The following is a 177,500-nucleotide window of genomic DNA, read 5'->3' as shown; positions in this document are numbered from 1 at the left end:
GCGTGACCTGCTGGATCGCGAGCGCAAGGAGGCGGCGCAGTGAGGATGCTGGAGACGCTGGACTGGACGCGCATCGAAGCGGAACTGGATTCGGTCGGCCATGCGGTCACGGGGCCGCTGCTGGATGGCGAGAGCTGCAAGGCGTTGGCGGGGCTCTATGAGCAGGACACCCCGTTCCGCAGCCGGGTGGTGATGGAGCGGCACGGCTTCGGCAAGGGGGAATACAAATACTTCACCCATCCGCTGCCCGAGCCGGTCACCGCCTTGCGCGCGCCGCTCTACCACCGCTTGGCGCCGGTCGCCAACCGCTGGGCGGCGGCGATGGGGCTCGACACCCGCTATCCTGCAGAGCATGCCGAGTTCCTGGAGCGCTGCCATGCGGCCGGGCAGACGCACCCGACGCCGCTGCTGCTGAAATACGGTCCCGGTGACTATAACTGCCTGCATCAGGACCTGTATGGCGAGACGGTGTTCCCGTTGCAGGTCGCCATCCTGCTGTCGGCGCCGGGATCGGAGTTCACCGGCGGCGAATTCGTCCTGACCGAGCAGCGGCCGCGCATGCAGTCGCGAGCCACCGTCGTGCCGCTGAGGCTGGGGGAGGCGGTGATCTTCGCGGTGGACCAGCGCCCGGTGCAGGGCACGCGCGGCACTTACCGCGTCCGCCACCGCCATGGCGTCAGTCCGGTGCGTTCGGGCGCGCGCCACACGTTGGGCATCATCTTCCACGACGCGGCGTGAGGCATCATCCCGCTGCCGACGGTGCCCGTGATCCCATGCCGCGCGCTGGGGAATAGCCGCGAACCGCCAGTGCCGCGAACAGCAGGGTGGCGCCGGTGACGACCGCCAGCGCCAACCCGTCGATCCGTCCGTAGAGCGCGAAGCGGATCAGTTCCACCCCATGGGTGAAGGGATTGAGGCTGCACAGCCACCACAGCAGCGGGCCGGCCTCCTCCATGCGGTAGAGCGGATAGAGGGCGGAGGACAGGAAGAAGAGGGGAAACACGACGAAGTTCATCACCCCGGCGAAATTCTCCAACTGGCGGATGGTGGAGGCCAGGACCATGCCGAGCGCCCCCAACATCAACCCATTCAGCAACAGGGCCGGCAGCACGGTCAGCGGCGCCCAGACCGGCAGGTCGATGCCATAGAGCCTGACGATCAGCAGGAAGGCCGCCACCTGGAGAATCGACACCACCACCCCGCCCAGCAGGCGGGCCAGTAGAAGGAAGGCGCGGGGCAGCGGGCTGGTCAGCAGGATGCGCATGCTGCCCATCTCGCGGTCATAGACCATCGACAGCGAGCCCTGCATGCCGTTGAACAGCTGGATCATGCCGATCAGCCCCGGCACGATGTAGACCTCGTAGGGGATATAGGTCTCGTAGGGCGGGATGATGGCGATGCCGAGCGCGGCGCGGAATCCCGCCGCGAAGACGAACAGCCACACCAGCGGCCGGACCAGCGCGCCGAGGAAGCGCTCGCGCTGATGCACGAAGCGCAGCACCTCGCGTGCGACGATGCCCTGGAAGGCGATCCACCATCCTCCGAACCGCCGACCGGTCATGCTGCGGCCTCCACTTCGGCGGTGGGCCGGACGGCGGTCAGCCGGTCGAAGCTCTCCGCCACGGTGGCGCAGCCGGTCTCTTCATTCACCGCGGCGACCGGCCCGTTGGCGCGCACCCGGCCGCGGTGCAGGACCACCACATGGTCGGTGGCTGGGTCGATCTCGTCGATCAGATGGGTGGCCCACAGCACGGCGATGCCGTCCTCCGCGCACAGGGCGTGGACGTGACGGATCAGGGTGCGGCGGGCGGGGATATCCAGCCCGACGGTCGGCTCGTCCAGCAGCAGCAGGGTCGGACGGTGCAGCAGGGCGCGGGCGATCTCCACCCGCCGGCGGTGGCCGCCGTTCAGCGCGCGAACCTTCTCCGTCCGCCGTTCGAACAGGGAGAGACGGGTGAGTTCCGTTTCGATCCGCCGGTCGGCCTCGCGCCGGCCGATGCCGTGCAGGGCCGCGAAATAGCGGAGATTCTGCACCACCGTCAGGTCGAGATCGAGGGTCGGCTGCTGGAACACCACGCCCAGATGGGCCAGCGCGTCGCCCGGTGCCTGCGCGATGTCGTGGCCGTGGATGCGCACCCGTCCGGCGGTCGGCCGCAGCAGACCGGTCGCGAGCGCGAACAGCGTGCTCTTGCCTGCGCCGTTGGGGCCGAGCAGGCAGGTGAAGGCGCCGGGCATCACGCGGAAGCCGACATCCTCCAGCGCGAGGCGGTTTCCGCCATAGCTGTGGCGCAGTCCATCGACCTCCAGTGCCGGCACCGTCATTCCGCCGTTCCTCTCTGCCTCAGCCCCTGTTCGTCTCAACCCTTGACCGCCACGCCCCAGGGATAACGGCCGACCTTGACCGTCTTCGTCACCTTCAGGCTGTCGACGTCGATCACCGACACATCGCCGCTGACCCCGTTGGTGGTGTAGAGCATCTTCTGGTCCGGCGTCAGCGCCAGCTGCCAGACGCGGCGGCCGACCAGCAGGTAATCCTTCACCTCGAAGGTCTTGGCGTCCACCACCGCAACGTGGTTGGCGGGCCCGAGCGCGACGAAGGCATAGCGGCCGTCGTCGGTCAGCTTGACGCCCACCGGTTGGATGCGATCCTTGGCGATGCCCTTGATGTGGAAATCGACGACCTTCGTGACCTTGCGGCTGGCGGTGTCGATGACGCTGACGGTGCCGCCGATCTCCGACGAGACCCACAGCTGCGAACCGTCCTTGGTGAATTGGGCATAGCGCGGACGGGGGCCGACCAGCGTGTTGTCGACCACCTGCCGCTTTTCCATGTCGATCCAGTGCACCATGCTGGTCGTCTCGGAGGTGTTGACACCCCAGCGTCCATCGGGGCTGACGTCCATCCCCTCCGGCTCCACCCCGACATCGACCTGGAAGGCGACCTTGCGCGTCGGCACGTCGACCACGGTGACGATGTTGCTGTCCTCGTTGGCGATGATCAGGTTCTTGCCGTCGGGGCTGAGGGCGAACTGCTCCGGATCCTCGCCGGAGGGCAGGTTGTGGACGATCTTCTTGCTGGCGAGGTCGAGGACCTGCACCGCATGGTCGTCGCTGGCACAGATGAACAGCTGGGTGCCGTCCTTCGACAGGGTGATGCCGCGCGGGCGCTTGCCGACCTTGATCGTGTCGGTGACGGCCATGGTCTTGCCGTCGATCACGGACAGGCTGTTGTCCTTCTCGTTCGACACATAGATGGTCTGGGCGGAGACGGTCGACGCCACGGTGGCGGCGACCAGGGCGGCTAAGGATATGCCGGTGAAGCGGGCGGCGGTCATGGCGTGGTCTTTCCTCGCGTCTTGCAGAGCGTTTCCGGTTGGTCGTAGCCCAGGCTGTCCAGTTCGGTGTGCGGGTGCAGGAATCCCTCCTGCGGCGACACCGACACCACCGACCGGTCGGCGGCGAGCAGCACCGGCTGGCGCAGCTGCCCGTCCCAGGGCCGCAGGCTGAGCGGTGCGCCGCGGAATGCCGACATGGTGAAGTCGGGCGATTGGATGAAGGCGATCAGGCGGCCGGGGTCGGCGGAGCGGGTGCGGGCGGCGGCCTCGCCCACCACGCGGACGGCGGTCCAGTCATTGTGGTCGCGCGCGGTCATCGGGCGCTTGGCCGCGGCCTTGAAGCGGGATTGCAGCTGTGCCGCGCCCCATTGCTCGTGGGTGCGGTGCCAGACGGTGGGGACCAGCCCCTGGGTGCCGGCGACCGGGCGGGGATCGGCGGTGCGGTAGGACAGGTAGTCGCCGAATTCCCCGACCTCGTCGGCGACGATCAGCACGTCGTAGGCCTTGGCCTGGGTGAAGACCGGAATTTCGGATTCTGCCGTGCGGTTGACGTCGCTTTCGGCCGTCCATTCCTTTTCCGCCACGATCTGGGCGCCGAAGCGCTTGGCGGTGCGGCGGATCGCGTCGGCGTACAGCTTGTCCTCCGGCCGGCGGCCGGTGACCAGGAACCAGCGCGGCCAGCGCTTCTTCACCAGATATTGGCCAAGCGCGTCGGCCAGCATCGCCCGGCTGGGGGCCACATGGATCAGGTTGGGGGCGCAGGCGCTGCCGCGCAGGGCATCGTCAGGCGCGTTGGCGTTCAGCAGAAGCAGGTTGCGGGCCTCCGGCAGCTTCGACAGGGCTTCCACCGTGGCGCCGGGGGCGTCGACGATGACGAAGCGGTCACCGCGGCCGGCCAGCTCGCGCAGGGCCGCGGCGGCATCGCCGTCCGGCGGCACCTCCACGCTGTCGAGCAGGAAGGTCTGCTTGAGGAACTTGCCGGTCGTGTTGTTGTCGGCGATGGCGAGATTCGCGCCGGCCAGCCCGTCGTCGGCTGCCGGCTCGTCGGGGTTGGAGACCGAGGGCGGCGGTTCCGGCGTCTGCGACAGCAGGCCGATGCGGATCTCGCCGACAGTCTGGGCTGCGGCACCGGCACCGGGCGTCCCGGCGAGCAGGACTGCGGCGAGGGCGGCCAGCGATGAACTGCGCAAAAGGCCGGGAAGGCGGGGCTTGGTCATCATATCCGTCGGAACGCCAACTGTTTGGTGTGCAGCCTATCTGGCGAATCCGGACGGCGGAATGCGACTATGGAAGGATGGACAGGCGACGGCAGGGGCGGGACCCCGTCTTGTACGAAAGTCCAATTATTGGTGTGACGGAGCGATGGCTATCCTGGCTGCCCGTTCCATGATGAAACCACCACTGCCGGGACTTGCCATGGCGTATGTAACCCGCCGCCGATTCCTGTCCGGACTGGCCGCAAGCTGCGCGTCTGTCGGAATCGCGTCTGCACTCGGCGTTCCGCGCAGTGCCGCCGCCCGGCCGCTCGACGAGGTGATGGAGCGCGGCCGACTGCGCGTGGCGGTCTACCGCGACTTTCCGCCCTTCTCCTTCCAGCGCGACGGCAAGCTGGTGGGCATCGACGTCGATCTGGCCAAGGCGATCGCCGAGAAGCTGGGCGTCAAGGCCGACATCTACGAGCAGATTCCCGGCGAGACGGTGTCGGACGATCTGCGGGTGGCGGTCTGGCGCGGCAGCCTGTTCGGCGGCGAGCTGGCCGACATCATGATGCACATCCCCTATGACAAGCAATTCGGGCTGATGAACCCGGAAGCCGTGTTGTTCGGCCCCTATCATCACGAGGTGTTCGCACTCGCCCGCGATCCGCAGCGGGTGCGCTCCGCCGTGCTGGCGACCCTGCCGGACGAACCGATCGCGGTGGAGATCGACAGCGTTCCCGACTTCTTCCTTCTGGGCCTGCAGGGCGGCCGGCTGCGCAGCCGCGTCATCCATTGCCCGACGCCCGAGGCCGCCATCGAGAAGCTGACCTCCGGCGAGGCCGCGGCGGTGCTGGCGCCGCTGAGCCAGGTGCAGGCGGCGCTGGGCGCGCGGGCCGAGCAGTTCCCGGTCACCACGGTGAGCCTGCCGGGCATGATGACCTCCAACTGGAACATCGGCATGGCGACCAAGGAGAACGCCCGCGACCTCGCCTACAGCATCGGTGACGCGGTGACGGCGCTGACTGAAGACGGGACCATGGGCCGGATCTTCGCCGCCTACGGCGTCACCCACACGCCGCCGCCGCTGGTGGAGTGAGCGGGACGGAAGGAACTCGGCCGGTCGGGAGGAGATGGATGGGACACGCCCTTTACCAAGCAGGTCTGGCCGGCGCGATGATCGTCGTCGCGGGCACCGCGTTCGCGGCAAGCTCTCCCTCCGATCCGCTGAACTCGGTGATGTGGGAGGCGCTGCGCGACCAGTATTTCGCCGGCGCGCCGGTGGTGTTCGACGATGCGGTCCGGGTCAACGCCCCCGCGGCGGCTGAGGACACGCGCGCGGTGCCGGTCTCGGTCGACGCCACGGCGCTGGGCAAAGTGGTGGAGATGGTGGCGATCGCCGACCTCAACCCCTTCCCGCTGGTGCTGCGCTACCATCCCGGCACCGCCGCGCCCTACATCGCCACCCGCATCAAGATCCAGCAGGCCACCGCCGTGCGCGGTGCGGCACGGACCGCCGACGGGGTGTGGCATGTCTCCGGCGTGATGGTGGACGCGGCGGGTGGCGGCTGCAGCGCGCCGCCGGCGTCCTATGCCCAGAAGGATTGGGCCGACCATGTCGGCGAGGTGCAGGCCCGGCTGTGGCCGGCGGACACCGACGGCGTGGCGCGGCTGCGGCTGCGCATCCGCCATCCCAACGACACCGGTCTGGTCGACGGCATCCCCGCCTATTTCATCGAGACCCTGCAGGTTGAGGCGCAGACCCCCGGCGGTTCGCCGGAACTGGCGCGCATCGACAGTCTGGAGCCGGTGTCGGAGAATCCGGTCTACTCGTTGGACGTCCGTCCGCCACCGGACGCCACGGCGCTGGTGCTGCGCGGCCGGGACAATCAGGGCGGCGAAATCCGCGCGACGATTCCGATGCCGCCGCCCGACGCCCGACCCGCGATGAGACCGGCGATGTCGCTGAAGCCTGCCGATCAGCCCTGGAGTGTCGGGCAATGAGCATGCCGCTTCTGCGCCGGCTGGCGCTGACCACCGCCTTTGCCACCGCCATGATGGTTGGCGCGGCGACAGGATCGGCGCGGGCAGCCGGGCCGCTGACCTATGATCTGAAGCCGACGCGCATCGCCCCCGACACCTATGTCTTCGAAGGCTCGACCAAGCATTTCACCCGCGCCAACGGCGGCAACATCCTGAATGCCGGCTTCATCGTCACGGCCGACGGGGTGATCGTCATCCAGACCGGCCCGTCCCGCCGCTATGGCGAGGAGATGCGCGCGGCCATCCGCAAGGTCACCGAAAAGCCGATCCGCAAGGTGTTCATCAGCAACCTGCACCCGGACTATTGGTTGGGGTCCCAGGCCTTCGCCGACGTGCCCATCGCGGCCCTGCCCGGCACCATCGCCGGCATCCAGGAGGAGGGGAGCGGCATCGCCGACAACATGTACCGACTGGTCGGCGACTGGATGCGCGGCACCGAGGTGACGGTGCCGACGGAGCCGGTCTATGGCTCGACCGTCAAGTTCGGCGACCACCGGCTGCGGCTGATCCCGTTGAGCGGCCACACCGCCGCCGACCTGATGATTTTGGACGAGACGACGGGTGTGCTGTTCACCGGCGGCGTGGTCTTCTGCGACCGCACCCCAACGACTCCGCACGCCACCGTCGCCGACTGGCTGAAAGAACTGGACGCCGTCGACGCGCTGGACATCCGGCTGCTGGTGCCCAACCATGGGCACATCCGGTCCGACAAGGCCTGCGTCGCCCAGACGCGCGACTGGCTGACCTGGCTGGACGGCACGCTGCGCCATGCGGTGGACTCCGGCCTCGACATGGCGGAAGCGTTGGAACTGCCGATACCTGAGCGATTCGAAGTGCTGGACGTGCTGCGCGAAGAGTATCGCCGCTCCGTCGCCCATCTCTGGCCTAAGATCGAACAGGCTGCTCTGCCGCGGGTCAATTGAAGCGCGGGGGGTGAAGCGCGGCGGGCTGACGTTTACGCCTGCTACTATCCGACAATTTACCCAACCGATCATCCGTCTACACTGCCGATATCGTAAAGCGACGCGGTCCCTTCGGCCGCCAAAAGCTTAAAAAGCCGCCCCGATCCCGCTTCTCACCGCCGGACCCGCCCGTCCGGCGGCAACGGACGGGTCATGCCCCGGGCGGTGCCGTCATCATCAGTTTTGGGAGGCAACCGCATATGAAGCGCCTGGTTACAAGTCTCGCCCTGGCAGCCTCGCTGACCGCGTTCAGCGCCACCGGCGTCCTGGCCGCCGACGCCCCTGCCGGCCCGTCCAGCGACGATCTGCTGAAGAGCGCCACCAACACCGAAGCGGTCCTGACCTATGGCATGGGGCCCCAGGCCCAGCGCTTCAGCCCGCTGACCGACCTGAACGCCGACACCGTGAAGAAGCTGGTCCCGGTCTGGTCCTTCTCCTTCGGCGGCGAGAAGCAGCGCGGCCAGGAAGCCCAGCCCATCATCTATGACGGCACCATTTACGTCACCGGTTCCTACTCCCGCCTCTATGCGGTCGATGCCCGCACCGGCCACAAGAAGTGGGAATACAACCACCGCCTGCCCGACGGCATCATGCCCTGCTGCGATGTCGTGAACCGCGGCGCGGCGATCTACAAGGACAAGATCTACTTCGCCACGTTGGACGCCCGCCTCGTCGCGCTGAACCGCGAGACCGGCAAGGTCGTGTGGAACAAGAAGCTGCAGGAATACAAGGAAGGCTATTCCAACACCGCCGCCCCGCTGATCATCGACGGCAAGATCATCACCGGCAATTCCGGCGGCGAGTTCGGCGTCATCGGCATGGTCGAGGCCCGCGATGCCGAAACGGGCGAGCTGGTCTGGCAGCGCCCGACCATCGAAGGCAACATGGGCACGCTGAACGGCAAGGAGTCGACCGTCACCGGCAAGACCAACGCCAGCTGGCCCGGCGACATGTACAAGACCGGCGGCGGTGCCACCTGGCTGGGCGGCACCTATGACCCGGAGACCAAGACGCTGTTCTTCGGCACCGGCAACCCGGCGCCCTGGAACTCGCACCTGCGTCCCGGCGACAACCTCTACACCTCGTCCACGCTGGCCATCAATCCGGACAATGGCGAGATCAAGTGGCACTACCAGACCACGCCGCATGACGGCTGGGACTTTGACGGCGTGAACGAGTTCGTGTCCTTCGACCTGAAGAAGGACGGCAAGGTCATCAAGGCCGGCGGCAAGGCCGACCGCAACGGCTTCTTCTATGTCATCGACCGCACCAACGGTAAGCTGATCAACGCCTCGCCCTTCGTCACCAAGATCACCTGGGCCAAGGGCATCGACATCGAGACCGGCCGTCCGATCTACAACGACGACAACCGGCCCGGCGCGCCGGCCACCGGCGATGCGCACGATGCCAAGGGCAAATCGGTCTTCGCGGCTCCCGCCTTCCTGGGTGCCAAGAACTGGATGCCGATGGCCTACAACCCGCAGACCGAGCTGTTCTATGTCCCGGCCAACGAGTGGGGCATGGACATCTGGAACGAGCCGATCACCTACAAGAAGGGTGCCGCCTATCTCGGCGCCGGCTTCACCATCAAGCCGCTGTATGACGATTACATCGGCGCGCTGCGCGCCGTCGATCCGAAGACCGGCAAGATCGTCTGGGAATACAAGAACCCGGCTCCGCTGTGGGGCGGCGTCCTGACCACCGCCGGCAATCTCGTCTTCACCGGCACGCCGGAAGGCTATCTGAAGGCCTTCGACGCCAAGTCCGGCAAGGAAGTCTGGAAGTTCCAGACCGGCTCCGGCGTGGTCGGCAGCCCGGTTACCTGGAAGATGGACGGCGAGCAGTATGTCGCCGTGGTCTCCGGCTGGGGCGGTGCGGTGCCGCTGTGGGGCGGCGACGTCGCCAAGCTGGTGAAGGACATCAACCAGGGCGGTTCGCTCTGGGTCTTCAAGCTGCCGAAGGCCTGACCGCAACAGCGGCCAAGCGGGATGGGGGCGGGCCGGAGCGATCCGGTCCGCCCATTCCCGTGTCTGCTCTTATTTGGTCGCTTTGTTATATTTTCCGCGATGTCCTACCATAGTCCAATTATTCGCGGGTCCCGCTGCTGATAACGTCTGCTCATGCGAAGCAAAAGCCGCAGGACGGCTAGAAACAGAGGGAACGTCTTTCTCATGAATGCACGGATTATTCGACTTGCCGCCGCCATTGGTCTGATCGGCGCCGTCGCTCTCCCCGGTCTGGTCTATGCCCATGGCGATGTCGTTCCCCAGCCGGTCGACACCACCGGGCTGGAGAAGCTGGGCGAGACCTGGCGGGACAGCAATCCCTACCGCGGCAACGAGCGCGCCATCGAGATCGGCTCGTCGGCCTTCAACCAGAACTGTGCACGCTGCCACGGCCTGGGTGCTGTGTCCGGCGGCATCGCTCCCGACCTGCGCTATCTGGAAAAGGGCGATGCCGGTGACGAGTGGTTCAAGGAGCGCGTCACCAACGGCTCGATCCGCAACGGCGTGACCTATATGCCGAAGTTCGGCGAGGCGCTGGGCCAGGAGGCTCTGTGGTCGATCCGTTCCTGGCTGGAAACCGTGCACGAGGAATGACCCCTGCCGGATCATTGGCTCTTCCCTTCCACGCTTCACATCCAAGGTGGTCATCCATGATTCGCAGAACCGCATCCCTGGTCGCCGTCGCGGCCGCCCTGCTGGCCGCTCCCGCCTTCGCGGCCGATCACGCCACGCCGGAACAGGCGAAGTCGCTGGTCGCCGACGCCGTCGCCTATCTGAAGGCCAAAGGGCCGGATGAGGCGACCAAGGCCTTCCAGGACCCCAAAGGCAGCTTCCGCCGCGGTGAGCTGTATGTCTTCGTCTTCGACACCGATGGCCGCTACGTCGCCTCCGGCGCCAACCCGAAGCTGGCCGGTACCGACGCCGCCAACCTGAAGGACGCCGAAGGCAAGCCCATCGTCCAGGCGATGATCTCGGAAACCAAGGAAAAGCCGAACGCCGTCATCGACTATGTCTGGCTGAACCGCCAGACCAACAAGGTCGAGCACAAGCATTCCTACATCACCCGCGACGGCCATTACATCGTCGGGGCGGGGACCTATGACCAGTGAGCGCCCGTCAGTGAGCGTATGACGCGCCGTCCCCGGTCGATGCCCTGAAACCTGTTCTTTTTAAACTTCATCGCCCGGCTCTCCCACGAAGTGGTCCTTCGTGGGAGAGCCGGGCGGAACTGTTTTGGGGAACCGGCAGGGCGTCGGCTCAGAATAGCCCCTGCGCCTCGCGCGCGTAGTCCAGCAGCTTCTCCACCGACCGGGCACGGTCGGCCGTTTCGGCAAAGCGCGTCCGTGCAGCCTCCGCCGCCTGCGACCTTACGGCCGGATCCTGCCCGAGCGCCACGGCGCGCTCCAGGAAGGCCGTCTCGTCGGCAACCGTCATGGCCGACCCGACCACGCCGGCGACGTCGCCCCGGGCATAGGTCACCACCGGCAGGCCGTCCGCCAATGCGAATGCGGCGCTACCGCCGCCTCCCTGGCGCGGCGGGTTGAGATAGGCGGTCGCCACGCCGTACAGCCCGCGAATGCCCTCCACATTGCCCAGCACATGCATCCGCGCCGCGTTGCGGGCGGCGGCGATCCGGCCGGGCAACTCCGACACCGCGCCGGCGAAGGCGACCTGCCCATCCGGCACGCGGTCAAGAAGGCGGTCGAGCGTCTCCAGGAACTCCGGCCCGACCTCCTGGTCCAGGCGGTTGCCGACCACGACGTAAAGCGGCCCGTCTGCGGGCAGGCCGAACTCTGCCCGGCTGCGTGCGGGACCGGCGGCGGGCAGCGTCCAGCCGAAGGAGAAGGGACGGAAGCGTGCCCGCGCTTCCTCCGGCCAGCCGGCGGCATCGTCCTCCGGCGCATAGCCCAGCAGAATGGTGGCGAGCGAGGGCGACAGGCCGCTGGAGGTCGGCAGGAAAACCACCGGGCGGCTGCCGGCGAACAGGTCGGCCACGGTGTTGGACCCGCCGAAGGCGACGATCACGTCGGGGTCGAACCGCTCCACCGCCTCGACGATGGCGGTCAGCTTCTCCTCGTCGAAGCGCGGCTGCGGGAAGGACAGCATGCGGACGTTCGCGCCCTGGGCGGAGATGGTCTGCTCGCCGTCATAATCCTCGGTGACGTTGTAGCTGTATTCGGGGACGAAGCCGTTCTCCCCCTCCACCGCCATGGCGTTGGGGTTGACGATCAGCACCTCGCAGCCATGGTCGTCCTGCAGCCGGCGGGCGTAATCGAAGGCATCGGCCGTGGGCTGGTGGCCTTCGCCCAGCATCTGGTTGGTGATCAGCGCCACCCGCTTGACCGCCGCGCGCGGAGACGTGCGGCGTAGGCGGGCGTCCAGGTCGTAGCGGCGCGCGGTCTCCTCCACCAGCAGCCGGTAGAAACGGCGGAACTCGCCATTGGTGAAGGCGCCGACGTCGCCCTTGCGGGCATCGCCCTGGAACAGCCGCAGGGCGATTCCCCAATAGGCGTAATGCATGGAGGGCACGGAGAAGCGCAGGGGATCTTCCAGCGCCGTGTTCACCAGATTGCGGTAATAGGCGATGTCACCGCTCAGCAGGAACAGCAGGGACTGGCGCCGCATCACGTCGCCCATGGTATAGCGGGCATCGACCTCCGCCGCGGCGGAGGCGCGGATATCGTCGTCATAGCGGCGGATCAGATTCGCAAGCGCGCCGACATTGCCCCAGCCCTCGCCTTCGTTGGTCAGCAGGCTCAGAGCGCGGGCGAAGCTGAGCGCCGCCTCGCGCTGTCGGCCGGAGGCGTGCAGGGCGTGGCCCAGATTGGCGTGGAACAGGGGAGAGCTGTCGTCGCCGGCCACCGCCTGGGCGATTCGGTCGACCGCCTCCTCCGCCCGGCCGGATTGCAGGGCGATGACCCCAAGCAGATGGAGGGCGTCCGGATGGCCGGGCGAAGCGTCCAGCACGTCGCGGTACAGCCGCTCGGCCTCCGCGGTGCGGCCGGCCCGGTGGTGTTCCGTCGCGACGGCCAACGTCTGCTCGATCTGGTCCATGATGCACGTCCTTGCTGTCGGGGCGGCCCCCATCCCCCGGAGACCGTCGTCCCATGCTGTTTACTCTGTTTTAGGGGACACGCGATCAACTTTCCGCATGCGTAGACCTACGACCATTCGGGGAGGCTGCAGCCGCGGCGTCATCTCCCGACCGACAACAGCCATTACGGGCATCCTGGCACGGTGTCTTTTCTGGGGCCTGCTCGCCATTGCGGGCGCCATATCGGGCACCATCGCGGGCGCCACGGGGGCCGCCGCGTCCCCGCCGATGGAGGGGACGGTCGGGGAGGCCTCCGGCGGGCCGTCGATCGCGATCAGCCTTGCCGACCGCCGGCTGTACCTGACCGGTTCCGATGGCGAAGTCCGCAGCTTTCCGGTCGCCATCGGCCGTCCCGGCGTTCCGATCCCCGTCGGCGACAGCACCATCCAGCGCAAGCGCCGCAATCCGACATGGCGGCCGACCGCGCATCAGCGGCGGGACAAACCCTCTCTGCCGCGGGCGGTGCCGCCGGGGCCGAACAACCCGCTGGGCAAGTTCGCGCTCGACCTCGGCTGGCCGGCCATCGCCATCCACGGCACCAACGAGCCGGACTCGGTGGGCAGACGGGCCAGCGGCGGCTGTTTCCGCATGCTGCCCGCGGACATCGAAACGGTCTTCGCAGCGACCGAGGTCGGCACGCCGGTGCGGGTGGTGCGGGACTCGCTGGGCGGGAGCGTGCCGGAACGGGCGGCGCCCCCGCCTACGTCCTTGCCGGCGAGGACGCTCCCGGCCGCGGTCAGGGCGGTCCCGCCGGCCGCCGTGCGCCCGCAGCCGGTGGCCGCCGTGGCCGCTTCCAGCATGCCCGCTTCCTCCATGCCCGCTGCGCCGGTGGCGGAGCATCCACCCGCGCCGGTTGCCGATCCGCGCTGTGCCACGGTGACGGCGCCGTTGCGGCGGATGATCTGCGACGTCCCCGCACTCGCGCTGCTCGACGGCCGCGTCCGTGGAGCGCAGGAGCGGTTCCTGGCCGGCATCGCCGATCCCGCGGCCCGTGCCACGGCGTCCTACGACCTGATCCAGGAGGAGCGCCGCTTCCACGAGCGGATTGCCGCGCTGTGCTGGGTCCGCAGCGGGACCGAGGGCGACCCGGCGGTGGCCGCGGCGGCGCAATCCTGCCTGACCACGGCTCTCGGGCGCCGGTTGAGCGACGTGACGGAACGGATCGCCGGCCTGCGGCGCGGGATGCGGCTGGCCGGAGAGCCATAGCCGGAAAGGCCGAATAGCACCGTCCGCGGTCATTCTGGCTTGCCTGCATGCCTGCGGACTGCTAACCCGCAGGACCTAACCGTTCGGACAATCCGCCGCCCATGCCGATCGACTATTATTTGAACATCGCGGCCTCCGGCCTGCTGACCGGCCTGGTCTATGGGCTGGCGGCGCTCGGCCTGTCGGTCATCTTCGGCGTGGTGCGCGTCGTCAACTTCGCCCATGGCGAGATGATGGTGGCGGGCATGTACGGCGCCGTGCTGCTGGGCGGCTGGCTCGGGCTGGACCCGCTGCTGTCGGCGCCGATCATGGCCGCGCTGCTGTTCGTCTGCGGCTGGCTGCTGCAGCGCGGGCTGGTGAACAAGTTCGTCGAGCGGCCGGAGCACATGCAGTTCATCCTGCTGCTGGGCGTCGCCACCATCCTGGTCAACGCCATGCTGATGCTGTTCGGCCCCGATGCCCGCAATGTCCAGGTGCCCTACAGCTTCGACACGGTGGAGATCGGGTCGATGCTGCTGGACGCCGTGCGGCTGCGCGCCGGGGCGGCGGCCATCGTGGTGGCGGCGGCGCTGTTCGCCTTCTTTCGCTTCAGCCGCACCGGCAAGGCGATCCGTGCCTGCGCCGACAACCCGCTGGGCGCCCGTGTGGTCGGGCTGAACATCGATGGCCTCTATGCGCTGACCTTCGGCATCGGCGCCGCGGTGGTCGGGGTGGCCGGCGCGCTGATGACCCTGCTGGTCGATGCCCGGCCGCAGCTGGCGCCGGAATACACGCTGCTCAGCTTCATCATCGTCATCGTCGGCGGGCTGGGCAGCCTGCCCGGTGCGCTGCTGGGCGGTGTGCTGATCGGCATGTCGGAGGCGCTGGCCGGCTTCCTGCTGACGCCGTCCCTGAAATCCCTGTTCAGCTACGGGGTGCTGATCGTGGTTCTGCTGCTGCGCCCGCAAGGGCTGTTGGGGAAACGGTCATGAGCGGCCTTTCGGGAGTGACCGGGCGCGGCATGGTGCTGTTGGTCCTGGCGGCGCTGGGTCTGGCGGTGGCGCCCTTCGTCGCCGACCGCTATCTGGTTTCGGTTCTGACGACGGTGCTGTGGTTCGCCTATGTCGGGCAGGCCTGGAACGTGATGATGGGCTTTTCCGGCCTGCTGTCGCTGGGCCACGCGCTGTATGTCGGCCTCGGCGCCTACGTCAGCGCCGCGCTGTTCGTTCATTTCGGCATCGGTCCCTGGGCCGGCATGGTGCTGGCGATGCTGGTCGCGGTGGTGGCCGGCTGCGTCATCGGCTTCCTGGGCTTCCGGTTCGGGGTGAAAGGCGTGCATTTCGCCCTGCTGACCATCGCCTTCGCCGAGGTGGCGCGCATCGGCTTCGACCACATCACCTGGGTCGGCGGCTCCGGCGGGTTCTTCCTGCCGGTGGAGGCGGGGGCGAGCGATCCGCTGAACCTGCGCGGCTCGCCCGTGCTGTTCTATTACGTGGCGCTGGCGCTGGTCGTCGGGGCGCTGCTGCTGTCGCGGGTGCTGCTGCACAGTCGCCTGGGCTACCAGTGGCTGGCGGTGCGCGAGGAGCCGGACGCGGCGGAGGCGTCGGGCGTCGATCTGTTCCGCGCCCGCATGACCGCGGTGGCGGTGTCGTCCGCCCTGACCGCGCTGGGCGGCGTGTTCCAGGCCTTCTATTTCAACAACCTGTTCCCGGAGCAGGTCTTCTCCATGGGCCGCTCCATCGAGATCATCCTGCCGGCCATCGTCGGCGGCATCGGCACGCTGGTCGGCCCGATCCTGGGCGCCTTCATCCTGACTCCGCTGGGCGAGGCGCTGACTTTCCTGATCGAGGCCGGCGGGCTGGATTTGCCCGGCCTGAAGCAATTGTTCTATGGCGCGGCGCTGGTGGCGATCGTGGTGTTCCGGCCGGAGGGCGTCTGGCCCTGGCTGGCCCGCCGCCTGCGCCTAGTCCGCCAGCCTGGAGATTTCCGCCAGCCGGGGGAGGGCGCCTGAGATGACCGCTTTGCTCGAAGTCGAGGGACTGTCGAAGCGCTTCCGCGGGCTGAAGGCGGTGTCGGAGGTCAGCTTCACCGTGCCGGAGGAACGTATCCTCGCCCTGATCGGTCCGAACGGCGCCGGCAAGACCACCACCTTCAACCTGATTGCCGGCGTCTTCCCGCCCGACGAGGGCCGTGTCACGCTGAAGGGCCGCAATCTGACGGGGCTGAAGCCCAATCAGGTCTGCGCCGCCGGGATCGGCCGCACCTTCCAGATCGTCAAGCCGTTCGGTCAGCTGACGGTGGAGGAGAATGTCGTGGTCGGCGCGCTGGCCCGCGAACGGTCGGTGGAGACGGCGCGCATCCAGGCCCGCGCGGTGCTGGAGCGGCTGGAACTGGCCGATCAGGCCAACCGCCCGGCGCGCAGCCTGACCCTGCCCGACCGCAAGCGGCTGGAGGTCGCCCGCGCGCTGGCCACCCGTCCGACCCTGCTTCTGCTGGACGAGGTTCTGGCGGGACTGCGTCCCACCGAGGTCGATCGGATGGTCGAGGTCCTGCGCGACCTGAACCGGCGCGAGGGGCTGACCATCCTGATGATCGAGCATGTCATGCGCGCGGTGATGGCGCTGTCCGACCGCGTGGTGGTGCTGGACCATGGCGAGAAGATCGCCGATGGCGTCCCGGCGGAGGTCGTCGCCGACCCCCGCGTCGTCGAATCCTACCTGGGCGCCGAAGCGCTGGACTGATCCGGTCCCTCAGTTGCTGAGGTTCGCCGGATCCTCGCGGTAGGTGACGGAGGCGACCTCGGCGGTGAGGGGATGGCCGGGATAGGTGAAGCGGTGCAGCCACTGGGTGTCGCCGGACGCGCTCCAGAAGCGCAGCATCAGCCGGCCCGGCATGCGCGGCAGTTGCTCCGGCGGGCCGGAGACCTGATGAACCGGCTTGCCGTCGACGGTCCAGACGATGCCGTCGGGCTTCCAGTCGAAGCCGTAGCTGTGGAAGCTCTTGGCGGCGTCGAACCCCAGATCGACCACTGCATTGCGGTGCCCGACGCCGTTGACGACGTAGCTGATCTCCAGCTTGGTGGTGTCCTTGCCGGCGATGCCCAGCGTGATCTCGTCCCAGGGATCGCCGAAGGGCGGGCCGGTGTAGTGGGAAACCGAGGTCATCACCCCGTCGGCCTTCACCGCCTTCAGCGACACCGTGTAGGCGCCGTAGCCGTAGAAGCGGTGCGTCGAATATTCGCCGCAGGAATAGCGGTCGTAGCCGGTGATGCGGTCGTCCACCGTCAGGGCGAGGCGACCCTTGCTGGCGGTGACGTTGGCGCGGCTCCAGGTGCAGTTCATGTGCCCGCCCGCCTTCCAGCCGTCGGACCGTTGCCAGCGCGAGGGATCGAAGGAGCCCGAAGTCTCGCTGAAACTGCCGCCGATGTGGCTGAACAGCGAGTCCGCCAGCGCAGGGCCAGCGCCGGAGTAAAGAGAGCTGGCCAGCAGGGCCGCGAGGCCCGCGCCGATCAGAGTGCTCCTCCGCACGCCGTGTCCCGTGGCGATTCTCCGCATGGCCGTTCCTCCCGCTGCTGCCGGGCCAACCCGAAATTTCGGTCGGCCTGCACCCCGATATCGCAGGTGCAGGGCAGGGCGGCAACCGCGCGGGCGGGGTGCGCCCTCCTGCCAGCCGGCGTACCTCAGGGGATGAGCATCGGACCGTCAGACGTCGGTGACGCCGCTTTTGGGGATGCGCACGTCGCGGTGGACCGACATGCTCAGCAGCAGGCCGACGCCGATCATCAGTGTCATCATCGCCGAGCCGCCGTAGGACACCAGCGGCAGCGGGATGCCGACGACCGGGATCAGCCCCATCACCATCGCCACGTTGACGAAGACGTAGAGGAAGAACTGCGCGGTCATGCCGACGGCGACCAGCCGACCGAACTGGCTGCGGCTGTTCAGCGCGATGACCCAGCCATAGATGAACAGCAGCACATAGAGAGCCAACAGCGTCGCGGCGCCGACCATGCCGAACTCCTCCGCCAGGACGACGAAGATGAAGTCGGTGTGCTTTTCCGGCAGGAACATCAGCTGGCTTTGCGAGCCGGACATGAAGCCCTTGCCGAACAGTCCGCCGGATCCCAGCGCGATCTTCGACTGCAGGATGTTGTAGCCGGCGCCGAGCGGATCGGTCTCCGGATCGAGGAAAGTGTAGACGCGCTGCTTCTGGTAATCGTGCAGGAACTCCCAGGCGATCGGGATGGCGCTGAGGCCGCCGCCGATCACCAGCAGGAACTTCCACACCCGGACACCGGCGGCGAAGAAGATGGCGCCGCTGCCCATGATCAGCAGAAGAGAGGTGCCGAGGTTCGGCTGCATCAGCACGAAGGCGACCGGCGTGAAGACGAGCAGAAGGGGCGGGATCAGCAGCAGCGGCCGGCCGATCTGGTCCAGCGTCACCCCATGGAAATAGCGGGCGAGCGCCAGCGTCAGCGCCGGCTTCATCAGCTCCGACGGCTGCAGCTGGAAGAAGCCGAGGTCGATCCAGCGCTGGGCGCCCATGCCGATGCGGCCCATCATCTCCACCGCGATCAGCAGGCAGAGCACGACGAAGAAGATGACGTAGGCCGATTTCATCAGGTGGCGGATGTCGATCAGCGCGATGCCCAGCATCAGGACCAGGCCGGGAATGGCGCGGACCAGCTGCGGCTGGGCCCAGGGCTTCCAATGGCCGCCGGCGGCGGAATAGAGCAGCCCGACGCCGACCCCGGTGATCGTGCAGACCAGCAGGACCAGCCCCCAGTTGATGAGCCTGAATTTCGTGCCGAGCGTCAGCTGCGACCGCTGCGGCTCCAGGCCGCCGGAGCCGAGATTGGAAAGAACCACGACCTTACGCCGATGTTGCCGGAAGGGACGGAGCCGGATCGGAGCCGGCGGCTCGGACCCCGAAAGATCGGGCGGAGCAAACCGTCCGGAGGGGACCGGCGCGGATAATGCGGCAAGCGGTCCCGCGGGTAAAGGCGGCCGTGCGCCGGCCGCTTTTTCTAACCGGCTCCGCGTGCCGGATAAGGCGGGTGTCAGGCTGGCATGGGCACCGGATGGGTCGCTTCGGGGAAGAAGCGGACCTGATTGCGCCCGGCGTGCTTGGCGTCATAGAGGGCGGTGTCCGATTGGGCCATCAGATCGGAAAACTCGCTGTGCTCCCTGGTCAGGCTGACGCCGCCGATGCTGCAGGTCACCGTCACCCCGGCTTCCGCGCCGAGCTGGGCCAACTGCCGTTCGATGGCACCGCGCAGCCGCTCGGCCAGCATCCGGCCGGCCTCCGCCCCGGTTTCGGGCAGCAGGATGGCGAATTCCTCCCCGCCGATCCTGCCCAGGGCATCCTCGTGCCGGATCTGCCCGGTGCAGCAGTCGGCCACCGCCCGGATCACCCGGTCACCGAAGGGGTGGCCGGCGTGGTCGTTGATCGATTTGAAACGGTCGATGTCGAGCACCAGCACGGTCAGCTCGCGCCCATATCGACGGGCCCGGCGGAATTCGACCTCGCCCATTTCGAACAGGCGACGGCGGTTCAGGGCGCCGGTCAGCCCGTCGGTGTGGGCGAGCTTTGACAGTTCGCGGTTGAACTCGTCGCTGGCCATTAGGACATAATTGATCGCCCCGATGACGGTCCCCAGCAGCGACAGCAGGAAGGTCGCCCGTTCGACGCGGTCATCCAGCATATAGGTGGTCGGGGCGTCTTCCTGTGCCATACCGGCGGACATGCGGACCAGATAGACGACGGCGAGGGAGGCGCACAGCAGTCCGGTGACGTAGTGGGGTATGCCGCGCCCCTCGTAGCGGACCAGCACCTCGAAGGCGATCACCAGCAGCACTGCCGACGTCGCGAAGCTGACCAGGACGCGCACCCAGCCGATGCCGCCGCCGGCGAACAGCAACAGGAGGCAGGACAGGCCCACGGCCGCTCCCACCGTCGCCGGCACGAAGGGCCAGACCGGTCGGTTCTGAAGATGGCGGACACTGGTGTAGTTCATCGACAATCCGGCGAGTCCGATTCCGTTGGCGAGCGGAATCAGAAGTTCCGGCGCCTGGCCCCCGCGAAATCCGGCGATGAGGAAGGCGGAGCCCAGCAGGAATTTCCCATAAGAATAGGCCCGCAGGGATCCGCGAATGTGACGGGGGTAGCGGCCGGAGGCCACAACGATGGACAGCCCGACCGCAAAGCCTATGACAGTGATGACCTGCGCGATGAAGGTGGTCTCGAAATCCATCGGCAAGCCCGTTACGCACCGTTACGCCGGTATGTCTGGGCACGCTATACGAAGCCTTTGCCGGTGACAAGCCGCAGGGGTGAACTCTGCGCAGGGATTCCTGATCATTGCAGCTAGATTGCTTCTGGCGCCAATTTTGGGTTGTGAACGCTTGGGTCAGCCCCTGTTGGGGGCATAGCCCTTGGCGAACAGGTCGACGGCGGCGTCGACGTAGCGCTCCAGTTCGTCGTCGCTCGGCCGCTCGCTCAGGCACAGCAGCAGCTTCATGTGCATGTTCGCCTTCAGCAGCCCGAAGAACTGGTGGGTGGCGAGATCGCAGTCGGTGATCGCCAGCTCGCCCTTGTCCGCCATATGGGTCATGAACTGGCGGGCGCGCTGGAAGGTCTCGGCCGGGCCGCTTTCATAGAAGGCCTGGGCGAGCTGGGGCTGGCGCAGCACCTCGCCCAGCACCATCCGGTAGACGCCCAGCGCCTTCGGCGAGGCGATGAAGCGGACGAAGGTGCGGCCGATCAGGCGCAGGCCGTCCGCCGCCGGCAGGTCCATCGCCTCGCTCCAGACGCTGCTCATGACGGAGTTCGCGCATTCGCAGGCGACCATCGCCCGGAACAGCTCTTCCTTGCTGCCGAAATGCGCGTACAGGGTTGCCTTGGACACGTTCGCCTTCTTGGCGACGGCATCCATGCTGACGGCGCTGTAACCATGTTCCAGGAACAGGGTGCCTGCGGCCTCCATGATCTGGGCCTGCTTCGATCCTGCTTCGGGAGTGGGGGCAACCAATGTGGTCATGCGCGTCTCGCCGGAGTCCATGCTGCCTCGGTCCATGTTCCTGGCCCCTACCGCGTTCTGCATCGCCCGACAAGCCTCCTGACACCAATTGCCAAAAACTAAACCGTTCAGTTCGGTCTTGACAACAGATAGGTCGTCCGCCATCTTCCGACAAGACTAAACTGAACGGTTCAGTTTCTTTTCCGTGACGGCGCCGGAAAGAGCGCATCGGCGGGAATGCGGATCGGACCGCGGTGGATTGGGGATAGAGACAATGGCGAATGGCGTACGGAAGATCGTGCTGTCGGGCGTTGCGCTGGCTGTGCTGGCAGGTGGCGCCGTCGCCGGCGAACATTGGTGGACCACGGGCCGGTTCCTGGAGTCGACCGACAATGCCTATGTGCAGAGCGACATCACCGTCGTCAGCCCGAAGATTTCCGCCTATGTCCGCGACGTGAAGGTCGCGGAAAACCAGCTGGTGCGGACGGGCGACGTTCTGGCGGTGCTGGACGACCAGGATTTCCGTGCCAAGGTGGCGGAGGCCGAAGCCGCCGTCACCGCGCAGAAGGCGGCGCTCGGCACGTTGGACAGCAAGCTGGAGCTACAGCGCACGGTGATCGACCAGGCCGCCGCCACGCTGGCGAGCGCGGAGGCCGAACAGCGCCGCGCCCAGCAGGAGTTCGAGCGCAGCCGGTCGCTGGCCAGCGACAGCTGGACCAGCCGGCAGAAGCTGGAGACCGCCGACGCCGACCTGCGCAAGGCGGTGGCCCAGGTGGCGAAGTCGCGGGCGGCGCTGGCGTCGGAGAACGAACAGGTCAACGTCCTGCACGCCACCCGGACCGAGACGGAGGCCCATCTGGCCCAGGCCCAGGCGACGCTGCAGACCGCGCGCAACGACCTGGACAACACCGTGATCCGCGCGCCGGTCGATGGCGTGATCGGCAACCGCGGCGTCCAGGTCGGCCAATATGCCCGGCCGGGAGTGCAGTTGCTGTCGCTGGTGCCGCTGCCCGACGTCTATGTGGTCGCCAACTTCAAGGAGACCCAGCTGGCGCACATGCGCCCCGGCCAGCAGGTCAGCATTTCCGTCGACGCCTTCCCCGACCGCCATCTGACCGGCACGGTGGAGAGCTTCGCCCCGGCGTCGGGGTCCAAATTCTCGCTGCTGCCGCCGGAGAATGCGACCGGCAACTTCACCAAGATCGTGCAGCGGGTGCCGGTGCGGATCGCCCTGCCGCGCGACAACGCGCTGGCCGGCCTGCTGCGTCCAGGCCTGTCGGTGGTGGCGGAGGTCGACACCCGCGGCGCCGATGCCCAGCCGCATGTGGCGAGCGGCGGCGTGTTCGGCGCGCTGTCCGACAAGCAGGCGGTGGCCGCCAAGTAAGCGGCGGTCACGCTCCGGCGGGGGCGCCGCCCCGTCTCCCCCCTTCGGGGGCGGCGTTCCCGCCATCAATCAGAGTGACATTCAGGCCGGAGCCGCGCCCCCTCCTTTGGGGGCGGCAGTCGTTCGGCCGCGACGGAAGGCAGCGGTTCCATGGCGACACCGGCCCAGGGCATGCGCCCGCTCACATCCCGCGACATCGCCGGCTTCTTCGCGATGGTCGTCGGCATGTTCATGGCGATCCTCGACATCCAGATCGTCTCCAGCTCGCTGTCGGAAATCCAGGCGGGGCTGGCGGCCAGCGCCGACGAGATTTCCTGGGTGCAGACCTCCTACCTGATCGCGGAGGTCGTGATGATCCCGCTGTCGGGCATCCTGTCGCGCATCCTGTCGACCCGCGTGCTGTTCACCGTGGCCGCCGCCGGGTTCACCCTGACCAGCGTCGCCTGCGCCTTTGCCGGCGGCATCGAATCGATGATCGTCTGGCGCGCGCTGCAGGGCTTCATCGGCGGCGCCATGATCCCGACGGTGTTCGCCACCAGCTTCATGATCTTCCCGCCGGAAAAGCGGGCGGGCGTGTCGGTGATGATGGGGCTGGTCGCCACCATGGCGCCGACCATCGGCCCGACGCTGGGCGGCTATCTGACCCAGCACATGTCCTGGCACTGGCTGTTCCTGGCCAACGTCATTCCCGGCATCCTGGTGACCTCGCTGGTCTGGTTCCTGGTCGATGTCGACCGGCCGAATCCGGAACTGCGCAAGGGCTTCGATTTCGTCGGGCTGGCGCTGATGGCCGCCTTCCTGGGCAGCCTGGAATATGTGGTGGAGGAGGGGCCGCGGAACGACTGGTTCGACGACGAGGCGATCTTCGGGCTGGCCGTGGTGGCCGCCGTCTCCGCCGTCGGATTCTTCTGGCGGGTGCTGTCCTACCGCAATCCCATCGTGGAACTGCGCGCCTTCGCCGACCGCAACTTCGCCATCGGGTCGCTCTACAGCTTCATCCTCGGCATCGGCCTCTATGGGTCGGTCTATCTGCAGCCGCTGTTCCTGGCCCGCGTGCGCGGCTTCAACAGCCTGCAGATCGGCGAGATCATGTTCGTGACCGGCGCCTTCCAGTTCATGTCGGCCCCGATCGCCGGCGCCCTGTCGAAGCGGATGGACCTGCGCGCCATGCTGGCGCTGGGTCTGATCCTGTTCGGCACGGGCGTCTGGCTGAACAGCCATTTCACCGCCGAGACCGGCTTCTGGGAACTGTTCCTGCCGCAGGCCGTGCGTGGCATGTCGCTGATGCTGTGCTTCATCCCGATCAACAGCGTGGCGCTGGGCACCCTGCCGCCGGACAAGCTGAAGAACGCGTCGGGCCTGTATAACCTGATGCGCAATCTGGGCGGCGCCATCGGCCTTGCCGCGATCAACACGGTGCTGACCGACCGCAACGCGCTGCATCTGAACCGACTCGGCGACAATATGAACCTCGCCCGGCCGGAGGTGCAGCAGATGGTCGACAACCTCAGCCAGCGCTTCGACGGGCTGGTGGCCGACCCCACCGCCGCGGCGATGGCCCGGCTGGTCGGGCTGGTCCAGCGCGAGGCGCTGATCCTGACCTTCAACGACGCCATGCTGCTGATGTCGGCGGTGTTCTTCGGTGCGCTGCTGTTCATGCCGCTGGTGCGCCGGCCGGGCGCGCCGGTGAAGGCGGATCACTAAGCGTGATAGGTTGCTGCCCTGGGGTTGTGCTATAGCTTGACCGATCGTCCGAACGCACGTCCGAATCCTGCCGAGCCCCCCAGTCGAGACCCATGAGCAAGCGCCAATATACCCGAGCCGAGGTCAAGGAACTGCTGGGCGCGCTGGAGCGCCAGTGCCGTGAAGCGTCGAAGCTGGCCCAACTGGCTGAGCATGAGGCGAGCAAGCACAGCTTCGGCGCCTATCGCGACTTCCGCGACAAGGTCGGCGAATTCCAGGCGCTGGTCATCCTGATCGAGCAGCGCATGCGCAATCTGGTCGACGCCCGTTCCGACGACCTGCGCGACCAGTTCGAGAAGCTGGACATGGTGATGCTGGCCCTGCTGGTGCGCGCCAGCATGCGTTTCTTCTTCGTGCTGTCGGCGAATCCGATCTTGCCGATGGGCGCCCGCGAGATTTTCGTGGCCGAGCTGCGCAGCCTGCACGACGCGGCGGAAAAGCTGAAGCGGCCCAACTATGCCGGCAAGCTCGGGCCGGACCTGGACCGCGATCTGGAGACCGCCTCGCTGATCCTGGAAGAGATCATCGACAAGGCGCCGAGCCTGCTGAACTTCCGCGGGGCTCCGATCGGGGAGTAGCGGGGCGGGGAGTAGGGGGCACCCGCGAAGGCGCCCCCATACCACTCACTTCGCCAGGAACTGCGCGATCGTGTCGCCCGCCTTGCCGATGTTCACCACCCCGTCGAGATGGCCGAGGGTCGAGGTGATCGACTCGGTGTACTCCACTGCGTTGCCTTGCTTCTCCAGCCGGTCCTTCAGCGGGCGCATGTTGCGGTCGGGCGGGAAGACGAGGTCGTCGGCCGACGGGATCAGCAGCACCGGCGCCTTGATCTTCGCCAGCCCATCCTCCAGCGAGGCGCCGTTTCCGGTTACGAAGGTCTGGTTGGCCTTCACCAGATAGAGGAAGTGGTTGGCGTCGCTGACCGCGGCGCGGCCGGCGGCGGCCTTGTCCAGCCAGGCTTCGATGGCGTACTGGTTGCCCATCGCCGCCTTCGGATCCTTGCCGTCCTCCGCCCATTTGCGGCCGAAGGCGGCGTCCGCCCATTTCCAGTGCCGCGCCTGCAGGGTGACCAGCTTCAGCGCCTCGGTCAGGCCGGCCTTCGGCTCCGCCTTGCCGTAATAATCGCCGTTGTTCCAGTTGGGGTCGAGCTTGATCGGTGCGGCCCACAGGTTCAGCCAGCCGATCAGGAACGGATCGGTTTCCGGCCCGCCGATGGCGGCGATGACGCGCTTGACCATCTCCGGATGGTCGGCCCCCCATTCGAAAGCCTGGAGCGAGCCCATCGAGCCGCCCATCACCGCCTGCAGAGTCTTGATGCCTAGGCTGTCGATCAGCGCCTTCTGGACATTGACGAAATCCTGGATGGTGACGACGGGGAAGCTCATGCCATAGGGCTTGCCGGTGTCCGGGTTGATGCTGGCCGGGCCGGTGGTGACGACGTTGGGGTCCTTCGGCGACAGGTTCACCAGCGTGTCGGAGCTGATGATGAAGTATTTGTCGGTGTCCAGCGGCTTGCCGGGACCGATGATGCTGTCCCAATAACCGGGCGCGGCGTCGTCGGCCTTGTATTTCCCCGCGGCGTGGCTGCTGCCGCTGAAGAAGTGGGTGACGAGGATGACGTTGTCCTTGGCGTCGTTCAGCTTGCCGTAGCTTTCCCAGCCGATGCGGACGTTCTTGATCGTCCCGCCGCCGGTGGTGGTGTAGGACGGCATCTCGAAGACCTTCTTCTCGACGATGCCGTCCAACGCCAGCGCCGGCAGGGTGCCGAACAGACAGGCCGCCATGGCGAGGCCGCCGAGGCAGCCGGACCAGATGGAACCGCGGACAACCCCACGCATAAGCATCCCCCTCCAGAATTGTTCGCCTGACACTCTATTCCGGTGGCGCAGTCTACCCATAAGGTTGCGGCTGTCCAGCCGCCATCGGTGACGCTTACGGTTAGGCGAATAGGGCCAAGCGGGTGGAGGTAGCGCATCAGTGCAGGCGGACGGCGGTTCCGTTCACCGACACCATCAGCATGCCGTTCTCCTTCCCCAGCACCTCGTAATCGACATCCACCCCGACCACGGCATCGGCGCCCAGCGCGCGGGCTGACTCCTCCAGGTCGGCGAAGGCCGCCTCGCGCGCGTCGCGCAGTGCCGCCTGATAGCCGCCGGCCCGACCGCCGACGATGTCGCGCACGGAGGAGAACAGGTCGCGGAACACGTTGACGCCCATGATCGCCTCGCCGGCGACGATGCCGAGATAGTGGGTGATCTGGCGGCCTTCGACGGAATCGGTGCTGGTGACGATCATGGTCACATCTTTCAAGGTGGTTTCGCTGCCGCACAGATGGGGCCGCCATGGCCGAGTCCAAGGCGGCACTGCGAAATCGCAGGGCGTTCTAGTCCATCGCGCCTTCCCCCACCCCGTCCGTACCGTGTAGGACAAGGTGGGGCAGGCGAGGGGGAAAGCGATGGACGACACACGGCGAGCCATCCTGCGCTGGATGACCGGCGTCATGGAGGCGAAGGGCTGGAGCGCCGGCGGTTGGGCGCGGCTGGCCGGCGTCACCGCCACCAACCTGACCCGCTTCCTGCGCGATCCCGTGATGGGCAGCGTGCCCAGCGCCGACACGCTGGCCCGGCTGGCCCGCGTTGCCGGGTCGGAGCCGCGATTCCTCGACGACCATGCCTATGCGCCGGTCTCGCGCGTGCCGGTGCTGACTCTGGAGCAGGCGCACATCTTCCTCGACCTCGGCCGCAGGGCGGGGGAGGCGTTCCTGGCCGGGGCGCTGAAGGACGGCGCCGCGTCGGTCGCGATGGACGGCCGCACCTCCCGCCGGGCCTTCGCGCTGCGCATCCTGTCCAAGAGCCTGGACGCCGCCGGCGTGCTGCCGCGCGACTGTGTGGTGCTGGAACCGCTGGACGTGCTGACTCCGCAGACGGGCGACGTGGTGGTGACGGTGGGCGAGGGCACGATCTGCGGGTATCGCTTCTTCCCGCCCCATCTGATGCCGGTCTCGACCGATCCCGACTGCCGCCCCACTGCCTTCGACCGCGCCCATGTTGCCGGAGTCGCCGTCCACGTGGTGCGAGCGCTTCGCATGTAAAAGGCTGCTGCGGCACGAGTCGCGGCGCGCGTTCCAATCCCCCGCGACTCGCAAAAACGGACGTCTCTACTCCGTCCGTTTTGTCTTGTGATGTCTCTCGTCAGAAGACACCAAATATAGCGTGTTTTCAGGACTTTGAGCTGGTCTACGGCCAAGCCATAGGTTCACGTTTTGTTCTTGAAAGCTGCGTGTTCGCATCCCATATTCAGGGTCCAGTGAGGCGGTCCGAAAAACATGCTGCGAAGTCGCAGCAACGGTCACGCTTCGGGGTTCGGAAAGTCGGGAAAAGCATGGCGATCACTCAGGCACAGCGGGACTTGCGGGCGGGGCGGATCGGGTCGTCGGACGCGACGCGCGTGATGGCCGGCGACTGGCTGTCGCTGTGGCGCGAGAAGACCGGCCGGGTCGAGCCCGAGAACCTGGATCTCGTCGCCGCCGTTCAGATCGGAATCGCGACCGAGCATCTGCATCCGCGCTTCGTCGCCCATGCCACCGGCCGCGATTGCGTGGAGGCGCCCGACACCTATCGCCATGCCGAGCATGACTGGATGGTCGCCCACCCCGACTTCCTGACCCGCAGCGCGGCCGACGGTGCGCTCGACACCATCGTGGAGGCGAAGTTCAACAGCGGCTTCCAGACCGATGCCGACCTCGCCCGCCGCTATCACTGGCAAGTCCAGCATCAGCTGGCGGTGGTCGGGCTGGATCGCGCACTGCTGTCGATCCTGCGCCCGACCGGCCACAGCCTGATGACGGTGGATCGGCACCCGGACGATGTCGAGCGGCTGATCGAGACGCTGGAAGCCTTCTGGTGGCACGTCGTCAACGATGTCGAGCCGTCGGACCCGCTGCCGATGGACGCTCCGTCCTATGAGAACGGCCGCGTCTTCGACATGGGGCGGCACAACCGCTTCCGTGCGTTGGCCGACCGGCTGGTCGCCAACCGGGCGGCTGCGCTGGCGGTGAAGGAGGACGAGGCCGCTCTGAAGGCGCTGATGCCTGACGACGCCCGCATCGCTTTTGTTGCCATCGATCAGGCCGATGGCCGGTCGGGTGGCCTCTATCTCGCGCGCGACCGCGAGGGCCGGCTCAGCCTGCGCTATGGCGCACCGCCGCGCCGTTCCCTGGCAGAGGCGCAATCCTGGGGACCCTCCGCTGACCCGAACGCGGTGGAGTTCAGCCTGGAAACAGTGCTGACCGCCGGCTGGGGTGAGGGGAGAGCCGAAACGTTTGGACAAGAAGGACCCAAATCATGGGACGCATGAGCAAGACCGACCACGTCGTTGCCGACACCGAAACCCCCGAATCGAGCGTAACCGAGTCCAACGTGACGGAGACCACCCAGGCCGAGCCGAAGACCGGCGGCAGCCGCGGCTCCCACGGGTCCAAGGGGTCCGCCGGCGGCAGCCGGGTGGAAGAACCGCAGCGCATCGACACCATGTTCCTGTGGAACCGGCTGAAGCGCACCGATCCGAAGGCGACCAAGCCCTTCACCCGCTCCGGTGGCTTCCGCGGCACGCAGATCGACCCGACCTGGCGCTTCCAGATGATGACGGAGGTGTTCGGTCCGATCGGCAAGGGCTGGGGCTATGAGCAGGTCGACTGGACCATCGCGGAACGGATGATCTTCATCTGTGCCCGTGTCTGGTACATCGACCCGGAGACGAAGGAGAAGTGCTTCACCGGCCCGCAGTGGGGCGGGACCGAGATGGTCCGCCGCCGCAACGGCATGGAGATGCCGGACGACGAGTGCTTCAAGATGTCGATGACCGACGCCGTCGGCAAATGCCTGCTGCAAATCGGTCTGGCCGCCGACGTCTATATGGGCCAGTTCGACGACAGCAAGTACCGGGAGGAGTCGGAGGCCTTCTATGCCGCCAAGTCCAACCCGGACCTGCAACCCGCCGCCGTCGAAGCCTTCGAGGCGGAGGTGAAGCGTCGCCTGGGAGCCTGCCTGGATCTGGACGACCTGGAGGAGGTCTGGCGGTCCGGCGTCGGCACCCGCCTGCGCGAGATCGGCGCCATCGACCGCGCCGCCCAGCACCGCATCACCGGCCTGTTCGCCCAGAAGAAGGCCGAGATTCTGAAGCGCGAGGAAGAGGACGGGCGGGAAGCCGCCTGACGGAGGCCCCATGATCCAGACGACTCATAACACCGGCGACCGGTCGCCCAGCGGACTGTTCCGCATGAGCGCCTGGGAAGGCGAGTTCGAGCGTGCCAACGCCCAGTTGCCGCGCTGGTACTGGAATCGCGACCAGCGCCGCCGCCACTACGCCCGCTGGGTGGAGGCGGAGGCCGAAACGCTGGCGATGCGGCTGTCGGGACTGCTGCGGTCCGACACCCCGGCGGAAACCGAAAGCGCGGCCCGCGTCCTCGTCGAGTCCCTGTCGCGTGACATCGACTGGGCTCGACGGTTGGAAGACTCGGAATCGGAAGACAGGACGTTCGCCCACGCCGCCTGACCGCAGGCGGCATCAAGGGAAGGATATCATCTCATGACGATAGAAGAGGTCCAGGCGCGTCTGCGCGCCGCTCAAGCCCGCATTGGGCGTGAGGGCCGCTTCGCCCTCACCCTCAGCCTGGATGGGCGCGAGGAATGCTACATCACCCATTGGTTCCGCCCCGAGCCGCACGCCTTCGAGGACTGCCGCGCGGTCGGTTCCGGAACCCTGGCCGAATGCCTGGACGCGCTCGACCGCTATGTGGCGGCGAACCGGGTGCGTGACGAGGCTCCGGTGCTGATGGCGGCCGAATGACATCCCCGTAACGGTCAAACCATCGGCCTTTCTCCCCTCGTCCCCCCCGCGGACGAGGGGACTTTTTTTGCCTGCCGTTCGCGGGCTGCCGCGGTTGTGCTATGGTCTCCACCTTCAAGCGGAAGGGGAGCGATCATGGATCCCGTACTTGCCTTCGCCAGCATCGTCGGCGCCATCGCGGTCGGCGCCGCCAGTCCGGGACCGAGTTTCGTGCTGGTCGCCCGCACCTCCATCGCCGTATCCCGCCGGGCCGGCTTGGCCACCGCGCTCGGCATGGGGATCGGCGGCGTGTTCTTCGCGTCGCTGGCGCTGCTGGGTCTGCATGCCCTGCTGTCGCAGGTCGGCTGGCTCTATGCGGTGCTGAAGCTGGTGGGCGGCGCCTATCTGCTCTACCTCGCAATTCGCATCTGGCGTGGAGCCGGGGAGGCTCTTGTGCTGGCGGAGGAGGGGCAGACCGCACCCGCCGGGCTGATGCGGCCTCTGTTGTTTGGGCTGCTGACGCAATTGAGCAACCCGAAGACGGCGCTCGTCTATGGCAGCATCTTCGCCGCGTTGATGCCGGCCGAACCGCCGATGTGGCTGTTCGTTTTCCTGCCGCTGGCGATCTTCCTGATCGAAGCGGGCTGGTACGCCATCGTCGCCGCGGCCTTTTCCGCCGGCCGGCCGCGCGCCGCCTATCTCAGGTCCAAGCGCTGGGTCGACCGGGTTGCCGCGGCGGCCATCGGTGGTTTGGGCGTCCGCCTGATGTCGGACGCTTTGCCCCCTCCCTAACCCTCCCCCGCGTTCCGCGGGAGAGGAAACTCCGCCGTTATGCAAATCTCCCCTCTACCGCCGAAGGCGGGGGAGGGAGGGACCCGCGGCGAAGCCGTGGGAGGGAGGGGGCAATCGCCCTTACTTCTTCTTGCCCGACTGCGCCCTGGCGAACGCCTCGGCGAAGGCGCTGTTGATCGGCTCCGGCGCCTTGGCGGGCTTCGGCGCTGCCTTGGCCACAGGCGCCGCCGGGCGGCGATCCTGCTGCTGCGGCGGACGGGCGGGCCCGCGGTCGTCGCGGCGCTCTTCCCGACGGGCCGGGCGTGCGGCTTCCTCGCCCATGCGCATGGTGAGGGCGATGCGCTTGCGGGGAATGTCCACCTCAAGCACCTTCACCTTCACCACGTCGCCGGCCTTCACCACCGTGTGAGGGTCCTTCACGAAGCTGTTGGCAAGCTGGGAAATATGCACCAGGCCGTCCTGGTGGACGCCGATGTCGACGAAGGCACCGAAGGCGGTGACGTTGGTAACCACGCCTTCCAGCATCATGCCCGGATGGAGGTGCTTCAGCTCCTCCACGCCCTCCTTGAAGGTGGCGGTTTTGAACTCCGGACGGGGGTCGCGGCCGGGCTTTTCCAGCTCCTTGATGATGTCCTCGATCGTGGGCAGGCCGAAACGCTCGTCGGTGAACTCCTCCGCATTCAGGCCGCGCAGGAAGCGGGCGTCGCCGATGACGCTGCCGAGGTCGCGGCCGGTGGTCTTCACGATCCGCTGGACCACCGGATAGGCTTCCGGGTGGACGGCGGAGCCGTCGAGCGGATTTTCGCCGTCGCGGATGCGCAGGAAGCCGGCGGCCTGCTCGAAGGTCTTCGGTCCCAGCCGCGCCACGTCGAGCAGCTGCTTGCGCGAGCGGAACGCACCGTTGCGGTCGCGATGTTCGACGATGTTGCGGGCGATGGTCTCGTTCAGTCCCGACACGCGGGTCAGCAGCGGGATCGACGCGGTGTTCAGGTCAACTCCGACCGCGTTCACGCAGTCCTCGACCACCGCATCCAGCGAGCGGGCCAGCTTGCCGCCAGCGACGTCATGCTGGTATTGGCCGACGCCGATCGACTTCGGCTCGATCTTCACCAGCTCGGCCAGCGGGTCCTGCAGGCGGCGGGCGATGGAGACGGCGCCGCGCAGGCTGACGTCCAGGTTGGGGAACTCGTGCGCCGCTGTTTCGGACGCCGAATAGACCGAGGCGCCGGCCTCGCTGACCACAAGCTTGGTCAGGGACAGCTCCGGATGGCGCTTCATCAGGTCGGCGGCCAGCTTGTCGGTTTCGCGCGACGCGGTTCCGTTGCCGATGGAGATCAGTTCCGCTTTGTGCCGGGCCGCCAGAGCCGCCAGCACCGCCAGCGAGCCGTCCCAGTCATTGCGCGGCGGATGCGGGTAGATGGTCGTCGTTTCCACCAGCTTGCCGGTGGCATCGACCACCGCCACCTTCACGCCGGTGCGGATGCCGGGGTCGAGCCCGATGGTGACGCGCTGACCGGCCGGGGCGGCCAGCAGCAGGTCGTGCAGGTTGCGGGCGAAGACGCGGATTGCCTCGTCCTCCGCCCGTTCGCGCAAGCTCCCCATCAGGTCGGTCTCGATATGCGGGCCGATCTTCAGCTTCCAGGTCCAGCGCACCACGTCGGACAGCCACTTGTCGGCTGGGCGGCCCTGGTCGCGGATGCCGGTGTGGACGGCAATGGTGCCCTCCGCCGGGTGGGGCTGGCCCTCTTCGACCGGCAGATCCAGGCGGATGTCGAGCACGCCCTGCGCCCGGCCGCGGAACAGCGCCAACGCCCGGTGCGACGGCAGCTTCGACCAGTTTTCCGAGAAGTCGAAATAGTCGGAGAATTTGGCGCCTTCGGCCTTCTTCTCCTCGATCACCTTGGAGGTGACGACGCCCTTGTCCGCCATGGCGCTGCGCAGGCGGCCGACCAGTTCGGCATCCTCGCCGAAGCGTTCCACCAGGATGTGGCGGGCGCCGTCCAGGGCGGCCTTGACGTCGGCGACACCCTTCTCGGCATCGACGAAGGCGGCGGCCTCGGCCTCCGGCTGCTTCTTCGGGTCGGCCAGCAGCGCGTCGGCCAGCGGCTCCAGCCCGGCCTCGCGGGCGATCTGGGCCTTGGTGCGGCGCTTCTGCTTGTAGGGGAGGTAGAGGTCCTCAAGCCGGGTCTTGGTGTCCGCCTGTTTGATCTGGCGTTCCAGTTCGGGCGTCAGCTTGCCCTGCTCCTGGATGGTCGACAGGATGCTGGCGCGACGGTCCTCCAGCTCCCGCAGGTAACCCAGACGCTCCTCCAGGGTGCGGAGCTGGGTGTCGTCCAAGCCGCCGGTCGCCTCCTTGCGGTAACGCGCGATGAAGGGGACGGTCGACCCCTCGTCGAGCATGGCGATGGCGGAAGCGACCTGGGACTCGCGGACCGACAATTCGTCGGCGATGCGCTGGCTGATGGACAGCATGAGGCAGGGATCCTGCGGACTTGTGACGAACAAAAGGGTGTCTGTCATAGCGCGTCGGAGCGGGGGGACGCCACCCCGGCCTTTCGGCAGAGGGACCGATAGCCCAAGCCGAAGCGCAACCATTCGCGGCAGTTTTCCACAAAAAAGTGGTAGGGGATGTTTTCTCCCTACCATTCATCGGCCGTTAACCATATCGGCCCTATACCTCTGCGTGCAACTTGGTTGCGTTTCCTCCCGAACCAACTCAGGGCGGCCCGGCGGTGATACCGTCAGGCCGCCCTTCCTTTTTTTGGCAAAGAAAAAGGGCCGGGACGGACATGCCATCCCGGCCGGACCCCAAAAAGTGTCTGCCACCGGTCCAAACCGAAAGGATCAGGGAAGGCGGCTTTCGGCCAGGCGCAGGCGGCCTTCGGGGGAAAGGCGGGAAAGGGTGTCGACGACGCGCATCTCGAACTCGTTGCGCAGCGCGGCGTCGTTGGCGTGGATGCTGTCGAACAGGGCCTTGAGCCCGGCCGGATCGAAGGGTTCGGCCATCAGGGCCATGCGCAGGCGCGGCGCGAATTCCTCGCGGCTGACATGCATCCGGACGAACAGAGGACGGGCATCGTCCATCGCCTTGCGCAGGATCGAGGCGTCGGCCTGCGACAGGTGCCGCGATGCGTCGTCAACGAAGCGCTCCAGCAGATGCTCCGGCCCGCCGGGCGGTGGAGGCGGCGGGCGGAAGGCGTGGGCGACGACGAAGCCGCCGGCCAGCATGTTGAGCGCAAGGGACCCGACCAGAAGGAACCAGGGCCAGCGGCGCCGAATGGCCGGCGTCATCTCACGTCTCCCAGATAGCTGACGATCATCACGCCGGACAGGGCGGGTGTGCTTGTCTTTTCGAAGGAAATCAGGCCCTGGCTGTAACTGAGGAAGCCGACCAGCGCCATGCTGGCCAGGAAGCCGGCGAGCGGGGCAGGGCGAAAGGGCGGCCGCGACAGGAACCAGGGGACAAACTCCGGCACGATCCGCTGGGCCAGACAGTCGGCGATGCGGTCATAGACCTGTGCCTCGCGCCGGGCGGAGACCTGCGGCGTCGAGGCGGCGTCCAGCAGCGCGTCGGTGATGGCGGCGTCGGCCAGCAGGTCGCGGGCCTCGGCGCTTCCGTCCAGCAGGGTCAGCGCATCCACCCTGGCGGAGCGCGGCCAACGGTCCAAGTCGGCGCCGTAGGCGGCGGCATAGCGTTTGAACTCTTTGAGCGTCATGACCGTGCACCGTCCTTCTGACGGATCAGGGGTTGAAGCCGGGCCCGCACGACGCGGCGCGCCCGGACCAGCAGACTTTCCATAGCCGAAACAGACACCTGCAATATTTCCGAAGCCTCAGCGCACGTCATCTCCTCATGGTAGCAGAGACTGAGCGCCGCCCGTTGCCGTTCGGGCAGGGCGGCGATCGCGGCATCCACCGCGGCACCGATCCGGATGCCGTCGATCACCGTCTCGGCGCTCCAGGCCGGATCGACGATCTCGCCGGCATCGTCCAGGGGGGCGAAGCTGCGCCGCCGCTTGTAGTCGATGGCGCGGTTCACCACGATCCTGTACAGCCAGGTGGTGAAGCGGGTTCCATCGCCGCGCCAGCGGTCGGCATTGGCCCAAATCTGCAGGAAGGCGTCCTGCGCGACCTCTTCGGCGTCGGCGGCGTTCCCGACAACCCGTTGGGCCAGGGCGATGCTGCGGCGCAGATGCCGGCGCGTGAGGGTTCCAAACGCTTTCCGGTCACCGGCCGCGGCGCTCGCCATCAGCGCCTCGTCGGTCACCGTTTCCTCGGTAGGCTCCACGCCGTATTCCGCCCGCTCCCGGTTTCTGTCAGCGGTTTATACGCGGCCGGAGGCGGATGTCCTGCGCGGAGAGCGGTAATTTTCCGATCAAGGATTTCCCCAACACCCGGCCCTCCCCGCCATTTTATTTCCATAAGAATGCTTATGTGTTTTTTGGCGCCGTAGTGGGTAGGTTCTATTCTGAAGTGCAACTTTCTTGTAATCACAGGGCTTTACGGGTCGTGAGCGCTGATGGGTGAACATTATTCGCAGATCGATTTCGCAGAGCGCCGCCGCATCCAGGACATGCGCGACGCCAAGATGCCGGTGACGGTGATCGCCGAGGCTTTGGGCCGTCACCGGTCGACCATCCACCGGGAAATCCGGCGCAACTTCTATCACGACCCGTTCCGGGATCGCTGGGGCCAGGAGTACAAGGGCTACTTCTGCACCAGCGCCCAGAAGTATGCCCGTGATCGACGCTCTCGGCGTCGATTGAAACTGACGCTCAAGCCGGTTCTGCGCGACCACGTGATCGCCAAGCTGCGCGAGGGCTGGTCGCCGCAACAGATTGCTGGCCGCCTCAAACTGGATGCTTCTGATGGCGCAACAGTGTCGCACGAGACGATCTACCGCTTCATCTATGGACCGGAAGGGAAAACCCTCAATCTCTATGCGCTTTTGGCCGTCGCCCGGCGTCGGCGCCGCAAGCGTATGGGTCGCAAACCACGCAGCAGTCCGATTCCCGCCGAGCGCTCGATCGCCAATCGTCCGGCCGAGGTGGAGACCCGGCAGAGTTTCGGGCACTGGGAATGTGACTTGGTGATCTTCAGCCCTCAGTTCGGAAAATCCAACATCACGTCTCTTCAGGAGCGTCAGAGCCGATACCACATCCTCATAGCCAATGAGGATCGTCGCTCAGCCGAGGTGATCAGCCGGATCGCAACAGTGCTTGGCAAATTTCCACATCATGCATGCCGGACCATTACTTTTGACCGGGGAACGGAGTTTCTGTCCTACAAAAGCCTATCGTTGGACAGTTACTTTTGCAATCCGCACAGTCCCTGGCAGAAAGGTGGCGTTGAAAATGCCAACGGACGTTTGCGGCGATATTTGCCTCTGGGCATCCCTGTAGCGGAGCGCAATGGCTCAGCACTTGCCGCCCTCGCGAAGCGGCTCAACAATACGCCACGCCGCTGCCTTGACTACAGGACGCCAGCCGAAGTCTTTGCGGTCAATCTGGCGGCTTCGAAGATCGGGCGGTGAATACCAGCTACGCCTGAGCGCCATGAGAGGCCGTGAAACCAGCAGGCCTCCCCTGCCCCGCCGCTCGCACCGGTGGGTCCACAGGCTTGATCCGCCATCGCGATGGAGGCGCGCGGATCAAGCCTATGGACTACCGGTACGAGCTCTCCTCTCCTGACGCGATCGATAAAAAGCAGGCCGCCCGATCAACAAAAACGTGTTGTCGCACTTCAGCTTGATTCCGCGAGTGGCGGGCCTTACCATCGGCGCGGTGCCCGCTGAACATCCTTGCCCGTTCTGCGGGAACTGCTTGGCCGAGAATTGGTTGATCCAAGCATGACCGTGGCCTCACCGGGTAACCGGCGGCATCACGAACGAAGCGATTGAAGGACCGACATCATGCTCAAGATTCTCGGCTGGGCCATCCTGATCATCTTCATCATCGGCCTGCTGGTCGTCACCGGAATCCTGAAGCTGATCTTCTGACCGAACTTCTGATCCTGACCTGCCCTGCCCGTTCATTCCTCCGCCATCGCCAGGGCGCGGCGCAGGTGGGTGCGGCAGTCGGCGACCATGCGGCGGATCAGGTCGTCGCAGGTCGGGATGTCGTCGATCAGGCCGATCACCATGCCGGCCGAAACCACCCCATCCTGGACATTGCCGGACTGGAGCGCGGTACGGCCGCGCTGGCCGGCGACGAGCGGCCGGACCTCTTCGAACTGCGCGCCGCCGGGGCGTTTTTCCAGCGCGACGACCTCGTCCGACACGGCGTTTTTGAACACGCGGGCGGTGTTGCGCATGCTGCGCAGGATCAGGTTGGTGTCGCGCTCGCCGGCGGCGACCAGCGCCTGCTTGATGCTGTCATGCACCGGCGCCTCCCGCGTGCAGAGAAAGCGCGTGCCCATGTTGACGCCCTGGGCGCCGAGGGCCAGAGCGGCGGCCATGCCGCGCCCGTCGGCGATCCCGCCCGAGGCGATCACCGGAATGCGCAAGGCCCGCGCCGCGGCCGGGATCAGGATCAGACCGGGGATGTCGTCCTCGCCCGGATGCCCGGCGCATTCGAAGCCGTCGATGCTGATGATGTCCACACCCGCCCGCTCGGCGCTCAGTGCGTGGCGGACACTGGTGCATTTGTGCAGGATGCGGATGTCGTGCGCCTTCATCCGCTCGACGAAGGCGCGCGGGCTGTTGCCGGCGGTCTCCACGATGGTGATGCCGCTGTCGATGATGACGTCGAGATAGCGCTCGTAGGGCGGCGGTGTCACCGCCGGCAGCATGGTCAGGTTGACGCCGAAGGGACGGTCGGTCATCGCGCGGCAGCGCGCGATCTCGCCCGCCAGATCCTCGGGCGTCGGCTGGGTCAGCGCAGTCAGGATGCCGAGCCCGCCGGCATTCGACACTGCGGCGGCCAGTTCGGCCAGCCCGACCCACTGCATCCCACCCTGTACGATCGGGTAATCGATGCCGAGCAGGCGCGTCACCTCGGTTTGCATGGCGTCCCCTTCCCCACCCGTCTCATTGGCCGCTGACAGTCGCGGAGTCCCTACGGCATGCTTTCTTATAAGCGGAACCAAGCTTGATTGCGGAATATGATCTTCGACGTATGATAAAAGAGCAGGGTATTGGAAAATCTGAGGACAAGCAAAAAACTTAACCTATGATAATGAAAGTATAGGGTCTAAAGGGACATGCTGTCGCCTCGTTCACCTCAAGGCGGTGCGCGCGGCGGACGCAGGGTTTCTATACCGCTGATTATGCTGAATACCGCTGGAAGCCATCGGCATATGTCAGTGGAACCCGATTGAAGCGGGTCCGTTTCGGCAAGAGCCCGGCGGATTCGTGACCGAGATGAGCAAAGGACGACCGTGACGCCTGCAACCGGACCTGAACCGTGGCCCCCGACCATGGCGGGCACGCTTGATCTCGACGCCTGCGCGCGCGAACCGATTCACATCCCCGGCAGCATCCAGCCGCACGGCCATCTCCTGGCCATCGATGCGGACAGTCTCCGTCTCGTCTGCGCCAGCGCGGAAGCGGGCGCGGTGTTGAACCGTCCGCCGGCCGATGCGTTCGGCATGCCGGTCGACCAGCTGATCGACGCCGGCTCCCTTGCTTCGCTGCTCCGCGGGCTGCGTGCCGCCCCTGCCGAGCCGGTGCAGCTGGACATCCTGCACCTGCGCGGCGGCGGGGATTTCCAGGCGATCGCCCACCGCTCCGGCGATCTGGTGATCCTAGAACTGGAGGAACTGCCCGCCACCGGCGCCGGCACGCTGGAGGCGCTGTATCCGCAGATGCGCGAAGGTATCCGCCGCATGCAGGCGGCTCATGACTTCGATGCCCTGCTGGCCAGCACCGCGGAGGAGGTGCGGGCGCTGACCGGCTTCGACCGTGTGCTGATCTACCGCTTCGACGAACAATGGAACGGCACCGTCATCGCGGAGGACGGCAACGGTCGCCTGCCCTCCTACCGCGGCCTGCGCTTTCCGGCCTCCGACATCCCGCAGCAGGCCCGGCGGCTCTACGCGCTGAATCGCCTGCGGCTGATCGCAGACACCCGTTATCAGCCGGTTCCGATTCTGTCCGACAGGCGGGATGCGCCGCCGCTGGATCTCACCTTTTCCGTGCTGCGCAGCGTGTCGCCGGTCCATCTGGAATATATGCGCAACATGGGCACGCCGGCCTCCATGTCGATCTCGGTCATGGACGGCGACCGGCTGTGGGGCTTGATCTCCTGCCACAATGCCGAGCCGCGGCAGGTCTCCTTCGCGGTGCGCACCGCCTGCGATCTGCTGGGGCAGGTGCTGTCCAGCCAGATGATCGCGCTGGAACGGGCGCTGGATGCCGACCACCGAATCCGCTCCAAGAGCACCCAGGCGCGGCTGCTCGCCCATATGGCGGCGGCGGAGCATTTCATCGATGGCCTCAGCGAGGATCGCGAGGATCTGCTGGCCCTGGTCAATGCCGACGGCGCCGCGATTCTGTTCGACGGCGATTGCCGGCTGATCGGCCGCACCCCGCCGCAGGAGGTGGTCGAGGCCATCGCCGCGGAACTGGCCGGCCAGGGCATCAAGGATCTGTTCGCCAGCCACCAGCTTCCCCTCGAGATCCCAGCCGCCGCCGGGATGGATCGGACCGCCAGCGGCCTGCTGGCGATCTCCATCTCGCAGCTCCATCCCAGCTATCTGCTGTGGTTCCGGCCGGAGATCGTGCAGTCCATCGACTGGGCCGGCGATCCCAACAAGCCGCTCGACGCCAGCGGCCGGCTCTCTCCCCGCAATTCCTTCGAAGCCTGGAAGGAGACGGTGCGCGGCCAGTCCCTGCCCTGGCGCCATGGCGAGATCGAGGCGGCCGGCGATTTCCGCAACGCCATCGTCAGCATCGTGCTGCGCAAGGCGGAGGAGATGGCCGCCCTGAACGAGGAGCTTCGCCGCAGCAATGGCGAACTGGCCGCCTTCTCCTACTCGGTCTCGCACGACCTGCGGGCACCCTTCCGCCACGTCACCAGCTATGCCGAGCTTCTGCGTTCCCGCGCCGCCGACAAGCTGAACGAGCGGGAGCGCCACTATCTGGACAGCATCATCGAGGCGGCGAGTTCGGCCGGCCGGCTTGTCGACGGGCTTCTGCATTTCTCGCAGCTGGGCCGCACCACGCTGGCACGGGTGGAGGTCGATGTCGGCCGGCTGGTGGAGGAAGTGCGCCACCTGCTGGAACCGGACCTGCAGGGCCGCGACGTGCGCTGGACCGTGCATCCGCTCCCCAACGTCAACGGCGACCCGACCATGCTGCGGCTGGTGGTGCAGAACCTGCTGTCGAACGCCATCAAATACACCCGCGACCGCGCCGTGCCGGAGATCGAGGTGGGCTGCCGCACCACCGCCGACGCGCATGAGTTCTACGTGCGCGATAATGGCCGTGGATTCGATATGGCCTATGCCGGTAAGCTCTTCGGCGTATTCCACCGCCTGCATCGCGAGGAGGAGTTCGAGGGCATCGGCATCGGCCTCGCCAATGTCCGCCGCATCGTGGATCGCCACGGCGGACGGGTCTGGGCGGAGGGCAGGCTGGACCACGGTGCGACCTTCCACTTCTCCCTGCCGCGGTCCGCAGCCGCCGAATCGAGGTAGCCCCATGGCCAAGCTGAAACCGATCCTGCTGGTCGAGGACAACCCGAAGGACCTGGAGCTGACGCTGGAGGCCTTCGCCGAGGCCCAGCTCGCCAACGACATTGTCGTCGCCCGCGACGGGGCGGAGGCGCTGTCCTACCTGTTCCACGAGGATGGGCAGGCGGTGTCGAAGCCGACCGATCCGAAATATCCGGCCGTCATCATCCTCGACATCAAGCTGCCGAAGGTGGACGGGATAGAAGTGCTGCAGCGGATCAAAGCGAACGACAGCACCCGCGCCATTCCCGTCGTCATGCTGACCTCGTCCAAGGAGGAACAGGATCTCGTCCGCAGCTACCGGCTGGGGGTGAACGCCTTCGTGGTCAAGCCGGTCGGCTTCAAGGAGTTTTTCGACGCGATCCGCGACATCGGAAGTTTCTGGGCGATCCTGAACGAGCCGCCGCCCGGATGTCATCCCCGCAGGCCGCGCGGCAGCTGATGGCGCAGGTGATGGAACCTTTCGCCGGCCAGTCCGCCGGTTCTCCCTTGGCCGGTTCCCCATTCACGGACAGTGGACCGGCCGATCCGGGCCGGCCGATCCCGTGTCGTGTCCTGCTGCTGGAGGACAGCGGCATGGACGCCGATCTGGTGCGCGAACATCTGATGATGATCGACGACCACGCGTTCGACATTCACCGGGTCGAGACGCGGCAGGCCTTCATCGACGCCATTGCCGACGGCGGTCCCTACGACCTGATCCTGTCGGACTTCGACCTGCCTGATTTCGACGGCATGTCGGCGCTGGCGATCGCGCGTGACCGGCTGCCCCGGGTTCCCTTCATCTTCGTGTCCGGCATGCTGGGCGAGGAGAACGCCATCGAGGCGCTGAAGAAGGGCGCCACCGACTATGTGGTGAAGCTGCGCATGGAGCGCCTGCAGGTCGTGGTCCGCCGCGCCCTGGTGGAGGCGCGCGACCGCAACGAGTTGGCCGACAAGCGGGCGGCCCTGGCCGAGAGCGAGGCGCGTCTGCGCTTCGCGCTGGAGGCCGGGCGGCTGGGGTCCTGGGAGCTGACACTGGCGACCAACCAACTGCGTGTCTCGGCGATCTGCGCCGCCAATCTGGGGCTTTCCGATCCGGCCGATATCGCGACCTATGACCGGCTGCTGGAGCGCGTCCATCCCGACGACCGCGACTCTCAGCAGGCGATGGTCCGGCAGGCGGTGACCAGCGGTTTGCCGCTGGACATGGAATACCGCACGATCTGGCCCGACGGCAGCCTCCAATGGGTCCAGGTGCGTGGTCGCGCTATCTACGACAAGAACGGCATGCCGACCGGTCTGGCCGGCGTCTCGCTCAACATCACCGACCGCAAAAAGGCCGAGGAACGGCAGCTCCTGCTGCTGGAGGAGCTGAACCACCGGGTCAAGAACACGCTGGCGATGGTGCAGTCGATCGCCAAGCAGACCCTCCGCGCCGCCCCGTCGGTGGAAGCCTTCCCCGATGCCTTCCAGTCGCGGCTGCGCGCCCTGGCCCAGGCCCACGACCTGTTGACCCGCCGCCATTGGCAGGGTGCCTCGCTGAGCGAGATCGCCGCCCTGACGCTGGAGCCCCATGTCGATGCCGGCCGTGTCCGGGTTGGCGGCCCGCCGGTCAACCTGACCACCGGCGTGGCGGTGTCGCTGCACCTCGCCTTCCACGAACTCGCCACCAACGCCGCGAAATACGGCGCCCTGTCGGCGGAGAGCGGGCGTATCGATCTGGATTGGGAGATCACGCCGCCTGCCGGGCCGGCTGCACGGGATGGGGCGGTGGTGAGCCATGCCGGCTCCGGACATCCCTCCCGGGCCGCCGCGGGCGCGCTGGTGTTGCGCTGGCGCGAGAGCGGCGGGCCGCCGGTGGTGCCGCCGACCCGTCGCGGTTTCGGCTCCCGCCTGATCGAGCGCGGTCTGGCGCATGAGTTGGAAGGCGATGTTGCCCTTGCCTTCGACCCCGCTGGCGTGCGATGCCGGCTGGTAATCCCATTGTCGTCGCGAGTGAGCCCGCAGTGACCGACGCGAACCTGTCGAACCTGACCGTCCTGATCGTCGAGGACGAACCGTTGATCGCCATGAGCCTGGAGGATGCCCTGCTCGACCAGGGCGTCACCTGTATCGGTCCGGCCGGTTCGGTTTCGGCGGCCTTGGAAATAATCGAGGCGGGCGGCTTCGACATCGCGCTGCTGGACGTCAACCTGCGTGGCGAGCGGGTCGACGCGGTGGCCGACCGTCTGGCCGCCGCCGGCATCCCCTTCATTTTCACCACCGGCCATGGGGCGGAAGGGCTGCCCGATGCCCACCGTGAGCGGCCGGTGATCGGAAAGCCGTTCCGCGACCTCGACATCACCGACGCACTGGCCCGCCACCGCCCGCGCTGAGCGTCGAGCCGCGCAGGCCGGCCACAGGAAGGGTTGGCCTGAGCGGTTCCGATACGACGAGCCAGTGGGTCTGGCACGTATCCGCATCGACATAGCGGACGCCCGTTACCGCGAAACGGTGATAGCTGCCGTCATGCCGCCGGTAGCCCAATTGCAGGTCATAAGCGGCCTCGTCATAGACCGCCTTCAGCCAGGCGTCGGCCGCGGCCATCTGGTCGTCCGGATGGATTGCCGACACCCAGCCGCATCCCAGCATCTGGTTTGCCGACGGTCCGAAATACCGCCGCGTCGTTTCGCTGAGCGCCAGATTGCCGCCGTCGGGATCGCACAGCACCAGCAGCGGTCGTGCCCCACGGGGTGGTGTAGGAGCTGTGGGGAACCGGCCCGCCGCAGCGCCCTCCCATGGCTGGCGTAGGCGGGCCGGTTATCCACAGCGGGCGGTCATCGTGGTTCTTCGGTAGAGTCTGGTCACCACAACACAACCTCGACCGAGGGTGACCACGATGACCGACGAGATGATGGCGCTTCGCGCGATGCTTGAGAAGGGCGCGGATGCCGATGTTCTGCGTGAGATGATCGGCTTCGCCGCCGAACGGCTGATGGAACTGGAGGTGCAGGGCCTGACCGGGGCCGGTCATGGCGAGCGGTCTGCCGAGCGGCTCGTCCAGCGTAACGGCTACCGGGATCGCGACTGGGAGACCCGCGCCGGCACTGTTGAGTTGCGCATTCCCAAGCTGCGCAAGGGGTCTTACTTCCCCGGCTTTTTGGAGCCGCGGCGGATGGCCGAGAAGGCGCTCACCGCGGTGATCCAGGAGGCCTACATCCAGGGCATCTCGACCCGCTCGGTCGACGATCTGGTCCAGGCCATGGGGATGTCGGGCATCTCCAAGAGCCAGGTCAGCCGGCTGTGCGAGGAGATCGACGAACGGGTGAAGACCTTTCTTGGCCGTCCCATCGAAGGCGATTGGCCCTACCTGTGGCTGGACGCCACCTACGTGAAGGTCCGCCAGAACGGGCGCATCGTCTCGGTGGCCGTCACCATCGCGGTGGCGGTCAACACCGACGGCCGCCGCGAGGTCCTGGGCATGGACATCGGCCCGTCGGAGGCCGAGACCTTCTGGATCGAGTTCCTGCGCAAGCTAAAACGCCGGGGGCTGAGCGGCGTCAAGCTGGTGATCTCCGACGCCCATGGCGGCATCAAGGCGGCGGTCACCCGCGTCTTCCAGGCGACGTGGCAAAGGTGCCGGGTGCATTTCTCCAGGACCGCGCTTGCCCATGCCGGCAAAAGCGGCCGGCGCGTCGTGGCGGCCTTCATCGCCACTGCTTTCGCACAGGACGATGCGGCATCCGCCCGAACGCAGTGGCGGCAAGTGGCTGATCAGGTCCGTCCAAAGCTGCCGAAGCTAGCCGACCTGATGGACGAGGCGGAGGAAGACGTCCTGGCCTTCATGACCTTTCCCAAGGAGCATCGGGCCAAGCTCCACTCGACAAACCCGATTGAACGTCTCAACGGCGAGATCAAGCGACGCACCGAGGTTGTCGGCATATTTCCGAACGAGGAGGCGATTACGCGCCTCATTGGTGCCATCCTCTTGGAACAGAACGACGAATGGGCTGTCCAGAGGGCGCGCTACATGACGCTGGAAACCATCGCCCCACTCGGCGATGATCCCCTCGTCAGCCTGCCCGCTGTGGCCGCCTGACAATCCCGGCCAGACCACCCGGAGACCATGAGCGCCTCTCCGCTCCTACACCACGGCCAGGGACACGATCCCAGCAGCGCCTCGCCGGACACCCCCATCCGCGAAAGCTGATCCCGGAGAAGCGGATTCCGCGTGATGCTGCGGCTGATCGGATCAAGTGACTCCGGCATGGGCTCGCCCTTGGCGCACTCTCCTGCCCCCAATGGCCGAAAGCGCCGATATAGAGGCATTTTAGGTCGAAAATGGAATAAATCGAGTCCTAATTTTCCGCGCTCCGTCCCTATCCTTTCCTTTCCGTCTTCGTTTCCCTTCGGCGCGACAACGTGTCGCGTCGGACAATCCGCCGCTTTGACAATGACCGGACAACTTGTATACTAGTATACACAAAGCGGCACATGGCTGCCGTCCTGACAAAAATGATGGCCGCTGAATTATGCCCGATGGCAAAGGGGCGCGGCGGCGACGGGATGAAATTCGAAGGAGTGTCTTCCATGAACATCAAGTCCCGGATCGACCGCATCCCCGGCGGGATGATGATCGTCCCCCTGTTCCTCGGCGCCTGCCTGAACACGTTGGCTCCCAACACGGGCAAATTCTTCGGGTCCTTCACCAACGGGCTGATCACCGGCACGCTGCCGATCCTGTCGGTGTGGTTCTTCTGCATTGGCGCCAGCATCAGCCTGAAGGCAACGCCGCTGGTCCTGCGCAAGAGCGGCGTGCTGGTGTCGGTCAAGATCCTTACCGCCGCCATGGCGGGCGTCATCGCCTCGTGGTTCATCCCGGCGGAGGGCATCACGTCCGGCTTCTTCTCCGGCCTGTCGGTGCTGGCGATCATCGCGGTGATGAACGACACCAACGGCGGCATGTACATGGCGCTGATGCAGCAGTACGGCACCAAGGAGGAGGCCGGCGCCTTCTGCTTGATGTGCCTGGAATCGGGGCCCTTCATGACCATGGTTACGCTGGGCATCGCCGGGCTGGCGGCCTTCCCCTGGCAGACGATGGTCGGCGCCCTGCTGCCCTTCCTGATCGGCTTCGCGCTGGGCAATCTGGACAAGGACCTGCGGGCCTTCTTCACCCAGGGCGTCTCGGTGATGGTGCCGTTCTTCGCCTTCGCGCTGGGCAACAACCTGAACTTCTCGACGATCCTCAACACCGGGCTGCTGGGCATCGTGCTGGGCCTGACGGTGATCGTCGTCACCGGTATCATGCTGGTGCTGGCCGACATCCTGCTGGCGAAGGGCAATGGTACGGCCGGCATCGGTGCCGCCTCCACCGCCGGTGCGGCTGTGACGGTGCCGCCGATCATCGCTTCGATCGAGCCGACCTTCGCGCCGGTCGCTCCGTCGGCCACGGCATTGATCGCCACCAGCGTGGTGGTCACCGCGCTGCTGACGCCGCCGCTGACGGCATGGTGGGCGCGTCGTTTCGGCGTGCTGTCGCCCCGCTATCAGGCCGCCGAAGCCGCCAAGCTCTCCCCCCCAGCCGGTGGGAGTCGCTCCGGCCGAGTGACCGGGACGAGCGTACGTCTATGAAAAGAGGCCGCCGGCGGTTTCCCCGCCGGCGGCCTTCCACATTACTGCTTCTTGGCCGGTTCGGCGTTGTGGCCGTGGCCGGCGCCGCCCATGGCGCCCATATGCCCTTCGGCCTGGGGCGCGCTCTGTCCGGCCGCCTCGACGGAGATCTCGACGTCGACGGTGCCGGCCTTTTCGAAGTGCAGGGTCATGGGGAAGCGGGCGCCCTTCTCCAGCGGCTTCTTGAGGCCCAGCAGCATGATGTGCAGGCCGCCGGGCGCCAGCTTCACCTCCTCGCCCGGCGCCACCGGAATGGCCGGAACCTCCCGCATCTTCATCACGCCGTTCTCGTTCAGATGGGTGTGCAACTCCGCCTTGTCGGCGGCCGGGGTGGAGGCGGATACCAGACGGTCCTCCGTGCTGCCGGTGTTGGTCAGCGACAGATAGGCGCCGCCGTTCGGGGCTGACGGCGCGGTGGCGCGCGCCCAGGGATGGCCGATCTCGATCGGGCCGGCCTTGTAGCTGTGGGCCAGGGCGGGGACGGCACCGAGCAGGGCCAGGGCGGCGGCGATGCCGAGAATGCGCTTCATGGACTCTTCTCCTGGAATGCGGATGTGAACAGCAGGGGAGCCGCCGCGGCGCGCTATGCCGCGGGGCGTGAATTGGAAGGTTGCGCGTTGGAATGCGTAGATAGACCGCCAAGCGCACCGATCCGGACGGAGAGCGGGCGTGGCGATGCGCGCGGCGGCTATGGCTGAGCGGCCGCGAGAATCAGGCGAGCGACGGTGGTGCGCGGGCCTGGAGGGTCGACAGGAACCAGCCGGCGGCGATCCGTTCCCCCGGCAGCAGGCGGGAGTCGCTGGCCATGGCAAGGGCCGGGCCGACGGTCAATGGCGGCGGCGGCAAGGCCAGCCCGGCGACCAGCGGGCAGAGCGGGCAATGGCCGGTGCCTGACGGCGCGTGATCAGGCGATTTTTCAGGGTCGCCGTCGTCGGAAGCGAGCCCGAACTCACCGATTCCATAAACGGCGGCATCGACCTGGAGGGTGGTCAGGCCGCCGGAGGAACAGATCGGCAGCGAGGCGGTCTCTCCGGCCCGGGCGGTCCCCGGAACCATCGGCATCCAGCCCCAGGCGATGACCTGCAGCAACAGCGCGGCCATCCCGGCCACCAGGCCAAGCCGCCGCACCCGCCGCACTGTCGATCGACCGAAGGGCATTCGGTTCCGCCGCCTTTGCAATCGCCGGACGTACCCGGCAGCGGAGCAGGATACCGCAGCATTCGTAAACGGACGAGCGGCAAATGAACGCACAAATCGAGAAGGGTCAGGCCAGCAGGCGAAAGGCCGGCTCCGGCCGGGACAGCAGGTCGTGGCGCAGCGCCTCGATGGTGGCGTCGTCGCGGGCGGCGCGGGGGACGGTCACCGGCACCTCCGCCACCACCCGGCCAGGCGACGGCGCCAGCAGAAGCAGCCGGTCGGCCAGCGCCAGGGCTTCGCGCAGATTGTGGGTGACCAGCAGGACGGTGGCCGGCCGCCGGTCCAGCAGTTCCGACAGCAGCGTGCGCAGCCGAAGCGCCGTCGGCTCGTCCAGCGAGACGAAGGGTTCGTCCATCAGCAGCAGGTCCGGCTCCACCAGGAAGGCGCGGGCCAGCGCCACCCGCCGCGCCATGCCAAGTGACAGCTGGGTCGGGAAACGGTCGGCGAAGGGCGACAGTTCCAGCGCGTCGAGCATGGCGTCGACCGCCGGACCGCGGCGCTGCGCACGCGGCAGGACCAGCGCCAGATTCTGCCGCACGGTGCGCCAGGGCAGCAGGCGCGGTTCCTGGAAGACATAGCCGAGCCGGGCCGGCCCGCCGTCCGGCCGCGCCCCGACCTCCACCACGCCGTCGAAGGCGCGGTCCAGCCCGGCGACGATGCCGAGCGCGGTCGTCTTGCCGCAGCCGCTGGGGCCGACCAGCGCCACGACCTCCCCCGCCGCGGCGGACAGGGTCAGGCCGCGCACCGCCTCCACCGCGCCGAAGCGCTTGGAGCGGATTTCAAGCTTCAGCGGGCATCCGCCGCCAGCGCTGGCAGTGGCGCTCGACCGGTTGCAGGACGCCGTATTCCAGAAGCTGGACCACGGCCACGAACGCGATGGTGTAAGCCAGGATTCCTGCGACATCGAAGGTCTGAAATAGGAGGTTGATCTGGAATCCGACACCGTCGCTGCGGCCCAGCAGTTCGACAACCAGCACGATCTTCCAGATCAGCGCCAGGCCGGACCGCGCAGCCGCGGCGATGGTGGGGGTGAGTTGCGGCAGCAGCACATGGCGAAGCCGATCCGCGGGCGACAGGCGGTAGACGCGGGCCATGTCGATCAGCCCCTCGTCGATGGCGCGGGCACCGGCCCGCACCAGAACCACCGTGTTGGGAATCTTGTTGACGGCGACGGCGCCGATGGCCGCCGCCTCGGTCAATCCGAACCAGACATAGGCCAGCACGATGACCACCAGTGCCGGCAGGTTCAGGAAGAAGACCAGCCAGGGGCCGAACAGCCGGTCGATGAAGGGCGACCGCCCCATCGGTAGGCCCAGCCCGACCCCGATGGACATGGCGAGCGCGAAGGCCGCCAGCACGCGCAGCAGCGTGACGCCCATGTGATGGAACAGCGCCCCGCTCTCCGCCTCGCGCAGCAAGGCCTCGGCCACCACCACCGGTCCCGGCAGCAGACGCCCGCCGACTGTCAGCGCCGCCGCCTGCCAGACGGCCAGCAGCAGCAGGATCGACGCAACAGGCATCAGGGCGGGCATCAGGGCGCGCCGCACCGGTCAGGCCCCGCCGGTCCAGAAGGTGCCGGGGGCGATGGTGGGCGCGTCGCCGACCAGCTCCCGCCCACCCAGCCGCGCCAGCAGCGCGTAGAGCTTTGCGGCCCCTGCCCGCTCCTCCTCCGTCCAGCGGCGCGGGATGCCGTCGCGGTAGCGGTCGCGCAGGGTGCGGAAGGTGGCGTCATCCTCCGCCTGCATCAGCGGGGCGAGCCGGTCCCACGCGGCGTCGGATTGGGCCAGCAGGGTCTTCGCCTTGTTCGTCGCCGCCTGGAATCCGGCGATGGCGGTCGGGTTGGCGCGCGCCCACTCCTCGCGGAAGACATAGCCGATGGAGGGCACCGACGCCGGCTGGCCCAGCGCCTCCAACATGTCGGACACCGTCATGGTCACGCGCATGCCCTTCGCCTCCAGCCGGGCGGCGAAGGGCCAGAAGGTCAGCACGGCGTCCAGGTCGCCGTCGGCGATCTTACTGTTCAGCAGGGGCGGCGCGGCGAAGAAGGGTTGCGCATCGCGGTCGAGCGACAGCCCGTAACGGTCGGTGGCCAGAGCCTTCAGCAGGAGCCAACTCTTGTCGAGCGGGCTGCCGGCGACCCCGATGCGCTTGCCGCGCAGGTCGCCGATTCCGGCGATGGCGGACTTGGCCGGAACCACCAGCGCGCCGACGGCGGTCGAGTAGGGGATGAAGGATAGCGCCTCTCCCTTGCTGCGCATCCGCGACACCCACAGCCAGTCGGAAACGATGACCTCGACCCCACCCGCCTGGAGCGCCACCTGGGTGGCGGGGTTGCCGGCCAGCTCCACCAGCTGCAGGTCGATGCCGGCCTGCTTGTCGAAGCCGTTGGCGCGGATGGTGTCGAGTTCCCAGCTGACCGTGCCGAACTTCAGCACCCCGGCGCGGACGACCGGCCGAGTGGGGGTAGGATCGGCGGCAGCGGCGTGCCGGAGCGTCGCCGACGCCAGCAGCGCGCCGGCCGCCAGCAATGTCGTCCGTCTGGTGCAGCCTGCCGCCATGGTCCCCGTCCGGTCTTGTTTGGACTGCCAGCTTAGGGGGACTGTAGATGGTTCGTATATTCAACGATAGGAGGATAAGGGAGGTATCGCCGGTGGAGGCGTGTCGGACTCACAGCCCGAGATAGGCCTGCTTTACCGCCGGGTCGGCCAGCAGCGCCTCCCCCGTGCCCGACAGCACCACCCGGCCGTTCTCCAGCACATAAGCCGTCTGGGCGATGCGCAGGGAGGCGGCGACATTCTGTTCGACCAGGATGATCGTCATGCCCTCGGCGGCCAGTGTCCGGACGATGCGGAACAGTTCCTGCACCAGGGCGGGCGACAGGCCGAGCGAGGGCTCGTCGAACATGATGAGGTCGGGCTTGCCCATCAGGCAGCGGCCGATGGCCAGCATCTGCTGCTCGCCGCCGGACAGGGTGCCGGCCGCCTGGTCCAGCCGTTCGCGCAGACGGGGGAACAGGTCCAGCACCCGGTCGTAGGTCTGGCGCGCGTTGGACCGGGCGCGTGGGATGACGGCGCCCATTTCCAGATTCTCCCGCACGCTCAGCGTCGGGAAGATCTGCCGCCCCTCCGCCACCTGCCCGATGCCGAGGTCGCAGACGACATGGCTGGGCAGTCCGGCGATCTCGCGGTCCTTGAAGCGGATGCTGCCGCGCGCCGGTTTCAGGATGCCGGAGATGGCGCGGATCAGCGAGGTCTTGCCGGCCCCGTTGGCGCCGACGATGGCGGTGGTCTGCCCCGCCGCCACCTGCAGCGTGACTCCGTCGAGCGCCTGGGCGTCGCCATAGTACAGGTCGAGATCGGATATGGTCAGCATGGCGGCAGGTCCAAAAGGCGGGGAGCGCCCTCTATAGCGCGATCATTTCAGGAAGAACACCGCACTCATCACCAGACCGACGGCGATGATGCCGGTGCGCAGGATCGGTTTGGGGATCTTCCGTCCCAGCCGGGCGCCGACATAGCCGCCGGCGACCGCCGCCGCCACCATCAGCAGCGCCTTCGGCCATTCCACCGCCCCGCCCGCGGCGTAGGCCACCACGGCGATGGCGGTCAGCACGGCGGAGAACAGGTTCTTCAGCCCGTTCATGGCATTCAGGTCGGTCATGCCGAACAGGCTCAACTGCGCCAGCAGCAGGATGCCGAGCCCGCCGTTGAAATAGCCGCCATAGACCGAGACGGCGAACAGCGTGCCCAGCATCGCCCCGTTGCCGTGCAGACCCAGGTTGCGCAGCCGCTGCGCCAGCATGTTGCCGAAGGCGAACAGCCCGGTCGCCAGCAGCAGGAGCCAGGGTACGATCCCGCGGAACACCGAATCCGGCGTCACCAGCAGCAGCCCGGCCCCAACCAGCCCGCCGACCAGACTGACCGCCGACAGCAGCGGCAGGCTGAGCGTGCCGACCGGCGTCAGGTCCTGACGGTAGCCGTAGACGCCGCTGGCATAGCCGGGCAGCAGGGCGACCGTGCCGGTGGCATTGGCGGCGACCGGCGGCACCCCGGCGTAGATCAGGGCCGGCAGGGTCAGGAAACTTCCGCCGCCGGCAACGGCATTCATTGCTCCGGCCAGAAAGGCTGCGGCCAACAAAATCAATTCGATCATGATATTACGAGCGATTCCTCAACTCCCGGCGAATGATCTTGCCGGTGGTGGTCATGGGAAGGCTTTCCATGAATTCGATCGAACGCGGATATTCGTGGGCGGCCAGCCGGGTCTTCACATGCTCCTGGATCGAGGCCACCAGCGCGTCGTCCGGCGTCACCCCCTCCTGCAACACGACGAACGCCTTGACGATCTCCGTGCGCAGCGGGTCGGGCACGCCGACCACCGCCGCCATGCGGACGGCGGGATGGCCGATCAGGCAATCCTCGATCTCGCCGGGGCCGATGCGGTAACCGGCAGACGTGATGACGTCGTCGTCCCGCCCGACGAAGCGGATGTAACCGTCCTCGTCCAACTCCCCCTGGTCGCCGGTGACCAGCCAATCCCCAATGAACTTCGCCGCGGTGGCGTCGGGGTTGTTCCAATAACCGAGGAACATCACCGGGTCCGGCCGATGTACGGCGATCAGGCCGAGTTGCCCTGGCGGCAGCCGGTTGCCCTGCCCGTCGATCACCGCCACGTCATGGCCGGGAACCGGACGGCCCATGATGCCGGGCTTCGGCGTCATCAGCGTCGCGGCCGACGACACGATCATGTTGCATTCGGTCTGGCCGTAGAACTCGTTGATCGTCACGCCGAAGGTGTCGCGCCCCCAATCGAGCAGCCCGGCGCCCAGCGTCTCGCCGCCGCTGGCGACGGAGCGCATGTCGATGCGGTGGCGCGCCCGAGGGTTCTTCACTGCCCGCATCATCTTCAGCGCCGTCGGCGGCAGGAAGGCGTTGCGAACCTGGAAGTCGGCCAGCAGGGCGAAGGCGGCCTCCGCGTCGAACTTCTCGAAGCGGTGGGAGACCACCGTCACCCCATGGTGCCAAGCTGGCAGCAGCACGTCGAGCAAGCCGCCGATCCAGGCCCAGTCGGCCGGCGTCCAGATGCGGTCGTCCGGCTGCGGGAACAGGTCGTGCGACATCTCCACGCCCGGCAGATGGCCCAGCAGCACCCGGTGCGCATGCAGCGCGCCCTTGGGCTGGCCGGTGGTGCCGGAGGTGTAGATGATCAGCGCCGGATCGTCCGGCCCGGTGTCGGCCGGGATGAAGCTGTCGGACGCCGCGTCGCACAGCCCATGCCAGTCCAGGCAGCCGGGACCGGACCCGTCGACGCGGAAAACGGCGCGCAGTTCCGGCAGCCGGTCGCGAATCTGGGCGATCTTGGCGGCCCCGGCGGCGTCGGTGACCACGGCACGGGCGCCGCAGTTGGCCAGCCGGTATTCCAGCGCCTCCACCCCGAACAGCGAGAACAGCGGCACGGCGATGCCGCCCAGCTTGTAGACCGCGACATGGCTGATCGCGGTTTCCGGCGCCTGGGGCAGCAGGATGCCGACCCGGTCGCCGCGCGTGACACCTTGCGCCGCCAGCGCATTGGCGAAGCGGTTGGACAGGGCGCGAATGTCGGAGAAGCGGTATTCCTCGGTCCCGCCGTCGCGCCGCTTGTGGATCAGGGCGATGCGGCCGGGGTCCGTTTCCGCCCAGCGGTCGCAGACGTCGACGCCGATGTTGTAGCGGTCGGGCACGCGCCAGGCGAAGGCGCGGGACACCCCTTCATAGCTGTCCGCGTTGGGCAGCATGTTCGTTCCCTCCCAAGGGCTTGTTGTCGATTCCTTCGTGGAACCGTTGGCACGATCATAGGGGCAAGCGAGGCACCGCGTCACGCATCGGGAATAAGATGCGGGTCAGCCATGTTGATGGCGTCAGGAACGAACGGTTTCGTGCCGATCCAAACAGGACCCAACAGGACGAGAGCCACCATGAAAGCCAGCCCCTTCCTCGCCGCCGCGCTGTCCGCCAGCCTGCTCGCGGCCCCGCTTGCCGGCTGCGCCCAGCCCGGCTACGGCGACTCCTATGGCGGCGTCAGCGCCAACAAGCAAACGGCCGGCACCGTTCTCGGCGGCGTGGTCGGTGGCTTGGCCGGCTCGCGCTTCGGCGGTGGCAGCGGCAAGCTGGTGGCGGTGGGCGTCGGCACGCTGCTGGGTGCGGCGCTGGGCAATGCCGCAGGCGCCTCGCTCGACCGTGCCGACCAGAATTATGCCCAACAGGCGGCGGTCAACGCCTACAGCGCGCCGACCGGCAGCACCGTGCGCTGGAACAATCCGGACACCGGCAATTACGGCAGCTACACCCCCGTTCGCGAGGGCACCGGGCCGCAGGGCCAGCTCTGCCGCGAATACCAGACCACCATCGTGGTCCAGGGCCGCACCCAGCAGGGCTTCGGCACCGCCTGCCAGCAGCCGGATGGCACGTGGCGCGTGGTCAGCTGACCGGAACTGCCATCAGGCAAGCGCCGTCCGCCGCGGGGCGGCGCTGCCGGATTTGGGTGGCGGGCCGGTGAGGGCGCTGGCGATGCGCACCGCCCCGTCGCCGTCAAGCGGCAGTGCCGTCGCGGCATCCTGCATCCGTTGCCGTTGCCCGGTGTCGGCCCACAGGGCGAGTGCCCGTCCGGCGATCACCGCCGCCGCCTTGGCGGGATCGCAGCCACGGGCGTCCACGGCCGTGCACCAGCCCAGTTCGGCGGCGTCACCGCTCGCCATCGCCTGATTGTCGGCGGTGACCACCAGCAGGGTCGGCACCGCGAGCGCGGCCAACTCCCCCATGGTGCCTCCGCCGGCCGAAACCGCCAGACCGCTGTCGGCCATCAGCGCGCCCATGCGCGGGCAATCGATCTCCACGGAAACGCCATCGGTGGCGAGCGCCGCCAGCTCCGCCGCCCGCGGGTTGCTGCCGCCGACGACGGCGACGATCCGGCAGCCGTCGGGCCGCTCCGTCGCCAGCGCCTGCAGAACCGGTCCGGTCAGGCCGAGCGGGTCGGAGCCGCCGAAGGTCACCAGCAGCACCGGCCGATCGGTGATGGTCCGCCGCGGTGCCTGCGCCGCCAGCCGCACCTCCCGCCGCAGCGGGGCGTAGCCGGGGCCGAGCAGCAGGACGGCGCCGGGCGCCATCGCGTCATAAGGCAAGGCCGCCGCCTGCGGAGCGGCGTTGACGACGAGGTCGGCGTGCAGCGGCGTGCCGTCGCCCAGATCGTCCCAGGCCAGCACCCGCGCACCGGCGGCCTGCAGCCCGACGCGGTAGGCTTCGCCAAAGCGGTAGCCGTCGAGCATCACCGCCGTGCCATGCTCCCGCCGCAGGAGCGAGCGGGTGGCGGCCAGATCTGCCGCCTGCCCCACCGGACCGGCGATGGAAACATGGCGGAAGCCGTCCGCCGACAGCCGGCGGTCGATGGCGGGGGTGGATTCAACTGCGGCGAACAGCGCCTCGTGCCCCTGGTCGCGCAAGGCTTCGGCCACGGCGAGGCAGCGCATGACATGGCCGGTGCCGATGGTCGGCGACGCGTCGGCGCGGATGAGGATGACGGCCATGGCACTGGTCCGGAGAAATCGGCGTGGCGGCCCGGCCCCGGCGCAAGCACCCATTGCGCACGGTGTCGAGTCGGTGCGCATCTTGGCCCGGCACATTGCGCGAGTCCAGTGGCAGACGGTCGCGTGCGCGGGGGTAAATTGCGGCCGCCGGGGCTCCCGACCGGCCTCCCCGTCAGGACTCGCGGCCGGCGATGACGCTGGCGGCGGTGGCGAGGCTTTCCGGCGTGCCGATGTCGAGGAAGCGGGCCTTGGCGACATGGGCGTTCAGCGTGCCCGACGGCAGCTTTTCCAGCACGTCGCGTTCCAGCGATACCGCGCCCGCCGCGATGAAGCGGTCGAGGAAGGCGGCGGAGAACAGGTAGACGCCGGCGTTGATGGTGCCCGCCCCCGGCACCTTGTCCAGGAAACGGCGGACGCGGCTGTCCGGTCCGATCTCCACCCGCACGAAGCGGGAGGCGTCCTCCACCGTCACGCACAGGACCGACGCCTCGGCGCCGGACAGCCGGTGCGAGGCGATGAAGGCGCGCAGGTCGGCGTCGAGGAAGGTGTCGCCGTTCACCACCAGGATGGTGCTGCTGCGCAGTTCCTTGCGGACATAGCCCAGCGCCCCTGCGGTGCCGAGCGGGCGCGGTTCGATCTGGCAGACCACGTCGATGGTGCCGGCGGAATCGCCGCGGGCGAGCCATGCGGTCACCCGGTCGGCCAGATGGCCCAGGCACAGCACCACCCGGCGCGATCCGTAGGTCGACAGGTAATCCAGGAGATGGCCGAGGAAGGCACGGCCCGCGATCGGGGCCAGGACCTTCGGCGTGTCACCCAGAACGCCCCGGATGCGTGTGCCCAGCCCGCCGGCAAGCACCGCGACGTCTATGTTGGCAAGAGCGTCCTCAGACCGCACCGACCGTCCTTTCCCTTAAACCGCGCCCCGAAACCCTGTCCTGAACCCATCTGTCGCCGTCCGGCAGGAAGCAGCTTACGACGGCGCGGGCGCCGGGTCATCCACCCTGCGCGGCGCCCGGCGGCCCTAGTCGATAAAGGGGGCGCTCCGGAATCGCAATGCGGAATTGCGTGGGCCTCCCTCCTCCGATGGTCATGGGCGATGGTCATGGGCCCCCTTCGGCGAGACGCCGCAGGCGTTGCGCGACCGCCGCCAGGGTCACTCCATGGTCGCCGGCATGGCCGGTCAGCGCCATTGATGGGAACCAAGGCCGCACCGCCGTCCCCAGGGCCGACCAGTCGCCGGCCCCCGCGATCCGCCAGACCGGGATCCCGAGGGCGGCCGCCAGTTCGCCCACCGCAGTCGGGGCGGAGATCACGAGGTCGAGGCCGGACATGAGCGCCGCCACCCCCTCCAGATCCCGGCGCTGATCCAGATCGGGCCAATGGTGCAGCACGGTGCCGAAGCGGTGCAGGGCGTCCTCCCGCTCCGCCTCGTGCCCGTCATATTGCAGGCTGACGAAGGTCACGCCCGGCACGGCGAGGATCGGTCCCCACTGGTCGATCCGGCTGTATGCGCCGGCCCGGTCGGCCGTCATGCGGCTGCTTCGCCAGCAGATGCCGACCCGCAAGCCGGGGCCGAGGGCCGCCAGCCTGTCGCGCCATTCCGCCGCAAGCCGTGGATCGGCGGTGAAGAGTGGAGCGGTCGAGGGGAAATGCCGCAGGGCAGGCCGCAGCCGCGCGGCGATGCTGCCCATCGCGGCATGGCAGTCAGCGTCACGCGGGTCCGCGGTGGGTGCCCGCACCTCCGCACCCGGCAGGGCGCGGGCGAACAGGCCGGTCAGGCGCGGGTCGCATTCGACGATCAACCCGCCGGATTGGCGGAGCAGGTCGGGCAGCGCCGTGCCGAACATGATTTCGTCGCCCAGCCCCTGTTCGCCCCATACCAGCATGCGGCGGCCGGCCAGTGGCTCGCCCCTCCATTCCGGGATGGGGAAACGGCGGGGTACGGCATCGCCGGTGGCGAAGCGATGGGCGTAGTCGTTCCAGCCGCCGGTCAGGTCGCCCTCGGCCAAGCGCAGCAGGGCGCGGTTCATTCGGGCGTCTGCCCTGCCCGGCGTCAGCCGCAGGCACCGTTCGGTCCAGTCGCGGGCGAGCCGACGCTCTCCCCGCAACAGCAGCCCGTGGCCATGGTTGACCAACACCTCCGGTAGGTCGGGAGCGAGTGCCGATGCGCGTTGATGGGCGGTTACAGCATCGTCCCAGCGACCAAGGCCGGCCAGGGCCATGCCCAGGTTCGACCAGCCCTTGGCCGACGCCGGCGCGATCCGCAGGGACCGGCTAGACTGGCGAGCGGCCTCGGCGAAGCGCCCCTGCCCCTTCGATGCCGCGGCGGCCGTGATCAGCACCCCGGCAAGGCTGGGCGCCAGGACTGCCGCACGAATGCAAGCGTTTTCCGCCTCGGTAAAGCGTCGGGCGGCGAGCAGGGCTGCGGCGAGGTTGCCCCAGCTTTCCGCCTGCAACGGGCGCAGCCGCACGGCACGGCGGTGCAGCGTCACTGCCTCTGCCGCGGACGCACCGGTCTGGAGCGCCACGCCGAGGTTGCTTAGCGCTTGGGGAAAGGCCGGGTTCAGCGCCACCGCCCTCCGGTGCCATTGGATGCCGGCGTCGACGCGGCCAAGCCGGAGCAGAGTGAGACCGCCGTTGGTCCAGGCGGCCGGGTGGGTCGGAGCCGCAGCCACGGCCTCGCGGTGGAGGGCTTCGGCTTTGGAATATTGGCCCTGCCTGTGGAGAGCGACCGCCTGCGTCGCCAACGCCTCTCCCACCGCGGGTACCCTCTCCCCCCCGGGGAGAGGGCTGGGTGAGGGGGGCGCATGGCGTGACGTGGCCGATAATCGAGAAAGGGAACGCAATGCGCCAGCCATATCGGCCATCGTCGCCGACAGTGGTTCGCCCGGCCGGGGCTGGAAGAGGCGCATCGACGGATACCAGGGGCGGACCCCGGCCCCCAGCTGCGTCCAGTCGCGGGTGCCGAAACGCCAGACCGGGGTGCCGAGCGCGCCGGCCAGCTCGCCCACCGACATGGCCGGCGAAATGACGAGGTCCAGCCCGGCGATCAGGGCGGCAACGCCGTCGAAATCGTCCTTGCGGTCGAGGTCGTCCCAGCGGTGCAGCCGGATGCCGAAGCGCTGTTCGGCCTGCCGGACCTCCTCTTCCACCTCGCCATATTGCAGCACCACCCACTGGATGCCGGGCAGCGCGAACAGCGGCGCCCAGGCGTCCAGCGGTAGATAGGCGATGCTGCGCTCCGCCGTCATCATCTGGCTGCGCCAGCCGATGCCGATGCGCAATCCGGGGCCGAGCACCGCCAGACGTCCGCGCCAACGCTCCACCAACCCGGCGTTGGGCACCAGCCAGGAGGGGCGTGGCGGAAAATCGGCCAGCCGGCGGCGCAGGACACGGGGCAAGGAGCCCATCGGCACGTGGCGGTCATAGTCCGGGATCGCCATCGCCTCCCGCCCCTGCGCGTCCAGCGCCTCCGCCCGCACCCGCAGGGCCGGGAAGGAGCGGGCGAACAGCGGCACCAGCCGCTGGTCGACCTCCAGGATGGTGGAAACGGCGCGTCCGGCCAGTTCCGGGCAGAGGGCGGAGAACAGGATGGTGTCGCCCACCCCCTGCTCGCCCCAGATCATCAGGCGGCGGCCGGTCAGATCCTCCCCACGCCAAGACTGGGCGCGTGGCTGGCGCCCCTGCCCGACCTGTCCCGAGCCGAAGCGCCAGGCGTAACCGGGCCAGCCATGGTCGAGATCGCCGGCCTCCAGCCGCAGCAGGCCCTTGTTGAAGTGCGACAGCGACAGTTCGGGTCGCAGCGTCAGCGCCCGGTCATAGCAGCGCTCCGCCCCCGTGCCGTCGCCCAGCCGTTGCCGGGCCAGCCCCAGGTTGCTCCAGGCCTCGCCATAGGCGGGGTCCAGCGCCAGGGCACTGCGGTAGCAGTCGGCGGCGCCGGCATGGTCGTGCCGGCCTTGGCGCAGGTGGCCCAGATTGTTGCGGGCAGGCGCCTCCAGCGGGGCAAGTCGGATGGCGCGACGTTGCGACCGCTCGGCCTCGGCGAAACGCTCGGCGCCGCGCAGGGCGTTGCCCAGGTTGGTGTGGGTTTCCGGCAGGGTGGGACCGAGCGTCAATGCAACATGCCATGCCGCCCAGGCGTCAGACGTGCGGCCGGCGGCGTGGCGGGCATTGCCAAGATTGTTCCAGGCGCCGGCGAAGTCGGGCCGGTAGCGGATCGCCTCCCGGTGCAGGGCCTCCGCCTCGGCATGACGGCCCTGGGCGTTGCGGATGCTGCCGAGATTGTCCAGCGCATCGGCATGGTCGGGCTGAATGGCGGTGGCCGCATCGAAGCAGGTGGCCGCATCATCCAGTTGACCAAGCGCCTTAAGGCAGAGCCCTAGACCATTGAGAGAAAACGCATCGCGTGGATCGAGGCGCAGCGCGTCGGCGTAGCGCTCCGCCGCATCTTCCATGCGCCCGGCGGTGTGGAGCGCGGCGGCGAGGGCGGACAGCGTCGTCGGGTCGGAGGTTCCACCGCCTAGCGTCGTCGCCATTTGCAATGCGTCGGCGGCCTCCCTCTTGCGGCCGAGGTGCTGAAGGCTGACGGCCCGGTTGGTCCAGGGGCGCGGATCGCCGGGAAGCAGTTCCGCCGCGCGGGCATGTGCCGCCAATGCTTCTTCCGCCCGCCCGATCCCCTGTAGGGCGGCGCCAAGGTTCAGGTGGGCGTCGGCCAAATTGGGAGACAGCCGGGTGGCTTCGGCATAATGGGCGGCGGCCTCCGCCAACCGATCGAGCGCGGCCAGCACCAGCCCCAGATTGAAATGGGCGCCAACATGGGTGGGGGTGCGTTGGAGTGCACGACGTTGCGCCGATTCGGCTTCCCCCAGCCGGCCAAGCCGCTGCAGAACGATGCCCTGGTTGGCGTGGTAATCCGCCACCTCCGGCGCAAGTTCGACTGCTTTACTAATTAGGTCAATGGCTTGAACGTTGTCGTTGCGCTGGTGGTTTAGCACGCCCAGCAGGTGCAGGGCATCGGCGTGACGCGGTTCGGCATCCAAGACGCGTCGGTACAGGGGTTCGGCGGCGTCCAGAGCGCCGGCCTGATGATGGCGAAGCGCCTCGGCGAACCAATCTGAAACGCTCACAGATCACCTGCGGAAAGTCTGCTAAGCATCTGCACTGCCTTGGGAATGGTGCCGCCGATGCCGGCTGCCCCATCGGGATGGATGCAGCGCATGGTCGGGAACCAGGGACGCACCGCTGTGCCGAGCTGCGTCCAGTCGCGCCGTCCCAATCGCCAGACCGGCACGCCCAGCGCTGCCGCCATTTCCCCGGCGGAGGACGCGACGGTGATCGCCAGATCGAGGTTCGCCATCAGGGCGGCGGTGCCTTCCAGATCAGCGATCTGGTCAAGGTCGGGCCAGCGGTGGATATGCAGGCCGAAGCGCTCCTCGACGGCAGCGATCTCTTCCTCGCGTCCGTCATATTGAAGGCTGACGGCATGAATGCCGGGCAGGCGCAACAGGGAGGTCCACTCCTCCAGGTCGGTATAGGACTGGCGCCGTTCGGTGGTGATGCGCCGGCTTGTCCAGGCAATCCCGACCGTCAGGCCGGGGCCGAGCGCATCCAACCGCGACCGCCATGCCGCCACCCGCTCCGGATCCGGCTTCAGCCAGCCGGCGGGCGGAGATGGGACCGGTACGGTCCGCCACAGCAGGCGCGGAAGTGAGCCGAAGGGGAGATGGCAGTCGGCATCGGTCGGCCGCCGCGTCGGCGCGCGCACCGTGGTGCCGGGAAAGGAGCGCTGGAACAGCGAGACCAGCCGCGGTTCGCATTCGACGATGGCGTCGGGGAAACGCGACAGGGCTTCCGGTAGAAGGGAGCCGAACATGAACTCGTCACCCAACCCTTGTTCCGCCCACAGCAGCAGGCGGCGCCCGGCAAGCTCGTCCCCCTCCCATTCCGGGATGTTGAAGGGACGTCTCGGCCGCAGGCGTCCGGAGTCGAAGCGGACGGCGTAATCCTCCCACCCCTCGGCCAACCGGCCCTGCCGCAGGCGCAGGATGGCGCGGTTGAAGCGGGCGAGCGCCTGTGTGGGATCGGCATCCAGGGCGTTGGTGAATTCGCGCTCCGCGCCGGCATCGTCGCCCAGATCCTGAAGGGCGAGCGCCAGATTGGTATGGGCGGCGGCATAGCCGGGGCGCAGGTCCAACGCGCGGCGTTGCAACTCGACGGAGTCCACGGCCAGTCCCTGCAGGCGGCGGACGGTGCCCAGATTGGTCATCGCCTCCGCCATCTTCGGGTCGAGCCGTAGGGCGCGGGCGAAGGCATCGGCGGCGGGCTCGATGCGGTCGGCACCTTGCTGGGCGAGGCCGTAGGCGTTCCAGCCCTCGGCATCCGCCGGCTCCAGCGTCAGGTAAAGGCGGTAGGCCGGTTCCGCGTCATCGCAGCGGCGTTGCCGCGATCCGGCCAATGCCAGGGCCGCCGCGGCATGGTCCGGCCGGCGGGCCAGCACGACCCGCAACGCCGCCTCCCCTTCGTCGGCTTTCCCAAGGTCGAGCAGAGCGAGGCCCAAAGCGGCACGCGCTTCCGTCAGGGACGGATTGGCGGCGAGCGCGTGGCGCAGCAGCGGTTCCGCCTCCGCCGAGCGGCCAAGGCTGCGAAGCACCGCGCCCAGGTTGCCCTCCGCCTCCGCATATTCGGGGCGGGCGCGCAGGGCGGCACGGTAGGCCTCGGCGGCGTCGGCGGCCTTGCCTTGCGCATTGAGGGCGTTGCCCAGCGTATTGGCGGCCTCCGGGAACGGGCGGCGCAGGCGCAGGGCGTTGCGGGCGGCGCGTTCCGCCTCGGCGGAGCGGCCGAGCGCCTGGAGGGCGTAGGCGAGATTGGCGTGATAGTCGGGAACGTCGCGCTTGGCCGCCACCGCCTGCCCGATCAGGTCGGCGGCCTCGGCAAAGCGGCCAGTCTGGCAGGCGATCATGCCGAGCAGGTGAAGGGCGTCCGGCTGGCGCGGCTGGGCGGCGAGCGCCCGGCGGTAGAGGGCTTCGGCCTCGGTCAGTCTGCCGGACTGGTGCAACGGGACGGCCTGCCCGACCAGCGCCGCGGCGGTGGCGGCAGCGGCGTTGCCGGATTTGCGCTGGTTGCTCATGTCCCGTGCCGTTCCTGGTGGCTACGGGTAAGGGATAGCACGAATTGGGTGTGGTGGAAGGGGCATGGCGCTACGCTTGCCCCCTCCCTAACCCTCTCCCGCGAAGCGGGGGAGGGTCGGGGAGGGGGCAAGCGTAATCTGGACCCGACCTTACGCCACACCCACCGGCGGGGTCGGGGCGGCGTTGACCGGGTCGGCCAACTGGGCGTCGACCACGGCGACGGCGGTCATGTTGACCAGACCGCGGGTGGTGACCGATGGGGTGACGATGTGGACCGGCCGCTGGACGCCCAGCAGGATCGGACCGACATTCTGCGCCTCGCCCAGGATCTTCATCATGTTGAAGGCGATGTTGGCGGCGTCCAGCGTCGGCATCACCAGCAGGTTCGCCTCGCCCTTCAGGCGGCTGTCGGGCAGCAGCTCCTTGCGGATGGCGGGAGCCAGGGCGGCGTCGGCGTGCATCTCGCCGTCGATCTCGACATCCGGCATCTGCTCGGACGCCAGCTCCACCGCCGCACGCATCTTGCGGGCGGACGGGGTGTCGGCGCTGCCGAAGTTGGAGTGCGACAGCAGGGCCACCTTCGGCTCGATGCCGAAGCGCTTCACCTCGTCCGCCGCCAGCCGGGCGATCTCGGCCACCTGCTCGGCGGTCGGGTCGGGGTTGACGTAGGTGTCGGTGATGAAATGGACACCCTTCTGCGAGATCAGCGCGTTCATCGTCGCGGCGACCTTCACGCCGTCGCGCAGGCCGATCAGGCCGCAGATGTGCGCCCAATGCTCGTTGAAACGGCCGGTGGTGCCGCAGACCAGCGCGTCGGCCTCGCCGCGGCGGACCATCAGGGCGCCGAAGACGGTCGGCTGGGTCCGCACCACGTTGGCGGCATGGCTGGGGGACACGCCGCGGCGGCCCATCAGCTTGCGGTAATGTTCGCTGAAGTTGTGATAGCGCGGATCGCGGATGATCTCGATGACCTCGACGTCCTGGCCGATCTTCAGGCGCAGGCCCATCTCGCCGATCACCCGCTCGATCACCTCGCGGCGGCCGATCAGCACCGGATGGGCGATGCCGTCATCGACGACCACCTGGGCGCAGCGGATCACGCGCGGATCCTCGCCCTCGGCATAGACGACGCGCTTGGGCGCGGTCTTGGCCTTGGTGATGACCGGCTTCATGAACAGGCCGGAGCGGATTACGTACTGGTTCAGCTGGTCCTGATAGGCACGGAAATCGGCGATCGGCCGGGTGGCGACGCCGCTGTCCATGGCGGCCTTGGCGACCGCCGACGACACCTCGACGATCAGGCGGGGATCGAAGGGCTTGGGCAGGATGTAGTCCGGGCCGAAGCGCAGCGATTCACCGACATAGGCCGCCGCCACCACGTCCGACGGTTCGGCACGGGCGAGGTTGGCCATGGCGTGGGTCGCCGCGATCTTCATCTCCTCGTTCACCGTGGTGGCGCCGACGTCCAGCGCGCCGCGGAAGATGAAGGGGAAGCACAGGACGTTATTGACCTGATTGGGGAAGTCGGACCGGCCGGTGGCGATGATGGCGTCCGGACGGGCTTCACGGGCCAGATCGGGCATGATCTCCGGCTCCGGGTTGGCGAGCGCCAGGATCAGCGGCTTGTCGGCCATGCGGGCCAGCAGCTTCGGCTTCAGCACCTTGGCACCCGACAGGCCGAGGAAGATGTCGGCGCCGTCGATGACGTCGGACAGCGTGCGCGCCTCGGTGTCGTGCGCGTAGGCCTCCTTGTACTCGTTCATCTCCTCGTTGCGGCCCTTGTGGACCACGCCGATGCGGTCGACCAGCCAGACATTCTCCCGGCGGACGCCCAGCGACAGCATCAGGTCGAGGCAGGCGATGCCGGCGGCGCCGCCGCCGGTGGAGACCACCTTGACCTTCGAGATGTCCTTGCCGACCAGCGCCAGACCGTTCAGCACGGCCGCACCCACCACGATGGCGGTGCCGTGCTGGTCGTCGTGGAACACCGGGATCTTCATGCGCTCGCGGCAGCGGCGCTCGATCTCGAAACAGGCGGGGGCGGCGATGTCTTCCAGGTTGATGGCGCCGAAGGTCGGCTCCAGCCGGACGATGGTGTCGACCAGCGCGTCGACGTCATGCTCGTTCAGCTCGATGTCGAAGCAGTCGATGCCGGCGAACTTCTTGAAGAGGACGGCCTTGCCTTCCATCACCGGCTTGGCGGCATAGGGACCGATGTTGCCCAAGCCCAGCACGGCGGTGCCGTTGGTGACGACCGCCACCAGATTGGCCCGCGCCGTCAACTCCGCCGTCTTCGACGGATCCTCGGCGATGGCGGTGCAGGCATGGGCAACGCCCGGCGAATATGCCAGCGCCAGATCGCGCTGGTTGGCCATGGGCTTGGTCGCGACTACTGCCAGCTTACCGGGCCGCGGGTTGCGGTGATACTCAAGCGCCATCGCCTCAAAATCGCCGGACATCGGGTCTCTTCCTCCGGTTAACGTGATTTCAGTTAATTCTTTGTGTTCGCTTTACCTGATTGGCGGTTATAGCCCATTCGGGCTGCTGCGCCAACCGCCCCGCGAAACGGAAAGGGGACGATTCGAACCAAATCGAAGCGTCCCCCTTACCTTACAGGATCCTCATGGAGGCCGGATGGATCATCTTTGAAATTTCCAAATCCGGTCCTGCATGTGTGCCGCGCGTTCTTTGCGGATCATCAGATCCGGGCGAGCGCCGGCTCCTTGAAGTGCTGCTGGTATTCGGCGACCGCCTTGCTCTCGTCGAACTCGCCTTCCATCTTGGCGACGACGACGGTGGCGACGCCGTTGCCGATCAGGTTGGTCAGCGCGCGGGCTTCCGACATGAAGCGGTCGACGCCCAGCAGCAGGGCCAGCCCTTCGATCGGCAGGACGCCGGTGGCCGACAGGGTGGCGGCCAGCGTCACGAAGCCGCCGCCGGTGACCGCCGCCGCACCCTTGGAGGTCAGCATCAGGATGATGAGGATGTAGAGCTGCTGCCAGATCGTCAGATCGACGTTGAAAGCCTGGGCGATGAAGATCGCCGCCATCGACAGGTAGATCGAGGTGCCGTCGAGGTTGAAGGAATAGCCGGTGGGGATCACCAGACCGACGACATGCTTGGAGCAGCCGAACTTCTGCATCTTCTCCATCATGCGCGGCAGAACCGACTCCGAGGAGGAGGTGCCGAGCACGATCAGCAGTTCCTGGCGGATGTAGCGGATGAAGTTCCAGATGCTGAAGCCGTAGGCCTTGGCGATGCTGCCCAGCACGACGAAGATGAAGATCGCCATGGTGAGGTAGACCGACGCCATCAGTTGGCCCAGCGCCGTCAGCGACGAGATGCCGTACTTGCCGATGGTGAAGGACATGGCGCCGAAGGCACCGACCGGGGCGACGCGCATCAGGATGCCGATCACGCCGAACAGGGCATGGCCGATCTTGTCGAAGATGTCCTCGACCAGCTTGCCCTTCTGGCCCATGGCGGACAGGGCGACGCCGAACACCACGGCGAAGAACAGGATTTGCAGCATGTCGCCCTGGACGAAGGCGCCGACCACATTGTCGGGCACGATGCCGACGACGAAGTCGATGAAGCCGTGCTCGTGGGCGGAGGTGGCGTATTTCTGAACCGCGTCGGCCTTCAACTGGCCCGGCTGGATGTTCATGCCGGCGCCGGGGCGGACGAGGTTGACAATCAGCAGCCCGATGCCGAGCGCGAAGGTCGTCACCACCTCGAAATACAGCAGGGCCTTGCCGCCGACCTTGCCGACCTTCTTCAGATTGCCGATCGAGGAGATGCCGGTCACCACCGTCAGGAAGACGATCGGGCCGATCACCATCTTGACCATCTTGATGAACAGGTCGCCCAGCGGCTTCATCTGCACGGCGATGGCCGGGTAGAAGTGACCCAGCAGGATGCCAAGGCTGATGGCGGTCAGAACCTGGAAGGTCAGGTTGGTGTAGAAGGGCTTCTTCACCGTGCCCGACCGGACGGCGGTCGCGTCTGCGCTCATGCTACTCTCCTCGTGGCGTTCCTCAGAACGGCGTTCCTGGCGGGGTGCCCGTTCTTTCGTCCGGCATTTGCACCGGCTGGGCGGGCGGACCCCAACTGATTGCTCCTGAAAGCAAGCGGTGGGCCAATTGCTGAATCCTGCAACATCAAGCATTTGCCGAATGGCCGAGGGCGAGAATCCGCACGACAGGGGGTCCAGCGATGTGCGAAAATCCGCACACTTCACAGCGCTGCGGCATCAATGTTGCGGCGCAGCACGATCAGGGAAGACGTTGCTGAGCAATCCGACCGATCCGGCGACAGATTCGACCGCCCTTCCCTCCCCCGCCGCGACGTTCTCGCCGGCGACGCAGCTGGTCGCCCGGGCGCTGGAACGGCCGCGCCGGCTGCTGATGGTGGCGCTGCTGCTGGGCGTCCCGGCGGCGGCGGCATTGGCGGCGGGCTGGGCCTCGTCCCTGGCGCTGGACGATCTGAAGGAGAGCGCGCGGGCGCAGCTGGCGCTCTACAACGCCAACCTGCGGGCGGAGCTGGAGCGTCATGCCGCCGTTCCGCTGGCGCTGGCGCAGGATGACGAGGTGCGGGCCTTGCTGGTCAACCCGACACCGGCCGCTGTCGACCGGCTGAACCGCAAGCTGCAGGGCATTGCCCAGGCGTTGGATGCGCTGGCGCTTTACGTGATGGACGCCAAGGGAACGACGCTGGCGGCCAGCAACTGGAACAGCGCCGCCAGCTTCGTCGGCGAGAATTTCTCTTACCGTCCCTATTTCCGCATGGCGATGGACCAGGGGGAGGGGCACCATTTCGCGCTGGGCACCACCTCGCTGGTGCCGGGCTATTACACGGCGAACCGGGTGGTGGCGGAAAACCGCACAGTGGGGGCGGTGGTGCTGAAGCTGGGATTCGACCGGCTGGAGCGGGGCTGGACGCCGGGGCAGGAAAAGCTGCTGGTGACCGACCGCGATGGGGTGGTGTTCATCACCAACATGCCGTCCTGGCGCTATCACGCCCTGCCCCGCCGTCTGCCGATCAGTCTGCCCATCGTGCCGGAGGGCACCAGCGAGGGGCTGGACGTGCTGCCCTGGGCCTTCGGCGGCGCGTCCGACCGCATTGCGCTGGAGGAGAAGGACGGGGAGCGGCGCTATCTGCTGACCTCCGTCGCCATGCCCGGCGGCGATTGGACCCTGCACAGCCTGACCAGCCTCGATCCGGTGACCGCCCGCGCCTGGGTCGCCGGGCTTCTGGCCGCCGCCGCGGTGGCGATGGCCGCGCTCACCGCCTATGCCGTGGCGCTGCGGCGGGTGGCATTGGTCGAGCGGATCGCCCTACAGGAGGAATCGCGGGCGGAGCTGGAGCGCCGGGTCGCCGCTGCCACCGCCGACTTGCGCGCGGCGGAGAACGAGCTGACCCAGGCGGCCAAGCTGGCGGCGCTGGGCCAGATGTCGGCCGGCATCGCGCATGAGATCAACCAGCCGCTCGCCGCCATGCGCAGCTTCACCGACAACGCCGTGGTCCTGCTGGAGCGCGGGCGGATGGACGCCGTGCGCGGCAATCTGGCGGAGATCGCCGAGCTGACCGACCGCATGGCCGCGATCACCCGCCAGTTGAAGGGCTTTGCCCGCCGCGCCTCCGGCACGCTCGGGCCGGTGTCGGTGCAGGGCGCGGTGAGCCAGGCGCTGGCCCTGCTGGAATCCAAGCTGCGGCGCGAGGATATCTCGGTGGAGGTCGATCTGCCCGACCAGCCGGTCCGGGTCGTGGCGGAGGATGTGCGGCTGCAGCAAGTGCTGGTCAACCTGATCGGTAATGCGGCGGACGCCATGCGCGGCTGTCCGGTGCGCCGCCTGCGCATCGGGCTGGTCGCGGCGGAGGGCGAGGCGCTGCTGAGCGTCGCCGACACCGGCGGCGGCATCGCCGAGGCCGATCTGCCCCGGCTGTTCGTCCCCTTTTTCACCACCAAGGAAGCCGGCGAAGGTCTGGGGCTGGGGCTGTCGATCAGCCACGGCATCGTCGAGGATTTCGGTGGCAGCCTGACCGCCGCCAACCGCAACGGCAAACCGGGCCAAGGCGCCGTCTTCACCCTGCGGCTCACCACCACGGAGCAGACCACATGAGCCAGTCCATTCCCGAGACTGCCGGCGCCGTGCTGTTCGTGGACGACGAGCGGGCGGTGCGGCTGGCCGGGCAGCAGGCGCTGGAACTGGCGGGGTTCGAGGTGACGGCCTGCGACGGGGCAGAGCGGGCCTTGCGCCATCTCGGCCGCGACTGGCCGGGCTGCCTCGTCACCGACGTGCGCATGCCGCAGATGGACGGGCTGGCCCTGCTGGCGCGGGTGCGGGAGATCGACCCCGACCTGCCGGTCATCCTCATCACCGGCCATGGCGATGTGCCGATGGCGGTGGAGGCGATGCGCAACGGCGCCTACGACTTCCTGGAAAAGCCCTTTCCGTCTGACCGGCTGACCGAGATCGCCCGGCGCGCGGTGGAGAAGCGGCGGCTGGTGCTGGAGAACCGCCGGCTGCGGGCGCAGATTGCCGGTGCAACCGATCCGGCGGGGACCATCGTCGGCCGCACGCCGGGAATCGAGCGGCTGCGCGCCACCATCTCCGCGGTCGCCGACACCGACGCCGACGTTCTGGTGTTCGGCGAGACCGGCACCGGCAAGGAGATGGTCGCCCGTGCGCTGCACGCCGCCAGCGGCCGGCGCAAGAACCCCTTCGTCGCGCTGAATTGCGGCGCCATGCCGGAGACGATCTTCGAGAGCGAGTTGTTCGGCCACGAGGCCGGCGCCTTCACCGGGGCCGCCAAGCGCCGCATCGGCCGGATCGAGCATGCCGGCGGCGGCACCCTGTTCCTGGACGAGATCGAGAGCATGCCGCTGGCCCTGCAGGTCAAGCTACTGCGGGTGATCCAGGAGCGGGTGGTCGAGCCGCTGGGATCGAACGAGCAGGTGCCGGTCGACCTTCGCGTGGTCGCCGCCACCAAGGCGGATCTGCGGCGGGCGGCGGACGAGGGGAAATTCCGTGCCGATCTCTATTACCGGCTGAATGTGGTGGTGCTAACCATCCCGCCGCTGCGCGAACGCCGCGACGACATCCCGCTGCTGTTCCAGCATTTCGTCGCCCAGGCCGCCGCCCGCTACAACCGGGAACCGCGCGTCCCGAGCCGCGAGCAGATGCAGCGGCTGATGAGCCAGGACTGGCCCGGCAACGTCCGCGAACTGCGCAACGCCGCCGACCGCTTCGTGCTGGGGCTGGAGGATGTGGCCCCGGCGCCGGTGTCGGCACCGTCGGCGCTGTCGCTGGCCGAGCAGGTGGATCTGTTTGAGAAGGGCCTGATCCAGTCCGAACTCGCCCGCCACCGCGGCAGCGTGAAGGCCGCCATCGAGGCGCTGAACATCCCGCGCAAGACCTTCTACGACAAGCTGAAGCGCTATGGGCTGAGCCGGGAGGATTTCATCGACTAGTCACTTCTTTAGGCGGCTCCCCCCTCCCCCTCTTCCCCCATTCGTGCAGTTGACATCCGGTTCCGCTTGCCGGCCGCACGCGCGGTTCCCATGTGGCTTCAGGTGTCCGGCCGCCCTTTCCATGATTCGGGAAACCGGCCTTCGGACAGCTCGGCCGGGCGGACCTTTCCTTCGTTTCGGCTGTTGTACTGGAGACCACGCAGCACCGACGTCGAAGGGGACGGCCTTAGAATGTCACCGAGGATTAGCACCATGACCCCCCGTCTCCTTGCGGAGCTTCTGGAACCGATCCTGACCGCAGCGGAAGACGACGAAGAGGCCCTGTCCGAGGCCGTGAACCTGACCGCGGAGGCCATGGCGGCGCTGGGCGCCACCGTGCTCGATCCGGACGGGAAGCCGGCCCGCGGAGTGTCCGATGAACGGGCCGTCGTCGCCGCGCTGAACACCCACGCGCACAATCTGATGCGCGACGGCCGGCTAGACGACGTGGTCGAGGCCCTGCAGGTGGCCGAGCGGATCGGCCGTCTCGCCCATCTGCCGCACCACCCGCGGACCGTCTGACCACTCTTTCGGGAGAAGGGCGCGGTCGTTCGTGGAAGCGGCTTCGCGGGTGCGGGAATTTCTCCCCGCCGTGCTGTTTGAGCGACGTGCCACCCAGCGCTCAACAGGGGAGGAGCCCTCGTGCCCACCGCGCCGCAGCCACATGCCCAGCCGAATGTCTTAGCCAACCCGCTGGAAAGCGGGATTCTCTCCCGCCTCCAGGACGACCTGCTGCCGGACCATCTCCTGACCCGCCGCTGGTATGCGGCGAAGGACGCCGGCCGGCCGGTCGTGCGCATTATAGACGCCCTGCCGCTGCCGCTCGCCGGCGGATCGCAGGCCCAGCTCTGCCTGTTGCGGGTGGAGCCGCCGGGACGGGAACCGCAGCTCTACCAGCTTCCCCTGATCCTCGACCGCGGCACCGGCGAGGATGCGTCGGTGATCGCCGGGTCGAAGGACCTGCCGGTTCCGGGGCGCCTGCGCGACGGCTATGCCGATGACGGCGTGGTCCGTGCGCTGCTGGGCGCCATTCTGAAGCGTGATCCCGAACCCAGCGAAACCGCGCTGTCCGCCGGCCTGACCGCCGGCCACACCCGTGCCTGCGAGGCGCTGGCCGAACAGTTGCACGCCGACGCCCCGCTGCACCGGATGACCGCGGAACAGTCGAACACCTCCATTCGCGTCGGCGACGCCGCCATCCTGAAGGGTCTGCGCAAGCTGGAACCCGGCATGCACCCCGAATTGGAGGTCAGCCGCTTCCTGACCGAGGTGGCGCAGTTCCCCAACACGCCGGCCCTGCTGGGCTGGGTCGAGCGCTCCAACAGCTCCGGTTCCACCACGCTGTGCGTGATGCAGGAATTGGTGCCGGAGGCGAAGGACGCCTGGGGCCACGTCACCGGTTACCTGAACGACCGCGTCGCCCGCTTCGAGGATAGCGAGACGGCGCAGTCCGCCGATGCCGACAGCGTCGGCTTCCTGCGCCTGTTGGGGCAGCGGACGGCGGAGCTTCACCGGGCGCTCGCCACCCCCGGCGGCGGTGACGCCTTCACGCCCGAGCCGGCGACGGCGGAGCGGCTGAAGGAGTGGGCCGGCGGCGTGCGGACCCTGGCGAAGCGCGTGCTGGAGCGGCTGCGCGCCGCCGGGCAGACGCTGGACCCGGCGATTACCGCGCAGGCCAACGCGCTCGCCGCCAGCGAGGCGGCGGTGATGGCGCAGATCGACGCGCTGATCCCCGCCACCGCCGATCTCAGCGCCATGCGGCTGCATGGCGACTATCACCTGGGGCAGGTTCTGGTGTCGCGCGGCGACGTGCAGATCGTCGATTTCGAAGGTGAGCCGATGCGCCCGCTGGCCGAACGGCGGGCCAAGCACTGCATCCTGCGCGACGTCGCCGGCATGTTGCGCTCCATCGCCTATGCCGCCGCCATGGCGCGCGACGCGATGCCGGCCGGCCTCGACGGTCCGTCGCGCGATGCCCGCATCGCGTGGCTGTCCTGGTGGGAGGGGGCTGCGTCGGCCGCCTTCCTCGACGGCTACCGCACGGCCATCGGCGATTGCCCCGGCTTCCCGCGCGATCCGCATGCGGCCCCGGCCCTGCTGAAGCTGTTCCTGCTGGAAAAGGCGCTGTACGAGGTCGGGTACGAGCTTGCCAACCGGCCGGGCTGGGTGGCGATCCCGCTGGCCGGCGTCACCGCCATCATCCGCGCCGATGCCGGGCCGGAGATCGCCAGCCGCGACCGTGATCGCATCCCCCCGGTGGACGAGCGCCGCCGCAGCCATGCCATGCCCTTCGGCGCGGAGGTGCAGGCCGACGGGTCCGTCCGCTTCTCCCTGTGGGCGCCGACGGCGGCGTCCGTCCTGCTGTCGCTCGACGATGGCGGCCAGCCGGTCGGGATGGAAGACCAGGGAGACGGCTGGTTCAGCCTGACCACCGCGCGGGCGCAGGCGGGCAGCCGTTACCGCTTCGTCCTGCCGGACGGGCTGGCGGTGCCGGATCCGGCCTCCCGCTTCCAGCCGGACGACGTGCATGGGTCGTCGGAGGTGATCGACCCCGGCGTGCACGCCTGGACCGACGCCGCCTGGACCGGCCGCCCCTGGCACGAGACGGTGCTGTACGAGCTGCATGTCGGCACCTTCACCAAGGAAGGCACCTTCCTGTCGGCCATCGAGCGGCTGGACGATCTGGTCGAGCTGGGCGTCACCGCGATCGAGCTGATGCCGGTGGCGGACTTCCCCGGTACGCGCAACTGGGGCTATGACGGCGTGCTGCCCTTCGCGCCCGACAGCGCCTATGGCCGGCCGGAGGATCTGAAGACGCTGGTGCAGGAGGCGCATGCCCGCGGGCTGATGGTCTTCCTCGACGTCGTCTACAACCATTTCGGACCGGAGGGGAATTACCTCCACGCCTTCGCCGACAGCTTCTTCACCGACCGCCACAAGACCCCCTGGGGCGCGGCAATCAACGTCGACGGCGAGCGCAGCGGGCCGGTGCGCGACTTCTTCGTCCACAATGCGCTCTACTGGCTGGAGGAATATCACCTCGACGGCCTGCGGCTGGACGCGGTCCACGCCATCATCGACGACAGCGACCGCCACGTGCTGGAGGAACTGGCCGCGCGGGTGCACAGCCATTTCCAGAATCAGCGCCATGTCCATCTGGTGCTGGAGAACGACGCCAATCAGGCGCGTTTCCTGGCCCGCCACCGCGAGGGCGATCCGCGCTGGCACAGCGCCCAGTGGAACGACGATCTGCACCACTGCCTGCACAGCGCCGCGACCGGCGAGGATGGCGGCTATTACGCCGACTACGCCCACGACCCGGCCAAGTGGGGCCGCGCGCTGGCGGAGGGCTTCGCCTTCCAGGGCGACCCGTCGGCCTACCGGGATGGCGAGTTGCGCGGGGAGCCTTCGGCGCATCTGCCGCCGACCGCCTTCGTCACCTTCATTCAGAACCACGACCAGATCGGCAACCGGGCCTTCGGCGAACGCATCTCACACATCGCCAAGGCGGAAGCGGTGCGCGCCGCCACCATCCTCTATCTGCTGGGCCCCGGAATCCCCATGCTGTTCATGGGCGAGGAATGGGCGTCGGCCAAGCCCTTCCCCTTCTTTTGCGACTTCGGCGAGGAACTGGCCGAGGCCGTGCGCAAGGGCCGGGCGGAGGAGTTCGCCAAATTTCCCGAATTCCAGAATCCCGACGCCCGTGCCCGCATCCCCGACCCCACCGCGCCGGAGACCGCGGAATCGGCGAAGCTGGACTGGGACGTGCGTGGACAAGCGGAACATGCCGGTTGGCTCGACTGGTATCGGCGGGCGCTCGCAGTGCGCCGGGCGGAGATCGTCCCGCGGCTGGATGGGGTTCCCGGCGGTGCGTCGAGCCATAAGGCGGTCGGCAAAACCGGGCTGACCGTCTGCTGGAAGCTGGGCGACGGCAGCCGTCTGCATGCCTTCGCCAATCTCGCCGACACGCCGGCCGCCGGCTTCCCGGAGGCGTCGGGCCGCGTGCTCTGGACCGAAGGCGACGGGTTGACGGGCGACAGGCTCGGGCCCTGGTCGGTGGTGCTGTGGCTTGAGGAGGCCTCGGCGCTCGACCGGCTGGCCGACCGCATGGGGGTGGAACGCTCCTTCGACAATGCCGCCGGAGAAACCGTGACTGCCGGCGAGGAGACCATCCGCGCCCTGTTATCGGCGATGGGGGTGGAAGCGGGCGACGAGGCCGCCGCGCTGGCCCATCTCGACCGGCTGGACGAGGAGGAGTATGGCCGCGCCCTGCCTCCGGCGGTGGTCCGCCGCGCCGGGGCGGCGGTCACCGTGCCGGTCACCCTGCCCCACGGCACCCGGACCCTGCGCTATACCCTGACGCTGGAAAGCGGGGAGACGCAGAGCAGCGTCGTCGGCTTCGGCAGCCTGCCGCGTTGCCGCTGCATCACCGCCGGCGACGTTACCTATGCCGAGCGGCGCCTGCCGTTGGGCAAGTTGGCTGAGGCCGGCTACCACACGCTGCGGGTGGAGACGGAGCATGGCGTGGCGGAAACCCGCCTGATCCTGGCACCGGCCCGCTGCCATCTGCCGACGCGGATGCTGGTGGGGGAGAAGCTATGGGGGCTGTCGGCGCAGCTCTACACCCTGCGCAGCGACCATGACTGGGGCATCGGTGATTTCGGCGATCTGCGAACGCTGGCCGACATCGCGGCGGCGCGCGGGGCGGCGGTGATCGGGCTGAACCCGCTGCACGCCATGTTCCTCGACAATCCGGACCATGCCAGCCCCTATTCCCCAGCCAGCCGGCTGTTCCTCAACCCGCTCTACATCGACGTCACCGCCGTGCCGGAGTTCCTGGACGACGCCGACATGCGCCGCCAAGTGGCCTCGCCCGAGTTCCGGCAGGCGCTGGAGGCGGCGCGCTCCACCTCCCACGTCGATTACGCCGCGGTCGCCAAGCTGAAGCTGCCGATCCTCGAAAAGCTCTTCGCCGATTTCCAGACTTCGGCCAAGCCGGAACGCCGCGCCGCCTTCGACGCCTTCTGGACCGAAAGCGGCATCGGGCTGGAGCGGTTCGCCACCTTCCAGGCGTTGCGGGAACGCTTCGCGCAAGAGGGCAAGGCTGACTGGCACCAATGGCCGGCAGAGTACCACGACGCCACCGCACCGGCGGTGGAGCGGTTCGCCAAGGAGCATTCCGATCGCGTTGCTTATTTCGCTTGGCTGCAATGGCTGGCCGACGATCAGCTGCGCGTGGCGGCGGAGCGGGCGACCGAACTCGGCATGACCATCGGTTTCTACCGCGACCTTGCGGTCGGGGCCGATGCCAGCGGGGCGGAGACCTGGATGACGCCGCAGACGGTGGTGGACGCCGCCCATGTCGGCGCCCCGCCCGACCTGTTCAACCCGGCCGGCCAGGATTGGGGGTTGCCGCCCTTCCATCCGCAGGCGTTGCGGGCGGCCGGCTATCAGCCCTTCATCGATCTGGTCCGCGCCAACATGCGGCATGCCGGCGCGCTGCGCATCGACCACGCCATGGCATTGCAGCATGTCTACTGGATCCCCGATGGCCACCCGCCGGGCGAGGGCGCCTATGTCGCCTATCCGATGGAGGATCTGCTGGGCATTCTGGCGCTGGAAAGCCAGCGGCACCGCTGTCTGGTGGTCGGCGAGGATCTGGGCACCGTGCCGGAGGGCTTCCGCGAGCGGATGACCGAGGCCGGGGTGCTGAGCTACCGCGTCGTCTTCTTCGAATGGACGGAGGATGGCGCCTTCAAGGGGCCGGACGAGTATCCCGAACTGGCGCTCGCCACCGTCGGCAGCCACGACCTCGCTACGCTGCGCGGCTGGTGGGAGGGCGACGACATCGTGCTGAAGGCCGAGAAGGGCCTCTATCCGGCGGAGGACGAGGCGGAAAAGCAGCAGGCCCGCCGCTCCGCCGACCGCAACGCCCTGGTCGATGCCCTGCGCGCCGCCGACATCGCCCTGCCCGCCGGCTTCGGACCCGACAGCCCCTATGACGAGGCGCTGGACCATGCGGTGCATGCCTTCCTCGCCCGCACCAATGCGGCGCTGGCGGTGGCGCAGCTGGACGACCTGACCCGCGAGCGCGATCAGGTCAATCTGCCGGGCACCACCGACCAATACCCCAACTGGCGCCGCAAGCTGTCGATGACGCTGGAGGAACTGGCCGATGCGCCGGAGCCGGCGGCGGTCGCCGACATCCTGGCCGCAGCCCGCCCCTCCTCTTCCCCCGTCCGCCGCTAACTAAAAAACGCCCTTCCCTACTCCGAGGAGCACACACCCATGGCCCCCGCCGCCGGCAAGCCCATCCCTCGTGCGACGTACCGGGTCCAATTGAATGGCGAATTCGGATTCGACCGCACCGCCGCCATCGCCGATTACATCGCCCGCCTGGGCGTCAGCCATCTCTATGCCTCCCCCTACATGAAGGCGCGGCCGGGCAGCACCCACGGCTATGACATCGTCAATCACAATGAGCTGAACCCGGAGGTCGGCGACCAGAACGACTTCCGCGATCTGGTGGAGGCGCTGAAGCGCAACAACCTGGGCCAGATCCTGGACTTCGTCCCCAACCACATGGGTGTCGGCGGCAGCGACAACGAATGGTGGTTGAATGTTCTGGAGTGGGGTCCGGATAGCCCGTATGCCGGGTATTTCGACATCGAATGGGAGTCCGACTACCGCTATCTCCAGGGCAAGGTCCTGGTACCGTTCCTGGGCGACCAGTATGGCGCGGTGCTGGTGTCGGGCGGGCTGGAGCTTCGCTTCGATCCGGAGACCGGCAGCTTCGCCGTCTGGGCCTATGGCAGCCACAAGCTGCCGGTGCGGCCGCAGGATTACGGCACCATCCTGGGCAGCGACCACCCGGATCTGGAGCGGATCGCCGACGCCTTCACCCATCTGATGGATGCCCGCCCCCACCAGCTTCGCCGCGCCTCCGACCTGAAGGCGGAACTGGCGGGGCTGGTGGCGACCCGGCCCGACATGGCCGATGCGATCAACCAGCGGCTTGCGGTGTTCCGCGGCTATCAGGGGGAGATCGATACCTGGGGCCATCTGCATGAGCTGATCGCCGCCCAGAACTGGCGCGTCGCCTATTTCAAGGTGGCGGCCGACGACATCAACTATCGCCGCTTCTTCAACATCAACGAGCTGGCCGGCCTGCGCATGGACGAGCCGGAGTTGTTCGACGTCGCCCACCGCATGGTGCTGGGGATGGTGGCGGACGGCACACTCGACGGCATCCGCATCGACCACATCGACGGGCTGATCGACCCCAAGGGCTATTGCGAGCGGCTGGTCGCGGCCTCCCCAAAGCCCTTCTATCTGGTGGTGGAGAAGATCCTCGCCCGGCATGAGCGGCTGCGCGAGGACTGGCCGATCGACGGCACCACCGGCTACGAATATGCCAATCTGATGGGCGGACTGTTCGTCGATCCGAAGGCGGAGGAGGCCTTCACCCGTCTCTATGCCGACTTCATCGGCCGGCGCGACGATTTCGATGAGGTGGTGCGCCAGTGCAAGATCCGCATCATGGAAAGCGAGATGGCGAGCGAGTTGAACGTGCTGTCGCGCAAGGCGTCGCGCATCGCCCGTTCCAACCCTGCCACCGCCGACTTCACCGCCAACATCCTGCATCAGGCGCTGAAGGAGACGATTGCCCGCTTCCCCGTCTATCGCACCTATGTCGACGGCAGTGTGCCGAGCGACATCGACCGCCGCGACATCGACTGGGCGATTTCCCAGGCGCGGCGGGTGGAACAGGGGCCGGACGGCTCGGTCTATGATTTCCTGCAGCGGCTGCTGACCACCGATCTGGTGGCGGCTCCCAAGAGCGGCTACAGCCATCAGCAGGTCACGCGCTTCGCCATGCGGTTCCAGCAGTACAGCGGGCCGGTGATGGCGAAGGGGCTGGAGGACACCGCCTTCTACCGCTACAACCGGCTGGTGGCGCTGAACGAGGTGGGCGGCCATCCAGACCATTTCGGCGTCAGCATCTCCGCCTTCCACCGTGCCAACCAAGACCGCGCCCGCAACTGGCCGAACAACATGCTGGCCAGCACCACCCACGACACCAAGCGCGGCGAGGACACCCGCGCCCGGCTCTATGCCCTGTCGGAGATGCCGGAGGAATGGGAGCGGCAGGTGCAGACCTGGAGCCGTCTCCTGCGCGCCCGCCGCGGCGACGTGGAGGGCACCGCCCCGCCCGACCGCAACGATGAGTACCTGTTCTATCAACTGCTGCTCGGTGCTTGGCCGGCGGAGCTGACCGGTGCCTCGGTCGAGCAGATCGACCAGTCGGCGATGACCGCCTTTGCCGAGCGCATCGTCGGCGCCATGACCAAATCGATGCGCGAGGCCAAGCTGCATTCGACCTGGGCCGCGCCGAACGAGGCCTATGAAGGAGCGGTCGTCAGCTTCATCCATGATGCGCTGGACGTGACCCGCCGCAACGCCTTCCTTGAGGCCTTCCTTCCCTTCCAGGCGGCGCTGGCGCGCATCGGTATGGTCAATGGTCTGTCCCAGGCCCTGCTGAAGCTGACCAGCCCCGGCGTGCCCGACATCTATCAGGGCTGCGAGCTGTGGAACCTCAGCCTCGTCGATCCCGACAACCGGCGGCCGGTGGATTACGACGCCCGCCGTAGGCTGCTGGACGAGGTCGAAGAGGCGGTGGAGCGCGGCGCCGTGCCCGGTTTGCTGGAGCGCTGGACCGATGGTGCGGTGAAGCTGGCGGTGACCCGGCAGGCCCTGGCGGTCCGTGCGGAGATGCCGGAGGTCTTCAGCGCCGGCGAGTATCTGCCGCTGGAGGCGACCGGCGACCGTGCCGACCATGTGGTGGCCTATGCCCGCCGCAGCGGCGACGCTACGGTGCTGGTGGCGGTACCGCGACTGGTCGGGCAGTTGGGCGAAAGCCCGGATTGGGGAAACACCGCCATCCCGTTACCGCGCGGCACCCGCTGGCGCAACCGGCTGACCGGGGCAGAGGTAGAGGGCGGCGACGCGGTGATGGCAGCAACGCTGTTCGCCGATCTGCCGGTGGCCCTGCTGTCGCAGGAAGGCTGACGCCGACACCGAGAGGAACGGGCGCGCGAGTGATCGCGCGCCCTTCCGTTTTTCCGGGATAGGAAAGGTCAGCGGGTCGTGCTGCCGGTGCCCGGGCGGGAACCGCCCGCCGAACCGCCCATGGAGCCCGACGGCTGCTGCGTGCCGACAGGGCCGTCCGAGCCGGTGCCCATGGAGCCGCTGTTGCCCAGGCTGTTACCGCCCGTGCCGCTGGTCGAGCTGGAAGAGCCCGATCCGGTCATCGACCCGCTGCCCGTGGACGACCCGCTGGTGGATGACCCGTTGGTCGCGCCGCTGTTGCTGTCGACGCCGCCCATGCTGCCGCAACCCAGCTGGTTGTTGGAGGTGCAGGGCGGGTTGGTCTGGTTGGCGTTGGTGCTTGGACCGGCGCTGGTCGCGGCGGGGCTGCCGGAGATGGAACCGCTGCTGTCGGCGAAGGCCGGGGCGGCCATCAGGGCGAGAGCGGCGGCGGTGCCGATCATCAGGCTCTTCATGACGATTCCTTTCGCTGTGCATGCCCGTCGACGCCGGTCTGTCGGCGGCCGGGCTGCCGTGGTCCGGGGAGCATCGAAATCTTGCGCGGGGCCATCTTGCGCGGGGCCCAATCCGTCCCCGCTTTCCAGCCCACCAACAGCGGCGGTCCGCAATGGTTGCGCCGTCATCTTTCGCGGCCTGCGATGCCCGAGCGATGCCACACCGGACCGCCGGTATCGCGCGCGGCGCAAAAAAGAGAACGCCCGCCGAAGGGCGGGCGTTCTCAGGGGACGAAGCGCCAGGGGGGCCGGTCAGGCCGTGCGTGCCTTCGACAAGTTGGCGGCGCTCAGGCTGGCGGTGGTGGCGACGGAGCCGTGGAAGATTTCCAGCGCGGCCGGCGTGGAAGACGGCCGCAGGCCACCCAGGATTTCACCCGCCGCGCCGACGGCCTGCACCAGCGCGTCCGGCATCACCGGCTTGCGCAGCAGGCCCATGGCGAATTCGCGGGCTTCGGCCGCGTGGTGGTCGAAACCGGTCATCAGCAATGACGGAACGCCGTTTTCCTCCCACAGCCGGCGGGCGAGCACCAGACCGTTCTCCCCACCGGCGAGATTGACGTCGACCAGCGCCAGGTCGGGACATTCGCGGGCACCGACCCGCGCGGCCTTCACGGCATCGCGCAGCGGTCCAACCACGGTATAGCCCGCATTTTCCAGAACGGCCTTCACGGCCGGACCGATCAGCGGATCGTCCTCGACGACAAGCAACTTCAAGACGGCATGCTCCCTTGATCGACGGTGCGGGCTTATAGCCCGTCCCGTCCGGTTTTCGAAGCGGGTTCGGCTTCGATCAACTGAACCGCCCATGTTTGTCGCGGTTCCGCTCCGTTCAAGAGGTCTAAGGGGTACTCCCTTGCGGGTATGCCGCCTCACTGAACGTCCGGCTTGGAAACATACACCATTGCAGCGTGTTTTACCCGGACGCGAGAGAGGAAAAATGCAATGACTTTCGTTGAATTGACCGATACGTCCGGGGACTCCGTTCTGGTGAATCCAATCGCGGTTGCATATCTGCGGGCGACCGCGGATGGCGGCACCGAACTCCATTTCGCCGGCCGGGCGGAGCCGCTGCGGCTGCCGGGCGCGCCGTCCGACGTCGCCCGCACCCTGGAAAACGCGGCACCCACCCCGCCCGATCCTACCCTGTCGTTGCTGGCCTGACGACAAGCTCAGCCGTGGCATTGTCGTTAGCGGGGGTAGCTTGGCGCACGCTTCTCGAAGAAGGCGGTGATGCCCTCCGCCGCCTCCGCCCCATGCAGGGCCTCGACGAAGAAGGCGGCCTCGCGGTCGAGCTGATCGTCGGGCGCGCCGAAGCCACTCTCAATCAGCCGCTTGGCCCGGCCGATGGCGAGCGTCGGCCCCTCGGCCAGCCGCTCCGCCCAGGCCAGGGCTTCGGCCAGCGCGGTGCCGGGCGCCACCACCCGGTTGACGATGGCGAGCTGGGCCAGCCGGGCCGCGCCGACCTTGCCGCCCTCGAACATGATCTCGGCCGCGAGCTGCGGCGTCGCGGCACGGGCGAGGAAGGCCGACGCGCCGCCGTCCGGGTTCAGCCCGACCTTCACATAGGCCAGCGTGAACACCGCATCCTCCGCCGCGACGATCAGGTCGCAGCCGAGCGCGACGGAGAAGCCGGCTCCGGCGGCGGCCCCTTCGACGGCGGCGATCACCGGCTTCGGGCAGGCGCGCATGGCGCGGGTCCAGCCATGGAAGCGCTCCAGGCTGGCGCGGGTCACCTCCGGATCGGCCTTGGCGTTGCCGAGCAGCCGGCCAAGGTTGCCGCCGGAACAGAAGCTGCCGTTGGCACCGGTCAGCACGATGGCGCCCACCCCCGGATCCTTGGCGGCCTGGGCCAGCGCATCGCGGGCGGCGGCCATCATCTCCGGCCCCAGCGCGTTCTTGGTGGCGGCGTCGTCCATCGTCAGCACCATCACGCGACCCTGGCGCGCGATGGTCAATTGTCCGCTCATAGCTCGGTCCCCTCCCGGTTTTCGCTGCCCGGCCGGTATTTGAACATGCCTTCCGACGTGGCGATCAGGGTGCCGGTGTCGCCATGGCGGAGTTCCGCCGCCACCCCGACGATCTTGCGCCCGCCGCCACGCAGCCGGCCGGTGGCGACCAGCGTACCGGTGCGCGCCTGCCCCAGGAAGCTGGTCGAGAGCGACAGCGTCACCACCCGCCGCACCCGGTTGGGGAAGGGACAGTATGTTGCCGAGAATCCGGAAACCGTGTCCAAAAGCGTCGTCATGACCCCGCCATGCACGACGCCGGCCCGGTTCAGGTGACGCTCGTCAATGGCCATTGTGAGTTCCGCCGCCCCCTCTTCCCAGCGACTCAAGGCGTAGCCCAGCAGGCGTTGGAAACCGGATTCCGGCTCCCCGTTCAGCAGATCGTCCATACCCTGTTCGTCCATCCCCTGCCCCATCACGCGGCTGTTTCGTGTGCGAAGTAAAGCGCGTGCAGGCGTTCCAGGTCCACCCGGTCGCCGCGTTCGGACAGCACCACCTTCCCCGACTGCATCAGATAGACATGGTCGGCGATCTTCAGCGCGCGGCTGGTGTTCTGCTCCACCAGCAGGATGGTCAGCCCCTCCGCCCGCAGCCGGGCCAGGATGCGGAAGATCTCGTCCACCACCACGGGGGCGAGGCCCAGCGACGGCTCGTCGATCAGGCAGACGCGCGGCTGCTCCATCAGGCCGCGGCCGATGGCGAGCATCTGCGCCTCGCCACCCGACAGGGTGCCGGCGATCTGGCCGCGACGCTCCGCCAATCTGGGGAACATGTCCATGACCATCGCCTTGTTGCGCTTCCAGTCCTTGCGGCAGCCGCGCGGGAAGGCGCCCATCATCAGGTTGTCCTCCACCGTCATGTCGGGGAAGATCATCCGGCCTTCCGGAATCATCACCACCCCGTCGGCGACCCGGTCCCAGGTCTTCACCGCCTTGCGGCTCTGCCCGTCGACGCGGATGTCGCCCGAGGTGGCGGGCACCAGCCCCATGATGGCGCGCAGCAGCGTGGTCTTGCCGGCGCCGTTCGGGCCGACGATCACCGTGGTCTTGCTGGTCTCCACCGACAGCGAGACGTCCCACAGCACGTTGATCGCGCCATAGCCGGCCCGGAGCGTCAGGATGTCGAGCGCGTTGGTCATGACGCCTCCGCAAGTGTGGTTTCGCCGGTGTAGCTGCGGATCACCTCCGGGTCGCGGAACACCGCGTCGGGGGAGCCGTCGGCGATGATCTGGCCGAAATTCAGCACCAGCACCCGCGGGCAGAGCGCGGCAATGGTGGCGATGTCATGTTCGATGATGACCATGGCGAGGCGGTAGCGGTCGCGCACCGCCGCCAGCCGTTCCATGAAGGCGCGCTTGCTGCTGGTCTCCAGCCCGGCCAGCACCTCGTCGAGCAGAAGCAGGCTGGGTTCGGTGGCCAGCGCCTTGCCGACCTCCAGCGCCTTGTGTTCGGTCAGCGCCAGTTCGGTCGTGGCATCGCGGTCGGCCTTGTCGCGCAGGTTCAGGATGTCGAGGATCTCGTCAATCCGCTTCGGGTCCTTCTTCCCCGCGCCGAAGCGCTGGGCGACCAGAAGGTTCTCCCGCACCGTGCAGTGGCCGAAGGGGCGCGGGATCTGGAAGCTGCGGCCGATGCCGAGCCGCGCCCGCTTCCATTCCGGCAGCTTCAGCAGCGAGGTGCCGCGGAAGTCGAGCCGGCCGGCGGTCGGCCGCACCACGCCGGAGATGACGTTGAACAGCGTGGTCTTGCCGGCGCCGTTCGGGCCGACCAGACCAATGCTCTCCCCCTCCGCGACGGAGAAGCTGGCGCTCTTCAGCGCCTGCACGCCGCCGAAATTGACCTGGACGCCTTCAAGCGTGAGCATGGCGGCTCTCCTTCACCGTACGGCGGCGCAAGGCCGGCATCAACCCGCCGGGGCTGAACAGGATCATGGCGCAGAGCAGCACGCCCAGGATCATCTGGTGGCCGTGCGGCAGGATCGGCTTGAACAGCAACTGGTCGACCAGATAGATCGCCAGCGCCCCGACCACCGGCCCCCACACCGTGCGGTAGCCGCCGAAGATCGCCGCGGCGATGGGCAGCACGGTCCAGCCGCTGGAAAAGGCGTAATCGGGGTCGAGGAAGCTGATGAAATGGGCGTTGAAGGCGCCAACCACCCCGGTGATGAAGGCCGACAGCACCAACATCGCCGCCTTGAGGTGGGTGCTGGGCACGCCGACGACGCGGGTCGCCACCTCGGTATCATGCATCGCCTTCAGCGCGAGGCCCCAGGTGCTGCGCCGGACGGCGTCATAGGCGAGCGCCGCCAGCACCACGATGGTCAGGATGATCAGGTAGCCGCCCAGCTTCTCGCCGAAATCGAAACCCAGAATGCTGGGAAAGCGCGGGATCGACAGCAGCCCGCCGGCGCCACCGGTGACCGTGGTCATCTCGGTCGCCAGGATCTGGAAGATATGGGCGTAGGCGAGGATGGCGAGGGCGAAATAGGGACCGCGCAGCCGCAGTGCCGGCAGCATGGCGATGGAGGACACCGCCGCCCCCACACCGCCCAGCAGCATGGATGCTACGACCGGCACCCCCAGCTTCATCGCCAGCACGGCGGAGGTGTAGGAGCCCACACCGAAGAAGGCGGCATGTCCGAAGCTGACCATGCCGCCGAGATTGCCCAGCAGCGCCCAGGCCACCGCCACCCCGGCGATGGTCAGCGCCGCGACGATCAGCCCCAGCACATAGGCGTTGCCGCCGAACAGCAGCGGCACGCCGACATAGGCGACGGCGAGTGCCGCGATCAGAAGAAGTCGGTTCATCAGGGAATTGCTCATCGCGCCAGAGCCCTCCCGCCGCCGAACAGGCCCGAGGGCGAGACGAACAGCACGACCAGGAACAGGATCATTCCCGCCAACTCCTGCAGCGAGGCCGACAGATAGGTGACCGTCAGCGATTCGATGACGCCGATCATGATGGCGCCGATCAGCACGCCGGGGATCGATCCCATTCCGGCCAGCACGGTGATGATGAAGGCCTTGACCGTCAGCACATGGCCCAAGGCCGGGAAGACGGTCTTGCCGGTGTAGATGGCGAAGCCGGCGAAGGTGGCGAGCAGGGCGGCGATCAGGAAGGACAGGATCTCGATCTTGCGCGGGTTGACGCCCATCAGCGTCGCCGCCGCCCGGTTCGACGACAGCGCCCGCACCGCCCGGCCCTGCCAGGAATGGTTCAGCCACCACCAGACGCCGGCCATCAGCACCAGCCCGCCGACGAAGGCCGCGACCTCCGCGTTCATCGCGAACAGCGTGTCGGCGATCACCATCGAATCCTGGAACCAGGGGTCGGAGGTCGAATGGATGTCGGCCGCCCAGATCGACAGGATGGCGTTGGTCAGGATGATTCCCAGCCCGAAGGTGAGGATCAGCGAGTTGATCTCGCGGTCCTGGTGGATGCGGCTGAGCAGCGCATAGACGATGGCCGACGCCGTTCCGACGATCACCAGCGCCACCGGGATCGCCATCACCGGGCTGACGCCATAGTTGGTTTCCGCCGCATAGGCGACATAGGCGGCCAGCAGCACCAGCTCGCCATGGGCGAGGTTGATGACCCGCATGGTGCCGAACACCAGAGCCAGACCGACCGCCACGGTCGCGTAATAGCCGCCGGCGAGCAGGCCCGAGAACAGTGCCTGGAGCGTCAGTTCAAGCATGGATTGCGCCCTGTTGGGGGTGGCGGGGTGGGTTGTTGCTCTGCCCCCTCCCCATCCCTCCCCCGCTTCGCGGGAGAGGGGGTAGAATGCTTGCGGGAGTATTTCAAACGGGCGGCGGCAGTCCCCTCTCCCGCGAAGCGGGGGAGGGTTAGGGAGGGGGCATTCGGAGCCAACACCTCCCCTCAACTCACCACGGCACGGCCGGGAAGTTCATCTTTCCGTTGGCGGCGTCCTTCGGCCAGACCAGGACCACCTTGCCGCCCTGGTGCTGGCCCATGCGGTGGGTGAAGTTCAGGTTGTCGCCGTTCTTGTCGAAGGTGACGCGGCCGATCAGCGTGTTGGCGTCGGTCTTACGCAGCTCTTCCGGTAGTCCGCCCTTCCCCAGCGTCCCGGCCTCGTCGGCGCGGACGACGGCGTCGATCAGCAGGCGGGTCTGGACGTAGCCGAACTGGCCGAGATAGTCCGGGTCCTTGTTGAACAGCGTCTTGTAGGTAGCGGCGAACTCAACCGCCTCCGGCTGGGTGAATTCCACCGGATAGGGCAGCATGGAGGTGCCGTAGACATTCTCCATCAGGTCGGGGAATTCCTTGGCCATCTGGGCAGTTGCGAGCGACCAGACCCCGACCATCGCCTTGACCTGCGGCTTCAGCACCTTGGATGCCCGCAGGATACCGACATAGTCGTTCTCGTAGCCGACCATGGCGATGACGTCGGGGCGGTCCTGCAGCTTCACCTTGTTCATCAGCGGTTTGAAGTCGCTGGTGGAGCCGTCGAACTCGTGCATGCCCACCGTCACGCCCTTGGCGGTCAGCGCGGTGTTGACCTGTTTGGCGAGGCTGCTGGTCGCGTCCTTGTTCAGATAGACGATGGAGACCTTCTTGGCGCCCATGTCCTGCAGCAGGCCGATCATGGCCAGAGCATAGCCGTCGGTGTTGTTGATGCGGAAGAAGGTGGGATAGCCGCGCTGGGTCAGTTCCGGCGAGACGCCGCCCGAGGTGATGTAGACCAGCCCGGCCTTCTGCGCCGCTTCCGACGCCGGGCCGATGATGTTGGAGCCGTAGCCGCCGGTGATCGCCACCACCCCTTCGCCCGCCAGCTTCTCCACCGCCGCGACCGCCTTAGCGGGGGAGGTCTCGTCGTCGATGGTCTCGACCTTGAAGCTGTGCTTGCCGGCATAGCTCTTGTTGGCCATGTCGACGGCGACGGCGATGCCCTCATGCATGCCCTGGCCGACGCGGGCGAGGCTGCCGGTCAGCGGCAGTTCGGAGCCCAGCAGGAACTCCTTGGCCTGCGCCGCCCCGGCGCCGAGCGCCACCGACAGGGCCAGTGCGGATACGGTTGCGAGTTTGGCGATCGTCCGGGTCATGCTTTCGTTCCCTCCCATGGGCATTGTTGTTCGGGGCTTTGTTGATTGTGTCAGGCGGCCATCACCTCGGCGGCCAGGGCGCGGAGGCCGCTTTTCAGCAGCTTGCCGGTCGGGCTGGCCGGCAGGGCGTCCATGGCGACGATGCGCGACGGGCGCTTGTAGGGGGCGAGGCGTTCGGCAGCCCAGGCCTTCAACTCGTCCTCGCTGGCGCTGCGGCCGGGGACGAACTGGACAAAGGCCACCACCTCCTCGTTCCCGGCGACGGCGTGGCCGACGACCGCGGCCAGCGTCACCGCCGGGTGGCTGGTCAGCACGCCCTCCACCTCCTCCGGATAGACGTTGAAGCCGGAGCGGATGACGATCTCGCGGATACGGCCGACCACGGCGACGCAGCCGTCAGGCTCCAGCCGGGCGACGTCGCCGGTCTTCAGCCAGCCGTCGTCGGTGACGGCCTGGGACGTCAGCGCCGGCTCGCGGTAGTAGCCGAGCATGACGTTGGGGGCGCGGACCCACAGCTCTCCCGGTTCGCCGTCGGCCACGTCCCGGCCAGTGACATGGTCGACGAAGCGCATCTCCACCAGCGGCAGGGCCGGGCCGATGGAGGTGTCGCTGCGCGGCGCGTCCAGCCGGGTCTGCGTCACGGTCGGCGAGCATTCGGTCAGGCCGTAGCCGTTGTGCAACGGCAGTCCGAAGACCCGCTCCACCGCCTGCTTGAGGTCGAGGTCCAGCACCGAGCCGCCCGAGGACAGGTAGCGCAACGCTGGAGCATTGGGCGTCCGGCCGGTGACGGTGGCGTGCTCCACCAGCTTGGCGTACATGGCTGGAACGCCCTGGAACACGGTCACGCCATCCTGTTCCAACGCCTGCCACACGGCGGCGGGGGCGAAGCGGGGGACCGTGTGCAGGCAGCCGCCGGCATAGAGGGTGCCAAGGCAGGTGGAGGCGAGGCCGAAGACGTGGCTGACCGGCAGCACGCCATAGGTGCGGTCGCTGGGGCCGAGCCCGCGCATCCAGCCCGACACCGAGGCGACGAACAGCAGGCCACGGTGGGACAGCATCACGCCCTTGGGCTTGCCGGTGGTGCCGGAGGTGTAGATCAAGGCGCCGACCTGCCGCTGGTTGCCGGCATGGACCGGTTCCGGATCGGCGTCCAGCAGCGGGCCGACGGCCATCGGCGGCAGGTCGGGGTCGCCGAGAGGCTCGGCGCCATGACGGGCGGCGTGGGCGGCGGCGTCGGGGGATACCGTATCGGTATAGAAGATGCGACGCGGTTGGCAGTGATCGCGGATGGTGTCGATCTCGCGATCCGACAGCCGGGCGTTGACGATGACCGGCCACGCGTCGCACTCGCTGGCCGCCAGGATCAGGGTGACCGCCGCGAGGCTGTTCTCGCAGACGATCATCACCCGGTCGCCGCCGACCACCCCCAGCCGCCGGAGATGCGCGGCGGCGCTGCCGACCGCCTGGGCAAGGCGGCGGTAGCTCCATTCCTGCGTTCCGTCGAACAGGGCGGGGGCGTCCGGCGTCCGTTCCGCCCAGGCGAGCGCGGCGTGGCTGATGCGCGGCGGCAGTGCCGCCACCATCGCGGCGAAATCGGGAACCGGCCGCCCCTCGGTCATGCCGCCTCCCGGATCATGTTGCGGGCGATGACGAGCTGCTGGATCTGGGTGGTGCCCTCATAGATGCGGAACAGGCGGACGTCGCGATAGAAGCGCTCGATCCCGTAATCGGCGATGTAGCCGGCACCGCCATGGATCTGCACCGCCCGGTCGGCGACGCGGCCGACCATCTCGGTGGAGAACATCTTGCAGCAGGCGGCGTCGGTGTTGACGTTCTGCCCGTCGTCGCGACGGCGCGCGGTTTCCACCACCATGCAGCGGGCGGCATAGGCTTCCGCCCGGCTGTCGGCCAGCATCGCCTGGATCAGCTGGAATTCGGCGAGCGGCTGGCCGAACTGCTTGCGCTCCATGGCGTAGGACAGGCTGTCGCGGATCAGCCGCTCGGCCAGACCAACGCAGACGGCGCCAATGTGCAGGCGGCCGCGGTCCAGCACCTTCATCGCCGTCTTGAAGCCCTGCCCTTCCTTGCCGCCCAGGATGGCGCTGGCCGGAACGCGGCAGTCCTCGAAGATGACGTCGCAGGTGTGGGCGCCCTTCTGGCCCATCTTCTTGTCGATGGGGCCGAGCGACAGGCCGGGCGTCCCGGCTTCCACCAGGAAGGCCGACACGCCGCGGGCATCGCGGCTGTCCAGATCGGTGCGGGCGAAAACGGTGAAGAGGCCGGCCTGCGGCGCGTTGGTGATGTAGCGCTTGGTGCCGTTCAGGATGAAATGGTCGCCGTCGCGCCGCGCGGTGGTGCGGAGCGAGCCGGCGTCCGAGCCCGATTCCGGTTCGGTCAGGGCGAAGGCGCCGACGATCTCGCCGGCGGCCAGACGCGGCAGATAGCGCTGCTTCTGCTCCTCCGTCCCGTCGATGACGATGCCCTGCGAGCCGATGCCGTTGTTGGTCCCGATCAGCGAGCGGAAGGCCGGGGAGGTCTGGCCCAGCTGGAAGGCGACCTGCACCTCGTCCGACATCGACAGGCCGAGCCCGCCATATTCCTCCGGGATCGACAGGCCGAACAGGCCCATCTCGCGCATCGCGGCGATCACCTCGGGCGGGATCGCGTCGTCCTCCGCCACCTTATGCTCAAGCGGGACCAGCTTTTCGCGGACGAAGCGCCCCAGCGTGTCCAGCAGTTGATCCAAAACGTCCTTGTCCAAGGCCATGCGTGCTCTCCGTCCGGGGAGAATGATTTCAGGGGAAACCAAGCATCAAGGGGGATTGAGGGGCGCCGCCTCATCTGTTCGTTGGCCACGCTGACAGATGAGACGGAGGCTGTCAACAAAATGAAATTGTATTCCGATATACGAAATTAGATCGACGGATCGAGGGTCTGCCGCGCGTGCGTGCGGGCTTGCCAGCCGGAGCGAAGCGGTTAACCTTTTCGGAAATCAGCGGCCCGGCATCACGGGCTGACGAATGACCGGAGGGTTTGGGATGATCGACCTCTATTTCTGGCCGACGCCGAACGGCCACAAGATCACGATCTTTCTCGAGGAAGCCGGGCTGGACTACCAGTTCAAGCCGGTGAACATCTCCACTGGCGACCAGTTCAAGCCGGAATTCCTCGCCTTCTCGCCGAACAACCGCATGCCGGCGATCATCGACAACGCTCCGGCCGATGGCGGCGAGCCGATCAGTGTCTTCGAATCCGGCGCCATCCTGGTCTATCTGGCCGAGAAGACCGGCAAGTTCCTGCCCAGCGACGTGCGTGGCCGCAAGACGGTTCTCGAATGGCTGTTCTGGCAGGTCGGCGGCCTCGGCCCGATGGCGGGCCAGAACCACCATTTCGTGCAGTACGCGCCGGAACGCATTCCCTACGCCATGGAACGCTATGTCAAGGAGACGGGGCGCCTTTACGGCGTTATGGACAAGCGCCTTGCCGACAACGAGTTCCTGGGCGGGGCGGAGCTGTCCATCGCCGATATGGCGAGCTATCCCTGGATCGTCCCGCATGAACGCCAGCAGCAGGATCTGGACAACTTCCCCAACCTGAAGCGCTGGTTCAACGCGATCAAGGAGCGGCCGGCGGTGGTGCGCGCCTATGAAAAGGGGCAGGCGGTGAACCCGAACCGCACGCCCACGGTGAACGAGGAGAGCAAGAAGATCCTGTTCGGCCAGTCCGCCGATACGGTCAAGCGCTGAGGTCCCCGACAGCCGGCCCGGCATCGACCGCCGGGCCGGCGTATCGGTATAGAAACCGCTTCTTTCGCCTCATCCCTTTGCGCCGCGCATACTTTTGGGGCTCCCCGGCGTAGACGGGACCGTTCCGGGATCCAGCGTGTTGTTTTCGGTAGAGAATATCTTCCGGAGACGCCGCGCCGATGAGCATCTGGCCCCGCCCCGACTCCGCCCGCCCGACCTCCGACGGTCCCGCCATCGAAACGGCGATCGGTCCCGCCACATCTCCCGAAATACGGATTTCCCTGCACCCCCTGCCCTCCATGCCGCAACTGGCGCAGGCATGGACGGATCTGGAGAGTCGCGCCGACTCTTCCTTCTTTCTCTCCTGGACCTGGATCGGCTCCTGGCTGGCGCAAATGCCGGATGGCATCGAGCCGAATTTGCTGGTGGCTCTGCGGGGCGACGAGCCGGTCGGTCTGGCCGTGCTCTGCCCGCGGGCGCGGCGACGGTTCGGGCTGCTGCCCAGCCGCTGCTGGATGCTGCACGAGACCGGCGACCGCAGCTATGACCGCCTGTTCATGGAGTATAACGGCATCCTCGCCGACCGCCGGGTCGCCGACGAGGTGACGGACGCCATGCTGCACTGGCTCGACGAGCGGCTGGCCGCCAACGACGAGCTGGTGCTGGGCGGGCTGACCCTGGCGGCGGAGCGGGCCGCCCGGCGGGTGGCGGCGCGAACCGGTCATACGCTGCAATTGCGCATCGCGGATTCGGCGCAGTGGGTCGACCTCGGCACGGTTCGGGCCGGCGGCGGCGATTTCCGCGGCGGCCTCGGCCGCAACACGCGGGCGGCGGTGAACCGGACGGAGCGACTTTATCGCGCCCGTGGCGCACTGGAACACCGCGTCGCCGCGACGGTGGACGAGGCGATGGAGTATTTCACCGGGCTGGAGGTCCTGCATCAGGCCGGCTGGCAGGCGCGCGGACAGGTGGGCGCCTTCGCCAATCCGGCCTTCCGCCCCTTCCACGAAAGATTGATCGCCGAGGGGATGCCGCGCGGCGCGGTGCGGCTGAGCCGGGTCAGCGTCGGCGGGCGGCCGATCGGTTATCTCTACAACTTCGTCCATCGCAACCGCGTCCTGAATTATCAGGGCGGCTTCGCCTTCGAGGCGGACAACCGGCTGAAGCCGGGGCTGCTGAGCCATGTGCTGGCCATCGAGGATGCGCTGGCCCGCGGCGAGGACTGCTACGACTTCATGTCGACGCCGGCCGGGCACAAGCCGCTGCTTTCCAACGCCGAACAGCCGATGAACTGGCTGACGCTCGGCCCCGACCGGATGAGCCGGCGGATGGAGGCGCATTGCCGCCGGGCGCGCGGGGTGATGGTTGATGCCGTCAAACGGTCGCTGCGCGGCTGGATCGCGCCGGCAAAAGGGATCTGAGAAGGGAGAGCGTTCGCCATGGCAACGGAACCGAAAGCCGGGCCGCTGGCCTGCGTGTTGGGCGATATGGATCTGGTGCGCCCGCTGGGGCTGGCCGGCATCCGTTGTGCCGTGGTTGGAGCACCGGGCGGGGCGGCCGCCCATTCCCGCTTCACCGAGCGGCTGATCCCGTGGGAAGGTGGCAATGAGGATGTGCTGGTCGACCGGCTGCTACGGTTCGGCGCCGCGCAGGCCGAGAAGCCGATACTCTATATGGAGGAGGACGCGCAGCTTCTGATGGTGTCGCGCCACCGCGACCGGCTGGCCGCCGTCTTCCGCTTTGCCCTGGCCGAGGCCGATCTGGTGGAGACGCTGGTCGACAAGGGCCGGTTCCAGGAATTGGCGGAGCGGCTGGACCTGCCGGTTCCCCGCACCCGGCGCCTGAGCCCCCTGCCCGGCAGCGAGGCGCCGGATCTGGACCTGCGCTATCCCGTGATCGTCAAGCCGCTGACCCGCCGCCCGCCCTGGGACGAGATCGAGGGGCTGGGCAAGGCGATCCGTCTGGACGGCCCGGAGGAGCTTCGCGCCTTGTGGCCGCGGCTGATCCCGGTTGGCATCGATCTGCTGGCGCAGGAGCTGATCCCCGGACCGGAGACGCGGATCGAAAGCCACCATGTCTATATCGACGCCGGCGGCGCCGTGGCCGGCGAATTCACCGGCCGCAAGATCCGCACATATCCGGTCGATTACGGCCACAGCACCGCGCTGACCATCACCGACATTGATGGCGAGGGAGCCGATGTGGCGGCTCTGGGACGGGACATCGCGGCGCGCATCGGCCTCAAGGGCGTCGCCAAATTCGATTTCAAGCGCAATCCCGACGGCCGGCTGCACCTGCTGGAGATCAACCCGCGCTTCAACCTGTGGCACCATCTGGGTGCGGTCGCCGGGGTGAACCTGCCGGCGATGGTACAGGCCGACCTGACCGGCAGACCCCGCCCAGGCCCCCGTCCTGCCTCGGCCAAGGCCCGGCCGGGCGCCTGCTGGTGCCACATTAGCAAGGACCGGCTGGCGGCGCGGGACTGCGGCGTGCCGACGGCGCGCTGGCTGGCCTGGGTCGCGCGCTGCGAGGCGAAGGCGATCACACCGGACGATCCGATGCCCTTCCTGCGGCCGAAGTTGGACCGGCTGCTGGCGCGCATTCCCGGCGTCGCCGGTCCCGCTCGGCTGGCGAAGCCATGAAGATCGCGCTCATCTCCGACATTCACGCCAATCTGGAGGCGTTGCAGGCGACGCTCGACGTCATCCGGGCGGAGGGGGCGGAGCGCATCGTCTGCCTGGGCGACATCGTCGGCTACAACACCGACGCCGCCGCCTGCATCGCCCTGCTGCGGCAGGCCGGCGCCGTCTGCATCGCCGGCAATCATGACCGGGCGGTGACCGGCGCCATCGGAATCGAGGGGTTCAGCGGACCGGCGGCGCGCGCCGTCACCTGGACGAAGGCGCGGCTGGACGAGGAGAGCCGCGCCTTCCTGTCCTCCCTGCCGCTGACGGCCGTGGTGGATGGAACCCTGGTCGCCGTTCATGGCGCCCTGCATCCGGAGGTGGGCAAGGAACTGGTGCGGCTGGACGATGACGGCAAACGCCGCTTGAGCCTGCAGGCGCTTCTCGGGCATCCCTCCGGCGCGCGGGTCTGCGCCTTCGGCCACACCCACCGGGCGGGGTTGTGGGAGTGGCGGGATGGGGCGGTGCAGGCGGTGCCGCTCGACGGCGGGGCGCAGTTGCGGGCCGACGGGCTGTACCTGCTGAACCCCGGCACGGTGGGGGAGCCGCGCGGCGCCGATACCCGTGCCTGCTTCGCCTGCTTCGACACCGCCAGCCGGCGGGTCACCCTGCACCGCGTCGCCTATGCCCGCCGGGCGGCGCTGGCGAAAACCCGGCGGGCCGGTCTGGCGCCGCGTTTTGCCGCAGTTCCGGCGCCGGTGAGGATGAAGTTGATCGAAATACTGAGGATTCTCGGTGTCTACGAATGGATGAAGCGGGCTCTTCCACGCCGTGTTTCATCAATATGACAATCCCGTAACGCGGCTTTGCTTCAACAGTGACGTGGAAATGAGCATAATCCGGCGCAGGGGCAGAGGTGACGCCGGGCTATGGACACTATCGGTATATTCAACGGCGCTGCCGGCGGGATGCGGACCCGGTTCGGCAGAACACTGTCGTCCCTGGCCGCTTCGCTGGCGCTCGGTCTTGGCCTGCCTGCGGCGAGCCTGCCGGCGCAGGCGCAGCAGCCTGACGCCGCAGTCGTGGCCCGGGATGGAAAGGCCGCGGCGGATGCCGGACCGGTCCAACTGACGATCCTCTACACCCAGGGCACCACCGATCTGGACGAGACCGCCGGGCGCGGCGGCATGGCCCGGCTGGCCGGAACGATCCGCCAGGAACGGGCCGCCCATCCCAACCTGCTGGTCCTGCATGGCGGCCAGACGCTGGCGCCGTCGGTGCTCGCCTTCTACGACCAGGGCGCGCACATCATCGACCTGCTGAACGGCATGACCATCGACGCGATGGCCGCGCTGAACCGCGAATTCCACCATGGCGACGACCGGCTGAGCGCCCGCGCCTTCGAGGCCGGCTTTCCCATCGTCACCACCAACACGGTGGACCGCGCCACCGGTCGCACGCCGGACGGGCTGGAGGACGCGGTGGTGCTGAGCGCCGGCCCCTTGCGCATCGGCGTGATGGCGGCGACGCCGGTGCTGACGCGGGAGACCACCCGCGCCCAACGGACGGAGTTCCGCGACCCGGTTCCGGCGCTGACGGCGAAGGCCGCAGCATTGAGGGCCGACGGCGTCGATCTGGTGGTGGCGATGACCGGCTATGCCGGCGACACCCACCGCAGCGTGCTGGCCGCCCGCCCCGCCGACATCGTGCTGTACCAGGACCGCAACCGCCCCTTCGCCGTCGATTACGACGGGCGTTTCCTGTCCGCCACCGTCGGGCCACAGGCGGCCTGGGTGCTGGCTTTGGATTTGACGGTGGAACGCAGGACCGGGCCGGACGGCAAGCCGCAAGTGAGCTGGACCCCGGCGCCCCGCCTGATCGACAGTGCGACGGTGCCGCCCGATCCCGCCACGCTGATCCAGGCCAAGGCTTATGCGGCGCGGCTCGACACCATGCTGCGGATGGAGGTGGGACGTCTCACCGCTCCGCTCGACACCCGCAAGGAGTCGTTGCGGACGGGCGAGAACGCCTTCGCCAATGCGGTGGTCGACACGCTGCGCGAGACGCTGGACGCCGACGTGGCGCTGATCAACGGCGGCGGCATCCGCGGCGACCGTCAATATCCGGCCGGCACCCTGCTGATCCGGCGCGACATTTACACAATCCTTCCCTTTCACGATGTCGGCGTCGTGCTGGACGTCACCGGGCAGCAGCTTTGGGAAGCGGTGGAAAGCGGCGTTTCGGCGGTGGAGCAGTTGCAGGGCCGCTTTCCCCACCTGTCCAACGCCCGTGCGGAAATCGACCTGACCCGCCCGCCCGGCCAGCGGCTGCGCAGCCTGTCGGTCGGCGGCAAGCCGGTCGGCCGGTCCACCCGTTACCGTCTGGCGACCAGCAGCTTCGTGGCGGGGGGCGGCGACGGGTACGGCGTGCTGGCGGGCGTGCCGAGGCTGGTCGAAGACCGCAACAGCGAGTTCATCTCCACCCAGATGATCGACCACATCGCCCGCAGCGGCGAGTTCGTTCCCCGGCTGGACGGCCGCATGACGGTGAGGCGGTAATGGACGGCCAGTTTTCCTCCAGCCTGTCTTCCACCATCGCGCGGAGCACGCCGCGGGTCGCCACGCTGCCTGCGCCGGCGACGGACACGACGCCAGGTCCGCAGACGCCGCCGCCGAACCGGACGCGGCGTTTCGGCATCGCGGTGCGCATCACGCTGGGGCTGTCGGTGATGGCGCTGCTGGTGATGCTGATCGGCGGCGTGTCGATGTCGTCCTTCCGCCTGTTCCGGGCGGAAGTCACGGCCCTGTCGACCGACACCCTGCCGGAGGTCATCACCAGCGCCGAACTGCACGGATCGTTGCAGAAGCTGGTGGCGCAACTGCCGCAGCTCGCCGCCGCGAATTCGACGCCGCAGCGCCGGTCCATCTATGACGGGCTGGTGACGGAGCTGGATTCGATGCAGCTTCTGGTCGCCCGCATGCGCGGCCTGATAAAGGAGAACAACGGGGACGGGAAGGAGCGCGACGGCAACGTCCGCCTGCTGGAGCAGACCCGCTCCACCCTGCTGATCCTGGCCGCCACCGTCGCCGACCTGAACGCCGAGGTCACCCGCCAGATCGAGTATGGCGACCGTCAGGCCGAAGCGGCCCGCGCGCTGAGCCGGTTGGCGGCGGCGATCGAAAGCATGCCCGACACCGGCGCCTGGGCCGCGCGCATCGGCGCGCTGATGGCGCGGGCGGCGGGAGCGACGCAGCTCGACCATCTCAGCCGGCTGAAGGGGGAGGCGCGGTCGGCCGAACGGACGCTGGCCGAACTGGCCCGCCTGTCCGGCGGTGCCCCGGACCCGACCGGCCAGATGATGTCCACCGTGCAGGAGGAGCTGTTCTCCCTGCTGGTGGCGCCGGGCGGGCTGTTCGAGAGCGCCATCGACCGCTTGCAGGCGCGCAACCGCGCCCAGGCGCTGACCGGGCAGGCCCAGGTGCTGGTGGAGACGGTCGAACGGTCCACCCGCGCGCTCTACGACTCCATCCGCGACCAGTCGGCCGAGCGCACCGGTGCGCTGGCCGAGCTGATCGACGAACGCACCCGCACGGTCATGATGCTGGCCGGCGCGTCGATCCTGCTGGCGGTCGGCGTCTATTTCATCTTCCGCCGCTTCCTGTCGTCGCGGCTGGTGGCGATGAACCGGGCGGTGCTGGCCCGGCTGTCGGGAAACCGGCAGGCCGGCGGCGGAGCGGCCGGGATGGTTCCGGTCCCGGCCCCGGTCCCGGTGGACGGCGACGACGAGATCACCGACATCGGCGCCTCCATCCGCTATTTCATCGACGAGATCGACCGGCGCCAGCAGGCGCTGGCCGACAACGAGCGGCGATTCCGCGATCTGGTCGAGGGCTCGATCCAGGGCATCATCATCCATCGCGATTTCCACGCGCTCTACGCCAACGACAGCTTCGCCGCCATGCTCGGGCTGACGGTGGCGGAGGTGATGGCCCTGCCGTCGCTGCTGTCCGTCGTGGCGGTGGAGGCGCGGCAGTCGATGATCGACAATTACGACCAGCTGCTGGAGGGCGGGCAGTCCACGCCGCGCCGCCGGATCCGCGCCTGCCGGCCCGACGGCGCCGAACTGTGGGTGGAGCTGACCGGCCGCCGGGTTGACTGGAGGGACGGCCCGGCGATCCAGGCGGTGGTGGTCGACGTGACGCGGGAGGTCGAGGCGGAAAACGCCCTGCGCCAGTCGCGCGACGCCGCCGAACGGGCGCTCGGCGAACTGAAGGCGACGCAGGCCAGCCTGATCCAGGCGGAGAAGATGGCCTCGCTCGGCCAGCTGGTCGCCGGCGTGGCGCACGAGGTGAACACCCCCATCGGCATCACCATCACAGGCGCGTCGCAGTTGCAGGCGCTGATCGGCGAACTGTCGGACCGTCATACGGCGAATGCGCTGAAGAAGTCGGACTTCCAGCGCTTTCTCAGCGACGGGATGGAGATGGCCAACCTGATTCTGTCCAACAGCACCCGTGCGGCCAATCTGGTGCAGAGCTTCAAGATGGTCGCCGTCGACCAGTCCAGCGACGAGCGCCGCGCCTTCCTGCTGCGGGATTACATCGACGAGCTGCTGCGCAGCCTGCATCCGACCTACAAGGCGCGGGCGGCGCTGACCATCGACATCGATTGCCCGGCGGATCTGGAACTGGACGGATATCCGGGGGCGCTGTCGCAGATCCTGACCAACCTGATCATGAACGCGCTGGTCCATGCGCTGAATCCGGAGCAGCCCGGCCGCATCGCCATCGCCGCCCGTGTGATGGACGGCGACATGGTGGAACTGTCGATCGGCGACGACGGCGCCGGCATCGCGCCGGAGGTCCTGCCCAAGGTGTTCGACCCCTTCTTCACCACGCGGCGCGGGTCGGGTGGCAGCGGGCTGGGGTTGCATATCGTCTACAATCTGGTGACCGGCCGCCTGCACGGCACCATCGGGGTGGAGAGCCGCCCCGGCGAAGGCACCCGCTTCACCCTGCGTTTCCCCCGAGTCACGGCGGCGGCATAGATCGCTGCCGCGTTCGCCCGCCCGTTTCCCCGGCCGGCGGCATGCCTGTGCATGGATCAGACATATCTGGATATGCTGACGTTCGCCCGTTGCCCTTCGGCGTGGCAGCGGCGGTTGATTCCACGTGCAAACAGTCAGTTTCCTATACAGGCTTCCAGTGTTTTTATCGCTATGAGGGAGCTTGAGCGAAATGAATTTCAGCAGACGCGATTTTCTGTCATCTACCGCCGCCGTGGCGGGTGCCTCCATGCTGCCCTTCGGCCCGGCGCGGGCGGCGACGGCGAAATATATCCGCTACAGCGCGACCAGCGACGAAGGCAAGGCGATGCTGCGCAGCTACGCCACGGCCGTCCAGCGGATGGTGAACCTGCCGCCCGACCATCCGCACAACTGGTTCCGCAACGCCTTCGTCCATTTCATGGACTGCCCGCACGGCAATTGGTGGTTCTATGTCTGGCACCGCGGCTATCTCGGCTATTTCGAGGAGACGGTGCGCAAATACAGCGACAATCCAAATTTCGCCTTCCCCTATTGGGACTGGACGGTTCTGCCGCAGATCCCGAACGAGATGTTCGACGGCGCCCTGACCCCGGTCAGCGAGGCCTTCCAGCCCTATACCAAGGACCTGAAGACCTTCACCGCCTATATCAAGCCGGCGATGAAGAAGTATTGGGACACGCTGAATGCGGCCCAGCGCAAGCAGCTGGACATCCGCGGCTACAGCAGCTTCGACAAGCTGTGGGACGACGTCACCGGCTGCAGCCACGGCAAGTGCGATCCGGGCAACGAGGCCTTCGCCGCGACCGACCGTGCGCGCTACCTGAGCCGTGAGAACCCGAAGCTGGACGACAAGACGGCCAAGGCCTGCTCGCCCCAAACGGTGCTGACCGGCCTGCTGCCGGTGGATTACTACAACGCCGACGTGACGCGCAGCTTCACCAGTTCCAAGACGGCGTCGCACAACGTCATGCCGGGCGGGAACACCCAGTTCTCCGTTCTGGAAGGCCAGCCGCACAACCTCGTTCACAACTGCATCGGCGGCGTCGGCCCGTGGGATCCGGGTCCCTACGGCAACATGACCAACTTCCTGTCGCCGGTCGACCCCGTCTTCTTCCTGCACCATGCGAACATGGACCGGCTGTGGGACGTCTGGACGCGCAAGCAGCAGCGCCTGAGCCTACCGATCCTGCCGACCGACAAGGAGGAGCTGTCGCAGCTGTCCCGCGAACCCTTCCTGTTCTTCGTCCGCGCCGACGGCAGCTATGTCCTCGACGGTCGCGCCGGTGACTATCTCAGCACCGAACGGTTCCAGTACGAGTACCGGCACGGCTTCGGCGACGCGGAATCGGCGCAGGTGGCGGCAGCCAATCCGTCGGCTCAGGTCAAGGCTCCGGTCAAGGGTACGGTGGCGAAGGGCGTGGGATCGGTCCAGCTGTCGGCGGCACCGTCCAGCCCGGTGGTGATGGCGGTCAAGGTGAGCCGCCCTGCCGGTACCGGCGCCTCGCGGAATTTCGACCTGCTGATCAACGCGCCGGCCGGCGTGACGAAGGTGGCGGCGGACAGCCCCTATTACGGCGGCACCATCGGCTTCTTCGGCCCGGCCATGCACGGCATGGCGGACGACGCCACCTTCACGCTGCCGCTGCCCCAGGCCGCCCACACCGCCGCGCTGGCGCAGAGCCCGACAGCCAACGCGGCGGCGCCGGCGGCATCCGCAACGCTGGAGGTTCGCCTTGTCCCGACCAATGGCTCCACCACCACCGCCGCCGTCAAGGCGGTCTCGCTTCAAGCCCTGTAAGGGTTGGCGAGGCGGCTTGCCGGTTGCCGCCCTGCTCGCGCTGCTGGTCCTGACGGGCCAGCCCGCGGGCGCGGAGCCGGCGACCCGGTCCGGGACGCCGGACACAAATGGGGAGATGATCCTCGCCCTGCCGCATCCGCCGCGGCAGGGCGAGGCCGCCATCCTTGCGGTCACCCTCGGCCCGCTCGCCCACGGGCAGACGGTGGAGGTCGCCACGTCGGATGGCGTGCCCATCGGCGCCGCCGCTCCCTTCGGTCCCCAGCGTGGTCAGGGTGCCGGGACCGTGACCATTCCGGTGCCGGCCGGGATTTGGCGGGACGGACGCCTCGCGCTCCGCCTGCGCATCACCACCCATGACGGCCGGTCCCGTCCGCCGACGGCGGATGAGGTCAAGGAGATTCGGCTGTCCATCATCGGCCCGCCGCCCCGATCACAGCCGTAACCGCCCGGTCAGCGCACCGGCCCGTCGAACCAGTGGCGGCCTTGGCGGTCCTCCACCTCGACCACCCAGACGTCGGGGTCGTAGCGGAGCTGGCGGGCGATGTAGGCGTCGGCATCGGCCTCCGGCACCGGATCGGCGCCGGTGCCGCGCGCCCAGAACAGCCGCTCGCCATCCGCCTCGCGGGTCTGGACCAGCACGGAGAAGGTGCGGTCGAGCCGGTTGATCTTCAGGATCACCGTGCCGCGGCTGGGATCGCCCTTGCGGACCACCGTCATCGCCACGCCCTGGGCGTCGGCTGCGCGGATATGGGCGGAAACCCAGAGATGCGTCGGAAGGCGGTCGTCCATTGCCGTGACAGGCTCCTGATCGTGGGCTCTTGGTGATTTTCGATTCTCGCCCTGCCCGGCCGGCCGGTGTAGAGAAGAAGGTATGGCAACACTCCTGGACGCTCTGAACGCCGCCGTCAACCACCACATGGCCGGCCATGCCCAAGCGGCGGCCAACGCCTATCGCCACATCCTGACGGCGGAACCGGCGCAGCCGGACGCGCTGCACCTGTCGGGCGTGCTGCGGGCGCAGACGGGCGACGCGGCGGCGGCGGTGCGGTGGATCGGCCGTGCCGTTCGGATCCGCCCGACGGCGGCGGCCCCCTGGGGCCATCTGGGTGCGGCGCTGCGGGCGGCGGAGATGCCGGAGCGGGCGGAACCGGTGCTGCGGCGCGCCCTGGCGCTCGACCCGGCTGATGGCGACGCGCTGGAGGCGTTGGGCGCCTCGCTGCACGCGCTGGCGCGCTACCCCGAGGCGCGGCGCTGGCTGGACCGCGCGGCCCGGCTGCGGCCCGGACATGCGGCGACCCTGCTGAATCTCGGAACCGTCCTGCGCGACCAGCGCCGCTTCGACGAGGCGGAGGCCTGCTTCGACGCCGTGCTGGCGCGCAATCCCGCCAACGGCGACGCCCATCTGGCGCGCGCGGTGGGGCGGCTGGTCCGCGGCGACCTGCGCGCGGGTTGGGACGGATTCGAGCATCGTTGGCACCGCTTCGCCAGCCCGCCCTGGGCCGGCCAGCCGCCGGGCGGCGCCACCATCCTGCTGCACATGGACCAGGGATACGGCGACGCCATCCAGTTCGTGCGCTATGCCCCGCTGGTGGCGCGGATCGCGGCGCAGGGCGGCGGCCGGGTGGTCCTGGAAACGCATCTGCTGCTCTACCGTCTGTTCAATCACTCCCTGGGATCGTCGGTCCAGGTGCTGGTGCGCGGAGAGGACCCGCCGCCGCACGACATCCACTGTCCGCTGATGAGCCTGCCGCGGGCCTTCGGCACCGAACTGGGAACCATCCCCGGCGGCGTGCCCTATCTCGCCCCCGATCCCGGCGACGTCGAGCGCTGGCGCGGCCGGCTGGCCGGGGTGGACGGGGATGGGGCCGGCCTGCGGGTCGGGCTGGTCTGGGCCGGCAACCCGCAGCACCGCAACGACCGCAACCGCTCGATCCCGTCGGCGGCCTTGGCACCGCTGCTGTCGGTGCCCGGGGTGCGGTTGGTCAGCCTGCAGACCGGCGATGCGGCGGCTGACCTGAACCGCTTGCCCGGCGTGGCGATCCCGAACGCGATGGAGCGGGTGCGCGATTTCGCCGATACCGCCGCCATCCTCGCCAACCTAGACCTGCTGGTGACGGTCGACACCGCCGTCGCCCATCTGGCCGGGGCGATGGGCGTGCCGTGCTGGCTGATGCTTCCCCATGTGCCGGACTGGCGCTGGATGCTCGACCGTGCCGACAGCCCCTGGTACCCGTCGCTGCGGCTGTTCCGCCAGCCGCGCCCCGGTGACTGGACCACCACGCTCGGCACCGCCGCCGCCGTGCTGAAGGCGCAGGCCGCCCGCGCCGCGCGGATGGTCACGGGATAAGGATGGGGTATGGCAGGCAACTTCGGCGGGAGCTTTCTGCCCGCCCGGCCTGCCGGCACTAGGCGAAACTTTCCTACCTGCCGGGAAATTCCGGCCCCGCCGTGACGCGCTCGTAAAAAATCGGCCTATTACAATGGGTTGGCGTCGGCATGGCAGTTGGCACTCCGTTTGCTAGATAGGGCGCAGAAGACCTTTGCCCTTTCTTTCGGAGACCCCGGCCATGAGCATCTTCGGTTCGATGACAACCGCCGTTCTCGGCCTGAATGCCCAGTCGAAGGCGCTCGGACATATCTCGGACAACATCGCCAACAGCTCGACCATCGGCTACAAGCGCGTCGATTCGGCCTTCGAGACGATGGTCCTGCAGTCCAGCCAGCGCCTGCACGAGCCGGGCGGGGTCACGGCGCAACCGGTCTTCATGAACAACATCCAGGGCAGCCTGACCCAGGTGCAGAGCCCGACCAACATCGCCATCCAGGGCCAGGGCTTCTTCAGCGTCACCAAGGTGGCGACCCAGGGGTCGAGCACGCTGGTGCAGACGCAGACGGGCACGGTCAACTCCTCGGCCGCCTTCTACACCCGCGCCGGCGACTTCGAACTGGATAAGAGCCGCTATCTGGTCAACAGCTCCGGCTATGCCCTGAACGGCTGGCTGGTCGATCCGGTGACCGGCGTCCTTCACAAGGATCAGGTGGCGCCGATCCAGGTCAACTCGCTGATCGACAAGCCGGTGGCGACCAACACGATCGACCTGGCCGCCAACCTGCCGGCGACGCCGAAGCCGGGTGAGAAGATTCCCGACAGCAGCATCCAGATCTTCGACAGCCAGGGCAACCCGCGCACCGTCAATTTCAAGTGGCGGCAGCAGGCGGACAGCAGCTGGCGCATGGTCCTGGACGCGCCGGGTTCCAACACCAAGCCGGTCGACGGCACCTTCACCGGCAATCCCGCCACCGTGACCTTCGGCCAGAACATCCCCGGCCAGACCGCGGTCGCGCAGGTCAACGTCATCACCCTTGCCGGCAACAACACCAACGGGCAGGACAACCTGCGCATCGGCGACACCTATTCGGTCAAGGTCGACGGTACCAACTACAGCCTGAAGATCACGGCCGACAACATCGGGTCGATCCGGACCTATTCGGGTCTGGCCGGCGCGCTGGCCAACCAGATCAACTCCGCCTCGCCGGCGGCGTCGGTGCTCGCCACCTCGTCGGGCCAGACGATCCGCGTCACCGCGCGCAACCCCGGCACGCCGTTCAAGCTGAACACCGACGTGGTGTCCGGCACCAACACCGCCAACACCATCGTCAGCCAGACCTCGACGGCGGCGACGGCAAGCGCCGGTGAAATCGACAAGTTCCAGTTCCCGCAGACGCAGGTCGAGGTCGGCGACTCCTTCACCATCAACGTGAACGGCACGCCGATCAGCTACACGGTGACCGCCGCGACCTATCAGAGCTATTCGACGGTGAGCGACGTCGTGTCCCAGCTGGCCGGCAAGATCAACCAGGCGCTGGGCTCCACCGTCACCGCCTCGTCGGCCGGCAACATCCTGTCGATCCAGGCCAATGCGGTGAACACCAACGTCACCTCCAGCGCCAGCGTGACCAATTCCAGCGCGTCGGTGAACACGATGAGCTCGCTGCCGTCCGTCGCCAGCGTGGCCGGCGTGCGCCAGAGCCGCACGGTGACGCTGACCGGCACGCCGGGCGACATCGGCACGCAATACACCCTCAGCGTCAACGGCACGGCGGTGACCTACAGCACCACCGGCGAAGAGATGACGATGGAGGACATCACCGCGGCGCTGGCGAACAAGATCAACTCCAACACCTCGCTGCCGGTGACCGCCACCGCGCAGGGCGGCGTCATCACCGTCACCGCCAAGACCGCGGCCACGCCGGCCAACGCCAATACGATGACCGGCACCGGCTCCATCACGCTGGGCGGATCGAAGGTGGACGTCGGTGACACCTACAAAGTGACGGCCGGCGGCGTAACCTACTCGCTGACCCTGGACAACGCCAACATCAACACCTACAGCACGCCGAACGCGGTGCTGAACTATTTCGCCACGCAGATCAACGGCGCGGGCGGCACAGCGACCGTGACTGGCAACGTGCTGGCCGTGACCAGCGATGCGACGGCCACCGGTCTCGTGAACGATGCGACCGCCTATCAGTTCACCCTGGACCAGAGCGCGGTCGCCGGCCAGACGCCGGCCCATATCGGCCTGACCTTCGGCAAGACGCCGGAGACGGTCGGCACGCTGACCAACATCTCCACCGCCCTGGTCGGCACCGGCACGGCGGTCAGCGCCGCCAACCAGTCGGCCGGTTCCGACGCCAACGTCACCTTCACGGTCGATTATGGCTTCGGCCCGCAGCAGATCTCACTGAACCTCGGCAAGTACCAGAAGCCGGGCGGCCTGACCCAATATGCCGGCGAGGAAATCAACGTCACGCAACTGGTCCAGAATGGCGCGCCACGCGGTCAGTTCAAGGACGTGGTGTTCGGCGACAACGGCACGGTCATGGTCAACTACGACAACGGACGGTCGAAGATGGTTGCGAAGGTGCCGATCATCACCTTCAACAACCCCAACGCCCTGCAGCGGGAATCCGGCGGCGTCTTCATCGAGAGCGAAGAAGCCGGCAAGCCGAACTTCAACGATCCGGAGACGAACGGCGCCGGTGCGGTGGTGGCGAACAGCGTGGAAAGCTCCAACGTCGATATCGCCGACGAATTCACCAAGATGATCGTCACCCAGCGGAGCTATTCCGCCAACGCGAAGATCGTCACCACGTCCGACGAAATGCTTCAGGAAGTGCTGGGGCTGAAGCGCTAAGCGCGGCCCTGACCTTCTGATTACCTGATCGCCAGTTCCCTGATCGAATGAATGGGGGGCGGCGGCCATCCCGGCACCGCCCCGACCATCCCGATCCGTGAAAGGTCTCCTGCCATGTCCCTCTTCGCAGCCTTGAACAGTGCCACGGCCGGGCTGCGCACGGTCCAGACCAACGTCAAGCTGGTTTCGGACAACATCGCGCAGGCCAACGACCCGAACCGCACCCGCCACACCGCCCAACAGTCGGTGGACGCCAGCGGTCAGGTCATCAGCACGACCTATCGCCGGGAAGTCGACAAGGCGCTGATGGCGCAGGTGATGGATCTGACCTCGCGCGACGGCGGATCGCAGGTGACCTCGACCTACATGCAGCAGCTGGGCGACCTGATGCGGACCACCAACGGGACGCCGCTGCTGAACGACTATGCCGACAAGTTCCAGGCCGCGATCAAGACGCTGTCCACCTCGCCGGAAGACGAGACGGCGCAGTACCAGCTGGTCCAGACTGCCGAAAGCTTCTCGCGCGAGATCCGCCGCGTGTCGGAAGGCGTGGAGCAGCTCGACCGCGACATGTCGACCGACATCACCAAGTCGGTCGACACCGTCAACGACCTGCTGAAGCAGATCAACTCGATCAACAACGACATGGTGTCGCTGCAGGGCCAGGGATCCGCCGCCAACGCCGTCGCCGACAAGCGCGACGGACTGGTGCGCGAGCTGAGCACCTACATGGGCATCCGCACCGTGGAGCGGCCGGATGGCCGGCTGGCGATCTTCACCCCATCGGGGCTGGCGCTGGTCGACGCCCAGCCGGCAAATCTTTCCTATGACGGCGGCAACATCAACCTACAGGTCGGCAATCATGTCACCTCGATCAACAATCACCTGACCACCGGCAAGCTGGGTTCGCTGATCCAGATGCGCAAGGACGGCTCGACCACCGAGCCGCCGACGCCGGCCAGCGGCGACCCGACGAGCGAGGTCATCCGCAAGCTGCGCTCGCAACTGGACGAGTTCGCCAAGGCCTTCACCGGCCCGACCAAGCCGGGCGAGCCCACCAGCTTCGCCGACGCCTACGACAATGCCAGCCCGGCCGCCGACGGCGAACAGGCCAACCAGTTCTTCACCGGCACCGACCGCTTCACCATCGCGATCAACCCCAAGCTCCTGGACAACACCAGCAAAATCAAGCAGTCCGCCATCGACGGCATGGTCCAGGCGGTCAATGCCGCCGGCCGCAGCTTCAACGCCGACGGGCTGCAGATGAAGGACACCACCTACAGCGCCATCGGCAGCGCCATCACCGGAACCTGGATGGCCGCGGCCAAGACGGCCAACACCGCCGCCGATTCCAACAAGGCCTCCATGCAGCTCCTCAGCGAGCGCTACCAGTCGCAGACGGGCGTGAACATCGACGAGGAAATCGCCCAACTGCAACAGCTCCAGACCTCCTACCAGGCGTCGGCACGGGTCATGCAAGTGGCCAATGCAATGTTTGACGCGCTGGAGGCGGTGGTCCGATGAGCTCGATAACGGGAGTCAGCAGCTACTCGAAATATCTGAGCCTTGTCCGGAACCTGTCCGGAGGCCAGAACGACATCAACCGGCTGTCCGAACAGCTGACCACGGGCAAGAAGTCGGTCGATCTCAACGCCTACGGCCCGGAGGTGCAGAAGCTTCTGGACCTCCGGTCGGAGATGGCGAAGAAGGACAATTACGTCCAGAGCATCAACATGGCGGCGCCGCGCGTGCAGGCGACCGACAAGGTGCTGACCTCGCTGGAATCGATCGTGTCGAGCTGGACCTCCAGCACCACGATGCCGTTCGAACCGGGTCCAGCCAGCGTCGCCACGCCGATCGACACCAATCCCGACGGGATGAAGATGTCGGTCGACGCCACCAAGTCGAAGCTGACGGTCGGCGCCAAATACACCGTCACCGCGGTTCCGTCGCAGCAGGGCGGCAACGGGACCTTCGACGTGACGGTGACCGATGGGCTGGGCGGCAAGACCACCCGCGCCATCAACCTGGGCACCACCCCGCCCAACGACGGCAAGGGCTACAACTTCAACATTTCCGGCGGCCCCGGCGAGGGCGCGATCCTGAACCTCAGCTTCGACACGCTGAAGGCGTCGGCGAGCAGCAGCTTCTCCGTCACCTTCCCGCAAGCCGATCAGGTGAAGGACCGCGCCGAAGGCGCCATGCGCGACATCCAGGCGCTGATGAACCAGCGCTTCGGCGACCGCTACCTGTTCTCCGGCTCGCGGTTCGGGACGGAACCGGTCACCGACCTGATGGCGACGAAGCAGACCAGCAAGATCACGCTGAACGGCGCCGTGGTGAACGCCGACGATTATTTCGAGGTGACGGTCTCCGGCAAGACCTTCGGCTATCAGATCCAGGCGACCGATCCGAAGACGCTGACCTTCGTCGCCCAGACCCTGACCACCCAGATCAACGCCGCCAGCCCGTCGCTGCCGATGACGGTGTCGACCTCCAACGGCATCATCACGCTGGTCGGTCAGGATCCGGGGCAGAAGTTCGACCTGTCGGCCCGCGTCATCAATTCCGCCACGGTCGAGAACAGCGTCACCGCGCCAACCACCACCCAGGCGCCGACGACCGCGCTGCCGCAGATCGACAGCTTCACCCTGAACGGTGCGGCGGTGGACATCGGCGATACCTTCGAGTTCACGGTGGCGGTCGGCGATCCCGACGATCCGTACAACCAGAACTACTACACGAAGAATCCCACCGAGCCGCGCGACCTGCCGCCCTACCAGACCTACACCGTGCGCTACACGGTCAGCGACACCGACTATGCCGCCGGCGTCTCCAACGTCAGCCAGGTGGCCGACAAGCTGCGCCAGAATTTCGCCAACCTGAACCCGGCCCCGCCGGTCACCATCGACGCGGTCGGCAATGGCCCCGGCATCGCGCTGACCAGCACGGCCAACGCCGATCCCAAACATCCCGGCCGCAGCTCGCTGTTCTCGACCAGCGCCAAGGTGACGAACGGGTCGCTGGAGAACACCATCTCGGTCGGCACCCTGCCGCCGGAGCAGGACAGCCTGATCGACGTCCCCTATGCCGAGCCGCCCGACCTGCCCTTCTACGATTCCGAATATCTGACCAAGGGCAAGAATGCCGAGGCGTACCGCAAGTCGCAGGTGACCATCGACGACAACCTGAACCTGACCTACGGGGTCAGCGCCGACGACAAGGCGTTCCAGACCCTGGTCAAGGCGATGCAGTTGGTGCGGACGGCGGCGGCCAACCCCGGCAAATGGACGGAGTACAGCACCCAGGCGCGCGAGATGCTGACCCAGGCGACCGACCAGATCCGGTCGATCCACGCCAAGGTCGCGTCCGACGCCGCCACGCTGGATACCACCAAGACCGCCCACACGGACTCGATCGCCACCCTGACCGACCGCATCGCCAAGATCGAAGGCATCGACCAGACCGAGGTCGCGGCCCGGCTGAGCAGCGCGATGAACGTCCAGCAGGCGACCTATACCGTCGCCGGCCAGACGCAGAAGCTGTCGCTGCTGAACTATTTGGCCTGACGGGGGCTGGCCTGAAAGAAAAGGGGGTGGCCGGACCGGCCACCCCCTGTTTCCCGTCAGAACCGGAACACCGTCACTTGGCGCGGCCGGCCGACTGCATGAAGTTGTCGTAGGGCAGCTCCGCGACGCGGAACCACAGCTGCACCTCGTCCAGGAAGGGCTTCCAGCTGTCGTAGACGGCCTTGAAGTCCGGATTGGTCTTCGCGATGTCGTCGTACAGCTCGTAGGCGATCTTGTGGGCGGCCTCCATCAGGTCGCGCGGATAGGGGCGCAGCAGGGCGCCCTTGGCGACCAGACGCTTCAGCGCCTTGGCGTTCTCCGCGTCGTAGCGGGCAGTCATCGCGCTGTTCGCCTCGGCGCAGGCGGCGGTCAGGATCGCCTGATAGGATTTGGGCAGCGCGTCCCATTCCTTCTGGTTGATGTAGAGCGAGACCTGCGGCCCGCCTTCCCACCAGCCCGGGTAGTAGTAGTATTTGGCGACCTGGACGAAGCCCAGCTTTTCGTCGTCATAGGGACCGACGAACTCGACCGCGTCGATGGTGCCCTTTTCCAGCGCCGGGTAGATGTCGCTGCCGGCGATCTGGGTCGGGGCGGCGCCCAGCTTGGCCATGATCTGGCCGGTGATGCCGGCGATGCGGATCTTCAGGCCGTTGAAGTCGGCGAGCGACTTGATTTCCTTGCGGTACCAGCCGCCCATCTGGGCGCCGGTGTTGCCCGCCGGGAACTGGACGATGCCGTGCTTGGCGAAGAAGGTGCGCATCACCTCCTGGCCGCCGCCATACTGGTACCAGGCATTCTGCTGGCGGGCGTTGGGCCCGAAGGGAATGGCGGTGTCGAAGGCGAAGGTCGGATCCTTGCCGACATAATAGTAGCCGCAGGTGTGGCCGCACTGGACGGTGCCGTTCTGCACGGCGTCCAGCACCTGCAGGCCGGGGACGATCTCACCGGCGGCATGGACGCGGATCTGGAACTTGCCGTCGGTCGCCTCGGACACGCGCTTGGCGATCATCTCGGACGTGCCGACGAGGATGTCGGTGCTCTTCGGGAAGCTCGAAGCCAGGCGCCACTGGATGGTCGGCTGGGTCTGTGCGATGGCCGGGGCCGCGAGGGTCGAGGCGGCAACGGTCGAAACGGCACCGACGCCGGCCTTGGTGAGAAACGCTCTTCTTTCCACTCCCGCTACTCCGCAAGATTATTGCTATTGCTGACGATTTCCGTGACCCGCGATGAATCAGGGAATTACAGCGACTTAGGCGAGAGCGTAACAAAGCATCCGATGCCGAGCCCTGCATCGCATAAATGTGCATGCCTGCCTTTCGAGGGGGGTCAGGAGGCGGTGCGCAGCCGTCCCAGGAAGACCGACAGCGGCGGCATCACCAGCGTTCGGCCATCGGCGGTCAGGTCCGGCGGCAGGGCGCCCGGAGCACGCGGGACAGGCAGGGCTTCCGGTTCGCCGCGACCGCGCAGAGCGAACTCGGCCGGCCGGTCGGCCATGTTGAAGACGGCGAGCAGGCGGTCGTCCCCCGACACCCGTTCGAAGGACAGCAGGTCGCCATGCTCCTCCACGCCGATGACGGCGCCGGCGCGCAACGCCTCCAGGTCACGGCGCAGGGAGAGTGCCGCACGCCACACCGCCAGCGGGCTGCCGGCGGTCCGCTCCTGCCGGTCGACCGCGAGATCGAGATGGGCGTCGGGCACCGGCAGCCAGGGCTCGGCATTGGTGAAGCCGGCGTGGGGCTCGGCGGCGCGCCAGGGCATGGGCGTGCGGCTGCCGTCGCGGCCCTGGAAGTCGGGCCAGTAGGTGATGCCGAAGGGGTCGCGCAGTTGGTGCTGCTCCAGCACCGCATTGGGCAGCGCCAGCTCCTCCCCTTGATAGAGGCAGACGGTGCCGGGCAGCGCCGCCGCCAGCATCGCCAGCAAGGCGTTGAATGACTGCGGGTCGGCACCGGCGGGCAGCCAGCGGCTGGCGGCGCGCTCCACATCGTGGTTGGACAGGCTCCAGCAGATCGACTCCGGCCGTCCGGCGGCGCTCAGCGCTTGGGCGAACCCCCTGGCGCTGAACGGCTGTTTCGCCAGCGACAGGGTGTAGGCGGCATGCAGCCCCTGCGGCGTGCAGTAGGCGGCGATGCGCTGGCCGGCGCCGGGCTGGCTCGACAGCTCGCCCAGCAGGACGCGGCCGGGATAGCGCTCCACCGTCCCGCGCAGGCGGGACAGGATGCTGCCGATCGCCGGGTGCATCATGTCGTAGACATGCTGTTGCAGGGCGAAGGGCTTCAGCGGCGGTTCGGCCTCGCGCCAGACAGCGGCGGGGTTGGAGCGCAGCTGCGGGTCATGGGCAAAGAAATCGACGGCATCGATGCGGAAGCCGTCGACGCCACGTTCCATCCAGAATTCCGCCGTCTCGCACAGCGCATCCATCACCGCGGGGTGGTGCAGGTTCAGCGCCGGCTGGCTGGACAGGAAATGATGCAGATAGTACTGGCGCCGTCGCGGCTCCCAGGTCCAGGCGGCTCCACCGAACACCGACAGCCAATTGTTGGGCGCGGTGCCGTCGGGCTTGGCGTCGGCCCAGACATACCAGTCGGACTTGTCGCCGTCCCGCGACCGCCGGCTGTCGACGAACCAGGGATGGGCGTTGGAGGTGTGGCCGCAGACCAGATCGACCAGCACCTTCAGCCCCAGCCCATGGGCGCGCTCGATCAGCCGGTCGAAGACGGTGAGATTGCCCATGCGCGGGTCCACTGCGCGATGGTCGGCGACGTCATAGCCGAAGTCGGTGCGCGGCGACGGGTAGAAGGGGCTGATCCACACCCCATCGACGCCCAGCGAGGCGACATGATCCAGCCCCTCGATCACGCCGTCTAGGTCGCCCCAGCCGTCGCCGCCGTGGTCGCGGAAGCTCAGCGGATAGATCTGGTAGAGCGCCGCCCCGTTCAGCCAGGACGCATTGGGGGCCGACGGTTTGGACTGGGAGGATGTGTGGGGCAAGGCAGGAGGCTCCGCGTCGGAGATCGCATAAGCGGTTCGCGGTGCCAGAGTCGCCTGTCGTGGCTAACGAAAGGTTACCAGCCGTTCGTGGTCACAAGACCCAGCCTTTCGTAGGGATCGGCCATCGGGACAGAAACTTGCGGACGGGTGTCCTGGGGCTTGGCCGCCGCGCTGCGCTGCGGCTATACCAGCGGCTCAGTTCGAGGAGTGGGGATGCGACGCGGCGGGACGGCGACCGAATCTGCGACGACGGAGAAGGAGCGGCGGCTTGGCCGTTACCGTCTGCTCGACCTGATCGGGCGGGATGGCGACGCCCGGCTGCATCGCGCGCTGGACGCCAACGGTCAGACGGTGGAACTGTGGACGGTGCCGCTGGCCCGCCTGTGCGCCGATGCCGCGGGGGTGGAGCGGTTCCGGCAGATGGCGACCGCCGCAGCCCGGCTGTCCCACCCGGCGATTCCCGCCGTCCTGGCGTCCGGTGAACACGCGGGAACCGCCTTCGTCGCCACCTTGCCAGTGGAAGGCCGGACGCTCGCCGCACGGCTGGACGACGGCCCGTTGCCGTGGGACGAGGCGGTCGCGACGCTCGACCGCGCGCTGGATGCGCTGAGTGCCGCGCACCGGGCCGGGGTCGTGCATGGTGCGCTGACCGCCGACACCATCCGTCACAGCGGATCGGCGGCAGTGGTCGGCGGTTTCGGCCGGGCGGCGCTGACCGCGGCTCGGGCAGACCGCAAGGACGATCTGGAGGCCGCCGCCCGGCTGACGGGACGGATCCTGGCGGGGCATGAGGACCGGCCGGCAGTCGCGACCCTGCTGGCGGATCTGCGGGACGGCGGCAGCTTCCCGGACGTGGCTTCCCTGCATATTGCGGTGAGCGGCCTGACTGGAGCGCCCCGCCCTCGGGCCGTCGCGCCTGTACGCTCCACCCGCCGGCCGTTGTGGGCCGGCGGAGTGGTTCTGGCGGGTGGCGTCGTGGCTGCCGTGACGATCCTGAATTGGCCATCGCCTCCCCGCACGGTGGCCGACAGTCCGGCCACGAAATCGGCGGCGGTTACCCCACTCACGCCGCCCCCTGCTGCCACTCCCGCTGCCCCGCCCTCTGCGCCGCCTTCACCGTCGGCGGCGAGTAGGCAGCCGCCGGTCGCCGAGATCGCACAGGCGCTGCGCACCATCCCCTGCGCGCTGGTCACGGTGGAGAAGACCGGCGGCCGTCTGCTGGTTTCCGGAACGGTGGCGGGGGAGCGGGCGGAGACGGAGGTGCGTGAGACGGTCGAGGCACTTGCAGCCGGCTGGGACCATGGCTTCGACCTCGCCAATGCGGATGCGCAGTTCTGCGCGCCGCTGGGCAGCGTCGCCACGGCACTGGATGCCAATCGCGGGCTGGCGGAGCCGTTGGCGGCGCAGGTGCTGGAGGGGCCGGATCTCAGTGCCGGCGACCTGCTGGTTCTGGAGATCCGGGCGCCCGCCCGTCCGGTGCAGGTACAGGTCGATTACTTCACCATCGACGGCAGCGTCGTCCACCTGCTGCCCAACCCGTCGGACAGCGGAGCGGCACTGGCCGCCGGTGCGTCGCGCCGTCTCGGTGAAAAGGCTGGGGGCGACAAGGCCACGGACGGCAAGCCGCAGTCCGGCCGGTACTGGACCATCGGCCCGCCCTTCGGCACCGAGATGCTGCTGACCATCGCCACAGCGATGCCCCTGTTCCCAACCCCACGGCCGGAGCAGGAGCCGGCGGCCGACTATCTGGCCGCCCTGTCCGACGCGCTGGCGACGATACCGGACGACGCCCCTGCCCCGCTGGCGGATGCGCAATTCATCGCCACCGGCCCCTGACGAACGGCATCACGCCGTCGCGGCGAAGCGTCCGACCACGACGGTGACGTTATCCTGCCCGCCGGCCGCATTGGCCGCGGCGACCAGAGCGGCGGCGGCGCGGGCCGGGTCCGGCTCCTCCCGCAGGATGCGGGCGATGAGCCCATCCGGCAGCATGCCGTTCAGCCCATCGGAACAGAGCATGATGGTGTCCTCGGGCATCAGCGAATGCACGCCGACCTCCGGCTCCACATCCTCCGCGGTGCCGAGCGCCCGGACGATGATGTTCCGCTGCGGCGCGGTTCCCCGCCCGCCATTGTCGAGCCAGATCTGGTAAAGGCTGTGGTCGCGGGTCAGGGTGCGCAACTCGCCGTCGCGCAGGCGATAGACCCGGCTGTCCCCGGCGTGGAAGACGACCATCTGCGCCGTGCCGGGAACCCGCCAGACGCCGGCCACGGTGGTGCCCATGCCGCGGCCCTGCGCGAAGCCGCGAGCCGTGTTCAGGTCGAAGATCGACCGGTTGGCCTGCTGCACCGCCGACCGTGCGACCGACAGGGCCAGGCGCACCGCCGGTTCGGCTCCCGCCGGGTCGGTCAGGGTGCGGTCGGCATCGTCGTGGTCCGCCACGGAGATCCCGTCCACCAGCGTGATCGGCTCGACTTGCGCATGCCCCTGCAGAAGACCGCAGATCACCTCGACCGCCTTGCCGCTGGCGATGTCGCCGCCGGCATGGCCGCCCATACCGTCGCAGACGACCGCGAATTCACCGTCGCTGCTGGCCTGGAAACTGTCCTCGTTGCGGGAGCGGGTGCGCCCGACGTCGGTCAGGCCGGCGACGGTCAGGACATAGGCTGAGTTCGGCATTCAGGCGGCGGCTCCCGTCTCGCGACTGTCTGGCCCCACGAATGCTGGGACCGGATTTTCGGGCCGGCTCCATCGGGACCGGAAGCACCGGGAGACCCGGCAATACGGGAAGGGAGCGGCGACCGTTTGTCCGATAATGGCGCAAGCACCCCGAAAGATACAGCGGCGATTATACCCGGCGATTGTACCGGCCCGCCGATTGCCTCTGCCGATGATCGCACGGCGCAACCGCGCGGGCATCACCCGGCTGGCCTTGGAAAATCGATGTGGTAGACTTCGCCCATTCCCAGCGGACGAAGGATTGACTGCCATGGCCGCCAGCATCGGAATCGCGCTCAGCGGCCTGACCGCCCAGACGCGGCGGCTGGACGCCTCGGCCTCCAACGTCGCCAATGTCCGCTCCACCGGGGCGGTTCCCAAGACTGATGGGGCGGCAGAGGGCAAGCGCGCGCCCTACCAGCCGCTGGCGGTGGCCCAGACCGATGCCAATCCCGGAACGCGCGCGACCTTCACGCTGATCACGCCGGCCTATCTGCAGGAATATGCGCCGGACGACAGTGCGGCGAACGGCGACGGAATGGTGGCGGCGCCCAACGTCGATCTGGCGACCGAGCGCGTCAACCAGATGGCCGCCAGCCGCGCCTATGGCGCCAACATCGCGGTCGTCCGCACACAGGATGAAATGCTGACGTCTCTGCTCGACTCGAAAGCCTGAACGGCCGGCGGTGCTTGCGGACAGGTTCAGACAGTGATGTTCAGATTTTGCCCGCGTGTCGGCGTGACGTTGCCACCGCCGGAGCCACCCTCCGGCTGGACCAGCGCGGCGACGGTCGCCTGCTGCTGATCTGCGTTCTGGCTCAGCGCCTTCACGCCGAAATTCATCTGGTTTTGCGCCTGCTTCAGAGCAATCGCCGCGCCTGCGGTCGACGACGTGACGTCCATGCCCATCCTAGCCCCCGGAAATAGCGCCCCGCGAAGAGAGCGTCCTCAGATGACCACATTCACCCGCACGGCAGACCCGCCGGCGGAACCGGTGGTGGTCGAGGTCGATTGTGCCACGGACGGCGATGTGGCGGAAGCCGGAAGCGCAACCGGCGCGGCAGCGGGGGCGGAAACGGCGGTGGCCCAAGTCCCCGTACCGGCAGAGGTTCCGGCGCCGGCGGCCGGCGAAGTGCCGGAACCGCCGCGACCATAGGCCGCAGACTGGCTGCCAGCGTGCCCGCTTGCCTGCCCACTCCCGTTCCCATCCCCGCCGACCGTCAGCTTCAGAAGCGACGCGCGTTCCGCGTTCTTTTCCTTCTGCTGGGCTTCCTTGTACTGCTTCAGCGCCGCTTCGGTCGGGATCTGCGACACCGTTTTCCCGTTGGCCGGGTCGCGGTACAGCATCACAAGCCGCGAGGCGTCGGTGTCGAAGCTGAAGGCGATGGTCGGGAAGCGATTGACCAGCGGATCGGCGCCGCCGGCATCCGGCTGGGGATCGGAAGGTGCGGATGCGGTCGGAGTCCGGGTGCCGGCCCCTGTTTCTACGGCATCGCTGCCGCGGGGCGTCATGAAAGCGAACGGCCGCGAGACCGTCGATGTGGCTGCCGCCACGTTCATGACCGGCTTATCCGAATTGGTGAGAGTTAAACATTAAATTACCGTAACCCCGGCAACGCGTAAAGGCTTTCTTTACTCTTATTTGGGTTGGCACATCTAACCCATTCGGCGAAATGTGGTTTCGCGATACGGGCGTACTCATGTCGAAAATCCGGGTTTCCGCGCGGGCAGGCTTGCAGCGACGGCATCGGCCGTCCTAAAGCGTTGAGTCATGGCCACGATCCTCGAAGCCTTGACGCTGGCGCTCGACCTTCATCTTGCCGGCCGCTTCGGCGAGGCGCAGGAGCTCTACACCCGCATCCTCGATGCCGAGCCGGAACAGCCGGATGCTCTGCATTACCTCGGCGTCCTGGCCGGCCAGATCGGCCGCGGCGAGTTCGGCCTGACGCTGATCGACAAGGCGCTGGCCCTACGGCCGGAGGCGGCGGACATCCACGCCAACCGCGCCAACCTGCTGCGCGGCCTGGATCGCCTGGACGAGGCGGAGTTGGGCTATCGCCGCGCGTTGGCCCTGCGCCCCGACTTCGCGGAAGCCTGGACCGACCGCGCCTTCGCCCGCCACGGCCGCGGCGATGCGGCGGCCGTCGACGCCACCGCCGCGTTGCTGGAACGCGCCTTACGGATCGAGCCGGCGCTGGATCCGGCGCGGGAAAAGCTGACCGACCTGCTGCACGCACGCGGGCGGTTGCGGCTGGAATCGGGGCAGGTGACTCCGGCCCTGGCCGACCTGATCCGGGCCGCCGCGCTCGACCCGCGCGATGCCGACATCGCCTTCCTGCTGGGCAATGCCCTGTTCGCCGCCGGGCTGCGCGCGGATTCGGTGGTCGCCTTCCGCAACGCGCTGGCGCTGGTGCCGGATTTCCTGTCGGCCGCGCTCAACCTCGGCATCGCGCTTGCCGCCACCAACCGGGCGGAGGCGGCCCTGGCCCCGCTGCGCCACGCCGTGCGCATCGACCCGGCCCATCCCGCACCACGCGACACGCTGGCCCTGGCCTTGCGGGCGCTGGGCCGTGGCGAAGAGGCCGATGCGCTGACCCAACCGCCGCCGGCCCCGCCCCAATCGACACAGGCGCCGAAACCGCTGTCCCCCCGCCGGCCGCGCCGGCCCCGCTAAGCGGCGGGCCGTTCCGCCAGCACCACCAGCCCCATCACCGGCTCGCCGCTTTCGTAGCGCAGCCGGTCATGGTCGCAGCGCCGGATCGCGAGCCCGGCACCCGCCACCGCCGCCCGGATATAAGCCTCGGCATGGGCATAGCGGCCGTGGGTGGCGACGCGGTGCGGCCGTCCGTCGGCTGGCTCCAACTCCTCCACCGTGAAGGCCAGCCGGCCGCCGGGGCGAAGCGCCGCGCGGGCGGCGGCGAACGCCTCGTCCAGGACACCGAAGTAACAGAAGACGTCGGCGGCAATGACGAGGTCGAAGGCGCCCGGCCGCTCGGCGAGGAAACCGACCAGTTCGGCCGCCTGCAGATCGTCATACAGCCCGCGGGCGCGGGCGCGGTCCAGCATGCCGTCCGACAGGTCGACGCCGACCAGCCGGCGGGCATAGGGCCGGAGCGAGGCGGCGCACAGCCCGGTGCCGCAGCCGGCGTCGAGCACGTCCAGGCCGCTGCGCCGCTCCTCCTCCGCCAGCAGGCCGGCGAGCAGCGACGGCGCGCGGTAATCCAACTCCGCCAGCTTGCGGTCGAACTCCTCGGCGAACAGGTCGAAGGTCTGGCGCACATAGTCGTCGGGGGCGCGCGCATCGGCCTCCTCCCCGGCGATAGCGGCGCCGATGTGGCGGGCCAGCGGGTTGGCGGGATGGTCGCGCCGCCACAGCCGGGCCAGCGCCGCCGCTTCCTCCACCCCGCCCTGCTCGTGCAGCAGATAGAGCACGGCGCCGAGATTGTCGTGGGCGTCGGCCCAGTCCGGCCGCAGGGCCAGTGCCCGCCGGTAACCCATCGCCGCCTCGCCGAAGCGGCCGAGATCGCGCAGCAGGTTCCCGCGGTTGTTCCACGCCTCCGCATGGTCCGGCCGCAGCGCCAAGGACTGGCGGAACGCATCGTCGGCCTCGCCATGCCGCTCCGCCTGCCGCAGGACGGAGCCGAGGTTGTAGTGCGCCATCCCCTCATGCAGGCCATGGGCGACGGCGGCGCGGTAGGCGGCGGCGGCCTCCTGCAGGCGGCCGAGAGCGCGCAGGGCGTTGCCGTGGTTGTTATGGGTCCCCGCCAGGGTCGGATCGGCCTCCAGCGCCCGCGCATAGAGCGGCTCCGCCCCCGCCGCGTCGCCGGCCGATGCCAGCCCGTCCGCCTGCCGGCTGAGCCTAATCGCCGGCGGCAGGGCGGCTCCCCGCAGTCCACCGCGCAAGGACAAGCGTGACCCTGCCATCGCGTGCTCTCCTCTTTCCCGTCGCCGGCGCCTGCACCGGCCGATTTGCCGCCGACATCAATGTCATCTTTATCAATGGCATCTTTACCGTGATCCCCCGATGATGGCACTCCCTTTGAGGGTGCGGACAGTCAGGGACGGGGCCGGAACGTGGCGAAGCACACCAACATGCTGGCGCAGGCCGTGGCACACCATCAGGCCGGGCGCCTCGCCGAGGCGGAGCGCGGCTATCGCGCGGTGCTGGCGGCGGAGCCGCGCAATGCCGACGCCCTGCATCTGCTGGGAGTGGTGGCCCTGCAGTCGGGTCGTGCGGACGAGGCGGTGACCCAGATCGGCAAGGCGCTGGCGCAGGCGAAGGGCGTCGCCGACTATTGGGACAATCTGGGCAGCGCGCTGTCCGCCGCCGGCCGGCCGGCCGACGCGGTGCAGGCCCACCGAAACGCCGCCACTCTGGACCCGCAAGGGGCGCAGCGCCGGCACAATCTGGGCAACGCCCTGGCCGTCCTCGGCCGCCATGACGAGGCGGAACGGGCCTTCGCCGCCGCGCTGGCGCTGAAGCCCGACTATGCCAAGGCCTGGTACAATCTCGGCAACGGCCACACCGCGCACCGTCGCCATGGCGATGCGGTGACGGCGCTGGACCACGCCGTGCGGCTGGTGCCGGGCATGGCGGAGGCGCACAACAACCTGGGCGATGCGCTGGCGATGAGCGGACGGCTGGACGAGGCCGTCGCCCAGCACCGGCTGGTGACCCGGCACCGTCCGGACGACGCCACCGCCCACTACAATCTGGGCGCCGTCCTGCAGCAGAAGGGCGCCCTGGAAAGCGCGGAAATCGCCTATCGTCAGGCGCTGAAGCGCAACCCGCGCCACAGCGCGGCGCTGAACAATCTCGGCAGCGTGCTGAAGCGGCTGGGCCGTCCCGATCAGGCGGAACTGTGCCACCGGCAGGCGCTGGAGCTTCATCCGGAGTTCGTGGAGGCGCGATATAACCTCGGCAACGCGCTGCAGGCACAGGGGCGCTTTGACGAGGCGACGGCCTGCTTCGAAGAGGCGCTGGCCCAGCAGCCCAACCTTGCCACCGCGACCTACAACCTGTCGCTCCTGGCGCTGCACCACGGCGACCTGACGCGCGGCTGGGCGGGGTATGAGCGGCGCTTCGCCGCCGGAGAGACGCTGCCCGACCGGCGCTTCGACATCCCGCGCTGGGGTGGACAGCTGTTGCGCGGCAAGCGGCTGCTGGTGTGGCGCGAGCAGGGGGTGGGCGACGAATTTCTCTTCGCGTCCTGCTATCCGGACGTCGTCGCCTGGGCGGGCGGGCCGGTCACCATCGAATGCGATCCGCGTCTGGTTCCGCTGTTCCGCCGCTCCTTCCCCAAGGCCACGGTGCGGGCCGAAAGCTGCACCGGTGACGCTTTCAGCGAGATCCCTCGCGAAACCATCGTTCCGCCCGACTGCGACCTGCAAATTTCCGCCGGCGACCTGCCGGAGCTGCTGCGCGGCAGCCTGTCCGCCTTCGAACCGCAAGGCCCTTGGCTGGCGGCGGACCCGGGGCTGGTGGAGCGCTGGCGGGAACGGCTGGCGGCGCTGGGGCCCGGCTTGCGGATCGGCATCGGCTGGCGCAGCCAGTTGATGACGGTGGAGCGCAAGGCCGCCTATGTGCTGCTGGAACATTGGGGTCCGCTGTTCGCCGTCCCCGGGCTGGTGTTCGTCAACCTGCAATATGGCGACTGCGAGGCGGAACTGCGGGCGGCGGAGGTGCGTTTCGGCGTGACCATCCACCGCTGGGCCGACCTGGACCTGAAGGACGATTTCGACGGCACGGCGGCGCTCACGGCGAACTTGGATCTGGTGATCTCGCCGGCGATGTCGGCGGGGGAGCTGGCGGGTGCGCTGGGCGTGCCGGTCTGGCGCTTCGGCACCCGCGATTGGACGCAACTGGGCACCGGCACACGCCCCTGGTTCCCATCGATGCGCCTATTCCAGCCCAACAGCGGCGAGGGGCTGGAAGCGACGATCCGGGCGATGGCGGACACCTTGCGGGCCACCACGCCAGGACCGGTGCCGGAGTCCGTACCGGTGGTCGCGGCGTCGCCGGAGCCCGAGCCCGAGCCCGAGCCCGAGTTGGAAGCCGATTTCGACGCTCTGCTGAACCGGGCCGCCGACCTTCACCGCGCCGGCCGGCTGACGGAGGCGGAGGCCGCCTATCGCGCCGCCATCGCGGCCGATCCCAGACGAGAAGCGCCCGGCCATGCCGATGCGCTGCATCTTCTGGGATTGCTGATGCACCAGACCGGACGGAACGACGAGGCGCTCGCCCTGATCGGCGCAGCGTTGCGGACCGATCCGGCCTTCCCCCAGGCCTGGAACCATCTGGGACTGGTGCAGGAAGCCGACAAGCGCCATGCCGACTCTGCCCGCGCCTTCACCCGCGCGCTGGCCCTGCACCCCGCCTTTGCCGAGGCGCTGACCCATCTGGGCCTCGTTCACCAGACCTGCGGGCGGGTGGAGGAGGCCGTGAAGCTGCATCGCCGCTGCATCGCCCTCCAGCCGGAGCATCTGCCGGCCCATGCCAATCTCGGCCATGCCTGCGAGCTGATGGGGCGCATGGCGGAGGCGAACGGCCATTACCGCCGGGCGCTGGCCTTGCAGCCCGGATCCGCCGACGCCGGCAACAACCTCGCCACCATGGCCACGCTGGCGGGCCGTCTGGAGGAGGCGAAGACCCATCTGCGCCGCGCGCTGCGGATCTACCCGGACTTCGCGCTGGCGGCCTGGAACCTCGGCCTGCTGGACCTTGCCGACGGACGGATCGCCGAGGGCTGGGCCGGCTATGGCCGCCGCTTCTCCGCCAGTCAGCTGCAGCGGGCACGCCGCATCGACCGGCCGGTCTGGACGGGGGAGCCGTTGCGGGGCCGGCTGCTGCTGGCCTGGTCGGAACAGGGGGTGGGCGACGAGATCCTGTTCGCCTCCTGCTTCGACGCCCTGCGGGGGCTCGACGGTCCGGTCACGGTCGAATGCGACCGGCGTCTGGTCAGCCTGTTCGCCCGCTCCTTCCCCTGGGTCACGGTGCGGGCAGAGACGGCGGACGCCACCGGGCGGGAGACGGTGGACCCGCCGGATTGCGATCTGCAGATCCCGGCCGGCACCCTGCCCGCCCTGGTCCGCGACCGGGTGGACCGCTTTCCCGTCCGTCCGGCCTATCTGCGCCCCGATCCCGGCCGTCTCGCCCTGTGGCGCGACCGGCTGGCCGCCCTGCCCGGCCTGAAGGTGGGGCTGACATGGCGCAGCCAGATCGTCACCGCCCAGCGCGCCGCCGCCTATACCGGTCTGGCCAACTGGACCGCGCTGCTCGATCTGGCCGGCATCAGCGTGGTCATGCTGCAATATGGCGACTGCCGCGCCGAACTGGCGCAGGTGGAAACGGCAACGCGCCGTCTGCACCGCTGGGACGACCTGGACCTGAAGGACGATTTCGAAGGGGTGGCGGCCCTGATCGCCAACCTGGATCTGGTGATCTCGCCGGCCACGGCGGTTGGGGAGTTGGCCGGCGCCTTGGGCGTCCCGGTCTGGCGGCTCGGCACCCGCGACTGGACGCAGATGGGAACGGACGTACGGCCCTGGTTCCCGTCGATGCGGCTGGTCCAGCCTCCCCTCGGCGACGGACTGGCCGCCGCCGCCCGGCAGGCGGTGCGCGCGCTGGCGGAACTGGCTCCGGCCTGATGACCGACCTTCGCGCCCTGCTTGCCGAAGCGTTCGACCGTCACCAGACCGGCGAATTCGAAGAGGCGGAAGGGCTCTACCGCCGCATCCTCTGCATCGAGCCGGCCGAGGTGGAGGCTCTGCACCGGGCCGGTTTGCTGGTGGCCCAGCTCGGCCGGCTGGGGGAGGCCGACGGGCTGCTCCGCCGGGCGCTGGCGCAGGATCCGACGGAGACCGAGGCGGCGGTCAACCATGGCAAGATTCTGCGCGCATTGCGCCGACCCGAGGCGGCGGCCGGCCGTTTCCGCCACGCCCTCGCGCTCGCCCCCGCCATGCTGACGGCGCTTGAAGGGCTGGGACATGCCGAGCGCGAGGGCGGGCATGCCGCTGCGGCGGCCACCGCCTATGGCCGGGCGGCGCTGGTCGGGGCCGGTCCGGCGGTGCTTCACCAGTGGGGCGTCGCGCTGGACGGCATCGGCCTCGCGGACGAGGCGGTGGAGGCCCTGCGCCGATCCGCCCGCCTCGACCCGACGGTCCCGTCGGTCGCCTTGCGGCTGGCCGGGCTTCTCCAGCGGATGGGGCGCAGCGGCGAGGCGGCTGGCTGGTATCGCCATGCGCTGGTGATTCAGCCCGGCCACGCGGAGGCGCGCCGGTCGCTCTCCGCCATCATCGCCGCCATCGGCGCGGGGGGACCGCCACCAGCGACATAACCCTTTGGTTCAAAGGGTCAGCTGACCTCCGGATGGTGTTGCGCGAAATGATTTCAAGACCCCACCCCTGCGACCCACTGTCATACGTCTGAACGGTTGGGGCATTTTTTCGCATGGTTTGACCGCATAAAACGCAAGATTAGGGTTGTTCGGCGCTTCGGATGAGTGAACACTGTTGTCACCGGCCCGTCACATTGCGGCGGGACGCGGACTGATCCTATGGAGAGCGACTCATGCACACTGAAGCTCGCCTTTCGTCTCTGCAAGACAAGCACATGCGCCTGGACCGGGCGATCCTCGACGAGGAAAAGCGCTCCTGGCCGGATGAGAGCGCAGTGAAGCGCCTCAAGCTCGAAAAGCTGCACGTCAAGGAAGAGATCGACCGCCTGACGCGCACCGGCCCGATGAATTAATCCCCCCAATCACAGCATCGACCTTCAGACACCACCCTTGAACAGGGGTTTGAAAAGGCCGGGTTGAGGCGGATCGCCTCACCCGGCTTTTTTGATGGCCGGCTTTTTTGATGCCCAATTTTTTGATGGCCAGCTTCTTTCAGCCGATGGCCCGACCGGGACGCGCAAGCTCCGCCGCCACCGCCGGCAGCAGATCGGCGACCCGTTGGCCGGGGCCGGTCCGGAACAGACGCATCGACGGGAACCAGGGCCGCACCGCGGTGCCGAGCGTCGTCCAGTCGCCCGTCCGTGCCAGCCGCCAGACCGGCACGCCCAGCGCCGCCGCCAGCTCTCCAGTGGAGGTGGCGGGCGCGATCACCAGATCCAGGGCCGACATCAGCGCCGCCGTGCCGTCGAGGTCGTCGCGCAGGTCGAGATCGGGGAAGGCATGCGGCGCACGGCCGAACGCGTCCCGTGCCACAGCCAGTTCGGCCTCGCAGTCGCCATATTGCAGATTGACCGGAATAAGCCCCGGCAGGGTCAGCACCGGCCGCCAATCCTCGATGCGCGTATAGTCGGGCATGCGGTCCGGATCGAGTTGGCCGCTGCGCCAGGCGATGCCGACCCGCAAGCCCTCTCCCAGTCCGGCCAGCCGCCGACGCCAGCCGTCGACAGCCGCCAGATCGGCACGCAAAGCAGGTTCCAGCCCGGCGAAGCCCGCCAGGGAGGCGCCCAGATGGCGCGACAGCGATCCGATAGGGACATGGCAATCGACATCCGGCACCGGTTCGGACGGCGTGGCCGGTACCGCCCTTACCGTCGCCTGCGGGAAGGAGCGGGCGAACAGCGGGACGAAGCGCGGGTCGCATTCCACCACGATGCGCCCCCCCCGCCGGCCGGCGCGGGCGATCAGTTCGGGCAGGCGCTGGGCGAACATCAGCTCGTCGCCGATCCCCTGCTCGCGCCAGACCAGCAGGCGCCTGCCCGACAGGTCGCCGCCCGTCCAGAGCGGGACGGCCGGGCAGCGGGCGGCGGACGTGAGGTCGCGCGTGTCGAACCGCCGGTCATAGCCTTCCCATCCCTGCGCCAGCCGGCCGGCGGTGAGATCGAGAACCCCGGCATTGAAGGCCGCCGCCGCGTGGCCCGGTTCAGCCGCCAGCGCACGGCCGCACCACACGACCGCCGCGCCGTCATCTCCCATCTCGCGCAGCAGCCGGCCGCGGTTCGCCATTCCGTCGGCCAGGGCGGGGGCGAGCGCCAGGGCGCGGCGGCCCGCCCGCTCCGCGGCGTCCGGCCGGCCAAGGCGCCGCAGCGCCACCGACAGGTTCACCCACCCAGCCTCCAGCGCCGGTGCCCGCCGGAGCGCCTGGGCATGCGCCCGCTCCGCCTCGCCCCAGCGACCGAGCCGGGCGAGGGCCGCGCCCAGATTGTCATACGCCTCCGCAAGGTCGGGGTCGGCGGCGGTCGCCCGCCGGTGGAGCGGCACGGCGGCCCCGCTCCGCTCCAGCGCGTCGAGCGCATTGCCGAGGTTGGTCAGGGCCGCGGCATTGCCGGGCTGGAGCGCCAGGGCGGTCCGGAAGCCGGCGGCGGCCGGTCCTGCCCGTCCGAGAGCCAGACGAACGTTCCCCAGGCTGATATGCGCCGTCGCATACTCCGGGGCGGCGGCGACCGCCGCGGCGATGCGCGCTTCGCCGCGTTCCGGCCTACCCGTCTGGTGAGCGAGCAGGCCAGACAGATGGAGCGCCACCGGATCCCGCGGGCGGTGGGCCAGAACGCGCTCGTAAAGGGGGGCTGCCGCGGCGAAGGAACCGGCACGATGGGCGGCGACCGCCTGCTCCAGAAGCCGGTCCGGGTCGGGGTCCGTGGTCTCGCCATCCCCTGCCCCGGCAGGCCCCCCGGCAGGCGTCCCCCCCCTCCCGCGCGGCGATGCGGTGGCCCGCAACAGCTTCGCCATCTGGACCAGAGCCGCCTCCAGCCCCTCGCCGGGATTGGGCTGGAACAGGCGCATCGATGGGAACCAGGGCCGGACGCCGGTGCCCAGCTGCGTCCAATCGCGGGTGCCGAAGCGCCAGACCGGCACACCCAGCGCACCCGCCAGCTCCCCCGCCGACATTGCCGGCGAGATCACCAGATCCAGGTTCGCCGTGAGCGCCGCCGTGCCGTCGAAATCGTCCTTCAGGTCCAGGTCGGCCCAGCGGTGGATGGTCACGCCGAAACGCTCTTCCGCCGCCCGCAACTCGGCCTCGCAGTCGCCATATTGCAGGTTAACGAACACCAGTCCGGGGATGACGAACAGCGGACCCCAATGTTCCAGCAGCACGTAGGCGGCCTTGCGATCGGCCGTCATCAGCTGGCTGCGCCAGCCGATGCCGATCCGCAAGCCCGGCCCCAGCGCCGCCAGCCGCTCCCGCCAGCGCTCCACCAGCACTGGGTCCGGCACCAGCCAGGAGGGCCGTTCGGGGAAGCGCTTCAACTCGGTGCGCAGCAGGCGCGGCAGGCTGCCGGCGGCGATCTGGACATCGGCGTCGCGCGGGTCGGTGCTTTCCGGGCGGACATCGGCATCGGGGAAGGAGCGCGCGAACAGCCGCACCAGCCGGTGGTCGCACTCGATCACCAGACGGCCGGCGCGCCGCATCGCCTCGCCATAGCAGGAGGCGAAGAGGAATTCGTCGCCAACGCCCTGCTCCCGCCACACCAGCAGGCGCCGCCCGGCGATGTTCTCGCCGCGCCAAGCCCGCATGGACAGTCGGCGCCGGAAGTTCCGCAACGCCGGTGTGCCGAAGCGCCAGTCGTAGCCGTTCCAGCCCGAGCGAAGGAGGCCGGTCTCCAGAAGCAGGAGCGCGCGGTTGAAATGGGACTGCGCATGCTTGGGATCGGCCTGCAGGGCCGCATCGAAGGCGACCAGCGCCTCCTCATGCCGGCTTTGCCGCTTCAGCAGATAGGCCAGATTGCCATGGGCCTCGGCAAGCGCCGGGTCGAGGTCGATCGCGGTGCGGTGGCAGGCCTCCGCCTCCGCGACCCTGCCCAGCGCTTCCAGGCTGTTGCCCAGGTTGGTCCAGGCGACGGCGAGGCTGGGATTGCTGCGGGTCGCGCGGTCCGCCGTGCGCGCGGCCTCGGTGAAACGCTCGAGCTTGTGGAGAGCGGTGCCGAGGTTGCTGAGCATATCGGCGGCCCCCGGCATCAGGGCGACCGCGATGCGATGGGCTGCCACTGCATCCTCGGGACGCACCGCCAGTTCGGCACGGTGGCCGTGGGCAGGCGCCAGATCAGGGCGCAGGCGCAGCGCATGGGCAACGGCGGACCGCGCCTCCCCATCCAGCTCCATGCGGCGCAGCAGCGCGGTCCGGTTGACCCAGTGCCCGACGCCGTCGGGCTGCACCGCGACGCAGGCGCGCGACGCCCGCTCGGCCGCATCGAAGCGGCCCAACCCCTGGTAGACCTCGCTCAACGCGGCATGGGCGGAGGCATTGAGCGGGTCGGCGGCGACGGCGCGGACCAGCAGGGCCTGCGCCTCCTCCAATGCTCCGCGTCGCTTCGCCAGCACACCGGCCAGATGCAAGGCGACCGGATGACCGGGTGCCGCGTCAAGCACCTGCCGCACCAGGGTGTCCGCCGCCGCCGCGTCACCGGCGCGGTAATGGGCGACGGCATCCGCCGTCAGTCTGTCAGCCTCGCTTCCCGGCCTTCCGTCCGCATTGGGGACCGGAAAGCGCACCGGAGGCTTGCAGGACGCCGCGCGCGCCAACTCCTGCGCCATTCGGACGAGCGTGGCCTCCAGACCCTCGCCCGGCCTGGGCTGGAACAGGCGCATGGTCGGGAACCAGGGCCGGACGCCGGTGCCCAGCTGCGTCCAGTCGCGGGTGCCGAAACGCCAGACCGGCACACCCAATGCACCCGCCAGCTCCCCCGCCGACATCGCCGGCGAGATCACCAGATCCAGGTTGGCGGTCAGTGCAGCCGTGCCGTCGAAATCGTCCTTCAGGTCCAGGTCGGCCCAGCGGTGGATGGTGACGCCGAAACGCTCTTCCGCCGCCCGCAGTTCCGACTCGCAGTCGCCATATTGTAGGTTGACGAACACCAGTCCGGGGACGGCGAACAGCGGTCCCCAATGCTCCAGCAGCACGTAGGCGGCCTTGCGCTCGGCGGTCATCAGCTGGCTGCGCCAGCCGATGCCGATCCGCAAGCCGGGCCCCAGCGCCGCCAGCCGCGCCCGCCAGCGCTCCACCAGTGCCGGGTCCGCCGCCAGCCAGGGGTCCTGCGGCTCGAAGGCGGACAGGCTGCCGCGCAACAACTCCGGCAGGTTGCCGGCCGGCACATGGAAATCGACGCCCGGCGGCCGGTCCGGCGAGTGAATCGTCTCCCGGCCGGCGGCATCGACCGATTCCGCCCGAACGGTCGCCCGGGGAAAGGAGCGTGCGAACAACGGCACCAGACGCCGGTCGCATTCGATCACCACATGCCCGGTGCGCGCGATCAACGCCGGATAGCAGGAGGCGAACAGGATCTCGTCACCGACCCCTTGCTCACGCCACACCAGCAGGCGACTGCCGCCGGGCTCCTCGCCGCGCCACAGCGGGGCGGCGATCCGGCGGTTCACATACCCCTTGGCCCGGAAACGCCAGCGATATCCCTCCCACCCGCCGGCGAGATCGCCGCGGGTGAGGCGCATCATGCCGCGGTTGAGGTGCGCCGTGCCGAGTGATGGATTGACCGACAGGGCGAGGTTCATGAAGGGCTCGGCCGCCGCGTGGTCCTGGCGGTATTGCCAGATCATCATGCCGAGATTGCCCGCGGCCTCCGCATTGTTGCCGTCGATCTCCAGCGCGCGCCGATGGGCCGCCTCCGCCTCCCCGATACGGCCGAGAATCTGCAGGGCAAGGCCGTAGCCGGTCAATGCGGTCGGGTTCCCGGCGTCGACCGCCAAGGCGCGCTGGTACAGACGCACCGCCCCGGCGGTGTCGTCGCGCTCGAGAAGCAGGCCGGCGAGATTGGAAAAGGCGTCGACGCTTCGGGGGTCGGCCGCCGCGGCACGCCGACAGAGATGCTCGGCGCGGCCGGTCTCCCGCATGCCGATGTGGGTGCCGGCGAGATTGACCAGGGCCTTCCCGTAGTCGGGCCGAAGGCGCAGGGCGCGCCGGTACCACCGTGCCGGCCGTTCGAAATCGCAGGCGGGGTCGTAGCGATCCTCCAGCGACGTCCCGTGGTTGTTGACCGCCACGGCGTCGTCGGGGCTGAGGGCCAACGCCCGGCGCAGCACCGGGACGGCTTCGCCGGTCATCCCGAGTTCGAGCAGGGCCACGCCCAGATTGTTGCAGGCGCCCTGCATCGTCGGTTCGCGGTCCAACGCAAGGCGGAACTGCGCGACCGCCTCACGCAGCCGCCCCATGCCCTGCAGAGCGGTGCCGAAGGTGAAGTGCAACTGCGCATTGCCGGGATGCGCCGCGACCGCCGGGGTGAGAACGCCGCAGGCTTCCCCATGGTCGCCCCGGCCATTCAGCAGCACGCCCAGTTCCAGCGACAGTTCCTCGTCCGCCGGGACAGCCTCCAGCGCACGGCGCAGGCAGGCCTCCGCATCCGGGTGGCCCAGTCCGCGCAAGCAGATCGCCAGATGCCGCCAGGCGGCGGACCGCGACGGATCGGCCTGGACCACCGCGTAGAAGGCATTGGCCGCCGGCGCGATCCGGCCCATTTCCCGCTGGAGGATGCCGTAGTTGAAACGGGCGGTCAGATTGTCGGGGTCGAAGGTCAGCGCGCGGGCATAGGAGTCCGCCGCCTCTTCCCGCCGGCCGAGGTGCTGAAGCACGGTGGCGCGGTTGCCATAGGCCTCGACATAGCGGTCGTTCTGCCTGATCGCGACCGCATAGGCGGCAAGCGCCTCCTCCGGCATGTTCAGATCGGCCAGGACATTGCCGAGGCTGTTGTAGGCGGTGGGAAAGCGCGGCTGCAGCGCCAGGGCCGCCCCCAGTCCGGAAAGTGCCTCGGCGGTCCGGCCGGTCTGGTAGGCGATCATGGCCGACAGGTGCAGCGCGTCGGCATGCGCCGGATCGTCGATCAGGATCCGGCGATACAGCGCCAGCGCCTCGGCGAGGCGGCCGGCGCGGTGCAGCGGCAATGCGGCGTCGAGCAGATCAGCGGCGGTCACGGCATCCGGTCTGTCGTCGGGGTGTCGTCGTCGTCGGCGCCACCGCCGATCTGTTCGGCGCCGATCTGCTCGGCACCGTCATCGACCACCGCGCCGTCCGCCGTCCTGAACAGTTTGCGGCAGAGTTTGAGCGCCCGGTAGTAGTTCCGGCCTTCGACCAGTCGCGTGATCTCATCCAGCGTCTTGGCGGCGTCGGGCCGCGCCTCGCGCGTTTCGTCGAGAATGGAGGCGAAGCGCTGAAGGTTCAGCGTCGAGTCTTCCGGGAAGATGTAGACGAGCTGAATGACGAAATAGAGTTTCTTCTCGATACAGTCGATCTGCTCTTCCTTCAGCACCTCGCGTCCACGCAGGAAATTGGCGGTGTTGTAAAGGAAGAACGAGCCCGGACGGTCCCCGGCACCGATGACGGCACCGTTGATGATGACCTTCTCGTTGGGACGAAGCACGAACTTGAGTGGCATGAGTGAGGAACCCGGGGCTTGCGGGCCGTCGCCGTCCGGCCTTTGCCGGCCCGGTCCGGCCCAAAAAAGAAACGGGCGGCGGCCTGATGCCGCCGCCCGCCGGGCGTGATCCTACCCGAACTTGCCGTCCGAACTCTACGCCTTAGAACAGGCGCAGGATCGACTGCTGCGACTGGTTTGCCAGCGAGAGGGCGATGGTACCCAACTGCTGCCGGGTCTGCAGCATCAGCAGGCTGGCGCCTTCCTCGTTCTGGTCGGCCAGCGTCAGCTTGCTGGCGCCTTCCGTCAGCACGTCGCTGAACTCCTTGGTGAAGTTCTCGCGGGTCGTGATGATGTTCAGGTTGGTCGACAGCGACTGCGACGCGGAGCGGATCGTCGACTTGGCATTGTCGAGACCGGCGACCGCCTTGTCGATGTCCTTGCGATCCGTCCAGTCGTTCTGCGCTTCGTCGAGCTTCAGACCCTGACCGCTGGTGGTCAGGTTCACCGCGTTCACCGTGATCGAATTGGTGTTCGTCTCGTTGAGCTGGACGGTGATGTCGTTCGACGAGTTGGCGTCGGAGATCTGCTTGGTGACGATGTTGGCCGAGCAGTTGCTCGAAGCAGCCTGCTTGATGGTCTTGGCGTCGACGTTCATATGGACCGTGCCGCTGTCGAAGGCGAAGGCCTGGTCGCCGCTCGCGAGCTTGCCGTCGCCCTGATCGCTCATGCCGTCGCGGGTGACCTGGGCGCCGTTGGAGTTGGTGACCTGGATTTGCAGGTCGACCTTCTTCTCGATGGTCGAGATGCCGTTGCCCTGGTTGTTCGCCGCTTCCATCAGGCGACGATCGACCGTGAAGGACACGATGGTGCCCGACGCGAAGCTCTCCGAGATCTTCTTGGTCAGCGCGTTGGTCGTGCTGGAGGTCAGGGAGAAGTCGCGCACCACGCCGCTCGTGGTGTTGCCGGTCAGGGTGATGGTGCCGCTGCCGCCGATGGCGGCGGAGGCGACATCCTTGCCGGCCAGACGGCCGCTGCCCGAGATGGCGCTGCTGATCGAGTTCTTCAGGTTGGTCGCGACGTTCTTGGCGGCGTTCTGGCCGACGGCGACGTCGCCGCTGGTGGCGGTGTAGCTGAAGGTCTGGCCTTCCACCGTGATCGAGAAGATGTCGCCTTCTTCGATGGTGCCGCTGACGTTCACCGTGGAGATCTGGGGCTGTGCCGACGTCGCCGCCTGCTTCAGGTTGGTGGAGGTCGTCTGCGTGTTGTCGAAGTAGGAGGTCGTCCGGCTCTCGTTGCCGTCCGACACGATGATGTCACGGCTGCGGCCGTTGGCGCCGCGCACCTCGATCTGGACGTTGGAGAAGCTGCCCGATGTGCTGGAAATGGTGCCCGACAGCTTCAGGCCGGTCAGGCCGTGCGCATTCTCGGCCGAATTGATGTCGGAGGTCTTGCCCTCGATCGAGCCGTCGCCCTTGATGCGGATCGAGTAGGTGTCCGGCGCCTGCACGTTGGTGACGCGGGCGTTGTCGACGCCGACGATGGTGTTGACGGCGGCACGGGACGAGGCGGTGCTGTCCATGCTGAGGCCGTTGCCGGCGATCAGGTTCTTACCGCCGTAACCGCTGTCGGCGGCCAGCTTGTCGATCTGTCCGCGCAGCGTGTTGAACTGCGAAGCCAGCGACTTGCGGGTGGCGATGGAGGCGGCGTCGTTGCCCAGGGCCGCGTAGGCGGCGGTGGTCAGGCCCTTGGCCTGGTCGACCATGGAGTCGATGGCGGTCAGGCCCTTGTCGGCGGCCTGGATGGTGCTGATCGACTGACCCATCGCGTCCTTCAGCGACGTCAGGTCGCCGGCGCGCTGGTTCAGACCCTTGGCCGAGAAGAAGGCGGTCGGGCCGTCGAGGGCGGTGTTGACCTTGTTGCCCGTCGACAGGATGTTCTGTTTCTTGTTGATCTGTTCCTGCGTGCTTTGCAGCTGCAGCAGGTTGGTCCGCATGGACGAAGAGAGGGTAACGTTGCCAGCCATGATAGCCACTCCTTTGGAGGATCAATGTCCGGACGCGCACCGATTTCGGAACGCTTGACCCGGAAGGGGACTAATTCCCCCGCCAAAGGGGTAGGCAAGAAGCGGGCCAGTTCAAATTTGCCGGGTTTCCTTGGTAATCCATACCGGTGGGCAGGAATGCACCCGGCAAATTTTGCCCACCTGCCGGCAAATTCTGCCGGTCAGGGGGCAGGGCTTGCCGGGGCGGCAGATTCTGCCGGGCATTTCCTGCCGGACAGGACAACCGTTTCGCACACCGCCAGCGGTCCGACGGCGAGCGCCGCGCTGCCCCAGGACCAGCCGACGCCGAAGCCCGACAGCAACAGCCGGCGGCAGCCCGAGGCCAGCGGTTCCGCCAGCGAACCGGCCAACGCCAGCGGGATGGAGGCGGAACTGGTGTTGCCGACCTCCCGCAGGGCGACGACGGTGCGATCGGCGGAAACCCCCAGTTTCTGGCCGAGATGGCGGATCATTTGCGCGTTGGCCTGGTGCAGGACGAGGTGGTCGACCATGTCCGTGGTCCAGCCGGCACACTCCAGCACGGCGCGGACGCTGCCCGGCACCTCGCGCAGAGTGAAGGCGAAGACCTGCGTTCCGTCCATGAACAGGCGCGGCGGACGGTCGGGATGGCGCATCGCGCCGCCGTCCGCCGCCAGATAGGGCGCACCGGCGCCATCGCTTCCCAGGTCGAACGCCATGGGCGAGGCCGCGTCGTCCAGTTCCAGGGCGATCGCGGCGGCGCCGTCGCCGAACAGCGGCGCCACGGCGCGATCCTCCGGATCGACCAGCCGCGAGGTGGTGTCGCCGACCAGCAGCAGCGCCCGCCGCCCGGCCGCCTTCAGCAGCCCCGCCGCCGCCCACAGCCCATAGACGAAACCGGAACAGCCGTGGGTGATGTCGAGCACCGCCGCTCCCTTGCGCAGCCCGAGCCGCCGGTGCAGGAGGGAGGCGGTGCCCGGCAGCGTCTGGTCGTGGGTCTGGGTCACCAGGACCAGCAGGTCGATGCTGCCCGGCTCCCAGCCCAGACCGTCGAGCAGCCGGCGGGCGGCGGCCTCCGCAAGGTCGCTGGTGCATTGCCCGGATGCGACGATCCGCCGCTCCTCGATCCCGGTGGCGGCGGCGATCTTGCGGGCCGCATCCTCGCCGAAACGGCGGGCGAGATCCCCGACCGTCTCGCGCCCTTCCGGCACGCAGCCGACGACGCCGCGCACGCCCACCCCGTCGATCCGGCTGGCGACCATCTCCGCCTCCCCCATTTTCCTACAGCGTCTCTTGCGGCCTCAGCAGGTGATGCCGCCGTCCACCGTAAGGGTCTGTCCCGTGATGAAACCGCCGCCGTCGCCCAGCAGGAAACGGACCAGCGGAACCACGTCCGCCGCGGTGCCGAGCCGGCCCAGCGGCGTGCGGCGGACGATCTGGTCGCGCTGCCCGTCCGACAAAGTGCCCGACATCTCAGTGTCGAGATAGCCCGGCGCTACCGAGTTGACGGTGATCGCCCGCCGTCCGACTTCCCGGGCCAACGCCCGGGTCAGCCCGTCCAGCCCGGCCTTCGACGCCGAATAGGCGGCGAGCCCGACATAGCCGCGCTGGCCGATGATGGAGGAAATGTTGACGATCCGCCCGCCGCGGGCACCTTCCCCCCGCGCTGTCAGCTTGGCCCGCAGGAAGGCGCGGGCGGCCTGGAGCGCGCCGGTCAGATTGGTCTGGATCACCGCATCCGCATCCACCTCCGGGAAGGTCGCCAGCACGCCTTCGCGGGCGATGCCCGCATTGTTGACCAGCCCCCACAGCGGCGCCTCACCACCCCAGGCGATGGCCGCATCGAAGAAGGCGCGCACCTCGTCGCCGTCGCCGATGCGGCAGGGGTGCCAGAACAGGTCGGGACCAGCCAGCCGCTCCAGCGCGTCGGAGGAGGAGCGGCTGCAGGTGGAGACCCGATAGCCGTCGGCCAGCAACGCCTCCACCAGCGCAAGGCCGAGGCCGCGGCTGCCGCCGGTGACGATGACGTGGCGCTTCGGCGCAATTGCGGTTGAGGCGGGGGCTGACGCGGTCATTGGGATCCCTTTCGGCTCTTCTTGCCGGCGGCGCTCAGCGGGATATGGTCGGCGAAGGTCAGGGCGCGCGGCCGGGCGGCCGGCGGCAGGTCGGCGGTGGCGGCGCGCAGGGCAACGCGAAGGGCGGACTCATCGGCGCCCGGGACCGGAACGATGGTGGCGGTCAGGAGATGGCCGGTGATCGGGCTCGGCACCGCGACGACCGCGGCATCCGCCACCCCGTCGACCGTCAGCAGGCACCGCTCCACCGCCTCCGGCGAGACCTTCACCCCGCCGACATTGACCAACCCGTCGAGCCGCCCGGCGAACAGCACCCGGTCGCCCCGGCGTTCCACGAGGTCCCCGGTGGATAGCCAGCCGTCGGCATCGACCGCACCCGGTGCCGCGCGCGGGCTGCGCACCTCCAGCACCCCGTCGGCGATGCGCAGATCCAGCCCGTCGGGCGCCGCGTCCAGCCAGGCCGCCGGAAAGCCGGCCCGCCCATCGGCGACGGCGAACAGCGCCCCTGCCTCGGTCGAGGCGTAGATGTGGCGAAGCCGGGCCTGGGGAAACCGCTCCGCCAGCCGGTCGAGAAGCGGCTGGTCGGCGGCCTCGCCCCCCAGCGTCACCGCGGCCAGCGGCAGGTCCGCATCGCCCAGCGCCATCAGGAAGGCGCGCCAGAAGCTGGGCGTGCCGCTGACATGGGTCACGGCATGGCGCCGCGCCGCCTGCGCCAGTGCGGCGATCGTTCCCGCACCAGAACCGGGCACGGCAATCAGAACCGCCCCGGCCGCGGCGGCGGTCAGCATCACCTGCAGGCCGGCGAAAGCGCCCGGATCATAGGTCAGCAGCCAGCGCGCGCCCTCCTCCGCCACGCCGCGCAGCCGGCCGCGCAGCCGGCCGCGCAGGCGGGTGAACTCATGGCGCAGGCGCTTGGGCGTGCCGGTGGTGCCGGAGCTTTCCAGCGTGACGGAGAAGCCCTGTCCCGGCTGCCAGCCTGCGGACTCCGCACCGCCTCGGGCCAGCAGAACCCCCTGCCCCGCCACCTCCGCAGCGGCCAGCGCCGCCAGCACACGCGACGGCCGGTCGGCCTGCACGACCCCGCCCGCCGGCATCTGCAACGCGGCGAGATCTGCCCAGCCGAAGACCTCCTCCCCTTCGATCAGGCGGAAGGCGGGATGGATCCAGTCTGGGCGGCGGCCCGTCATGCAGAAACGGTGTAGAGCGCCGCCAGTTCGCCGACGGTGGTGAACTGACGGAAGCCTTCGCGGAAGGGGTCCTGGCCGGTGCGTTGTTCCAGCACCACCAGCAGCGTGGCGAGGTCGAGCGAGTCGATCGGCAGATCGCCGTCGAGGAAACGGCTGTCCGCCGTTAAGGGCGGTAGCACTTCCCCTTTGTCGGCGGCGATGCGGTCGAGTTCCTCGGCGATCAGGGCGAAGATGCTGTCGGTCATGGTCTGGTCGGCTCAGGGAGTGGGCGCCCGGCTTGGGTATCGTCGCAGCCGTCCAGGAAGGCCCGGATGGCGGCGGTCACCGGGCTGGCGGCCTCGATGTGCGGCAGGTGGCCGGCATTGTCGAAGACTCGGAACGGGGCGTCCGGCGGCAGCCGGTCGGCGGGCGGCAGCGGGATGATGCGGTCCTCGCGTCCCCACAGCACCTGGACCGGCATCGGATAGGCGCTCCAGTCCACCGGTGGCCCGCCGCCATCGGCATGGTCGGCGAAGGACTCCTCGATGATCCGCTCCAGCCCGGCGCGGCGGACCGGGTCGGCGCTCTGGGCGTGCAGCACCTCGCCGAAGCGGGAGATCAGCGGCGACGGACCGGCGAACAGCCGTTCGGCGCAGGCACGCCCCTCCGCCACGTCCGCCGGCGCAATGGCCCGGCGCAGGAAGTTCAGGTCGAAGGGTGTGCCGAGCCCGGCGCTGGACAGCAGGGTTAGGCTCGCCACCCGATCGGGCACCAGCCCGGCCAGTTCGCGCGCGACATAGCCGCCCATCGAATGGCCAACCAGATGCACCCGCGGCAGTTCCAGCCCGTCGAGGAACTCGACCAGCCAGGGGGCGAAATCGGCGACCCGGCCACTGCCGACATCCGGCGTCGATCCGCCATGGCCCGGCAGGTCGACGGCGATGGCGCGCCGCCGGGCCGACAAGGCCGACAGATTGAACTGCCAAGTCAGGCGGTCGCCGGCGAAGCCATGCAGAAGCAGGACGGGCACGCCGCCGCTGCCGACCGACAGGTAGGCGGCAGGGCCGCCGGCGACGGTGGCGACACCGGCGCGCAGGCGGCTGCCTTCGGATACAGGCCGGGAAACGGGAACCGGCACCGGTCAGGCCGCGACCGGGGCACCCGCCAGGGCCAGCAGGTCGGCGACCGTCTTCGCCTTGGCCAGCTTCTCCCCTTCGACGACCACGCCGGTCTTCTCGTCCACCAGCGCGATGAAGCTGATGACCGCCAGCGAATCCCAGGCCTCCAGCGATTCCAGGGACTCGTCGCCGGTCAGCGTGCCGGGATCCAGTTCGAGCATCTCGTCAAGAGCGAGAAGGAATTCATTGCGATCCATAAGCTTTTCTCCTTGGTCGAACCGGGACCGGATCAGTGCAGCGTCTTTTGCCGGACCGAACGGTTGATGTCCACCCAATCGGGGTGGTCGCGAAGAGTTTTGCAACAATCCTGCCAGCCGAAACCGGGGTTGGACGGCACCAACGCCTCCAGCAGGCGGCGCACCAACTCGTAGTCTGCGGGCTCGTCCACGCACCAGCGCTGGTCGGCAGGCTCCACCGGCGCGTCGGGCACCAGCGCCGTCCCCAGCCGGAAACGGTCGGGGCGGCGGTAGATGTAGGGGGTGACATGCTCCCGCTCCGCCGGGTCGGTGGCGGTGGTGGCCGCCTCGTCCAGCAGGCGGCGCGGGAAGATCTCGGCATCCAGCCCGCGTGGATAGCGGGTGCTGTCGATCGACAGGTAATCCAGCGGCTGGCCTGCCTGGAAGGCGGCGATCAGGCGACCGACCAGCGCCGGGTCGATCAGCGGGCAGTCGGCGGTGACACGCACCACCAGATCGGCCCCGGCCAGTGCCGCAGCACCGGCGAAGCGGCCCAGCACGTCCTGCTCGTCACCCCGAAAGACGGTGATGCCGAGGCTCTGCGCGCACTCCGCCACCGGATCGTCGGTGGCGTTCACCGTCGTCGCCAGCACCACCGCATCCAGGCCGGACGCGCGGGACAGCCGCTCCAGATGGTGGGCCAGCAGCGGCCGGCCGGCGGCCGGCATCAGTACCTTGCCCGGCAGCCGGGTGGAGGTCATCCGGGCCTGCGAAATGGCGACGACGCGCGGTTTATCCATGCCGGTCCTCCTGCGTCGGGGGCGCCAGCATGTCCCAGGACAGCGGCTCTCCCCGGCTCAGGCGGCGGATGGCGCGGCGACCGAGCACGTCCGGCAGATGCTTGGGCGCCATACCGAAGCCGGGACGGATGGAGCGGACATTGGCGGCGGTCAGCGGCTCTCCCGCCTCCACGTCGGCGACGACATAGAGGGAGCGGCGGTAGTCGCGCCCGCCAACCTCGCTGGGCTTGACCGTATAGTCGACCCGGCCCATTGCGGCGGTCGCCGCGCGCACGGCGTCGGCCATCGCCTTGAACTCCGCCGGTTCCAGGGAAAAGGCGCTGTCGACCCCGCCGTCGGCGCGCGACAGGGTGAAGTGCTTCTCGATGATGGTGGCGCCCATCGCAGCGGCGGCGACCGGCACGGCGATGCCCTGGCTGTGGTCGGACAGGCCGGCGGTGACGCCGGCGAAGGTCTGGGCCAGATGAGGGATGGTGCGGAGGTTGCAGTCCTCCGGCGGGGTGGGATAGCCGCTGACGCAATGCAGCAGGGCCAGCGGCACGTCGCCGGCCGCCGCCACCGCCTCCTCGATCTCGCCCAGCGTGGCAAGGCCGGTGGAGATGATCAGCGGCTTGCCGGAGCGGGCGGCGCGGCGGATCAGCGGCAGATCGATCAGCTCGAAGGACGCGATCTTGAAGGCCGGGGCGTCCAGTTCCTCCAGCAGTTCGATGGCGGTCTCATCAAAGGGGGAGCTGAAGATGGTCAGGCCCAGCGCCCGCGCCCGCTCGAACAGCGGGAAATGCCACTCCCAGGGCGTGTGGGCCTCGCGGTAGAGGTCGTGCAGGGTGCGCCCGCCCCACAGCCCGCCCTCCAGCCGGAAGCCCGGACCGTCATGGGCGATGGTGATGGTGTCGGCGGTGTAGGTCTGCAGCTTGACCGCGTCGGCCCCCGCCTCCTTCGCCGCCTCCACCAGCGCCAGGGCGCGACCCAGGTCGCCATTGTGGTTCCCCGACATCTCCGCGATCAGGTAGGGCGGATGGCCGCAGCCGATCGCGCGGCCGGCGATGGACATGGGAGGACGGCCGAGGGGAGGAAGGCTGGGGACGGCGTTCGGCAAGGGGCGGCTTTCCATGGGACCAGGGGCTTATGGTCTGGGGACTGAGGGGATCAGTCTTCCACGAAAATGTGAAGGAAGATTAATTCGCTCCGGCGCGTTCGGCGCGCAGCAGGGTCCGCGCCTCCTCGCCATAGGCAATCAGCCGTTCGACGCAGCGGTTGCGGTCGCCGATCTCGATGAAGCGCGCCTTCGCGGCGGCTCCGGCAGCGGCGTGTGCGGTGGCATCGGTGGCAAGCGTCACGGCACGCTCCACAAAGGCGTCGCGGCCGGCCACGCAGAATTCGGGACCGGAGACGACCGCACCGTCGCCCCAGCCGTACGTCACCACCGGCACCCCTTCGGCCAGGGCGAAGGCCGCGCCGCCGCCGCCACCCTGGCGCGGCGGGTTGAGGAAGACGCGGCAGAGGCCATAGAGCGCGCGGATGTCGGGGACATGGCCCAGGCAACGCATGCGCTGGCCGTTGCGCAACGGCGCGAGGCGCGCCGGCAGGTCCCGCACCTCGCCGGCGAACACCAGACCGGCATCGGGGCAGCGGTCCAGAATGTCGTCCAGCAACGGCAGAACCTCCCCCGTCACCTCCTGGTCCAGGCGGGTGCCGACCACCGCGAACAGGGGGGTGCCGTCGGCAAAGCCGGTGTTAACGCGCACTCCGTCGGACGGCGGCAGGGTGTAGCCGAAGGTGAAGGGACGGAAGCGGCGGGCGAAGGGGCCGCGATACAGCGCCGGAATCGATAGGGTGTGGTCGCGCTCCTCGAATCCAAGCACGATCGGGGCCAAAGACAGGGTGATGCCGGAACTGGTGGGCAACGCCACCACCGGCCGGGCGCAGGAGTCGGCGAACAGGTCGGCGACGATGTTCGACCCGCCGAAGGACACGATCAGGTCGGGGTCGTAGCCGTCGATGGCCTCCACGATGACGCGCAGCTTGTCCTGGCTGAAGGCGGGCTGGGTGAAGGAGGCGACCTTGACCTGCCGGCCGAACATCCTCAGCGCAAAGACGCCCTCCAGATCGGCGGCCACCTCCGCCACCATCGGCGGGATGAAGACGCTCTCGACTCGGGCCGGCAGGCCGTTGACGTTGATGATGGCGACATCCAGCCCGAACTCGTCCTGCATGCGGGCAGCGAAGTCGAAGCAGTCGCGGGTCGGCTGATGGCCCTGGTTGGTGAACTGGTTGGTCACCACCGCGACACGGCGAATCGGCCCGTCGCGCAAGGTCGCCCGCGGCGGCGTCAGGCCCCAGCGCCGCGCGATCTGGCGGACCATCGCGGTGTAGAAGCGGAACTGGTCGCAGGGCACGAAGCTCGCCAGCTTGTCACCGCTGGCCGCACCAAGGAACAGCTGCCGCGACATGCACCAGTGGGTGTAGTGCAGCGCCGCCGGGTCGGCGCTGTCGCCGCCGAGGATCAGGTAATGGAGAATGCGTTCATAGTGATAGAGATCGCCGGTCAGCAGGAACAGGACCGAGCGGAGCCGGACATTGTCGTTCGACGGCGCCTCGCGCTCCAGCCGCTCGGCCAGCGCCAGACGGCTGTCGAGGTCGAGATCGCGGCGGATCTCCTCGCACAGCGCGGTGAACCGGTTGATCTTCTCGGCGTCGAACTGCCGGTCGGTCAGATAAACCATCATGGCGGCGGCAGCCGCGGTCACGCGGTCGGATTGGACCGTTTCCGGCATCTTCTAGACCTTTCGACTGACAGCCTTCCCGTGTGTAGCGCCGCCGCCACCAGCAGGGCAAGCGGGCACTGCCGCCGCCTTCCATTATACTCGCAGCCTAAAGCTTCAGCCCGGCGACGCCGTCCAGGATCGCCCCCTCCGCCAGGGCGCGGCGTTCAAGCTTGGCGCCGAAAAGCTTGGCCCCGGTCAGGTCGGTCCTGGCGAGGTCGCAGCCGCGCAGGTTGGCGAAGGACAGGTCGGCGTTGGCGAGATTCACGGACCGCAGACTGCCGCCGCTGAGGTCGGCATAGCGCAGCTTGGCCCCCGACAGATCGGCGGGGCGGGAGCGATGCTCGTCGAACACCAGGGGCCGCAGATTGACGTTGCGCAGGTCGGCGTTGTTCAGCTTCGCGTTCCGCAGGCTGATGCCGCGCAGGTCGCCATCCGCCAGCTTCGCCCCGCGCATGTCGGCCCTGTCGAGCACGGCGGCCTGAAGCTGCACGCCCGACAGATCCAGGCCGTAGAGCGTCGCCCCGACGGCGCGCAGCATGGTCAGGCACAGGTGGGCCAGCGACGGAGCATGACGCAGGTCGAAGCCGGACAGGTCGAGCATCGCGCCCTGCGCCCCGCTCGATCCCACCCAGGTCATATGGTCGGCCAGCAGATCCTCCAGCGACCGCCCCAGTTCCGCCACCACACGGCCGACCGGCTTGTCGGTCAGCGCCTCCTCCACGTCGGCATCGGTGAGGTCGGTCATCACCATGACGGCGCCGGTCAGCACCGCGCCGCGCAGGCAGGCGCCGCGCAGGTCGGCGCCGGACAGGTCCGCCCCCTCCATGTTGGAGCCGGTGAAGTTGGCACCGCGCATGGTCGCCCGCACCAACTTGCAGCCGCGCATCACAGCGTCGGAAAAATCGGTGTGGATCGCCATGATGCCCGACATCCGGGCATTGGTCAGGTTGGCACCCGAGAGGTCGGCGCCGTCGGCCTCGGCCGGGGAGGAGTCGATCTGCACCATATGCAGATGGCCGGACCGGTCCTTCTCGGCCAGGGACCCGTCGCGCAGGTCCGCCTCGAACAGGTTGGCGCCGACCAGGATCGCGCCGCGCAGGCAGGCGCCGCGCAGGTCGGCCTTGATCAGGCTGGCACCGTCGAAATTGGCCTGCCGCAGATCGGCGACGAAGAAGGACGCGCAATCGAGCCGCGCGCCGGCCAGATTGGCACCGCGCAGGCTGGCGCCGACGAAATCGGCATGGGCCAGATCGCGGCCCGACAGGTCCAGCCCGGACAGATCGCAAAAGGACAGGTTGGCGCGCGCGCCGCCCACCCGGGCATTGCGGAACATCTCGTGTTTCCGCACCGCCAGATCGAGCTGCGCCTGATCGAGACGCCTGAGCGTGCGATTCTGCACCATGGCCCCATGAACTCCCTAGTCCGCGCCAGTTTGAGGCAACCCAGCTTCAGAAAGGGTTAATTCACGCTGCGGACTCGTTCTCAAGCGCCTGTTCGCCGCCGTCGGCCGGGCGGCTTCCCGGCCGTTCCGACAGGATGGCGGCGATGGCGTCGCGCAGTTCGTCCGGGGACACCGGCTTGTGCAGCAGCCGGCAGCCGGTGGCGACCGCCTCGCGGATGCGTTCGGGCGCGGTATCGCCGGTCAGGATCAGGCCGGGCACCGGCCGGTCCAGCCGCTCGCCCACCGCCGCCACGGTCTGCACCCCGGTCAGCCGGCCCGGCAGCCGGAAATCGCTGACGATAAGATCGGGCACGGGACCGTCCTGTGAGGGCTTCCCGCATTCCGCTCCGCCGAACAGCGCCAGCGCGCTTTCACCGTCGACCGCCGCGATCACCCGATAGTCCCAGCTTTCCAGCAGCAGCCGCACGGCGTCGCGCTGGATCGGATCGTCCTCCACGACCAGGATCAGCCGGTCGCCGCTCTGAACCGGATCGGGATCCTGCGCCGGCACCTGGGTCGCCGGCCGTTCGGTCCCGACCACCGGCACATTGACCGCGAAGACGGAACCACGCCCCTGGAGCGACCGCACCTCCACCGTGTGTCCCAGCAGCGCCGCCTTGCGCCGCACCTTGGCCAGCCCGAGGCCGAGTCCCTGGCGCCGATCACGCTCCGGATTGCCGAGCTGGACGAAATCCTCGAAGATGTTGTCGAGTTGTTCGGCGGGAATGCCCGTCCCGGTGTCCCACACCTCGATGCGCAGCCAGCGGCCATGCCGGCGGCAGCCGATGGTGACGCGGCCCTTGTCGGTGAAGCGGATCGCGTTGCGCAGCAGATCGCCCAGCATGCGCATCAGCAGCGTCCGATCGGTGCGGATCACCATGCGGGTGGGCATCGCGCGCAGGGTCAGCCCCTTTTCCGTCGCCATGCCGCGGAATTCGGCCAGCAACTCCTCGAACACCGCCGACACCGGGACGTCGGCTAGCTGAGGCCGCACGACGCCGGCGTCCAGCGTCGCCACCTCCAGCAGGGCGTGCAGAAGCTTTTCCCCGGCATCCAGCGCTTCGCCCATCTTTTCGGCGATGCTGCGGTCGCGCGTTTCGGCCAGCCGTTCCATCAGAATGTGATGGAACAGCCGCAAGGCCTGGAAGGGCTGGCGTAAATCATGGTTCGCCGCCGAGAGGAACCGGCCCTTGGCCTGATTGGCCCGCTCCTTTTCCTCCAGCGCCCGGCTCAGCTTGAGATTGAGGGTGCTGAGGGCGGCGGTCCGCTCCTCCACCCGCTCCTCCAACTGCGCATTGGCCAGTTCCAGCTGGGCGTTCGCCTGGGTCAGGGCCTGACGGGCCAGCGCCTCGCGCCGCAGGCTGGCGGCCCCCAGCATCGACAGTCCGGCAAGCGCCGCCACCCCGGCGACCACCACGACAAGGCCGCGCTCCATCCGGACATACCAGGGCTCCAGCACGGCGGTGCGCGGGACCGTCACCGCCGACAGGATCGGCAGGTCGGCCATCCGCTTCACGCCGAGGATCGACGGCTTGCCGGTTCCCGTCCAGTTCGCATCGACCCGGATCGTTCCCGCGTCCAGCCGTGGCAGCGGGCCCAGCGACGGAACGCCGATGCCGGCCAGACGGACGCCGTCGGGACGGTACAGGCCGACGGAGCGCGCCATCCCGTCACCGAAGGCGTTCAGCACCGGGTTCAAGGCCGACACCGGGACAGCCACCAGGACCGCACCGTCGAAAACGCCCGCTGCGGTGTGGATGCGGCGGGCGAAAAGAATGGCCGGCTGGCCGGCCATATGTCCGAAAGCCGGCAGGACCTGATGCTCCTCCCCCGGCGGTAAGGGGCGGACCAGCAGCGACAGGCCGTCGCTGGTTTCGGGCTCGGCGAAGGCAACGGCGGAGCCATACCGCAGCGAGCCGTCCGCACCCAGCAGGGCAATGCGGCCGTTGCGTTCCACCGCCATGGCTTCCGGCAGGCTGCGTTCCGCCCATGACCTCAGGCCCCGGCCATCCATCCGGCCGGCGACCTGTTCCAGCAGGTCGATGCTGGCGTCCAGCACGCCTCGTGCGTGGCCGTCGAACAGGATGGCCGCCTGCCGGGCGTCGTCTTCGGACCGCTCGAGCGTGTCCCGGTAATCGAGCGCGGTGACGGCAGCCCAGGATGCCGTTCCCAGCAATGCCAGCATGGCGCAAAGGGCCGCAACCAGCGTCCGCGGCGAGGCGGTGATCCGGCGGACGAAGGCGGAGGACGGCGTGGGTGATGGGGCCATCTGCGGCGATGACATCGGCCCGGTCAGGCAGGCATCGGACGGACCCGCGGTCCATGGGACCGAAGCTCCTTCCAAAGCGGCAGCGACAGGCGGGTGACGATCATCGGTGGGAAATCCTCGGCGATGGCGAAGGGGTTAGGCGGCGGTCGGCGGGCATGAGAAGCATGTTTGCCCAAACTGCGCAGGACAAGCTCACGCATTGGACTGTTCCGAATGTTCGAACGACAAATCGGCCTGCGCATCCCCGTTTGGTTGGTGGGCCGGAACTATAGCTTAGCCCCAATAGCCGGAGGAACTTTATCACACGAAGCAATGCAGTGCGACCGGTCTTGGCGACTATGACGATGATCATAACCACCCTGTCCATCCGGTGAATGGGTCGTGCCCCACGGGGTGGTGTAGGAGCTGTGGGGAACCGGCCCGCCGTAGCGCCCTCCGATGGCTGGCGTAGGCGGGCCGGTTATCCATAGCGGGGCGGTCATCGCGGTTCTTCGGTAGAGTCTGGTCACCACACCTCAACCCGACCGAAGGGTGACCACGATGACCGACGAGATGATGGCGCTTCGCGCGATGCTTGAGAAGGGCGCGGATGCCGATGTTCTGCGTGAGATGATCGGCTTTGCCGCTGAACGGCTGATGGAGTTGGAGGTGCAGGGCCTGACCGGGGCCGGTCATGGCGAGCGGTCTGCCGAGCGGCTCGTCCAGCGCAATGGCTACCGGGATCGCGACTGGGAGACCCGCGCCGGCACCGTCGAGCTGCGCATTCCCAAACTGCGCAAGGGCTCCTACTTCCCCGGCTTTCTGGAGCCGCGGCGGATGGCCGAGAAGGCACTGACGGCAGTGATCCAGGAGGCCTACATCCAGGGCATCTCGACGCGCTCAGTGGACGATCTGGTCCAGGCGATGGGAATGTCTGGCATCTCCAAGAGCCAGGTCAGTCGGTTGTGCGCCGAGATCGACGAGCGGGTGAAGACCTTTCTCGGCCGTCCCATCGAGGGCGACTGGCCCTACCTGTGGCTGGATGCCACCTACGTGAAGGTGCGCCAGAACGGACGCATCGTTTCGGTCGCCGTGACCATCGCGGTGGCGGTCAACACCGACGGCCGGCGCGAGGTGCTGGGCATGGACATCGGCCCGTCCGAGGCGGAAACCTTCTGGATCGAGTTCCTGCGCAAGCTCAAGCGCCGTGGTCTGAGCGGCGTCAAGCTGGTGATCTCCGACGCCCATGGCGGCATCAAGGCCGCCGTCACCCGGGTCTTCCAGGCGACGTGGCAAAGGTGCCGGGTCCATTTCTCCAGGACAGCGCTTGCCCACGCCGGCAAGAGCGGGCGCCGTGTCGTGGCGGCCTTCATCGCCACGGCCTTCGCCCAGGACGATGCGGCATCTGCTCGCACGCAGTGGCGGCAAGTGGCCGATCAGGTCCGGGCCAAGCTGCCGAAACTGGCCACCCTGATGGACGAGGCGGAAGAAGACGTCCTGGCCTACATGACCTTTCCCAGGGAGCATCGGGCCAAGCTCCACTCGACAAACCCGATTGAACGTCTCAACGGTGAGATCAAGCGGCGCACCGAGGTTGTCGGCATATTTCCCAACGAGGAAGCGATTACGAGGCTCATCGGCGCCATCCTCTTGGAGCAAAACGATGAATGGGCCGTTCAGCGGGCACGCTACATGACGCTGGAAACAATCGCCCCGCTCGGCGATGATCCCCTCGTCAGCCTGCCCGCCGTGGCCGCCTGACAATTCCGGCCAGACCAGCCGGAGAACCCGGTGAGCGACCCAACTCCTACACCACGCTCAGGGGCACGATCGGTGAATGCAGCTTCACCGATACCATAGCTGCTTGCGCGCAATCATCGCACCAGCCTCCACTTTCAATATTTCGTTTTGGTGCAGCTCTCCGCAATGACCGAAAACCCGGATCGAACAGCCGCGCGCGGACCGCGTCACTGCGCGTATCGAGAACCGAGCACAGGGCAAACCGAGCAAACGGCAAAAGGCCGCACGCGCAGGAGGCGCGGCGGCATGATGTCGATCAGGCAGGCGGTTCAGACAGGCGGCTTAGGGAGGTGGTGCGACGGTCGGCGTTTCGCCGCGCACGATCAGGATCAGGCCGTCGTCCGCAGCTTCCAGTTCCTTGCCGGCGTCGCGGGGGATCGGAACCTTCTGGCGGCGACAGAAGAGCAGAAGCAGCGCCAGCGTCTTGCTGGGCGTGAACAGGACCTCCCGCGTTCTGGAGGCGCCGCTCTGCTGAATCTGGACCGACAGACCGCCTTCCGAGGTGGGCGTCACCGTCGTGACGACGCCCAGCGGCAGGTCCGTCTGATTGGGGGCCTTCTGGTACCAGGCGAGGGCTTTTTTCAGGGCGGAATTGGTGAAGAACAGCTCACGGGTCTCTACGATCATTCCATACCCTGACGAAACACTCAGGCCCGGCCACCCTCCAGTCCCGGGTTGAGCCGGAACGTGATCGCGCGCCCCAGTTTGGATTCCCGCAGAAGGATCTGCTTGGTTTCCAGCAGCTTGATGGCCCGGTTCACATTGGGCCGCTGCATGCCCAGCGCGTCAGCCAGTTCGGACTGCAGCACCGGAACGGAACGATCGAAATGGAGCCTCCGGCTCAGATAAGTGAACACACGAAGCGCCTCCAGAGTGATCTCGCGGTCGGTCGACACGGCTCTGGAGATGACGTCATGATGATGCAGCATCGTGGCCTCGGTACGCAAGGTTGTCAGGTTGCTGGGGCGATAATCGGAATGGTTCGGCGGGGCGCCCGGCAGGCCCGCTGCGCCGTGTGAAGTCTGCGATCCCGTGTTCGGTTCGGTCATCGTCCCTTCCCAATCCGCTGCGGCCGGCAAGGCCGGTGATTTCAGGTGGGGTGACCGTAGCGCAGGATTATTGTCCGAGTATGTCGCCAAGATTTCGCGGCTGACATAATTGGTGTCTCCGGAGGCAATCATGAAACCGGATTGAAACCGCCGCGCACGGTCGGGCAGGCCCCGCCCGGCCCGCGGCGCGATGATTTGTCGCGGGAACCGGTCCGGCTACAGGTCTGTTTCAACAGGGAAGCGCCGGATGAGCGGCCGGCTACCGGAAGGAGACCGCCATGCACCGACTGATCCTGCTGCGCCATGGCCAGAGTGTGTGGAACGCAGAAGACCGCTTCACCGGGTGGACCGACGTCGGCCTGACCGACCGTGGAATCGCCGAGACGCACAAGGCGGCCAACCTGCTCAAGGCCGCCGGCATCGACGTGGACATCGCCTTCACCTCGGTGCTGAGCCGCGCGATCGAGACCCTGCACCTCGTCCTGCGCGACATGGACCGGCTGTGGCTGCCGGTGCACAAGCACTGGCGCCTGAACGAGCGGCATTACGGCGCGCTACAGGGGCTGAACAAGGCGGAGACGGCGGAACGCCACGGGGCGGAGCAGGTGTTCCAGTGGCGGCGAAGCTGGGACGTCCCGCCGCCGCCGATCGAGCCGGACGACCCACGGTCCGCCGTCGCCGACCGCCGCTATGCCGGCCTTGCGAAGGCGAACCTGCCGCGCGGCGAAAGCCTGAAGGACACCACAGAGCGGGTGATCCCCTTCTGGCGCGACGAGATCGCCCCAGCGCTGCGGCTGGGTGCGCGGGTGCTGGTGTCCGCCCACGGCAACAGCCTGCGCGGGCTGGTCAAGCATCTCGACGATGTCGCCGACCACGACATCCCGCTGTTCGAGATCCCCACCAGCCGGCCGCTGGTCTATGAGTTGGGCGCCGACCTGACGCCGCTTCGCCGCTATTTCCTGGGCGAAGACGGCGCGGTCGAGGAGATCAACTGGCCAAAGCGCGAGGGGGCGAACCCAGGCAGCAGCGCGGCGGCGTGAGTTTCCCTCTCCCGAAGCGGGAGAGGACGCCTTATGGAGTGGCGCTTTTCCGCTTCGGGCCACGGCCGGTGCGGGGGCCTGTGCGGGGACCACCCCGGCCGGTGTCGCGACCACCATCGCGACCGCCCTCCTTCGCCACCGGATGATGGAAGTGGTGGGGGTGGCCGCCCGGCTTCTCGCCGTTGCCACGCTCCGGCCCGCGTCGAGGACCCCCGCGTCGGTCCTCGACGCGGCTGCTGTAACAATTGTCGCAGACGCGGAAACGATGGTTGGCCTTCAGCCGCGCACCGCAGACCGGGCAGGCGCGGGCGAGCGAGCGCTCGGCGAGCGTCCGCTCGATGAAAGCGTTCAGGTGCGCCCGGCGCTCCTGGCACAGATCCATCTCGGGGTAGGCGTCGGGGAAGCGGTAGGCCAGCCACGCATAGGCGGTCAGCTCCTTCACCGCGCGCTCGGCCTTTTCCAGTTCCACGTCGGTGCCGACGCTGTGGCGGAAGCGCTCGGCGGCGTCGGGAGCGGCGTTGGGGATGCCCCGGCCCTGGTTGACCGCCCAACCGCCGAGAAGGCGCAGGTTGTTCTGGTCGCGGGTGTCGATCGGGCAGCGGGCCAGCATGTCACGCTGTGCCAGCGGCAGCTTGGCGCGGTCCACCGCCGCCGCCGCCTGGATGCGCTGCTCCAGATCGGTCATGCGGAAGGTCTGGTTGGCGCGCAGCAGCTCCTGCCCGGCGGTGCGCAGAACCTTGGCGAGGCTGTCGGTGTCCAGTTCCCGCGCGATGGCCTCGACATGGCTGAGGTTGGGCGAAATCCACGAGCGCGGATCTTCCGGCGGCACCGGCGGCGAGGTCAGCGCCCGGCGCACCGGGTTGATGTTCTCGCCGTCCAGCACGGCGACGCGGCCTTCCTCATGCATGCCGAAGCGGCCGGCCCGGCCGCCGATCTGCCGGATCTCCGACGCGGTCAGCTCGCGCTCCTCCCGCCCGTCATATTTGCGGGTGGTGGACAGCACGACGCGGGCGACAGGCAGGTTCAGACCCATGCCGATGGCGTCGGTCGCCACCAGCACGTCGGCGGTGCCCTCGCGGAAACGACGGGCCTCGGCACGGCGGACCTCCGGCGACAGGGCGCCATAGATCACCGCGACATTGTGGTTGCGGCCGAGCAGGTCGTGGCGCAGAGCCATCACGTCCTTGCGCGAGAAGGCGATCAGGGCGTCGCCCGGCTTCACCTCCTCCAGCTTCACCCGCTCCTCCTGCACGCGCAGCGGCGACTTGCGGGTGAATTCGACGACCTCCAGCTCCTCGCCCATCGCGTCGGCCAGACGCTTGACGTAGGGGATGGCGTCGGCGGAGCCGGTCATCAGGATTTCGGGCGCGGCGACGCCGGCGACCGCCTGGGTCCAGGCCCAGCCGCGGTCGGGGTCGCCAATCATCTGGATTTCGTCGATGACGCAGGCGCCCCATACCTTGGAGGTGTTCACCATCTCGATGGTGGAGGAGGTGAAGGCGGCACCGGGCCGCACGTCGCGCTCCTCGCCGGTGACGAGGCTGCAGGGCCGGCCGCGCGTCTCCAGCGCCTCCTGCCCTTCCAGCGCCAGCAGACGCAGGGGAGCGAGGTAACAGCCGCTCTCGGCCTCCGCCAGCCGGTCCATCGCCGCGTGGGTCTTGCCCGAATTGGTCGGGCCGACGTAAAGCCGCAGCTTGCGGATCATCGCGCGGGCGGTGGCGAAGCTGTCCAGATAGACGCCCATGCCGGACGCATCCTCCAGCCGCTCCCGCCGGACCTTCAGGCCGGCGCGGGCGGCGGCGGTGGAGAAGGCCTCCTCCATCGCGTCGAGCAGGGTCTGCAGGCGCGGAATCCGCCCGCCGAAGCCGACGACGCGGCCCAACTCGTCGGCGAAGCCCTTCGGCCGCCAGGACTCGCCGAAGCCGGCCGCCCGCTGCGCCATCGAGGCGAACCAGCCGTCGACCCGGTCCTTCGCCTTGGCGATGGCGGGGGAGGACAGGCAGGCGCCCTTCACCCGCTTGCCCAGCGCCTTGGCCTGCGGCCGGCCGAAGCCCTCGTCGATGGTCAGCAGGCCCCACAGGTCGGCCTCGATGTCCGGGAGCGGGCCGAGCGCCACCTTGAAGCGCAGCTTCAGCTTGCGGTCGGTACCGGGAATCTGGACGACGTGGTTGACCGCGACCGACCAGCGCGCCGGGGTGCTGTCGGCATCCACCTCGATCCCATCGCCGCGCACCACGGCAGCCACCGCGCGCAAGGCGTCGCGGCGGTCGAATTCGTCGGCGGTGCCGGGGGTGCGGCCCGAACGGGCGTTGTCGGAGGTGTCGTCGGTCATGGATCGTCTTTTCTTGGAATTGCCCCGGTCATGCAAGCGCTTCGGCCGGGCGGTTCGGCCGGGAGGCCGATCCGGCAGGGCGGATGGCTCTGCCCCCAGACAACAGCCATAGAGCGCCAGGGTCTCTCTTTATGGCCGGGGTCCCTCTTTATGGGTCTGACCGGTCGATTCGGCAAGCCGAATCCCCCGAAGGGAGCAAGCCCGGGCTAATTCGAATCCGTCGCCGTTTCGCCGATCTCGCCCGTGCGAAAAGGGGGGAGGACCGGCCACATAGAGCCACGCAGGTTTGGTGGCCGGCCCCAACGGGTTAGCCGCCGCCGCCCGGCGGACAGGCCCGACATCAGGCTAGGCCGGATCGGCCGCAAGAACGGTCGCGTAACGGTCAATGCTTTGTTCCGATTAATTTTTCTTGGGAGATGCGCATGCCGAATCCTCGTGAGGTCCTGGAACTGATCGAGCGCATGCGGTGCATTTCGAACGACGGCGAGCGCCGTGCCCTGATCGACCATCTGGGCGCGGTCGACCGTCCGACGGTGCTGTCCTTCCTGAACGCGCATGGCCTGAACGTCTGCATGGGGTCGGACGCGGCGCTGGCCGCCTTCGCTTCGTCGGACGTCCTGCTGCGCGACGGGATCGGGTTGCAGGCGGTTCTGCCGGTGCTGGGCATGCCGTCCGGCCTGAACATGAACGGCACCGACTTCATCCCGCTGCTGCTGAAATCGCTCCCCCCCCGCAGCGTCGCCATTTACGGCACCGCCACCCCGTGGCTGGACCGTGCCCGCGTCGTTCTGGAAGCGGCCACCCCGCACCGCTACGCCGACCTGCAGCACGGCTTCCATCCGACGGAGCATTACATCGCCCAGGCGCGGGCCACCCGCCCCGACGTCATCCTGCTCGCCATGGGCATGCCCAAGCAGGAGGAGGTCGCGACGGAGCTGAAGCGCGCGCTGGACCATCCGGTGCTGATCGTCAACGGCGGCGCCATCGTCGATTTCCTGGCCGGACGCTTCAAGCGCGCCCCGGAAGCGGTCCAGCGCTCCGGCCTGGAATGGGCCTTCCGTCTGGCGCAGGAGCCCCGCCGGCTCTTCCGCCGCTATTGCATCGGTGCCTTCGGCTTCGCCTGGAGCACCATCCGCCTTCGCCGTGCCGCATCCCTCCGCACCCGCGGACCGGGCGCCGCAGCGCCCGCTTCCACCCGGATCTCCCCCCGGATCTCCCAGTCGACGATCCGCCGGTCGCCTATCCAGAAGGAGCTTTGAGACGTGGAAAATCTTCCCCAGATCAATAACGGAGGTCCGGGCGGCCCGCCGGCTCCGGCATGGCCCACCCAGGCCGGCCACCACATGCCGCGCGATTTCGACGGTCCGGCTCCGGCGATGGGCCCCGACTTCCGCTTCATCCTGCGGGTGCTGGCAGCCCACAAGACGCTGATCGCCGCCATCGTGCTGGCGCTGACCGCGCTGTCGGCCTTCGGCGTCTCGCTGATGAAGGACAAATACACGTCCGAAGCGCTTCTGCTGGTCGACAACCGGCAGGTCCGCGTCGTCCGTGCGGAAGATCAGGCGCTGAACGCGATCACGCCGGAAGACAGCGCGATCCTCAGCGAGATCGAAATCCTGAAGTCGACGGCGGTGCTGACCCAGTCGATCGCCGATCTGGGGCTGGCCACCAACCCCGAATTCAACCCGCCGGTCCAGTCCGACGACAGCAAGCCCTTCGTCGAGCGCGCCACCGCCTGGACGCGCGAACAGGCCCATGCCGTCTTCGGTCCCGAGCTGCCGGGCTTCGTCGAGGCGGTCCTGGCCCATGGCGACGACATGACCAAGGACACCCAACTGCGCGAGACCCGCGCCGCCGACAGCATCGACGGCGTTCTGGACCGCGTCCGCCGCAATCTGGAAGTCGGCATCGTCGGCCGGTCGCGCGTGATCCAGGTCCGCTACACCTCGCGCGATCCGGAAATCGCCCAGAAGGTGGTCGACACCGTCGTCCACCGCTACATGGAAACCCGCCAGCAGATGGACCGCGACCTGTCCACCAGCGCCATCGCCTGGCTGGAAGACCGCATCGGCACCCTGCGCAAGGAAGTGGCCGAGGCCGACACCAAGGTCGACGCCGTCCGCTTCAAGGCCGGTCTGGTCAAGAACGGCACCAACGGCCTGATGGCCACCACCGAGCTTGAGCAGGCCCGCCTGCGTCTGGCCGAAGCCGCGGCCAACCGCGCCCGCGCCGTCGCCCAGGCCCAGACGCTGGAGCGCAGCTCCGGCAATGGCGGCAGCCTCGCCTCGCCGGTCGTCGCCCAGCTGCGCGCCACGGTCGCCTCGATCTCCACCGAACTGGCCCAGCTGTCGCGCCAGTATGGTCCGAAGCACCCGCGCATCCAGGAACTGCAGGCCCGCCTGAACGAAGCGAACTCCTCGCTGCAGCAGGAGGTCCGCCACGAGATCTCCGGCGTCCGCGAGGCGGCCAACGTCGCCGTCGAGCAGGAAAATGCCCTGAAGTCGATGATCGCCAAGCTGGAATCCGGCTATCAGACCATGGCCGAGGAAGCGGTGCCACTGCGCACGCTGGAGGCCGAGGCCCAGGCCAAGCGCCAGCTGCTGGACAGCCTGCTCGGCCGTCTGGAAGAGGTGCAGGCCCAGCAGGACAACCGCGCCTTCCCGACCGCCGTCAAGCTGGTCTCGGCGCCGCAGGTCCCGCATGAGCCGTCGGGTCCCTTCCGCATCCTGCTCCTGCTGGCCGGCTTCTTCGCCTCGCTCGCCGTCGCCGTCTTCATCGTCTTCGGCATCGAGCTGTTCCAGCGCCGCATCCGCACCCCGGACGCCGTCCGCCGCATCCTGGGCGTGGGCACGGTCCACATCGTCCCGCACCACTCCACCCGCGGCACCCGCGGCCGCCTGGACCAGATCTTCCAGAACCATCCCTTCTCGCTGTTCGCGGAATCGATGCGCGCCCTGTTCCGCAACCATCTGGCGGATATGGGTCCGGTCGGCTCCATCGCCGTCACCTCGGCCCGCCCGCAGGACGGCAAAACCTCGATGAGCCTCGCCGTCGCCCAGGTCGCGGCCCAGGCCGGCCGCCGCGTGGTGGTGGTCGACACCGACTTCCGCCGGTCGCGCATCGACGGCCTGTTCAACCTGTCGGCCAACAAGGGCCTGTCGGACTGGATTTCCGGCACCGCCACCTTGGACGAGATCGTGCATAACAGCGAAGACGCGCCCTATGCGATGATCCCGGCCGGCCGCCTGATGTCGGAGACGCTGGACCGCTTCAACGTCGACGGCCTGATCCACCTGATGGCCGGCCTGTCGCCGCACTTTGATCTGGTGGTGTTCGACACCGCCCCGGCGCTGGCCGTGTCGGATGCCCGCATCGTCTGCGGCGCTGCGTCGAAGGTGATGTTCGTCAGCCGCTGGGGCCACACCACGGCCAGCGACCTGCAGGCGGTCGCCGACCTGGGTCCGATCGACCACTCCAAGTTCGTCGCGGTCATGACCGACGTGAACCTGAAGAAGGCGGCCTCGCGCGGTTACCAGGGTCCCTACAACAGCTATGTGGCGACCCGGAAATACTATGGCGACACCACCCTGCGGACCGCTCCGTAAAGCAGGCAGGGTAACCTGAAGCTCCTTCGACCAGAGGCCCTTCCCTCACGGACGCTGCGGCGCCCGGAGGGAGGGGTCTCTCCATGCCCGGAACCCGCTGCCGGCCCCACCATCCGGAAGAGAGAGCCCCTCCGCATGACCGAGAGTCCGAAGCCCGGTTTTCCCAAATCGCGCACCCCGTGGCGCCCTGAATGGCGTCCAAGCCGGCGCGATCTGATGTGGACAGCCGCCGCCGGCGCAGTGCTGGCGAGCTGCCGCGGCGCCAGCGGCCCGGCCCCGGCGGAGGCCGCCGCAAGCCACGCGGAGGCGGCGGAGCCGGCAGTGACTCTGCGCGAGGCCTGCCGGGCGCTGGGCATCCGCCACGGTGCCGCCCGCGACCATTTCGTCGATCCGGAAGATCCCATGCTCGACAAGCTGATGGCCCGCGAATGCGACGTCGTCACCCCGGAGAACGGCGGCAAATGGGGAGTCTTCCAGCATACGGAGGGCAATTTCGACTGGCGCCGCTTCGATGCGGCGGTGGAGCTGGCACACAGCATCGGCGCGACGCCGAACTGGCACACCATCATCTGGCAGCATATGGGCATGCCGCCCTACATGAAGCTGCCGGCGGCCCGGCAGGCGGAACTGGGCATCTCGGAAGGCGCCTATTTCTCGCCCGAGGGCACGCTGAGCGAGGAGAATGTCTGGCCGCGCTTCACCGGCGTGGTCGAGGCGGTGCGGCAGCGCTACGGTGACATCTTCTACCGCATCGACGTCGCCAACGAGGTCTTCTTCTGGGAAACGGCGGAAAGCCACCCGCGCCAGCAGGATCGCTACGGCTTCCGCCGCGGCATGTGGTGGGTGGCGGCCGGCGGGGTGGAGAAGGGGCCGGAATGGCTCGATCCCTTCTTCCACCACGTGCACAAGGCTTTCCCCAAGGCGAAGCTGGTGCTGAACGAGTTCGGCATCGAGATCGACGAGGGGTGGCAGCAACGCAAGCGCGCCTATCTGCTCGACTGGCTGACCGGGGCGGTGAAGCGCGGCGTGCCGATCCACGGCATCGGGCTGCAGAGCCACCTGATCGGCGGCAAGCCCTATGACAGCGCCGGCATGCGCAAGTTCCTGCGCGCGGTCGACAAGCTGGGCCTCGCCGTCCATCTGACCGAGATGGATGTCGACGAGACGCGCCTGCCCCGATCCTGGTCGCGGGCGGAGAAGGATCGGGCGATGGCCCAACTGGCCCGCAACTATCTGGCCGACATGCTGGACAATGCGCGGGTGGAGGAGCTGTGCTGGTGGCACCTGCGCTCCGACCTGAATTTCATTGCGCGGGAGCATCCCGACCTGCACCCCCACCCCTCCCCCTATGACGAGAACTCCCGGCCGCTGCCGCTCTACACGGCGGTGGTGGACACGCTGCGGGAGAAGGCGCGCACCGGCAGGGTGCGGTCAGGCTGAGGTCCGGCGGAAGCGATGCGCAGGCGGGGTAAGCCTGTGTCGATCACCTTCCCCTCCGACAGGTTCGCACCTTTTCTCCTTCGCGTGCGGGCGTCCGTCCCCATGCCCGATTAGAGTCCCTCATTGCGTCCGGCACCCCCCTGATGGAGAGGTCGATCGTGCAGAATACAGCCGACACGTTGCCGATGGATCGCCTGCCCGCCGACCGGAGGACCGACGACGCCCTCGTCGAGCGCTACCGGCGGAAGTTCCACCTCTCGCCGTCCTGTCCGCTCACCATCGAGATGGTCCAGCGCCACTGGACCCTGGAACGGCGGCTTGCCCGCGAGTTGATCGAGACCAAACCGGAAGAGCGCTGGGATGCCTTCGAGAAGGCCTACACCACGCTCTACACCAGCTGCCCCTGGCTGAACGAGGCGGAGGACGATGCCCACACCCGCAACGACGATCTGGACTTCCGCCATTTCCTGACCCTGCTGGGCGGGCCGCAGGACGTCTACGAGGTGGGATCGGGCAAGGCGCGGCTGCTGCGCTATCTCGCCCGCCACGGCTACCGCTGCGTCGCCACCGAAGTGACACGCGAGCGCGGCGCCAGCTGGATCGAACAGGACTCCAACGTCACCTGGAAGAACAGCGATGGCGTGCATCTGGCCCAGTTCGAGCCGGCCGGCCGCTATGACAGCGTGGTCTCCACCCATGTGGTGGAGCACATGCACCCCGACGACGTCGTCACCCACATGACGAACGTCCACACCATCCTGAAGCCGGGCGGCAAATATGTCCTGAGCATGCCGCACAAGTTCGCCGGTCCCGCCGACCTGTCGGAGGTGTTCGGGCTGCATGAGCCGGTCTGCATGCATCTGCGCGAATATGGCTGGGGCGAGACCGCGGCGATGCTGCGGGAGGCCGGCTTCGGCCGCGTGGAGGCGGTCTATGTCGTGCCGATGGCGGTGCGCCGCCACCTGAACCTGCATTTCGCCAGTCGCGCCTATTTCGGCTACATGCGGGCGGTTGAGGCATTTTTGGGACAGCTCCCGTTAACCCTAAATCGCAAGCTCGGAAGGATAGGTCAGCTCTATATGTTCCGTCCCGAGGTCTTCCTGGTCGCGCACAAACCGCGTTGACGCCGCAAGCGTCCACGGAAATTCGTTTCCGTTCAATATGTTGACTCCAAAGATCACCCCTTTGTTGCTGCGATGCATCGACAAAGGGGTTTTTCGTGTCTCATTCTTTTCACAAGTGGTAGTGGCATTAGAGCCGCATTTCGCTAAAATTTGAAATAGCTCGTTAACCTTTTCCGGCCAGTCTGGGCTCCAGCGAAAACACGGAAAAGAGGATGCTTCCAATGGCAACGAGCCCCGTCGATACGACCTTCGTAGTCAATGCCTCGGGTGTGTCTGCCGGAGGAGTCTGGCCGCACTTCAAGTTCCTCGTCGATGGCGTCGCCGTCGGCCAGGCGACGGTCAATTCCACCAGCGCCGGGCGGTACAGCTTCACCACGAAGGTGGCCCCCGACGCCGCGCACAAGGTCCAGGTCGTGTATGACAACGACTGGATGTCGACCGACAAGTCCGGCATGTACCGCGACCTGATGGTCAAGTCGATCGAAGTCAACGGCAAGACCATCGCTTCCACCAGCTCGACGGTCTCCTACGCCGCTGACGGCCAGGGCACCCTGTCCGGCCGCGAAATGCTGTCCTGGAGCGGCTCGCTCGATTTCAACATGTCCAAGGACATGTTTGCCAGCGCCGCCGGGACCCCGACCACGCCGACCACCCCCACGACGCCGACCACCCCGACCACCGGCGGCACGCCGATCGTCGTGAATGCGTATGGCGCGGCGGCCGGCGGCGTGAACGCCCACTTCAAGGTCCTGGTCGACGGCAAGCAGATCGGTGAAGGCACGGCCGGCACCGCCGCCAAGGACTTCACCTTCAACGCGAACGTCGCCGCCGACGTCGCCCACAAGGTCCAGATCCAGTACGACAATGACGGCGTGGTCGGCGGCGTCGACCGCAACCTGTACGTCAACAAGATCACCATCGGCGGCCATGCCGTGAACCCGACCGACAGCATCGTGTCGATCGACAAGGGCGCGCTTGACGGCAAGGACGTCGTCGCCGGCCAGAAGGCGCTGTGGTGGAACGGCACCATGGAGGTGAAGGCCGACAAGTCCTGGTTCGGCGGCAGCACCTCCACCCCGACCACGCCCACCAACCCGTCGCAGCCGAGCCTGTCGGTCAGCGACGCGACGGTGACGGAACCGACCGGCAGCCAGTCGTCCAGCGGCATCCAGGGCTTCCTGCACACCCAGGGCAACCAGATCGTCGACGAGGCCGGCAACTCCGTCCGCCTGACCGGCGTCAACTGGTTCGGCGGCGAAGGCTACAACTACGTGCCCGCCGGACTGTGGGTGGACAGCTATCAGCACCACCTGGAAAGCATGAAGTCGGTCGGCTTCAACACCATCCGCCTGACCATGTCGGACTCCATGTTCGACAGCAGCGCGGTGACCAACGGCATCGACTATTCGAAGAACCCGGATCTGGTCGGGCTGACCCGCCTGCAGGTCTATGACAAGGTCATCGACTATGCCGGCAAGCTCGGCATGAAGGTGATCCTCGACCACCACCGCAACGACGGTGGCGCCGGCACCAACGAACATGGGCTGTGGTACACCAGCGCCCACCCGGAATCGACGGTGATCGCCAACTGGAAGATGCTGGCCCAGCATTACGCCGGCAACGAGACCGTCATCGGCGCCGACCTGCACAACGAGCCGAGCGTGACGGCCACCTGGGGCGGCAACGCCTCCACCGACTGGGCCTCGGCCGCCGAGCGCATCGGCAACTCGATCCAGAGCGTGAACAAGGATTGGCTGCTGTTCGTCGAAGGCACGGAGTGGAGCAGCACGCTCGCCGGTGCGCAGTCCCGCCCGATCCACTTCGACACGCCGAACAAGCTCGTCTACTCGCCGCATGCCTACGGCCAGAGCGTCGGGCAGTTCAGCTGGCTGAACGATCCGAACTACCCGAACAACCTGCCGGCCCAGTACGACAAGATGTGGGGCTATCTGTACAAGAACGACACCGCGCCGATCATGCTGGGCGAATGGGGCGGCCAGTTCAACAGCACGGCCGAGCAGACCTGGGCCAAGACCATGGCCAAGTACCTGAACGGCGACTGGAACCTGGACGGCAAGAGCGACATCGCGGCCGGCGACAAGGGCATGAGCTGGACCTTCTGGGCCTGGACCCCGGAATCCGGTGACGTCGGCGGCATCCTGATGGACGACTACAAGACCATCAACCAGAGCAAGATCAACATCATCAAGACCGCCATGGAAGGCGCCGTCTTCGATACCCCGACCACCACCGCCAACACCGCCAACGCCACCTTCACGGTCAAGCTGTCGGCCGCCTCCAGCAGCCCGGTCACGGTGGACTACTCCACGGTGGACGGCACGGCCAAGGCCGGCTCCGACTACACCGCCACCAGCGGCAAGCTGACCTTCGCCGCCGGCGAAACCGCCAAGACCGTGACGGTCAAGGTGCTGAGCGACAGCGTGACGGAAGGCAACGAGACCTTCAGCCTGAAGATCTCCAACCCGAGCGCCGCGACGCTGGCCGACGCCACCGGCACCGGCACGATCGTCGACGCCGCCGCCAAGGCCGCCGCCGCTTCGCTCAGCTCGGCCGACCTGCTGGCCCACACGGTGACGGCCGCCAACGACACGACGGTTGACCACCTGCCGACGGCCACCGTCGCCAGCATCGACAGCTCGGTCACCGACCTGTCGCACACCGCCATCGACACCGCCTATCACGGAATGGAGTGGCACGACCCGATGGCCCACGCGGCCTGAGGATCGGCTTCACCGCAACCGGTGTAACGACGACGGAAGGGGCCGGCAGGATGCTGCCGGCCCCTTTCCGTTTTGTGTCCGGCAATCAGCCCGGAACGGGCGAGGCCTGTGCGGCGGTCGTATGGGTGGAGAGTGTGCCGACCGGGGCCGGATGCGGGATGTCGGGAATGCTGACCTCCGCCACCGCCTTTCCCGGATTGCCGGCGACGACGGTGCGCCGGGGCATCGGCTTGGTTACGACGGAGGATGCGGCGACGATGCACTCGTCGCCGACGCTGACGCCGATGATCACCGCATGCGGCCCGACCCAGACGCCGTCGCCCAGTTCCGGGTAATGGGTCACCCGGCCGGTGGGGAGCAGATCGTCCTTCTGGCCCAGGGTGACGCCGTGGAACAGGGTGACGTTGGCGCCGATGCGGGCGTTGGCGTTCACCACCAGCCCCCAGCCGTGCAGGATGCGCAGGCCGGGTCCGACCTGGGTCTCCCACGGCAGATCCATGGCCGCTGAATGCTGGGTCCAGCGGTGCAGCAGCCGGCAGGCGGCCAGCAGCGGCTTGCGCAACGGCCCTCCCATCCGGTCGGCCGCTTGGCAGCTGCGCAGGGTGAAGGTCACCCGGAACATGCGGTTTCCCGCCAGCAGCTTCAGCACCGCCCCGAGGCCGGAACCGCCGCCGTAGCGGATGGCGTCCGCCGCGACCGTCTGCCGATATGTGTAGCGCGGAACATCCTGCATCGCGGTGGGATCCTCCCGGTTTAATCGTTGTCAGGCTGATCGTCAGGCCGCTTGGGGCCGGCGAAAAAATCGGCCGAGCATGCGGAACAGCATGGCGCGGTCGGTCTTGCCGAAGCTCGGCCCGAACAGGGTGACGATGGCGAACAGCATGGTCAGCCCGACCTTGGCCGCGGTGAAAGTTGGGTTCACCTCGAACCCGAACAGGGCGAGGCCGGCCAGATAGGCGATGGCGGCCGGAGCCAGGATGCCCGTCACCCGCAGAACGCTGAGCGGCGGCTCCTTCGGGCTGAGGCGGCGGCACAGCGTCTCGGTGGCGCAGAGCATCACCAGTTCGCGCCCCAGCACGCCGATGGCGCCGCCCATCAGGCCGAGCGGCCCCAGCGTCACCCCCATGATCGCCGTGCCGACCGCGAGCCCGCCCAGCGAGATCGCCGGCAGGACGCCGACCTTCTTGGTCTTCACCAGCCCGACCTCGGCATGCATGCGCACGCCGTGCAGCACATAGGCCAGCACCAGCAGCGGCATGCAGGGCAGCACGGTGTCGTATTCGCTGGACGCGATCAGCCACAGCACCTCCGGCGAGGTCAGCGCCATGCCCAGCGCCGCCGCCGACAGCAGGACGACGAACAGGTAGAAGACGAATTCCGACTGCTCGCGCCCGGCGGTGTTGTCGCCGACGTCGTGCTGGGCCTCGATCCGGCTGACCGACCAGATCTGCAGGAAGGAGGCGGTCAGGAACATGTAGAGCATGGTGGCGAGCCGCAGCCCGAAGGACAGCACGCCCACCGCGGCCACGCCCATCAGCAGGTTAACCAGATAGCGCATGGCGAACTGGTTGCCCATGTCCAGCATGGTCTGCGGCATGAAGGGCAGGCCCAGCACCGACACCCGCTTCAGGATCCCGAAGGAGAAGCCGACACCGTTCGCGCCCAGGATCGCCACCGTCAGCGCGATGCCCAGCCCGACGAAGGTGATGGCGTTGGCCAGGAAGATGCCGGTCACGCCCAGGTCCATCACCAGCAGGAAGGTGAGGTTGAGGCCGATCAGCCCCACCGCCTTGCCGACCGAGATCAGCAGGCAGGTGCCCGACCGCTTGTGGACCCGATAATAGGCGAGCGCCAGTTCGAAGACGGCGCTGAACGCGATGCCGGCAAAGGCGAAGGCGATGATCGGCGCCTGATCGCTGCCGCCGAACAGCAGGTGGCTGGCGCCCCATCCGGCCGGCAGCGCCACCGCCAGCAGGAGCAGCGAGGCGGCCCAAAGCCCGATCATGGTGGTGCTGGCCACCTTGCTTCGGCCGCGGGTGTCGGCATGTTCGAAATAGACGACGGTGAAGGCGTTGATCATCCCGATCATCAGCATGACCGCGACGATGTCGCCCACGACGCTGATCAGGGCATAGACGCCGAACTCCGCCGGCGACAGGACCTTCGTATAGAGCGGCAGCAGAAGCAGTCCCGCGGCGCGGTTGACCACGTTCGCCACCATGAACATCCAGCCATGTTTGATGATCGTACCAGCTTCGAGAGCCATCCGGTTTCCTTCGCCCCCTATAGTCCGCTTCTTTTCCCGGTCCCGACTGAGAGGGGAGCGCTGCGTCCGCCAAGTCGCATGGGGTGGGTTGCACGGGCGCAGATAAGGAAAAAGAACGCGCCAAATCTTGGCGGCGGCTGGGAAAGCGTCAATTCGGCCTTGAAGCGACCGCAGCACTCTTCGGTGCTAGTCACCACGGCTTCGGCCAGAGAACCAGGACGTTCCGATTAGGCTTTCCGGCGAGCCCGCACGCTGCCTCCTACGCCCCGCAACAGGCAAGGGTGCGTTCGCGCCACGCCCCCGCTCGGAATTGCCCGGCGCTTCCCTTCGGTAAATCCGGGTGGCGGACCCACTCCGCAAGTTCGGCGATCATCCCCCTTCGCGCCCCACCGTTCCGGCCGGTCGGGGAAGAGTTTACCGGCCTCTACCTAAAAATTGCGGGGATCGAACGTGCCGTCGGGGGTGCGACACCACCTTGCCGCTAACCCGAAACGCTATCCCCGCCGGGGACGGCATCCGAAAGTATCCCCTTAAATATTCGGACACCCGCACCCTTTGAAACCCCAGTGGTATCGCGGACGCGAAATCAACGCCCGTATGCACTGTTGCTGGCCAAGCCTCCTCATCCTAATTCGTCCTCAACGAACCGCGGATCGGCCGATCGAAATCATGAAAGAGCGATCTTTACATAAATGCGCAGCTGAGATTGAGGCGGCGCAGCAAAGTAAAGACCGGCCGAATCCCAAGAGACGCTGATGACGAGCGACCATCCGCACGAATGGCCGTGCGGTGGCTGGCATTCCCTTCAACCACGGGACCTGCGATGAGCAAACTGGACCCAGATGTGGTCATCGATCTGACCTCGGCGAAAAAGGCGACGATCCCGACGATCGCCCCCGGGCTGCTGCTTGCACTGTCCGACGGGCTGGTCCTCGCCCTGGTGGGGTGGACGCTCAACCATTTCCTCGGCGCCGACGCGCTGACCGAGCCGCTGGAGGCCGCGGCGTGGCAGCGGTCGCTGGTGACCGGCCTGATGCTGGTGCCTTTGGTCAAGTCGGTGTTCGGCATCTACACGCTGGGCCGCTTCGACTACATGGAACGGACGCGGCGGACTTTTCAGGCGGCTTTCCTGTGCTGCGCCGTGCTGGCGGTGCCCTTCATCGTGATGGAGGGGTTCCGCTCCTTCTTCGTGGAGGCGCTGTCGATCGCGCTGCTCGGCTTCGCGGTCACCTATGTCGCCGACCTGCTGCTGATCCAGGGGCTGCTGTCCAGCGCGCTGGACTGGCGCACGCCGGTGGTGATCGTCGGCGCCGGCCCGCAGGGTGCCGCCATCGCCGAGAAGCTGCAGCGCCTGCCTTGGCTCGGCATGCGTCCGGTCGGCTTCGTCGACGACGACGACAGCCTGTGGCAGACCCGCGTCGCCGGCCTGCCGGTGATGGGTCCGGTGGAACTGCTGGCCAAGTCGCCCGCCGTCGCCGGCCAGGCCAGCGCCGCCATCGTCGCCGACATGGGCCGCCACGGCAGCGACCTGACCGGCCTCGTGCGCACCCTGCCCTTCCGCCAGGTCTATTGCGTGCTGGGCGAGGGCAATGTCAGCGCGGTCGACGCGACCTATCACAACCTGCACGGCTCGCTGGCCCTGCGCGTCAGCGTCCGTCCGCCGACCGGCTACCTGCGCATCCGCCGTGCCATGGACATCGTGCTGTCGTCCATCCTGCTGGTGCTGGTGGCACCGCTGATGCTGGGCCTCGCCGTCGCCATCAAGCTGGACAGCCCCGGCCCGGTGATGTTCCGCCAGAAGCGCTGGGCCGGCGGCAAGCAGACCTTCGACCTGCTGAAGTTCCGCTCCATGCACGTCGATGCGGAGGAGCAGCTGCAGCAGCTGCTGGAGAACGACCCGGTCGCCCGCGAAGAGTACATGACCTACCACAAGCTGACGGTCGACCCGCGCATCACCCCGCTCGGCCGCTTCCTGCGCAAGACCTCGCTCGATGAGCTGCCGCAGCTGTGGAACATCCTGATGGGCGACATGAGCCTGATCGGCCCGCGCGCCTACATGCCCAAGGAATTGCCGGAGGTGGGTGACTCCGCTGCGGTGATCGGCACCGTCCGTCCGGGCCTGACCGGCTACTGGCAGGTGTCGGGACGCCACCGCACCACCTTCCAGGAACGCGTGGCGATGGACGTCTTCTATGTCCGCAACTGCGGCCTGCTGTTCGACTTCTTCATCCTGTGCAAGACCGCGGTGATGGTCCTGAAGGGCGACGGGTCGTAACCCGCCCCGCCCCCGAACCGAATGCCAGCCGGACCCCCGCGCACCCGCGCGGGGGTCTTCTTATTGGAGCCCTTCGGCTCCATTCCCTTTTTCGGCCGGCAAAGGAAGGGGGGCGGGCGAAAGCGGCTACCCCTTTCGGGTCCGGCCTCCTTCGGTCTAATGCCACCGCCCGCCTACGAGAAGGGGGGTGCCAACCGCATCTTCAGGTCTGCACAGCCGAACGCGGTACGGCAGCAAGGGAAAGCCGATGAAAGTCCTGGATTTTCTGGAAAAGAGCATCGCCGTCATCGGCATCATCGCTTTCGGAGGCTCCGTGCTTCCGCTGATGCTGACCGGCGGCGACCCTCTGGCCGGCGATCTTGAGTCCGCCGGCGTCACCGTCCTCTATGGCGGCCTCTATCTGCTGGTGCTCGCCGCCATCGCGCTACGGCCCGGCATCGCCTTCCAGATTCCTTTCGCCAGCCCGGCGCTGACGGCGATGATGGCCTTCGCCTTCCTGACCGCGCTGTGGTCGCTGTTTCCGGACGTGACGCTGCGCCGGTCGATCGCCTTCATGTTCACGACGGTGTTCGGCATCTGGCTCGCCCTGCGTTTCCGCTTCCCGGAGATCATGCGGCTGCTGGTGGTCGGGCTGTCGTTCCTGATGTTCGTGTCCTTCTTCATGATCTTCGCGATGCCCTCGATCGGGCTGGACAGCACCCAGCATGTCGGCGCCTGGAAGGGCGTGTTCTTCCAGAAGAACGTGACCGGCCGCATGATGGTCTGGCTGGTGCTGGCGCTGGTCTGGCTGGACTGGCAGAAGGAGCAGAGCCGCTGGGTCACCCGGCCGCTGATCCTGCTGGCGATGCTGCTGATCGTGATGAGCCGCTCCGGCACCGGTCTGGTCACCTCGGTCCTGGTGTCGGTGGCCCTGCTGTCCACCACGATGCTGCGCGGCAGCATCCGCAATTTCGCCCCGACCATGGCGCTGCTGACGGCCCTCCTGGTCATCATGGTCACGGCCGGCGCCACCTTCTGGTACGACGTGCTCTATGCCCTGGGCCGCGACCCGACCCTGACCGGCCGCACCGTGCTGTGGCAGCACATCGTCCAGTCGGTCACCGAACGGCCGCTGCTGGGCTACGGCTATGCCGCCTACTGGTTCGGCTTCAACGGGCCGGGCGCCAGCTTCACCCGCGACTGGGGCATCACCTCGGCCCACAGCGGCTGGCTGGAGCTGACGCTCGACCTCGGCCTCGTCGGCGTCGCGCTGGTGCTGGTGGTGCTGAGCCGCATGCTGTTCCAGGGCTTCTTCGCCGCCCGCTACGGCAACAGCCGGGCCGAGGCGGCCTGGGCCTTCGCCGTCGGCTGTGCCCTGCTGGCGGTGTCGGTGTCGGAAAGCGTGTTCGCCGAGCGCCATTCCATGAATTGGGTGATCGCCACCATCGCCGTCGTCCGCCTGATCCAGCAAAGCCGCTGGCAGCGCCTGCTGAACGACCGGGCGGAGGAGCAGCATCGCCTGCGGCGGCATGCGCCCGCCGGCGTCGCCCCCGCCTATGCCGGCCAGAGCCGTGCGCTCTAGCCACGGACCTGACCATCGATTTCGGGCCCCCGGCCCCTTTCCCAGCGACCCTTCCCATTTTGCTTCGACCGAAGGCAGACCCATGAGCCCGAAGAAAGAACCGGCGAACAGTTACCACCCGGCGAGCAATGAAAAGGTTACCGTCGTGATCCCCACCCGCAATCGCCCGGACATGGTGATGCGGGCGGTGCGCAGCGCTCTCGACCAGACCTATCGGGACCTGGACGTCGTCGTGGTGATCGACGGGCCGGATCCGGCCACCGCCTCCCATCTGGCGACACTGGCCGATCCGCGGCTGACCGTGATGGAACTCGAGACGAACCACGGCGCCGCGGAGGCGCGCAACATCGGTGTGCGTAGCGCGCGGGGCGACTGGATCGCCTTCCTCGACGACGACGACCATTGGATGCCGGAGAAGGTGGCTCTGCAGATGGCCGCCCGCCCGGCCGGCATCCGCCTTCCCATCGTCAGCTGCCGCTGCCAGGTGGTGACCGCCCGCGGCACCTTCGCCTGGCCGCGGCGGCTCGCCACCCCGGCCGACGCCATCGGCGATTACCTGTTCGTCCGCCGCGGCCTGTTCAAGGGCGAGACCTTCGCCCCCACCACCACGCTGCTGGCGCCGAAGGCGCTTCTGCTGCGCAACCCCATTCCCGAATCCCGGTTCGACGACTGGGAATGGCTGATCACCTGCGGCCGGATCGACGGCGTGGCCCTGGTCCACATCCCCGAGGTGATGGCCGTCCATTACACCGAGAACAACCGCGTCACACTTTCGACCTGCCACAACATCAACCACGCCCTGGAATGGGCGGAGTCGATGCGCGACCACCTGTCGCCGCGCGCCTATGCCAGCCTGCTGCTGCAGGCGACCGGCGGCGAGCAGGCGGCCCGCACCGCCGGCACGCGCTGGCGCATCCTGAATTCCGCGCTGCGCGACGGGCAGCCGACGCCGATGGCGCTCGCCACCTTCACCATGCATTCGCTGATGCCGGTCGGTCTGCGCCGCCGCCTGCGGCAAGCCTTGTTCTCCGCGTCCGACGCCGCCTGAGCACGAAAAAGGACCCAGACGCTTATGGACAGCACAAACGACAGCCGTATCCCCGCAAGCCCGCCGGATGCATCCCACCGGATCGCGATCGTGTTCGCGACGCCGGGTGCACTCGACGGCGGCGGCGGCATCGGCCGCATGACGGGTTACGTGGTCGACCAGTTCGACAAGTCGGGCACGACCCGATCCATCATCCTCGATACACGCGGCACCGGTAGCGTTCTGCTGTCACCCTTATATCTCGGCATGACCCTGACACGCATGGCTTGGATCCTGGCGCGTCGCAAAGCCTCCGTCGTGCACATCAACGTGTCCGAGCGGGCGAGCTTCCTGCGCAAGGCGGCGGTCCAGGCGGTGGCGGGGCTGATGTCCTGCCCGACGGTGGTCCACCTGCACGGCGCGTCCTTCGTCGAATTCTTCGAGGGCGGCATCTTCGCCCGTGCCATCAGCCGCTGGCTGTTCAACCGCTGCGGCCGGGTGGTTGTGCTGGGCGACAATTGGCGCGATTTCCTGGTCCAGTCGGTCCATACCGACCCCCACAAGATCCGGGTGCTCTACAACGCCGTGCCCGATGTCGGCGCCGACCTCGGCCCGCCCGCGCCGCCGGAGCCCGGCGCCGTCCTGTCCCTGCTGGTGCTCGCGAACCTGTCGGAGCGCAAGGGCATCGGCACGCTGCTGCGCGCCGGCGCGCTGCTGAAGGAGCGCGGACAGCCCTTCCGGATCACCATCGGCGGCGGCGGCGATGTCGACGGCTATCGCGCGATGGCGACCGAACTGGGGATCGCGGAGAACTGCAGCTTTCTGGGCTGGATCGGCCGGGAGGAGGCGCATGCGCACATCCGTTCGCACGACATGCTGCTGCTGCCCTCCACCCATGAAGGGCTGCCGATGGTGATCCTGGAGGCGCTGTCGGCGCAGCTGCCGGTCATCACCACGCCGGTCGGCTCGATCCCGGAGGTGCTGACCGACGGCGAGACCGCCCGGATCATCCCGGTGAACGATCCGCAGGCGCTGGCCGATGCCGTCGTCCAGGTCGGTCACGACCCGGCCCTCTACCGCCGCCTTGCTGAGAACGGCCGGCGCCTGTTCCTGAAGCAGTTCGTCATCGACGCCTACGCCAAGTCCCTGCTGGCGATCTACCAGGAGTTGGACCGCAGCGGCGCCGAGTTGTCGGGGGAGCTGGACAAGCTGGCCGGATCAGCCGCCACCGCTTCCAAACGGCGATGATCCAAAGTCATGGCCGCCTCGATGATCGGTCTGGAAAACAATCATGGCGGGTATGACCGTAAGGAAGGTGCACATGCACAGGTTGGGTAACCATACCGGCAAGCCAACCCGTTCGGTCGCTCCACAGCGTGCGGGTGACGTATCGCGTAAACTTGCACGTGGACGTCGCCCGGCCTTCGGCAGCGGCATGTTCCAAACGGCGGCGGTCGACCGGCCGCATCACCACGCATCTCCCTGTACGGCATGAAGAACGAGCCGATAAGGGACCGACGCCAAAAGCATAACAAGCCCGCCGCAGCCGTCGAAGGACGGTCGTCACACGGCAAAAGCCGGGGCGCAACGCAGGAACGGCGGGCAGGGAAAGGATCAGGAGCGGACATGATCTATATCGTCTCCCCCGGCGGCACGCAGGAGAAAGGCGGAATGGGACGTGTGGTCGACAACTTCACGACCGACCTGAGGCAGAATTGCCCGGACGTGAAGTTCGAGGTGGTCGACAGCTACGGTCCCGGCAAATTCCACCTGATGCCCCTCTATTTCGCACGGGCGACCGCCCATCTCGCCGGCTGCTTCGCCGCCGGCAAGGCCGACCTCGTCCACATCCATATGGCGGAATATGGCAGTGTCCTGCGCAAGGGCATCCTGATCGCCATGGCCCGCAGCTTCGGCGTGCCGGTCGTCCTGCATTTGCATGGCGGACGCTTCCCGAAACACTTCAAGGACAGCAGCCCGCTGATGCGCTGGGCGATCCGCCGCATGATGGCGATGACCAGCGAGATCGTCGTTCTGGGCGAATTCTGGCGTGACTGGGTGGCGGAGGCCTTCGGGCCGGAGACGCGGCAGCGCACCACCCTGCTGCACAACGCCGTGCCCGGTCCGGTCTCCCCGCCGGTGCGCGACGATGCGGAGGAAGGCTTCGCCGGTCCGATGCGCCTGCTGTTCCTCGGCCGGCTGATCAAGCTGAAGGGCATCGACGTCCTGCTGAACGCGCTCGCCTCCCCCGCCTGCCGCGACCGCAACTGGCAGGTCACCATCGCCGGCGACGGCGATCTGGAGACCTACCGCGGCCTTGCCACGGATCTCGGCATCGCCGACCGCGTGCGCTTCACCGGCTGGCTCGATCAGGCCGGCTGCCGGCGCGAGCTGGCCAATGCCCATGTGCTGGTCCAGCCCTCGATGTTCGAAGGTCTGCCGATGTCGGTGCTGGAGGCGATGGCGGAGGGGCTGACCATCGTCGCCACCCCGGTCGGCAGCGTTCCGGACGCCATCGCCGACGGCGAGACCGGGCTTCTGGTGCCGCCGGGCGATGTCGCCGCGCTGGCCGACGCGCTGGCGCGGGTGATCGACGACCGCAACCTGCGCCGCAATCTGAGCGCCGGCGCCCGCGCACGGTGGGAGCGCCAGTTCGACGTCGCCGTCTTCCGCGAACGTCTGCTGGAGATCTACCGCCGCAACGCCCGCGGCAGCCTGACCACGACGCCTGCCGTTCCCGCCGGCCCGGTGCCGGCCTCCGGACCGGCGGGCCATACGAAAAGCACGACAGGCTGACGCGGACGCGGCAGGCCGCTTCCGGTTCGGACCGCTCGCGGCCGGGACCGGGAGCATCGACATGAAGGAGGGGGCACCATGAAAAACGCCATTGCCAATCTGGTGCGCTGGTCGGGATTCGGTGCGATGCAGCGTTTCCTGAAGGCGCGGCACGCCGTCACCATCGTCGTCTACCACGACCCGGCCCCTGAGGTGCTGCGCGAGCATCTGCGCTGGTACACCAAGCATTACGGCTTCACCACGCTGGATGCCGTGGCCACCGCGATGGAAACCGGCCGCTGGGACAAGCTGCCGGCCTATCCGCTGGTCATCACCTTCGACGACGGGCATCGGAACAACACGGCGCTGGCGTCCTTGTTCCGCGAGTTCGATTTGCGGCCGACGATCTATCTCTGCAGCCAGATCGTCGGCACCGCCCGCCCCTATTGGTGGAAGACCGCCGCCGCCGACGGCATCGGGGTGGAGCGGCTGAAGCGGGTGCCGGACCCCGAACGGCGCCGCCTGCTGGCCGAAGCCGGCGACGATCCCGACAGCGACGGTGCCGACCGTCAGGCGATGACCTGGGACGAGATCGCGCGGATGACCGACGTCGCCGATTACGGCGCCCACACCCGCACCCACCCGATCCTGCTGCAATGCGACGACGGCCGATGCGCCGACGAGATCGCGCTCTGCCGCAGCGAACTGGAGGAGGCGCTGGGCCGGCCCTGTCGCCATTTCGCCTTCCCCAACGGCGATTTCAGCGACCGCGAGGTGGAGGAGATCCGGCGTGCCGGATACCGCACCGCCCGCACCATCGATCCCGGCTGGAACGACGCCTCCACCGACCCGCTGCGCCTGAAGGCTTTCCCGGTGTCCGACGACGCGACGGTGGAGTGGCTCAGCGTCCAGCTGACCGGCATCCCGGCCTGGCTGCGCAAGCGCAAGGCCGCCGCCGACAGCCCGGCCGGCGGGGTGACGCCCGAATGGGCAGGCTCGATGGCAAAACCCAAGTCCGCGGGCGTATGACCGCGACCGGCCACGCCAAGCCTAATGTCTAGAGGCAAGCGACAAGCCCTATTACCGGACAACAGAGTGGCTAACCACAGACTTCAATCCACTCCTATCCTTTGAGCCCTCGCAAACCACCGCCTCCATCACAATAAAATTGCATATCACGCGAATGCGAAAACAAGGAGCCGATCCACCGCGGGACACATGACAAGGGATGGCCGGACCCACGCCACAGACCCCATACCCCAACATCCTCCCCGCGAGCCACCCGGCCCCGTCCACACCGACCCCATTTCGACAGACCTCGTTAGACATCGTTTCGACCGAACCCACGTCGACCGAACCCAGCAGGAGTTTTCAGAGACATGCGGACCGCCACCCTGACCGACACGACCCTGACCGCTCCCGCCCTGCCGGAAATCCGCGCCTTCATCGTGGAGAATTTCCTGCTCGGCAAGGACTCCGGCTTCGACAACAGCGAATCCCTGCTGGAATCGGGGATCATCGACAGCACCGGCATCATGCACGTCGTCGCCTTCCTGGAAGAGCGCTTCGGCATCGCGGTCGACGATGACGACATGATCGCCGACAACCTGGAGTCGGTCGACCGCATCGCCAGCTTCGTCGACCGCAAGCAGGAACTCCGCAACGCCGCCTGATCCTGCAGGACCAGTGACGGCGGACACGGCCAAAAGACGGGCGACGGCAAGAAGGACAGTTCCATGGCCCATCTGGTTCACCAGTACCTCAGCGAGACGGCCGGGCGGGATCCCTCCCGCACCGCGCTGATCGCCGGGGATGTCCGCCGCAGCTTCGCCGAGCTGGACCGCGAGAGCGACGCCGTCGCCTGCGCGCTCCAGTCCGCCGGGATCGCCCGCGGCGACCGCGTGGCGGTAATGCTGGAGAACTCGATCGAATATGTCGCCGGCCTGTTCGGCACGCTGAAGGCCGGCGGCGTGTTCGTGCCCGTCAACCCCTCGACCAAAGCCGACAAGCTGACCTACCTGCTGGCCGATGCCGGCGTCCGGGTCCTGATTGCCCCGGCGGCGCTGGCCCGGCAGGTCCTGCCGGCGCTGGAGGCGGTGGAAACGCCGCCGGCGGTTCTGTGGGTCGGCGCCGGGCTGCCCGGCGGTGCCACCGGTCTGCTCTATGCCGATGCCCTGGCGGCTCCGCATCGCCAGCCGGTCGACCCCGGTCTGATCGACCAGGATTTGGCGGCGATCATGTACACGTCCGGCACCACCGGCCGGCCGAAGGGCGTGATGCTGACCCATGCCAACTACGTCAACACCAGCTGGTCGATCTCGACCTATCTGGGGAACACCCCCAACGACGTGGTGATGTGCGTGCTGCCGCTGACCTTCGGTTACGGCCTGTCCCAGGTGCTGACCGGCGCCCGTGTCGGCTTCACCCTGGTGCTCGAGCGCTCCTTCGCCTTCCCGATGGAGACGCTGAAGCGCATGGTGCAGCACCGGGTCACCGGCCTGCCCGGCGTCCCGACCGTCTTCTCCACCCTGTTGGGGCTGGAGGCGGCGAAGACCGCCGATCTCGGCAGCCTGCGCTACCTGACCAACGCCGCCGCCCCGCTGCCGGCCGCCCATCTCCGCCGGCTGCGCGAGCGTTTCCCGCAGGCCGTCTTCCATTCCATGTACGGCATGACCGAGTGCTGCACCCGCATCAGCACGCTCGACCCCGCCGATCTGGACCTGAAGCCGACTTCGGTGGGCCGTGCCATCCCGAATTGCGAAGCCTTCGTCGCCGACGAGGAAGGCAACCGCCTTCCCCCCGGCCAGGTGGGCGAGCTGGTGGTGCGCGGGTCCAACGTGATGCGCGGCTATTGGAACCGGCCGGAAGAAACCGCCCGGCGCCTGCGCCGCGGTCCGCAAGGCGAGACCCTGCTGTTCACCGGCGACCTGTTCACCCAGGATGCAGAGGGGCACCTCTACTTCGTCAGCCGCAAGGATGACGTGTTCAAGTGCCGCGGCGAGAAGGTCAGCCCCAAGGAAGTCGAGAACGCGCTGTACGAGTTGGAGGGGGTGTTGGAGGCTTGCGTCATCGGCGTCCCCGACGATGCCGACGGCTTGGCGGTCAAGGCTTTCCTCGTTCCCCGCGAGGGTGCTGCCATTTCCGAGGCGGCCATCCGGCAGCATTGCCGCGGCCGGTTGGAAAGCCACCTCGTCCCGAAATTCATCGAGTTCCGCGACAGCCTGCCCAAGACCGACTCCGGGAAGATCCGGCGGGCGGAGTTGGTGGAGGAAGTCCGCGCGTCCGACAGCAGCACCAGTCCCCTCTCCCGCGTCGGACCGGCCTTCGGCCGGCCGAGAGCGGGGGAGGGTTAGGGAGGGGGCAAAGCCTTCCCACCCCCGAACACCACCACCAGAACACCCACCCCAGGACAGAGAGCACGCTCATGTGTGGTGTCGCCGGAGTTCTCGCAGGATCGCGTGCCGAACCGGCCGGTCTGGACGAGCTGAAGCGCATGATCGCCATGCTGGGGCACCGCGGCCCGGACGGTTACGGCTTCTACCGTGACGACCGGATCGGGCTCGCCCATGCACGGCTCAGCATCGTCGGTCTGGCCGGCGGCTTCCAGCCGATCCACAATGAGGACCGCACCCTCTGGATCAGCTTCAACGGTGAGATCTTCAACCATGTCGAACTGCGGCGGGAGCTGGAGGCGCGCGGCCACCGCTTCTACACCCAGACCGACACCGAGGTGATCGTCCACGCCTTCGAGGAATACGGCCCCGCCACCTGGGCCAAGCTGAACGGCCAGTTCGCCATCTGCCTGTGGGACACCACCCGGCGCGAGCTGTGGCTGGTCCGCGACCGGCTCGGCATCCTGCCGCTGTTCTACGCCCGCCGCGGTGACCATCTGGTTTTCGCGTCGGAGGCCAAATCCCTGTTCGGCGGCGGCCGGGTGACTCCGGCCTTCGATCCGGCCCGCCTCGCCCAGGTCTTCACCCACTGGAGCACCGCGCCGCACGGCAGCGTGTTCGCCGGGGTGGAGAGCGTGCCGGCCGCCACCGCCATCCGCGTCGACTCCACGCTGGCGCTGCATGTCGACCGCTACTGGCAGCCCGATTTCGCCACCGACCCGGCGCTGGCCAACCTGTCGCTGGACGAGGCTGCCGACCGGCTGGAAGAGAAACTGCTCGACGCCATCCGCCTGCGGCTGCGCGCCGACGTGCCGGTCGGCGTCTACATCAGCGGCGGATTGGACAGCTCGGTGATCGCGGCGCTGGCCCGCAAGCTCGACACCACCCACATGCATAGCTTCGGCGTCCGCTTCACCGACGCCGGCTTCGACGAGACGCCGCAGCAGCGGCTGGTCGCCGGCCATGTCGGGACCGACCATCACGACATCCTGTGCAGCCCGCAGGACATCCAGGCGGCCCTGCCCGACGTCATCCGCCACGGCGAGGCGCCGCTGGTCCGCACCGCTCCCGCCCCGCTGTTCCTGCTGTCGCGTCTGGTGCGCGAGAGCGGCATCCGCGTCGTGCTGTCCGGCGAGGGTGCCGACGAGTGGCTGGCCGGCTACGACATCTTCAAGGAAGACAAGGTCCGCCGTTTCTGGGCGCGCCAGCCCGGCAGCAAGGCGCGGCCGAAGCTGCTGGGCCGCGTCCATCCCTTCGCCGCCGTCAACGGCCAGAAGGACAGCCCGCTGTGGCAGGCCTTCTTCAAGCGCGGGATGATGGACACCGAGGAAACCTTCTACGCCCACCGCACCCGCTGGCGGAACACCGCATGGTCGCAGCGCCTGCTGTCGGCCGATGTCCAAGCCACCGCCGACGACGCCGCCTTCGAGGCGCATGTCGCGGCCCATCTGCCGGATGGCTGGTCACGCTGGTCGCCGCTGGCGCGCAGCCAGTGGGCGGAGATCGCCACCTTCATGACCCCCTACCTGCTGTCGGCCCAGGGCGACCGGGTCGCCATGGCCAACAGCATCGAGGTCCGCTATCCCTTCCTCGACCCGGCGGTGGACGACCTGTGCGCCGCCCTGCCGGACCGGGTGAAGATGCTGGGCCTGCGCGACAAGCTAGCCCTGCGCAAGCTGGCCGCCCGCCATCTGCCGGCCGAGATCTTCCAGCGGCCGAAGCGGCCCTATCGCGCACCGATGACCACCGCCCTGTTCGGCGACGGCGCCCCGGACTATGTCCGCGACCTGCTGTCGCCGGAAGCCCTCACCCGCTACGGGCTGACCGACATCGACGCCGTCTCGGCGCTGGCCGACAAGGCCCACCGCCAGAACGGCCGCATGGCCGGCGAGCGGGAGGAAATGGCGCTGGTCGGCACGCTGACCCTGCAGATGCTGGCCCATTACGTTCACGACGAATTGCCCCAGCGCATCCGCGACCAGCGCGATGCTCTGGATCGTGCCGAAATTCACGTGCTGGAGGACCGGGCTGGCGACGCCCGGACTGCCATGTCACAGCCCACCGCGGCCTGACCGCCGCGATCCTTTACGACCGACGATGCATCAACCCCCATCGGGAACCGTGACCATGCTGAACGCCCTGTCCTCGTTCGACTCCAAGGCCCTCGATCTGGATTGCGCGTCCGCGGCGCGCGAGATCGAAGACGCCATCCAACGCATCGTCGCCCATGATCTGCGCCGCCAAGGCATCGTGCTCGGCGTGTCCGGCGGCATCGACAGCTCGGTCTGCGCCACGCTGGCCGTCCGCGCCCTGGGGCCGGAGCGCGTGCAGTGCATCCTGATGCCGGAAAAGGAGAATTCGCCGAAGAGCACCCGCCTCGGTACCCTGCTCTGCGAGCATCTCGGCATCACCCCGGCGATGGAGAACATCACCGGCCCGCTGGAGGCGCTGGGCTGCTACGAACGGCGCGACAACGCCATCCGCCGGCTGTTCCCGGAATTCGGCCCGGGCTGGAAGCAGAAGATCGGTCTGGCCGGCAACCTGCTGGACGCCGACCGCGTCAACTACTTCACCCTGACCGTCGAATCGCCGGAAGGAGAGCGCCAGACCAGCCGCATGCCGGTGGACGTCTATCTCGACGTCGTCGCCGCCACCAACCTGAAGCAGCGCATCCGCAAGACGGTCGAATACACCCACGCCGACCGCCTGAACTACGCCGTGCTCGGCACGCCGAACCGGCTGGAGTACGAGTTGGGCTTCTTCGTGCGCGGCGGTGACGGTCTGGCCGACCTGAAGCCGATCGCCCACCTGTACAAGTCGCAGGTCTACCAGATGGCGGCCTATCTCGGCCTGCCGGCGGAAATCCAGGCGCAGTCACCCAGCACCGACACCTACACCCTGCCGCAGTCGCAGGAGGAGTTCTACTACGCCCTGCCCTACGACAAGCTGGACCTGGCGCTCTGCGCCTATGGTCGGGGTGCCAGCGAAGAAGAGGCCGCGGCGGCGCTGAACCTCACCGTTCCGCAGGTCCACCGCGTCTACAAGGATATCACCGCCAAGCGCCGCACGTCGGCCCGCATCCTGCGCGATGCCCATCTGGTGCAGCCGGTGTCCGTCGGGGATGAGGCATGAGCGTCATCGACTGGAAGCAACGTGGCGTCGCCCGATATGAACCGGGCGACCATGCCGCACTGGAAAGCTTCCAGCGCGCGCATTTCGGTGCCGAGGCGATCCAGCTGTGTCCCGACCATTTCCACTGGCTGTTCGAGGAACCGCCGGAGCGGGAGCATGAGGGACCGCAGCTCTGGCTGTGCAAGCGCAATGGCGCTGTGGTCGGTCAGCAGGGCGGCATCCCCTTCGCCCTGAAGGTGGGCGAGCGCAACCGGCGGGCTTCCTGGGCGATCGACCTGATGGTCGCCCCGGAATGGCGCCTGCGCGGCGTCGGTCCCGCCCTGTCGGAGACCCACTCCGCGGCCGGCGACCTCGCCGTGTCGCTGTCGATGACGGAGGCCGCCTACAAGTCCTACAAGCGCGGCGGCTGGCTCGATCTCGGCAATGTGCCCACATATCTGCGGGTGATCGATCCGCTGCGCTGCCTGCGCGTCAGCCCTTATGGAGGCGGCTTGGCCAAGCTGGTCGCCAGGGTGGGTAAGCCGGCGCTGGCCGCCGCCTCCATGGGCTATGGGCTGTCGGCCAAGCTGCTCGGCGCGCGGCTGGTGGAGATCGACCGCTTCGACTATCGCGTCGACGACCTGTGGGAAGCGGCCTCGGCGCAGCATCCGGTGATCGCCCGGCGCGACTGGGCCTTCCTGAACTGGCGCTTCGACCTCACGCCGCAGGCCGACCGCTTCCGCCGCTTCTACGTCATGCGGGGCGAGACCGTGCTGGCCTATGTCGTGCTGCGGGTCGATTACTGGAAGGGCGAGCCGGTCGGCGTGGTCTGCGATTACCTGGCCCGGCCGGGCTGGCTGGTGGCGGCCTTCTCGCTGATGACCGAGTTGGCGCGCCGGCAGGGCATGGTTGCGCTGATGTGCCGGACGCTGAATGCCCAGGCGGCGCGGCCGCTGTCGATGATGGGCTTCCTGTGCCTGAAGAACGGCCTGCGCACGCCGACTCGGATGATGGTGCGGCCGGCGCTCGACCAGCCGGAGCTTGCCGGCACGGTCGGCGATGCGAAGAACTGGTTCGTCACCGTCGCCGACAGCGACATGGGCTTCAAGAGCTTGGGCGAGTAGGCAAAATCCGATACTCCAGACGCGAAAAGGCCGCCTTCCCGTACGGGAGGCAGCCTTTTCGCTGATCGCGATAAAATCGAGTTTCAAGTGACGGGATGCGTTTTCAGATCGTCCATGAAGCGGCTTACCGCTGTGCATGGCGCCCGGTGAGATCAAGCCGATCGAGCGATTAGTAAGGCTTAGCTTCGAGCATTGCTGCCCGTCCACATGCCTCCTATCGACGTGATGGTCTGTCACGGCTCTCAAGGGAGCTCTGGTTTAGAGGTGGGTTTCCCGCTTAGATGCTTTCAGCGGTTATCCCGTCCATACTTAGCTACCCGGCCATGCCACTGGCGTGACAACCGGTGCACCAGAGGTATGTCCATCCCGGTCCTCTCGTACTAGGGACAGATCCTCGCAAAACTCCGACACCCACGGCAGATAGGGACCGAACTGTCTCACGACGTTCTAAACCCAGCTCACGTACCACTTTAATCGGCGAACAGCCGAACCCTTGGGACCTGCTCCAGCCCCAGGATGTGATGAGCCGACATCGAGGTGCCAAACGACTCCGTCGATATGGACTCTTGGGAGTCATCAGCCTGTTATCCCCGGCGTACCTTTTATCCGTTGAGCGATGGCCCGTCCACGTGGAGCCACCGGATCACTATGGCCGACTTTCGTCTCTGCTCGACTTGTCAGTCTTGCAGTCAGGCGGGCTTATGCCATTGCACTCGACGAGCGATTTCCGACCGCTCTGAGCCCACCATCGCGCGCCTCCGTTACACTTTGGGAGGCGACCGCCCCAGTCAAACTACCCGCCATGCAGGGTCCCGGACCCGGGTAACGGGCCACGGTTAGATGCCAGAGACTTCAAGGGTGGTATTTCAAGGATGGCTCCACACGAGCTGGCGCCCATGCTTCCAAGCCTCCCACCTATCCTACACATGAAGTCCCTAGCACCACTGCAAAGCTGTAGTAAAGGTGCACGGGGTCTTTCCGTCTGACCGCGGGAACTCCGCATCTTCACGGAGAGTTCAATTTCGCTGAGTTGGTGTTGGAGACAGCGGGGAAGTCGTTACGCCATTCGTGCAGGTCGGAACTTACCCGACAAGGAATTTCGCTACCTTAGGACCGTTATAGTTACGGCCGCCGTTTACCGGGGCTTCAATTCAAGGCTTGCACCTCTCCTCTTAACCTTCCGGCACCGGGCAGGCGTCAGACCCTATACGTCGCCTTGTGTGGCTTCGCAGAGCCCTGTGTTTTTAGTAAACAGTCGCTACCCCCTGGTCTGTGCCCCCCGCCATGGCTTGCGCCACAACGGGGCCCTCTTCTTCCGAAGTTACGAGGGCAATTTGCCGAGTTCCTTCAACACCATTCTCTCAAGCGCCTGGGTATACTCTACCAGTCCACCTGTGTCGGTTTGGGGTACGGTCTATACGGCGGGGCTATTTCCTGGAACCGGTCCACAGCATGTCCAATCCGATAAGGACATACACGCTTTCCGATCCGTCACCTCCGCCAGGCCCACGAATATTAACGTGGTTCCCATCGACTACGCCTTTCGGCCTCGCCTTAGGGGCCGGCTCACCCTGCGTGGATTAACCTTGCGCAGGAACCCTTGGACTTTCGGCGACAGTGTTTCTCACACTGTTTGTCGCTACTCATGTCAGCATTCTCACTTCCGATACCTCCAGGCGGCCTCACGGACACCCTTCGCAGGCTTACGGAACGCTCCGCTACCACGTGATCGAAGATCACATCCGCAGCTTCGGTACACGGCTTGAGCCCCGATACATTTTCGGCGCAGGCCGGCTTAACTAGACCAGTGAGCTATTACGCTTTCTTTAAAGGATGGCTGCTTCTAAGCCAACCTCCTGGTTGTCATGGCCTTCCCACATCCTTTCCCACTTAGCCGTGATTTGGGGACCTTAGCTGGCGGTCTGGGCTGTTTCCCTCTCGACGATGGACCTTAGCACCCACCGTCTGTCTGCCGGACTGCACTCTGCGGTATTCGGAGTTTGGTTAGGTTTG

The 177,500-nt window shown here is 68.0% G+C and carries 139 protein-coding genes, 1 rRNA gene and 1 pseudogene (2 of these 141 running past the window's edge); 71 read left to right on the top strand and 70 right to left on the bottom strand.

Annotated features, from left to right (window positions below; genetic code table 11):
• Both ada and M5E06_RS19910 read left to right on the top strand, forming a co-directional pair.
• Nucleotides 1-43 carry the final stretch of a bifunctional DNA-binding transcriptional regulator/O6-methylguanine-DNA methyltransferase Ada gene (gene ada / locus M5E06_RS19915; RefSeq protein WP_252139683.1) on the top strand. It extends 1,046 nt beyond the left edge of the window, so only the last 43 of its 1,089 coding nucleotides appear in the window; its start codon lies beyond the left edge, outside the window; it ends in the stop codon at nt 41-43.
• Nucleotides 44-45: 2 nt separating this feature from the next.
• The gene (locus M5E06_RS19910) at nt 46-738 is read left to right on the top strand and encodes a 2OG-Fe(II) oxygenase (RefSeq protein WP_252139936.1); all 693 of its coding nucleotides are present in this window, start codon (nt 46-48) and stop codon (nt 736-738) included.
• A 4-nt stretch (nt 739-742) separates the two neighbouring features.
• On the opposite strand, the gene M5E06_RS19905 is transcribed toward M5E06_RS19910, so the two are convergent.
• From M5E06_RS19905 to M5E06_RS19890, 4 genes are read right to left on the bottom strand one after another with little or no spacing between them, the layout of a single operon-like run.
• Nucleotides 743-1,561: a lanthanide ABC transporter permease protein PedC gene (locus tag M5E06_RS19905; RefSeq protein WP_252139682.1), complete on the bottom strand. Its 819-nt coding sequence runs from the start codon at nt 1,559-1,561 to the stop codon at nt 743-745.
• The gene (locus M5E06_RS19900) at nt 1,558-2,322 is read right to left on the bottom strand and encodes a lanthanide ABC transporter ATP-binding protein PedB/LutE (RefSeq protein ID WP_252139681.1); all 765 of its coding nucleotides are present in this window, start codon (nt 2,320-2,322) and stop codon (nt 1,558-1,560) included. Before M5E06_RS19900 ends, M5E06_RS19905 begins: the two co-directional genes overlap by 4 nt.
• Before the next feature lie 35 nt (nt 2,323-2,357).
• On the bottom strand, nt 2,358-3,335 hold the full coding sequence (locus tag M5E06_RS19895) for a YVTN family beta-propeller repeat protein (protein WP_252139680.1): 978 nt from the start codon (nt 3,333-3,335) through the stop codon (nt 2,358-2,360).
• On the bottom strand, nt 3,332-4,555 hold the full coding sequence (locus tag M5E06_RS19890; RefSeq protein WP_252139679.1) for a lanthanide ABC transporter ABC transporter substrate-binding protein PedA1: 1,224 nt from the start codon (nt 4,553-4,555) through the stop codon (nt 3,332-3,334). Before M5E06_RS19890 ends, M5E06_RS19895 begins: the two co-directional genes overlap by 4 nt.
• A gap of 196 nt (nt 4,556-4,751) precedes the next feature.
• Between M5E06_RS19890 and M5E06_RS19885 the strand changes: the two genes are divergently transcribed.
• The 6 genes from M5E06_RS19885 to M5E06_RS19860 all read left to right on the top strand — a co-directional run bounded on the left by M5E06_RS19885 (nt 4,752) and on the right by M5E06_RS19860 (nt 10,651).
• Nucleotides 4,752-5,630 (top strand): transporter substrate-binding domain-containing protein, encoded by an 879-nt coding sequence (locus M5E06_RS19885; protein ID WP_252139678.1) that lies wholly within the window; start codon nt 4,752-4,754, stop codon nt 5,628-5,630.
• 38 nt (nt 5,631-5,668) lie between these two features.
• Complete coding sequence (locus M5E06_RS19880; RefSeq protein ID WP_252139677.1) at nt 5,669-6,535, top strand: quinoprotein dehydrogenase-associated SoxYZ-like carrier; 867 nt, start codon at nt 5,669-5,671, stop codon at nt 6,533-6,535.
• Nucleotides 6,532-7,497: a quinoprotein relay system zinc metallohydrolase 1 gene (locus tag M5E06_RS19875; RefSeq protein WP_252139676.1), complete on the top strand. Its 966-nt coding sequence runs from the start codon at nt 6,532-6,534 to the stop codon at nt 7,495-7,497. The genes M5E06_RS19880 and M5E06_RS19875 overlap by 4 nt, the downstream gene beginning before the upstream one ends.
• 239 nt (nt 7,498-7,736) lie before the next feature.
• Complete coding sequence (locus M5E06_RS19870) at nt 7,737-9,503, top strand: methanol/ethanol family PQQ-dependent dehydrogenase (RefSeq protein ID WP_136703868.1); 1,767 nt, start codon at nt 7,737-7,739, stop codon at nt 9,501-9,503.
• 204 nt (nt 9,504-9,707) lie between these two features.
• Nucleotides 9,708-10,136: a cytochrome c-550 PedF gene (pedF, locus tag M5E06_RS19865; RefSeq protein ID WP_252139675.1), complete on the top strand. Its 429-nt coding sequence runs from the start codon at nt 9,708-9,710 to the stop codon at nt 10,134-10,136.
• Nucleotides 10,137-10,192: 56 nt separating this feature from the next.
• The gene (locus M5E06_RS19860) at nt 10,193-10,651 is read left to right on the top strand and encodes a cache domain-containing protein (RefSeq protein ID WP_252139674.1); all 459 of its coding nucleotides are present in this window, start codon (nt 10,193-10,195) and stop codon (nt 10,649-10,651) included.
• A gap of 148 nt (nt 10,652-10,799) precedes the next feature.
• Here M5E06_RS19860 and M5E06_RS19855 read toward each other — a convergent pair whose 3' ends face one another.
• Entirely contained in the window at nt 10,800-12,596 is a 1,797-nt protein-coding gene (locus M5E06_RS19855) for a tetratricopeptide repeat protein (RefSeq protein ID WP_252139673.1), read from the bottom strand.
• 268 nt (nt 12,597-12,864) lie between these two features.
• Here M5E06_RS19855 and M5E06_RS19850 point away from each other — a divergent pair, with 268 nt between their 5' ends.
• From M5E06_RS19850 to M5E06_RS19835, 4 genes are all read left to right on the top strand, one after another.
• Complete coding sequence (locus M5E06_RS19850; protein WP_252139672.1) at nt 12,865-13,842, top strand: L,D-transpeptidase; 978 nt, start codon at nt 12,865-12,867, stop codon at nt 13,840-13,842.
• Between the two features lie 101 nt (nt 13,843-13,943).
• Nucleotides 13,944-14,813, top strand: a complete 870-nt coding sequence (locus tag M5E06_RS19845) for a branched-chain amino acid ABC transporter permease (RefSeq protein ID WP_109153757.1) — start codon at nt 13,944-13,946, stop codon at nt 14,811-14,813.
• On the top strand, nt 14,810-15,832 hold the full coding sequence (locus M5E06_RS19840) for a branched-chain amino acid ABC transporter permease (protein ID WP_252139671.1): 1,023 nt from the start codon (nt 14,810-14,812) through the stop codon (nt 15,830-15,832). Before M5E06_RS19845 ends, M5E06_RS19840 begins: the two co-directional genes overlap by 4 nt.
• Nucleotide 15,833: 1 nt before the next feature.
• Nucleotides 15,834-16,562 carry an ABC transporter ATP-binding protein gene (locus tag M5E06_RS19835; RefSeq protein ID WP_109153759.1) on the top strand — a complete coding sequence of 243 codons (729 nt, stop codon included), beginning with the start codon at nt 15,834-15,836 and terminating at the stop codon, nt 16,560-16,562.
• A gap of 9 nt (nt 16,563-16,571) precedes the next feature.
• On the opposite strand, the gene M5E06_RS19830 is transcribed toward M5E06_RS19835, so the two are convergent.
• The 4 genes from M5E06_RS19830 to M5E06_RS19815 form a co-directional block, all read right to left on the bottom strand.
• On the bottom strand, nt 16,572-17,375 hold the full coding sequence (locus tag M5E06_RS19830) for a family 16 glycosylhydrolase (RefSeq protein ID WP_252139670.1): 804 nt from the start codon (nt 17,373-17,375) through the stop codon (nt 16,572-16,574).
• A 147-nt stretch (nt 17,376-17,522) separates the two neighbouring features.
• On the bottom strand, nt 17,523-18,689 hold the full coding sequence (gene rodA / locus M5E06_RS19825) for a rod shape-determining protein RodA (RefSeq protein WP_109153761.1): 1,167 nt from the start codon (nt 18,687-18,689) through the stop codon (nt 17,523-17,525).
• A gap of 191 nt (nt 18,690-18,880) precedes the next feature.
• Nucleotides 18,881-20,074, bottom strand: a complete 1,194-nt coding sequence (locus M5E06_RS19820) for a GGDEF domain-containing protein (RefSeq protein WP_252139669.1) — start codon at nt 20,072-20,074, stop codon at nt 18,881-18,883.
• 156 nt (nt 20,075-20,230) lie between these two features.
• Nucleotides 20,231-20,860 carry a TetR/AcrR family transcriptional regulator gene (locus M5E06_RS19815; protein ID WP_252139668.1) on the bottom strand — a complete coding sequence of 210 codons (630 nt, stop codon included), beginning with the start codon at nt 20,858-20,860 and terminating at the stop codon, nt 20,231-20,233.
• Nucleotides 20,861-21,113: 253 nt separating this feature from the next.
• Here M5E06_RS19815 and M5E06_RS19810 point away from each other — a divergent pair, with 253 nt between their 5' ends.
• The 3 genes from M5E06_RS19810 (at nt 21,114) to M5E06_RS19800 (ending at nt 24,544) form a co-directional block, all read left to right on the top strand.
• The gene (locus M5E06_RS19810; protein WP_252139667.1) at nt 21,114-22,223 is read left to right on the top strand and encodes an HlyD family secretion protein; all 1,110 of its coding nucleotides are present in this window, start codon (nt 21,114-21,116) and stop codon (nt 22,221-22,223) included.
• Between the two features lie 150 nt (nt 22,224-22,373).
• Nucleotides 22,374-23,927, top strand: coding sequence for a DHA2 family efflux MFS transporter permease subunit (locus M5E06_RS19805; protein WP_252139666.1), 1,554 nt, complete (start codon nt 22,374-22,376; stop codon nt 23,925-23,927).
• Nucleotides 23,928-24,019: 92 nt separating this feature from the next.
• On the top strand, nt 24,020-24,544 hold the full coding sequence (locus M5E06_RS19800) for a hypothetical protein (RefSeq protein WP_085083701.1): 525 nt from the start codon (nt 24,020-24,022) through the stop codon (nt 24,542-24,544).
• A gap of 45 nt (nt 24,545-24,589) precedes the next feature.
• Here M5E06_RS19800 and M5E06_RS19795 read toward each other — a convergent pair whose 3' ends face one another.
• Nucleotides 24,590-25,804 carry an E22 family MetX-like putative esterase gene (locus tag M5E06_RS19795; RefSeq protein WP_252139665.1) on the bottom strand — a complete coding sequence of 405 codons (1,215 nt, stop codon included), beginning with the start codon at nt 25,802-25,804 and terminating at the stop codon, nt 24,590-24,592.
• Between the two features lie 136 nt (nt 25,805-25,940).
• Nucleotides 25,941-26,261, bottom strand: a complete 321-nt coding sequence (locus M5E06_RS19790; protein ID WP_252139664.1) for a heavy metal-binding domain-containing protein — start codon at nt 26,259-26,261, stop codon at nt 25,941-25,943.
• Nucleotides 26,262-26,421: 160 nt separating this feature from the next.
• Here M5E06_RS19790 and M5E06_RS19785 point away from each other — a divergent pair, with 160 nt between their 5' ends.
• The 6 genes from M5E06_RS19785 to M5E06_RS19760 all read left to right on the top strand — a co-directional run bounded on the left by M5E06_RS19785 (nt 26,422) and on the right by M5E06_RS19760 (nt 30,584).
• Nucleotides 26,422-27,057 (top strand): helix-turn-helix domain-containing protein, encoded by a 636-nt coding sequence (locus M5E06_RS19785; protein WP_252139663.1) that lies wholly within the window; start codon nt 26,422-26,424, stop codon nt 27,055-27,057.
• A gap of 290 nt (nt 27,058-27,347) precedes the next feature.
• Nucleotides 27,348-28,322: a YqaJ viral recombinase family protein gene (locus tag M5E06_RS19780; RefSeq protein WP_252139662.1), complete on the top strand. Its 975-nt coding sequence runs from the start codon at nt 27,348-27,350 to the stop codon at nt 28,320-28,322.
• Entirely contained in the window at nt 28,310-29,179 is an 870-nt protein-coding gene (locus M5E06_RS19775; RefSeq protein ID WP_252139661.1) for a hypothetical protein, read from the top strand. Before M5E06_RS19780 ends, M5E06_RS19775 begins: the two co-directional genes overlap by 13 nt.
• Nucleotides 29,180-29,189: 10 nt before the next feature.
• Nucleotides 29,190-29,519, top strand: a complete 330-nt coding sequence (locus M5E06_RS19770) for a hypothetical protein (RefSeq protein ID WP_252139660.1) — start codon at nt 29,190-29,192, stop codon at nt 29,517-29,519.
• 33 nt (nt 29,520-29,552) lie between these two features.
• A complete protein-coding gene (locus M5E06_RS19765; protein WP_252139659.1) occupies nt 29,553-29,813 on the top strand; it encodes a hypothetical protein in 261 nt (86 codons plus the stop codon).
• Between the two features lie 135 nt (nt 29,814-29,948).
• Nucleotides 29,949-30,584, top strand: a complete 636-nt coding sequence (locus M5E06_RS19760; protein WP_252139658.1) for a LysE family translocator — start codon at nt 29,949-29,951, stop codon at nt 30,582-30,584.
• 120 nt (nt 30,585-30,704) lie between these two features.
• Here the strand turns inward: M5E06_RS19760 and M5E06_RS19755 are convergent, their stop codons facing one another.
• The 4 genes from M5E06_RS19755 to M5E06_RS19740 form a co-directional block, all read right to left on the bottom strand.
• Complete coding sequence (locus M5E06_RS19755) at nt 30,705-33,056, bottom strand: Tex family protein (RefSeq protein ID WP_252139657.1); 2,352 nt, start codon at nt 33,054-33,056, stop codon at nt 30,705-30,707.
• Between the two features lie 372 nt (nt 33,057-33,428).
• Nucleotides 33,429-33,875: a periplasmic heavy metal sensor gene (locus M5E06_RS19750; protein ID WP_252139656.1), complete on the bottom strand. Its 447-nt coding sequence runs from the start codon at nt 33,873-33,875 to the stop codon at nt 33,429-33,431.
• The gene (locus M5E06_RS19745) at nt 33,872-34,300 is read right to left on the bottom strand and encodes a hypothetical protein (protein WP_252139655.1); all 429 of its coding nucleotides are present in this window, start codon (nt 34,298-34,300) and stop codon (nt 33,872-33,874) included. The genes M5E06_RS19750 and M5E06_RS19745 overlap by 4 nt, the downstream gene beginning before the upstream one ends.
• The gene (locus M5E06_RS19740; protein WP_252139654.1) at nt 34,297-34,851 is read right to left on the bottom strand and encodes a sigma-70 family RNA polymerase sigma factor; all 555 of its coding nucleotides are present in this window, start codon (nt 34,849-34,851) and stop codon (nt 34,297-34,299) included. Before M5E06_RS19740 ends, M5E06_RS19745 begins: the two co-directional genes overlap by 4 nt.
• Nucleotides 34,852-35,103: 252 nt before the next feature.
• On the opposite strand from M5E06_RS19740, the pseudogene M5E06_RS19735 reads away from it, so the two are divergent.
• Nucleotides 35,104-36,274 (top strand): annotated as a pseudogene (locus M5E06_RS19735) (IS30 family transposase).
• A gap of 170 nt (nt 36,275-36,444) precedes the next feature.
• On the opposite strand, the gene M5E06_RS19730 reads toward M5E06_RS19735, so the two are convergent.
• On the bottom strand, nt 36,445-36,618 hold the full coding sequence (locus tag M5E06_RS19730; protein ID WP_252139653.1) for a hypothetical protein: 174 nt from the start codon (nt 36,616-36,618) through the stop codon (nt 36,445-36,447).
• Entirely contained in the window at nt 36,615-37,589 is a 975-nt protein-coding gene (locus tag M5E06_RS19725; RefSeq protein ID WP_252139652.1) for an NAD(P)H-dependent flavin oxidoreductase, read from the bottom strand. The genes M5E06_RS19730 and M5E06_RS19725 overlap by 4 nt, the downstream gene beginning before the upstream one ends.
• 411 nt (nt 37,590-38,000) lie before the next feature.
• On the opposite strand from M5E06_RS19725, the gene M5E06_RS19720 reads away from it, so the two are divergent.
• The 4 genes from M5E06_RS19720 to M5E06_RS19705 are packed head-to-tail and all read left to right on the top strand — an operon-like array spanning nt 38,001 to nt 42,613.
• Nucleotides 38,001-40,220, top strand: coding sequence for an ATP-binding protein (locus M5E06_RS19720; RefSeq protein ID WP_252139651.1), 2,220 nt, complete (start codon nt 38,001-38,003; stop codon nt 40,218-40,220).
• Nucleotides 40,221-40,224: 4 nt separating this feature from the next.
• Entirely contained in the window at nt 40,225-40,698 is a 474-nt protein-coding gene (locus tag M5E06_RS19715) for a response regulator (RefSeq protein ID WP_109155280.1), read from the top strand.
• Nucleotides 40,668-42,248 (top strand): sensor histidine kinase, encoded by a 1,581-nt coding sequence (locus tag M5E06_RS19710; protein ID WP_252139650.1) that lies wholly within the window; start codon nt 40,668-40,670, stop codon nt 42,246-42,248. Before M5E06_RS19715 ends, M5E06_RS19710 begins: the two co-directional genes overlap by 31 nt.
• On the top strand, nt 42,245-42,613 hold the full coding sequence (locus M5E06_RS19705; protein WP_109154978.1) for a response regulator: 369 nt from the start codon (nt 42,245-42,247) through the stop codon (nt 42,611-42,613). Before M5E06_RS19710 ends, M5E06_RS19705 begins: the two co-directional genes overlap by 4 nt.
• On the opposite strand, the gene M5E06_RS19700 is transcribed toward M5E06_RS19705, so the two are convergent.
• Entirely contained in the window at nt 42,579-42,947 is a 369-nt protein-coding gene (locus M5E06_RS19700) for a PAS domain-containing protein (protein ID WP_252139649.1), read from the bottom strand. The two genes, M5E06_RS19705 and M5E06_RS19700, sit on opposite strands and share 35 nt — an antisense overlap.
• A 169-nt stretch (nt 42,948-43,116) precedes the next feature.
• Between M5E06_RS19700 and M5E06_RS19695 the strand changes: the two genes are divergently transcribed.
• Nucleotides 43,117-44,316, top strand: a complete 1,200-nt coding sequence (locus tag M5E06_RS19695; protein WP_252136941.1) for an IS256 family transposase — start codon at nt 43,117-43,119, stop codon at nt 44,314-44,316.
• A 491-nt stretch (nt 44,317-44,807) separates the two neighbouring features.
• The gene (gene kdgT / locus M5E06_RS19690) at nt 44,808-45,851 is read left to right on the top strand and encodes a 2-keto-3-deoxygluconate transporter (RefSeq protein WP_252139648.1); all 1,044 of its coding nucleotides are present in this window, start codon (nt 44,808-44,810) and stop codon (nt 45,849-45,851) included.
• A 41-nt stretch (nt 45,852-45,892) separates the two neighbouring features.
• Here the strand turns inward: kdgT and M5E06_RS19685 are convergent, their stop codons facing one another.
• From M5E06_RS19685 to M5E06_RS19650, 8 genes are all read right to left on the bottom strand, one after another.
• A complete protein-coding gene (locus M5E06_RS19685) occupies nt 45,893-46,420 on the bottom strand; it encodes a copper chaperone PCu(A)C (RefSeq protein WP_252139647.1) in 528 nt (175 codons plus the stop codon).
• Between the two features lie 181 nt (nt 46,421-46,601).
• On the bottom strand, nt 46,602-47,048 hold the full coding sequence (locus M5E06_RS19680; protein WP_252139646.1) for a DUF2946 family protein: 447 nt from the start codon (nt 47,046-47,048) through the stop codon (nt 46,602-46,604).
• Nucleotides 47,049-47,154: 106 nt separating this feature from the next.
• Nucleotides 47,155-47,832 carry an ABC transporter ATP-binding protein gene (locus M5E06_RS19675; RefSeq protein WP_247871242.1) on the bottom strand — a complete coding sequence of 226 codons (678 nt, stop codon included), beginning with the start codon at nt 47,830-47,832 and terminating at the stop codon, nt 47,155-47,157.
• Between the two features lie 34 nt (nt 47,833-47,866).
• On the bottom strand, nt 47,867-48,619 hold the full coding sequence (locus tag M5E06_RS19670) for an ABC transporter permease (RefSeq protein WP_252139645.1): 753 nt from the start codon (nt 48,617-48,619) through the stop codon (nt 47,867-47,869).
• 18 nt (nt 48,620-48,637) lie between these two features.
• Nucleotides 48,638-49,645, bottom strand: coding sequence for an ABC transporter substrate-binding protein (locus tag M5E06_RS19665; RefSeq protein ID WP_252139644.1), 1,008 nt, complete (start codon nt 49,643-49,645; stop codon nt 48,638-48,640).
• A 109-nt stretch (nt 49,646-49,754) separates the two neighbouring features.
• On the bottom strand, nt 49,755-50,459 hold the full coding sequence (locus tag M5E06_RS19660) for an ABC transporter ATP-binding protein (protein WP_252139643.1): 705 nt from the start codon (nt 50,457-50,459) through the stop codon (nt 49,755-49,757).
• A gap of 42 nt (nt 50,460-50,501) precedes the next feature.
• The gene (locus M5E06_RS19655) at nt 50,502-51,239 is read right to left on the bottom strand and encodes a sulfite exporter TauE/SafE family protein (protein ID WP_252139642.1); all 738 of its coding nucleotides are present in this window, start codon (nt 51,237-51,239) and stop codon (nt 50,502-50,504) included.
• Nucleotides 51,240-51,243: 4 nt separating this feature from the next.
• A complete protein-coding gene (locus M5E06_RS19650) occupies nt 51,244-52,860 on the bottom strand; it encodes an acyl-CoA synthetase (RefSeq protein WP_252139641.1) in 1,617 nt (538 codons plus the stop codon).
• A gap of 180 nt (nt 52,861-53,040) precedes the next feature.
• On the opposite strand from M5E06_RS19650, the gene M5E06_RS19645 reads away from it, so the two are divergent.
• Nucleotides 53,041-53,550, top strand: a complete 510-nt coding sequence (locus M5E06_RS19645) for an RT0821/Lpp0805 family surface protein (RefSeq protein ID WP_109154987.1) — start codon at nt 53,041-53,043, stop codon at nt 53,548-53,550.
• A 12-nt stretch (nt 53,551-53,562) separates the two neighbouring features.
• Here the strand turns inward: M5E06_RS19645 and pseG are convergent, their stop codons facing one another.
• The 6 genes from pseG to M5E06_RS19615 form a co-directional block, all read right to left on the bottom strand.
• A complete protein-coding gene (gene pseG / locus M5E06_RS19640; protein ID WP_252139640.1) occupies nt 53,563-54,645 on the bottom strand; it encodes a UDP-2,4-diacetamido-2,4,6-trideoxy-beta-L-altropyranose hydrolase in 1,083 nt (360 codons plus the stop codon).
• Between the two features lie 172 nt (nt 54,646-54,817).
• Nucleotides 54,818-55,543, bottom strand: coding sequence for a nucleotidyltransferase family protein (locus M5E06_RS19635; protein WP_109156121.1), 726 nt, complete (start codon nt 55,541-55,543; stop codon nt 54,818-54,820).
• A 205-nt stretch (nt 55,544-55,748) separates the two neighbouring features.
• On the bottom strand, nt 55,749-59,774 hold the full coding sequence (locus tag M5E06_RS35885) for a tetratricopeptide repeat protein (RefSeq protein WP_252139639.1): 4,026 nt from the start codon (nt 59,772-59,774) through the stop codon (nt 55,749-55,751).
• Nucleotides 59,771-61,774 (bottom strand): tetratricopeptide repeat protein, encoded by a 2,004-nt coding sequence (locus M5E06_RS19625; RefSeq protein ID WP_252139638.1) that lies wholly within the window; start codon nt 61,772-61,774, stop codon nt 59,771-59,773. The genes M5E06_RS35885 and M5E06_RS19625 overlap by 4 nt, the downstream gene beginning before the upstream one ends.
• A gap of 150 nt (nt 61,775-61,924) precedes the next feature.
• On the bottom strand, nt 61,925-64,234 hold the full coding sequence (locus M5E06_RS19620) for an NADP-dependent malic enzyme (RefSeq protein WP_252139637.1): 2,310 nt from the start codon (nt 64,232-64,234) through the stop codon (nt 61,925-61,927).
• A 239-nt stretch (nt 64,235-64,473) separates the two neighbouring features.
• Complete coding sequence (locus M5E06_RS19615; protein ID WP_252139636.1) at nt 64,474-65,790, bottom strand: dicarboxylate/amino acid:cation symporter; 1,317 nt, start codon at nt 65,788-65,790, stop codon at nt 64,474-64,476.
• A 271-nt stretch (nt 65,791-66,061) separates the two neighbouring features.
• On the opposite strand from M5E06_RS19615, the gene M5E06_RS35600 reads away from it, so the two are divergent.
• The 5 genes from M5E06_RS35600 (at nt 66,062) to treY (ending at nt 78,357) form a co-directional block, all read left to right on the top strand.
• Nucleotides 66,062-67,897: a sensor histidine kinase gene (locus M5E06_RS35600; protein WP_286208872.1), complete on the top strand. Its 1,836-nt coding sequence runs from the start codon at nt 66,062-66,064 to the stop codon at nt 67,895-67,897.
• On the top strand, nt 67,894-69,249 hold the full coding sequence (locus M5E06_RS19605) for a sigma-54-dependent transcriptional regulator (protein WP_252139635.1): 1,356 nt from the start codon (nt 67,894-67,896) through the stop codon (nt 69,247-69,249). The genes M5E06_RS35600 and M5E06_RS19605 overlap by 4 nt, the downstream gene beginning before the upstream one ends.
• A 252-nt stretch (nt 69,250-69,501) precedes the next feature.
• Entirely contained in the window at nt 69,502-69,810 is a 309-nt protein-coding gene (locus tag M5E06_RS19600; protein WP_085083633.1) for a hypothetical protein, read from the top strand.
• Nucleotides 69,811-69,930: 120 nt separating this feature from the next.
• A complete protein-coding gene (gene treZ, locus M5E06_RS19595; protein WP_252139634.1) occupies nt 69,931-75,537 on the top strand; it encodes a malto-oligosyltrehalose trehalohydrolase in 5,607 nt (1,868 codons plus the stop codon).
• A 39-nt stretch (nt 75,538-75,576) separates the two neighbouring features.
• A complete protein-coding gene (treY, locus tag M5E06_RS19590; RefSeq protein WP_252139633.1) occupies nt 75,577-78,357 on the top strand; it encodes a malto-oligosyltrehalose synthase in 2,781 nt (926 codons plus the stop codon).
• A gap of 68 nt (nt 78,358-78,425) precedes the next feature.
• Here the strand turns inward: treY and M5E06_RS35595 are convergent, their stop codons facing one another.
• On the bottom strand, nt 78,426-78,851 hold the full coding sequence (locus tag M5E06_RS35595; RefSeq protein ID WP_286208871.1) for a hypothetical protein: 426 nt from the start codon (nt 78,849-78,851) through the stop codon (nt 78,426-78,428).
• Nucleotides 78,852-79,142: 291 nt separating this feature from the next.
• On the bottom strand, nt 79,143-79,604 hold the full coding sequence (locus M5E06_RS19580) for a response regulator (RefSeq protein WP_109154998.1): 462 nt from the start codon (nt 79,602-79,604) through the stop codon (nt 79,143-79,145).
• 228 nt (nt 79,605-79,832) lie between these two features.
• On the opposite strand from M5E06_RS19580, the gene M5E06_RS19575 reads away from it, so the two are divergent.
• The gene (locus tag M5E06_RS19575; RefSeq protein WP_252139632.1) at nt 79,833-80,051 is read left to right on the top strand and encodes a hypothetical protein; all 219 of its coding nucleotides are present in this window, start codon (nt 79,833-79,835) and stop codon (nt 80,049-80,051) included.
• A gap of 26 nt (nt 80,052-80,077) precedes the next feature.
• Here the strand turns inward: M5E06_RS19575 and M5E06_RS19570 are convergent, their stop codons facing one another.
• The 9 genes from M5E06_RS19570 to M5E06_RS19530 all read right to left on the bottom strand — a co-directional run bounded on the left by M5E06_RS19570 (nt 80,078) and on the right by M5E06_RS19530 (nt 88,722).
• On the bottom strand, nt 80,078-80,857 hold the full coding sequence (locus M5E06_RS19570) for an oxepin-CoA hydrolase, alternative type (RefSeq protein WP_252139631.1): 780 nt from the start codon (nt 80,855-80,857) through the stop codon (nt 80,078-80,080).
• Entirely contained in the window at nt 80,854-81,300 is a 447-nt protein-coding gene (locus M5E06_RS19565; RefSeq protein WP_252139630.1) for a PaaI family thioesterase, read from the bottom strand. Before M5E06_RS19565 ends, M5E06_RS19570 begins: the two co-directional genes overlap by 4 nt.
• 11 nt (nt 81,301-81,311) lie before the next feature.
• Complete coding sequence (locus tag M5E06_RS19560; RefSeq protein ID WP_252139629.1) at nt 81,312-82,034, bottom strand: ABC transporter ATP-binding protein; 723 nt, start codon at nt 82,032-82,034, stop codon at nt 81,312-81,314.
• Nucleotides 82,031-82,756, bottom strand: coding sequence for an ABC transporter ATP-binding protein (locus M5E06_RS19555; protein ID WP_085083614.1), 726 nt, complete (start codon nt 82,754-82,756; stop codon nt 82,031-82,033). Before M5E06_RS19555 ends, M5E06_RS19560 begins: the two co-directional genes overlap by 4 nt.
• Nucleotides 82,743-83,699 (bottom strand): branched-chain amino acid ABC transporter permease, encoded by a 957-nt coding sequence (locus M5E06_RS19550; RefSeq protein WP_252139628.1) that lies wholly within the window; start codon nt 83,697-83,699, stop codon nt 82,743-82,745. The genes M5E06_RS19555 and M5E06_RS19550 overlap by 14 nt, the downstream gene beginning before the upstream one ends.
• An 11-nt stretch (nt 83,700-83,710) precedes the next feature.
• Complete coding sequence (locus M5E06_RS19545) at nt 83,711-84,589, bottom strand: branched-chain amino acid ABC transporter permease (RefSeq protein ID WP_252139627.1); 879 nt, start codon at nt 84,587-84,589, stop codon at nt 83,711-83,713.
• A gap of 187 nt (nt 84,590-84,776) precedes the next feature.
• On the bottom strand, nt 84,777-85,955 hold the full coding sequence (locus M5E06_RS19540; RefSeq protein ID WP_252139626.1) for an ABC transporter substrate-binding protein: 1,179 nt from the start codon (nt 85,953-85,955) through the stop codon (nt 84,777-84,779).
• Between the two features lie 50 nt (nt 85,956-86,005).
• Entirely contained in the window at nt 86,006-87,574 is a 1,569-nt protein-coding gene (locus M5E06_RS19535; RefSeq protein WP_252139625.1) for a class I adenylate-forming enzyme family protein, read from the bottom strand.
• The gene (locus M5E06_RS19530) at nt 87,571-88,722 is read right to left on the bottom strand and encodes an acyl-CoA dehydrogenase family protein (RefSeq protein WP_252139624.1); all 1,152 of its coding nucleotides are present in this window, start codon (nt 88,720-88,722) and stop codon (nt 87,571-87,573) included. Before M5E06_RS19530 ends, M5E06_RS19535 begins: the two co-directional genes overlap by 4 nt.
• 271 nt (nt 88,723-88,993) lie before the next feature.
• On the opposite strand from M5E06_RS19530, the gene M5E06_RS19525 reads away from it, so the two are divergent.
• From M5E06_RS19525 to M5E06_RS19490, 8 genes are all read left to right on the top strand, one after another.
• Complete coding sequence (locus tag M5E06_RS19525; RefSeq protein ID WP_109156101.1) at nt 88,994-89,701, top strand: glutathione binding-like protein; 708 nt, start codon at nt 88,994-88,996, stop codon at nt 89,699-89,701.
• A gap of 179 nt (nt 89,702-89,880) precedes the next feature.
• Nucleotides 89,881-91,122, top strand: coding sequence for a GNAT family N-acetyltransferase (locus M5E06_RS19520; protein WP_252139623.1), 1,242 nt, complete (start codon nt 89,881-89,883; stop codon nt 91,120-91,122).
• An 18-nt stretch (nt 91,123-91,140) separates the two neighbouring features.
• Nucleotides 91,141-92,343, top strand: a complete 1,203-nt coding sequence (locus M5E06_RS19515; RefSeq protein WP_252139622.1) for a carboxylate--amine ligase — start codon at nt 91,141-91,143, stop codon at nt 92,341-92,343.
• Nucleotides 92,340-93,173 (top strand): metallophosphoesterase family protein, encoded by an 834-nt coding sequence (locus M5E06_RS19510; protein WP_252139621.1) that lies wholly within the window; start codon nt 92,340-92,342, stop codon nt 93,171-93,173. The genes M5E06_RS19515 and M5E06_RS19510 overlap by 4 nt, the downstream gene beginning before the upstream one ends.
• A gap of 81 nt (nt 93,174-93,254) precedes the next feature.
• On the top strand, nt 93,255-94,883 hold the full coding sequence (locus tag M5E06_RS19505) for a bifunctional metallophosphatase/5'-nucleotidase (protein WP_252139620.1): 1,629 nt from the start codon (nt 93,255-93,257) through the stop codon (nt 94,881-94,883).
• Nucleotides 94,883-97,372: an ATP-binding protein gene (locus tag M5E06_RS19500; protein ID WP_252139619.1), complete on the top strand. Its 2,490-nt coding sequence runs from the start codon at nt 94,883-94,885 to the stop codon at nt 97,370-97,372. Before M5E06_RS19505 ends, M5E06_RS19500 begins: the two co-directional genes overlap by 1 nt.
• A gap of 190 nt (nt 97,373-97,562) precedes the next feature.
• Entirely contained in the window at nt 97,563-99,170 is a 1,608-nt protein-coding gene (locus M5E06_RS19495; RefSeq protein WP_252139618.1) for a tyrosinase family protein, read from the top strand.
• Nucleotides 99,171-99,186: 16 nt separating this feature from the next.
• Entirely contained in the window at nt 99,187-99,612 is a 426-nt protein-coding gene (locus tag M5E06_RS19490; RefSeq protein WP_252139617.1) for a hypothetical protein, read from the top strand.
• A gap of 8 nt (nt 99,613-99,620) precedes the next feature.
• Here M5E06_RS19490 and M5E06_RS19485 read toward each other — a convergent pair whose 3' ends face one another.
• Entirely contained in the window at nt 99,621-99,959 is a 339-nt protein-coding gene (locus M5E06_RS19485; RefSeq protein WP_109155015.1) for a DUF1491 family protein, read from the bottom strand.
• Between the two features lie 82 nt (nt 99,960-100,041).
• Here M5E06_RS19485 and M5E06_RS19480 point away from each other — a divergent pair, with 82 nt between their 5' ends.
• The 4 genes from M5E06_RS19480 to M5E06_RS19465 all read left to right on the top strand — a co-directional run bounded on the left by M5E06_RS19480 (nt 100,042) and on the right by M5E06_RS19465 (nt 107,937).
• Nucleotides 100,042-101,517: a tetratricopeptide repeat-containing glycosyltransferase family protein gene (locus M5E06_RS19480; protein WP_252139616.1), complete on the top strand. Its 1,476-nt coding sequence runs from the start codon at nt 100,042-100,044 to the stop codon at nt 101,515-101,517.
• Between the two features lie 220 nt (nt 101,518-101,737).
• On the top strand, nt 101,738-104,368 hold the full coding sequence (locus M5E06_RS19475; RefSeq protein ID WP_252139615.1) for a flagellar hook-basal body complex protein: 2,631 nt from the start codon (nt 101,738-101,740) through the stop codon (nt 104,366-104,368).
• Between the two features lie 114 nt (nt 104,369-104,482).
• Complete coding sequence (gene flgK, locus M5E06_RS19470) at nt 104,483-105,892, top strand: flagellar hook-associated protein FlgK (protein WP_252139614.1); 1,410 nt, start codon at nt 104,483-104,485, stop codon at nt 105,890-105,892.
• Nucleotides 105,889-107,937, top strand: coding sequence for a hypothetical protein (locus M5E06_RS19465; protein WP_252139613.1), 2,049 nt, complete (start codon nt 105,889-105,891; stop codon nt 107,935-107,937). The genes flgK and M5E06_RS19465 overlap by 4 nt, the downstream gene beginning before the upstream one ends.
• Before the next feature lie 73 nt (nt 107,938-108,010).
• On the opposite strand, the gene M5E06_RS19460 is transcribed toward M5E06_RS19465, so the two are convergent.
• Both M5E06_RS19460 and M5E06_RS19455 read right to left on the bottom strand, forming a co-directional pair.
• On the bottom strand, nt 108,011-109,111 hold the full coding sequence (locus tag M5E06_RS19460) for a TRAP transporter substrate-binding protein (protein ID WP_109156088.1): 1,101 nt from the start codon (nt 109,109-109,111) through the stop codon (nt 108,011-108,013).
• Between the two features lie 152 nt (nt 109,112-109,263).
• Nucleotides 109,264-110,925: an alpha-amylase family glycosyl hydrolase gene (locus M5E06_RS19455; protein WP_252139612.1), complete on the bottom strand. Its 1,662-nt coding sequence runs from the start codon at nt 110,923-110,925 to the stop codon at nt 109,264-109,266.
• A gap of 213 nt (nt 110,926-111,138) precedes the next feature.
• Between M5E06_RS19455 and M5E06_RS19450 the strand changes: the two genes are divergently transcribed.
• Nucleotides 111,139-112,761 carry a serine/threonine protein kinase gene (locus M5E06_RS19450; protein WP_252139611.1) on the top strand — a complete coding sequence of 541 codons (1,623 nt, stop codon included), beginning with the start codon at nt 111,139-111,141 and terminating at the stop codon, nt 112,759-112,761.
• Nucleotides 112,762-112,770: 9 nt separating this feature from the next.
• On the opposite strand, the gene M5E06_RS19445 is transcribed toward M5E06_RS19450, so the two are convergent.
• On the bottom strand, nt 112,771-113,604 hold the full coding sequence (locus M5E06_RS19445) for a PP2C family protein-serine/threonine phosphatase (RefSeq protein WP_252139610.1): 834 nt from the start codon (nt 113,602-113,604) through the stop codon (nt 112,771-112,773).
• Between the two features lie 310 nt (nt 113,605-113,914).
• Between M5E06_RS19445 and M5E06_RS19440 the strand changes: the two genes are divergently transcribed.
• Nucleotides 113,915-114,319, top strand: a complete 405-nt coding sequence (locus tag M5E06_RS19440) for a flagellar basal body rod protein FlgC (RefSeq protein ID WP_252139609.1) — start codon at nt 113,915-113,917, stop codon at nt 114,317-114,319.
• Nucleotides 114,320-114,345: 26 nt separating this feature from the next.
• On the opposite strand, the gene M5E06_RS19435 is transcribed toward M5E06_RS19440, so the two are convergent.
• Together M5E06_RS19435 and M5E06_RS19430 are read right to left on the bottom strand one after the other, a co-directional pair.
• A complete protein-coding gene (locus tag M5E06_RS19435) occupies nt 114,346-114,546 on the bottom strand; it encodes a putative motility protein (RefSeq protein WP_146205356.1) in 201 nt (66 codons plus the stop codon).
• Between the two features lie 45 nt (nt 114,547-114,591).
• Entirely contained in the window at nt 114,592-115,203 is a 612-nt protein-coding gene (locus tag M5E06_RS19430; protein WP_252139608.1) for a hypothetical protein, read from the bottom strand.
• Between the two features lie 211 nt (nt 115,204-115,414).
• On the opposite strand from M5E06_RS19430, the gene M5E06_RS19425 reads away from it, so the two are divergent.
• On the top strand, nt 115,415-116,317 hold the full coding sequence (locus tag M5E06_RS19425) for a tetratricopeptide repeat protein (protein WP_252139607.1): 903 nt from the start codon (nt 115,415-115,417) through the stop codon (nt 116,315-116,317).
• Here the strand turns inward: M5E06_RS19425 and M5E06_RS19420 are convergent.
• The gene (locus M5E06_RS19420; protein WP_252139606.1) at nt 116,314-117,567 is read right to left on the bottom strand and encodes a tetratricopeptide repeat protein; all 1,254 of its coding nucleotides are present in this window, start codon (nt 117,565-117,567) and stop codon (nt 116,314-116,316) included. The genes M5E06_RS19425 and M5E06_RS19420 overlap by 4 nt on opposite strands.
• 150 nt (nt 117,568-117,717) lie before the next feature.
• Here M5E06_RS19420 and M5E06_RS19415 point away from each other — a divergent pair, with 150 nt between their 5' ends.
• From M5E06_RS19415 to M5E06_RS19405, 3 genes are all read left to right on the top strand, one after another.
• Nucleotides 117,718-121,290: a tetratricopeptide repeat protein gene (locus M5E06_RS19415; protein ID WP_252139605.1), complete on the top strand. Its 3,573-nt coding sequence runs from the start codon at nt 117,718-117,720 to the stop codon at nt 121,288-121,290.
• Complete coding sequence (locus M5E06_RS19410) at nt 121,290-121,979, top strand: tetratricopeptide repeat protein (RefSeq protein WP_252139604.1); 690 nt, start codon at nt 121,290-121,292, stop codon at nt 121,977-121,979. Before M5E06_RS19415 ends, M5E06_RS19410 begins: the two co-directional genes overlap by 1 nt.
• 233 nt (nt 121,980-122,212) lie before the next feature.
• Nucleotides 122,213-122,392, top strand: a complete 180-nt coding sequence (locus M5E06_RS19405) for a YdcH family protein (RefSeq protein ID WP_042694032.1) — start codon at nt 122,213-122,215, stop codon at nt 122,390-122,392.
• 139 nt (nt 122,393-122,531) lie between these two features.
• Here M5E06_RS19405 and M5E06_RS19400 read toward each other — a convergent pair whose 3' ends face one another.
• The 14 genes from M5E06_RS19400 to M5E06_RS19335 form a co-directional block, all read right to left on the bottom strand.
• Nucleotides 122,532-128,513, bottom strand: coding sequence for a tetratricopeptide repeat protein (locus tag M5E06_RS19400; protein ID WP_252139603.1), 5,982 nt, complete (start codon nt 128,511-128,513; stop codon nt 122,532-122,534).
• Nucleotides 128,510-128,974: a flagellar biosynthesis repressor FlbT gene (locus M5E06_RS19395; protein ID WP_252139602.1), complete on the bottom strand. Its 465-nt coding sequence runs from the start codon at nt 128,972-128,974 to the stop codon at nt 128,510-128,512. Before M5E06_RS19395 ends, M5E06_RS19400 begins: the two co-directional genes overlap by 4 nt.
• A 142-nt stretch (nt 128,975-129,116) precedes the next feature.
• A complete protein-coding gene (locus tag M5E06_RS19390; RefSeq protein WP_252139601.1) occupies nt 129,117-130,979 on the bottom strand; it encodes a flagellin N-terminal helical domain-containing protein in 1,863 nt (620 codons plus the stop codon).
• Between the two features lie 200 nt (nt 130,980-131,179).
• A complete protein-coding gene (locus tag M5E06_RS19385) occupies nt 131,180-132,238 on the bottom strand; it encodes a 3-oxoacyl-ACP synthase III family protein (RefSeq protein WP_252139600.1) in 1,059 nt (352 codons plus the stop codon).
• 39 nt (nt 132,239-132,277) lie between these two features.
• Nucleotides 132,278-133,051, bottom strand: coding sequence for an SDR family NAD(P)-dependent oxidoreductase (locus M5E06_RS19380; RefSeq protein ID WP_252139599.1), 774 nt, complete (start codon nt 133,049-133,051; stop codon nt 132,278-132,280).
• Nucleotides 133,048-134,238, bottom strand: a complete 1,191-nt coding sequence (locus M5E06_RS19375) for an AMP-binding protein (protein WP_252139598.1) — start codon at nt 134,236-134,238, stop codon at nt 133,048-133,050. The genes M5E06_RS19380 and M5E06_RS19375 overlap by 4 nt, the downstream gene beginning before the upstream one ends.
• Complete coding sequence (locus M5E06_RS19370; protein WP_252139597.1) at nt 134,235-134,483, bottom strand: phosphopantetheine-binding protein; 249 nt, start codon at nt 134,481-134,483, stop codon at nt 134,235-134,237. The genes M5E06_RS19375 and M5E06_RS19370 overlap by 4 nt, the downstream gene beginning before the upstream one ends.
• Nucleotides 134,480-135,355 (bottom strand): alpha/beta fold hydrolase, encoded by an 876-nt coding sequence (locus M5E06_RS19365; protein WP_252139596.1) that lies wholly within the window; start codon nt 135,353-135,355, stop codon nt 134,480-134,482. Before M5E06_RS19365 ends, M5E06_RS19370 begins: the two co-directional genes overlap by 4 nt.
• Nucleotides 135,356-135,358: 3 nt before the next feature.
• Nucleotides 135,359-135,592, bottom strand: a complete 234-nt coding sequence (locus M5E06_RS19360; RefSeq protein WP_109152628.1) for an acyl carrier protein — start codon at nt 135,590-135,592, stop codon at nt 135,359-135,361.
• A gap of 32 nt (nt 135,593-135,624) precedes the next feature.
• Nucleotides 135,625-136,371: a cytidylyltransferase domain-containing protein gene (locus tag M5E06_RS19355; RefSeq protein WP_252139595.1), complete on the bottom strand. Its 747-nt coding sequence runs from the start codon at nt 136,369-136,371 to the stop codon at nt 135,625-135,627.
• Nucleotides 136,364-137,422: a pseudaminic acid synthase gene (gene pseI / locus M5E06_RS19350; protein WP_252139594.1), complete on the bottom strand. Its 1,059-nt coding sequence runs from the start codon at nt 137,420-137,422 to the stop codon at nt 136,364-136,366. The genes M5E06_RS19355 and pseI overlap by 8 nt, the downstream gene beginning before the upstream one ends.
• Nucleotides 137,423-137,546: 124 nt before the next feature.
• Nucleotides 137,547-139,145: a glycosyltransferase gene (locus tag M5E06_RS19345; protein ID WP_252139593.1), complete on the bottom strand. Its 1,599-nt coding sequence runs from the start codon at nt 139,143-139,145 to the stop codon at nt 137,547-137,549.
• Between the two features lie 97 nt (nt 139,146-139,242).
• Nucleotides 139,243-140,538 carry a pentapeptide repeat-containing protein gene (locus M5E06_RS19340; RefSeq protein ID WP_109152632.1) on the bottom strand — a complete coding sequence of 432 codons (1,296 nt, stop codon included), beginning with the start codon at nt 140,536-140,538 and terminating at the stop codon, nt 139,243-139,245.
• A gap of 61 nt (nt 140,539-140,599) precedes the next feature.
• On the bottom strand, nt 140,600-142,846 hold the full coding sequence (locus M5E06_RS19335) for an ATP-binding response regulator (RefSeq protein ID WP_252139592.1): 2,247 nt from the start codon (nt 142,844-142,846) through the stop codon (nt 140,600-140,602).
• A 540-nt stretch (nt 142,847-143,386) separates the two neighbouring features.
• On the opposite strand from M5E06_RS19335, the gene M5E06_RS19330 reads away from it, so the two are divergent.
• Nucleotides 143,387-144,586, top strand: a complete 1,200-nt coding sequence (locus tag M5E06_RS19330) for an IS256 family transposase (RefSeq protein ID WP_252138668.1) — start codon at nt 143,387-143,389, stop codon at nt 144,584-144,586.
• A gap of 321 nt (nt 144,587-144,907) precedes the next feature.
• Here the strand turns inward: M5E06_RS19330 and M5E06_RS19325 are convergent, their stop codons facing one another.
• Both M5E06_RS19325 and M5E06_RS19320 read right to left on the bottom strand, forming a co-directional pair.
• The gene (locus tag M5E06_RS19325; RefSeq protein WP_109152634.1) at nt 144,908-145,252 is read right to left on the bottom strand and encodes a hypothetical protein; all 345 of its coding nucleotides are present in this window, start codon (nt 145,250-145,252) and stop codon (nt 144,908-144,910) included.
• 20 nt (nt 145,253-145,272) lie between these two features.
• Complete coding sequence (locus tag M5E06_RS19320) at nt 145,273-145,674, bottom strand: cyclic nucleotide-binding domain-containing protein (protein ID WP_109156430.1); 402 nt, start codon at nt 145,672-145,674, stop codon at nt 145,273-145,275.
• Between the two features lie 278 nt (nt 145,675-145,952).
• Between M5E06_RS19320 and gpmA the strand changes: the two genes are divergently transcribed.
• Nucleotides 145,953-146,714: a 2,3-diphosphoglycerate-dependent phosphoglycerate mutase gene (gene gpmA / locus M5E06_RS19315; protein WP_252139591.1), complete on the top strand. Its 762-nt coding sequence runs from the start codon at nt 145,953-145,955 to the stop codon at nt 146,712-146,714.
• Nucleotides 146,715-146,745: 31 nt separating this feature from the next.
• Here gpmA and M5E06_RS19310 read toward each other — a convergent pair whose 3' ends face one another.
• Nucleotides 146,746-149,046 (bottom strand): helicase-related protein, encoded by a 2,301-nt coding sequence (locus M5E06_RS19310; protein ID WP_109152637.1) that lies wholly within the window; start codon nt 149,044-149,046, stop codon nt 146,746-146,748.
• 422 nt (nt 149,047-149,468) lie between these two features.
• On the opposite strand from M5E06_RS19310, the gene M5E06_RS19305 reads away from it, so the two are divergent.
• The 5 genes from M5E06_RS19305 (at nt 149,469) to M5E06_RS19285 (ending at nt 157,956) form a co-directional block, all read left to right on the top strand.
• On the top strand, nt 149,469-150,305 hold the full coding sequence (locus M5E06_RS19305) for a WecB/TagA/CpsF family glycosyltransferase (RefSeq protein ID WP_247870790.1): 837 nt from the start codon (nt 149,469-149,471) through the stop codon (nt 150,303-150,305).
• A gap of 3 nt (nt 150,306-150,308) precedes the next feature.
• Nucleotides 150,309-152,651 (top strand): GumC family protein, encoded by a 2,343-nt coding sequence (locus M5E06_RS19300; RefSeq protein WP_252139590.1) that lies wholly within the window; start codon nt 150,309-150,311, stop codon nt 152,649-152,651.
• Between the two features lie 135 nt (nt 152,652-152,786).
• Entirely contained in the window at nt 152,787-154,091 is a 1,305-nt protein-coding gene (locus M5E06_RS19295) for an endo-1,4-beta-xylanase (RefSeq protein ID WP_252139589.1), read from the top strand.
• A 158-nt stretch (nt 154,092-154,249) separates the two neighbouring features.
• Nucleotides 154,250-155,215 carry a class I SAM-dependent methyltransferase gene (locus M5E06_RS19290; RefSeq protein WP_252139588.1) on the top strand — a complete coding sequence of 322 codons (966 nt, stop codon included), beginning with the start codon at nt 154,250-154,252 and terminating at the stop codon, nt 155,213-155,215.
• Nucleotides 155,216-155,436: 221 nt separating this feature from the next.
• Complete coding sequence (locus M5E06_RS19285; RefSeq protein ID WP_252139587.1) at nt 155,437-157,956, top strand: cellulase family glycosylhydrolase; 2,520 nt, start codon at nt 155,437-155,439, stop codon at nt 157,954-157,956.
• A gap of 85 nt (nt 157,957-158,041) precedes the next feature.
• Here M5E06_RS19285 and M5E06_RS19280 read toward each other — a convergent pair whose 3' ends face one another.
• Nucleotides 158,042-158,689, bottom strand: coding sequence for a serine acetyltransferase (locus tag M5E06_RS19280; RefSeq protein WP_109152642.1), 648 nt, complete (start codon nt 158,687-158,689; stop codon nt 158,042-158,044).
• A gap of 42 nt (nt 158,690-158,731) precedes the next feature.
• On the bottom strand, nt 158,732-160,222 hold the full coding sequence (locus M5E06_RS19275) for a lipopolysaccharide biosynthesis protein (RefSeq protein WP_252139586.1): 1,491 nt from the start codon (nt 160,220-160,222) through the stop codon (nt 158,732-158,734).
• A gap of 823 nt (nt 160,223-161,045) precedes the next feature.
• Between M5E06_RS19275 and M5E06_RS19270 the strand changes: the two genes are divergently transcribed.
• From M5E06_RS19270 to M5E06_RS19220, 11 genes are all read left to right on the top strand, one after another.
• Nucleotides 161,046-162,497: an exopolysaccharide biosynthesis polyprenyl glycosylphosphotransferase gene (locus M5E06_RS19270; RefSeq protein ID WP_109156404.1), complete on the top strand. Its 1,452-nt coding sequence runs from the start codon at nt 161,046-161,048 to the stop codon at nt 162,495-162,497.
• A gap of 247 nt (nt 162,498-162,744) precedes the next feature.
• The gene (locus M5E06_RS19265; RefSeq protein WP_252139585.1) at nt 162,745-164,058 is read left to right on the top strand and encodes an O-antigen ligase family protein; all 1,314 of its coding nucleotides are present in this window, start codon (nt 162,745-162,747) and stop codon (nt 164,056-164,058) included.
• Nucleotides 164,059-164,140: 82 nt separating this feature from the next.
• A complete protein-coding gene (locus M5E06_RS19260) occupies nt 164,141-165,106 on the top strand; it encodes a glycosyltransferase family 2 protein (protein WP_136703781.1) in 966 nt (321 codons plus the stop codon).
• A 24-nt stretch (nt 165,107-165,130) separates the two neighbouring features.
• Nucleotides 165,131-166,333, top strand: coding sequence for a glycosyltransferase family 4 protein (locus M5E06_RS19255; RefSeq protein ID WP_252139584.1), 1,203 nt, complete (start codon nt 165,131-165,133; stop codon nt 166,331-166,333).
• Between the two features lie 378 nt (nt 166,334-166,711).
• Nucleotides 166,712-167,881, top strand: a complete 1,170-nt coding sequence (locus tag M5E06_RS19250; protein WP_252139583.1) for a glycosyltransferase family 4 protein — start codon at nt 166,712-166,714, stop codon at nt 167,879-167,881.
• Between the two features lie 78 nt (nt 167,882-167,959).
• On the top strand, nt 167,960-168,889 hold the full coding sequence (locus M5E06_RS19245; RefSeq protein WP_252139582.1) for a polysaccharide deacetylase family protein: 930 nt from the start codon (nt 167,960-167,962) through the stop codon (nt 168,887-168,889).
• Nucleotides 168,890-169,239: 350 nt separating this feature from the next.
• Complete coding sequence (locus M5E06_RS19240) at nt 169,240-169,533, top strand: acyl carrier protein (RefSeq protein WP_085083499.1); 294 nt, start codon at nt 169,240-169,242, stop codon at nt 169,531-169,533.
• 63 nt (nt 169,534-169,596) lie between these two features.
• Nucleotides 169,597-171,213, top strand: coding sequence for a class I adenylate-forming enzyme family protein (locus tag M5E06_RS19235; protein ID WP_252139581.1), 1,617 nt, complete (start codon nt 169,597-169,599; stop codon nt 171,211-171,213).
• A 71-nt stretch (nt 171,214-171,284) separates the two neighbouring features.
• A complete protein-coding gene (gene asnB / locus M5E06_RS19230; protein WP_252139580.1) occupies nt 171,285-173,324 on the top strand; it encodes an asparagine synthase (glutamine-hydrolyzing) in 2,040 nt (679 codons plus the stop codon).
• Nucleotides 173,325-173,379: 55 nt separating this feature from the next.
• Nucleotides 173,380-174,384: an NAD(+) synthase gene (gene nadE / locus M5E06_RS19225; RefSeq protein WP_252139579.1), complete on the top strand. Its 1,005-nt coding sequence runs from the start codon at nt 173,380-173,382 to the stop codon at nt 174,382-174,384.
• Entirely contained in the window at nt 174,381-175,487 is a 1,107-nt protein-coding gene (locus M5E06_RS19220) for a GNAT family protein (RefSeq protein ID WP_109156396.1), read from the top strand. Before nadE ends, M5E06_RS19220 begins: the two co-directional genes overlap by 4 nt.
• Nucleotides 175,488-175,635: 148 nt before the next feature.
• On the opposite strand, the gene M5E06_RS19215 is transcribed toward M5E06_RS19220, so the two are convergent.
• Nucleotides 175,636-177,500: ribosomal RNA gene (locus tag M5E06_RS19215) — 23S ribosomal RNA — on the bottom strand; it runs 880 nt beyond the window's last position.

It is taken from the genome of Azospirillum sp. A1-3 (genome assembly GCF_023806445.1).
Taxonomy (GTDB): domain Bacteria; phylum Pseudomonadota; class Alphaproteobacteria; order Azospirillales; family Azospirillaceae; genus Azospirillum.
This window is presented reverse-complemented; position numbering and strand designations above follow the sequence as displayed.

Excerpts from the sequence above, each read along its gene's own strand:
- M5E06_RS19910 (WP_252139936.1), top strand. The coding sequence starts at position 46 with ATGCTGGAGACGCTGGACTGGACGCGCATCGAAGCGGAACTGGATTCG.
- M5E06_RS19905 (WP_252139682.1), bottom strand. The coding sequence starts at position 1,561 with ATGACCGGTCGGCGGTTCGGAGGATGGTGGATCGCCTTCCAGGGCATC.
- M5E06_RS19900 (WP_252139681.1), bottom strand. The coding sequence starts at position 2,322 with ATGACGGTGCCGGCACTGGAGGTCGATGGACTGCGCCACAGCTATGGC.
- M5E06_RS19895 (WP_252139680.1), bottom strand. The coding sequence starts at position 3,335 with ATGACCGCCGCCCGCTTCACCGGCATATCCTTAGCCGCCCTGGTCGCC.
- M5E06_RS19890 (WP_252139679.1), bottom strand. The coding sequence starts at position 4,555 with ATGATGACCAAGCCCCGCCTTCCCGGCCTTTTGCGCAGTTCATCGCTG.
- M5E06_RS19885 (WP_252139678.1), top strand. The coding sequence starts at position 4,752 with ATGGCGTATGTAACCCGCCGCCGATTCCTGTCCGGACTGGCCGCAAGC.
- M5E06_RS19880 (WP_252139677.1), top strand. The coding sequence starts at position 5,669 with ATGGGACACGCCCTTTACCAAGCAGGTCTGGCCGGCGCGATGATCGTC.
- M5E06_RS19875 (WP_252139676.1), top strand. The coding sequence starts at position 6,532 with ATGAGCATGCCGCTTCTGCGCCGGCTGGCGCTGACCACCGCCTTTGCC.
- M5E06_RS19870 (WP_136703868.1), top strand. The coding sequence starts at position 7,737 with ATGAAGCGCCTGGTTACAAGTCTCGCCCTGGCAGCCTCGCTGACCGCG.
- pedF (WP_252139675.1), top strand. The coding sequence starts at position 9,708 with ATGAATGCACGGATTATTCGACTTGCCGCCGCCATTGGTCTGATCGGC.
- M5E06_RS19860 (WP_252139674.1), top strand. The coding sequence starts at position 10,193 with ATGATTCGCAGAACCGCATCCCTGGTCGCCGTCGCGGCCGCCCTGCTG.
- M5E06_RS19855 (WP_252139673.1), bottom strand. The coding sequence starts at position 12,596 with ATGGACCAGATCGAGCAGACGTTGGCCGTCGCGACGGAACACCACCGG.
- M5E06_RS19850 (WP_252139672.1), top strand. The coding sequence starts at position 12,865 with ATGGAGGGGACGGTCGGGGAGGCCTCCGGCGGGCCGTCGATCGCGATC.
- M5E06_RS19845 (WP_109153757.1), top strand. The coding sequence starts at position 13,944 with ATGCCGATCGACTATTATTTGAACATCGCGGCCTCCGGCCTGCTGACC.
- M5E06_RS19840 (WP_252139671.1), top strand. The coding sequence starts at position 14,810 with ATGAGCGGCCTTTCGGGAGTGACCGGGCGCGGCATGGTGCTGTTGGTC.
- M5E06_RS19835 (WP_109153759.1), top strand. The coding sequence starts at position 15,834 with ATGACCGCTTTGCTCGAAGTCGAGGGACTGTCGAAGCGCTTCCGCGGG.
- M5E06_RS19830 (WP_252139670.1), bottom strand. The coding sequence starts at position 17,375 with ATGCGGAGAATCGCCACGGGACACGGCGTGCGGAGGAGCACTCTGATC.
- M5E06_RS19820 (WP_252139669.1), bottom strand. The coding sequence starts at position 20,074 with ATGGATTTCGAGACCACCTTCATCGCGCAGGTCATCACTGTCATAGGC.
- M5E06_RS19815 (WP_252139668.1), bottom strand. The coding sequence starts at position 20,860 with ATGACCACATTGGTTGCCCCCACTCCCGAAGCAGGATCGAAGCAGGCC.
- M5E06_RS19810 (WP_252139667.1), top strand. The coding sequence starts at position 21,114 with ATGGCGAATGGCGTACGGAAGATCGTGCTGTCGGGCGTTGCGCTGGCT.
- M5E06_RS19805 (WP_252139666.1), top strand. The coding sequence starts at position 22,374 with ATGGCGACACCGGCCCAGGGCATGCGCCCGCTCACATCCCGCGACATC.
- M5E06_RS19800 (WP_085083701.1), top strand. The coding sequence starts at position 24,020 with ATGAGCAAGCGCCAATATACCCGAGCCGAGGTCAAGGAACTGCTGGGC.
- M5E06_RS19795 (WP_252139665.1), bottom strand. The coding sequence starts at position 25,804 with ATGCGTGGGGTTGTCCGCGGTTCCATCTGGTCCGGCTGCCTCGGCGGC.
- M5E06_RS19790 (WP_252139664.1), bottom strand. The coding sequence starts at position 26,261 with ATGATCGTCACCAGCACCGATTCCGTCGAAGGCCGCCAGATCACCCAC.
- M5E06_RS19785 (WP_252139663.1), top strand. The coding sequence starts at position 26,422 with ATGGACGACACACGGCGAGCCATCCTGCGCTGGATGACCGGCGTCATG.
- M5E06_RS19780 (WP_252139662.1), top strand. The coding sequence starts at position 27,348 with ATGGCGATCACTCAGGCACAGCGGGACTTGCGGGCGGGGCGGATCGGG.
- M5E06_RS19775 (WP_252139661.1), top strand. The coding sequence starts at position 28,310 with ATGGGACGCATGAGCAAGACCGACCACGTCGTTGCCGACACCGAAACC.
- M5E06_RS19770 (WP_252139660.1), top strand. The coding sequence starts at position 29,190 with ATGATCCAGACGACTCATAACACCGGCGACCGGTCGCCCAGCGGACTG.
- M5E06_RS19765 (WP_252139659.1), top strand. The coding sequence starts at position 29,553 with ATGACGATAGAAGAGGTCCAGGCGCGTCTGCGCGCCGCTCAAGCCCGC.
- M5E06_RS19760 (WP_252139658.1), top strand. The coding sequence starts at position 29,949 with ATGGATCCCGTACTTGCCTTCGCCAGCATCGTCGGCGCCATCGCGGTC.
- M5E06_RS19755 (WP_252139657.1), bottom strand. The coding sequence starts at position 33,056 with ATGCTGTCCATCAGCCAGCGCATCGCCGACGAATTGTCGGTCCGCGAG.
- M5E06_RS19750 (WP_252139656.1), bottom strand. The coding sequence starts at position 33,875 with ATGACGCCGGCCATTCGGCGCCGCTGGCCCTGGTTCCTTCTGGTCGGG.
- M5E06_RS19745 (WP_252139655.1), bottom strand. The coding sequence starts at position 34,300 with ATGACGCTCAAAGAGTTCAAACGCTATGCCGCCGCCTACGGCGCCGAC.
- M5E06_RS19730 (WP_252139653.1), bottom strand. The coding sequence starts at position 36,618 with ATGAACGGGCAGGGCAGGTCAGGATCAGAAGTTCGGTCAGAAGATCAG.
- M5E06_RS19725 (WP_252139652.1), bottom strand. The coding sequence starts at position 37,589 with ATGCAAACCGAGGTGACGCGCCTGCTCGGCATCGATTACCCGATCGTA.
- M5E06_RS19720 (WP_252139651.1), top strand. The coding sequence starts at position 38,001 with ATGGCGGGCACGCTTGATCTCGACGCCTGCGCGCGCGAACCGATTCAC.
- M5E06_RS19715 (WP_109155280.1), top strand. The coding sequence starts at position 40,225 with ATGGCCAAGCTGAAACCGATCCTGCTGGTCGAGGACAACCCGAAGGAC.
- M5E06_RS19710 (WP_252139650.1), top strand. The coding sequence starts at position 40,668 with ATGTCATCCCCGCAGGCCGCGCGGCAGCTGATGGCGCAGGTGATGGAA.
- M5E06_RS19695 (WP_252136941.1), top strand. The coding sequence starts at position 43,117 with ATGACCGACGAGATGATGGCGCTTCGCGCGATGCTTGAGAAGGGCGCG.
- kdgT (WP_252139648.1), top strand. The coding sequence starts at position 44,808 with ATGAACATCAAGTCCCGGATCGACCGCATCCCCGGCGGGATGATGATC.
- M5E06_RS19685 (WP_252139647.1), bottom strand. The coding sequence starts at position 46,420 with ATGAAGCGCATTCTCGGCATCGCCGCCGCCCTGGCCCTGCTCGGTGCC.
- M5E06_RS19680 (WP_252139646.1), bottom strand. The coding sequence starts at position 47,048 with ATGCCCTTCGGTCGATCGACAGTGCGGCGGGTGCGGCGGCTTGGCCTG.
- M5E06_RS19670 (WP_252139645.1), bottom strand. The coding sequence starts at position 48,619 with ATGCCCGCCCTGATGCCTGTTGCGTCGATCCTGCTGCTGCTGGCCGTC.
- M5E06_RS19665 (WP_252139644.1), bottom strand. The coding sequence starts at position 49,645 with ATGGCGGCAGGCTGCACCAGACGGACGACATTGCTGGCGGCCGGCGCG.
- M5E06_RS19660 (WP_252139643.1), bottom strand. The coding sequence starts at position 50,459 with ATGCTGACCATATCCGATCTCGACCTGTACTATGGCGACGCCCAGGCG.
- M5E06_RS19655 (WP_252139642.1), bottom strand. The coding sequence starts at position 51,239 with ATGATCGAATTGATTTTGTTGGCCGCAGCCTTTCTGGCCGGAGCAATG.
- M5E06_RS19650 (WP_252139641.1), bottom strand. The coding sequence starts at position 52,860 with ATGCTGCCCAACGCGGACAGCTATGAAGGGGTGTCCCGCGCCTTCGCC.
- M5E06_RS19645 (WP_109154987.1), top strand. The coding sequence starts at position 53,041 with ATGAAAGCCAGCCCCTTCCTCGCCGCCGCGCTGTCCGCCAGCCTGCTC.
- pseG (WP_252139640.1), bottom strand. The coding sequence starts at position 54,645 with ATGGCCGTCATCCTCATCCGCGCCGACGCGTCGCCGACCATCGGCACC.
- M5E06_RS19625 (WP_252139638.1), bottom strand. The coding sequence starts at position 61,774 with ATGAGCAACCAGCGCAAATCCGGCAACGCCGCTGCCGCCACCGCCGCG.
- M5E06_RS19620 (WP_252139637.1), bottom strand. The coding sequence starts at position 64,234 with ATGTCCGGCGATTTTGAGGCGATGGCGCTTGAGTATCACCGCAACCCG.
- M5E06_RS19615 (WP_252139636.1), bottom strand. The coding sequence starts at position 65,790 with ATGAGCGCAGACGCGACCGCCGTCCGGTCGGGCACGGTGAAGAAGCCC.
- M5E06_RS19605 (WP_252139635.1), top strand. The coding sequence starts at position 67,894 with ATGAGCCAGTCCATTCCCGAGACTGCCGGCGCCGTGCTGTTCGTGGAC.
- M5E06_RS19600 (WP_085083633.1), top strand. The coding sequence starts at position 69,502 with ATGACCCCCCGTCTCCTTGCGGAGCTTCTGGAACCGATCCTGACCGCA.
- treY (WP_252139633.1), top strand. The coding sequence starts at position 75,577 with ATGGCCCCCGCCGCCGGCAAGCCCATCCCTCGTGCGACGTACCGGGTC.
- M5E06_RS35595 (WP_286208871.1), bottom strand. The coding sequence starts at position 78,851 with ATGAAGAGCCTGATGATCGGCACCGCCGCCGCTCTCGCCCTGATGGCC.
- M5E06_RS19575 (WP_252139632.1), top strand. The coding sequence starts at position 79,833 with ATGACTTTCGTTGAATTGACCGATACGTCCGGGGACTCCGTTCTGGTG.
- M5E06_RS19570 (WP_252139631.1), bottom strand. The coding sequence starts at position 80,857 with ATGAGCGGACAATTGACCATCGCGCGCCAGGGTCGCGTGATGGTGCTG.
- M5E06_RS19565 (WP_252139630.1), bottom strand. The coding sequence starts at position 81,300 with ATGGACGAACAGGGTATGGACGATCTGCTGAACGGGGAGCCGGAATCC.
- M5E06_RS19560 (WP_252139629.1), bottom strand. The coding sequence starts at position 82,034 with ATGACCAACGCGCTCGACATCCTGACGCTCCGGGCCGGCTATGGCGCG.
- M5E06_RS19555 (WP_085083614.1), bottom strand. The coding sequence starts at position 82,756 with ATGCTCACGCTTGAAGGCGTCCAGGTCAATTTCGGCGGCGTGCAGGCG.
- M5E06_RS19550 (WP_252139628.1), bottom strand. The coding sequence starts at position 83,699 with ATGAACCGACTTCTTCTGATCGCGGCACTCGCCGTCGCCTATGTCGGC.
- M5E06_RS19545 (WP_252139627.1), bottom strand. The coding sequence starts at position 84,589 with ATGCTTGAACTGACGCTCCAGGCACTGTTCTCGGGCCTGCTCGCCGGC.
- M5E06_RS19540 (WP_252139626.1), bottom strand. The coding sequence starts at position 85,955 with ATGACCCGGACGATCGCCAAACTCGCAACCGTATCCGCACTGGCCCTG.
- M5E06_RS19535 (WP_252139625.1), bottom strand. The coding sequence starts at position 87,574 with ATGACCGAGGGGCGGCCGGTTCCCGATTTCGCCGCGATGGTGGCGGCA.
- M5E06_RS19530 (WP_252139624.1), bottom strand. The coding sequence starts at position 88,722 with ATGGCCTTGGACAAGGACGTTTTGGATCAACTGCTGGACACGCTGGGG.
- M5E06_RS19525 (WP_109156101.1), top strand. The coding sequence starts at position 88,994 with ATGATCGACCTCTATTTCTGGCCGACGCCGAACGGCCACAAGATCACG.
- M5E06_RS19520 (WP_252139623.1), top strand. The coding sequence starts at position 89,881 with ATGAGCATCTGGCCCCGCCCCGACTCCGCCCGCCCGACCTCCGACGGT.
- M5E06_RS19515 (WP_252139622.1), top strand. The coding sequence starts at position 91,141 with ATGGCAACGGAACCGAAAGCCGGGCCGCTGGCCTGCGTGTTGGGCGAT.
- M5E06_RS19510 (WP_252139621.1), top strand. The coding sequence starts at position 92,340 with ATGAAGATCGCGCTCATCTCCGACATTCACGCCAATCTGGAGGCGTTG.
- M5E06_RS19505 (WP_252139620.1), top strand. The coding sequence starts at position 93,255 with ATGGACACTATCGGTATATTCAACGGCGCTGCCGGCGGGATGCGGACC.
- M5E06_RS19500 (WP_252139619.1), top strand. The coding sequence starts at position 94,883 with ATGGACGGCCAGTTTTCCTCCAGCCTGTCTTCCACCATCGCGCGGAGC.
- M5E06_RS19495 (WP_252139618.1), top strand. The coding sequence starts at position 97,563 with ATGAATTTCAGCAGACGCGATTTTCTGTCATCTACCGCCGCCGTGGCG.
- M5E06_RS19485 (WP_109155015.1), bottom strand. The coding sequence starts at position 99,959 with ATGGACGACCGCCTTCCGACGCATCTCTGGGTTTCCGCCCATATCCGC.
- M5E06_RS19480 (WP_252139616.1), top strand. The coding sequence starts at position 100,042 with ATGGCAACACTCCTGGACGCTCTGAACGCCGCCGTCAACCACCACATG.
- M5E06_RS19475 (WP_252139615.1), top strand. The coding sequence starts at position 101,738 with ATGAGCATCTTCGGTTCGATGACAACCGCCGTTCTCGGCCTGAATGCC.
- flgK (WP_252139614.1), top strand. The coding sequence starts at position 104,483 with ATGTCCCTCTTCGCAGCCTTGAACAGTGCCACGGCCGGGCTGCGCACG.
- M5E06_RS19465 (WP_252139613.1), top strand. The coding sequence starts at position 105,889 with ATGAGCTCGATAACGGGAGTCAGCAGCTACTCGAAATATCTGAGCCTT.
- M5E06_RS19450 (WP_252139611.1), top strand. The coding sequence starts at position 111,139 with ATGCGACGCGGCGGGACGGCGACCGAATCTGCGACGACGGAGAAGGAG.
- M5E06_RS19445 (WP_252139610.1), bottom strand. The coding sequence starts at position 113,604 with ATGCCGAACTCAGCCTATGTCCTGACCGTCGCCGGCCTGACCGACGTC.
- M5E06_RS19440 (WP_252139609.1), top strand. The coding sequence starts at position 113,915 with ATGGCCGCCAGCATCGGAATCGCGCTCAGCGGCCTGACCGCCCAGACG.
- M5E06_RS19435 (WP_146205356.1), bottom strand. The coding sequence starts at position 114,546 with ATGGACGTCACGTCGTCGACCGCAGGCGCGGCGATTGCTCTGAAGCAG.
- M5E06_RS19430 (WP_252139608.1), bottom strand. The coding sequence starts at position 115,203 with ATGAACGTGGCGGCAGCCACATCGACGGTCTCGCGGCCGTTCGCTTTC.
- M5E06_RS19425 (WP_252139607.1), top strand. The coding sequence starts at position 115,415 with ATGGCCACGATCCTCGAAGCCTTGACGCTGGCGCTCGACCTTCATCTT.
- M5E06_RS19420 (WP_252139606.1), bottom strand. The coding sequence starts at position 117,567 with ATGGCAGGGTCACGCTTGTCCTTGCGCGGTGGACTGCGGGGAGCCGCC.
- M5E06_RS19410 (WP_252139604.1), top strand. The coding sequence starts at position 121,290 with ATGACCGACCTTCGCGCCCTGCTTGCCGAAGCGTTCGACCGTCACCAG.
- M5E06_RS19405 (WP_042694032.1), top strand. The coding sequence starts at position 122,213 with ATGCACACTGAAGCTCGCCTTTCGTCTCTGCAAGACAAGCACATGCGC.
- M5E06_RS19395 (WP_252139602.1), bottom strand. The coding sequence starts at position 128,974 with ATGCCACTCAAGTTCGTGCTTCGTCCCAACGAGAAGGTCATCATCAAC.
- M5E06_RS19390 (WP_252139601.1), bottom strand. The coding sequence starts at position 130,979 with ATGGCTGGCAACGTTACCCTCTCTTCGTCCATGCGGACCAACCTGCTG.
- M5E06_RS19385 (WP_252139600.1), bottom strand. The coding sequence starts at position 132,238 with ATGGTCGCCAGCCGGATCGACGGGGTGGGCGTGCGCGGCGTCGTCGGC.
- M5E06_RS19380 (WP_252139599.1), bottom strand. The coding sequence starts at position 133,051 with ATGACCGCGTCAGCCCCCGCCTCAACCGCAATTGCGCCGAAGCGCCAC.
- M5E06_RS19375 (WP_252139598.1), bottom strand. The coding sequence starts at position 134,238 with ATGACGGGCCGCCGCCCAGACTGGATCCATCCCGCCTTCCGCCTGATC.
- M5E06_RS19370 (WP_252139597.1), bottom strand. The coding sequence starts at position 134,483 with ATGACCGACAGCATCTTCGCCCTGATCGCCGAGGAACTCGACCGCATC.
- M5E06_RS19360 (WP_109152628.1), bottom strand. The coding sequence starts at position 135,592 with ATGGATCGCAATGAATTCCTTCTCGCTCTTGACGAGATGCTCGAACTG.
- M5E06_RS19355 (WP_252139595.1), bottom strand. The coding sequence starts at position 136,371 with ATGGATAAACCGCGCGTCGTCGCCATTTCGCAGGCCCGGATGACCTCC.
- pseI (WP_252139594.1), bottom strand. The coding sequence starts at position 137,422 with ATGTCCATCGCCGGCCGCGCGATCGGCTGCGGCCATCCGCCCTACCTG.
- M5E06_RS19345 (WP_252139593.1), bottom strand. The coding sequence starts at position 139,145 with ATGCCGGAAACGGTCCAATCCGACCGCGTGACCGCGGCTGCCGCCGCC.
- M5E06_RS19340 (WP_109152632.1), bottom strand. The coding sequence starts at position 140,538 with ATGGTGCAGAATCGCACGCTCAGGCGTCTCGATCAGGCGCAGCTCGAT.
- M5E06_RS19335 (WP_252139592.1), bottom strand. The coding sequence starts at position 142,846 with ATGGCCCCATCACCCACGCCGTCCTCCGCCTTCGTCCGCCGGATCACC.
- M5E06_RS19330 (WP_252138668.1), top strand. The coding sequence starts at position 143,387 with ATGACCGACGAGATGATGGCGCTTCGCGCGATGCTTGAGAAGGGCGCG.
- M5E06_RS19325 (WP_109152634.1), bottom strand. The coding sequence starts at position 145,252 with ATGATCGTAGAGACCCGTGAGCTGTTCTTCACCAATTCCGCCCTGAAA.
- M5E06_RS19320 (WP_109156430.1), bottom strand. The coding sequence starts at position 145,674 with ATGACCGAACCGAACACGGGATCGCAGACTTCACACGGCGCAGCGGGC.
- gpmA (WP_252139591.1), top strand. The coding sequence starts at position 145,953 with ATGCACCGACTGATCCTGCTGCGCCATGGCCAGAGTGTGTGGAACGCA.
- M5E06_RS19310 (WP_109152637.1), bottom strand. The coding sequence starts at position 149,046 with ATGACCGACGACACCTCCGACAACGCCCGTTCGGGCCGCACCCCCGGC.
- M5E06_RS19305 (WP_247870790.1), top strand. The coding sequence starts at position 149,469 with ATGCCGAATCCTCGTGAGGTCCTGGAACTGATCGAGCGCATGCGGTGC.
- M5E06_RS19295 (WP_252139589.1), top strand. The coding sequence starts at position 152,787 with ATGACCGAGAGTCCGAAGCCCGGTTTTCCCAAATCGCGCACCCCGTGG.
- M5E06_RS19285 (WP_252139587.1), top strand. The coding sequence starts at position 155,437 with ATGGCAACGAGCCCCGTCGATACGACCTTCGTAGTCAATGCCTCGGGT.
- M5E06_RS19280 (WP_109152642.1), bottom strand. The coding sequence starts at position 158,689 with ATGCAGGATGTTCCGCGCTACACATATCGGCAGACGGTCGCGGCGGAC.
- M5E06_RS19275 (WP_252139586.1), bottom strand. The coding sequence starts at position 160,222 with ATGGCTCTCGAAGCTGGTACGATCATCAAACATGGCTGGATGTTCATG.
- M5E06_RS19270 (WP_109156404.1), top strand. The coding sequence starts at position 161,046 with ATGAGCAAACTGGACCCAGATGTGGTCATCGATCTGACCTCGGCGAAA.
- M5E06_RS19265 (WP_252139585.1), top strand. The coding sequence starts at position 162,745 with ATGAAAGTCCTGGATTTTCTGGAAAAGAGCATCGCCGTCATCGGCATC.
- M5E06_RS19260 (WP_136703781.1), top strand. The coding sequence starts at position 164,141 with ATGAGCCCGAAGAAAGAACCGGCGAACAGTTACCACCCGGCGAGCAAT.
- M5E06_RS19255 (WP_252139584.1), top strand. The coding sequence starts at position 165,131 with ATGGACAGCACAAACGACAGCCGTATCCCCGCAAGCCCGCCGGATGCA.
- M5E06_RS19250 (WP_252139583.1), top strand. The coding sequence starts at position 166,712 with ATGATCTATATCGTCTCCCCCGGCGGCACGCAGGAGAAAGGCGGAATG.
- M5E06_RS19245 (WP_252139582.1), top strand. The coding sequence starts at position 167,960 with ATGAAAAACGCCATTGCCAATCTGGTGCGCTGGTCGGGATTCGGTGCG.
- M5E06_RS19240 (WP_085083499.1), top strand. The coding sequence starts at position 169,240 with ATGCGGACCGCCACCCTGACCGACACGACCCTGACCGCTCCCGCCCTG.
- M5E06_RS19235 (WP_252139581.1), top strand. The coding sequence starts at position 169,597 with ATGGCCCATCTGGTTCACCAGTACCTCAGCGAGACGGCCGGGCGGGAT.
- asnB (WP_252139580.1), top strand. The coding sequence starts at position 171,285 with ATGTGTGGTGTCGCCGGAGTTCTCGCAGGATCGCGTGCCGAACCGGCC.
- nadE (WP_252139579.1), top strand. The coding sequence starts at position 173,380 with ATGCTGAACGCCCTGTCCTCGTTCGACTCCAAGGCCCTCGATCTGGAT.
- M5E06_RS19220 (WP_109156396.1), top strand. The coding sequence starts at position 174,381 with ATGAGCGTCATCGACTGGAAGCAACGTGGCGTCGCCCGATATGAACCG.